Origin of the sequence: Chitinophaga oryzae, from assembly GCF_012516375.2 — a bacterium.
Classification (GTDB): domain Bacteria; phylum Bacteroidota; class Bacteroidia; order Chitinophagales; family Chitinophagaceae; genus Chitinophaga; species Chitinophaga oryzae.
This window is the reverse complement of record NZ_CP051204.2, coordinates 4,324,380-4,555,065: the sequence shown is the minus strand read 5'-3', so window position 1 is coordinate 4,555,065 and position 230,686 is coordinate 4,324,380. Positions and strand designations below refer to the sequence as shown.

133 protein-coding genes, 1 tRNA gene and 2 pseudogenes (2 of these 136 only partly in view) are annotated in these 230,686 nt (G+C 52.4%); 83 read left to right on the top strand and 53 right to left on the bottom strand.

Translation table 11 applies throughout. The annotated features are described in order from the left end of the window. The 7 genes from HF324_RS18610 to HF324_RS18580 form a co-directional block, all read left to right on the top strand. On the top strand, window positions 1–4,050 hold the 3' portion of the coding sequence (locus HF324_RS18610) for a non-ribosomal peptide synthetase (RefSeq protein WP_168860497.1). The gene continues 333 nt to the left of window position 1, outside the view; only the last 4,050 of its 4,383 coding nucleotides appear in the window; the start codon falls outside the window, past its left edge; its stop codon occupies window positions 4,048–4,050. A 131-nt stretch (window positions 4,051–4,181) separates the two neighbouring features. Then, window positions 4,182–6,581 carry an outer membrane beta-barrel family protein gene (locus HF324_RS18605; protein WP_168803915.1) on the top strand — a complete coding sequence of 800 codons (2,400 nt, stop codon included), beginning with the start codon at window positions 4,182–4,184 and terminating at the stop codon, window positions 6,579–6,581. Window positions 6,582–6,698: 117 nt separating this feature from the next. Next, entirely contained in the window at window positions 6,699–9,734 is a 3,036-nt protein-coding gene (locus HF324_RS18600) for a type I polyketide synthase (RefSeq protein WP_168803914.1), read from the top strand. A gap of 2 nt (window positions 9,735–9,736) precedes the next feature. Continuing rightward, the gene (locus HF324_RS18595) at window positions 9,737–16,258 is read left to right on the top strand and encodes a non-ribosomal peptide synthetase (RefSeq protein WP_168860496.1); all 6,522 of its coding nucleotides are present in this window, start codon (window positions 9,737–9,739) and stop codon (window positions 16,256–16,258) included. 9 nt (window positions 16,259–16,267) lie between these two features. After that, window positions 16,268–19,411, top strand: a complete 3,144-nt coding sequence (locus tag HF324_RS18590; RefSeq protein WP_168803912.1) for a non-ribosomal peptide synthetase — start codon at window positions 16,268–16,270, stop codon at window positions 19,409–19,411. 4 nt (window positions 19,412–19,415) lie between these two features. Then, complete coding sequence (locus HF324_RS18585; RefSeq protein WP_168860495.1) at window positions 19,416–23,045, top strand: beta-ketoacyl synthase N-terminal-like domain-containing protein; 3,630 nt, start codon at window positions 19,416–19,418, stop codon at window positions 23,043–23,045. Window positions 23,046–23,064: 19 nt separating this feature from the next. Beyond that, complete coding sequence (locus HF324_RS18580) at window positions 23,065–23,634, top strand: NUDIX hydrolase (protein ID WP_168860494.1); 570 nt, start codon at window positions 23,065–23,067, stop codon at window positions 23,632–23,634. Between the two features lie 85 nt (window positions 23,635–23,719). Here the strand turns inward: HF324_RS18580 and HF324_RS18575 are convergent, their stop codons facing one another. The 8 genes from HF324_RS18575 to HF324_RS18540 all read right to left on the bottom strand — a co-directional run bounded on the left by HF324_RS18575 (window position 23,720) and on the right by HF324_RS18540 (window position 31,241). Continuing rightward, the gene (locus tag HF324_RS18575) at window positions 23,720–24,727 is read right to left on the bottom strand and encodes a terpene synthase family protein (RefSeq protein ID WP_168803909.1); all 1,008 of its coding nucleotides are present in this window, start codon (window positions 24,725–24,727) and stop codon (window positions 23,720–23,722) included. 36 nt (window positions 24,728–24,763) lie between these two features. After that, a complete protein-coding gene (locus HF324_RS18570) occupies window positions 24,764–25,780 on the bottom strand; it encodes a terpene synthase family protein (RefSeq protein ID WP_168860493.1) in 1,017 nt (338 codons plus the stop codon). 99 nt (window positions 25,781–25,879) lie between these two features. Then, complete coding sequence (locus tag HF324_RS18565) at window positions 25,880–26,878, bottom strand: terpene synthase family protein (RefSeq protein WP_168860492.1); 999 nt, start codon at window positions 26,876–26,878, stop codon at window positions 25,880–25,882. A gap of 549 nt (window positions 26,879–27,427) precedes the next feature. Continuing rightward, entirely contained in the window at window positions 27,428–28,291 is an 864-nt protein-coding gene (locus HF324_RS18560; RefSeq protein ID WP_168803905.1) for a CPBP family intramembrane glutamic endopeptidase, read from the bottom strand. Between the two features lie 21 nt (window positions 28,292–28,312). After that, complete coding sequence (locus tag HF324_RS18555; protein WP_168860491.1) at window positions 28,313–28,876, bottom strand: dihydrofolate reductase family protein; 564 nt, start codon at window positions 28,874–28,876, stop codon at window positions 28,313–28,315. A gap of 66 nt (window positions 28,877–28,942) precedes the next feature. Beyond that, window positions 28,943–30,004, bottom strand: a complete 1,062-nt coding sequence (locus HF324_RS18550) for a hypothetical protein (RefSeq protein WP_168803903.1) — start codon at window positions 30,002–30,004, stop codon at window positions 28,943–28,945. A gap of 319 nt (window positions 30,005–30,323) precedes the next feature. Further along, window positions 30,324–30,539, bottom strand: coding sequence for a hypothetical protein (locus HF324_RS33645; protein ID WP_258539158.1), 216 nt, complete (start codon window positions 30,537–30,539; stop codon window positions 30,324–30,326). 51 nt (window positions 30,540–30,590) lie between these two features. Beyond that, a complete protein-coding gene (locus HF324_RS18540; protein ID WP_168803901.1) occupies window positions 30,591–31,241 on the bottom strand; it encodes a hypothetical protein in 651 nt (216 codons plus the stop codon). Between the two features lie 113 nt (window positions 31,242–31,354). Here HF324_RS18540 and HF324_RS18535 point away from each other — a divergent pair, with 113 nt between their 5' ends. Then, on the top strand, window positions 31,355–31,813 hold the full coding sequence (locus HF324_RS18535) for a hypothetical protein (protein ID WP_168803900.1): 459 nt from the start codon (window positions 31,355–31,357) through the stop codon (window positions 31,811–31,813). A gap of 2 nt (window positions 31,814–31,815) precedes the next feature. Here HF324_RS18535 and HF324_RS18530 read toward each other — a convergent pair whose 3' ends face one another. The 3 genes from HF324_RS18530 to HF324_RS18520 form a co-directional block, all read right to left on the bottom strand. Continuing rightward, window positions 31,816–32,088 carry a DUF4242 domain-containing protein gene (locus HF324_RS18530; protein WP_168803899.1) on the bottom strand — a complete coding sequence of 91 codons (273 nt, stop codon included), beginning with the start codon at window positions 32,086–32,088 and terminating at the stop codon, window positions 31,816–31,818. Window positions 32,089–32,222: 134 nt separating this feature from the next. Further along, window positions 32,223–32,825: a DUF6624 domain-containing protein gene (locus tag HF324_RS18525; RefSeq protein ID WP_168860490.1), complete on the bottom strand. Its 603-nt coding sequence runs from the start codon at window positions 32,823–32,825 to the stop codon at window positions 32,223–32,225. 36 nt (window positions 32,826–32,861) lie between these two features. After that, window positions 32,862–33,344 carry a RidA family protein gene (locus HF324_RS18520; RefSeq protein ID WP_168860489.1) on the bottom strand — a complete coding sequence of 161 codons (483 nt, stop codon included), beginning with the start codon at window positions 33,342–33,344 and terminating at the stop codon, window positions 32,862–32,864. 185 nt (window positions 33,345–33,529) lie between these two features. On the opposite strand from HF324_RS18520, the gene HF324_RS18515 reads away from it, so the two are divergent. Both HF324_RS18515 and HF324_RS18510 read left to right on the top strand, forming a co-directional pair. Beyond that, entirely contained in the window at window positions 33,530–34,228 is a 699-nt protein-coding gene (locus HF324_RS18515) for a hypothetical protein (protein ID WP_168860488.1), read from the top strand. Window positions 34,229–34,334: 106 nt separating this feature from the next. After that, window positions 34,335–35,873: a SulP family inorganic anion transporter gene (locus HF324_RS18510; RefSeq protein ID WP_168860487.1), complete on the top strand. Its 1,539-nt coding sequence runs from the start codon at window positions 34,335–34,337 to the stop codon at window positions 35,871–35,873. Between the two features lie 3 nt (window positions 35,874–35,876). Here the strand turns inward: HF324_RS18510 and HF324_RS18505 are convergent, their stop codons facing one another. Together HF324_RS18505 and HF324_RS18500 are read right to left on the bottom strand one after the other, a co-directional pair. Continuing rightward, window positions 35,877–36,890: a terpene synthase family protein gene (locus tag HF324_RS18505; RefSeq protein WP_168860486.1), complete on the bottom strand. Its 1,014-nt coding sequence runs from the start codon at window positions 36,888–36,890 to the stop codon at window positions 35,877–35,879. 84 nt (window positions 36,891–36,974) lie between these two features. Beyond that, the gene (locus HF324_RS18500; RefSeq protein ID WP_168803893.1) at window positions 36,975–37,139 is read right to left on the bottom strand and encodes a hypothetical protein; all 165 of its coding nucleotides are present in this window, start codon (window positions 37,137–37,139) and stop codon (window positions 36,975–36,977) included. Window positions 37,140–37,151: 12 nt separating this feature from the next. Here HF324_RS18500 and HF324_RS18495 point away from each other — a divergent pair, with 12 nt between their 5' ends. Next, on the top strand, window positions 37,152–39,170 hold the full coding sequence (locus HF324_RS18495; RefSeq protein ID WP_258539156.1) for a glycoside hydrolase family 19 protein: 2,019 nt from the start codon (window positions 37,152–37,154) through the stop codon (window positions 39,168–39,170). Window positions 39,171–39,317: 147 nt separating this feature from the next. Here HF324_RS18495 and HF324_RS18490 read toward each other — a convergent pair whose 3' ends face one another. From HF324_RS18490 to HF324_RS18475, 4 genes are all read right to left on the bottom strand, one after another. Beyond that, entirely contained in the window at window positions 39,318–40,394 is a 1,077-nt protein-coding gene (locus HF324_RS18490; protein WP_168860485.1) for a serine hydrolase domain-containing protein, read from the bottom strand. A 199-nt stretch (window positions 40,395–40,593) separates the two neighbouring features. Continuing rightward, entirely contained in the window at window positions 40,594–43,176 is a 2,583-nt protein-coding gene (locus HF324_RS18485) for a glycoside hydrolase family 38 N-terminal domain-containing protein (RefSeq protein ID WP_168860484.1), read from the bottom strand. 295 nt (window positions 43,177–43,471) lie between these two features. Beyond that, window positions 43,472–44,689: an epoxide hydrolase family protein gene (locus HF324_RS18480; RefSeq protein WP_168860483.1), complete on the bottom strand. Its 1,218-nt coding sequence runs from the start codon at window positions 44,687–44,689 to the stop codon at window positions 43,472–43,474. 12 nt (window positions 44,690–44,701) lie between these two features. Further along, entirely contained in the window at window positions 44,702–45,178 is a 477-nt protein-coding gene (locus HF324_RS18475) for a nuclear transport factor 2 family protein (protein WP_168803889.1), read from the bottom strand. 320 nt (window positions 45,179–45,498) lie between these two features. On the opposite strand from HF324_RS18475, the gene HF324_RS18470 reads away from it, so the two are divergent. The 6 genes from HF324_RS18470 to HF324_RS18445 all read left to right on the top strand — a co-directional run bounded on the left by HF324_RS18470 (window position 45,499) and on the right by HF324_RS18445 (window position 51,922). Beyond that, window positions 45,499–45,648: a hypothetical protein gene (locus HF324_RS18470; protein ID WP_168803888.1), complete on the top strand. Its 150-nt coding sequence runs from the start codon at window positions 45,499–45,501 to the stop codon at window positions 45,646–45,648. Window positions 45,649–45,796: 148 nt separating this feature from the next. Then, window positions 45,797–46,630 carry a COG1470 family protein gene (locus tag HF324_RS18465; RefSeq protein WP_168803887.1) on the top strand — a complete coding sequence of 278 codons (834 nt, stop codon included), beginning with the start codon at window positions 45,797–45,799 and terminating at the stop codon, window positions 46,628–46,630. Window positions 46,631–46,636: 6 nt separating this feature from the next. Continuing rightward, window positions 46,637–47,614 (top strand): ABC transporter ATP-binding protein, encoded by a 978-nt coding sequence (locus HF324_RS18460; RefSeq protein ID WP_168803886.1) that lies wholly within the window; start codon window positions 46,637–46,639, stop codon window positions 47,612–47,614. Continuing rightward, on the top strand, window positions 47,599–48,597 hold the full coding sequence (locus tag HF324_RS18455; protein ID WP_168803885.1) for an ABC transporter permease: 999 nt from the start codon (window positions 47,599–47,601) through the stop codon (window positions 48,595–48,597). Before HF324_RS18460 ends, HF324_RS18455 begins: the two co-directional genes overlap by 16 nt. Before the next feature lie 822 nt (window positions 48,598–49,419). After that, on the top strand, window positions 49,420–49,953 hold the full coding sequence (nusG, locus tag HF324_RS18450; protein WP_168803884.1) for a transcription termination/antitermination protein NusG: 534 nt from the start codon (window positions 49,420–49,422) through the stop codon (window positions 49,951–49,953). A gap of 16 nt (window positions 49,954–49,969) precedes the next feature. Next, window positions 49,970–51,922, top strand: a complete 1,953-nt coding sequence (locus tag HF324_RS18445; protein WP_168860482.1) for an alpha/beta fold hydrolase — start codon at window positions 49,970–49,972, stop codon at window positions 51,920–51,922. 8 nt (window positions 51,923–51,930) lie between these two features. On the opposite strand, the gene HF324_RS18440 is transcribed toward HF324_RS18445, so the two are convergent. From HF324_RS18440 to cysC, 3 genes are read right to left on the bottom strand one after another with little or no spacing between them, the layout of a single operon-like run. Next, window positions 51,931–53,553 (bottom strand): cyclic peptide export ABC transporter, encoded by a 1,623-nt coding sequence (locus tag HF324_RS18440; RefSeq protein WP_168803882.1) that lies wholly within the window; start codon window positions 53,551–53,553, stop codon window positions 51,931–51,933. A gap of 18 nt (window positions 53,554–53,571) precedes the next feature. Beyond that, complete coding sequence (locus tag HF324_RS18435) at window positions 53,572–54,948, bottom strand: FAD/NAD(P)-binding protein (protein WP_168860481.1); 1,377 nt, start codon at window positions 54,946–54,948, stop codon at window positions 53,572–53,574. Between the two features lie 57 nt (window positions 54,949–55,005). Next, entirely contained in the window at window positions 55,006–55,530 is a 525-nt protein-coding gene (cysC, locus tag HF324_RS18430; protein WP_168803880.1) for an adenylyl-sulfate kinase, read from the bottom strand. 204 nt (window positions 55,531–55,734) lie between these two features. Between cysC and HF324_RS18425 the strand changes: the two genes are divergently transcribed. Genes HF324_RS18425 through HF324_RS18400 form a run of 6 tightly spaced genes read left to right on the top strand, consistent with a single transcriptional unit; the run spans window position 55,735 to window position 80,292 of the window. Continuing rightward, window positions 55,735–63,360: a non-ribosomal peptide synthetase gene (locus HF324_RS18425; RefSeq protein ID WP_168860480.1), complete on the top strand. Its 7,626-nt coding sequence runs from the start codon at window positions 55,735–55,737 to the stop codon at window positions 63,358–63,360. Between the two features lie 12 nt (window positions 63,361–63,372). Next, entirely contained in the window at window positions 63,373–69,042 is a 5,670-nt protein-coding gene (locus HF324_RS18420) for a non-ribosomal peptide synthetase (RefSeq protein WP_168860479.1), read from the top strand. After that, window positions 69,032–73,504 carry an SDR family NAD(P)-dependent oxidoreductase gene (locus HF324_RS18415; protein ID WP_168860478.1) on the top strand — a complete coding sequence of 1,491 codons (4,473 nt, stop codon included), beginning with the start codon at window positions 69,032–69,034 and terminating at the stop codon, window positions 73,502–73,504. Before HF324_RS18420 ends, HF324_RS18415 begins: the two co-directional genes overlap by 11 nt. 19 nt (window positions 73,505–73,523) lie before the next feature. Then, window positions 73,524–77,981, top strand: coding sequence for a MupA/Atu3671 family FMN-dependent luciferase-like monooxygenase (locus HF324_RS18410; RefSeq protein ID WP_168860477.1), 4,458 nt, complete (start codon window positions 73,524–73,526; stop codon window positions 77,979–77,981). 22 nt (window positions 77,982–78,003) lie between these two features. Beyond that, a complete protein-coding gene (locus HF324_RS18405; protein WP_168860476.1) occupies window positions 78,004–79,653 on the top strand; it encodes a condensation domain-containing protein in 1,650 nt (549 codons plus the stop codon). A 42-nt stretch (window positions 79,654–79,695) separates the two neighbouring features. Next, on the top strand, window positions 79,696–80,292 hold the full coding sequence (locus tag HF324_RS18400) for a hypothetical protein (RefSeq protein WP_168860475.1): 597 nt from the start codon (window positions 79,696–79,698) through the stop codon (window positions 80,290–80,292). Window positions 80,293–80,305: 13 nt separating this feature from the next. Here the strand turns inward: HF324_RS18400 and HF324_RS18395 are convergent, their stop codons facing one another. After that, on the bottom strand, window positions 80,306–81,316 hold the full coding sequence (locus HF324_RS18395; protein ID WP_168860474.1) for a sulfotransferase: 1,011 nt from the start codon (window positions 81,314–81,316) through the stop codon (window positions 80,306–80,308). An 86-nt stretch (window positions 81,317–81,402) separates the two neighbouring features. Here HF324_RS18395 and HF324_RS18390 point away from each other — a divergent pair, with 86 nt between their 5' ends. The 21 genes and pseudogenes from HF324_RS18390 to HF324_RS18300 all read left to right on the top strand — a co-directional run bounded on the left by HF324_RS18390 (window position 81,403) and on the right by HF324_RS18300 (window position 137,587). After that, the gene (locus HF324_RS18390; RefSeq protein ID WP_168860473.1) at window positions 81,403–82,302 is read left to right on the top strand and encodes a DUF6734 family protein; all 900 of its coding nucleotides are present in this window, start codon (window positions 81,403–81,405) and stop codon (window positions 82,300–82,302) included. A 13-nt stretch (window positions 82,303–82,315) separates the two neighbouring features. Next, on the top strand, window positions 82,316–83,872 hold the full coding sequence (locus tag HF324_RS18385) for a lanthionine synthetase LanC family protein (protein WP_168860472.1): 1,557 nt from the start codon (window positions 82,316–82,318) through the stop codon (window positions 83,870–83,872). Between the two features lie 246 nt (window positions 83,873–84,118). Further along, the gene (locus tag HF324_RS18380; RefSeq protein ID WP_220101198.1) at window positions 84,119–85,750 is read left to right on the top strand and encodes an MBL fold metallo-hydrolase; all 1,632 of its coding nucleotides are present in this window, start codon (window positions 84,119–84,121) and stop codon (window positions 85,748–85,750) included. Between the two features lie 48 nt (window positions 85,751–85,798). Next, window positions 85,799–86,017, top strand: coding sequence for a hypothetical protein (locus tag HF324_RS18375; protein ID WP_168803870.1), 219 nt, complete (start codon window positions 85,799–85,801; stop codon window positions 86,015–86,017). A gap of 36 nt (window positions 86,018–86,053) precedes the next feature. Further along, the gene (locus HF324_RS18370; protein ID WP_168860471.1) at window positions 86,054–93,025 is read left to right on the top strand and encodes a non-ribosomal peptide synthetase; all 6,972 of its coding nucleotides are present in this window, start codon (window positions 86,054–86,056) and stop codon (window positions 93,023–93,025) included. Next, the gene (locus HF324_RS18365; RefSeq protein ID WP_168860470.1) at window positions 93,025–97,815 is read left to right on the top strand and encodes a non-ribosomal peptide synthetase; all 4,791 of its coding nucleotides are present in this window, start codon (window positions 93,025–93,027) and stop codon (window positions 97,813–97,815) included. The genes HF324_RS18370 and HF324_RS18365 overlap by 1 nt, the downstream gene beginning before the upstream one ends. Window positions 97,816–97,819: 4 nt before the next feature. After that, window positions 97,820–108,445, top strand: a complete 10,626-nt coding sequence (locus HF324_RS18360; protein WP_168860469.1) for a non-ribosomal peptide synthetase — start codon at window positions 97,820–97,822, stop codon at window positions 108,443–108,445. Continuing rightward, window positions 108,442–116,304, top strand: a complete 7,863-nt coding sequence (locus tag HF324_RS18355; RefSeq protein WP_168860468.1) for a non-ribosomal peptide synthetase — start codon at window positions 108,442–108,444, stop codon at window positions 116,302–116,304. Before HF324_RS18360 ends, HF324_RS18355 begins: the two co-directional genes overlap by 4 nt. Before the next feature lie 8 nt (window positions 116,305–116,312). Further along, window positions 116,313–118,781: pseudogene (locus tag HF324_RS33960) on the top strand (condensation domain-containing protein); the annotation flags it as partial. Between the two features lie 9 nt (window positions 118,782–118,790). After that, a pseudogene (locus tag HF324_RS33955) lies at window positions 118,791–120,167 on the top strand (amino acid adenylation domain-containing protein); the annotation flags it as partial. Further along, window positions 120,153–124,421: a non-ribosomal peptide synthetase gene (locus HF324_RS33950; protein ID WP_445080196.1), complete on the top strand. Its 4,269-nt coding sequence runs from the start codon at window positions 120,153–120,155 to the stop codon at window positions 124,419–124,421. The pseudogene HF324_RS33955 and the gene HF324_RS33950, both read left to right, overlap by 15 nt. 63 nt (window positions 124,422–124,484) lie before the next feature. Next, the gene (locus HF324_RS18345; protein WP_168860466.1) at window positions 124,485–126,866 is read left to right on the top strand and encodes an ABC transporter permease; all 2,382 of its coding nucleotides are present in this window, start codon (window positions 124,485–124,487) and stop codon (window positions 126,864–126,866) included. A 16-nt stretch (window positions 126,867–126,882) separates the two neighbouring features. Then, window positions 126,883–127,608: a thioesterase II family protein gene (locus tag HF324_RS18340; protein ID WP_168860465.1), complete on the top strand. Its 726-nt coding sequence runs from the start codon at window positions 126,883–126,885 to the stop codon at window positions 127,606–127,608. A gap of 119 nt (window positions 127,609–127,727) precedes the next feature. Further along, window positions 127,728–129,128, top strand: a complete 1,401-nt coding sequence (locus tag HF324_RS18335) for an FAD-binding oxidoreductase (protein ID WP_168860464.1) — start codon at window positions 127,728–127,730, stop codon at window positions 129,126–129,128. 42 nt (window positions 129,129–129,170) lie between these two features. Further along, a complete protein-coding gene (locus tag HF324_RS18330) occupies window positions 129,171–131,255 on the top strand; it encodes an aminotransferase class I/II-fold pyridoxal phosphate-dependent enzyme (RefSeq protein WP_168860463.1) in 2,085 nt (694 codons plus the stop codon). Window positions 131,256–131,286: 31 nt separating this feature from the next. After that, window positions 131,287–132,375 (top strand): VOC family protein, encoded by a 1,089-nt coding sequence (locus tag HF324_RS18325; protein WP_168860462.1) that lies wholly within the window; start codon window positions 131,287–131,289, stop codon window positions 132,373–132,375. Window positions 132,376–132,387: 12 nt separating this feature from the next. Beyond that, window positions 132,388–133,359, top strand: coding sequence for a pyridoxal-phosphate dependent enzyme (locus HF324_RS18320; protein ID WP_168803859.1), 972 nt, complete (start codon window positions 132,388–132,390; stop codon window positions 133,357–133,359). Further along, on the top strand, window positions 133,346–134,317 hold the full coding sequence (locus HF324_RS18315; RefSeq protein WP_168860461.1) for a 2,3-diaminopropionate biosynthesis protein SbnB: 972 nt from the start codon (window positions 133,346–133,348) through the stop codon (window positions 134,315–134,317). Before HF324_RS18320 ends, HF324_RS18315 begins: the two co-directional genes overlap by 14 nt. A gap of 57 nt (window positions 134,318–134,374) precedes the next feature. Continuing rightward, complete coding sequence (locus tag HF324_RS18310; RefSeq protein WP_078672807.1) at window positions 134,375–134,581, top strand: hypothetical protein; 207 nt, start codon at window positions 134,375–134,377, stop codon at window positions 134,579–134,581. A gap of 1 nt (window position 134,582) precedes the next feature. After that, a complete protein-coding gene (locus tag HF324_RS18305) occupies window positions 134,583–135,461 on the top strand; it encodes a glycosyltransferase family 9 protein (protein ID WP_168860460.1) in 879 nt (292 codons plus the stop codon). Next, window positions 135,461–137,587 (top strand): carbamoyltransferase C-terminal domain-containing protein, encoded by a 2,127-nt coding sequence (locus HF324_RS18300; RefSeq protein WP_168860459.1) that lies wholly within the window; start codon window positions 135,461–135,463, stop codon window positions 137,585–137,587. The genes HF324_RS18305 and HF324_RS18300 overlap by 1 nt, the downstream gene beginning before the upstream one ends. 98 nt (window positions 137,588–137,685) lie before the next feature. Here the strand turns inward: HF324_RS18300 and HF324_RS18295 are convergent, their stop codons facing one another. The 4 genes from HF324_RS18295 to HF324_RS18280 all read right to left on the bottom strand — a co-directional run bounded on the left by HF324_RS18295 (window position 137,686) and on the right by HF324_RS18280 (window position 142,496). Beyond that, on the bottom strand, window positions 137,686–138,198 hold the full coding sequence (locus tag HF324_RS18295) for a GNAT family N-acetyltransferase (RefSeq protein ID WP_168860458.1): 513 nt from the start codon (window positions 138,196–138,198) through the stop codon (window positions 137,686–137,688). A gap of 111 nt (window positions 138,199–138,309) precedes the next feature. Then, window positions 138,310–139,578 carry a M57 family metalloprotease gene (locus HF324_RS18290; protein WP_168860457.1) on the bottom strand — a complete coding sequence of 423 codons (1,269 nt, stop codon included), beginning with the start codon at window positions 139,576–139,578 and terminating at the stop codon, window positions 138,310–138,312. A 159-nt stretch (window positions 139,579–139,737) separates the two neighbouring features. Continuing rightward, the gene (locus tag HF324_RS18285; protein ID WP_168860456.1) at window positions 139,738–141,378 is read right to left on the bottom strand and encodes a peptide MFS transporter; all 1,641 of its coding nucleotides are present in this window, start codon (window positions 141,376–141,378) and stop codon (window positions 139,738–139,740) included. Window positions 141,379–141,509: 131 nt separating this feature from the next. Beyond that, window positions 141,510–142,496 (bottom strand): GlxA family transcriptional regulator, encoded by a 987-nt coding sequence (locus tag HF324_RS18280; RefSeq protein ID WP_168803853.1) that lies wholly within the window; start codon window positions 142,494–142,496, stop codon window positions 141,510–141,512. 115 nt (window positions 142,497–142,611) lie between these two features. On the opposite strand from HF324_RS18280, the gene HF324_RS18275 reads away from it, so the two are divergent. Both HF324_RS18275 and HF324_RS18270 read left to right on the top strand, forming a co-directional pair. Next, window positions 142,612–143,034, top strand: a complete 423-nt coding sequence (locus HF324_RS18275; RefSeq protein ID WP_168860455.1) for a VOC family protein — start codon at window positions 142,612–142,614, stop codon at window positions 143,032–143,034. Between the two features lie 20 nt (window positions 143,035–143,054). Next, window positions 143,055–143,630: a dihydrofolate reductase family protein gene (locus HF324_RS18270; RefSeq protein ID WP_168860454.1), complete on the top strand. Its 576-nt coding sequence runs from the start codon at window positions 143,055–143,057 to the stop codon at window positions 143,628–143,630. Here the strand turns inward: HF324_RS18270 and HF324_RS18265 are convergent. Beyond that, window positions 143,620–144,147, bottom strand: a complete 528-nt coding sequence (locus HF324_RS18265) for a hypothetical protein (RefSeq protein ID WP_168803850.1) — start codon at window positions 144,145–144,147, stop codon at window positions 143,620–143,622. The genes HF324_RS18270 and HF324_RS18265 overlap by 11 nt on opposite strands. Window positions 144,148–144,194: 47 nt before the next feature. After that, the gene (locus HF324_RS18260; protein ID WP_168803849.1) at window positions 144,195–144,635 is read right to left on the bottom strand and encodes a nuclear transport factor 2 family protein; all 441 of its coding nucleotides are present in this window, start codon (window positions 144,633–144,635) and stop codon (window positions 144,195–144,197) included. Window positions 144,636–144,764: 129 nt separating this feature from the next. Between HF324_RS18260 and HF324_RS18255 the strand changes: the two genes are divergently transcribed. The 5 genes from HF324_RS18255 (at window position 144,765) to HF324_RS18235 (ending at window position 148,109) form a co-directional block, all read left to right on the top strand. Beyond that, window positions 144,765–145,580: a helix-turn-helix transcriptional regulator gene (locus tag HF324_RS18255; RefSeq protein WP_168860453.1), complete on the top strand. Its 816-nt coding sequence runs from the start codon at window positions 144,765–144,767 to the stop codon at window positions 145,578–145,580. A 92-nt stretch (window positions 145,581–145,672) separates the two neighbouring features. Then, window positions 145,673–146,449 (top strand): isocitrate lyase/PEP mutase family protein, encoded by a 777-nt coding sequence (locus HF324_RS18250; protein ID WP_168860452.1) that lies wholly within the window; start codon window positions 145,673–145,675, stop codon window positions 146,447–146,449. A gap of 22 nt (window positions 146,450–146,471) precedes the next feature. Further along, on the top strand, window positions 146,472–146,852 hold the full coding sequence (locus HF324_RS18245) for a YybH family protein (RefSeq protein WP_168803846.1): 381 nt from the start codon (window positions 146,472–146,474) through the stop codon (window positions 146,850–146,852). Window positions 146,853–146,967: 115 nt separating this feature from the next. Further along, window positions 146,968–147,600 (top strand): type B chloramphenicol O-acetyltransferase, encoded by a 633-nt coding sequence (catB, locus tag HF324_RS18240; protein WP_168860451.1) that lies wholly within the window; start codon window positions 146,968–146,970, stop codon window positions 147,598–147,600. Then, entirely contained in the window at window positions 147,597–148,109 is a 513-nt protein-coding gene (locus tag HF324_RS18235; RefSeq protein ID WP_168803844.1) for a DinB family protein, read from the top strand. Before catB ends, HF324_RS18235 begins: the two co-directional genes overlap by 4 nt. Here the strand turns inward: HF324_RS18235 and HF324_RS18230 are convergent. Then, window positions 148,101–148,595 carry a GNAT family N-acetyltransferase gene (locus HF324_RS18230; protein ID WP_168803843.1) on the bottom strand — a complete coding sequence of 165 codons (495 nt, stop codon included), beginning with the start codon at window positions 148,593–148,595 and terminating at the stop codon, window positions 148,101–148,103. The genes HF324_RS18235 and HF324_RS18230 overlap by 9 nt on opposite strands. Window positions 148,596–148,688: 93 nt before the next feature. Here HF324_RS18230 and HF324_RS18225 point away from each other — a divergent pair, with 93 nt between their 5' ends. The 8 genes from HF324_RS18225 (at window position 148,689) to HF324_RS18190 (ending at window position 156,243) form a co-directional block, all read left to right on the top strand. Further along, window positions 148,689–149,363 (top strand): DUF6882 domain-containing protein, encoded by a 675-nt coding sequence (locus HF324_RS18225; protein WP_168803842.1) that lies wholly within the window; start codon window positions 148,689–148,691, stop codon window positions 149,361–149,363. Window positions 149,364–149,665: 302 nt separating this feature from the next. After that, window positions 149,666–151,225, top strand: coding sequence for an NAD(P)/FAD-dependent oxidoreductase (locus tag HF324_RS18220; RefSeq protein WP_168860450.1), 1,560 nt, complete (start codon window positions 149,666–149,668; stop codon window positions 151,223–151,225). Next, window positions 151,222–152,712, top strand: coding sequence for a hypothetical protein (locus HF324_RS18215; protein ID WP_168860449.1), 1,491 nt, complete (start codon window positions 151,222–151,224; stop codon window positions 152,710–152,712). Before HF324_RS18220 ends, HF324_RS18215 begins: the two co-directional genes overlap by 4 nt. Continuing rightward, window positions 152,691–153,092: a tetratricopeptide repeat protein gene (locus HF324_RS18210; protein WP_168860448.1), complete on the top strand. Its 402-nt coding sequence runs from the start codon at window positions 152,691–152,693 to the stop codon at window positions 153,090–153,092. Before HF324_RS18215 ends, HF324_RS18210 begins: the two co-directional genes overlap by 22 nt. Window positions 153,093–153,152: 60 nt before the next feature. After that, window positions 153,153–154,292 (top strand): helix-turn-helix transcriptional regulator, encoded by a 1,140-nt coding sequence (locus tag HF324_RS18205; protein ID WP_168860447.1) that lies wholly within the window; start codon window positions 153,153–153,155, stop codon window positions 154,290–154,292. A 48-nt stretch (window positions 154,293–154,340) separates the two neighbouring features. Further along, window positions 154,341–155,417 carry a hypothetical protein gene (locus HF324_RS18200; protein WP_168860446.1) on the top strand — a complete coding sequence of 359 codons (1,077 nt, stop codon included), beginning with the start codon at window positions 154,341–154,343 and terminating at the stop codon, window positions 155,415–155,417. An 83-nt stretch (window positions 155,418–155,500) separates the two neighbouring features. Then, window positions 155,501–155,857, top strand: a complete 357-nt coding sequence (locus HF324_RS18195) for a hypothetical protein (protein WP_168860445.1) — start codon at window positions 155,501–155,503, stop codon at window positions 155,855–155,857. Between the two features lie 77 nt (window positions 155,858–155,934). Then, on the top strand, window positions 155,935–156,243 hold the full coding sequence (locus tag HF324_RS18190) for a GNAT family N-acetyltransferase (RefSeq protein ID WP_168860444.1): 309 nt from the start codon (window positions 155,935–155,937) through the stop codon (window positions 156,241–156,243). Between the two features lie 68 nt (window positions 156,244–156,311). Here the strand turns inward: HF324_RS18190 and HF324_RS18185 are convergent, their stop codons facing one another. After that, window positions 156,312–157,070: an SDR family NAD(P)-dependent oxidoreductase gene (locus HF324_RS18185; protein ID WP_168860443.1), complete on the bottom strand. Its 759-nt coding sequence runs from the start codon at window positions 157,068–157,070 to the stop codon at window positions 156,312–156,314. A 230-nt stretch (window positions 157,071–157,300) separates the two neighbouring features. Here HF324_RS18185 and HF324_RS18180 point away from each other — a divergent pair, with 230 nt between their 5' ends. From HF324_RS18180 to HF324_RS18160, 5 genes are all read left to right on the top strand, one after another. Next, complete coding sequence (locus HF324_RS18180) at window positions 157,301–157,780, top strand: DUF4920 domain-containing protein (RefSeq protein ID WP_168860442.1); 480 nt, start codon at window positions 157,301–157,303, stop codon at window positions 157,778–157,780. Window positions 157,781–157,794: 14 nt separating this feature from the next. After that, complete coding sequence (locus HF324_RS18175) at window positions 157,795–158,595, top strand: class I SAM-dependent methyltransferase (protein ID WP_168860441.1); 801 nt, start codon at window positions 157,795–157,797, stop codon at window positions 158,593–158,595. 141 nt (window positions 158,596–158,736) lie between these two features. After that, window positions 158,737–159,387 (top strand): response regulator, encoded by a 651-nt coding sequence (locus tag HF324_RS18170; RefSeq protein WP_168803834.1) that lies wholly within the window; start codon window positions 158,737–158,739, stop codon window positions 159,385–159,387. A gap of 68 nt (window positions 159,388–159,455) precedes the next feature. Further along, window positions 159,456–161,657: a GDSL-type esterase/lipase family protein gene (locus HF324_RS18165; protein ID WP_168860440.1), complete on the top strand. Its 2,202-nt coding sequence runs from the start codon at window positions 159,456–159,458 to the stop codon at window positions 161,655–161,657. Between the two features lie 71 nt (window positions 161,658–161,728). After that, window positions 161,729–162,460 (top strand): DUF481 domain-containing protein, encoded by a 732-nt coding sequence (locus HF324_RS18160; RefSeq protein ID WP_168860439.1) that lies wholly within the window; start codon window positions 161,729–161,731, stop codon window positions 162,458–162,460. Between the two features lie 139 nt (window positions 162,461–162,599). On the opposite strand, the gene endOF3 is transcribed toward HF324_RS18160, so the two are convergent. Continuing rightward, window positions 162,600–163,577, bottom strand: a complete 978-nt coding sequence (endOF3, locus tag HF324_RS18155; protein ID WP_168860438.1) for an endo-beta-N-acetylglucosaminidase F3 — start codon at window positions 163,575–163,577, stop codon at window positions 162,600–162,602. Between the two features lie 269 nt (window positions 163,578–163,846). On the opposite strand from endOF3, the gene HF324_RS18150 reads away from it, so the two are divergent. The 9 genes from HF324_RS18150 (at window position 163,847) to HF324_RS18110 (ending at window position 177,730) form a co-directional block, all read left to right on the top strand. Further along, window positions 163,847–164,383: a YceI family protein gene (locus tag HF324_RS18150; RefSeq protein ID WP_168860437.1), complete on the top strand. Its 537-nt coding sequence runs from the start codon at window positions 163,847–163,849 to the stop codon at window positions 164,381–164,383. After that, window positions 164,383–164,778: a hypothetical protein gene (locus tag HF324_RS18145; RefSeq protein ID WP_168860436.1), complete on the top strand. Its 396-nt coding sequence runs from the start codon at window positions 164,383–164,385 to the stop codon at window positions 164,776–164,778. The genes HF324_RS18150 and HF324_RS18145 overlap by 1 nt, the downstream gene beginning before the upstream one ends. 96 nt (window positions 164,779–164,874) lie before the next feature. Continuing rightward, on the top strand, window positions 164,875–165,300 hold the full coding sequence (locus HF324_RS18140) for a hypothetical protein (RefSeq protein WP_168803829.1): 426 nt from the start codon (window positions 164,875–164,877) through the stop codon (window positions 165,298–165,300). A gap of 59 nt (window positions 165,301–165,359) precedes the next feature. Then, a complete protein-coding gene (locus HF324_RS18135) occupies window positions 165,360–170,387 on the top strand; it encodes a DUF4132 domain-containing protein (protein WP_168860435.1) in 5,028 nt (1,675 codons plus the stop codon). A gap of 118 nt (window positions 170,388–170,505) precedes the next feature. Further along, window positions 170,506–170,973 carry a hypothetical protein gene (locus tag HF324_RS18130; protein ID WP_168860434.1) on the top strand — a complete coding sequence of 156 codons (468 nt, stop codon included), beginning with the start codon at window positions 170,506–170,508 and terminating at the stop codon, window positions 170,971–170,973. A gap of 22 nt (window positions 170,974–170,995) precedes the next feature. Further along, a complete protein-coding gene (locus HF324_RS18125; RefSeq protein WP_168803825.1) occupies window positions 170,996–171,601 on the top strand; it encodes a pseudouridine synthase in 606 nt (201 codons plus the stop codon). A gap of 95 nt (window positions 171,602–171,696) precedes the next feature. Next, window positions 171,697–173,973 (top strand): family 20 glycosylhydrolase, encoded by a 2,277-nt coding sequence (locus tag HF324_RS18120; protein ID WP_168860433.1) that lies wholly within the window; start codon window positions 171,697–171,699, stop codon window positions 173,971–173,973. Window positions 173,974–174,144: 171 nt separating this feature from the next. Beyond that, window positions 174,145–175,407 carry a hypothetical protein gene (locus HF324_RS18115; RefSeq protein WP_168803823.1) on the top strand — a complete coding sequence of 421 codons (1,263 nt, stop codon included), beginning with the start codon at window positions 174,145–174,147 and terminating at the stop codon, window positions 175,405–175,407. A gap of 322 nt (window positions 175,408–175,729) precedes the next feature. Continuing rightward, window positions 175,730–177,730 carry a glutaminase family protein gene (locus tag HF324_RS18110; protein ID WP_168860432.1) on the top strand — a complete coding sequence of 667 codons (2,001 nt, stop codon included), beginning with the start codon at window positions 175,730–175,732 and terminating at the stop codon, window positions 177,728–177,730. 69 nt (window positions 177,731–177,799) lie between these two features. On the opposite strand, the gene HF324_RS18105 is transcribed toward HF324_RS18110, so the two are convergent. The 8 genes from HF324_RS18105 to HF324_RS18070 all read right to left on the bottom strand — a co-directional run bounded on the left by HF324_RS18105 (window position 177,800) and on the right by HF324_RS18070 (window position 189,697). After that, window positions 177,800–177,964 (bottom strand): hypothetical protein, encoded by a 165-nt coding sequence (locus HF324_RS18105; RefSeq protein ID WP_168803821.1) that lies wholly within the window; start codon window positions 177,962–177,964, stop codon window positions 177,800–177,802. Between the two features lie 134 nt (window positions 177,965–178,098). Further along, window positions 178,099–180,687, bottom strand: coding sequence for a sodium:solute symporter family protein (locus tag HF324_RS18100; protein WP_168860431.1), 2,589 nt, complete (start codon window positions 180,685–180,687; stop codon window positions 178,099–178,101). Window positions 180,688–180,707: 20 nt separating this feature from the next. Then, entirely contained in the window at window positions 180,708–181,616 is a 909-nt protein-coding gene (locus HF324_RS18095) for an alpha/beta hydrolase (RefSeq protein WP_168860430.1), read from the bottom strand. An 11-nt stretch (window positions 181,617–181,627) separates the two neighbouring features. Then, window positions 181,628–182,554 carry a dihydrodipicolinate synthase family protein gene (locus tag HF324_RS18090; protein ID WP_168860429.1) on the bottom strand — a complete coding sequence of 309 codons (927 nt, stop codon included), beginning with the start codon at window positions 182,552–182,554 and terminating at the stop codon, window positions 181,628–181,630. A 22-nt stretch (window positions 182,555–182,576) separates the two neighbouring features. Further along, the gene (locus HF324_RS18085; protein ID WP_168860428.1) at window positions 182,577–183,734 is read right to left on the bottom strand and encodes a sialidase family protein; all 1,158 of its coding nucleotides are present in this window, start codon (window positions 183,732–183,734) and stop codon (window positions 182,577–182,579) included. A 6-nt stretch (window positions 183,735–183,740) separates the two neighbouring features. Then, window positions 183,741–184,910 (bottom strand): sialidase family protein, encoded by a 1,170-nt coding sequence (locus HF324_RS18080; protein WP_168803816.1) that lies wholly within the window; start codon window positions 184,908–184,910, stop codon window positions 183,741–183,743. 10 nt (window positions 184,911–184,920) lie between these two features. Further along, window positions 184,921–186,381 carry a RagB/SusD family nutrient uptake outer membrane protein gene (locus HF324_RS18075; protein ID WP_168860427.1) on the bottom strand — a complete coding sequence of 487 codons (1,461 nt, stop codon included), beginning with the start codon at window positions 186,379–186,381 and terminating at the stop codon, window positions 184,921–184,923. A gap of 16 nt (window positions 186,382–186,397) precedes the next feature. Beyond that, window positions 186,398–189,697, bottom strand: coding sequence for a SusC/RagA family TonB-linked outer membrane protein (locus HF324_RS18070; RefSeq protein ID WP_168860426.1), 3,300 nt, complete (start codon window positions 189,695–189,697; stop codon window positions 186,398–186,400). 288 nt (window positions 189,698–189,985) lie between these two features. On the opposite strand from HF324_RS18070, the gene HF324_RS18065 reads away from it, so the two are divergent. The 10 genes from HF324_RS18065 to HF324_RS18020 all read left to right on the top strand — a co-directional run bounded on the left by HF324_RS18065 (window position 189,986) and on the right by HF324_RS18020 (window position 198,350). After that, a complete protein-coding gene (locus HF324_RS18065) occupies window positions 189,986–190,699 on the top strand; it encodes a FadR/GntR family transcriptional regulator (RefSeq protein WP_168803813.1) in 714 nt (237 codons plus the stop codon). Window positions 190,700–190,804: 105 nt separating this feature from the next. Then, window positions 190,805–190,877 (top strand) — tRNA-Lys (locus tag HF324_RS18060). 594 nt (window positions 190,878–191,471) lie between these two features. Then, window positions 191,472–193,574 carry a type VI secretion system Vgr family protein gene (locus HF324_RS18055; protein WP_168860425.1) on the top strand — a complete coding sequence of 701 codons (2,103 nt, stop codon included), beginning with the start codon at window positions 191,472–191,474 and terminating at the stop codon, window positions 193,572–193,574. An 11-nt stretch (window positions 193,575–193,585) separates the two neighbouring features. Then, window positions 193,586–194,638: a hypothetical protein gene (locus HF324_RS18050; protein ID WP_168860424.1), complete on the top strand. Its 1,053-nt coding sequence runs from the start codon at window positions 193,586–193,588 to the stop codon at window positions 194,636–194,638. A 6-nt stretch (window positions 194,639–194,644) separates the two neighbouring features. Next, window positions 194,645–195,148: a hypothetical protein gene (locus tag HF324_RS18045; protein WP_168803810.1), complete on the top strand. Its 504-nt coding sequence runs from the start codon at window positions 194,645–194,647 to the stop codon at window positions 195,146–195,148. Continuing rightward, window positions 195,135–195,638 carry a hypothetical protein gene (locus HF324_RS18040; protein WP_168803809.1) on the top strand — a complete coding sequence of 168 codons (504 nt, stop codon included), beginning with the start codon at window positions 195,135–195,137 and terminating at the stop codon, window positions 195,636–195,638. The genes HF324_RS18045 and HF324_RS18040 overlap by 14 nt, the downstream gene beginning before the upstream one ends. Then, the gene (locus HF324_RS18035) at window positions 195,616–196,380 is read left to right on the top strand and encodes an N-acetylmuramoyl-L-alanine amidase (protein ID WP_168803808.1); all 765 of its coding nucleotides are present in this window, start codon (window positions 195,616–195,618) and stop codon (window positions 196,378–196,380) included. Before HF324_RS18040 ends, HF324_RS18035 begins: the two co-directional genes overlap by 23 nt. After that, on the top strand, window positions 196,377–196,970 hold the full coding sequence (locus tag HF324_RS18030; RefSeq protein WP_168860423.1) for a hypothetical protein: 594 nt from the start codon (window positions 196,377–196,379) through the stop codon (window positions 196,968–196,970). Before HF324_RS18035 ends, HF324_RS18030 begins: the two co-directional genes overlap by 4 nt. Before the next feature lie 4 nt (window positions 196,971–196,974). Then, on the top strand, window positions 196,975–197,910 hold the full coding sequence (locus HF324_RS18025) for a TIGR02594 family protein (protein WP_168860422.1): 936 nt from the start codon (window positions 196,975–196,977) through the stop codon (window positions 197,908–197,910). Window positions 197,911–197,924: 14 nt separating this feature from the next. Next, on the top strand, window positions 197,925–198,350 hold the full coding sequence (locus HF324_RS18020; RefSeq protein WP_168860421.1) for a hypothetical protein: 426 nt from the start codon (window positions 197,925–197,927) through the stop codon (window positions 198,348–198,350). A 122-nt stretch (window positions 198,351–198,472) separates the two neighbouring features. Here the strand turns inward: HF324_RS18020 and HF324_RS18015 are convergent, their stop codons facing one another. The 15 genes from HF324_RS18015 to HF324_RS17945 all read right to left on the bottom strand — a co-directional run. Then, window positions 198,473–199,225, bottom strand: a complete 753-nt coding sequence (locus tag HF324_RS18015; protein WP_168803803.1) for an aspartyl/asparaginyl beta-hydroxylase domain-containing protein — start codon at window positions 199,223–199,225, stop codon at window positions 198,473–198,475. A gap of 5 nt (window positions 199,226–199,230) precedes the next feature. Then, window positions 199,231–206,178 carry a type I polyketide synthase gene (locus HF324_RS18010; RefSeq protein WP_168860420.1) on the bottom strand — a complete coding sequence of 2,316 codons (6,948 nt, stop codon included), beginning with the start codon at window positions 206,176–206,178 and terminating at the stop codon, window positions 199,231–199,233. Window positions 206,179–206,252: 74 nt separating this feature from the next. Then, window positions 206,253–206,747, bottom strand: a complete 495-nt coding sequence (locus HF324_RS18005) for a hypothetical protein (RefSeq protein ID WP_168803801.1) — start codon at window positions 206,745–206,747, stop codon at window positions 206,253–206,255. A gap of 83 nt (window positions 206,748–206,830) precedes the next feature. After that, on the bottom strand, window positions 206,831–207,259 hold the full coding sequence (locus HF324_RS18000) for a hypothetical protein (RefSeq protein ID WP_168803800.1): 429 nt from the start codon (window positions 207,257–207,259) through the stop codon (window positions 206,831–206,833). Window positions 207,260–207,302: 43 nt separating this feature from the next. Beyond that, the gene (locus tag HF324_RS17995; RefSeq protein WP_168860419.1) at window positions 207,303–208,757 is read right to left on the bottom strand and encodes a hypothetical protein; all 1,455 of its coding nucleotides are present in this window, start codon (window positions 208,755–208,757) and stop codon (window positions 207,303–207,305) included. A 9-nt stretch (window positions 208,758–208,766) separates the two neighbouring features. Beyond that, window positions 208,767–212,762, bottom strand: coding sequence for a hypothetical protein (locus tag HF324_RS17990; RefSeq protein WP_168860418.1), 3,996 nt, complete (start codon window positions 212,760–212,762; stop codon window positions 208,767–208,769). Between the two features lie 10 nt (window positions 212,763–212,772). Next, window positions 212,773–213,684, bottom strand: coding sequence for a hypothetical protein (locus tag HF324_RS17985; RefSeq protein WP_168860417.1), 912 nt, complete (start codon window positions 213,682–213,684; stop codon window positions 212,773–212,775). Next, the gene (locus HF324_RS17980; RefSeq protein ID WP_168860416.1) at window positions 213,681–215,201 is read right to left on the bottom strand and encodes a hypothetical protein; all 1,521 of its coding nucleotides are present in this window, start codon (window positions 215,199–215,201) and stop codon (window positions 213,681–213,683) included. Before HF324_RS17980 ends, HF324_RS17985 begins: the two co-directional genes overlap by 4 nt. Beyond that, window positions 215,198–224,812 carry a DUF6603 domain-containing protein gene (locus tag HF324_RS17975; protein WP_168860415.1) on the bottom strand — a complete coding sequence of 3,205 codons (9,615 nt, stop codon included), beginning with the start codon at window positions 224,810–224,812 and terminating at the stop codon, window positions 215,198–215,200. Before HF324_RS17975 ends, HF324_RS17980 begins: the two co-directional genes overlap by 4 nt. Window positions 224,813–224,855: 43 nt before the next feature. After that, window positions 224,856–226,448: a lipase family protein gene (locus HF324_RS17970; protein WP_168860414.1), complete on the bottom strand. Its 1,593-nt coding sequence runs from the start codon at window positions 226,446–226,448 to the stop codon at window positions 224,856–224,858. Window positions 226,449–226,604: 156 nt separating this feature from the next. Continuing rightward, window positions 226,605–227,249, bottom strand: a complete 645-nt coding sequence (locus HF324_RS17965) for a hypothetical protein (protein ID WP_168860413.1) — start codon at window positions 227,247–227,249, stop codon at window positions 226,605–226,607. A 13-nt stretch (window positions 227,250–227,262) separates the two neighbouring features. Then, complete coding sequence (locus tag HF324_RS17960; RefSeq protein ID WP_168860412.1) at window positions 227,263–227,904, bottom strand: hypothetical protein; 642 nt, start codon at window positions 227,902–227,904, stop codon at window positions 227,263–227,265. 49 nt (window positions 227,905–227,953) lie between these two features. Then, complete coding sequence (locus HF324_RS17955) at window positions 227,954–228,625, bottom strand: hypothetical protein (protein ID WP_168803791.1); 672 nt, start codon at window positions 228,623–228,625, stop codon at window positions 227,954–227,956. Window positions 228,626–228,763: 138 nt separating this feature from the next. Beyond that, window positions 228,764–229,168 carry a hypothetical protein gene (locus HF324_RS17950; RefSeq protein ID WP_168803790.1) on the bottom strand — a complete coding sequence of 135 codons (405 nt, stop codon included), beginning with the start codon at window positions 229,166–229,168 and terminating at the stop codon, window positions 228,764–228,766. Window positions 229,169–230,034: 866 nt separating this feature from the next. After that, window positions 230,035–230,686: the 3' portion of a sialate O-acetylesterase gene (locus tag HF324_RS17945; protein ID WP_246269646.1), read on the bottom strand. 14 nt of this gene lie beyond the right edge of the window; the window shows 652 of its 666 coding nt (coding positions 15–666); its start codon lies off the right edge, out of view — the gene reads right to left on this strand; it ends in the stop codon at window positions 230,035–230,037.

Below are 230,686 nucleotides of genomic sequence, written 5' to 3'. Positions count from 1 at the left end.
TGGCTGTTCCGCTTTTCACTGCTGAAAGTGGCGGAAGAATCCTATTGCCTCCTGGCTGTTTACCATCACCTGATCACAGACGGGTGGGGTTCTTCCCTGATGTTCAACCAGCTGGTAGCCAACTATAATCATCTGCTGGAAGCCGGTACGCTTCCGGTAAGTGTTTCCCGTGCCTACCAGGCGTTTGCCAGGGAAGATGAAGCCTATCAGGGTCATATGGCTTACCAGGAAGACCTTGCCTACTGGCGCGAACGTTTTTCCACATTGCCGGCCGCGGCGTTCCATCGTTTGCCGGCCGCCGCAACCGCAGCTCATGGACGCCAGGCTTTCGATATTCCCGGAGAAAAGTACCAGGCCTTAAAAGCCCTGTCGCAAAAACTGGAATGTTCTGTTTTCCATGTTATGCTGGCGGTGCTGTATACGTATATCCATCGTCGTTATCAACAGCAGGATATCAGCTTTGGCCTGCCTGTATTGAACCGCAGCAATGCCGCATTCAAAAAAACGATCGGGCTTTTTATGGGTATTTCACCCTTACGGATGTACGTAGCGCCGGAAGACAGCTTCCGGACCCTTGCGGAGAAGGTAAAGGCGCAGCTGCGCAGAGACTACCGCCATCAGCGTTTCCCGCTGGGAAAGCTGGTCAAGGAGCTGGGCCTTTTCCATGAACGGGAACGGCTGTTCAGCCTGACGGTCTCTTACGAAAAACAGGATTTTTCCGCTCACTTCCTGCATACCCGTACGAAAGTACAGCCACACCCGCACGGAGCAGACCGTACAGCGCTGGCCATCGCCATCAGGGAACATGACGATGCCGGCGACGTGACCGTGCACTTTGACTACAATGGGGCTTATTTCAATGAAAGCAGCATGGCCCTGCTGATAACGCATTTCCGCGAAATACTGGATGCTGTATGTCTTGATCCCGATGCTGCGGTAGGCAGCTACAGTTACCTGTCCGCCGGCGAGAAAGCAGCCCTGCGGGAGTTCAATGATACCACCGCGGACTATGACCGCAACACCACTTTCCTGTCTTATTTCCGGGAGCAGGTGCAACATTTTCCGGGAAAGGTGGCGGTGAAAGATGATCATAACAGTTACACCTATACGGAGCTGGACGAGGCTGCAGGTAATATTGCCCGGCACATTGCCGCTGTGGCGGGGGATAATGCGGCGCCGGTAGCCGTCATGCTGCCCCGCTCTGCGCAGCTGGTGGCCGTACTGCTGGGCGTGCTCAGATCAGGGCGGGCCTACATCCCGGTGGACCCGGATTTGCCGGAGGCGCGGACGCAATATATTCTCGAAAACAGTCAGCCTTCCCTGTTGATCGCTGCAACAGCCATGGCAGAGTACAACACCCTCCGGCCAGAAGCGCTGCTGCTGCCTGCCCCGGACGCGGAGCTGCCACAGGTGGCCGCTGCCAACAGCGCTTATATCATATACACCTCCGGGTCTACCGGTAATCCCAAGGGCGTGGAAATAAGCCATGGCGCCCTGCTGAACCTCCTGTTGAGCATTATTTCCCGTCCGGGCATCGCGCCGGGAGATACGTTTTTCTCCGTTACCACGCCTTCTTTCGATATCTCCGTACTGGAATTCTTCGGACCGCTCACGGCGGGAGCCACGGTATATATTGCCGATCGCCGGCTGTTGTACCAGCCGGAGCAGATGATCGCACGATTGTATGCCATTGACCCCGATATCTTACAGGGAACTCCCGGCTTTTACCAGGTATTGTTTGATGCGGGATGGAAAGGCAGCCGGAAACTGAAACTGATGTGTGGCGGCGACCTGCTGGGCCAGGCCCTGGCAGCCAATATGCTTTCGAAATGCGGGGAGGTATGGAACCTGTACGGTCCTACGGAAACAACGATTTACTCTACCTGCAAAAAACTGACTTGCCCTACAGATGCGGATATCATCGGGGCTCCCATTAATAACACCCGCATCTATATCCTTCATCCCGATTTCTCACTGGCCGGCAAAGGTACGCCCGGCGCTATTTACATCGGCGGTGAAGGACTGGCGAAAGGATATTTCAGTCAGCCCGAACTAACGAGCCGCCGCTTCATTTCCGATCCTTTTGTGCCCGGCCAGACAGTATATGAAACCGGCGACCTGGGATACTGGACGGATGAAGGCGAAATAAAGTTCCTGGGCAGAAACGATTTCCAGGTAAAGATCCGCGGTTACCGCATAGAGCTGGGCGAGATAGAGACGCTGCTGCTGAAAAAACCATCTGTGCGCAATGCCGTAGTGATAGCCCGTAAGCAGATAGGGCAGGAGGCATTGCTGGTGGCCTACCTTATCGCAGATAAGCCGGTAGATACAGCAGCGCTGATAGAGGCGCTGAAAGACGAGCTGCCTGAATATATGGTGCCCCGGGTGATCAAACAGGCCGACGCTTTTCCGCTGACGCCGAATAATAAAGTCGACAGAGGCCTTATGTCCGCCTGGGAGGTGGAGCCCATACATGCCGGCAATACCCGGAAAGCTGCTGTTACCACTTTACAGTACGAATTGTGCAGGATGTATAAAGAGACACTGGCACTGAAACATTTGCCTGGCATCAATGAAGACTTCTTTTCCCTCGGCGGCCACTCCATCAATGCGATGCGGCTGGTGAACCAGGTGCATCTGCTGGGTTATCCTGTTTCGATGAGGGACGTGTTCCATCATCCCACGGTGGAGGGAATGGCCCAGTACCTGGAAAAACAGGTGGCGATGCAGCCGGTGAACGTCATCCCGCCGGCGCCGGTGGAGAAAACGTTTCCGCTCACGCCCGGCCAGCAGGGCATCTGGCTGTCTGCTCAGCAGCACCCTGCCGGCGCTGCCCCCTATAATGTTTTTGCAGTGTATGAAGTAACGGGCCGCCTGCATCCGGAGCGCCTGCAGGAGGTGTTTGTCCGCCTGATTGAAAAATACGAGATACTGCGGACCAATTTCAGCGAGAAAGACGGGGTGTCCTGCCAGCTGGTGAGAGATGCTGCCGCTGCCAGGTTCAGCATAGACCTCATAACGGCAACGGCCTCATGGGAAAATGAAGCAGCGGCGTATGTCAACCATCCCTTCGACCTGGAAAATGATTTGCTGCTGCGCGTAGCGCTGATAGAGGCTAATCACCGCCAGTTGCTGGCGTTTGCCGGGCATCATATTATCCTTGATGGATGGTCGACCGCGGTGCTGATCAACAAATTGGGCGAGATGTACCAGGCTCCTGGCGTCCTGCCGGAAGACGGCTTTCAGTTCCGCGACTATGTGCCCTGGCAACAGCAACAGGCGGCCTTACAGCAGCCCGGTTTCTGGGAACGGTACCTGGAAGGCTACGACTGGCAACCCCTGCTGCCGCCCGATTTTTATAACGGCAACGGGCAAATGCCTGCCGTGGAATATACCTTCTCCTGGGATATGGCCACCCTGCAGGAGTTGAAGCAAACAGCCCGTGAGCTGAACAGTACCCTGCACGTACTGATGCTGTCAGCCTTCCTGGCGCTGGTGCATAAGTTAACCGGCAAAGACGATATCTGTATCGGCACACTCAATTCCGGCCGCACCAGCCATGTGCTGCACCACCAGCCAGGTATGTTCGTAAAGACGCTGCCACTGCGCGTACAGGACTTTGCTGTCGATTTGCCAACGCTGCTGGACCGCGTGCATGCCATGACCCTCGACCTCGACGCGCACCAGGATATTCCGGAAGCCGTGGCTGCAGATATACAGCTGGACTGCCTTTTCGTGGTACAGCCACCTTCCTTTGACTATGACGAAATTTCCATAGGAGAAGAGATCACGCTGAAGTACCGGCATGTAGGGTCGCTGCACAGCCGCCTGCCGCTGCTGGTGAACTGCATGGAAACAGCCAGCGGGCTGCAGGGAGTAGTGACCGCGAACGCCGACTGGTACGATAAAGACAATATTACGCTGCTGTTCCTTCGCTACGAAAAACTGTTAGGGGCCATCAATGCCGCGCCACAGGCAGATGTAGCCTCACTGGACATCTCACTTGCCGTTGAAAATGAACAGGTGCCGGACATCGATTTTAGTTTCTGATAATGTGCCGGAATTGTTTATTTTCATTTTCGGAACCCGGAGATGAGAACCCGTTAGAAGTTACTGACAGCATATGAACCTTTTCCCCCTTTGGGAGCTTTGAGAATTAATGTTTAACCAACAGCTTTTAGATGAAAATCTCAGTATTTGCCCTCATTATTTCGTTTGCCCTTGTCTGTTTCAATGTGCCTGTTGCTGCACAGCAGGTAACCACCGTCAAAGGGAAGATCGTTAATCCTGCCAACGAACCGCTCATTGGTAATGTGATCCTGCTGTCCGCCCCGGACTCCGCCTTCGTGAAAGGCGCCGCCTTTACAGACGGAAATTTTGAACTGGCGGGTATCAACCGCAAGGAGTTCTACCTGAAGTTTAACTCCCTGCAATTCCCGGATACCGTTATCAGGGTCCAATACCAGGGAGAAGCCCAGATGAACCTGGGAACGATCCTTGTGGCCAGGTCCAAATATCACCTTAATGAAGTACAGGTGGTGAGCAATACCCCCCTGGTAAGGTATTCCAACAATGGAACGGTAGAAGTGAATGTGGCCAATACAGCGCTCGCTTCCAGTAATTCCGTTACGGAGATACTCACCCGCTCGCCCAATGTACTGGAGTCTGAAGGACGTTTCAGCGTATTTGGCAAAGGGGAGGCCATCATCTACCTGAACGGTAAACAGATCACTGCTGAAAGACTCGCTTCTATTCCTACCTCACAGATAGCAAAGATCGAGATCATCGGCAACCCCTCCGCAAAATATGACGCCGAAGGGAAAGCAGTGATCAATGTCATCACCAAAGTAAAGACAGAGGAAGGGCTGATGGGCACCTTTAACCAATTCCTTACACACAGCCCGTTCGGAGGGTCCAATGCCAGTTCCTCGCTCGATTTGAGCTATATGAGAGGAAGGCTGTCGCTCGTTGGTAACTATTCCATCCTCTGGGGGGACACCAAAGAAAGGCTGCATACCATCCGTAGCCGGTCCGCGGCAGACGACTACATGAACTCCGATTTATGGACCGACTGGAACAGGAAAATGAAAAACTATTCCAACTACGGGCTGGGAGCACAATATAATTTCAGCGAAAAATCAAATATCTCGCTGGCTTACAGCGGTTATCTCGAAAAAATGGGCGGCACCACCAACAGCCGCAACGCCATCGATAACAAAACGGACAAAAGTTATTATACCAGCGGCATCAACAAAGACGACCAACGCTGGAATCACTCCGTGACCTTGAACTATAACCTGAAAACAGACACGCTCGGGAGCACGCTGTTTATAGGAACACAGTATTCGAAATTCAACTCCGATATCAATGATTTTATTGAAGAAAACAGTGTGGTGAATGGGGCAGAGGGGCGCCGGTTCCTTAAAAACCTGGTGGACCATGGTATCTCCATCTCCACCACACAGGCAGATTACGCGAAGGTGTTCGCTTCCGGCGACCGGCTGGAGATAGGCGCGAAGTTCAGCTACGTTGAAAACTCCTCCGGCACCAACTTCTTCATTGGTCCGGATGGCAGCAACTTTAAGCGGGATTCCGGCCTTTCCAATAAGTTCAGGTATGTGGAGAAGATCCCTGCTGCCTATATCAGCTACAGCGGTACCTTCGCCAGGAAGGTGAATTACAGCCTGGGAGCCAGGGGAGAGTGGACGAACTACGACCTGACCACCAGTGCTAACAGCGGTCAATCGCTGTCGGACAGCTATTTCAATATCTTCCCGAATGCTTCCGTCTCTGCTACGCTGACGAACAAACTGAAGCTGCGTGCGGCCTATTCTTCCAGGATCACCCGCCCGCGTTATCAATCGCTTAACCCGCTGGTGATATACCAGGACCCTTTTACAACGATAGAAGGTAATCCCAATCTGATCCCCGAGAAAACACATTCTTTCGAAGTGGGCGCCAACTATAGCGACTACGACCTGAAGATCGGGTACAATTACACCATCGATCCTATCGATGCAGCTGCGCTGAGAGGCAACACGCCCAACAGTTATGTGCTGAAAGCCATTAACCTCTTCAGGGGACATTTGTATTCCGCGACCCTGTCCAAATCGTTCAGCGTGCGTAAATGGTGGAGCTCCGTGAACAGCGTGAGTTTGAATTATCTCAAACAGGTTGACAACAAATACAACTTTGAACTGCTGACGCCCAAACCGCAGATCTACCTGTATACCAGCAATACCTTTACGGTACCGGACCTTTTCAGGATACAGCTGCTGGCATGGTATGCAGGGGATAAATACTCCGGACTGTACTACGATAAGCATCGCGCTACCGTCACCCTTGGTGTTGAAAGGGATTTCCTGCGGAATAAACTCCGCCTGAAATTACTGGCCAATGATATCTTCCACAGCACAGCGTCCAGAGGCAATTACAATGTAGGTAAAACCTATATTTTCTTTGACAGGACCTATAGCACCAATTACTTCCGTTTTGTTCTTACCTATAATTTTGGTAAGCTGACCAAAACGGATTTCAAAAACAGGACTACCGGCCAATCTGAGAATAACAGGGCCAACTGATTTTAATTCATTTTACTGATGATAACTGATCGCCGTCCTTCCCAGGGACGGCAATCAGCGATGTATTGTTTAATTGTCACCCCATCCCCTTATAACTGCATAAAACTTTTATTGTAAATGGAAAAGTCATCCAGGAAAAAGGACATTGCCATCATTGGCATGTCAGGGCGTTTCCCGCAGTCGAGAGACTTGTTGTCTTTCTGGAAAAACCTGGCGGACGGAAAGGAACTGGTTCATTTCTTTTCCGGTGAAGAACTGAAGGCTTTACAGGTAGCGCCTGAGATATACAACAATCCGGCGTTTGTGCCGGCCGCCTCGTTTATAGATCAGCCGGGTAGCTTCGATTATAACTTCTTCGGTTATACGAAAGAAGAGGCTGCGGTGCTGGACCCGCAGGTCCGCATCATGCATGAGCTGGTGTGGTCTGCGCTCGACGATGCCGGTTATGCCGCCGCGGAACAGGAAACGATAGGGCTCTACCTCGCGGCTTCCGATAACCTGAACTGGCGCGCCTACAGGATGCTGCACCCTGTTGCCGGCGTGAGCGCGTTCCTGGCCAGCCGGATGGCCAACAAGGATTTTATCAGCACATTGATTGCCTATAAACTTGGACTGAAAGGCCCTGGCTACCTGGTAGATACGGCCTGTTCAGGCTCACTCAGCGCGGTGCACATCGCCTGCCGTAACCTGTTGCTGAAGGAATGCAGCATAGCAGTAGCGGGCGGCGTGAGCGTGGCCAGCTACGAACCTAAAGGCTACTTGTTCCAGGAGGGACTGATCGCTTCCGCCGATGGTCACTGTCGTGCTTTTGACGAGAAAGCCTCCGGAACGGTATGGGGAGAAGGCGCCGGCGTGGTAGTCCTCAAAAGATTTGATGATGCGCTGCGTGACAACGATCATATTTACGCGGTGATCAAAGCGAGCGCAGTAAATAATGATGGCCGCCGTAAAGTCGGCTATACCGCTCCCAGTATTGAAGGGCAGGCAGAATGTATTCGTATGGCGCATCGTGTTGCCGAAGTGACGCCCGAGACAATCAGTTACATCGAAACACACGGCACCGGCACGCGCCTCGGCGATCCTACGGAAATAGAAGCGCTGAACAAAGCATTCGGCTATAATACCCGGCATCGCTGCGCCATTGGCGCCGTGAAGTCGAATATCGGCCACCTGGATGCCGCCGCAGGCGTGGCAGGCCTTATTAAAGCCACACTGGCGCTGAAGCATCAACAACTGCCTCCTTCACTGCATTACACAAAAGCGAATCCCGAGATCAATTTTGCGGGCGGACCGTTTTATGTGAACAGTGAGCTGTCCCATTGGCAGCATGCCCCTGAAGTGCCTCGCAGGGCGGGCGTGAGCAGCTTCGGTATTGGCGGCACCAACGCGCATATTGTCCTGGAAGAAGCGCCGGTGGCAACAGGAACGGCCGCTGTCAGCGCCCCCTTGCTGCTCTCTGCCAAAACAACGGCTTCATTGAATGCGTATAAACTGCAACTGGCAGATTTCCTGGAAGATAATCCGGACATCCATATAGCGGATGTGGCCTATACGCTGGCTACCGGCCGTCAGCATCACCGTTGCCGTGAAAGCATTGCAGCCGCCGGTTTCCAGGACCTGTTATCAAAACTCAGGAGTTCCACCCCACGCAGTGTGATGGCCACGAATGTAAAAACCGTTTTTATGTTCCCCGGCCAGGGAACGCAATATTTCCGTATGGCGGCGGATCTATACCACCAGCAGCCGTATTTCCGGCAGGTGATGGACAGGGGATTTGCGGTGCTGCGACCCTTGCTGGGCCTGGACCCGGCCGCTATACTGGGGTACATGAGCCAGGCGCCGGCAGATGACAGTGCTGTTCATCAAACGGTATACACGCAACCGCTCCTGTTCCTGGTGGAGTATGCGCTGGCCGATTGGCTGCTGCAGGCGGGCATAAAGCCTGCGGCCATGATAGGGCATAGCCTTGGCGAATATGTGGCCGCTTGTATCAGCGGCGTATTCAGTATGGAAGACGGCTTGCGTATCGTTACGGAGAGAGCCCGTTTGATGTATGCATTGGCGCCCGGCGCGATGCTGGCTGTGCAGGCAAGCCGGGAGCAGGTGCAACCTTTCCTCACCCCCGGATTGTCGGTGGCCGCCATCAACACGCCTGGTACCTGCGTGCTGGCAGGTCCAGGGACAGAAGTGCAGCAGGCGGCTGAAAAGCTGCAGGCAGCGGCTATCTCCACGGTCAGGTTAAATACCTCCCATGCCTTTCACTCTGCCATGATGGACGATATGCTCCCTGCGTTCCGTACCTGGCTGGCTGGTTATCAGTTCTCAACGCCCACTATCCCTTATTACTCCAATCTCACCGGGCAGCTGATCACGGCGGAACAGGCTACGTCGCCGGATTACTGGGTAGCTCATCTCAGGCACACCGTACTGTTTGCGGACGGTCTGGCAGCCTTGCTGCAGCAGCTCCCGAAGGAGACTGTTTTCATAGAAGCAGGACCCGGCAAAACACTTACCGGGCTGCTGAAGCATCAACCGGGCTACCAGGAGTCCTTTATCCCCGTGACCACCGTCCGTACCGCAAAGGAACAGGCTAACGATAACGAATACATGCAGCTGGCCCTGGCCACCTGCTGGAAATATGGCGTAAAGGTGAACTGGCAGACGCTCTATAAAGATGCGGCGGTCAGGAAGACCATGTTACCGCTGTATTGTTTTCAGCAGACGTCGTTGCCTGCAAGAGTGGACCCCTTCAGTCATATGCAGGCCGGCGCCGGCATAGTGCAGCCCGAAGTGCTGCAGGTGACGCCTGAAGCCGGTACTGTAACGGTAACGGATACGCGCAGCAGGCCGGAAGAACTGGGAGACCCGGTGCCGCCGCAGAATGCCATACAATCCCGTTTGTGTGAACTGTGGTGTCAGTTTTTTGGTGTTGATACCATCGGCATCACGGACGATTTCTTTTTACTGGGAGGTGACTCACTCCGCGCGATGTCCCTGTTGGGCAGGATACAAAAGGAGTTCAGCGTGGAAATGAACATACAGGATTTTTATACCGACGCCAATATACAACGCATCAGCCGCGAAATTGAAATTATGACCCGCCTTACGGCCACGAGAAAAGTCACCCAGCAAACCAAAAAAATTAAAATATAGCTATGGATATCCTCGATTTGTTAGCAGAGCTGGAAAGGAACAGTATTTATGTTGCGCTGGACGAAGATGACCTGCAGGTAAGCTTTGAGCAGGATGATATCGAAGACAGGCACATTGAGCTGCTGCGGGCACACAAGCCGCAGATCATTTCCTACCTGAAAAAATATGCCGGCGGAAAGGCATTCGTGGCGATACCATCCGCGCCGGCGCAGCCCAGCTATCCGTTGTCGCCCAGCCAACAGCGCCTGTGGGTGCTCAGCCAGCTGGAGGCAGGCAGCCTCGCTTATAACCTCCCGTTCTCCATGGAGCTGAAAGGAGATTTTAATATTGATATTTTCTCCCGGGCGATGAATATCATCATCGACAGGCACGAGATATTGCGCACGGTTTTCCGGGAAGATGAATCTGGTATGCCCAGGCAGTTTATCCAGTCCCCGGAGCAACTACGGTTCGCCATCACCCGCCTCGATTTCCGCAGCTTCCCCGCTCCGATGGAAGAAGCCCAACGTTATATAGCGGCGGATTCGGCCACGCTCTTTGACCTGCAACAGGGCCCGCTGCTGAGAATGGCATTGTTACAGGTAGCAGAAGAGACATACATTTTTTACTACAACATGCACCATATCATCAGCGACGGCTGGTCCATGGATGTGCTGGGGCGTGATGTGATCAGCTGCTACCGTGCACTGGCGGCAGGCCTTGCACCTGCATTGCAGCCGCTGGCGATCCAATACAAGGATTATGCGGTATGGCAACACGAACAATTGCATACGGCGGCAGGCATGGCAGCAAAAGCCTACTGGAAGGAACTGCTGTCCGGTGAACTGCCTGAACTGTCTTTGCCCGGCAGTAAGCCGCGGCCTGTGGTTAAAACTTTTTCCGGCAGGAGGTGCCGTACTTACCTGTCACCCGGGCTTACCGCACAGCTCCGTGCTTTCACCCGCGCAGAAGGTGGAAGCCTCTTCATGACATTGCTGGCCGCCTGGAAGGTTTTACTTTATCGTTATACCGGCGAGCAGGATATCATCATCGGCACGCCCGCGGCCGGTAGAAACCATGCCGATCTGGAAAACCAGATCGGGTTTTATGTGAATACGTTGCCGCTGCGCAATGAGGTGAACGGGCAGTCCTCCTTCACGGCATTTGCCACGCAGCTAAGAGCGAACACCCTCCGTGCGTATACACACCAGGCTTATCCGTTCGATTATATCCTCGGGGAAACAGACGTACGCCGCAATACCAGCAGGAGCGCACTCTTTGATGTAATGATAGCTTTGCAGAACATCGGTGAGAGGAACGCCGGCACTATCGTATCCGGAGACAGCGATACTATCACAGATATGGGTCATTGTTACGCCAAGTTTGACATGGAGATAAATATCTACGAAGAAGGAGAGGCGCTTAGCGTGGTCGCCGATTATAATACCGATATCTTTCACGGGCACCAGGTAACGCAGCTGCTGCAGCATTTCAAACAACTGACGGCCGCCATGCTGGCAGACCCCGGGCAGGCGATCGATTCCGTTGATTTTCTCACCGCCGCTGAAAAAGAACAGTTGCTGCGGGGCTTTAATGACACTGCTGTCAACTATGCGCCGGGAAAAACGGTCCTGGACCTGTTCCGGGAAGCAGTAGTCGCATCGCCGGACAACAAGGCGATCGTTTATGAGGACCGGGCGCTGAACTACCGGGAAATGGATACGCTGAGCAACCAGCTGGCGCACTACCTGCAGGACCGGCACCAGCTGCAAAGCGGCGCGCTGGCAGGCATCCTGCTGGAGCGCAGTGAATGGCTCCCCGTAACCATCATGGCCATACTGAAATGCGGTGCTGCTTATGTACCGCTGGACGTGCATTACCCGCAGGAGCGTATCGACTATATCCGGGAAAACGGAAACCTCGGGGTGATCATAGACGAAACCCTGCTGGCCGATTTCAGGAAGGAGCAACCGCAATATGGCCGGGAACTGACGCTGCCCGCACTCACAGGCGCCTCGCTGGCGTACTGTATTTATACTTCCGGTTCCACCGGTCATCCGAAAGGGGTGCTGAACCTGCACGAAGGTTTGTACAACCGCCTGCTGTGGATGAAAGAAGACCTGCATATCGGGCCGTCAGATATCTTTCTGCAAAAAACACCTTACACTTTCGACGTGTCCGTGTGGGAACTGTTGCTGCCTTTCATCAGCGGCAGCTGCCTGGTGATGGCGCGTCCGGAAGGGCATAAGGACCCGCAGTACCTGCAACAGCTCATTGCACAGGAAAATGTGAGTGTTATTCACTTTGTGCCTTCCATGCTGGGCGCTTTCCTGGCCGGTTACCAGGCCGGCGCCACCCCGCTGCGGCATGTCGTATGCAGCGGTGAAGAGTTGCCGGCAGCGATGGTAGCGCAGTTCCGAGAACTGTTGCCCGGCGTGCGCATACATAACCTCTACGGCCCTACGGAAGCGTCGATCGATGTTACCGCGATCGATGTTACCGAAGCATCGTTGGACCAGGGCGTGAGCATCGGCCGCCCGGTGGCCAATACGCAGATTTATATCGTGAATCCTGCCATGCAGCTGCAGCCCGCCGGGGTGGCCGGAGAGCTGGTCATAGGCGGCATACAGGTAGCCCGGGGCTATCTGGACCTGCCGGAGCAAACGGCCAGCCGCTTTATGCCGGACCCCTTTAAGGCCGGCCAGCGTATTTACCGCACGGGCGACAGCGCGCGGTGGCTGCCGGACGGCACCATTCAATACCTGGGCCGTATGGACCACCAGGTAAAGATCCGTGGCAACAGGATAGAGCTGGGAGAAGTAGAGCAGGTGTTGTCATCGTATATACATATCCGTCAGGCGGTGGTAACGGCGCAGGAGGTACACGGTACGAAAGCCCTCGTGGCCTATTACGTCCCCTCCGCGGCAACGGACAAATCGGAACTGAAAAACTGGCTGCAACAGAAGCTGCCGGAATATATGGTGCCGGCCTACTTTGTAGAGATGGAAGATATCCCGCTCACCAGCAGCGGCAAAGCCAATCGCAAAGCGCTGCCGCCGGTAAGCGGCGGCGACATGATCCGGGGTGAGTACGTAGCACCGGTAACACCTATGGAGTTACAACTGGTGGGTATATGGCAGGAGGTGCTGGGCGTTTCCGGGATAGGCGTGACCGATAGCTTTTTTGAATTGGGCGGGCATAGCCTGAAAGCCACTCAACTGATCGCTGCTTACTTCCGCACCTTCAGGTTCCGTCCGAAATTACAGGAGCTGTTTGAACATACCACCGTCCGGTCGCACATAGCGCTGATCCATCACAGCGCGGGAGAGGTGTATGAGCGTATTGCACCTGCTGCGGCAACTGAGCGGTATCCTTTGTCCAGCGCCCAGGAGATGGTATGGACGCTTAGCCAGGTGAAGGACGGCCTGATCGCGTATAATATTCCTACGGTGAGCCCTGCCGAGCCTGACTTTGACCCGGCCGCTTTCAAAAGGGCGCTGGCGAGATTGATCGACAGGCATGAAATCCTGCGTACCGTGTTTCGCACGGATGCTGACGGGATGCCCTATCAATATGTATTGGACAGCCATGGATTGAACTATGTGGTAGAAGAAGCGGATATCCGGCAGGCAGCAGACCCGCATCAACATATCTATCATGCGATCTTCGAAAATGACCTCTACCGGTCATTCGATCTGCAAAATGGTCCGCTGTTCCGTGTCACCCTGTTCCATACATCGCAGGGGTACTATATCTATTACCTCGTACATCATATCATCACGGATGGTATATCGGCGGAGGTGGCCGCCCGCGACATACGTGCATTGTACCAGGAAGAGAGCCGTGGGACAAGCGTTCCGCTGCCTCAGCTGGATATACAATACAAGGATTTTGCTGTTTGGGAGAAAGACCAGCTGCAGCAAGGGCATTATGACGCGCACCGGAAATACTGGATGCAGCATTTATCAGGCGAAATACCGCCTGTAGACCTGCCGGCGGCCCGCAAACGGCCGGCCGTTAAAACCCATAATGGCAGGTACCTGAGCACCTATCTGCCCAAAGCACTCACCGCACAGCTGTATGATTTTACGAAAAAGTATAACGGCAGCCTGTTCATGACGCTGCTGGCAGCCTGGAATGCACTGTTGTACCGGTATACCGGTCAATCGGATATTGTACTTGGCGCGCCTTATGCCGGCAGGGTCCATCCCGATCTCGAAAACCAGATCGGCTGCTATATCAATACGCTTTCCCTCAGGAACCGGGTAAACGGGGAAGGTTCATTCCTGTCGTTGTATGACCAGGTAAAACAACATACGCTCGCTGCATTTCAATACCAGATGTATCCTTTCTCGCAGCTGGTAAGAGATCTGAAAGTGCGTAAGGATATCAGCCGGAGCAACGTACTGTTTGACATCATGATCGCCCTGCAGAACTTCGAAGGCAAGGTGGAAGCGCCGGATAAATCAGAGGAGGAGCTGAACAGCATCGTGGACCTGGGCATGCGTTATGCCAAGTTCGATATGGAAATCAGTCTTTATGAGAGAGGAGAGTATATCATGTTCCGTTTGAAATACAACACCGACGTATACGACTATGACCTCATCGCCGGCCTGATGCAACATTTTAAACAATTCACGGCCGCTATGCTGGCCGACCCCGGTCAGGCGATCGATTCCGTTGATTTTCTCACCGCCGCTGAAAAAGAACAGTTGCTGCGGGGCTTTAATGACACTGCTGTCAACTATGCGCCGGGAAAAACGGTCCTGGACCTGTTCCGGGAAGCAGTAGTCGCATCGCCGGACAACAAGGCGATCGTTTATGAGGACCGGGCGCTGAACTACCGGGAAATGGATACGCTGAGCAACCAGCTGGCGCACTACCTGCAGGACCGGCACCAGCTGCAAAGCGGCGCGCTGGCAGGCATCCTGCTGGAGCGCAGTGAATGGCTCCCCGTAACCATCATGGCCATACTGAAATGCGGTGCTGCTTATGTACCGCTGGACGTGCATTACCCACAGGAGCGTATCGACTATATCCGGGAAAACGGAAACCTCGGGGTGATCATAGACGAAACCCTGCTGGCCGATTTCAGGAAGGAGCAACCGCAATATGGCCGGGAACTGACGCTGCCCGCACTCACAGGCGCCTCGCTGGCGTACTGTATTTATACTTCCGGTTCCACCGGTCATCCGAAAGGGGTGCTGAACCTGCACGAAGGTTTGTACAACCGCCTGCTGTGGATGAAAGAAGACCTGCATATCGGGCCGTCAGATATCTTTCTGCAAAAAACACCTTACACTTTCGACGTGTCCGTGTGGGAACTGTTGCTGCCTTTCATCAGCGGCAGCTGCCTGGTGATGGCGCGTCCGGAAGGGCATAAGGACCCGCAGTACCTGCAACAGCTCATTGCACAGGAAAATGTGAGTGTTATTCACTTTGTGCCTTCCATGCTGGGCGCTTTCCTGGCCGGTTACCAGGCCGGCGCCACCCCGCTGCGGCATGTCGTATGCAGCGGTGAAGAGTTGCCGGCAGCGATGGTAGCGCAGTTCCGAGAACTGTTGCCCGGCGTGCGCATACACAACCTTTACGGCCCTACGGAAGCGTCGATCGATGTTACCGCGATCGATGTTACCGAAGCATCGCTGGACCAGGGCGTGAGCATCGGCCGCCCGGTGGCCAACACGCAGATTTATATCGTGAATCCTGCCATGCAGCTGCAGCCCGCCGGGGTGGCCGGAGAGCTGGTCATAGGCGGCATACAGGTAGCCCGGGGCTATCTGGACCTGCCGGAGCAAACGGCCAGCCGCTTTATGCCGGACCCCTTTAAGGCCGGCCAGCGTATTTACCGCACGGGCGACAGCGCGCGGTGGCTGCCGGACGGCACCATTCAATACCTGGGCCGTATGGACCACCAGGTAAAGATCCGAGGCAACAGGATAGAGCTGGGAGAAGTAGAGCAGGTGCTGTCATCGTATATGCATATCCGTCAGGCGGTGGTAACGGCGCAGGAAGTACACGGTACGAAAGCCCTCGTGGCCTATTACGTACCCTCCGCGGCAACGGATAAATCGGAACTGAAAAGCTGGCTGCAACAGAAGCTGCCGGAATACATGGTGCCGGCTTACTTCGTGGAGATGGAAGATATTCCGCTCACCAGCAGCGGCAAAGCCAATCGCAAAGCGCTGCCACCGGTAAGCGGAAACGATGTGATCAGAAGGGAATACGTAGCACCGGTCACCGAAATGGAACAGCAGCTGGTGGCTATCTGGGAATCGGTACTGGATGTGGAAAAAATCGGCGTAACGGATAATTTCTTTGACGCCGGCGGCGATTCCATTCTGGCCATTCGCCTGGTCAGCCGGATCAATACCGTTGCCGGTACCAGTTACACCCTGGCTGAACTGTTTCAGTACGGTACGATACAAAGCCTCGCCGCCCGGATAGAAGAAGACCTTGCAGCGACGCCCGCCAAATCACCGGAGGAAGAGGACGTAATGGCCTCCTTCGATCTGCTCCGCAACGAAATTTTTCAGAACAACTAATTCACTCCCATGACGCAAAATACCGGAAACATAGAAGATGTATATCCAATGAGCGATATACAGAAAGGAATGGTGGCATTATCGCTCCTGCGCCCGGCGGAAGGATTGTATCATGACCAGTTCACCTATCACATACCAGGTGTGGACATAGCCCATTTCGATAAAGCGCTGCGGCTCATGGTCCGCAAGCACGCCACGCTGCGTACAGCCCTTGATGTTATTAACTATAGCCAGGAGGTACAGATCGTTTATAAAGAGGTGCCGGTCAGCACCGGGCTTGTCGATCTTAGCGGGCTTAGCGCCACAGACCAGGAAGCAGCGATCCGCGATTACATCAGGGAGGAGCGCAAACGTCCCTTCGATCTGCTGTCAGCGCCGCTCTGGCGTACGACCATTTTCAACCTCGATGCCACACATGGCGTATTCCTGTTCCAGTTCCACCACGCCATCCTCGACGGATGGAGCGTTGCATCCTTCAATACGGAACTGTTTAACCTCTACCGGCAATTGCTGGAGCAGCCCGCGTTTACACCCGCGCCGCTGAAGTGCAGCAACAGGGAACATGTGCTGCAGGAACACATCGCCAAAAAAGATAAGAAGAATCTGGTATACTGGCAGCAGGAACTGCAGGACTTCAAACGGCTGAACGTATTTGCCAACACTATCATGGAGAGCAGCTACCAGTCTGTTATTCATCCTGCCAAAGCAGAACGGCTGAGGCAAGCCTGCCGGGAAGAGAAAATTACACTGAAGACGCTGCTGTTCGGATCATTTGTATATGCGCTTAACCTGCTCACCTATGATTCCGACATTACCATCGGGCTTGTTTCCAATAACCGTCCGCTGATGGAAGACGGTGATAGGATATTGGGCTGTTATCTCAATACCCTGCCGTTGCGCACGCGGTTGCAGGAATACAAGCATAAGCCGTGGCGGCAATATTTTCAGGGACTGGAGCGTAAGCTACAGGAGGTGAACAGCACAAGGCTTACGCTGCTGGAAATTTCCAGGCAGCTGAACGAAGATACCAGCTTCGGTAATCCTTTCTTTGATGTTATCTTCAATTATGTAGATTTCCACGTGTACAATGATGTAGCGGCTGGCGCGAACAGCACCACCGGTTACGAGAGCAACAGGATCCGGCTGGCCTCCCATGAGAAGACGAATACCACGCTCGACCTTACCGTTGCCGCCAGAAATAATCACCTTGTTTTCAATTACCAGTATAACCGCGCGCTCGTAGCAGACGTTACGCCGGAGCAACTGCACGGCTATGCAGAGAAGATACTGGATATATTCCTGGAAGATGCGGCCGCTCCCCTTGGCAACAGCGCTGTCCTGGGCAATGAAGCCGTCGTGAAACAACTGGAGGTGTGTCGCCAGGCGCAGGCAGATTTTGCAGCAGACACCAATGTGGTGGACCTTTTTTGCCGGCAGGCGACCATACGTCCGGATGCACCGGCCATCATTTACCAGGATAAGACGATCACTTATGGGATGGCGGACCGGCTGTCTAACCAGCTGGCGCATTACCTGATCAGGCAATACGGCCTTACGGCAGGCGACCTGGTGGGCTTATCAATGGAACGCAGCGAATGGCTGCCGGTGATGGTGATGGCCATACTGAAAACCGGCGCTGCCTATGTGCCGCTGGATACGGCGCTTCCGAAGGAACGGCTGGACTTCATTGCTGCCGATGGCAAATTCAAAGTAATGGTCACCGATCAGTGGCTGCAAAACCTTGCACCGCTGGTGGATACGCTGCCAGCCGACCGGCCGGACCGCGTTATCCAGCCTGACCAGGTCATCTACAGTATCTATACCTCCGGTTCTACCGGAACGCCCAAAGGCGTGCTGATAGCTCATCGCAGTGTTACCAACCTGATAGCGTGGTTCACGCAACGTTACAGCATCACCGCTGAGAGCAGGTTTATCCAGCTCACGGCTGCCACCTTTGATCCTTTTGCAGAGGATATCTTTGGCGCCTTCACGAACGGCGCCGTTTTCCATATCGTTTCAAACACATTGCTGTACGATCCTGAAAAGCTGCGGCAATACATCATAGACAACGGCATTACCATTCTCAACTGTGTTCCCCAGGTGATCGGCAACCTGCTGGCCTTCTCTGAGGAGAGGATAGCCACGATTTCAGCCGTTATTTCAGGGGGAGACAAGTTGCCGGTAAGTTTGCGGAACACCTTGCTGGAACTGGGGTATAACCTGTATAACAATTACGGCCCAACGGAGATTACGGTGGATGCCCTCAGCGAACAGGTAGCTGCTGAAGGGCCTGTCACCATCGGGAGGCCGGTGGCCAACTGCAGGGCGTATATACTTGACAGTGAGCAGGACCTGTTGGCGGCTGGCGTCGCCGGAGAGCTGTGTATTGGAGGGGCAGGCGTGGCAATAGGGTACCTCAATAATCCCGAACTGACGGATAAAAAGTTCGTTCAGGACCCATACGCCGGCGGAAGGATGTACCGCACCGGCGACCTCGCCCGGTGGACGTCTTCCGGCGCCGTGGAATATCTTAACAGGATGGACGAACAGGTGAAGGTGAGGGGTTACCGTGTGGAAACAGGAGAGATAGAATTTTTCCTGATGCAGGCCGAAAACATCCGGGAGGTAGCAGTAACGACATTTAATGCGGACGCCGGGGACGTGGAGCTGGCTGCTTACTACATAGCGGATGCGCCCATAGAAGCCGCGACGCTGACAACATTTCTTTCGCAATACCTGCCGGTCTACATGGTCCCCTCGTACTTTGTGCAGATGGACCAGTTCCCGCTGTCGCAAAACGGGAAGATCGACCGGAAGGCATTACCCGTTCCTTCAGGCGCCGGCGAGGCTGCCGGAGAAGCGTTACAGTTGCCTTCCGGGGAGCTGGAGTTACAGCTGGCGGCCGTTTGGCAGAAAGTGCTGGGCAGGGAGCAGGTAGGCGTAAACCAGCCTTTTTTCCGTATCGGTGGCAACTCCCTGAAAGTGGTAGCCTTACAACGGCAGATAAAAAAAGACATGGACCTTCTTGTAGATATCGTAGACCTCTTCAGTCATAATACCATTGAGCAGTTTGCCGCGCTGCTGGTGCAGAAAAAGCTGGTGCAGCCCGCGGTAGCCGCGGAGGATGCAGGTGTTAACACACTAAATTTTTAATCTTATGGAACAAGCAGTAGCCATTATAGGCGTTTCATTCGATCTCCCCGGAATGAAAAACTGGGAGGATCTGTATCAGTCGCTCGCGGGTACTTCCTGCTATATCGGAGACATCTCCGCCCAGCGGAAAAAAGACCTCTTTGCGCGCTTTGGTGAATTCAGGGTGAAAGAAGGCGGATACCTTCCCGTGATCGATCAGTTCGATCCCAAATACTTTCATCTTACCGGGAAAGAATCTGTGCGGATGGCGCCTGAGCAACGGCTGATGCTGATGCATGCGCTCCGCGCCTTCTACGATGCCGGCTATACGGAAAAACACCTGAAAGGATCGGATACGGGGCTGTATTATGTTTCACGGGGCAGCAGTTATCCTATGTTCTTCGATGAGTCATTGGGAGAGTTTGAGGCGCTGCACGGCATCGAAGGCGCCAGGATTGCCCATTACCTGGACCTCCACGGCCCTGTGATCTCTGTCAATACTACCTGCTCTTCTTCGCTGACAGCGCTGCATCAGGCCTGTGGCGCGTTGATACAGGGCGATTGCAGCATGGCGCTGGTGGGTGGCGCCATACTGGGGGTAGTGAGCAGTGAAACGGCGGACAGGTCGGCTATTATATCCCGGGCGGGGCAATGCCGTCCGTTTGACAGTCTTGCCGATGGCACGCTCAACGGCGAAGGGGTGATCTGTTTCGTGCTGAAATTATTGTCTGATGCAGTCAGGGACAACGACCCCGTATATGCTGTAGTGGAGGGTACTGCCATGAATCACGGGGGCGCCCGCATTTCGAGCCTTACCGCTCCCAGCGCCGAAGCTCAGACGGAACTGTTGGTGAAAACCTGGCGACGCGCAGGCGTAAGTCCCGCTGCCATCCGCTTTATAGAAGCGCATGGTACCGGTACTATCCTCGGTGATCCTATTGAATTCAAAGGGATTGCGGAGGCGTTCCGGCAGGAGGGCGTTACAGACGGCGTTTGCAGTATCAGTTCCGTAAAGGGACAGATAGGCCATTTGGATTCGCTGGCGGGCATCGCCGGCCTGCTGCGGCTCACAGCGGCGCTTCGTAGCGGCACGATCCCCGCTCAGGCAGGCTTTGAAGCACTGAATGGACACATCAGCGAAGAAAACACTATTGTTGAAGTGCAGCGTACAGCAGCGCCGTGGCCGGTGGCAGAAGGCCGGAAAGTAGGAGGGGTGAGCTCATTCGGGCTTACCGGCAACAATGTACATGCCGTAGTATCGAGGCCGGAAAAGCCTTCCGTCGTATACCACGATCAACCGGTTTATTTTCTCCAGCTGGCAGAAAGAACGCCGGAAAGACTGCAACAGCTAAAGCAGGAACTGGCTGCTTCGCTGCGTGTAACCGAAAATGTTACCCTGGAGCCCTGGTGTCAGCGGGTGAACAGGTTGTTTACCCAACAGCCGGTGCAGCAGGGGTTGTTATTTAAAGACAAAGCCGCCTTGTTGCGGCAGCTGGAAGCGCCTTATGAGCGCTCTTCCCGTAAAAAGAGATATTTCATCGCCAATATCGATATCCTTTCCTTTGAGGAAGCCCAGGTGAATGCTCTTTTAAAAGGTAACCTGCTGCTGCGCGAGGAATATGATCAGCTGGTCGCCGGCAGGGTGCTGCCGGGGGCGGTGGCCAGGAATATTGCCTTCCAGGCTGCGGTATGCAAATGGCTGATAGCAGCACTGGGCAAAGAGGTTACCCTGATCAGTCCGAAAGAAGGAAATATTGTGCAGCAGGTACTCGCAGGGACCATTGTTCCCGAAGAGGCTTTTCGTATTTCACAGATAGTCCCCGGTGCAGATTTTAACCGCGCCAATTTTTTAAAATACCTGCAACAACTGCCGGCGACAGAAGATATCGTGATCTTCGATTTCAGCAACGATAACTTTGCCGCAGCATTCACGAAAGAGCTGGGCAACCTGGAAGTGGTGAGCGGGAAGCTGTGTTACGAGGACCGTTGCCGCGCCTTCTCAATTATGGTAAATGATGGTAAAGTGGTTCTGGAACCTGTGAATGTCAATACACATGTGACGCTTCCGCTGCCATTCTTTGACTTAAAAAGGTATTGGCCCGAACAGGTGAGGAGCCTCGCGGTTGCCGCAGTAAAAACCGAAGTACCGGCAGAAGTGGAGAAAGCAGGCGCCTGGACACTCCCCGCCATCCGGTCGGAGATTGCCGGTATCTGGCAGCAACTGCTGGAAATAACCACCCCGCTGCAGCCGGAGGATGACTTTTTCCTGCTGGGAGGTGATTCCCTTTCCGGTCTGGACATGATCGATAAACTGAAAAAGGCTTTTGGCATCACCGCAGTGTACCAGGATATGTTCAGCCATCCTTCACTGGAGGGTCTGTCGGCCCTGGTGGCGGCGCGCCTGGCGGGGCAGGCGGGAGAGGCAGGCGCCGTGCAGCCTGCCCCTGAGAAAGTGCGCCTGGATAATGCCGCCCGCAGCCAGGCGTATACCTCGCTGCTGGAAAACATACAACAGATGGGGCCATTGAAACGGCTGCAGCCCGCGGCAGTACTGGTAACCGGCGCCACCGGCTTTGCGGGTGGCTTTATCGCCCGCTATCTTTTGGAAAATACGGATGCGGTGATCTATTGCCTGGTGAGAGGAGAAAATCAATCTGCTGCCGAAACACATTTCTGGAGCCGGTTTTCGGCTATCTCCGGTATGGATGCCCATCCCAGGATCAAGGTGGTCCGGGGGGATGTTACCCGTGAAAACGCCGGTATCAGCACTGCGTTGCCCGGTGTGGACATGGTGTTTCATTGTGCTGGTTCCCCGGCCTATGTCGGACAAACGGAAAAGCTCCGGGAACTCAATGTAAACGGTACTATCAATGTGTTTAACTGGGCGGTAAAACAAGAAGTGCCGTACTTTCAGCATATTTCCACGGTAGGTATTGCCGGTAGTAGTGTGCCGCAGGACGGACAGGTGGCTTTTTACGAAACGGACGTGAACATAGGCCAGGACAACACAGGCTACATTCACGCGATCACACGGCTGGAAGCCGAAGAATACCTCCGCGCCCATACCCCGGACTTTATGCAGGTGAACGTATTCCGGATGCAGAATATCGGCGGTAGCCTGGAAGATGGTATATTCCTGAACAATATCGAGAGCAATCTCATTTACCTGCGTCTGCTTACGCTTATGAAACTGGGATGTTATACAGAACAGCTGGCATCTGTTAACCTGAAGATGGCGCCGGTAGATGTCATGGCGCGGGTAATAGGAGCGCTGGCGTTGCACCATCATACCCTGTTACATACTTTTCATCTCACGCTCGAAAGCGGTATGGGACTGCCGCAGGTGATCGCCGCATTTGAAAGCAATGGCATTATGTTGCAGAAAGTAAATGCGGCCGTATTCGGAGAAAGAGTAGATCAGCTGCTGCAGCAGGACAGGACCACCGCGGGCAATCTCCTGCTGGTACTGGAAAAGCAGAAGGAGCAGGAGAACAGCATCAAGCCGGCTGTACCGCGCAATGTGCCTCAGTTGACAAGCGACGCCACGCATTTATACTTAAAACAGTTGAAGATTGATACAGATTACGACAGGAATCAGTATCTTGAAAAAGTTGTAAAATTCGGCCTGGAAAATGCATTGTTCCCGGCCGGATAGCCCATTAAAATCTTGTCTTATGAAGAAACTCTTTTTTGTTGTGCTGTATCTGTTGCCCGTTATGTCGTTCGCCCAATCAACGCCTGATAAGGCTGTAAAAGCAGATAATTATACGATTCTGCGGCTGTTGATGATCAATCAGCAGGAAGAAATTCTGCTTGTAAAGTACAAAACCGGCTGGCTGACGCCATCGCTGCGTTATAATGAAAACCAAAGCATCAAGGGCGCCCTGGATAGCCTGGCGAGGGAATTCGGTTATGAAATTACCGTTCCGCAGTTACGCGCCATGGTGACCTTTCAGTTCGATTTTAAGCCTGTTGTTTCCATCCGTACGCATTACGCTGCGCACATTTCGGGAGGTAAACTGAAATCGCCGAAAGATGTGCAGGAAGTAAAATGGGTATCGCGGAAAGAGGCGGAAAAGCTGATGGCATTGCCGGAAACGCAGGCGGTGGATGCGATCAGGCTTACCACAATGCAGATATTAAATCATCCGGAGACTATCTGGGGAGGCTCTTTCCTGGTACCGGAAACGGGAACTGCCTGTAAAATGCAGGAGCCGTTCTACCCGGTGGGCAGGAGTAAATAGCCCCGAAATATTATTGATCAACGGTATTGGCGTCCTGATTACTTTGGTAATCAGGACGCCGTTTTTTATGGTAATAACGGAGTTATTACTGTTGGGCAGCTGTATTTGTGTTTTCCGGCCAGGCAAATCCCTTTCCTCCGGGCAGATACCGCTCCGTTTCCTGCACATAAAATGTATTTACGCCCTGGACGCCGAGTCCGAAATAGTAGACGAATTTGTCCACATGTTCCTGGTATTCTCCAAACTCGCGGTATTCCCTGTGTAAAGTAAGCAGCTCTTCAAGGTCCTCATTGTGGATGCGCAGCGTCTCCTTGCAGGCCTCTTCCAGTGTAAGGCCATATTGCCGTTGAAGCACAAAAACCACATTGAAGACTTCTGTTCCTTTGGCCAGCTCTTTGGGCAGGGAGTGAATATCGTTTTGCCAGATAATAATCCTGACCATCAGTGTCATCATGCGTTGTATGACGCAGTGCTCGACGATATGGTCGGGCAGGACCAGGCCGGATTCTATCTCTCCCAGAACCAGGTACGGGTACATCAGCACCGCATATTCACGGATAGCTTTATATACCGCAAACGAGGGAGGAGGCTGATTAGCCACTTTGTAGGAGTGTTCTACTTCAATCCCATACCGGAAGGTCAGGTAGAAATACCGGATAAAGCGCTGCATCCATATTTCGGGCATAAATGCACGGAATTCATCCCTGATGAGCGCCAGGTGTTGATAGACGGCATTTTCTTCCGGTAAGGGAGGAGCGCCATTGAGGATTTCCATACAACGGATACGCAGCTGTTGCTTTTCCTCCAACGATAAGTCTTCCACCTGGTCGTCGAGCACAACATACTGGAGCATGAACCTGTTGCAGGGAATCGTTTGTTCATACGTTAAGTCCGGCCACATGCATGCGGTGCACGCATGTAACCGCATCTTCTTATACTTCGTTATTTGTGCGGGTGTCAGGAACTGATAGTCGTTGTCGATCCATGACTCCATGTCCCTGCCCATTTGTTCCAGGTGAGGATTAATGCGGCTGGGCCAGGGATAGTAATTCAAAGGAAGATAGTCTCTTGGGTTAAATACTTTTGATGTCATTACGTTTTTTTTAAGTGGGAGATCCGTCCGGGTGTACTAGACGTGCTTGATATCTATCCTGTCCATGGTTTCGCCTTTCCCATTGGGAGGTACCGCAAATCCGTCAGGCAGGTATCGTTTCGTTCCGCTTTTATAATACCAGTCGTTCAAACCGCTGATCATTTGTTTGATATAAAAAATAAATTCTTCTGTCTCTTTCTGGTAGGGACTGAAGTCCGGCAGGTGGTTTGAAAGTGTTACAAATTCGTCTACAAACTCATCGTGGATCCTCATTCCTTCTGTGCAGGCTTCATCAAAAGATATTTTATGGTGATGCTGCAGCAACGTGATGATATTGAAAATCTCCGATTCTATCGCGAGTTCTTTACCTATGGTGGCGAAATCGTTTTGCAGCGCAACAATGATGGATTGCAGCATGATGATGCGCTGCATAACGGTATGCTTATAAATATAATCCGGTAAGGCAAAACCAGTGGTGGGACAGATCAGGTCCACAAACGGGATCATGCCTATGGAATTGGCACGGATTAAGTGAAAGAGGGGAATAGGGGGAATGTCTTTACTGATTTTGTAGGGTGATTCTTCCATAATTCCGTCGTTAACAAAGCGATACTTATAATTTTTCGCCATGCGTTCCAGCCAGAAGTCCGGCATCCCAAGGGCGATCCATTCCTTTCTGTTGGTCTGCATCTGGCGTAGTATTCCTTTTTCTTCCGGCCTGGGGGTATCCCCCATCATTACTTCGAAGATCCGGTCTCTGAAGGCTGCAATCTCTTTTACCGGTAAAAGTTCTACGTAATCATCCGTTACCGTCATATATATCGCGAAACGCGTTGCATGAAGAATCCGGGCCTTTTCGGTAGTGGCTGGTATCATAAAGGGACCTACATCGATTAATCGCATCTTTTTATACTTTGCCATTGCGTCTTTTGACAGAAACTGATAATCCTGGTCATACCAGATGGTTTCTTCTGCATTGAGCATCCCGGCGAAAGGGCTTTGGAGGGTTGTCCATGGGTATACCGGTTTGGGTACGTTTAATTCCTTGTTCATATTGGGTATGTAGTTAAAAAGACGAAAACATTTTTACTGTAATGGTCAGCAGTGCCGGGTAGTTTGTACGCCCGGAAAGGTCTTCAGGCTGAAAGGATGTCAGCCTAAAGACTGTTTTACTGTTTGCACATCAGGGAATCCGTGCATGGAATTATACCTGTCGAGCGTGGTGGAGATGGACTTCCACCCGTTTAATGTCATACTGATATAATGGACCCTGTTTGTGACAGCGTCCTGCAGGGTGCCGAAGTCCGGTAAAAAATCCTGCAGGTATTGGAACTCCCGCAGATATTCGTTGTGGATGTGCAGCGCTTCCTGGCATGCGGTTTCCAGGGAGATGTTGCGGTTGTGTTGAATGGCTTTCACCACATTATAGTACACTGCGCCGGTAGCTTCATCTTTCAGTACTGACTGGACCTCATTGAAACATATCATCATGCGGACCGCCAGCGCTTTCAGGCGTTGTATCGTATCATGCTGGTGGACGAATTCAGGAAGTATCACTTCCGTTTCAAGGTCCAGTAGTTCCAGGAAAGGGTAAAGGCAAAGTGAATTTTCACGGATAGCCAGGCATTCTTCCACGGAAGGAAATTCTTGCCGGGCTTTGTAATGAAGCTCCTGTTGAAGGCCGTCAAAATACTTTTGAAGGCCGTTGATGAACCGCTGCATGGATGCTTCAGGGAGAAACTGCAACAGCTCTTCCCTGAGGGTGGACAATAAACCGGCAAGGGGAATGTCCGTATCGTTTCTGGTGGCTGTTCCCTGCAGGATGGCCAGCGACTGATCGCGTACGTGGTACAATTCCTGTGAATTACATTCTTCGCACCTGTCGTCGTTATAAAGCGTCCAGAGCATCAGTCTGCATACAGGCTTCAGTCGCTCGGCACTGGCCGTCGGGAACCATTGAGAGGCGATATGTGCCGTCTTGGTCATTTTGTACTTCTTCCTGGTGAGCGGGTCGTTTGGATAAAGCGCCAAATACTCCCCGTCTATCCAATGTTGCTCGGTTATTTCCTGCAAGACGCCGGCAAATGGATTTTTAAGCATGGGAAAAGGGTAGTGGAACCGGGAAAGTACAGAGGTTATTACCGTGTTCATAGAAATTTCGGGTTACGTTGAGGGAATGATAATTTGTCGAAAACACTTGTCTCGCTGATCGTGCCGTTTCGGATTAGGAAAAGGTGGTTGACGGTACCAGTCTGTTGTTTTACTATCGTCTCTTTCTAAACAAATTGAATAATGTCAGGCACTGATGGGCCCCTGTCAGCGGTCCAACAGGTCAGTCATTTCATGGTAGCCGGTTTGGGGGCACGGGCCGGTTCAGAACAGGGGTTCCTGTGAAGTATCGGTAGGGTGACTTGACCTGGTAGGGAAATGATAGGATGCTTCGTTAATGTTTAATTCGGAGTTTTTTTGTCATCATGCAGCAGCTAAACTGGTGGTGACACATCAGTCTGATATACATTCGGGTTTCTGGCCATTTTGATTACTTTTTAAGGTTATTTTGATTATTTATCCGGAGGGTTCGGATTAATATCAATTTTACAAAAAAAATATAGATTCTCACACTTTTATAGCCTTTTTTATAGAAAAACCACGCTTATCCGATGGACTGTCATCATTTGACAGCGGGCTACTGCGGTGCTTTTACGATTTGTCCAGCATAGGGTAAGTGAACAGTAAAAAATGGAGCAGGTTAAAGCCAAAATGCGTAAAGATGGCAGCCATAATACCTCCTTTATGATACGCCACACCATATCCCAGGCCTGCTATAAAAGCCAGCAGCATTAACGGCCATCCGCCGGTGGTGTGAATGACTGCAAATATCAATGCGGACACTATCAGTGGCAGGTAGTACTTTTGTCGTTTAAATACCGCGCTGCCCACATAACCCTGCAGGTATCCCCTGAAGACGCTTTCTTCCGTCACTGCCACAATTAACAGGTTATGCAGCCCCCATATCCACAGGTAGTTGAGCAGCAGTTTCGGCTCCCATGCTACAAAGTGCAAGGCCCATGCAGTAAGGATACAAATCGCGATAATCGCCGTCAGCGGAGCAACGATCGCTTTACCGATTTTCCCAATGTCGTATTTTTCTATAAAGCCCAGTTTCAGTAAGCAGGTGAAAATGGCAAAACCGGCAAAGGGTTTGTCCAGGTTGAAGTGCATGGTAAAAGGAGCTGCATCCGGCGTAAATCGCACCCGGTCAAAAATAAGGACGTTGTCAAACCCCGGCAGCTGGTGCGTTAAAAGCAAAATACTTAAGAGGAAGAACGCGATGTGTGTAACGGCCCCTTGCCAGCCCGACGAATATTTGACGGCCAGCAACAGCAGCGCCGTTTCCGGCAGGAGCAGCGCAATACCGGTAAGGGTAATGCTTCCGTTGATAAATGCCAGTATATAAGCCATGGCAAGTATGATCCACCCTGCTTTTACGGCACGGAAGAAGCAAAGGAACAGGCTGGCAATAAATAAAAGGTATCCGGGTATTAGTTGTACATCAAATAACATATAGGGCTTGGATTTGTGCTTTTATCTGTTTTCTACCTTATATTTCACCAGTGTTACACCTGACGGATAATCCCGGGAGCTCAATAAAATCAGCCTTTTCCTGTGCTCGATATGCTGGAAAAGCGGTTTCCCTTTGCCCAATATGACCGGGTGGATGGCCAGTCGTATTTCGTCTATCAAATCCAGGTTGAAAAAAGTGGTGGCGATTTTCGCGCCGCCATACAGCCAGATGTTTTTTCCCGGTTGTTGTTTTATTTCCTGTACTTTTTCCCTGATGCCCGTACTGATAATGATAGCGCCGGTGTGGTCGTTCTTCATTGTTTGGGAGAACACATATTTGGTCTTGTAATTCAGCAGGCGGAAAGCTTCTTTTATCTTCGGACTTGCGTTTTCACCGGCCTGCTGTTGGCCAAATTTTTCATAAGCCACCCGCCCGTAAAAGATAATGTCTTTATCGCTTAATATCTCGTTCAATATATCCCCGAAGTCCATCTTTTCATCTTTTACAATCCAGTCCAGTTCCCCATCGGGCCCTTCTATCATGCCGTCGAACGAAACGGCCAGGTTTAGAATGATACTTCGCATTGTATAAAATTTTATGAATTAAAAAATTTATGGACAATGGAGACCGGGAAGCGCGCCTTCCTGCTTTTATCCAACAGGAAGGTCGTAGCTGCGCAACTGGCCGTCACCGGTGGTCAGTAACAGTTTGTTGTGCACTATCATTACGCTGATAATATTGCTGCTGTAATCATATATATAGTCCGGGTTGGTGGTAGGATTGCCATCGGGATCGTACGCTGTAAACTCAATACCCTCCGGCATTACTTCCGCTTTACAGCGTAAATCTTTCCTGTCCAGCAGCAGTAACCTACCGAATTGGGAAACTACGAGGATGTTGTTATCGTCTACAAAGAAGACGCTGTAGTTGATATTGTCCGGTTCAGCAGCCGGGAAGTCTTTACTGCCGTCGAAAATAGCCTGCTGGTCCTGTGCTGCTGTCTTTTCTATTCCGGGAAAGGAATAGATTTCTACCGGTCCATCGTAATGGGGAGCCATGATAAACTCTTTTCCGGATGGTGCGAAGTTACCCATGATCACTTCCTCACATTGGATCAGCTCCGTCAGGGAGATGATGCCATCGTTCAGCTGTAGTTGCATCAGGATGGATTCCTCCTGACCGGCAGCGGCTTCCAGCAGGATGGTGTTATTATCGGGCGTAGCATGGAATACATAGGCGTGCCGCTGGCTTTCCAGCAGCGGGTAGGAGGCTATTACTTCGAAAGTGGCGGCATCCATTACCTGTAACTCGTCTGTTGCATTTTCATCGCCCGGCAGCACATACCAGATTGTTTTATTATCCCTGGCGAAAAAGCAGGCAGCACCCAGGAACCAGCCCCAGGAGCCATGTTCCACCGTATGCAACACTTTTGTGCCTTCCGCATCGAGTATACGCACATCGACCATGCCCGCAATGGCTATCAGGCGGCCATCAGAAGAGGCAGACAACTTGCTGCTGACATAGTTCGCATTCTGTCCCTGCATGATTTTCTCCCATACAATTTCCAGGTTAGCATTGAGCCGGGTAATCAACGGCTGACTGGCGAAGTTCATCAGTATCTCGCCATCCGGCAACGGCACTACGTTGACCGGGTTGGCAGTGAATGTCAGTTTACTCTTTAACGGCAGGTTTATATGCGGAAATTGACTCATATTTTCTGTTTAGACGTCGCAAAGGTAATAAACAAACTAATTTTCTGGCGGCCTGCGCCGCAGTAATTACTTATTTTTAATAGACGTCTGTTATCCTGTCTTTGCCCTTCAACTCAAATTCATCTCCGGTTTTTTTCTGCATTAATTGTTTTGCCAGTGGTGATACCGGCGAAAGAAAAATAACCGTTTCCCCGTTGACGCTCTGTTTCCCGAGACCTGCCCCTATAAAGAAGGCAGCAGTAGCAGACCGTACAAAGGCGCCGGCAGCGGGAAGCTGGTATATAGATTGAACATTGACAGCACGCAGCGCATGGAGCTCTTACTGGTGGGCGAGCAGCTGCCTGGCATGCATGTCCTTTTCCATATGGCTCATGGCCCGCGCCGTTTCATATTTATCGCCGACGGAACTTTTGCTTTCCTGGTTGGCCGCAGCCTGAGCTTCATCCATGGCCCGCTGCGTAACGGCAATACGTTGCAGGAAGATCTGCTCTCCATGTTGTTTCAGTAGTTGTTTGTGGGCGATCCGTTCATCCATATGGTGCTGGTTGATGTACAAAGGGCAAATATAGGGAATGGACGACATGTTCTATTCCCGGCCTTTTGAAGTGGGGATCATTCTTGCTTTTTTAAAATCCTCGAAATCTCTATAGAATTCGATAGCAGGATAAGAAGGGGAATTGTCCGGGTTTGTTGTCCATGTAAGATGAACAACGGCAAACGAGTATTCATTTTTGCCGGTAACATAACATAAAACATCATCTTCAGGCCCAAAGTCGGCGAGCGCGAAATACTGATGTTGCGCAAGCAGATTGTTTCCGCCGAAAGAACGAACTTTTCTGCGGACCTCATCTTCCAACGCAATTTTCGTTTCTATTGATAGAGGATGCCACGGGGCAGTTAGAAAAGTTGAGGGGGGACCGTCATCGAGGGTATCGAAGATCATAAAATAATTAGAACCTACTATTTCGATAGTAATTTCATCCGGAAAGACTGTGGTGTCCATAATACTGAATCCGCCGGCAGGTTGCAGGAAGCAGCCATTTTCCAATTGAATATTTAAGGTTAGCTGTTCTATTTCGTTATTGTACTGCCCTTTAGAGCGTCTGAAAAAAGGTTGGAGCTCAAAATAAGCCGCATTTGGAGTAAGGCGCCCGCCAACTACTCCCATAGATTGGTCGATCGTTTTCATGTCGATAGTGCCCAACGGTTTGGTATTGGAATAAAATGTTGCTTTCATACGGCCTAAAATAGTCAGAAATGCCGGCATTGCAAGTGTTGGTCACGCCCGCGGAATTTCGTGGATGGATTGGCAGTCATGAAAATGGTGTAAATTGCCGGAAACACACCCATATGACACTACCCACCGTACAATACAGAACGCACCGCATCGGCTATTCCGTGGCGGCGGTCTGTGGCTTCCTTGCCGCTTTTCAGGGCGGGTACTGGCTGGTGACCGGAAGTGTCGCTGCTTTCTTCGGCTGGCTGTTTCTGATAATCGGCCTGATAGCGTTTGTTGGTTGTAGCTGGACCGCCATCCGGAATTCGCTCGTACTGGAACTGAACCAGGAGGGGATCATGTATAGAAAAGATATCTACGGCTGGCGCACATTACGCAGCTATGCTATCCGGAAAGAGGTCGGTGAAAGCAGTTTGTTCGTTTACCTGATATTATCCTTTACAGATGGCAGGGCGCCGCTGGAGATCCAGCTGGATTGGCTGGATAACAGCGAGTCTGTGCCGGAGCAAATGGGGATTTTCGCGGCATCTTTCGGGATACCGTTTGATGGGGTGGAAAGGAAAGAAGTATAGTTTTACTCTGCAGTAGTGGGGTCGATCATGGTCGCGACCTCACTGACCGCGTTGGCGGGAAACCCTCCCTGCTTCGCATGTTCCCGGACCATTTCTTCATTGGGCGCTATATACACACAATAGATTTTATCGGCGGTTACATAACTGTGTACCCATTGGATTTGGGGGCCCATATTCCTTAATACGCCGCAGGAAGCCTGTGAAATAGTTTTTAATTCTTCTCCTGTTAATTTACCTGCTCCGGGGATTTCGCGTTCGATAACATACTTAGGCATAAAATAAAGTTTTTAATTTTTACCTGTAAAAGTTTTCTTCGCAATCCGGTTTTTGTAGGATCTGGTATGGGTAAGGCAATGGAGGAGTGGGAAAAGAGATGTACCCAAAGATAAGCTATTTATACGTGTCTTTGCTATTTCATCCAGCCAACCCGTTTTCTCCATTCGTCTGCTTCACGCTGCCGTTTGTCGTAGTCTTCGGGAGGTGTTTGGCCTTCGGATGCGGCCCGTTGTCTTATAAGCGTTGTTTGTTCTTCAAGGGTATTCAGGCGGATGTGTTTTCGTCTTTCGTTTACTTTGTCCAGGTCGTCAAACAGGTTGGGCGAGAGTTTCCCGTTTTTGTCCCAGTCAAATTGCGTTCCATAAAGTTGTGGTTTGCCTTCAAGGACAGCAATCCGATCTGTCAGGTATGCCAGATTCCAGGGTTCTGCCTGATGGCCGGCAACCGCTTTTTCCAGCAGGCCTCTGCATTTTTTCATAAAATCAGGTTGACCAATAGCATGCTGGATGACCAGCCATGCTGCTTCGCTGGCTTCTTTGCCGACCTTTTGGATGGTTGGGTAGCCAATTGTATCGATAATTTCATTTAATATTGCAGCATTGCTGTTGTGCAACTTTTCCATAGCCTCATCATAACCGTTTGAAAGTTTTCCCTGGCTGATGAGTTGATCTCTCAGTTTTAGATCTTTTCTTTTTAGATCGATGATTTTATCGGCAATGTTATCGTCTTTCTTCATCCTGTTGGGTGTTTAAACAGTGGTTGTGCCGGCTACTCATCTGTTGCCGCCGGCAAGTACAGCAATCATGTCTATCTCCAACGTCGCCTCAGCTTCATACAACCGGCTTACCTGCATCCAGGTGGCGGCAGGAAAATCGCCTTTATAGAATTCCTTCCTCACCGTAGCGTTTGTTTTAACGGTTTCTATATCTGTTGTATACAGGGTTTCTTTCACCACATTTTGAGAGGAGGCGCCAAAAGCATTCAGGCATTTTTCCAGCGCTTTATATACGCGCGCGATGCCCTCAGGGCTTAGATCTTTTGTAGGAATACCTGAAACGTAAATGGTATTGCCCACTTTGACCACCTGGGCGTACCCTGCCACTTCATCTTGTTTTTTGGGGTTGTTCCAATGCCATTTTTCTTTGACCGGCCCGGTTTTCTTTGTTGTTTGTTTTCCGGCGCTGTTGCTGGTTTTACAGCCGGTATAAACCAATAAGCAGGTGATCAAACAAAACAGTACAGCTATTTTAGGCATATATAGGTAATTTTGGATATACAGCTTAAATATAGGAAACGGAAACGGTATTGTCAGGAATTAACTGACCTGGTAACTTTCGCGGGCGCTCGCGTCGGTAACAACCTTTTGGTGCGGTCAACAATCGCGTTGGGAATCAGGAAATTCTCGTTTTTTAACGATCTTGAGGACCCAAAAATATACTTATGAAAAAGACGTCATTCATTCTTTGTGTCCTGTTGACTGCCCGTTTATGGACAAATGCCCAAACACTTCAACAAGTAACGGATTCCGGAAATACCACCACCAAAAGCATCGTCATCCGGAATGCGCAGGGACTTAATATCGGGGTAGATGCCGCGGTTGGCTATACGGTGAACAGCCATTTTTTGAAACCTTCCCCCAATGAGTACAGGACCGTCCGGTTTGATTGTTCAACGGTAGATGTTGCCGGCGGCTGGGAGTTTTATAATTCCAGTACCAACAAATCGCTGTTATATGTGCGGCAAAGTGGCAACGTCGGTATTGGCACTCCCAATCCGCAATCCTTATTGGCGGTAAACGGTACCATCACTGCTACCAGGGTGAAAGTAACACAGAACGGCTGGGCCGATTTTGTATTTCAGCCGTCCTACCAGCTACCTTCTTTAGCTGAAGTGGAAACATTCATCCGGCACAACAAACACCTGGCTGGTATTCCATCTGAAACGGACGTGAAGACTAATGGCCTGGATGTGGGCGAGATGCAGGTAAAACTCTTACAAAAGATAGAGGAACTTACCCTGTATATGATAGACCTGAACAAGAAAGTAGAGACACAACAACAGCTTATCTCCGCGCAGCAGCAGCTAATCGAATCACAACGTAATGAGTTAAAGCTGATAAAGGAACAGCATTCCCGGTAACCATCGCCGTGAAGATACCGGTAAAGCCGCATACATCCCGGGGATGGTGCGGCTTTACGCTTTATCCGTCTTTTCGTTACCTTTGCCCGCTGCTAATCATTTTGACATGAAGGCCTACCTTAATTTGTTCGACTTTTCGCAAAAAGTTAATTACAAGACCGAAGTCCTGGCGGGGTTTACCGTTGCCATGACCATGATACCCGAGTCTCTGTCCTTTGCTATTTTAGCGGGATTGTCGCCTCTGACCGGCTTGTATGCGGCATTCCTGATGGGCCTGATTACGGCTGTATTAGGTGGCCGGCCCGGAATGGTGTCCGGTGGAGCAGGCGCTACCGTAGTCGTACTGATCGCGCTGATGCAGTCGCACGGGGTGGAGTATGTATTTGCGGCAGTAGCCCTGGCTGGGCTGTTCCAGATAGCGGTCGGCATATTCAGGCTGGGTAAGTTCATCCGCCTGGTACCTCAACCGGTGATGTACGGTTTTGTAAACGGTCTGGCTATTATCATTTTTATGGCACAGGTACAGCAGTTTAAAGTACCGGGCAGCAACGGCGCCGAATGGCTGAGCGGTTCGGTGCTTTGGACCATGGTGGGACTGGTGGCCTTAACCATATTGATTGTGATCACTTTTCCGCGGATCACGAAAGCGGTGCCGGCTTCGCTGGTAGCGATTATCGTGGTTTTCCTCGTCGTGTTGGGATTGGGCATAGACACGAAAACGGTCAAAGACATTGCCTCTGTGAGCGGTGGTTTTCCTCCGTTCCATGTACCGTCTGTCCCTTTCAGTATTGACACCCTCAAAACGATTTTCCCTTATTCATTGGTGATGGCGGGCGTCGGGCTTATAGAGAGCCTGCTCACGATGAATGTGGTGGATGAGATTACCGGTACCAAGGGAAGAGGTAATAAAGAAGCGGTGGCACAGGGTACGGCCAACGTCGTCAACGGGTTCTTTACCGGTATGGGAGGCTGCGCCATGATCGCCCAATCATTCGTTAACCTGTCAGCCGGCTCCAGGGCACGGCTGTCGGGTATCATCGCGGCATTGACCATTCTGCTGATCATCCTCTTCGGCGCGCCTGTTATCGAGCGTGTGCCCATGGCAGCGCTGGTAGGTGTTATGATGATGGTGGCGATAGGGACGTTTGAGTGGACCAGCCTGCGTGTCATCAACAAAATGCCGCGCCATGATGTGGTGGTGGGGATACTGGTCGCCGGGATCACGGTATGGCTGCACAACCTGGCCCTGGCGGTGCTGATCGGTGTTGTCATCTCTGCGCTGGTATTTGCCTGGGAAAGCGCCAAAAGAATACGCGCCCGGAAATATGTGGACGATAACGGCGTGAAGCACTATGAAATATACGGACCGCTCTTTTTCGGTTCCGTTACTGCGTTTAACGAGAAGTTCGATGTGAACAACGACCCCGCAGCGGTGGTCATTGACTTCAAAGACAGCAGGGTAGCCGATATGAGCGGTATCGACGCACTCCATAAGCTGACGGAACGTTATAAGCGCGCCGGAAAAACATTGCGGCTCCGGCATCTGAGCGAAGACTGCAAACTGCTTCTCAAAAACGCTTCTTCCCTGATAGAGGTCAATGTGGAGGAAGATCCCTGTTACCGTGTGGCTACGGACAAAGCATAACCGTCAGTAAAGGCTGATAAATTCACCGTCTACATAGCCTCCCGGCACATAGCGGGTGGTGTCGTGGGTATGCCAGGCATAGACGCCTGCCACCATGATGCCCAGATCGTACACGTAGTTGTATGCCATTTCCTGCCAGTCGCCGAAAAAAGGAAGCCGCTCATGCAGCAGCAGGAATTCTTTCAGATAGTTATCGTGCACGGCCAGCGCCATTCGGCAGGCTTCCTCCGGCTGTACGTTATGTTCATGCTGCATCACCTTTACCAGGTTCATGACGTCACCTTCCCGGCCCAGTTCTTTCGGCAGGGAAATAATATCATTATGAATGCCGATCATGCGGGAACAGAGCGCATGCAGCCGCAGGATGTGCGGATGTTCCAGTACCTCGTCCGGTAGCCGGCGGTAGTCCTTTTGCATGACGGCATATTTACAGAAAGGCAGCCCTCCGGCTGTCTGTTCCCTGATGAGCGTATAGACCTCAAACGGAGGAGGGACGTTGGGCCTGTTATAAGGCCTTTCATCGCGGTACCCCACCAGCAAATCGTGTATCGAAGCGATGAATTTACGGTAGTGCCGTTCCGGCATGTCGCAGGCAAGGGCTTCCTGCCGCAGCGCCCACCACGGACGGTAAAAGCCATGCCCCTTGGGTTCGCGGGTATCTTCTCCGGTCATCAACGCCGTAATTCGTTGTTGAATTTCTTCCATTTCCAGGAGGGAGCAACGGTCCAGATAGTCGTCGATCATAGCGCCGTTGGCGGTGAAGTTGGCCAAAGGACGTAGTTCAGCCAGCGAGTTCAAAAAAGGAAGTCCGCGCGCGGCAACGTCGGTTAAATGGTGCTGTTTGTGTTTTTCGCGTGCTGCTTCGCTGTGAAACGTATATTCCCGGTCAATCATGGCGTAATACTCTTCCCTTTGTTGCTGATAGTCAGGATGGATAAAGTCGGGAAAAGGGTAGTGAGGCTTCGGCAGTTGCTGCCACACGGCATGCAGATGGGCTACAGTGTTTTCCTTTGACATGGCAAAAATTATTATGGTTATCCTGTGAGGCGTGGTTTTCCTCAATAAAACTACAGTGCGCCAATGCGATGATACGACAGTAGATCAGCGGCCGTAAATGACCATCGGTTGCATTTTGATGCTATAGCAGCGTAATAGCCGCCGTGCTGCAGTAGGCGGTATGTTTTCGATATATTGCCCGTGGTGGCGGGTCTGCTGTATGGTAGCAACGAGGGATTGTAGTTTACCGGCCATTTTCCCACTCTTCAAATTTAGCTGGTTATGAAAATCCACCCTCTGATTACTACTGTAGTCCTATGCCTTTTATGCTGGTCGCACACTGCCGCCAGCCACAAGGCCGCAAATCCCGGGAGCGTACCGTCTGTCGCTGACACATCTGTTGCCACACTGATCAGCAGTGCCGAATGGGACGTACTGTTTCCTCATCGTTTTAATCCTGACGACCGCACCGGCGCCGGAACGCTGCCCACGAGCCCGGCGAAGGATTTCTATTCCTACAGCAACTTCGTGGAGGCGGTACGGCGTATGTCCAACATCAAGGTGCTGCTGGAAAGACGTTGCGGTACCGATTACTACCGGATCACCCGTACCGATAAAACCACGGGGGTGAGCACCGTGATCAGGACCGATCCGGGCTTCAACGACCCTACCTGGAGCGGGCTCGCCATTATCACGCAGGTGCTTGACTATGGCTCCTTCGCCGCTGAAGGCGATATCAATGCCCGTAAAAGGGAACTGGTAGCGTTCCTGGCCAATATCTCCCAGGAAACAACCGGTGGCTGGCCCACGGCGCCGGGCGGCCAATACGCCTGGGGACTGTATTTCCGGGAGGAACAAGGTTACGAAGGGACCAACAATATCGGTTACCGGGATGAGACCAACACCATTTATCCTCCCGCACCCGGAAAATCGTATCATGGCAGAGGTCCCATCCAACTCAGTTACAACTATAACTATGGCCAGGCCAGCGAACTGATCTTCGGCGATAAAAACGTATTGCTGGCCAACCCGGAGAAAGTGATACAGGACGGCGCGATCGCCTTCGAAACCGGTCTTTGGTTCTGGATGGCGCCCCAGTATCCCAAACCATCCTGCCACGATGTGATGATCCCCGGCAAGTGGACGCCTACACCGGCACAACAGGCAGCCGGCATCAGGCCGGGATTTGGCGCTACGGTCAATATCATCAACGGTGGTATCGAATGTGGCAGCGGAACAGAAAATACCAAAGTGCTGAGCCGCATCGCGCACTACCAGCGTTATGCCACCCTCAAGCAGGTAAGCCTCGAACTGAACGGAGGCAATAATTCCGCCAACTGCGGATGCGCCAATATGTCCCGGTTCACCGTCGATAACGGGGAGTGCGCCAGCCTTACATCCATTCGTTTTCTCCAGCCCGCCAATGGTATCCTTTCTACCACTTCCTTAGGTCCCGTTACCCTGGCCGTTACCAAAAATGATCCCCGCCAGGAGATCAGCAAAATCCAGATCGTGGTCAACGGTCAGCTTTTCAATGACTCTGTGATACAATGGACGCCCCCGGCCTACAATAAGTTCACCGCCACCGCACGGGGAATAAGAACCGGGATGGACACCATTTCCACCACCGTCAGCTTTGCCGTATGGAACAGCCGTACTTTTGAAGGCTGCGCCAATCTTCCCCAGTGGCAGGCCACTCAGAACTACACCACCGCCGGAAATATCGTCCTCTATAACAATAACATTTATCGCAACAAGTGGTGGGCCGGCAGCGCCAGCGTCCCCGGCAGCAGCGATACATGGGAACTGCTGGGCGCCTGTTCCAACGGCCCCCGGCCCGATACCGGCTGCGGAGGCATCGCCGAATGGATATCTTCCAAAGCTTATGCTGCCGGTGACCAGGCCGTTTATAAAACGAAAATCTATAAGGCCAACTGGTGGACGCAAAACAATCCGCCTGACCTGAACAGCGGCGCCGGAAAACCCTGGACATACGTTCGGGATTGCGGCAGCGCTGTCGCCGGCATGAAGACGGTCGCCAGCGCCACCGTATATCCTAACCCGGTAGCAGGTAACACCATGAACGTACAGTTCTCCGCCCCGGCAGGAGGGAAGTGCTATCTGTCCGTCCTCCATAGTACCACCTTACAGCGTATGCAACAGGTATATTATGAAGCGGGGCATGACGGCGTTCATACCGTGACGCTGGATGTCAGCAGACTGCCTGCCGGCACCTGGATACTGCAAATCAACGGAGATGGCAGCAGCAGGAACAGTGCCGTTGCTTTTATAAGAAATTAAATCCTGCAAAAGCCCCAACAGCCCTGCATTCCGCCAATCGGTGGATATGCAGGGCTGCCGGCTTTTACAGCGGTATCTGCCTGGATAAAAGATCCCCGGCGCGCTGGAGCCGGATTCTTTTTTTGAAGGCAACAGCAGCTGAAGGCTTTATCTGACTATCCGCGCAGCTATTTTTGCTGCAAATTCATCCAGGCTGGTGGTGCCGGTATTACTCAGGATAATGATGGTGGACCCTTCTTCCAGGACGTGGAACAACATGGCCTGTGCGCCCATGATGGACCCCGGCCTCTTGATAATCGTATAGTGTTTACCGTGAATGTCATAATCTTTATACACCCAGACACCATAACCGTATTCATCTTTTCCGGAGGTAAACATCTGGTCGAGCGTGGTTTGCTTCAGCAGTTTTTTTCCGAAAAGCGCATTGGAGAATTTCAGGATATCGTCCGCAGTGGAATACATCGCGCCGGCAGCGTACCAGTTTTCCGGGTACACCGGGAGGTCATTGACCATCGCTTTGATATCGTCCCGGTAAAAATAGGTGTCAGCCAGGCGGGGAATGATTTCCTGCTGATAGGCAATGCCGGTATTGGCCATTTTCAGCGGCTGAAGGATACTGCTCCGGAGATTTTGCTCAAAAGTCTTTCCCGTAGTACGTTCAATGATTTTTCCCAGGATAATGTAGTCGGCATTATTATAGTCCCATACTTTGCCGGGTTCGTTTACCAGCTTGCCGCTGCAGAAGAGCGCCAGCATTTCATCACTGGTATGCGGCGCCTGGTACTGCGGCATACCGTTTTTCAATGCTGATTCCAGGGTCAGGCCGGCATCCATGTTATGGATGCCCGACGTCATGTTCAGCAGTTGCGTTACCGTTACCTTGTCGGCGCCTTCTCCTTTATAATCGGGCAAATAGCTGCTAATGGACTTGTTTAAATCAATTTTTCCCTGCTCATAGAGCTGGAGTATTAACACAGCGGTAAAGGCTTTGGTAATGGAAGCGACTTTATACCGGGTGTCGGTGGTATTGGGAATATTCAGCCGGAAGTTGGCGGTCCCGAAGCTCTTTCGGTACCAGGCTTTATCGTTTTTTGCCAAAAGAACGGTGCCGTTAAAGTTATTTTTTGTGACAAAAGAATCGATAAACCGTTCTGCCTGTGAAGATTGGCCGAAAGCCGGACTGAAAGCAAGCAGGAAGAGAACCGGAAATAATACCTTTCTCATGATATAAGGAATAGGAGGGTGAAAAAATCGCTGCACGATACCTATCCCGGCCTTCCAAAAATACACAACAGTTCTTTATCGCCAAAATTAACATGGGAGAGTACAGTTTTACCAATCCAGCTTTGGTTAAACTCCCTGAAAAGCGCTTTGGGTGATGGATAAGCCAGGATTCGTTCTTCCCGTGCCGCCAGGCCTGCTATTATTTCTTTGGCTTTTCATAAATGAGCAGGAACGATGCCGGAGAATACCTGTCCAGCCTGAAAACAAACGATCCTTTTTTTACCGCGATGGGTGCGCCTTTCTTATTGCCGCGTAAATCAAGTGGTAAAACTGCCTTAATTTTCTGCTGATCATTAAAATTTACGGTACAGTTCCCGGAAATACCTGCCTGTTCCCATAAGCGTAAAATAGTGCCGTCGCCGTCCGGATTATCGCCAAAGGCGGTCACCAGGACGCCTGGCCGGGAAATGGCTATTCCCTGCTGCGTTTCCGGTAATATTCCCGGTGCGCCTTCCGCGGTGGCTGTTAACAAGGGCACGCGGGTTTCCCATGCATATTTGACAAGGTTCTCTGTAGTTGAGGTGCCCCGGGCCACAGGCCATATACGAACGCTTTCTGTCCAGGTCCCTTCCTGCCACAGGGCGAAGTTGGTGTTCCACATGTTGTTATACAGATTAACAAAAAGGGCGGGCTGGCGGGGTATGTAATCCATCGAATATTTCCAGAGACCGGGCTCGCCGGGACTGACCAACGGCGCATCCGCAGAGGATAGCGCCATGCCTGATTTATCCGGGCTGGTGATGGCCACGCCGGAATTGATGGCCATCAGGTATCTGTTGCAACCGGGTATAATGTCTTTGGAGGGGTCTACAGGACCTCCCGGGCGTCCCATCGTGAAGGTGGGCTGCTGAACGTTGAAGGGGAAACAGAGCCATCCTCCTTCCGGTTGTTTGTCCGGAGTTTTGTTGGTAACTGACCAGGTAACATCCACGTAGGCTGCATCACGCGGGAAGGTAAAGGTCAGCGTGTAATTTTCAGCATGGCCTTCCGGGTCTGTCGCTGAGAGCGTGGCAATATCTGCTGCTGCGGTATGGGCGACATCAATATCCCATGCTTTGGGGGTAAACGCCAGGTAAGGAGCTTTCGTTGCATCGATCATCCCGGGCTTACCCAGATCGTTCAGGCCCCAGCCGTCTTTTATGCGGCTGTAGGCATTAAACCAATTGTCAACTTCATGCGTACTGAATCTTTCGTGCAGAAACTGGCCAATAACATAGGCAGCGGTGGTATCAGCCAGTTGTCGGCCGGTCGGCTTTTCTATCAACGATGATATGCCACCTCTCGTCAAATCAAATGTCACCTGGAAGCTGGGAGTGTTTAACACCGGTTCCCTGTCATGACTAATGCGCGGACTATCCTGCGCTTCGGGTGACCAGGTAACATAGCCGGATGGGGGAACGTCTTTGACAAAATAATAGCTTCCTTTCTGCCATGGATTTTCAATCATGCCGGATCTTTTCCATGGAAGTGGGTTATAAATGACGATGCGTTTACCGGTTTTTTTTACAGAAGAGGCCAGCAGGTGGAGATCTTGGTTAAGCCTGTTATACACGATGTCGCGGGTATTGAGAATATACCGGCGCTTTTCATCGTAGGAATGAAGCCACTTTCTTTTGCTGCCGATGGAGGTGTTGTGTGCATCGCTGTTTTTCAGGAGCGTATAATCGCCGTTGGGGGGAAGCGGTTCGGCTGCGGCAGCAGCCATCCATTTTCTCCAGTCGTCGCCATAACTATAGCGGGGGCCGTATTCTGCGTTCATTCCCCAGGTATGCTCTCCATATAACAGGCTTTGTTCGTAGGCTTTTGCCAGTTCGCCGGAAATGGATGCAGTTGGTATTCCCCAGCTGCTCATCTGCGTGTGTAACGCGTCCAGTGCGGACTCGAGCGGGCGGATGTTCCTTGCAATTCTGGTTTCCTGCGGATTGGATTGTATACCGTGGATCCAGGTGTCGGGACAATCACCTTTAACTGTCGGCAGTACGGGATGTTCGGCGAGAACAGCCTTGGCAAAATCATCCAGCGTACCAAAATGTATCCGGACGCCAGGCATTTCCCTGGCCGCGTAGGCGAGAAGGTTATCAATTTCCTGCGAAGTAGGCGGCCCGTGGTTGTCCCCGGTCATTTGCATGGCCAGATAATTTTTGCATGGCCAGTTTTCAGGGGGCCGGATGTCAGATCCATAGAGCGCGGTATAATTACAGAGCACTTTTGAGCCGTCTGGACCTTCCCACCAGAAGAGTTCCGGAAACCGGGGATATTGACTGGCCGGATTACAACCCAGTTGAAGGAATTTGATTCCGGCATGATGCAGTAAGGTCGGCAAGATCCAGGAATGTGCGGGGACGTCTGTCATCTTTGCGCTGATGGTCATAGGAAGGCCGTAGTTCCGCGTGATCATGGAAGAATAGCCGAGGCCCCGTACCAGATCTTCGTAGTCCAGTGATTCCGTATGGGTGGTAAAAGGCAGGCCATGTACGACCAGCGCGCCGGTTTTAATTGCCTGCCCGATTTGCGCTTTTCGTTCAGAGGGCTGCAGCGGGCCAAGTATTTGCGCCTGCAGCGGCCAGCCTGAAACAGTCCAGGAGAACCGCTTTTCTTTTGGCAGCAAGGCATTTTTTTCTATAATGCTCAAAGCGTTGGTCATCATTTCCTCCCGGTACCGTTTGAAGACGTTTTCCGGTAAGTCTGTAAAACCAAGGTCAAAATGTGTTTTAAATACCACCCAGATATCAGTTACCCGGGGAGGACAGATGTGTTTTTGGGTCGCTGTGCCATAACCGCTGATATCGATAAGGCCATCAGCAGCAGGACAAGTTGAATACGTTTCACCATGTATAAATTTTCATAACGGATGATATATCCCAAGGGCAACCTGTAGTTCATTGTTCAGCTGTCTGCCTGCCAGGTATATCTTTTCTCTATTAAATGTATATACATATGAACATATTTGCAACTTTTTCCCCTTTTCAAATAAAAACAAAGAGGTTACAAGGACCTCTTTGTTTTCGGGGGAGGGCTTATTTTAGTATCCGGAACGTATCGCGGATGCCTTCAATAAAGGCCTCCGGGTTTTCCCAGGGGCCGAAGTGACCGCCTTTTTCAAACGCTTTCGCATATACGGTATTAAACTGGCTGGCAAGGGGCCCGTTTTTAAAAATATCCACGCGGTTGTCTGCCGTTGCCAGGGGAGGATAGGCGTCGCCTGTCAGGAAAGTGAAACCGGTGGGCGCTTCTACTGCCGGCTGCCGGTTATGCGAAGGTTTCCACGGGTACCGGCTGGCGTTGGAGTACGCACGGATAGAGCTGCCGATGGATTGGTTCACCCAGTAAATCATGGCAAAGGTGATGATGTCGTCTTTGGAAAACACCGTTTCAAAATCCTGGTGAGGGTCGCTCCATTTTTTCCAGCGCTGCAGTATCCAGGCCAGCATGCCTGTGGGAGAGTCGTTTAGGCCGTGAGTAATGGTCTGCGGGTCCAGCATATGTACCGCCACGTGGGAGGCGTAGGTGCGCTGAAAGTGAAGGATACCGTCCCGTAACTCCTGCGACGCTCCGGCGGGAACCAGGTGTCCCTCTGTCAGGTCCCAGGGACGTTCGCTTTGGAATATCATGAGCGGCATTTCCTGGCCAAGGTGGACGCCAATTAATTCACCGGCATATTTATGGCCGAGTTGCGCGGTGACCAGCATCCCGTAATCGGAACCGGAAGCGGCGTATTTTTTATAGCCCAGTACCTCTGTCATAAGCCGGTGCCAGATCTCAGCCATTTTCCAGAAGTTCATTTCGCCGTCTTTCAGCGGTGTAGAAAAGCCAAAGCCGGGTAAAGACGGGATGATGACATCGAAGGATTGGTCCGGATCGCCGCCATGGGCGGCCGGATCTGTCAGCGCCGGGATGATTTTACTCCAGTGCCAGTAGGTCCACGGCCATCCGTGGGAGAGAATAATAGGTGTTGGATTGGGGCCTTTTCCTTTTTCATAGATAAAGTGTACCGGCTGGCCGTCGATGGTGACTTTATATTGTTGGAAAGCGTTCAGTTTCGCCTCGGCTTTTTTCCAGTCGTATGTGTGGAGCCAATGGTCCGCAATATCTTTGAGGTAAGCGGTGCTGATACCGTAATAGGAATCGTCGTTGTTCAGGTCTTCTGCCCAGCGTGTGCTGCGAAGGCGGTCCTGAAGATCTGCCAGTACCTCTTCGGGTACCGCTACTTTAAATGGAACTAATGTTGCGCTCATGGTTCTTTGTTTTTAAAAAGTGAAGTCGAGTTTTATCCTTGTCTGAATTAATTTTTTGATGTACCAAACGCCATCCCGCAGTTCGTAATCTCCGTGGTAATGGCCATATCCGTGCAGTGACCGGAATGCGGGAATATGACCGTTTGCTGCCGGCGGCAGCGGTTCCGTATCGGGACGAAGGAGGTAGTCTTCCATCGAAAACACGCCTTTCGCCTGGCCTTCACCCGGAACATCGATCTCATAAGAGAAAAGATGATGAATAGCGGTGGCTGTTCCCACGCTCCGGCGGATGGTTTCGGCAATCTGCTGACGGCCCTCCATCTTGACGAGGGCTTTCCCCTCCACGTTTAACGGCGTAAAGGTGCCGTCCGGCGTAAACAGGGACGCAAGTGCTTCCCAGTCCTTTTCATCTGCATGCCGGACGTAGCGGGCCATCAGTTCCCGGATGCTGTCTTTGATCTGCAAGGTGTCTGTTGATATCGTACGCATGTGTTGCTGTTTTGTTTGACGACACAAAGGTAGATCCTGTACGGTATAATAATGATACCAGTATAACAGAGTATACCAGTATGGGCGTCTCTAAAGATGGGGGAACGGAAAAAAATATTGACCTGATAGCCTTGCTGGTGGCTATTATTTGTCTTTTTTTAAGAGGTTTTAACATTATTCTAACAATTGATCATTTAACTTTCGGTCGTTACAACTGTCAGTAAATTTTAATCCTCCGGGCACGGCTGCAATGTGGCCTGTTTGCAGGAGTAGCCATTTTCTATTTGAATTTGTTTTTAATCGATTCAATTTCAACTAGCATGACGAACATTTTAAAAGCCAAAACAGTATTTTACCAAGCAGATCCAACGTTCACAGGAGAAACTACCGCTACCGGAACCATTATTGCTGATACCATTACCATTCAGTCCCTGCATGCCTCCCGCTCCCGTAAGGACGGCCCGTATTGATTACCTGTTTATTATACTTTTCTGATAGCTGACGGTGTTTAACCACGGTCTGTTATCCTGTTCTGTTCCCCGCCGCCGGCCGGGGAGCGCATCCCGTTTTATTTTTTAACCATTAATTATATTAATCTTAATCGTCAACATTCGTGGTATGTCAACGTTATCGAATTACCTGAGCGTATCCCTTTTTTGCTTTTCTTTTGCTGCATTTACAACGCCGGCGCTGGCCCAGAAAATTCCGGGAAAAGGCAGATCGGCCTTTACCGTCAGACTGATGAATATTGAGGCTACCGCCAAAGAGACTTTTCGCTACAACGCCAGCCTGTATAACGGCAGCGGTCACACGCAGCTGTACGAACTTCGGGCTTCCGCCCCGGAAGGCTGGAGCACCGTGTTCCGCACAGAGGGCAGCCAGATTGCAGGACTGAGAATGGATTCCGGCAGGACCCAGGATATCTCCGTGGAAATCACCGCTGCGCCCTCTGTAAAGCCGGGAAAATATACGGTCCCGGTAGTGGCCGTAACAGCAACGGACACACTCCGTACTGACCTGGAGGCCGTGGTAAAAGGTAACTATGGCCTCGAGCTGACAACGCCGTCAGGCCGGTTGAGTGACGAGATCACGGAAGGCCGGAGCAAACAGATTCAACTGACGGTAAAAAACACGGGCACGTTGCCGCTGGAAGGACTGGAGCTTTCCGCGCAGGCGCCGGTAGGATGGAATGCCACCTTTGAGCCGGCAAAGATAGACCGACTGGACCCCGATAAAGAACAAAATATTACCGCTACGCTGCATGTTCCTGATAAAACAATCGCCGGCGATTATGTGACCAGTTTTACAGTGAGGAATAATAACGCCAACAGCAACGCCGCTTTTCGGATGACTGTAAAAACTTCCCTGCTGGCGGGATGGATAGGTATGCTCGTGATCCTGCTGTCATTAGGGATTGTGTATTACCTGATTCGTAAATACGGAAGGAGATAAAGCGCTATGGAAAATCCCATCATTGAACTGCATGGACTGACAAAAACCTACGGCGCTAAAAAGGCGGTAGACAACCTCTCCCTGAAAATCAGCAAAGGGGAGATATTCGGGTTGCTGGGGCCTAACGGCGCCGGTAAAACCACGACTATACTGATGATGCTGGGACTTGCGGAGCCGTCAGCAGGGGAGGCCATCGTGTGTGGAACAAATGCTACCCGCCATCCCATCGCCGTCAGGCGAAAAGTAGGCTACCTGCCGGACAGCGCCGGGTTTTACGATAATATGACCGCACTGGAAAACCTGGTGTACATCGGGCGGCTGAATGGCATTGCTGAGCGGGAAATCGTTTCCCGTGCTCAAAAAACGATGGAAATGGTAGGGCTGGGAGCGGAGATGCATAAAAAGGCCGCAGCCTACTCACGTGGTATGAAACAACGGCTAGGCCTGGCGGACCTGCTTATCCGCGAGCCTGCCGTGATGATTCTGGATGAGCCCACGTTAGGCATAGATCCTGCAGGTATCCGGGACTTCCTGCATCTCATAAGGCAGCTCAGCCGCGAACAGGCGCTCACCGTGATACTGTCGTCCCACCATCTGCACCAGATGCAGCAGATCTGCGACCGTGTGGGCATCTTCGTGGAAGGAAAACTACTGGCAGAAGGAAATATCGAAACACTGTCGGGCCATCTGTTCGGGAAAGATTCATTGGTAGTGCAGGTTTCGGTACGGGAGGCAGTAGCGGCTCCGGAAGCGCTGGAACGTCAGCTCCGGGATCTGGACGGCGTCAACAGCCTGGTCACCACGGCCAACACATGGGAACTGTCCTGCCATACAGACGTTACGCCTGATATCGTGCGGCTCTTCGTACAAAACGGGTTGAATGTGACCGGCGTACATAAAAAAGAATATGGACTGGATGAGATCTACCATCGTTTTTTTGAGAATAATGTAAAAAAAGAAAGTTTCCAATGGGAAGTCCGTTAGTTTATTTTAATAGCCTTTGGTCGAAAGCGCGTGCCTACAGCCCTTTTGAAGTAATGGTGCGTAAGGAAGTCGGTGATCATATCCGCAGCTGGCGCTTTATAGTGATGTTGCTGCTGGTGCTTTTTACTTTTGCAGGCGCTATGTATGTATCGCTGACCAACCTGGGGAAAGCAGTGCAGAACGTCAACGATCCGGACCACGTTTTTGTATACCTGAAATTACTGACCACGTCCGATAATTCACTACCGGCTTTTCACATCTTTATCAGTTTCCTCGGGCCGTTACTGGGCATAGCGCTGGGCTTCGATGCTGTCAATTCAGAAAAAAACAACGGTACGCTGGTAAGGCTGCTGGCGCAACCGGTTTATCGCGATCATCTTTTGCTGGCGAAGTTTTATGCGGCACTGTTGCTGGTCGGAGTGCTGTTTCTCAGCCTCGTATTGCTGATGGTCGGAGCAGGGCTTATGCTGACAGGCGTTCCCATAGAAGCCGCAGAATTGTTCCGGATACTGGCATTTGCGGTGCTGAGCGTTATATACGTGGGCTTCTGGCTGAGCCTTTCTATCGGGCTCTCAGTCGCTTTCAGACATGCGGCTACCTCTGCGATCACCGCCATCGGGATTTGGTTGTTCTTTACCGTCTTTTACCAGATTGTGGTTAACATGGTGGCGAGGGCTGTATTGCCGGATCCTGCGTCGTTGCAGGCTGAACAGGTAATGGCCTATAACAATATCCTGCTGTCGTTTTTCAGGGTAGCGCCCAGCCAGCTGTATACGGATGCTGCCACCACTTTACTGATGCCTTCTGTCAGAAGTCTTGGGCCGCTGACCATGGAACAGATGGCAGGAGCCATTCCTGCGCCCTTGCCTTTCAGAGAAAGCCTGATGATTGTCTGGCCACAGGTGACAGGCCTGGTGGCTGCTTCTACGGTTTGTTTCGCAGGCACATATTTTCTTTTTATGCGGCGGGAAATCAGGTCCTGATACCCCGCCTGTTATATGATTACCTTCTCCATCTCCCGGTGGAGAAGGTAATCATCGGAAGATGTCTTCCGTGAATGGGTTCTAACTTATCTAGCTTTCGCTTAATGCCAGGTTTCATTTTACGAAAAAACACCAGGCGGAAGCAGGCGTGGACAGAAGACTTTATCACAGCGTGTCTATGATTAACGACAACAATAACGCTGAAAAATCTTATATAATTTCTTTGCTTTTTAACAAATCATTCATTAGATTTACTACAATGAAAAAAAGTTTGTTTCCAATTGATTTTTTAACCTAAAAGACATTCCGGCCAGGTGTTAAGTCAGTTTCATAAGTTTGCTATTTCAACCAGCTGTACCAATAAATGGATTACTTGATACCGGTTTATTAGAAGTTTCTTCTGAGTGTCCTTACAAAACCCGTTTTTGCACATTTAAGTTTTAAATAGTCAGTTTCTGTTGAGCCAATTGCCACGCAGTCGTTTTACAATAGGTACTTTGGTACTTACTGTAGCGATAGCTTTGTTTTGCCCTGAAATCGTATGCATTTCAATTTAATAATTTTCGACATCCACGCACGTAAATAGCCTATGTTAACTTATTATCATTAACACCTTCGGGTTCATAGCAGGTGTTGTTTCTCCTCTCATTTGCCACACCAATAGCAGCCACGCTATAGCGGAACAGCATTGCCTCTTTCGAACACCCTAATCAACACGCATCGTGTTATCTCCTCATCTGTTATCCCCCCAAAAAGGGGGAGGGGGATTGTCATGCCTGTTTCTGCCGTATCACTTTTTTCTCAAAATATTAAATAATCGCTATGAGTACCTTTAACTACGGATGGTACCTGATCTACACCGTGCCTCGCCAGGAACGGAAAGTAGTTAGTCAGCTTTTGGAACACGGCATGGAGAGCTTCTCACCAACTTACAGTACCGTCAGGCAATGGAATGATCGAAAAAAAATCGTTGAGTTGCCACTGTTCCCTTCCTATGTATTTGTGAAGCTGAACAGTATCGAAGAATTTTATTATGGCCAGCATGTGAGTGGCGCTGCCAGCTATGTAAGATTCGGAAAGCAGTTTGCCCGGATGGAACAGGACCAGATCGATCAGATCCGTATGGTGGCAAAACACGGAGAAGACATTAGTGTCTCTGAAGAACGCTTCCGCGACGGCCAGCGGCTGGTGATCACCAAAGGGCCGCTTTGCGGGCTTTCCTGCGAAGTAGTACATGTGGACCAAATGAAAAAGATCCTTGTAAGAGTAGACCTCCTGCAAAGGAATATCATCATGCGCTTCAAACCGGAATACCTCGCTGCCATTCACGATATGGCAAATGCCGATACTTTTTAGCCGCTTAATCTTCGTTATGACCATACACACTTTTTTAAAAAGGATAGTGACAACGCTGCTTATCCTTTCTGGTACTGTGTCAGCTGCACCGGCACAGGAAAAATCCGCTTCTTTCCGTTGGGCATCCTGCCCGGATTGCCCCTTTCCAGATATGGATACGGCTTTTCTCCGCCAGGAAAACATTCAATTCGGATACCTGACGGTGCCAGAAAACAGAAGCAAACCAGACAGTCGTAAAATTCGTATAGCCGTTCAGGTATTCAGGGCGCGAAAGCCTGAAGCCGGTAAGCCGCCGATGATCATCCTGCACGGCGGCCCGGGCGGAAGAGCGGTGGGTGTATTCTCACCGGAGTATGACAGCATCCGGCAGGAAAGCGACATTATACTCATGGACCAGCGCGGCTCAGGATTTTCCGGGCCGGATTTTACGCCGGAGATGAACCAGGAAATACTGGAGATCCTCGCTAAAGATCTGAAGCCCGAAGAGGAAACAAAAGAGCGTCTCGCGCTGGCTGCCAAAGTGAGAGATTCGCTGCTGGCCAGGGGAGTAGACCTGACGGCTTATAACAGCCGTGAAATGGCGGCAGATATACACGATCTCTGCCAGCTGCTGGGGTATACTTCCTGGGACCTTTGGGGTACTTCCTACGGCACCCGGGTGGCGCTCACGATGATGAAGGAATACCCCGAAGGAATCCGGAGCGTTATCCTGGCATCCCCGCTGCCCCCCAATGTGCGTTACTTTGAAAATGTAACCCCGAATTTTAAACGGTCCCTCGACCTGTTATGCGATAAGTGCAAGGCCGACCCGGACTGTAACCGGTCCTATCCCAATCTCCGGGAGGACTTCACCGCTGCGATCAATGGCCTTGAACGGCAACCTGTGATAATACCTATGGACGATCCGCATAAGTATCCCGGCGGCCGCTTTGTGATCAACGCGCAGGATATGCTGCTGGCCATCCAGCAGGCGCTGTACAGCCGCGATAACTATCCGCTGATACCTATCATCATTGAACAGGTAAAAAACAGGAACATACCGGCATTGAAGCGGTTCGTGGAAAATATGTCCAATGGTATCTTCCGCCTTCAGTACGGAGCGTATTATTCGGTTATCTGCCAGGAATGTATGCCGTTTAACCGTCTGCAGGCTTTTGAAGACGCCTCTGCCAAATCCTGGCAGGGCGTTACTTTTTACAAAGACGAGTTCAGCATCTGCAAATTATGGAACGCAGGCCCCTTCCGGGCGGAAGACACCGCAGCTGTCCATAGCGATATCCCGGTGCTCATCCTTTCCGGCGAAATGGACCCTATTGCTGCGGTAGCAGGGGCGGAGCTGGCGCATCGTTCCCTGCCCCGTTCTTTTCTGTATGTGCTGGAAGGAACAGGGCACTTTGTAGTCAACGAAACGACTACACGCCTGATCAACCGCTTTCTGGCCAACCCGGAGCAGGCGCCGGACGGGCAGCATGTCATAACACAGCCGGGAATCCCCTTTGTGACAAATGTACATATCAGCGATGGCGTGGTGGCGTTTGCCCCGAGGCTGCCGCTGCAGCGGCAGAACTGGTTGTATACCGCATGGCTGGTGTTGCTGGTCGTACTGCCGGGTGTTTCTTTATGGCTGGCTGCCCGCGCTTACCGCCGGTATAAACATGCCGGCAAAAGCCGCCTGACTTTTTACTTAATGTTGCTGAATGTGTTGCTTGGACTGGTTTTCCTGGTAGCTATTATAATGGCGATTGTGAGCACCTCCAGGGCCAATTTCAGAATATTGGGCTTCGGGCTGCCGGAACAATATGCCATCGCATTGATGCTGCCCTACGCCATGCTGGCCATATGCCTCGTGTTGGTTTCACTGTGGCTGGCCGGCCGGAAGAAATACCAGACAGATAAATGGTACCTTTCGTACTTGTTGCTCCAGGCGCCATTTATCTGCTTTGTGGTTTATTTTGGACTGTTTTATTAAGGAGATACCTATACCTTTTGTTCCTGTATCTTTCCGTTTTCCATTTTAATGACGCGTTGCGCAATATGCAGATAACGGTCGTCATGTGTAATAAGGATCACTGTTTTCCGCTGTTTACTTAACTCCGGAATAATGTTCTGATAAAAGAAGTGTTTGAAATCCGGGTCCTGGTTGGCTGCCCATTCATCAAAGATGTAGATGGGCTTATTGCGCACAAGGGCGCTGACCAGGGCCACTCTTTTCTTTTGTCCTTCTGAAAGATCGATCGTGTCGAACTGGTTTTGGCTGAAGTTGACCTTTTCCACGAGCCCGACCTTGCGGATGAGCTGCTGCACGTTTGCCGCCGCTGTTTGATCCACGCCGTGAATATGTTCGAAGAGATGGTTGTCTGTGAAAATCACGCCAAACATATTACGGTACATCTGCAGATTATGGTAGTCAATCAGCTGGTTGTCGCGCATAATACTACCGCCCGACTGCGGATACAATCCTGTCAGCACTTTTATCAGGGTTGATTTCCCCGAACCATTACCCCCGTGTATAAAAATAAGATCGCCGGCTTTGATATCAAGATTGATAGGCCCCAGCGAAAACTCATCATTGTGAAGGGTTTTGTAGGTATACGTCAGGTCCCGGATACGGATCTCCGTAAAGCTGTTTTCCGCCTGTTGACTGTCATATGCCGCGGAAGCTTCTTCCTGCAACGTTTTCATGGCCTCTTCCAGTCGCTCAAGCGTGGATTTTATCCGTGAAAACTGTGGGATCAGCGGCAGAAGAGATTGCAGGGGGCCCAGGATATAAATCAGCATGATCACGAACTGAGCATTGTTTTCCGTGATCGTTACCTTCAACAGCGGAAACAGGTAAAGGATACAACCCATGGTGATGAAGAAGATCGACTGGCCGAGCAGGGAAAACCTGGATTGGAAGACATTGTTGCTGATCGTCGCGGAAGAAACTTCCTCCATGCGGGGTTTGATCTGCGTATCGTACAATCCCTTGTCCACCTGGCTGTCTATCTTGATTTCCTTCATACCATTCAGCATCTGCTGTACATATCCCAGGAAAGTATTTTGCAACTCCATCAGGTGTTTGATGCGGCGGATGTTCTGTTTTTGTTTTGCCAGCGCCACCAGGAAAGAAATAGCGATAATGGTGATGGTCAGCAGGAAACCTTTTATGCTGATGACCAGCAGGTAGAGCAGTACGCCGGTGATTACGATCACAGAGGTGATCACACCCGAAGCAAGTGTGGCTATCTGCCCTATGGTGGCGGTATCCGCCGATATCAGCACAAACAGGCGGGTGCTTCCCAGTTTCTCAAAGCTCTGCAGGCTGCTTTTTCTGATCCGGTCGATCAGTTCTTTCCGGCTTTGCAGGATCAGCGATTCGGCAGACCGGATCAGGAGGGCCTGGTAACTGTACTGTAAAAGAAAATAGAGCAGCAGCGATAAAACGTATCCGGCGGCGAGTAAAGGCGATGGCATCTTCTCATCGATACCATATTTAATGGTTTCGTTGATGATGGAAATCAGGGCTGTATTAGCCAGCCCTGTAGCGATACCAAAGATAAAAATCCGGATACCGAATAGTTTACGTGCGTTGGACAAAAAATGGAGCAGATATTTCATAATTGATGGCGATAGGAATTAGTGAACATATTCGTAATTGGGAGTAAGGATCATAGCAGCCAGCTGTGCAGCCGCTGCCCTGATTTCGGGGACGGCCGTAATTTCCCACAAAGCGCCTTTAGCTGGCGGCCCTATGGTAAACAGCCTGTCAGAAGGACAACCGTGACAGTCAATAATGGCGCCGGCGGGCGTACAGTCAATACCCAGCCGCAAGGCGTCCGGCCGGATAATGCCTCTCGAAAGCAGTTGGATGATCAGCGGGGACTTTGACCTGGTATAATCAGACTGCGGTCCCATACAGTTGATGACGATATCGGTAGATACCTCCTGCAACTGGTGCGAGCCCCTTTCGAGATACCGGACCGCTAACGCGCCATCGGCCTGTTGCCGGATAGATTGGACCCTGCCGGCCAGTATATGAAGTTGTTTCCGTTCCTGCAGTTCATGTATAACAGCAGCGCATACCGGCGGCATCCTGTGACGGGCCACCCCCCATATATGCCGTACATGGACCATAAATCTTTTTTTCTCGCTTACCGGAAACCCGGTCCATATTCGCTGCATATAAGGACGGATAGCATCTATTACCGCCTGCCATGCGATACCGCGGGCTTTGGCTACTTTGATTTGCCTGTTCACTTTTGAAAATACTTCCAGCAGGGTGTTACCTGTTGGAAGCTCATCTTTCGGCCATGCATATGCCGGTACTGCAGCATGCGCCATAGGGACATAGCCATGGGTAGACAGTGCAGTGACCGGGCCGCTGTGTTGTTGCGCACGCAGTGACAGGACGGTGTCTACCATGGTAAGTCCTGTACCGATAATGAATACACGCTTGCCGGCCGGCACCTGTTGCAGTTCGGGCCTGTTCCATCCGGAAGCGAAATATCCCGGATGCTCCAGGTAGCTGTTGTCCGACAGCGACAACGGCGCCGCCTCGAAGTTGCCAAGGGCCAGCACCAGTTTATCAAATGGGATATGCCGTCCGCAGGCTAACAGTACCTGTGTATGGCCGTCCACAATATCTACGGCTTCGCCCTGGATGTACTGGTACCGGTGTTGTTGGTCCCGCATGCCCAGTTGTTGCTGCAGGATATCCTGTATATATCGTCTGTAAATATTTCTCGGAACAAACATCTCCTGGTGAAATGGCAGGTTAGTGGCAGCCAGCCACGCTATAAAGTGGTGGCTGTCTTCTGTGAAAGCGCTCATCTTCGCTGCAGGAACATTCAACAGATGCTGGTACTCCCGGGTAGAATAAGCCTGGCCCAGTTTCTCCGGTGGGTTAATATCGATGACGGTAATATCGGTAGCCGGACATTGACGATGACGAAGCAGATGGATGGCCAGCAAAATGCCGCTGAGTCCTCCGCCGATGATAACAGTTTTATGCATAAATAAGAGGTGGAACGGATGGTTAATAAAGTTTTGAATCGCAGGGAGCGCCGTTTGTCAGATGATACCCATCCTGCATAGCTCGCGCAGAATTTTGTCGGTGGATTCATCTACGCTTTCATGGGCGGTATCACAGGTTATTTCCGCATCCAGCGGTGCTTCATAAGGATCGCTGATGCCGGTGAAGTTGGTGATCTCGCCCGACATCGCCCGCTGGTACAGGCCTTTAACGTCTCTGCGGGCACATTCTTCAATAGGACAGCTTACATGTACTTCTATAAAGTTGGCGATCTTATTTCTGACAGTGTTGCGTGCTTCGCGATAAGGAGAGATGGCAGATACGATCACCCCGACACCATGACGTGACAGCATTTCGGCGATAAAACCAATGCGGAGGATATTCTCACATCTGTCCTCCCTTGAAAAGGAAAGTCCTTTGGACAAATGTTGCCGGATGATGTCGCCATCCAGTTTTTCACACCGTATTTCCCTGGCGGTAAGGCTTTGATAGAGTTGTTCAGAGATGGTTGTTTTTCCAGAGCCGCTATAGCCTGTCAACCAGATAGTGAAACCTTTCTTCATATGATGGTTTGGGTTAAAAAAAGGGGAATAGATATCTGAATCAGGAATTCACTAACGAAGGCGGGTAAACGAAATTCTTTTGTGAGAAGGAGGAAATTTCTTTGTCCGTATAGTGTTGTAAATATAATGCTATTGTTGAGAATATATGTCAACATCATTCAAAAAAAATATGATCGTCCATTAATTCATTAATCCTTGCATCACATGCCTCATTTGTATGCGCTTACGCTGCCGCAACAGGACGTGTATTACGACCAGTTGTTGCATAAGGGCAGCGCTATATATAACATCGGAGCAAAGGTCGCGGTCAACGGACCGCTCGATCCTGAGATATTTGCCGCCGCTGCCGCACTGCTGGTAGCGCAGCATGACAGCCTGCGTGCCGTTATTGTCAACAATGAGGGAACGCCCTTCATGCAGATAATGGAAACCGCTGTTCCTGCCGTCGTCTATCGGGATTTTTCTGCTGAAACGGATCCGCTGGCGAGCGCTGAAACGTTTATCCGGCAGCAGTTTGCATTGCCATTTGACCTGGAAAACGGGCAACTGCTGAACAACTATATGTTGTTAAAGACCGGCGATCGGCATTTTTATATTATCGGCAAGTACCATCACCTGATTGCAGACGGTTGGAGCACCGCGTTGCTCTTTTCGCGGCTGGGCCGGCATTATAGTGCTGTACGCACCATGACGCCGCCTGATATGAGCGCTTTCTCCTACCTGGATTTTGCAGAAGACGACCGGACATACCTGGATAGCGTGTCTTACCAGGAGGACTGGCATTACTGGCATTCCAAACTTTCGCTGCTGGAACCGCCGCGCCCTATGCAACCTGTTCGTGAGAGAAGTCGCTTTACGCTGGCAAGCGACAGGGCTGAACTATACCTGGAGAGAGCTTTGTACGACCGGATCAACCAGTTTTGCAAAGCGCAGGGCGTGTCTGTTTTTCATTTCCTCATTGGTGTGGTATACGTTTGTTTTTCTCCGCTCATAGAAGGTAGTACCGTGATGATGGGGCTGCCGTTGCTGAACAGGAAAAATAAAAAGTTTAAAGAGACGGTCGGACTGTTCGCCGGCGTGACGCCGCTTTTTTTCAACGGTTTCACCGACAGGCCGTTCCATGTGCTGCTGAAAGATATCTACAATGAATTACGCGCCTCTTTCCGCCATCAGCGCCTTCCCCTGAGCCGGATGATCACGGATGCGGGATGGCGTACAGGTACCGATCACCGGCCGCATCACCAGGTTTTCTTTTCCTATGAAAAACACGATTATGCTGTTTCCTTCGACGGCCACCCGGCTACGGTACTGCCGCTGACACACCAGCTGGAACGTGCCTGCCTTGCGGTATACGTGCGGGAGTTTGACAACATCCGCGATGTGAAGGTGGATTTCGATTACAATACTACCTATTTCGATACCGCGCTGATACAAACATGCCTGGAGCGGTTTCAGTCCCTTATTCCGGAACTGCTGGATAACCCTGGCAAGCCAATCGGGACAATCTCTTTGCTGGACGATGCTTCGCGCGACCGTATCCTGCATCGCTTCAACGATACGGCGGTGGCTTATCCCTCCGGACGGACGGTGATGGACTATTTTATGGACCAATGTGTACGCACGCCGCAGCAGCCGGCGGTGATATCGGGTGATACTGTTTTAAACTATGGGGAACTGGAACGGCACTCCCGTGCACTGTCTATGCGCCTGCAGAAAGCAGCCGGCGGCGTGGCGGGTATTATGCTGGACCGGTCCTGGAAGATGTTGTCGGGTATCCTGGGCATCCTTCGTGCGGGCGTAGCTTATGTGCCCATTGATCCGGAACATCCGGAGCCACGGATAAAGTATATCCTGGAACAGAGCGGTGTGCGGGAGGTGGTGACGACGGCGCGTTATGCGCCGTGGCTGCTGGAGCAGGGATTTGTACCGCTGCTGGTGGACGACCACAGCACGGATACCGAAATGGCCGCTTTTACAGCACACTATGATGCCGGGGGACTGGCCTATGTCATGTATACATCCGGTTCTACAGGTCAGCCTAAAGGCGTGGAAGTGCCGCACAGCGCGGTGATCAACTTCCTGCTGAGTATGCAGTCCCGTTTGAACATACGGGAGGGCATGCGTTTGCTGGCGGTGACTACCTATGCCTTTGACATATCTGTGCTGGAACTGTTGCTGCCGTTGATCAGCGGCGGCACGGTGATCATCGCATCGCGGGAGCAGGTGCAGGATGCGATAGGGCTATCGGCGCTGCTGACGGAGTCGCAGCCTGACCTGATGCAGTGTACGCCCGGACTGTGGCAGCTGTTGCTGGACGCCGGCTGGCGTGGCAACAGGACCATGACCGCGCTGTGCGGCGGGGAACGGATGCCGGTGGAAGTTGCCCGGCGGCTGCTGCAGGAATGTGCCGCCTGCTGGAATATGTACGGCCCTACGGAAACGACTATCTGGTCGTGCATGCAACAGATAACGGTGCCGGACGATGCGCTGAGCATAGGCCGTCCTATCTGCAATACAGAAATTTATATTTTGAATGATCGCCTGCAACCTTTGCCGGAAGGCGTTGCAGGTGATATTTATATCGGCGGCGCGGGCCTGGCCCGCGGCTACCGTGGGCAGGAAGCGATGACGGCCGCCCGCTTCATCGCCCATCCTTTCCGCAGCAGCGGGCGTATTTACCGCACAGGCGACGTAGGCCGGTGGGACCACAACGGCCGCATATTGTTCGGCGGCCGCAGCGACGACCAGGTGAAGGTCCGGGGCTACCGCGTAGAGCCCGGGGAGATAGAGCATGCCTTACAGCAACATACGGCTGTTAAACAGGCGGCGGTGGTGGCAGGGCAGGGACCAGACGGGAACACGTTCCTGACGGCCTACGTGGTGTTGCAGGATACGGTCAGCGTAGCAGAACTGCAGGCTTATGCAAAGGAAGTGCTGCCTTCGTATATGGTACCGGGTTATATCGCTGTCCTGGAGCAGCTGCCCATGTCGGCCAACGGGAAGGTAGACAGGAAACAGCTGCCGGCGGTCAAGGGTGTGGCCGGTAGCGGCGGTTACGTAGCACCTTCATCGGCGCTGGAGCGCCTGCTGGTGCGTATATGGGAGGAAGTACTTGTGCAGGAACGTATAGGCGTGCAGGATAATTTTTTTGAACTGGGCGGCCATAGTCTGCGTGCCATGCAGATACTGTCCCGTATTCACCGCGAGCTGGGTGTTTCCCCCGGATTGCAGGACCTGTTTGATCATCCGGTGATATCGGAGCTGGCAGGCATCGTGGCAGCGTTGTCACCGTCGGTGGCCACGGGAACGGTCCCGCTGGCAGCACCTCGACCATACTATGAACTGTCGCATGCGCAAAGGCGCTTATGGATCCTGAGCCAGTTCCCCGAAGGGGCTGTAGCTTACAATATCTGCGGCGCCTACAGGATGAGCGGCCCGCTGGACAGGGACGCCTTCCGGCAGTCGTTGCAGGCGGTGGTGGCGCGGCATGAGAGCCTCCGCACCGTTTTTAAGACGGTAGACGGTATGCCGGTGCAACAAATACTGGATATTGCCGCCTGCGGTTTCCACCTGGAAGAAACAGACCTGCGTGCGGCGGCGGAGACGGTGAGCAGTGTGGTGGCGTCGGAACAAACAACGGCATTTGACTTGTCACAAGGGCCTTTGATACGGGCAAGACTGCTGCGTACGGGTGCGTCAGAATATGTATTTGTACTGACCCTGCATCACATTATCACCGATGGCTGGTCAATGGAAGTGATCGTGGGAGAGGTGCTGCGTTTATACGAAGCTTATAGCAACGGGGAGGAAGCAGTGCTGCCGCCGTTACGTTTACAATACAAGGACTATGCCTGCTGGCAGCAGGAACAGCTGCAGCAGGAGAGCATGGCCGCGCATCGCGCGTACTGGCTCTCACAGTTGGATGGCCATATTTCCCCGCTTGATCTGCCAATGGCCAAAAAACGGCCGGAGCGGCAAACGTTCCGTGGCAGCCTGATGACCGTCGGCCTGGATAGCGTATTGACAGATAAAATCAGGGCGACAAGCAGCGGGCAGCAGGGCACTGTTTTTATGACTTTGCTGACAGCATTCAAGGTATTGCTTCATCATTATACCACCGCAACAGATATTGTAACAGGTACGCCGGTGTCGGGCAGAGGGCATATCAGTTTGTATGACCAGGTGGGATGTTACATGAATATGATACCTGTAAGAGCCCGTTTTACAGGGGACGATTCTTTTAACGCGATTTTGGAACAGGTGCGGACCGTTGCCCTGGATGGATACACACATCAATCCTACCCGTTTGACAAACTTGTGGAAGAACTGCAGCTGCCGAGAGACAGGAGCCGGTCTCCTTTGTTTGACATTGTAGTAGGAATGGATACAGATGCTTTCGGGCAACCATTACAGCCGGTGATGCGTGCGCTGGACATACAACCGGTTGGTGACTATCATGGCATCAGTAAATATGACCTTACCTGCATGTTCCGCGATGCCGGCAGTTATATCACCATGCAGGTGGAATACAACACGTCCCTGTTTGACGCAGATAGTGTTACCCGGTTGGTGGAACAATACCGCCTGTTGCTGGAGCGGCTGGTGGATAATCCTGAACAACCGATAGCGACAATCTCTTTGCTGGACGATGCTTCGCGCGACCGTATCCTGCATCGCTTCAACGATACGGCGGTGGCTTATCCCTCCGGGCGGACGGTGATGGACTATTTTATGGAACAATGTGTACGCACGCCGCAGCAGCCGGCGGTGATATCCGGAGATACTGTTTTAAACTACCAGGAACTGGAACGGCACTCGCGTGCACTGTCTATGCGCCTGCAGCAGACGACCGGCGGCGTGGCGGGCATTATGCTGGACCGGTCCTGGAAGATGTTGTCGGGTATCCTGGGCATCCTTCGTGCGGGCGTAGCTTATGTGCCCATTGATCCGGAGCATCCGGAGCCACGGATAAAGTATATCCTGGAACAGAGCGGTGTGCGGGAGGTGGTGACGACGGCGCGTTATGCGCCGTGGCTGCTGGAGCAGGGATTTGTACCGCTGCTGGTGGACGACCACAGCACGGATACCGAAACGGCCGCTTTTACAGCACACTATGATGCCGGGGGACTGGCCTATGTCATGTATACATCCGGTTCTACAGGTCAGCCTAAAGGCGTGGAAGTGCCGCACAGCGCGGTGATCAACTTCCTGCTGAGTATGCAGTCCCGTTTGAACATACGGGAGGGCATGCGTTTGCTGGCGGTGACTACCTATGCCTTTGACATATCTGTGCTGGAACTGTTGCTGCCGTTGATCAGCGGCGGTACGGTGATCATCGCATCGCGGGAGCAGGTGCAGGATGCGATAGGGCTGTCGGCGCTGCTGACGGAGTCGCAGCCTGACCTGATGCAGTGTACGCCCGGACTGTGGCAGCTGTTGCTGGACGCCGGCTGGCGTGGCAACAGGACCATGACCGCGCTGTGCGGCGGGGAACGGATGCCGGTGGAAGTTGCCCGGCGGCTGCTGCAGGAATGTGCCGCCTGCTGGAATATGTACGGCCCTACGGAAACGACTATCTGGTCGTGCATGCAACAGATAACGGTGCCGGACGATGCGCTGAGCATAGGCCGTCCTATCTGCAATACAGAAATTTATATTTTGAATGATCGCCTGCAACCTTTGCCGGAAGGCGTTGCAGGTGATATTTATATCGGCGGCGCGGGCCTGGCCCGCGGCTACCGTGGGCAGGAAGCGATGACGGCCGCCCGCTTCATCGCCCATCCTTTCCGCAGCAGCGGGCGTATTTACCGCACAGGCGACGTAGGCCGGTGGGACCACAACGGCCGCATATTGTTCGGCGGCCGCAGCGACGACCAGGTGAAGGTCCGGGGCTACCGCGTAGAGCCCGGGGAGATAGAGCATGCACTACAGCAACATACGGCTGTCAAACAGGCGGCGGTGGTGGCAGGGCAGGGATCAGACGGGAACACGTTTCTGACGGCCTACGTGGTGTTGCAGGATACGGTCAGCGTAGCGGAACTGCAGGCTTATGCAAAGGAAGTGCTGCCTTCGTATATGGTACCGGGTTATATCGCTGTCCTGGAGCAGCTGCCCATGTCAGCCAACGGGAAGGTAGACAGGAAACAGCTGCCGGCGGTCCAGGGTGTGGCCGGGAGCAGCGGTTACGTAGCACCTGCATCGGCGCTGGAGCGCCTGCTGGTGCGTATATGGGAGGAAGTACTTGTGCAGGAACGTATAGGCGTACAGGATAATTTTTTTGAACTGGGCGGCCATAGTCTGCGTGCCATGCAGATACTGTCCCGCATTCACCGCGAGCTGGGAGTTTCCCCCGGATTGCAGGACCTGTTTGATCATCCGGTGATATCGGAGCTGGCAGGCATCGTGGAGGCGTTGTCACCGTCGGTGGCCACGGGGACGGTCCCGCTGGCAGCACCTCGACCATACTATGAACTGTCGCATGCGCAAAGGCGCTTATGGATCCTGAGCCAGTTCCCCGAAGGGGCTGTAGCTTACAATATCTGCGGCGCCTACAGGATGAGCGGCCCGCTGGACAGGGACGCCTTCCGGCAGTCGTTGCAGGCGGTGGTGGCGCGGCATGAGAGCCTCCGCACCGTTTTTAAGACGGTAGACGGTATGCCGGTGCAACAAATACTGGATATTGCCGCCTGCGGTTTCCACCTGGAAGAAACAGACCTGCGTGCGGCGGCGGAGACGGTGAGCAGTGTGGTGGCGTCGGAACAAACAACGGCATTTGACTTGTCACAAGGGCCTTTGATACGGGCAAGACTGCTGCGTACGGGTGCGTCAGAATATGTATTTGTACTGACCCTGCATCACATTATCACCGATGGCTGGTCAATGGAAGTGATCGTGGGAGAGGTGCTGCGTTTATACGAAGCTTATAGCAACGGGGAGGAAGCAGTGCTGCCGCCGTTACGTTTACAATACAAGGACTATGCCTGCTGGCAGCAGGAACAGCTGCAGCAGGAGAGCATGGCCGCGCATCGCACGTACTGGCTCTCACAGTTGGGTGGAGGGATTCCCCGTCTTAACCTGCCAACGGATTTTGCAAGACCTGCCGTATTCATGCCCGGGGCGGGCATCGTTTCGGATAGCATCCCTCCTGATGTTTATGCCCGGATGCAGGCGCTGGCGGGAAGTTGGGGGGTAAGCTTATACAACCTGCTGATGGCTGCTGCAAAAGTGCTCCTGTTCCGGTATACAGGAGATCAGGATATTGTGGTGGGGTATCCCGTTTCGCTGAGAAGTCATGCCGAACTGGAAATGCAGGTAGGCTTTTACCTGAATACGCTGGCCTTGCGTACCCGCCTTGAGCACCATTACACTTACCGAGACGTGGTGATGGCTGTCCGTCAGTCTATGCTGGAAGCCAGTAAGCACCAGGAGTATCCTTTCGATAAAGTCGTTTCGGAGCTGCGCTATACAAGAGATGCCGGCAGGGCGCCACTGTTTGATGTGGTGGTTGTATTGCAGAACCTGCAGGTGCACCGGCAGGAAGCTACCCGCATGGGGGAAATGGAGGTAACGGTGCTCCCTTTTGATAACACTACGTCATCGGTGGACCTCCGCATGGAGTTTATTGAGCGGGAAGACCGGTTCACCGTTAATTTTGAATATAATCTCGCTTTGTTTCGCCGGCATACCATCCGGTTACTGATGGACCGTTTCCTTTCTATACTCACGCAACTGGCTGGCTCTCCCGATATACCTGTCGCCTCCGTTGGGACAGGAGAAGATGCCACCACTACTGTGGAGGATTTGAAAAACCATTTTTCAATAAATTTTTAATCGTTTTTTGAGATGACCGAACAAGTATCGGAGCAACAGTCTCCGCTGACTATTGAACCTCCGTTTGTTTTCCGGGAACGGGCTGCCACCGGGGCATACCATAGTTTTGCCGGCTACACTGGCTGGATACCGGCTACGGTAGCCACCACGCTGCTGCAGATTACGAGAGAAGATGCCTCTGCCTTGTATGTATGTTTGTTTGGTACACTGAGCATTGTATTGAAGAAACTCCTGCAGGCGGACCGTATCACCCTGGGAATACCGTTAATGGCCGTGCAGACAGGCAGGGAAGAACGTATCATGGTAAGTGTGAATGTCCCTGACACCAGTTCGCTGCGGCAGCTCCTGAATAGCGTGAACCATGCTTTAAAGACGGCTTATACGTCGCCGGCAGCACACCGGCCGTTATCAAACGTCCTGCTGGCGTATCCGGAAATCCACGCCGGTGTTCAGACAGCTGATGATGATCTCCGTATCGATATCTGCAGAGAGGCAGACAAAATAAGCCTGCATTTTCATTATGATCAGCAAGCTTTTACCGGCTACTTCATCGCACAGCTATTCCGGCAGTGGGTGCAGGTGCTGTCGTATGCCGGGCAGTTGGACTGCATGGTGAAAAACATGACGCTGCTGGATGTTGCACAACGGGAGATGATCGTGCACGGATTTAACCGTACTGCCAGGGAACGGCATGAGAATCAGACAGTGATCTCCCTGTTTGAAAAATACGTTAGCGCCACACCCGATGCGATAGCCCTTGCATATGGTGATACAATGCTCACCTATGAAGAGCTGAACAGGGAAGTCAATAAACTGGCGGGGTACCTGAAAACCCATTATCATCCGGGCGCTGAAGAAATTGTTGCGCTGATGGTGCCACCTTCCGATAAATGGGTGGTCGCCATGCTGGCCATTCTGAAAGCCGGCGCCGTTTACCTGCCGCTGGACACGGCGCTGCCGGCCAAAAGGAAAGCGTGGATTTTAGCCGATGCCGGTGTTAAGTTACTGTTGACAGACATAGACCAACTGGCAGAACAGCCCGATTACCAGGGAGAAATCTTTTTGCTGGACAACGGCCAGCATCATCTTCCTGAGACCCGGGAAGAGCCGGTAACGGCCATCCTGCCTGGTTCGCTGGCCTATGTGATATACACCAGCGGTACTACCGGTACGCCGAAAGGCGTGATGCTGGAACACGGCGGCTTGCTGAATATGATACAATGCCAGATTCGGCAGTTCGATATACGGGCATCCGACAAAGTGTTGCAGTTTGCATCCCTGTCCTTCGATGCTGCGGTGTCCGAAATGTTTATGGCCCTGTGCGCCGGCGCCCGGCTGGTGATGGCGGACAGGCCGGCGCTGAAAGATGCGCAGCTTTTTTCCGCATTGCTGCAGCAACAGCAGATTACCGTAGTGACATTGCCGCCTTCCTACCTGGGCGCGCTGCCGTGGGATACCTTCCTTTCTCTCCGGGTGATCATCAGTGCGGGAGAGAAACTCCATACTGCCGCTGCCCGGTACCTGAGCCGCCACCTGTCTTTTTATAACGCTTACGGGCCTACGGAGTGTACGGTGTGTACCACCATCCATCTTATTCAGCCCGACATGGATGACGAAGAAATGGAAAGCATCGGCACGCCGATAGATAATGTACAGGTGTATATACTGGGCGTTCACCAGGAGGTGTTGCCGGTGGGCGTACCAGGCGATATATATATCGGCGGTTCCGGCCTGGCCCGCGGATACCTGCATCAGCCGGCGCTGACGGCAGAGCGGTTCATTACAACGCCCTGGCCCGATGTGCCGGGAGAGCGGTTGTATTATACCGGTGATACCGGCAAATGGCTGGCTAACGGTAAAATCGTTTATACCGGCAGGCGCGATGATCAGATAAAGGTCCGTGGTTACAGGATAGAGCCGGCAGAAGTGGCTGCCGTGGTGATGGCGAGCGGCCTGGTACAGCAATGTGAGGTGATGGCGGTAGCACAGGCAGGCGGACAGCTGCAGCTGACTGCTTTTGTGGTGCCGGGGGCAGTATTCGACCAGGAGAAACTGACCAGCTATGTAGCCGAAAGGCTGCCGGGTTATATGGTGCCTGCAGTATGGCGTTCACTCGCTGCATTGCCCGTCACCCACAACGGGAAGGCAGACAGGAAAAAACTGCAGGAGATGGCGCCCTTGCCGGAGGAAGAGACCTGTGTTGTTGCTGCATCGAATGCCATAGAAGGAAAACTGGCGGATATCTGGAAAGAGGTGCTGGAGCTGGAACATGTCAGTGTAACCAGTGATTTTTTTCAGTCCGGTGGCGACTCCCTGCAGGCGATCAGGCTGCTGGCGATCATCAGGGAACATTTTACCGCGGACATTACTATCAATGACCTCTTTCAATACACCAGTATCCGGCAACTGGCTGATTATATCAGGATATCAGGGGGAGATGGTAATGCCATGCAGGCCACGCCGGCTTCTTATCTGCCGCCATTGCTGCCGGCAGCGGAGAGCCGGACAGGCGCGCTGCCTTTGTCTTTCGGACAGGAGCGGCTATGGCTCATTCATCAGTTGACAGGCAGCGCACATTATCACCTGCCGGTGATGCTTCGTCTTAAAGGCACTACGGATACTGTATGCCTCGAGAAGGCTATCCGTGCGATTGCCGACAGGCATGAAATATTGCGTACGGTCTATCTCGAAAATGACGGGGAGGTCCGCCAGGTGATTATGCCGCCCGGTAAGTGGCAGTTTGATTTCTGCGGAGAACTACCGGCAGGGCAGGACTTGTCCGGTTACATCCACGCTTTTTCCAGCCGGGCTTTTACGCTCACAACGGACCACATGCTGCGGGCAGCAATGATTATAACGGGGACGGATGAACGATTACTGATAATCGTATTACATCATATTGCGGCCGACGGTTGGTCGGTACTGATACTGGTGCGTGAGTTTATGGAGAACTACCGCCTGCTGAAAGACGGTGGCGCTATCACATTGCCGCCGTTGCCGGTCCAATATGCAGATTATGCCATCTGGCAACGGAAGCAGGAAGGACAGGCGTACCTGGTACGGCAGCTTGCCTACTGGGAAAAGAAACTGGACGGGATAACGCCGGTGCTGCTACCTGTGGACTATCCCCGTGCCCCGGTGGCACAGCACGCCGGCAAAGCCCTCTATTTTCATTTTGATATAGGCTTGAAACGCCAGCTGGAACAATTATCCCATGAAGAGGGTGTTACCTTGTTCATGACATTGCTGGCAGTGTTCAACGTGTTGCTGTACCGTTACAGCGGGCAGGAAGACCTCTGTACGGGAACGGCGGTAGCGGGCAGGCAGCAGCGGGCTGCGGAACAGCTGGTGGGCTTTTTTATCAATATGCTGGTTATCCGTATTCGACTGTCAGGCGCCGGTTCTTTCCGTGAAGTGCTGGCACAGGTAAAACAAAACACACTGGAAGCGTTCGATCACCAGGATATCCCGTTTGAACTGGTGGCCGACCGGTTGACGAAAGTGAGAGATGACAGCCGGCATCCGCTGTTCCAGGCAGCTTTCATCCTGCAGAACCAGCCGGAGGCCCCGGCTATTGTACTGGACGGCCTGGAGGTTAAGCCGGAAGAACCGGCCAGCGCCACTTCCCGGTTCGATCTCGGCTTTGAGGCCACAGCGACCGATACCGTCTTTAAACTCCGGGTGGAATACAATACCGCGCTCTTTGAAGAAGATACCGTGCATCGGCTGGCAGCGCACTACGGGCAGCTGCTGAAAGCGGTAGTGGCCTCGCCGGAACAGCAGGTAGGGCATTTGAATATGCTGCGTGACGCAGACTGTCACCAGTTGCTGAATGGATTTAACGATACGGCGCATGTCTTCCCGGCTGACCGGATATTGCCGGTATTGTTTGAGGAGCAGGCAGCCGCCAGGCCGGAAGCTGTCGCCCTGATATATAACAGTATCGAATACACGTTTCGTGCACTGGACGTGGCGGCCAACAGGCTGGCAACCTGCCTTCGTACCCGCTATGGCGTTAACCGGGGAAGCCTCGTAGGCGTTCAGCTGCCCCGCAACGAGTGGCAGATCATAGCGTTGCTGGCCGTGCTGAAGGCCGGAGCTGCTTATGTGCCGCTGGATCCGGCATCCCCGGCATCGAGAGTACAGGAAATTGCGGACGACTGTCATTGGCCGTTGTTGATCAGCGAAGAATGGCTGGCTGCTTACCAGCCGGAGGCTTCGCAATACAGCGATGCGCCATTGTCATGCCAGGGCACGCCGGAAGATCTGATGTATGTGATCTTCACATCCGGTTCCACCGGAAAGCCCAAAGGAGTGATGATGCCCTACTATGGTGTTATGAACAGGTTGTGGTGGATGTGGGAGCACTATGGGTTCAGCAGGGAGGACGTTATCCTGCAAAAGACCAATTTCACCTTTGACGTGTCCGTATGGGAGATATTTATGCCGCTGTGCATGGGCGCCCGCATGGTGCTGTGCAGCCAGGAAGAGGTGTTGTCGCCTGACCGTCTACAGGCGCTGATCGTGGCGCATCGCGTCAGTTGCCTGCATTTTGTTCCGGGCATGCTGGACGTATTCATCGATGCGCTGCCGGCAACGGGTATGCCTGCGGGTATGGATGGCCTGCGGCTGGTATTCGCCAGCGGAGAGGCGCTGCGGCCGGAGACGGTGCAACGCTGGTACCGGCATACAGCAGTAACGCTGCATAACCTGTACGGCCCTACGGAGGCGGCAGTGGATGTTACGTATTATGAGACCGGCGCCGCCGATACCCGCATACCCATAGGTCGCCCTATCTGGAACACAGCCATCCGTGTACTCAATACGGAAGGCGGGCTGGTCCCTCCCGGCGGCACCGGTGAAATATGCATTGCCGGCGCAGGCCTGGCCAGAGGGTATTTGAACAACCCCGAACTGACAGCCCTGCGGTTCGTGCCGGACCCGTTCGTTCCGGGAAATAAAATTTACCGGACAGGGGATTATGGCCGCTGGCTGCCTGACGGTCAGCTGGAATACCTGGGCAGAAAAGATGGACAGGTTAAAATACGGGGTTTTCGTATCGAAACCGGGGAGATAGAGGCGGCCATCAACAGCCTGCCCTATGTGACTACCTGCGCAGTGGTCGCTCTTCCGGACACTGGCGGGCAAATGGAACTGGTGGCATACCTGGTGAGTCACCAGGAGCCGGACATCACCTCGCTGCGTAGAGACCTTGCCGTTATACTGCCCGCTTATATGTTGCCCGCCCGCTATGTACGGCTATCGGAGATGCCATTGACCACCAGCGGGAAGACAGATAAAAAGCGCTTGCCTGCCCTGGCAGGGCAACAGCTGGCCGGAGGCGGCGACTATGTGCCGCCCTCCGGAGATACTGAACAGCAGCTGGTGAAAATATGGCAAACGCTACTGGGCGATGTGCCCATCAGCACAACGCAGCCTTTCTTTGAGCTGGGTGGCAATTCCATTAAACTCATGAAGATGGTGGCCATGATCAGGAAGCAGTTCCATAAAGACCTGCCGGTAGTGAAAGCCTTTGGGCTGCCTGCCATCCGCGACCTGGCCCAATACCTGGAGCAGACCGGCGAAGAGCAGCAACCATCAACAGCAGATGCGCCCGACGCTTCAGTAGACATCATGAAAAACAGCCTTCTTTTGATAAACAAGTTTACCGATGAAGCATAACCAGCCTTATACGGGTTTAGAGATCGCCATCATTGGGATGGCCTGCCGGTTTCCCGGAGCTTCCTGCTGGCAGGAATTCTGGCACAACCTGACTAATGGCGTGGAGTCCGTCCGTTTTTATACAGATGAAGACCTGGCAGCTGCAGGCGTTGCACCGGAGGACATAGCGCGACCTGACTTTGTAAAAGCAGATGCAGTACTGGAACACAAAACGCGGTTCGACGCTGCATTTTTCGGCTACCGGCCGGAGGAGGCCAGTATACTGAATCCCATGCACCGCATTTTCCATGAATGTGTATGGGAGGCTTTGGAAGATGCTGGATACGATCCGGCTACCGTTAAGTCGGGGATAGGCCTGTATGCCGGGGGAGGAAATGATCTCAACTGGCAGGTGTATTCCATGCTGCAGCAAAATAACCGGGAAGTCGACAGTTTTACTTTGTCACAGTTGAATAACAAGGATTATCTGTCTGCTTTATTGTCTTATAAGCTCAACCTTCGTGGGCCGGCCTTTACGGTTAATACAGCCTGCTCCACATCGCTGGTGGCAATTAACCTGGCATGCAAAAGTTTGCTGATGGGGGAAACAGGCATGGCGCTGGCAGGCGGCGTATCCCTGAATACGCGGCAACAGAAAGGCTACTTTTACCAGGAGGGTATGATCGATTCCCGGGACGGGCATTGCCGCGCTTTCGACGCGCTGGCCAGTGGCGCCGTTGGCGGCGAAGGAGCAGGCGTGGTGGTGTTGAAACGCTTACAGGATGCTGTCAGGGACAGGGACCATATTTATGCAGTGATAAAGGGTAGCGCCATCAACAACGACGGTAACAGAAAGGTCGGCTTCACCGCACCCAGTATTGAAGGGCAGGCCGACTGTATACGGCGGGCCCTGGCGATGGCGGATACGGCGCCTTCCGGTATCAGTTACGTGGAAGCGCATGGCACCGGTACGCGCCTGGGTGATCCGATTGAAGTAGAAGCCCTCAATACAGCGTTTAACCGGGACCGTAGCCATGCCTGTGCGCTGGGGTCTGTAAAAACGAACATCGGCCACCTGGACACGGCCGCAGGGGTGGCGGGACTTATAAAAACGGCGCTAAGCCTGAAGTTTAAAATACTCCCGCCCAGTTTACATTTTCAATCACCCAATCCGGAGATCGATTTTGAAGGCGGCCCGTTTTATGTGAACGCCAGGCTGCAGCCCTGGCCGGCGGCCGGTGATACGCCGCGGAGAGCCGGTGTTAGTTCGTTTGGTATCGGTGGCACCAATGCGCACGCGGTGCTGGAAGAAGCTCCGGCTGCCACAACGGCGGCAGAGGGCAGGCCATGGAAACTGTTCACCGTTTCCGCCCGTACGCCCGGTTCCGTTTGCCGATACCTGGAAAAGATAAAAGCCTTTCTGCAGCAGGAAACACTTCCGGCGCTGGCAGATATGTCTTTTACGCTGCAGACAGGCCGCCGGCATTTTCCATACCGGTATGCCTTTGCGTACCAGCACCAGGAAGACCTGCTGCACCAACTGGATAATATACCAGCGGAAGCCGCCATCCGGCAGACTGCGGCCAATAAACCACTGACAGTGTTCATGTTTCCCGGCCAGGGATCGCAGTATAACGGTATGGCACAAACGCTGTATGAACAGGAGCCTTTTATCAAAGATATACTGGACAGGGGCTTCGGCATCGTCCGGCAGCTTACCGGCAAATCGCTTCAGGAGGTATGGTTCGCGGCGTCAGGGGCGGAAATCAACAGAACACTATACGCCCAGCCTGCCATCTTCCTGCTGGAATATGCCATGGCAAAACAACTCATGGCATGGGGCGTCCAGCCGGATTATATGATCGGGCACAGCATCGGGGAACTGGTAGCTGCCTGCGTCAGCGGTGTATTCTCGTTTGAAGACGCACTGAAGATAGTCGTAAAAAGGGCCGCCCTTATGGACAGACTGCCGGCCGGCAGCATGATCAGCGTATCGCTCAGCCGCCAGGAAGCGGACGCATTGCTGAATGAACACGTTTGCCTGGCTGCTGTGAACGCACCGGAACAACTGGTGCTGTCAGGCCCGCCTGATGCGATGCAGCAGGTTACGGCACAACTGGAGCGCTCCGGCACACCACATGTCCGGTTACATACCTCCCATGCATTCCACTCTGCTATGCTGGACCCTGTCCTGGCGGAATTTCGCGCCGCCCTGGACGGGATCCCCCCCGGTGAAATAAAAATCCCCTTTGTATCCAACGTCACCGGAGAATGGATAACTGCCGCAGAGGCAACTTCGCCGGAGTACTGGTCCCGCCACATGCGGGAGACTGTACAACTGGCTGCCGGGATACAAACCATCATGGCAACGTCAACGGATATATGTTTTATAGAAGCCGGAGCCGGTCATATTTTATCCGGCCTGCTAAAACAACAGCTGTCCGGTGATACGCACATCGTGACGGTGCCGCTGATACGTGCTGCCAGGGAGCATGTGCCGGACGGGCAGATGCTGGCCAGCGCCATCACGCAACTGTGGATGAATGGCATCAGCATTGACTGGGAGTGCTATTACAGGGACGAAACAAGAAGAAGGGTCCCGTTGCCCGTGTATGCTTTTGAACAAACCACCTACCCGGTAGAAGTAGACCCCTTCAAACTGGGAAACAGGTATCTGTCTGCCCCAAAAAAGACCGGGTGGCACCACTGGATATATTATCCTGTATGGAAAAGCAGCATCCTGCTGCCCGTTACCGGAAAAATAAAATCCTTCCTGTTCCTCTCCGGCGGAACAGCCTGGGAGACATCACTGGTCCGTCAGCTTTGCGCCGCAGGGCATGAGGTAATACAGGTGGTGGCGGATACAGCCTTCCGGCAGGTGGACGGGAAAATGTATTTCATGGACCCCGTTGATAAAGGACAGTTCGGGCTATTGTCTGCTGCGCTGCTGCAGCAGGGCGTTCACTTCACCGACATCCTGTATGGCTTGACCGCCGGGGCAACGGACGAGGCGCTGGTACTGGAAGCACAAAACAGGACGATACATCAGTGTTACTTTGCGTTAGCCCACCTGGTACAGGCGTTGCAGGCCGGCGGGCAACTGAACAATACCCATGTTTTCCTGCTCACGGACCATCTGTTCAACATCCATCATACAGAGAACAGCCGTTATTCCCAGGCGCTGGCGGTGGGCCTGCTGAATGCGCTGCCCCAGGAATTACCGGTGTCATCCAGTCATATCGACATCGACAGCCATGCAACGCTCGCCGGACTGGTGCTTGAACTCGGACAGGCATCACATCAGGAAAGAACAGTCGCCTGGCGCGGGCATAGCAGATGGGTGAGCATTTATCAGCAGAATGAAACGCCCTCGCCGCAGCGGCAGCCTGTAAAGAAAAACGGTGTCTATCTCGTTACCGGCGGTCTCGGTAAGGTGGGGTTCCTCCTGGCGCAGCATCTGGTCGGCACCTGCCAGGCCAAAGTAGTATTGACAGGACGGCGGGATGTGGAACATGCCGGTGAAAACGACGAATGGAACATTCGGTTGAAACAGCTGCAGGCAATGGGCACAGCGGTTTACTACCGTTGTGATGCGGCCGATTACGATGCATTTGAAACAATGGTCAGTCATATCAAAGCTACCCTTGGCCCCGTGCTGGGCGTGATACATGCGGCAGGCAATATCGACAGGCGATATTTTGAACTGACGGAGGACGTCTCTGTTGAAAATACGCTGGCTGTTTTACGGCCTAAAGTGGATGGCATCCGCAACCTCGCCCGGGTATTTGAAAAGGAATCCCCTGATTTTGTCTGGATCACTTCCAGCCTGGCCAGCGTGCTGGGCGGCATTGGCTTTGGCGCTTATGCGGCAGCGAACCTGTTTATGGACCACTATGTCAGTTCCCGCTTACAGCAGCATCCTTCCTGGAAATGTATTGGTCTTTCTGAAATGACGCTTGACGCAGCTGAGGAAGCAGCGGAAGCACGCCGGGAACGAAAGGCGCTGCTCCCCGCTGAACTCATCGCATTGTTTGAGTGGAGCGCCGGCACTCCCGGCATTCCGGTGATATGGCAAACGGCGCAGGACCTCGGGGAACGTTTGCACAACACTTACCACGCCCCGCGCGAAGCCGCAGCGATACTACCAGGCGAAGCAGCAGTGGCTGCCATACAACAAAGACCGGCGCTGAGCACTGTCTTTGTGCCGGCCGCTACTTCCACGGAACAAATACTCTCTCAGATCATGGAACAGTATTTCGGATTTACCGGTATTGGCGTGGATGATGATTTTTTTGAACTGGGAGGCGACTCGTTAAAGGCCATGATCTTACTGAAAAGAATCCGACTGGCGCTGGACGTACAAATCACGGTGCATGATTTCTTTGAAGCACGGACCATCCGGCAGCTGGCTACCGGTATAGACAACAGGTTATGGCTGCTGGCCGGTGAAAATCCGGAAAACGCATTTATTTCTATTATATGACGGTTAAACACTGTAACGGATGCACGAACTACTTAAAAAGCTGAGAGAACAACATATTCAGATCGTTTTAAAAGATGATAACCTGCGGATCAGCAGCGGGGCGCCGATACCAACAGCGATCGCTGATGCCATCAGGGAGCATAAGACAGCGCTGGTGCAATACCTGAAGAACGGTTTGCAGGAAGCGCCTGCCGCAGCTACGATCCCGGTGGCGCCGGAATCCCGGGGGTATGCGCTTTCCTCCGTGCAGCGGCGTATGTGGGTGCTCAGTCAGTACCAGGAAGGCAATCTGGCTTACAATATGCCGGCCGCCTATCTGCTGGAGGGCGAACCCGATGTAGCAAGGCTGGAACACGCGTTCGACCTGCTGATTGCACGGCATGAAATACTACGGACCACTTTCCGCGTCGATGACCAGGGCGATATACGGCAATATATTGAACCATCCCCTCAGAAGTTTCGTATAGCCACGGAAGACCTTCGCGGTGCGGAAGACCAGCGGACGCAGGTAGACGAGCGGATACGGCAGGCGCACATCATCCCTTTCGACCTTTCGTTGGGGCCCTTGTTACGTGCAGGTCTGTATCGTTTGTCTGAAAAGAGCTGGCTGTTCGTATATGTGATGCATCATATTACCGGTGACGGCTGGTCCATGGGAGTATTGATCCGTGAGCTGATGCAGCTTTACAACACTGCTGAAACAAACGACGGCCTGTCCCTGCTTCCGCTGAGGATACATTACAAAGATTATGCAGCGTGGCAACAGGCCCAGCTGGCAGATGCCGGCATGGAGCCCTGCCGGAAGTACTGGCTGGAACAGTTTGCCGGAGAAATACCGGTATTGCAGTTGCCGGCTGACAACGCACGGCCGGCCATTAAAACCTATCATGGCGCTGCGATACAGCAACGACTCGATCCGGAAGTATTTGCCAGGTTCAGGGCTATGGTGCAGGAACAGGGAGCTACGTTGTTTATGGGCCTGCAGGCGGCTGTCAATATATTGTTGTACTGGTACTCAGGCCAGGAAAATATTATCACCGGCACTCCCATTGCCGGCAGGGACCATCCTGAACTGGAAGACCAGATCGGCGTGTATATCAATACCCTGGCGCTGCGGGTACGTTGCCAGGCGGAAGATACCTATCTGCAGCTGCTCGGTAAGGTCAGACAGGTGACACTGGACGCCTATCGTTATCAGTCATATCCGTTTGATGAGTTGGTGGATGAATTGCAGCTCCGGCGTGATATGAGCCGCAATCCGCTGTTCGATGTGATGGTGAGCCTTCAGAACAACGATATCAACCTGGCCGGCGACCGGCGGATGGGATCACTTGCTGTCAGCCGGTATCCTGACGGACAAAACATCTTCTGCAAATTCGACCTGACGTTCGACTTCATCGAGACAGCCGGTACGCTGCAAATGACGATCGAGTACAATACAGACCTTTATCGCTCTTCCACTATAGACCTGATGATGGGGCACCTGCGGCAACTGATCACCGGTATTGCGGCTTCACCTTCCACGGTTATACGGGAATTGGACCTGCTCACGGAGAAGGAGCGGCAGCAGCTGTTGTCGGATTTCAATAACACGGAAGGGGATTATGAGCGTGATACGACCATTGTGGCGCTGTTCCGCCGGCAGGCATCGCTGCGGCCGGAAGAGACGGCCGTTGTTTTTGAAGCGGGCGCGGTGACTTACCGGGAGCTGGATGAACAGTCCGACCGGGTGGCGCGGCTGCTGACGGAACAGCTGCACCTACAACCGGGAGCGTTGGTCGCGCTGATGACGGAACGTTCCGTTCACCTGATGGCGGGGATGTTAGGCATCCTCAAAGCCGGGGCGGCCTATGTGCCATTGGACCCGGCTTATCCTGCGGAGCGTATCAGCTACGTGCTGGACGACTGCGGCGCCCGCGTGCTGGTGGCCGGTGAGGGAACAGCGCTGCCGGCAGGCTATGACGGCGCCATACTGCAATTGGAGACAGCAGTGAAGGAGGATAACGGTTCCGGTTACACGCCGTACGCCGTGTTGCCGGAAGACCTGTGTTACGTGATCTATACCTCCGGTTCTACCGGCCGTCCGAAAGGGGTGATGGTAAACCACCGCAATGTGGTCAACTTCTTTTCGGCCATGGACCGGGAAGTGCCTTTGCAGGCGGATGACTGCCTGCTGGCGATGACCAGCACTTCCTTCGATATCTCCGTGCTGGAGCTGTTGTGGACCCTCTGCCGCGGGGTACAGGTGGTGATACATCCGTCGGACCGTATCCCGGGCAACCTTGACCGTTATACGGAGGAAGCACCGGCCACAGTGGACTTCAGCCTGTTTTTCTTCTCCAGCTACGATCATGGCAGTGCCAATAAATACGATCTTCTGCAGTCTTCCGTGCGCTATGCGGACGAGCATGGGTTCCGGGCGGTATGGACGCCGGAGCGTCATTTTCATGAGTTTGGCGGCTTGTATCCCAATCCGTCTGTTATCGGGGCGGCGTTGGCGGTGAGCACCCGCCGGCTGGAGATCCGCAGCGGCAGCGTGGTAGCGCCGCTGCATGATACGGTGCGCATCGCGGAGGAATGGGCGGTGGTAGACAACCTGTCCGGCGGCCGGGTAGGGCTGTCGTTTGCCCCCGGCTGGAACGCGAACGATTTTGTTTTGTCATCCACTCCTTATGCGTCGCGCCACCAGCGGATGTACGAGCAGATAGCTGAAGTGCGCCGCCTCTGGGAAGGAGGCAGCATCACCCGTACCAATGGCTTCGGGCAGGAAGTATCGCTGCAGGTATATCCCCGCCCGGTGCAGGCAACGCTGCCTGTGTGGGTAACGGCTGCGGGCAGCGAAGAGTCGTTCAGAAGCGCGGGCGCTATCGGCGCTCATGTGCTCACACACCTGCTGGGGCAGGACCTGGAGGAGCTGGCCGGCAAAATCAGGATATACCGTGAAAGCCGCCGTCAGCATGGCCATGAGGGCCCGGGCACCGTTACGGTGATGTTGCATGCTTACCTGGGAACGGACGAGGAAGCGGTGCTGGCAGCAGCAGAGGCGCCCTTTATCAGCTACCTGAAAAGCTCCATAGGCCTCAGCCGCATCATGCTGGAAGAATCCGGGCTGAAAGAAGAAGATATCAACGAAGAACTGAAAGAGAAGATCCTGCGCAACAGCTACCGGCGTTACGCGGGAGGCAGCGCGCTTATCGGCACGCGTGCCGGCTGTCGCCAGCTGGTCAGCCGTCTGCGCCACATCGGCGTTAACGAGGTGGCCTGCCTGGTAGACTTTGGCATTGCGGAAGATAAAGTGCTGCAAGGGTTGGAGGAGCTGGACCTGCTGCGGCAGGAGTTTAAGGCCACCGGCCTTGCGGCGCACCGGCCGATCACGATGATGCAGTCCACGCCGTCGCTGCTGCGCCTGCTCGAAGAAGAGGGCAGTTCAGCGAAAGTACTGGGCTCGCTGCGTGCGCTGCTGCTGGGCGGGGAGCCTTTGCCGGCGCCTTTGCTGGCGCAGTTGCGCAGCCATTACAATATGTCTGTATATAACATGTACGGCCCTACGGAAACGACGATCTGGTCGTGTGTGTGCCCGCCTGCGGCGCTGGACGGGCAGGTGAGCATCGGCCGGCCGGTGCTGAATACGCGGGTGTACGTGCTCAACAGTCATATGCAGCTGTTGCCCGTTGGCGTAGCCGGAGAGCTGTACATCGGCGGCGAAGGGGTGACCCCCGGTTATCTGCACCGGGAGGCGCTGACGGCCGAACGGTTCGTGGAAGACCCGTTTGTGGCGGGCGGACGTTTGTACCGTACAGGCGACCTGGCGCGCTGGCTGCCGGACGGCCGCCTGGAATGCCTGGGCCGCCTGGACGACCAGGTGAAAGTACGTGGCCACCGCATCGAGCCCGGGGAAATTGAAGCCGCCCTGCAACAGTACCCCGGCGTGGAAAGGGCGCTGGTGATGGTCAGGAAAGATCCTGCGGGCGATCATGTATTGGTGGCTTACCTGGTAACGGCAGCACCGATATCACCACCTTCTCTGCAGGCACATTTGTCGCGCACCTTACCTGCTTACATGCTGCCGGGCCATTATGTGAAACTGACCTCCTTCCCCCTCACGCCTAACGGTAAAACAGACAGGAAACAATTGCCGGAGCCATGGGCGCAGGGCCTGAAGCCGGCTACCGTTTATGTGGCTCCCCGGAATGAGCTGGAACAGGCGTTTGCCGACATATGGCAAACCGTACTGGGAAAGGAAAGGATCGGTATCCATGACGATTTCTTTGAACAGGGCGGACAAAGCCTCAAAGCGATAAGGCTGGTCACACAAATAAATAAACGCTGGTCGCTGGGCATGGGAATTATTGACGTGTTCAGCTATCCTACGGTAGCGGCAATGGCTGACTGGGCCGGTACGACGCTCTGGTTAAAAGATGCAGATAAAGAACCGGTGATGCAGGACCAGGAAGAAAATGAGAAAATAATCTTTTAAACATCCCTATAAAAAAAAGACAATGGCAACCACAGCGATAAAGAATATACTGGACACCCTGAGAGCGCGGAACGTACGCATCTCGCTGAACGGAGAACGGCTCCAGGTAGAAGCAGCCCGGGGCGTTATCGACGAACAGCTCAGGCAGTTGATTAAAGACAATAAAGAGGCCCTGGTAGCCTATATCCGGCAGGTTATGCGGCAGGAAGATATCACTATTCAGCCTGCCCCGATGGCAACTTCCTATCCGCTATCTTCTTCACAGCGGAGGCTGTGGATATTGTCACAACTGGAAGCAGATGATACAGCCTATCATATTGCTGTAGGATATCGTTTTGAAGGAACGCTGGAAGTGCAGGCACTCGAAAAAGCCTTTCAGCGGCTGATCGAAAGACATGAAATACTGAGGACCGTGTTCCGGGTGCAGGAAGACGGAGAGCCGGTGCAGGTAGTGCTTCCTGCGGAGCATAGCGGCTTCTCCCTGTTGCAGGATGATCTGCGCGACAGGCATGACAAAGATGAGGAAATCCGGAAACGGCTAAACGAAGCGCTGATGGTCCCGTTTACGCTGACAACACCTCCATTGCTTCGCGCGGGGCTGTACAGGACAGCCGACGACCAATGGACATTGCTGGCGGTCATACACCATATTGTCAGCGATGCATGGTCTATGAATATACTGATGCAGGAGCTGATGCAGTTTTATTTTGCTGAAAGCAACGGCGGACCGGCAACTACACCATTGAAGATACAATACAAAGACTACGCGTCGTGGCAACAGCAGCAATTGCTGCATGGCGGTTTTGACGAGCACAGAGCATACTGGCTTTCACAATTTGAACAAGGGGCTCCTGTACTGCGCTTGCGGGGCGACCGCCCGCGGCCGGAGACAAAAAACTATCATGGCGGAACGGTCCGGAAAGAAATCAGTCACCGGTTGATACAGCCGCTGAAGACGCTGACACAGGAAAATGGCACCACGCTTTTTGCTGGCCTGCTCGCCACAGTACAGGTGCTTCTTTCCCGGTATACCGGTCAGCGGGAAATGGTGCTGGGTACGCTGGTGGCTGGAAGAACGCATGCAGACCTCGAAGATCAGATAGGCTTTTATGTAAACACAATAGCTTTGCGTTTGCCGCTGGATGCGGAGAAAGGCTTCCGGCAGCTGTTGGCCGCGATGAAGCAGACCTTGTCGGGTGCATACAAATACCAGGATTACCCCTTTGATGAATTGGTAAAAACACTTGGAGCATCCCGCGATGCCAGCCGTCATCCTCTGTTTGACGTATTGGTGGTTTTACAGGACGCAACACCGCTGACGGAGAAGAAAACGGGAGTGACGGACCAACTGAATGTAACCTTATACGACCTGCCGTTAACCCGGAATACCAGTAAGTTTGACCTGTCGTTTGATTTTGTGGAAACAGCGGCAGGGCTCATGCTCACCATAGAATACAACAGCGATATTTACCTGCCGGCCAGTATTTACAGGATGGGCGATCACCTGGAAAAGTTATTGGAAGTCCTGTTACAGTCGCCTGATCATGCCGTAGGGAAAGCAGATTACCTGACGGAAAATGAAAAACAGGCGCTGATAGCTCAGGCCGGACATGCGGCCGCCGATTATTTTATGGCAAAGCAACAAATACAGCTGGCGGAAACAGCCAGATAAAAAACTATATTTGTTATTATTCACCGGCTAAAAAAATATCAGATGAAATTCCCGTTATATTTGTTGTGTTTAACCTTTTTGTCGTTATTCACCGCATGCGCGCAACAACAACCGGCAGCGCCCTATAAGTTCGACATTCCGTCCGGATGGACCACAGAGACATTTCCGATTCCCATCGACTTTGCGCCAACGATCCCTTATAAAGGAAAAGAGGAGTTGCGGTTTACTCCGGGATGGGGCGCCCCCGGCGAACAACACTGGTCCTATGCATTTGTATGGTGGCTGGAAGGGATGCCGGAGATCAGCGAGGCCACATTGCAGCGTGACCTGGAGGCGTATTATGGCGGTTTGGTGGGACGTAATATTACCAAGCGGAATATTCCTGCCGATAAAGTGGTGCCAACAAAAGTAGCTATCCGGAAAGTGACAACTGCGTCCGGATATGCAGCCACCTATTCAGGAACTGTCGATATGCTGGACTACATGGCCCTGGAGCCCATCACGCTGAACTGTGTGGTCCATTTGTTCAGATGTAGGAAAGATAATCATACCGGTATCTATTTTGAAGTGTCGCCAAAGAAATCCAACGATCCGTTATGGCAACAGTTTGAAAAATTACTGAGCGTGCAGTGTAAATAACGCGCTCGCGGATTTAAACATAAATCCGGCTATAATCGGGTTCCGGTGATTCATCATAAACGTCTATACCGAATTCACGAACGATTTGCAGGATGTTGCGGACCTGCGCCGTGGTTAGCGACTGCTTCCAGGCAGCCAGCTGGCCTCCCTGCTCGATAAGTGATTTGGAACTGTTGATCGTGGTGAAACTGGGCTTCCGGATAGCGGAATATATTTCAGCAGGCATGTCAACCCCCAGTCTGCTGAATATATTCTCCAGTTCAGTTTCAGGTTCGTTATATAATTTCTCGTAGGATACCGTTATCCACCGGCGGTTGTTTTCCGGGTGTTTTAACGGAACAACATTGTGTAAGGCCCATTCTGCAGCAAGCCGCTCCTCCGGCTTTGATATTTTATCAATAACATCTTTGTATTGTTCGAACAGCTCCTGGTGCCGGTCTTTAGGATCAGGGAAGTAGGCTCTCAGGTCCTGTTGTATATAATCCCAGTGCCGGTATTTTAGTTGAGAACTGATAACCGCGCAGGGGTGACGCAGGAGGTAGATGGGGTTGATATCGAATTGCCTGGTAAGCCAGGGCAACAGCATGTTGCTGTTGACATCCTTGTAGATGAAATACCGGCTGTTACGGATATCGCGCAGGCTTTTGTTGCTGTAATAAAGTCTGAGTGACGAGAACGAGTCAATCTCCTGGTGATAGAGCTTTCTGAAGTACTCTGTGGCTTCCGGCCACGCTGTTTCTTCCGGTATGTATTGATTGAATACAAACTGCACGGGTTCAATCTCGCGGTAAGCAGGGATGAGAAACATGGGTTCGAAGACCAGCACGCTCTGTGGCAGCCTTGTAAGCAGGGAGGCCATCCAGGTAGAACCGCCCCTGGGTTCTGAAAAGATACTGATGTTGGTGACAGTGTTGGTGTGTCCGCCTTTTTTGTTCCTGGCCATGTAGGGTTTTACAAACCGGTAGTGCTCGTAGATTTTGTGCAGGAGGTACCGTTTCTTTTTAAGTGATTGCTGGAGGGTCATGTTGGAAAAGGTTGAAGAGTTAAAAACAGTTATTTCGAATAAGATTTAATTAAGGTAATAAAAATGAAAAAAGAATACAACAACTTATGAAAATTGTACAAAGTTTCTGGACCAAACCTTTTCTCAGGTCTCCTGATTTACTCAAGGACACAAGGCTCAATGGCGGCTGGCCTTCGAGGAAATACAACTATTTCAGCTGGGCGCTGTCCTGTTTGCAGCTACGTAGTTTTTATGACGAAGTAGAACTGGTAACAGATGATCTTGGTAAGCTGATGCTGATAGACAAGATCGGACTTCCCTACACGAACGTGCGTGTTGTCATGGACAAGCTGGATAATTATAACCCCGGGCTATGGGCATTGGGGAAGGTGTATACCTATAGTATACAGGACCGGCCGTTCCTGCACGTAGATAATGATGTGTTTATCTGGCAACCTTTCGAGGACAGGGTAATGTCAGCCCCGCTGGCGGCGCAGAACCTGGAAGGTGCTGCATCTTCCTACGCCGCTACATTTAATGATATCTGTGATAAATTCCCGTATATACGTCCGGGTATCAGGGAGCTGTACGGTAAGAAAATCATAGAATGCAGTAACGCAGGCATTCTGGGTGGATCAGACATTGCTTTTTTCCAGGAGTACACAGCCGAAGTGTTCCACTTCCTGAAGCAGAACGAAGAACACCTGGACCATCATATGATACATATGAACAGTACTTACATCAATGTGGTATATGAACAGGTGTTTTTTTACTGGATGGCGCAGGCGCAACAGCGGGAGGTGACCTACCTCTTCCCCGATGTGATAGACTTTCCCAACTATATCGGTTATTTCCATGAGGCATTGCCGAATAAGAATTTTGTACACTGCCTGGGCGTTTTCAAGCAGATCAGGCATGTGTGTAATATGCTGTCGCGGGAATTGAAGCACCGTTATCCCGAATATTATTATCGCATCCAGGAACTGGTTGCATCTTCTGAAATCTAAAAAAGTTAAACGCATGGAAATACTGAATACAGCGGCGGGAGTGTCGCCGGCAGCATACCGGATCTGTCAGTCTATCGACCGGATGGAAGCTCCACTGACGGGTGCTGATATTAAAAAAGTGGTGCCTGCAAGGTGTGCTTTTATGCTGGAGCTGTTCCGTCGCACCGGTGAGCAGGCGGTATGGAACGATCTGATAACATTGGCCGCACAATTAAAAACTTACCAGGAATCCCCTGGCTATAATTATACGCTTTATGGCGGGCGGATGGGCATCGCCTGGTTTTATCTCGGGCTTTACAGGACCAGCGGGGAAAACCAATGGTTGCAGGAGGCGAGGCAGATAGCGATGGACTACCTGCAGGGAGAATCCTTCCGGTATAGCATCATCGCTACCAGCGGTGTTGCCACGGGGCTGGCTGGTATCCTGCTGGTGCTGCTGCATGTGTACAAGGAAACGCAGGACCCGGAAATACTGGAAGGGCTGGAAAAGATTGTGTTGCAGCTTGCCTTCCGTGCAAAGCAGGGGAGGAAGGGAATTCACTGGGGCAATGCCACTAATTGCGAGGGTGCCAACACAGGCTTTAAAAACGGTGCTGCCGGTATCGCGCTGGTACTGTCGGAAGTCAGCCGTTATTTTTCGTCCGGCATACTGGAGGCGCTGGCTGCCAAAGCGCTGGAATATGAAGCGGATTATCAGGCAGATCCCGTAAGCGCCGGCTATCCCGGCAGTGAGGCGCAGTATGGGGAAGGGTTCTTTCTGCTGAAGTACATGCAGCTAATGGAAACAGAAAACGGCGATGGTGGCCTGCCGGAGGGGTTGCCGCTACGGTCCGTTTTCCGGCAGGATGGATACGACATACTGGATGCATACCTGCAATCGGCTTACCGCCGGACATGTTCGTTGTTGAAATCGCTGCGGCCGAATGTCCTCCAGGCGTATTACAGCGAATACGGTATGCCGGATATCGCGGCATTTGAAAAATACATAGAAGCCTGGCTGGCAGCGGCGGAGGAGCATACCGATGTAACGGCCGTCAGGGTGGAATTTGAAAGAGAACAGTTTATCCTTTCCGTCAGGCGCTCACTGGGATTCAGATGCCGTCCGGTGGCGGATGACGAGGCGGGCGTAGAACAACTGGAGGCGCAGATGCCGTTGAGCACCGAGCGGTTTTTGTCACTGCGGCTTGTTCATGCCCCCAGTGTGAGGACACGCAGCTGGGAGGAGACAATGGACCTGTCGCGCGTGCTCACCGTACCAGCGTTTGCATCATTCTTCCAGCATTACGGTGCGCGTTTTTGTATTTGTTATCTTTCCCTCGACGATACCTTGCAGGATATCAACCCGGGCATTATCAGGCTGGTATTCGAACAGTTTGACCAGCCCCTCACCATCAGGGAAGCGGCACAACGCATTGTAACGTTTATACAGCAGCAGCCTGCTCCTGCATTGGCGTTGCTCAAAGATCATTACTATGTGACCGACGATGAACAGCTCTTCGGGAAAATAGTAAATCTGGTGATTGATGGCGCACGGCTCCATATGGCGGAAGGTATTCTGGTCACAACCTGATTCGTAATTATATCGTAGTAAATTATTTTGGAAAGCTTCTTTTTTCTAATTTTATTGCATAAATTGAACAACAATTCCAAAGCAACTTTGTAAACCTGACACCCTTTTTTAATCATTGATTTTCAACTTGCAGTAACGCTAAGACGTTTTTACTGTAGCGTTAGCTCTGTCTTTCCCGGTTACCCTATTTTCCTTGCACATCCGGGTTTCCCAACATAAAAATTTACTCATTCAATTGCATATGCCATGATGGAAGATTTGTATTATCTCAAGCCAAATCTGGTGATCGAACCATTATTTAAAAGATGGTATGCGTGGTCATACCTCATTCCACCGGCGACTGCCGCGCAAAATGTTACCGGCCGCCATATGAAGATCATCAATTCGTATATACAGGCGCCACAGATACACATGGAAGCCGTACGTAACCCTAAAATGAAAGGCGGGCCGTTTATGGACTTCGGACGAAACAGGGTGGAAGAAGTACGCGCGCTGCGGGAAGAAACATTGTCATCCCAGCAGGACCTGGTAGCGCTGTCCGACGCCTTAAAAGAGCTCGACCAGCTGCTGAAGGAACATGCCAAAGGATATTCCCTGGAACCGCTGTACGCTAAAGTGCCGGATATTCTCAAAGGATATGTGGAACTTAACTATGACCTGAACAACCAGCCCTCATTCCGCATCGTGGAGTCCCTGCTCTATAAAAGCAAATACTACCAGGAACAGTTCCAGAGTATCGCGCTATGGGTCACAGAGAACGATGAAAGACCTTTTGTGCTCAGCACTCCCCGGCTGGATGAGCCGAACGTGCTTCACCTGCCGGTAGCTTTCAATGACCGCGTGATCGACGAAATAGCCCGTATGAAACATACGCCTAACACGATCAGTTACCTGAAAGAACTGCTGAATGTTTCCAGAGAGGACGAAGCGCTGCTGGAAACCTTCTTCACAAAAGATGCGCCTCCTCCGTACCAGCGTTATGAAGGCGACAAGATCAGGATGCGCTATTTCGGGCATGCCTGCATTCTCATAGAAACAAAAGAGGTGAGCATACTGGTAGACCCGCTTATCAGCTATTACGGATACAATACGGAGCTCGCCCGTTTTTCCGATATGCATTTGCCGCCTGTAATTGATTATGTCCTGATCACCCATAACCATCAGGACCATATATTGTTTGAAACGTTGCTGCCGTTGCGTCACCGGATCAGGAATATAGTAGTCCCCCGCGGCGGCTATGGACAATTGCAGGACCCTAACCTGAAAATGGTGTTGCAACAAACCGGTTTTAAAAATGTGCTGGAGCTGGAGGAGATGGGTACCCTGGAAATGGGCGATTGTACCATCACCGGTATTCCCTTCTTCGGAGAACACTCTGACCTCAGCATTAGTACGAAGATCTGTCACTACCTGCAGATAAACGATTTTAAAATTATGTTTGCGGCAGATTCATGTGTGGTGGAACCCCGCCTGTATGAACACGTGCAGAAGGAAATAGGCAAACTCGATGTATTGTTCCTGGGCATGGAATGTGACGGTGCGCCGTTAAGCTGGCTGTACGGACCGTTGCTTACCAGGGACCTTCCCAGGGATATGGATGCTTCCAGAAGGCTCGCCGGATCTAATTTTGAAAGAGGAAGCGCTATTGTCGATATCTTTCAGCCGGCAGAGTTATATGTATACGCCATGGGGCAGGAACCCTGGCTGGAGTTTATCAGCAGCATCAAATACACCGATGAATCCAACCCTATCGTGGCCTCCAATAAGCTGATCAGCGAATGCAAAGAAAAAGGCCTCGCCGCTGAACGCCTGTTCGGTGAAAAAGAAATACTGTATAACAAACACAAGTCTCCCGCAACCGCACACCCCGTATTATAGAAGCACTATCAGCCACGGCTCCCTTTTCCCCTTAATTCCAACAGATTTATGGCAAAACAAAAAATGGAATCCCTGATGGACAGGGTCAGGGCACACTTTGCATATATGAAGGAATTTTTTTCCGAATACAATGCACAGCTGGGGGAAGATATGCCCCGGCAGTTACCCTCGTTTACTGACGAGGAAATGATGATTTACTGTGGGCATCCGGAGGCGCAGGCCTCCGGGCCGGCGGCTTCCCCTGAAGAACCGCCCGCAACCAAATAAGCCACAGGTTAACCTCTTTTGTTGAAAATAAAAAGTATGAAGGTGAGTATCGAAAACACCGCCCACAACCTACGCATTTATATACTGGATGAACATGACCTGCTGGTGCCTGTAGGTGTCGCAGGGAAGATATGTGTCGGCTACGACCATTTGTCCGCGATAGAAAAATATTTTCCCGGCGGCCCGGCACATAGTCCCGCGCCGGACCCTTTCCGGAAAGACGGATGGCTCTGCAGGACCGGCGATACCGGACGATGGCTGGAAGCCGGCCGCCTCGAGTTGCTGACAGATATTCATATAACCGATGCCGTTAGTGATCAGCCGGTTCCGGCAGCAACAGCCTTTGAAACACCACGCAGTACATTTGAGCAGCAGTTGCTCGATATCTGGCGGAGCGTATTGGGAAAACAGGAGATCAGCATCCACGATGATTTTTTCCGCTCCGGAGGGCACAGCCTTAAAGCAGTGCAGCTCTTTGCGCGCGTACGCCAGCTGATGGGGCTGTCTCTCCAAATGAAAGATGTTTTTACACATACGACCATTGCCGCCCAGGCGGCGTTCCTGGAGAAAGCCGCCACCAGCCGCGAAAGTGGCATCGTTCGTGCGCCGCATCAGAGCAGCTATCCGCTCAGCCATGCCCAGCGCCGCTTCTGGATGCTTAGCCAGTTTGAGGAACGCTCCCGGGCTTACCATATCGCTAACGTATGTACGCTGAAAGGACAGCTCGATAAAAAGGCGCTGCAACGTGCACTCTCATTTGTACTGAACAGGCATGAAAGCCTGCGGACCGTATTCCGGCTGAATGAAGCAGGAGATGTCCGGCAGCATGTGCTGCCGGTCTGGGAGGTGGCATGTGCACCGCGTTACGAAGATATCACCGGCAGCCCCGATGCCGGCGCTGCGCTGCGTGCTATCGGCGATCGCGAACAGCTGGCCGTTTTTGACCTCAGCACTGCTCCCTTGTTCAGGTTGACGGTGGTAAAGACCGGTGATGATGAACATGTGCTTTTTTACACCATGCATCATATCATTAGCGATGGATGGTCGATGCTGGTATTGCTGAGGGACGTAATGGCCGCTTATAACGCCCTGCGGATATCCGCTTTGCCGGAGCTGCCGCGCCTGGACATACAATATAAAGATTATGCCCACTGGCAGGAGCAATACCTGCAAGGCGATACACTGACTGCCCTGGAGCATTACTGGATGAATCAGCTGAGTGGTGAACTTCCGGTGACGGAACTGCCGCTCGACTATCCAAGGCCGCTGGTACAGTCCTTTAGCGGCCATAGTATGATCCGCGAGATGCCGGCCTCACCGGTGGCGGCTTTACGGACATTATGCCACACGGAAAGTACCACGCTCTTCACCGGCCTGCTGTCTGCGTTGTCTGCATTGCTTTTCCGCTATACAGGCCAGGAAGACATGATCATCGGGACACCGGTGGGAGGGCGGGAACAACTGGCGCTGGAAGACCAGATCGGCGTATATCTGAATACGTTACCCCTCCGCATGCAACCGCTGGGCGGCGCTTCCTTCGGCGCGTTGCTGACGAAAACCAAAGAGGTGCTGCTGGGTGCTTACGAACATCAGGCCTATCCGTTCAATATGCTGACGGACAAACTGGCGCCACCGGTAAACATCGGGAGGTCGCCATTGTTCGACGTGATGGTGGTGATGCAAAACCAGGAAAATATTACGCTTGATAATACGCCGGACCACCTGGAAGGGATAACAACCGGGGGCACGCAGGAATTTGCTTTGCAAACCAGCCAGGTGGACCTCACCTTTACCTTTACGGAAAGGGATGGCAAGCTTTTTCTGCAGATAACATATAATACCGCGCTTTTCAAAGAGGCCACCATCAACCGTTTGTTTACGCATTTTTTCAATCTTCTCCGGGAGGTGACCGCCTGCCCCGGACAACATATTTGTTTCCTTAAATATCTATCTGACGAAGAAGAACAGCAACAGCTCTACACATTTAATCATACCGCAGTTGCCTATCCGTCAACACTTACTATCGCAGACCTTTTTGAAGCGCAGGCGGATAGTACGCCGGATGCCGTCGCCCTGGTGTATGAAGACCAGCGAATGACTTACCGGGAGTTGGACGATGCGGCCAACAGGCTGGCACATCACCTCATGGACAGCTATCACGTGAAACCGGATATGCTGGTCGGCGTAATGATGGATAAGTCAGCGCTGATGATGATCGGCATACTGGGCATTCTGAAAGCAGGAGCCGCCTATGTGCCGGTAGACCGCGGTTATCCCGCCGCCCGCGCCGGAGCGCTGTTGCAGGACGCCACTGTGCAGCTGTTGATAACTGACTCTGCTGCCGTATTCGACCTGATTGAATATTACCAGGGAGATATAATGGCACTGGACCTGCAGCTGGACAGTTTACCTGCCAGGGAAGGGCGCCCGGCCCGCCAGGCCGGCCCGGCTCATCTGGCTTATGTGATGTATACCTCCGGTTCGACCGGTCGTCCGAAAGGGGTGATGGTGACGCATCAGAGCGTGGTACGATTGGTGAAGAATACAGGGATCGTAGCTTTCTCCGGCCAGGATGTGCTGCTGTCTACCGGCGCAGTGTCATTCGATGCCGTAACGTTTGAATATTGGGGAATGTTGCTGAATGGCGGCCGTTTGGTGCTGGCCGGCAGGGAAACGCTGCTTGACTATACGCTGTTGGGGAACCTGGTAAGAAAGGAGGCAGTGACGATGATGTGGTTTACTGCATCCTGGTTCAATCAACTGGTGGACGCCGATGCAAGCCTGTTTGCAACCCTTGCAGTGGTCCTGGTAGGAGGCGATCGCTTGTCTCCGCATCATATCGGGAAGTTGCGGGCATTATATCCGTCACTGGTGGTGATTAACGGTTACGGGCCTACGGAAAATACAACTTTCTCTGCTACATGGCAGGTGACGGACGACGACGTGGAAGATATTCCCATCGGGCTTCCTGTCAGCAACAGTACCTGTTACATCCTGGATGCCAACCGGCAGTTGCTCCCGCTGGGCCTTGCCGGCGAGTTGTATGTCGGCGGCGACGGGCTGGCGCGTGGATACCTCCAGGCCCCTGAACTAACGGAAACACAATTCATCCCACATCCTTTTGTTCCGGGAGAACGCCTCTACCGCACCGGCGACATGTGCCGTTACCGGCCGGACGGCGTAATTACTTTCCTCGGCCGCAAGGACCAGCAGGTGAAGATACGCGGCCACCGCGTGGAACCGGCGGAAGTGGCGGCGGCCATCAGCCGGGTGGCGGGTGTTACCCAGGCGGTGGTAACAGTCATCGACCTGCCGGGAAATGATAAAGGCCTGGCTGCGTATTTTACTGCGCTGCCGGGAACGGACGTGGATATGGTCAGCGCTGCGTTGACCACACTCTTGCCCGAATATATGCAGCCGCAGGCGATTATGCTGCTGGACCAGTTTCCGCTGAACGCCAACGGCAAAGTGGCCGCGGGTGAATTGCCTCCGCCGGATATGACGGCGCTGCGGGGAGCAACAGCCGCCTACCTGGCCCCCCGTAATGAAACAGAGGAACGCCTGTCCCATATATGGGAGGAAGTCCTTGAGCGGAAAAACATCGGCGTCAACGATCACTTTTTTGACCTGGGAGGCCATAGCCTGAAAGCGATACAACTGATCAGCCGGATCAGAAAAGAGTGGTCTGCCGATGTGCAGATCAAAGATATTTTCAGTCATCCCCGCCTGGCGGAAATGGCTGCGCTGATTGCAGTCGCAGGACAGCAGGCCGTAGAAGAGATTCCCGCGCTGCCGCCTTCGGAATACTATGTTTTGAGCAATGCCCAGCTCCGTTTTTGGGTACTCAGCCGCTTCACCGACAGCTCCCTGGCTTATAACATGGCGTTGGGGCTCCGGTTAAACGGACCGCTGGAAGAAGCGCTGCTGAAAGCGGCACTGCATACCGTGGTAAGCAGGCATGAAAGCCTGCGGACGGTATTCCGGCAAACATCATCGGGAGAAGTAATGCAGTACGTACAACCGCCGGAAGGGATCACACTGAACTGGAACTATCGCGATATCAGCGGAGAACCGCAGCCGGAGCAGGCACTGAAAACTATTTATGCGGAAGAGCAGCTGAAACCTTTTGATCTCGGACAAGGACCGCTGCTGAGGACCATACTGGTAAAAATAGCTCCCAATGACCACGCATTTTTTTATACCATGCACCACATCATCAGCGATGGCTGGTCCATGCAGGTGCTCGCAAAAGAAGTGGTGAGCATTTATAATGCCCTGTTACATGGCAGGCTTCCCGATCTGCCGCCATTGAGGATACAATACCGGGACTACGCCGCCTGGCAACAGTCACGGCTGGACCAGTTACAGCAACAGGAGGATTACTGGATGCGCCAGCTGGAAGGCGATCTGCCGGTGCTGGACCTCTTTCCCGGTAAAACCCGCCCACCGATACAAACCCATCACGGTGATAGCTTGTCAGTCACCTTGCTGCAGGGCAATATGGAAGAACTGTACCGGTATTGCAACCGGGAGGCAGTTACTCCTTTTATGCTGCTGCTGGCGTCTATCAAAGGCCTGTTCCACCGCTATACCGGACAGGAAGACATTATCGTTGGCATTCCTGTAGCAGGCCGTGAGCAGCAGGAGTTGGAAAACCAGATAGGAATCTATTTGAATACACTGCCGCTGCGTACCCGGTTCAATGCGGCGCAGAGTTTCCGGGACCTGTTATTGAAAGAAAAAGAAGTGTTGCTGGAAGCGTATGGCAACCAGGAATGTCCGTTTGACCGGTTGCTGGAATTACGCAAGGTGAACAGGGACGTTAGCCGCTCAGCTTTGTTTGATGTATTGGTGGTACTGCAGAATCAGAGCAACACCAATATATATAGCGGAGATGACGGAATGGAAGGACTAACGGCCAGCTATATCGATGGGTTGAAAGCAGAAACCAGTCAGTTTGATCTTACTTTTTCCTTCGCAGAAACCAGCGGGGGTATTCAGCTGTCGCTCTCTTACAATACAGACGTTTTTGAACGGGAAGAAATCGTGCGCTTGTCCGGCCACTATGCGCAGTTCCTCGCAGCTGTAGTGAAAGATGCCGGAGTTCCGTTGAGCAGGGTGGATTACATCAGTGAAGGGGAGAAGCGGCTACTGCTGCAAACATTCAACGACAATAGTGCTGCGGTACATGAAACTATAACGGTGCCGGATATACTGGCAATGCATATGCAAAGGCAGCCGGATGCTCCCGCTGTCACGGATGAAAGCGGGACCGTCACGTACCGTATGCTGGAAAAAATGGCCGGCAATATGGCTTACCGGCTGCAAACCGCCTATGGCGTAAAAAAGGGCGACCTCGTTGTGATACTGGCGGACCGTTCCTCCTTATTTGTAGCTGCCATTCTCGCTATCTGGAAATGCGGCGCTGCTTATGTGCCCATCGATCCTGATTATCCTGCTTCCAGGGTACAGGCAATTATAAATGCTTCCAGCCCTGCTGCGGTAGTCTGCGATGAAAAATACCAGGCCCTGGCCGGCGGGTCTGCGGCGCTGATAAATCTTTTGACGGCAGACGGCGAAGAAAATATACCAACGCCGGTACAACTTATACCGGCCGATCTGGCCTATGTGATATTTACCTCCGGTTCCACCGGCGAACCCAAGGGAGTGATGATTGAGCATCAGGGAATGCTCAATCACCTGTATGCGAAAACGGAAAGCCTGGAGATGTCGGCTACCAGCGTGGTAGCCCAGAATGCTTCCCAGAGTTTTGATATATCTGTATGGCAGTTTTTTGCGGCGCTGATAACGGGAGGCAGGACCGTCATATACAGCGATCAGGAGATATTTGAGCCGCTGGCCTGGTGGGAAAAAATACGCCGTGAAGGAGTTACCATTCTGGAAGTGGTACCGTCCTACCTTTCGCTCTTACTGGATTTGCTGGCGCAGCAGGAAGAAAGGCCAACGCTGTCATTAAGATACCTTGTTGTTACCGGTGAAACGCTCAAAGCGGCATTGGTAAGGAAGTGGTTTGAGTTTTATCCGCATGTGCCGATGGTCAACGCCTACGGGCCTACGGAGGCGTCGGATGATATCACCCACCATTTTATGACGGAGGCGCCGCTGACGGATAATATTCCGATAGGAAAGCCGGTAAGGAACATGAACATCTATGTGCTCGACGCCCACCGGCAGTTATGCCCCGTGGGAGTAGCCGGCGAGATTTATGTGGCAGGCATTGGCGTTGGCAGGGGATACCTGAACGATCCGGAGAAAACCGCAGGCGCCTTTATGGATAGTCCTTTCGGCGGAGCTACTTCGGAGAGAATGTACAAAACGGGGGACGTCGGCCGGTTCCTGCCGGATGGGAGCATTGAATTTTATGGAAGAAAAGACTACCAGGTAAAAATACGGGGAAACAGGATCGAGCCGGGAGAAATTGAAAGCGTACTGCTACGGCAGGAATCTGTTAAAGCAGCGGAGGTGCTGCCTATGGAAGGCGCTGATGGCAGGACTATGCTGGTTGCTTATGTCGTAGCGGCCGGCGATGATGTGGCCACCCGGCTGCGGGATCGCCTGGCGGGGCTGTTGCCCGACTACATGGTGCCCGCCCACATTATAGCCATCGGGCAGATGCCGCTTACGCCCAATGGAAAAACCGACCGGCGGGCATTGGAAAAAATGCTGCCGCTGGAGGTACATGCCCACAAAACCGGAGAGCCTCCCGCAGATGACATGGAAGCCACCCTGGTGAATATCTGGGAAGAAGTACTGGGCGTGGACGAAATAGGCGTCAACGACAGCTTCTTCGAACTGGGAGGACACAGCCTCGGCGTAATCCGCATATTAAATGCTGTTCAGCAACAGTTCGATGTGAAAGTAGATATGCGGGAACTGTTTAAAAGGCCCACTGTGCGGCAGCTGGCCCAGGAAATCAAGCTGCTGCATGCTTTAAGGGAACCCGCCGTTACAACTAATAACCATCATAGCAAGGAAATCATTATATAATGGAAACAGCGAAATTTATCCTTTACCTGAAGCGTATAGGGGTCAGTGTTAGTCTGTCGGATGGCCAGCTGCGTTTAAGAGCAGATCAGGACGTCCCGGAGCATGTGCTGGCCGAAGTACGTGAAAGAAAGCCCGCATTAATCGCATTATTGTCAGAAAAGCTGGACCAGGCAGGAAGAGCTGATATTATTATACCTGCGCCGGAACAGGAAAGTTACCCGCTGAGCCATGCGCAGCAGCGGTTCTGGATACTCAGCCAGTCGGAAGCCGGTTCCAGGGCATACAATATTCCCGGCGTACTGTTGTTTGAAGGGGAACTGGATATCGCTGTGTTTTCCCGGGCGCTGGATTTTGTCATCGGCCGGCATGAAAGCCTGCGCACTGTTTTCAGGCAAAACGAATCGGGAGACATCCGGCAGTATATTCTGCCGGGCGGTGCATTTCCGTTGCCGCTGCAGACTTTTGACCTGTCTGACGAGACTAACCACGAGGCGGCATTGGCCGCTATGTTTGACGAGGAACAGGAAACTGTTTTTGACCTGGAAAGCGGTCCGTTGTTACGTACGCGCATCGTCAGGCTGGGTGTGGCCCGGCATGCGTTTTTTTATACTATGCATCATATTATCAGCGATGGATGGTCGCTGGCGGTATTGACCCGGGAAATCATCCAGGCCTACAACTGTTATAAGCAGGGCCATGGCCCCGTGCTGCCTTCTTTGCCGCTGCAGTACAAAGACTATGCACAATGGCAGCATTCGGAGCAGCAGCAGTCTTATTTTCTGCAACAGGAACAATATTGGCTGCAGCAGTTTTTCGGACCGTTGCCGGTTCTGGAACTGCCTTTCGCAAAGAGACGGCCTGCCGTCAGAACATTCCGGGGCGCCTCGCTGGTCCGCCCGTTGTCAACCCCGATGCTCAGCCAGCTGAAAGACCTTTGTGTGAAGGAAGAATGCACACTGTTTATGGGGCTGCTGGCAGGATTGAATGCGCTATTCTTTAAATACACGGGCCAGGAAGATATTATCCTGGGTACACCGGTGGCAGGAAGAGAACATCCGGGACTCGAAGACCAGATCGGATTATATATCAACAGCCTTGCGCTGCGTACCCGTTTTGAGGCTTCAGACAGTTTCCTTTCGTTGTTGAGAAAGGAGAAGACGGTGCTGATAAACGCATACCGGCATCAGGCATATCCCTATGATAAGCTGGTAGCGCGGCTTACGCCTCCGAAAGATACCGGCCGGCAACCTTTGTTCGACATCCTGGTGGGGATGCAAAATCAAGCGTCCGCCAATATCTATGACAGAAAGGCCATATTCGACGGCCTGCAGGTGTCTGTGCCCGAAGGAATGCGTACGGCCGGCAGCCATTTCGATGTTAGTTTCACTTTTGTGGAAGCCGCAGGCGGACTGGAACTGGTAGTCATTTACAACACGGACATTTTTAATGGCCGGGATATATCGGACCTGTTTGACCGTTATGAAGAATTAATGTTGCACGCAGTTGGCGACCCAGGTCAACGACTAAGCAGCTTGTCCTGGATAGGGGCGGCGGCACAGCAGCAGCTGGAAGCTTTCAGCGGTATACATCAGCTGCCGTCGTTGCCGGCTGCCGTGATGGCGCCTGATCTTTTTGAGGCGCAGGCCCGCGCCACCCCCGAGGCTGTCGCACTGGTGCATGGCAGCCGGAAAGTCAGCTACCGCGAACTGAATGAAGCGGCCAACCGGATAGCGCATTACCTGCGGGAAAAACAACAGGTAAAACCCGGACAGCTGGTTGGCCTGATGGCGGAGCGTTCCCCTGAACTGGTATCCGGGCTGCTGGGTATCTGGAAGGCGGGAGCTGGTTATGTGCCGCTGGACGCGGGCTACCCGGAAGAACGTATTGTACATATGCTAACGGATGCGGGTATACGACTGGTGCTGACGGGAAAAGATATTCAGTTGCCAGGCGCTACCGGTGCAGTGGCGGTGCCGTTGCAGGCGGCGCAAACGGAAGCCGGTGATGTCACTGATCCGGTCCGTACCACCCGCTTGCCGGACATTGCTTATATGATCTATACCTCGGGCAGTACCGGAGCACCTAAAGGAGTGCAGGTAACGCATGGCAATGCGGCGCATTTTTTTGCCGCAGTGCAGCAGTTTGGAAGCGGCCCCGGTACGGTGTTTCCGTTCGTGGCCTCCCCGAGCTTCGATATCTCCCTGTTCCAGTTGCTGACGCCCTTGCTGAGCGGAGGCGCCAGCCTGATCGCCGACAGACAGGTGATAGATGATCTGCCTGCTTTCACGGCATTGCTGCAACAGGCAACGATGATCGATACGGTGCCCGGTGTGTACAACCTGGTAGCCGATCATATACTGGACAACGGGTTGACGGGAACGTTTGACCATGTAGAAAAAATATTTATCGGCGGCGATACCATCCCCGATACTTTGCTGCAGAAGTTGTCGTCCATCTTCCGGAAAGCGGAGATCGTGGTTACCTACGGTCCTACAGAAGGAACGATCTTCTGCACGGCGGTAAGCTACAATATCGGCGCCGGCGTGCTGCCTGCCGGCGGAGCGTGCATCGGGCGGCCATTGCCCGGCAGCACCATCTATATACTGGACAAAGATCATCAGTTGTTACCGGCGGGCGTTATGGGAGAAATCTGTATCGGTGGCGCCGGCGTGTCCGCAGGTTATTTTGGGCAACCGGAGCTGACGTCGGAGAAGTTCCTGCCCGATCCGCTTATATCGGGAGGCCGCATTTACTGCAGCGGAGATCTTGGCCGGTGGAATGAAAGCGGAGAGGTGGTGTTTATGGGCCGCCGCGACACACAGGTGAAGATACGCGGCTTCCGCATTGAGACGGGCGAAATAGAACGTGCCCTGCTCAGCCATGAAGACATCCGCGAAGCGGTAGTGATGGCCCGTGAAGACGGTACGGGAAGCAGGTACCTGGCCGCATACCTGGTCACAGACAAGCCATGCCCGCCGTCCGCAGTGCGGAGCTACCTGTCGGGCTTATTGCCGGACTATATGCTGCCCGGCTATTACATCAGCCTGCCGCAGCTGCCGTTAACCGGCAATGGCAAGATAGACCGCCAGGCGTTGCCGGAACCTGGTGAGCAGGACGCCGGTCGCAGCACCGCCTATGCCGCAGCCAGCAATGATATGGAAGCGCTGATGGTACAGGTATGGGAAGCGGTGCTGGGACGTACAGGCGTTAGCGTTAATGATAATTTCTTCGAGATAGGGGGCGACTCTATCAAGTCCATCCAGATTGTGTCAAGGCTCCGGAAATATGGTTATGCACTATCGGTAACGGATGTACTGCAATACCCTACACCTGCTGAACAGGCGTTGCAGGCGGCTGAATTGTTGTATGACGGCACTACACAACAGCTGTCAGGCAATGTGCCGCTTAGCCCGGCCCAGCGGGCATTTCTGGAAAATGAAAAATTGGTGAAAGGCCATTTCAACCAATCGGTATTGTTGTTTAGCCGCGAAACGATTTCGGAAGATGCTATCCGCGCGGTATTCCACTTTATCTGCCGGCACCACGATGCGTTGCGCCTGCGCTTTGAGCAGCAGGATGGCATATGGACACAAACATACAGCGACACAGAAGAAGCTTTTAGTATAACCGTCTACGACTGGAAAAACCGCGAGGTGGCGAACGCAGTGACGCTCATGGAGGCTGCCGCAGACAGCCTGCAGGCGGGCATGTTGTTGCACGAAGGCCCGTTGGTCAGGCTGGGTTTGTTCAGGCTGGCGGACGGAGACAGGCTTTTGATCGTCATACATCACCTGGTAACAGATGGCGTATCACTACAGATATTGCTGGAAGATATCGCCGCGCTGTACCGTCAGTATTTGCAGGGAGAAGTGCTTGAGCTGCCCGCCAAAACGGATTCGTTTAAACACTGGATGGAACAACTGAACAGCTATGCCCTGTCGCCTGTGTTGTTGCAGGAACAGGCATATTGGGAGAAGGCAGCAGCCGTGATCACTGACCCGTTGCCGCTGGACTATCCGGCAGGACAAAACCTGGTGAAAGACACACAGACGCTTGTATGCAGGCTTACGAAAGAACTAAGCCAGCAGCTGCTTACGGAAGTCAACAGGCTATTGCATTCCGAAATGGACGATGTGTTGCTGACAGCGCTCGGACTGGCCCTGCGGGATGTCTTCGGCATGCGCAAGGTGCTGGTAAGCATGGAGGGACATGGCCGGCAGCCGGTTGCAGGACAGGCGGACATCAGCCGGACGGTGGGCTGGTTTACCAGCATCTACCCGGTAGTACTGGATATTGCCTGGCCGGACGATCCCGGACAACAGCTGCGGGGGGTGAAAGAATCCCTGCGCGCAATACCGGATAAAGGTATCGGATATGGTATACTCAAATACCTGGGTGAACAGGAATCTACCCCCGACTACTTCAACAGGATACCTGAAATACGGTTTAATTACCTCGGACAATTCAACGATACGGTGCTGGCAGAAAAGGAGCACGCCTACTTTTCCTTCTCTGCGGAACCTAAAGGAAATGAAGTCAGCGAAACCTCGGAGAGAGAGGTGGTACTGGAGCTGACAGGTATCGTATTTAACGGCGTGCTGAGCCTGGACCTTGCCTATAGCGCCGGGCAGTTCGATTCGCCCACGATGGAAAAACTGTTGAACGCACTGGAAGAAAGACTAGTGAGTCTTATCCGTTACGGCACTTCCGTAACCGAGGTGCAGATAACGCCCCAGGACCTCGGCGACGCCGAATTATCAATGGAAGCATTTAATAATCTGTTTAAATGAGCATATGCTGGTAAAGGAAAATATCAAATACATCTCCAGGCTCAGTCCCTTACAGGAAGGAATATTTTATCACCATCTGTTGGACCCCTCTTCCCGCGCATATTTTACCCAAACGTCCTTTCATATAAAGGGCAAGCTGGATGTGGCCTTGCTGGGCCGGAGCTTTCAGGAAATTATCGATCGGTATGATGTGCTCAGAGCATTGTTTGTTCAGCCGGACATGACAGCCCCCCGGCAGATTGTCTTAAAACAACAGGAGGCAAAGGTATGTTATGAAGACCTTCGGACTACCACCGGGCCGGATAACCAGGACGCCGTCATCCGTTCACTGCTCGAAAAAGACAAGGAGCAGTTGTTTGACCTTGGCAAAGGTAACCTGTTAAGGGTAAGCCTGGCCCGGCTGGCAGAAGAGGAATACTACCTTATCTGGAGCCATCATCACATCCTGATGGATGGGTGGTGTTTGTCGGTGATCATCGAAGAGTTTCTGGCCATCTATCATGGCTTGCTGGCAGGAAAGCCGGCACGTTTACCGGAGGTAGCGCCCTATCAGCGATATATCAAATACCTGGAGCGTATAGACCGGCAGGCTGCTTTGCAATACTGGAGCGGCTATCTGTCGGGATATAGCGTGCAGACGCCGGTGCCGGGAGCTATGCAGGATAAACAAGGCAGCTACCAGCTGGCGGAGTTGTCCTGTAACCTCGATAAAGCAGTCAGTGACGGACTGATGGCGTTGGGCAGAAAATACAAAGTCACTTTGAATACGGTGATACAGTCCCTGTGGGGCGTGTTACTGGCAAAATACAATAATACGCATGATGTGGTGTTTGGAGCGGTTGTATCCGGCCGGCCGCCTGAAATAGCGGGCATAGAACAAATGATCGGGCTGTTTATCAACACCATCCCGGTAAGGATACAAACAGACCGGGACACTACTTTCGCTGAACTGTTAAAGGCCGTTCAGCAGCGGGCGATAGAAAGTATGCCGCATCACTATGTGCAGCTGGCGGATGTGCAGCAGCAAAGTGAGCTGGGCGTGAGACTGATGGACCATATCATGATCTTCGAAAACTACCCGGTAGCGGAGAAGATACAACAGCAGTCCGCTGCTGCCGGCATGGCGTTATCTGTTATCAGCACCGGTGGAACGGAGCAGTCCAGCTACGACTTTAATGTGACGGTCTATCCCGGAGATACAATTACGATTAAATTCAGCTATAATGCCAACGCCTATACGAATAAGATGGCGGAGGAGTTACGGGCGCATATGGAGCAGCTGGCATCCGCGTTGGTGCAGGATGCAGCGCTGCCTTTGAGGAATATCTCCTGGATAGGGGCGGCGGCACAGCAGCAACTGGAAGCTTTCAGCGGTATACATCAGCTGCCGTCGTTGCCGGCTGCCGTGATAACGCCTGATCTTTTTGAGGCGCAGGCCCGGGCCACGCCCGAGGCTGTCGCACTGGTGCATGGCAGCCGGAAGGTCAGCTACCGCGAACTGAATGAAGCGGCCAACCGGATAGCGCATTACCTGCGGGAAAAACAACAGGTAAAACCCGGACAGCTGGTTGGCCTGATGGCGGAGCGTTCCCCTGAACTGGTATCCGGGCTGCTGGGTATCTGGAAGGCGGGAGCTGGTTATGTGCCGCTGGATGCCGGCTACCCGGAAGAACGAATTGTACATATGCTAACGGATGCGGGTATACGACTGGTGTTGACGGGAAAAGATGTTCAGTTGCCAGGCGCTACCGGTGCAGTGGCGGTGCCGTTGCCGGCGGCGCAAACGGAAGCCGGTGATGTCACTGATCCGGTCCGTACCACCCGCTTGCCGGACATTGCTTATATGATCTATACCTCGGGCAGTACCGGAGCACCTAAAGGAGTGCAGGTAACGCATGGCAATGCGGCGCATTTCTTTGCCGCAGTGCAGCAGTTTGGAAGCGGCCCCGGTACGGTGTTTCCGTTCGTGGCCTCCCCGAGCTTCGATATCTCCCTGTTCCAGTTGCTGACGCCCTTGCTGAGCGGAGGCGCCAGCCTGATCGCCGACAGACAGGTGATAGATGATCTGCCTGCTTTCACGGCATTGCTGCAACAGGCAACGATGATCGATACGGTGCCCGGTGTGTACAACCTGGTAGCCGATCATATACTGGACAACGGGTTGACGGGAACGTTTGACCATATAGAAAAAATATTTATCGGTGGCGATACCATCCCCGATACTTTGCTGCAGAAGCTGTCGTCCATCTTCAGGAAAGCGGAAATCGTGGTTACCTATGGTCCCACGGAAGGCACTATCTTCTGCACGGCGGTAAGCTACAATATCGGCGCCGGCGTGCTGCCTGCCAGCGGAGCGTGCATAGGACGGCCATTGCCCGGCAGCACCATCTATATACTGGACAAAGATCACCAACTGTTACCGGCGGGCGTTATGGGGGAAATCTGTATCGGTGGCGCCGGCGTGTCCGCAGGTTATTTTGGGCAACCGGAGCTCACATCGGAGAAGTTTGTGCCCGATCCGTTTGTGCCGGGAGGCCGCATCTACTGCAGCGGAGATCTTGGCCGGTGGAATGAAAGCGGAGAGGTGGTGTTTATGGGCCGCCGCGACACACAGGTGAAGATACGCGGCTTCCGCATTGAGACGGGCGAAATAGAACGTGCCCTGCTCAGCCATGAAGACATCCGCGAAGCGGTAGTGATGGCCCGTGAAGATGGTACAGGAAGCAGATACCTGGCCGCGTACCTGGTCACAGACAAGCCATGCCCGCCGTCCGCAGTGCGGAGCTACCTGTCGGGCTTATTGCCGGACTATATGCTGCCCGGCTATTACATCAGCCTGCCGCAGCTGCCGTTAACCGGCAATGGCAAGATAGACCGCCAGGCGCTGCCTGTACCGGGCGCCGGTGATGCCAGCCGCAGCGCAGCCTATGCGCCGGCAGGTACGGAAACGGAAGAGCGTTTGGTGAAGATATGGGAAGAGGTATTGGGCCAGACAAGGATTGGTATCTATGATAACTTCTTTGAAGCGGGCGGTCACAGCCTGAAAGCCATTCAGCTGGTGAGCAGGATAAAACAGGTGTTTGAAGCAAAGATCCTGCTGGCAGATATTTTTACCTATCCGGATGTTGCCTCGCAGGCGGCATACCTGGAACAGGCTTCCGGTCAGGCGTTTGCCGCTATACCGCGGGTGGCCGACCAGGAAAGTTATCCGCTTAGTCACGCGCAGCGCAGGCTCTGGATACTAAGTCAGTTCAGCGACGGTTCTGCCGCCTATAACGTTACCGGCTTCCTTTTGTTTGACGGTGTATTGGTGCCATCATTGCTGGAGAAAGTGCTGCGATATGTCGCCGGCAGGCACGAAAGCCTGCGGACAGTGTTCAGGGAGGATGCTTCGGGGGAGGTGCGCCAGTATGTGCTGCCGGTAGACAAACTGACATGGGCGCCGCTCTTTGTTGACATCAGTGACCAGCCGGATACTGCCGCAGTGCTGCGGGAAATATTCTCCGCAGAGCAGCATACCAGGTTCGACCTGGGCCAGGGGCCACTGATAAGGACGAAAGTGGTGAAAGTATCGGAACAGCAATTTGCGTTGTTTTATACCATGCATCATATTATCAGTGATGGCTGGTCGATGGAAGTGCTGTCCAGGGACGTAATTACAGCGTATAATCATTTTCGTGAGGGCAGCGAACCCGTGCTGGCGCCGCTGCCACTGCAGTACCGGGACTATGCCGCATGGCAGTCGTCCGGAAAAGATACAGCCGCTTTCCGCGCGCACGAACGCTATTGGCTGGAACAGTTGTCTGGTGAGCTACCTGTGCTGGACCTGCCGGCAGATAAACGTCGCCCGGCGATCAAAACACACCCCGGCAGCAGTGTCACGGTGAGCCTGCCGCCTTCGGTGATGGGCGCTTTGACAGCCCTTTGCCATAAAGAAGGCGCTACGCTTTTTATGGGGCTGCTCGCCGCGCTGAAAGCGCTTTTTTACCGCTATACCGGCCAGGAAGATATCATCGTTGGCAGCCCTGTGGCTGGCAGGGAACATCAGGACCTGGAAGACCAGATAGGCCTGTATGTCAACAGCCTGGCTTTACGTACCCGCTTTAGCGGAAAAGACACTTTTGCCAGCCTGCTGGCAAAAGAAAAACAGGTGTTGCTGGATGCCTATGCACACCAGTCCTATCCCTTCGATATGCTGATAGAAAAACTGCCGCTGCCCAGGGACAGGAGCCGCCTGCCACTGTTCGATATCATGGTGGGGATGCAGAACCAGGTGTCTACGAATGTATACGACAAGACAGTGGGTTTGGATGGGCTTTCCCGAAGAGAGGCGGATGAAATGAAACAGGAAAGAAGTCAGTTCGACCTGCTTTTCAGTTTCGTGGAAGCACCGGGCGGATGGGACCTCTCACTTACCTATAATACCGACATTTACAGCGAGCGCAATGTCAACGCACTTTGTGCGCATTATCTGCAGCTGTTGCACGAGGTGACGCTTCGTCCGCAGGAGGCGATCGACAGTATAACGTACCTGTCAGCAGCTGAACAGCAGCTGCTGTTAAATACTTTCAACGATACGGCTTTTTCTTTCGGCGAAAAACAGACGTTGCATCAACGGTTTGAGCAACAGGCGGCGCAGACGCCGGACAGGCCGGCGCTCATACAGGGCGGCCGGCAGCTGACCTACCGCGAACTGAATGAACGCTCCAATCAGCTGGCTCACTATCTGCGTAATACCTATGCTATCCTTCCCGGCGACCTTGTTGCTATTATTGCAGACCGTTCAGAGCTGGTCATCATCGGGATACTCGCGGTACTGAAAGCAGGAGCTGCCTATGTGCCGGTAGATCCGTCTTATCCACAGGAGCGCATCCGCTTCATGCTGGAAGACGCCGCTCCTAAACTGGTGCTTACGTTCTCCGATCGCCTGTTTGAAATGATCGATTATTATACCGGCGCCTTGTTTGCATTGGATGTACAACTGGAAAGCCTGAACGAAAGCGTTGATAACCCTGAAGGACTGGCAGATCCGTCTTCTCTGGCCTATGTGATCTACACTTCCGGTAGTACCGGGCAGCCTAAAGGCGTGATGGTAGCGCATAGCGGCGTGGTAAATATGTCATTGGACCAGGTGCGCCAGTTTGAGATACGGCCGGATGATAAGGTGCTGCAATTTGCTTCACTGTCTTTCGATGCATCTGTATCGGAATGTTTTATGGCGTTTTTCTCCGGCGCTTCACTGGTGATGATCAGCGAAACGGTATTGCGCGAACGCGAACTGTTCATACAATACCTGCAGCAACATCAGATCACCGTGATCACTCTGCCTCCCGCTTACCTGCAACTCTTTAATGAAGAGGAGCTGTCCGGGCTGCGGGTACTGATCACAGCAGGGCAGGAAGCGGATAAGGCTACAGCGCTCCGCTTCAGTAAAAAACTAAACTACTATAACGCTTACGGGCCTACGGAAAATTCTGTCTGCGCCACCATCTATAAAGTAGACCCGGCGATGCCTCTGCCGGCGGGAGTTCCGATAGGCAAGCCGATCGCCAATAACCGGATCTTCATCCTGGACGACCGCGGGCAGCTGCTTCCGGCCGGCATACCGGGCGAAATATGTATCGGTGGCGAGGGCCTGGCGCTTGGCTATCTTCATAACAGCGGGCTGACAGCCAGCAGGTTCATCGAAAATCCTTACCGGAAAAATGAACGGTTGTATCGCACCGGTGATATTGGCCGGTGGGATGCGGAGGGCAATCTGCTCTTTTTGGGAAGGAACGACCAACAGGTAAAAATAAGAGGCTATCGTATTGAGCTGGAAGAGATAGAACAAACACTGCTGCAATACCCGGGTATCACCCACGCAGTGGTGCAAATGAGGAAAGAGCCAACCGGAGAGGGCAGCTACCTGGCCGCGTTTATCGTTGCCCCGGCAATGGCCGATCGGGAGGCGCTGACCAGCTTCATGGCGGCGCGGCTGCCGGAATATATGGTGCCGGCCGTGTTTATGCAGTTGGCGGCGCTACCGCTGACCCATAACGGAAAGGTAGACCGTAAAGCGCTGCCCGACCCGCTGGCGGCAGATAAACCCGGGGAGCAGTTCGTGGCGCCGGCAGGTACGCTGGAAATACAATTGGCCTCCCTGTGGCAGGAGGTATTGGGAAGAGAACAGGTAGGAAGAAACGATCACTTTTTCCTGCTGGGCGGACATAGCCTGAAAGCGATGCAGCTGTTGAGCCGTATCCGTAGCTTGTTTCAGCTGGAAGTGGAGCTGAACGATCTGTTCACTTACCCCGTGCTGCATGAACAGGCCGCTTTCCTCGGGGTGGCAGCGCCGCGCAGCATCATTGAGATACCCAAAGCGCCTTTGCAGGAGAGCTACCCGCTCAGCCATGCACAACAACGTTTTTGGATACTGAGCCAGTTTGAAGAGGCATCGGCGGCTTATAATGTTCCCGGCGTCTGTGTCCTGGAAGGCCCGCTGAGCAAAACGCTGCTCGAAGAGGCCATTGAGGTGTTATGGCGCCGCCACGAGAGCCTGCGGACCGTTTTCCGGGAAGACGCCGCCGGCAATATCCGCCAATACATCCTGGACGCCGGTGAGCAGCCTGCAGATATGGTTTATGAAGATATCAGCTATGAAAAAGACATCATGGAAAGGCTGCAGCAGATGTTTGTCGAAGCGCAACAGGCTCCCTTTGATCTCCGGCAAGGCCCTTTGCTCCGCATCAAAGTGGTGAAACTGCATGATGCTGCACATGCGTTGCTTTATACCATGCATCACATCATCAGCGACGGGTGGTCACTGCAGGTGTTGATAAAGGAGATGACTACCGTCTATAACGCGCTGAAAGAGGGCACCAGCCCGGTGTTACCTGCATTGCCTATCCAATACAAAGATTTTGCAGTATGGCAGGCCTCCGGTAACAACGACAGCCACCTGGAGAAACATCGCGCTTACTGGCTGGAGCAGCTGTCCGGCCCCATACCTGTGCTGGACCTGCCTGCGGAGAAACGCCGCCCGTCGGTGAAAACCCATCACGGTGCTACGATCGGCAGCATGCTGCCCGCGACGACGGTACATGCGTTACTGCAACTGTGCCGTGAAGAAGAAGCCTCCCTCTTTATGGGCCTGCTGGCCGGATTAAAAGCATTGTTTCATCACTATACCGGTCAGGAAGATATTATCATCGGCAGCCCGATTGCAGGAAGAGATCTCAAAGAGCTGGAAAACCAGATCGGATTATATCTTAATACGCTGCCACTTCGTACCCGTTTCGCGGCAACAGACACTTTCCGGGCACTGCTGAAACAGGAAAGGGAAGTGCTGCTGGCTGCCTATCAGCACCAGGTATATCCCTTTGACCTGCTGGTAAACCAGTTACAGCTGGAACGCAATACCAGCCGTTCACCCCTGTTCGACGTACTGGTGATTATGCAGAACCAGTCGTCCGTTGCTGGCAATGGTAACACAGGTGGCATGTCAGGATTACAATGGCGGCAGCCGGAAGGCATGCAAAGAGTGACGAGCCAGTTTGATCTCGAATTTTCTTTTATGGAGACGGGCGATTCGGTGGAGGTGTTGCTGAACTACAATACAGACATTTACAGCGCCTCCTTTGCCCGCAACCTGCTGACGCATCTGGAACTGTTGCTGGTATTTGCCGCCGGACATCCGGAGCACGCACTGGGCATGCTGGACTATTTAACATCAGCAGAAAAAATGCAGCAACTGTCTGCCTTTAACAATACGACCAATGATTTTCCGAAGACAGAAAGCATTGTCAGCCTGTTCCGCCGGCAGGCATCGCTGCGGCCGGAAGAGACGGCCGTTGTTTTTGAAGCCGGCGCGTTGACTTACCGGGAACTGGATGAACAGTCCGACCGGGTGGCGCGGCTGCTGACGGAACAGCTGCACGTACAACCGGGAGCGTTGGTAGCGCTGATGACGGAACGTTCCGTTCACCTGATGGCGGGGATGTTAGGCATCCTCAAAGCCGGGGCGGCCTATGTGCCATTGGACCCGGCTTATCCTGCGGAGCGTATCAGCTACGTACTGGAAGACTGCGGCGCCCGCGTGCTGGTGGCCGGTGAGGGAACAGCGCTGCCGGCAGGCTATGACGGCGCCATACTGCAATTGGAGACAGCTGTGAAGGAGGATAACGGTGCCGGTTACACGCCGTACACCGTGTTGCCGGAAGACTTGTGTTACGTGATCTATACCTCCGGTTCTACGGGCCGTCCGAAAGGGGTGATGGTAAACCACCGCAATGTGGTCAACTTCTTTTCGGCCATGGACCGGGAAGTGCCTTTGCAGGCGGATGACTGCCTGCTGGCGATGACCAGCACTTCCTTCGATATCTCCGTGCTGGAGCTGTTGTGGACCCTCTGCCGCGGGGTACAGGTGGTGATACATCCGTCGGACCGTATCCCGGGCAACCTTGACCGTTATACGGAGGAAGCACCGGCCACAGTGGACTTCAGCCTGTTTTTCTTCTCCAGCTACGATCATGGCAGTGCCAATAAATACGATCTTCTGCAGTCTTCCGTGCGCTATGCGGACGAGCATGGGTTCCGGGCGGTATGGACGCCGGAGCGTCATTTTCATGAGTTTGGCGGCTTGTATCCCAATCCGTCTGTTATCGGGGCGGCGTTGGCGGTAAGCACCCGCCGGCTGGAGATCCGCAGCGGCAGCGTGGTAGCGCCGCTGCACGATACGGTGCGCATCGCGGAGGAATGGGCGGTGGTGGACAACCTGTCCGGCGGCCGGGTAGGGCTGTCGTTTGCCCCCGGCTGGAACGCGAACGATTTTGTTTTGTCGTCTACCCCTTATGCATCGCGCCACCAGCGGATGTACGAGCAGATAGCCGAAGTGCGCCGCCTCTGGGAAGGAGGCAGCATCACCCGTACCAATGGCTTCGGGCAGGAAGTATCGCTGCAGGTATATCCCCGCCCGGTGCAGGCAACGCTGCCTGTGTGGGTAACGGCTGCGGGCAGCGAAGAGTCGTTCAGAAGCGCGGGCGCTATCGGCGCTCATGTGCTCACACACCTGCTGGGGCAGGACCTGGAGGAGCTGGCCGGCAAAATCAGGATATACCGTGAAAGCCGCCGTCAGCATGGCCATGAGGGCCCGGGCACCGTTACGGTGATGTTACATGCTTACCTGGGAACGGACGAGGAAGCGGTGCTGGCAGCAGCAGAGGCGCCCTTTATCAGCTACCTGAAAAGCTCCATAGGCCTCAGCCGCATCATGCTGGAAGAATCCGGGCTGAAAGAAGAAGATATCAACGAAGAACTGAAAGAGAAGATCCTGCGCAACAGCTACCGGCGTTACGCGGGAGGCAGCGCGCTTATCGGCACGCGTGCCGGCTGTCGCCAGCTGGTCAGCCGTCTGCGCCACATCGGCGTTAACGAGGTGGCCTGCCTGGTAGACTTTGGCATTGCGGAAGATAAAGTGCTGCAAGGGTTGGAGGAGCTGGACCTGCTGCGGCAGGAGTTTAAGGCCACCGGCCTTGCGGCGCACCGGCCGATCACAATGATGCAGTCCACGCCGTCGCTGCTGCGCCTGCTCGAAGAAGAGGGCAGTTCAGCGAAAGTACTGGGCTCGCTGCGTGCGCTGCTGCTGGGCGGGGAGCCTTTGCCGGCGCCTTTGCTGGCGCAGTTGCGCAGCCATTACAATATGTCTGTATATAACATGTACGGCCCTACGGAAACGACGATCTGGTCGTGTGTGTGCCCGCCTGCGGCGCTGGACGGGCAGGTGAGCATCGGCCGTCCGGTGCTGAATACGCGGGTGTACGTGCTCAACAGTCATATGCAGCTGTTGCCCGTTGGCGTAGCCGGAGAGCTGTACATTGGCGGCGAAGGGGTGACCCCCGGTTATCTGCACCGGGAGGCGCTGACGGCAGAACGGTTCGTGGAAGACCCGTTTGTGGCGGGCGGACGTTTGTACCGGACAGGCGACCTGGCGCGCTGGCTGCCGGACGGCCGCCTGGAATGCCTGGGCCGCCTGGACGACCAGGTGAAAGTACGCGGCCACCGCATCGAGCCCGGGGAAATTGAAGCTGTGCTGACGGGTATTCCGGGTATCCGCGAAGCGGTGGTGCTGGTGGAAAATTCACCAAAGGGAGATGCGGGCCTTGTGGCCTGCCTGGTAGCGGATAACGCGCCGGATACCGGACAGCTCCGGGCGTTGTTAGGAAAGCAGCTGCCCCCGTACATGATGCCATGGCGGTTCGTTACGTTGCCTGAACTACCACTGACGCCCAATGGTAAAACAGACAGGAAGCGGGTAAAAGAACGGCTGCTGACGCAAACACCGGTGGAAAATGAATATGCAGGCCCCACTACGCCCACGGAAGAAAAACTGCAGGCTATCTGGGAGACAGTACTGGAAGTCAGCCCTGTCAGCGTGACGGACAACTTTTTCACCCTCGGCGGACAAAGCCTGAGCGGCATGAAGCTGCTGAATATGATCAGGAGCCGCTTCGCCATAAAAATCGGCATCGCCGATATTTTCAACGCCCAGACTATCAAGGAACTGGCCCTGCTGATTGACGATATAGAAAAAGTCAATGCCTTACAGACGGCCGATGTACAGCACATTGAAAAAGAAGAAATAATCTTATGAGAATAGCGGATTTTATTATCGCATTAAAAGAACAGCAGATAACGCTGGAAGTAACAGAGGGCAATCTCAAAGTCGCGGCTCCAAAAGGAAGTAATGTGCTGACGGAAGAACTGAAACAGCAGATCCGGGAACAAAAGGAGGCGATTATCGCATTTTTCAAAATGGCGGAAGGCTCCTCCCAGGCGTTGAACATCCCTGTGGTAGCTCCCGGCGGGCATTATCCCATGAGCCGTGCCCAGAAACGTTTCTGGGCGCTGAATCAATCAGGAGAAGGAGGATTGGTGTACAACATGTGCCGCTCCCTGGTGTTGGAAGGTCCTCTCGAGGCGCCGGTGCTGGAGCAGGCGTTACGCTACGTGATCAGTCGTCATGAAAGCCTTCGCACCTGCTTCAGAGAGCAGGAAGACGGCGAAGTGCGGCAGCATATCCTGGCGCCGGAAGAAATACCGGCGGTAATGGAATACATAGATATCAGCGCCAGGTCTGCTCCGCAGGAGATACTGAGAACCATGGCGGAGAAAGAGCAGAATACACCGTTTGATTTACGGAAGTCGCCGCCACTACGGGTAAAACTGGTGAAGGTACACGACGGGCTTCATGCGTTCTTCTACTCCATGTTCCATATCATCAGCGACGGATGGTCTATGGAAGTACTGGCCAAAGAGGTGATCATCGCCTATAACCTTTTCAGGCAAGGGCAGCAGCCCCGTCTGCCGGAACTGGCTTTCCAGTACAAAGACTATACGGCGTGGCTGGAAACACAGCTGCAAAACGATCTGAAAAAAGCGGAAACCTACTGGCTGACGCAGTTGTCCGGAGACCTGCCGGTGTTGGACCTGCCGGCAGATAACATACGGCCTGCTGTTAAAACCAGCAACGGCGCCAGCGTGTTCATACGCTTTTCACCGTCGCTCACAGCTGGATTAAACAAATTGTGCCGGGAAGAAGGCGCCACCCTGTTTACAGGCCTTCTGGCAGGCATCAACGCGCTTTTTCACCGGTATACCGGTCAGGAAGATATTATTATGGGCCTGCCGGTAGCCGGCAGGGATTTTACGGAACTGGAAAACCAGATAGGGCTGTACCTGAATACGCTGGCGCTTAGGACCCGCTTCAGTGGCTCGGATACGTTCAGGGAACTGGTACGCCGGCAGCGGCAGGTGCTCACCGCCGCCTACGATCATCAGCTGTATCCGCTGGATATGCTGCTGGACAAGCTACCGCTGGACAGAGATATGAGCCGGTCGCCGCTCTTCGATGTACTGGTCGTGTCACAGATCAATGAACAGGCGGGCGCCGGTGAGGGTATTACATCGCTCGATGGCTTACAGGTAAAAACGATGGAGAAAGCGGAAGGCGATATCAGCGAATATGACCTGCTGTTTAATTTCACGATGGCGGGAGACAATGTTTCGCTGTCATTAACCTACAACACGGATATTTTCAGCCGGCGCAATATAGATGTATTGTGCCGCCACCTGGAACAATTGTTGGCAGCGGCGATAGCGCAACCGGCTGCGGAAGTGGCCCTGCTGGATTACCTGCTGCCGGATGAAAAGGAAGCGCTGCTGGTATCGCTGAACAAAACACAGGTCAGGTATCCGGAAACGGAAACGATCGTATCTCTTTTTGAAAAGCAGGCAGTCCAAACGCCGGCGCGCATTGCGGTGGACGACGGGGAGCTGCCGCTGACCTACGAAGAGCTGAATGAAAGGGCCAACCGGCTTGCGCACTTCCTGCAGAAAGAAAAAGGTATCGGCAGGGAGGTGGCGGTAGGATTGCTGATGAACAAAACGGCCCATACGATCATCGCTATCCTGGGCATCCTGAAAGCAGGAGGGGCCTACGTTCCCATAGACCCGTCATTTCCTGAAGAAAGACAACAGTATATCCTTGACGACGCGAAAATAAGCCTGGTGCTGTCTGACGGACATACCTGCGCAACGCCGGCGGAATGCATCGATATTACTGCTATCGGTTTCGACGCTTACCCGGATATCAATCCGCCGGCGGTGGCAACAGCATCCGGCCTGGCTTATGTTATCTATACCTCCGGCACTACCGGGCAGCCCAAAGGGGTAATGATCACCCATCGGAACGTGGTGCGGCTGTTCTTTCATGAAGAAAGCCTGTTTGCCTTTACGGAGAACGACGTATGGACCATGTTGCATTCCTACAATTTTGACTTTTCGGTCTGGGAGATGTACGGCGCCTTGTTCTATGGCGGCCGGCTGATCGTAGTGCCGACGGAAGTTGCGCGGGATAGCTACCGCTGCTGGCAGCTGATAAGGGAAAAAGGCGTTACCATTTTAAATCAGACGCCTTCGGCTTTCTATCAGCTGATGCATGTGGCCATGGAAGATGAATATGAGATCAAAGCGCTGCGTTGCGTGATCTTTGGCGGTGAAGCGCTGCTGCCGGCAAGATTGGCCGCCTGGAAGCATGCGTATCCCGGTGTGAAGCTGATCAACATGTACGGTATCACAGAAACGACAGTGCACACCACCTATAAGGAAATAACAATTGCCGAAACAAGTATGCCGGCCAGCAATATCGGCGTTCCTATCCCCACTGTGGGCGTTTATATCCTGGATGCGCGGCAGCAGCTGATGCCGGTAGGTGTACCGGGAGAGCTTTGTGTTTGTGGCGCCGGGCTGGCCAGGGGATATATGAACAACCCCGTGCTGACGCAGGAAAAATTCATACCCGACCCGTTCAGCCCCGGCGGGTTGTTGTATCGATCCGGTGATATAGGCCGCTGGCTGCCGGACGGCAACATCGAATATATCGGACGGAAAGATCACCAGGTGAAGGTCCGCGGTTATCGTATCGAAACCGGGGAAGTGGAGACGGCCCTTTTACGGCATGAGAAAGTAAAGTCGGCGCTGGTGATAGCCCAACCGGAACCGGGAGGCAACAGTCACGCGCTGGTGGCTTATATCACGGCGGAAGAGACGCTGGACGGAAGAATACTGAAACAATACCTGTCAGGTATCTTGCCGGAATATATGGTGCCAGCCTGGTTTGTACAGCTGGAGGCATTTCCGCTGACAGCCAACGGTAAAACCGACAGAAAAGCACTGCCGGACCCGGTAAAAGCAGGATTGTCCGGTAACGACAATTATATTGCGCCGCAGACAACGGCAGAAAAACAACTGGCCAAAATATGGGAGGAAGTGCTGGGAAGAGAAGGTATCGGCGTGCTGGATAATTTCTTTGAGCTGGGTGGGCATTCGCTGGCAGCCATGCAGGTGATATCAAGGGTGCATCGCGGCATGAAAGTACAGATAGGACTAAAACACTTTTTTGAACACCCGGTGCTGCAGTCCCTGGCAGCGTGGATCGCCGGTTCCTCCCGCAGTGAACAGGAAGACATCGTGCCGGCGCCTCCAGCAGCCGCTTACGATCTCTCCTTTGCGCAAAGAAGCATCTGGATGCTGTCCCAGTTCGAAGAGAGAAAGGTCGCTTATAATATCTCCAGTGTCCTGCAGTTTGATGGCGATCTCGATATCCGGGCTTTTGAGTCGTGCCTGGACCTGCTGGTCGTGCGGCACGAAAGCCTGCGGACTACTTTCCTGGAAACAGGTGGTACGCCCATGCAGAAAATCCATCCGGCAATACCGGGATGGCTTGGCGCTATATATGCTGATCTGAGAACGGAACCGGAACAGGAAAAGGCAGTCGATCTCATCAAAAAGCAGGAAGTCGGTAAATCATTTGACCTCGTTAGAGGCCCGCTCGTCAGCGTCAGGCTGCTGCACCTGGAAGATCAGCGGTTTATGTTGATGTTCACCATTCACCACCTGGTATGCGACGGGTGGTCGCTGAACCTGCTGATGGAAGAAACTGCGGTGCTGTATAACGCCTGCAGGCTGAAACAACAAAGTCCGTTGCCTCCCTTGCGGCTGCAATATAAAGACTATGCCTGCTGGGAAAAAAAGCAGCTGGAAAGCAGCCGCCTGTCAGAAGCCAGGGCTTTCTGGCTGCGGCATTTTGAAGGAGGTATCAAACCCGTCAGCCTGCATGGCGGCAAGTCTGTTTCCGCTTCCCGTAACTTTAAAGGAGCCAGTCATACGTTCAGGCTGGAGGCACATTTAAAGCAGGGACTGGAGTCGCTGGCAAGAAAATACAACGTGACGCTCTATCCGCTGATGCTCTGTGTTTTTAATGTTTTTCTCTCCAGGATCAGCAAGGAGGAAGACATTACGGTACTATGCGCCAGCGCCGGCCGTGAGCATACAGACCTGGAAAATATACTGGGCGTGTTCGTGAAAACATTCGGTATCCGCAATTTCCCGGAAGGCGATAAACCGTTCGCTGACTTCCTGTCTGAAGTGATGAAGCGGTATCTCGATGTTGTACACTATAACTACTATCCTTTTGAACACCTGCTCAACGACCTGGAAAAAGTGCAGCAAAGCAGGAATATCGGCAACGTATATTTCCAGATAGACAATTTCTCTTCTTTCGAAACCCGCCAGCCCAAACAGGGAATGGAAGGCGTGAACATCTCACCGGTGTTCAACGGGGCAGATACCTCCAAGGCCGATCTGATGCTGTATATCACGCAGAACCCCGAAGACTGGTATGTCACTTTCGAATTTAAAACAGACCTGTTCACCGCCGGAAAAATAAACCTCTGGGCCGCCTGGCTTCGCAGGCTGATCGCTGGAATCATTGCCGCTCCGCAACAACCCATAGGCGCCTACCAGCTAAGTGACGGACATGATCCCGAACTGTTTGCGCTGATGGAAGCGTCGACTGACGATATATCCCTGTTGTACCCACTGTCTGCAAGGCAGGAGGATTTTTACCTGAACTGCAAAATACTGCCCAGGGAAACGGCGCACAGGGTGATCTTTTATGCCGTGGAGGAGTATCTCGACGTCCGCTTGTGGAAGGAAGCTATCGGGGTCGTCAATGAAATATATCCTATCCTGACCACCCGCCTGGCGGAACAGGAAGGGGAAGTATATCAGGGGCTCCGGAAGCATCTCACGCTCAATACGGAGGAGATAGACCTTTCCGCGCTGCAGCTGCGGGAGGAAGACCTTAAAGACAGGCTCGGAGCGTATGTTACGCTGGACCACGGACTGGATAAGGAGCTGGTGAAATATTTCCTGATAAAAATCAATGATCGTTGTTATGTCAATCTTATCAGTATTCACCACCTGATCTCAGACGTGACCTCTTCGGTACTGTTCTTCAGGATGTTTGAGAAAGTGTATGGTAAACGCAGGGAGGAGATACCAGCAGAACTTTTTAACCAGTACCAGTACCACGATTATGTTGCCAATAATCCCCGGCAGTTTGATACCACTGCCATCACGGAATACTGGAAACTCAAGCTGCGCGATGTAGAGCCGGTGCCGGTCAACGTGTATGATGAAGTGCCGGAAGAGAGCATGGAAGAAACGCTGGTGCTGCCGGCGGAGCATATGGCCGGGATCAGCCGCTTCTGTGTGGAACACCATATTTCCGAAGCCCTGTATTTCAGGGCGCTGTATTCCCTGATGGTACGCCTCTATGCGGTGCCGCAGGGCCAGTTTATTATCAATGATATTACACATGGGCGGGACGCGCTCACCAAAGAAACGTTCGGTTGCTTCACCGCTATATTGCCGCTGGTATATGATGCCAGTGCTTTCGCCGGCAGCGTGGCAGAATACCTGATGTACCTGCGGCACCAGAAGAAGGAGATTGCTGGCCGCCAGTTTATCACTGTGTTTCAGCTCAACAGGCTGATCAGCACCTCCGGACTGAAGTTTTATTACAACTATCAGACCCTTTATACCATTAAAGAAGGGAGTGACAAGCTGGTAAAAGTGCTGGCTTACTTTGCGAAGGACGAAGTGCAGTTCTCGATCCGGAACACCGCTGCGGGTCAAACGCTCATCCTTAACTATAATAAAGCTTACTTCCGGGCGAACGGATTCCTCGACAGGTTAATGATGGTGTCTGAACAGTTCCTGTCGGGCGTGGGAACATTGAGCGATATCAACATGTTGCTGCCGGCGGAACAGGCTTTACTGAATCCTGTGAGGCCTGTGGCCGCGGCTGCGGCATGGATGCCGGTATCCCGGTTGATCGCCCGGCAGGCGCAGCTAACGCCGGATGCGATCGCGCTCAGCTGTGACGGCCGTAACCGGAGCTATGGAGAAATGGAGAGACAGGCTACCGCACTGGCGGCCTGGCTGCTGCAACAGCCGGTAGCGCCGGGAGACCTGCTGGCGGTGATGACAGACCGCTCCGCAGAAATGGTGATTGCACTGTTGGCAGTACTCAAATCCGGCGCGGCTTACGTTCCGATTGATCCCGCGTATCCGGCAGAACGCATCGCCCACATCTGCAGCGACGCGGCGGTGAAGGTGATCCTGACGACCAGCATGCTGTTGGCCGACATACCGCCGGCGTTTAACGGCGGCGTCTTTGCGCTGGACATACAGCTGGAAGGCCTTCCCGACGCCGATGCAAGCCTGCTGCCGGATGTGGCGCCCGATGATACGGCCTATGTGATCTATACTTCCGGCAGCACCGGCAAACCGAAAGGATGCCTGGTAAGCCACCATAACCTGCATAATTATATTTCATGGGCCAATGATTATTACTGGCAGGACGCCGGCGCAGGCAACTGGGGCCTGTGTACTTCTATCGCTTTTGACCTGACCGTGACGGCCATCTATACCGCGCTGACAAGAGGCCGGACATTGTACCTGGCCACCGGAGACCAGATGCCGGCGCTGATACAGGCGTGTTTTACCACGCCGGATATCGATACGCTAAAACTGACGCCCTCGCATATTGCATTGGCGGGAACGCTTGCCATTGATACTACTGCCGTCAGTACGGTGATCTGCGGTGGGGAGCAACTGATGCCCGAGCATGTGGACATATTGCTGCGCATGAATCCCGGAATGAAGATATATAACGAGTACGGCCCTACGGAAACAACGGTCGGCTGTACCGTCAAAAAAATCACCGCGGCAGACAGGGATATTTCAGTCGGTAAACCGGTCGCCCACACGGAGATATTGATCATGAACGAAGATAAGCGGCTGGTGCCACCGGGAATGCCCGGTGAGATCTACATCGCGGGAGCAGGGGTGGCAAAGGGATACCTCAATAACAGCGCATTGACGGCCGAAAAGTTCATGCCCCATCCGTGGATGCAGGGACAGCGGATGTACCGCACGGGAGACACCGGCAGATGGCTGCCGGACGGCAACCTGCTGTATACCGGAAGAAAAGACAGGCAGGTGAAAATACGGGGCTATCGGATCGAACTGGATGAAATTGAAACGGTGCTGCTTGAACATCCCGGTGTAACCGCCGCCACGGTGCTGGCGATGCCTGAGAAGGACGGCGGCGCATATCTCGCTGCCTTTTACGTGGCGGAAGAAAGCCTTCCTGCTGATGTGCTGAGAGGCTTTCTGACAGGGCGACTGCCCGACTATATGCTTCCCTCAGCCTATGCGCAACTGGAGCAGATGCCGTTGACCGTACACGGAAAGGTGGACCATAAGCAGCTCCCTGTCTTCCTGGAAGCAAGCCTGGCAGGACGGCGCGAATATGTGGCGCCCACAGGCGATACGGAAGAAAAGCTGGCGGTGATATGGGAAGAAGTACTGGGCCAGGAGCGTGTCAGCGCAACAGACAGTTTCTTCGAGATCGGCGGCCATTCGCTGAAAGCTATGCAGGTCGTATCCCGCATACATAAAGAGTTTGACGTGGAGATGGAGTTGGGGCAGCTGTTTGAAATGCCGGTACTGAGCACGCTGGCTGCCTATATTCATCAGGAAACCTGGTTACGGAATGCCCCCGATGAAAGTGCCGGTGCATTTAAAGAAATTAAAATTTAACTCCCGCTATGAAAGAATTCCTGGTAAAACTGAAAAAGGAGAACATACACCTGAGCCTGGACAATGGTGATATCTCCGTAAAGTACCTGTCGGAACATATTGACACTGCGCTGATTCAGGAGATACGGGCGAAGAAAAAAGACCTGGTGGACTATCTCTCCGCGCAGCACAAAAACGGCTTCTCCGGCATCATGCCGGTAGCGCTGCAACCCGACTATCCGGCCTCTGCTGCCCAGAAGCGTTTGTGGATCGTAAGCCAGGCAGATGACGCCAGCGTTGCATACAACGTGCCGCTGATCTGCAATTTTAATGGAACGCTGGACGTTGCGTCACTCGAAGCCGCTTTCAGGCAACTGATCAGCCGGCACGAAATATTACGGACTGCCTTCCACGAAAACGGGAACGGGGAGTTACGCCAGCGCATATACGCCGATGGGGCTCAACGTTTTCGTCTGGGCAGATGGGACTTGCGGGACAGGGTACAGCCGGAAACAGCTGCCCGGCAAAAGGTGGAAGAGATTACCCGGCGGCTTTTTACCCTTACCGAAGGGCCGCTGCTCACCGCCGATCTGCTGCAGATAGACACTCGCCGTTATGTGCTGGTGTGCGTAATGCACCACATTATCAGCGATGGCTGGTCCACCGGTGTGATGATGGGAGAGCTGATGGCATCCTATCATGCGTTTACCAACGGGGAAGACCCGGCGCCCGCTCCGCTGCGGATACAATACAAGGACTTCGCCGTCTGGCAGGAGTCTGAGCTCAGCGGCGAAAAACTGGCTGCCCACCGCCGGTACTGGCTGCAGCAATTTGATGGTCCCTTGCCGCTGCTGGATTTGGCATCGGACAGGCAGCGGCCGGTGGTGAAAACCTATAACGGCGCGGTGGTCAGCCGGGAGATAAATGCGCCGCTGTTCCAGGTCTTTAAAAAATTGTTACAGCAGGAGGGGGCTACCTTGTTCATGGGACTCACCGCCTTACTGAAAGCCCTCCTATACCGTTACACAGGCCAGGAGGATATCATTATCGGCAGCCCGGTGGCTGGCCGTGATCACATCGATCTGGAAGAACAGATCGGTTTTTATGTCAACATGCTGGCATTACGTACCCGCCTGTCCGGAGAAGATACTTACCGTATCCTGCTCAGAAAAGTAAAACAAATCACGCTGGGAGCCTATGAACACCAGGTATATCCTTTTGACGCGCTGGTCAGCGAGGTGTATACTAAAATGGAACCCGGAAGACATCCGCTTTTTGACGTGGTACTGGCATTACAGAATATGAACGATGCCAGCCGGCAGGAACGGCCGGCGGCTTCGGGTGACCTGTCAATAAGCCCTTACAGTAGCTCCGCGCGTGTGGTAAGCCTTTTTGACCTGCGCATCGACTGCCGCGAAGCGGATGACCGGCTGCTTTTTCTGATAGAGTACAACACGGATATTTACGACGGCGACCGCATTGAGCGGATGGCCGATAATCTCACGGGCATGATGCAGGCGGTGGTGAACGCACCTGATGCTCTGCTGTGCCGCCTGTCTTACCTCGATGCTGCTGAACTGAAAATGCTGACAGGCAATGTGAACGCAGCCACCTACCCGACGGAAGAAACGATGGTGAGTCTTTTTGAAGCACAGGCAGACCGCACTCCCCACGCCGTGGCAGTAGCGCTCGGTGAACAGTCGCTGACCTACCGGCAACTGGACGAATATGCCAACAGGATTGCTCACTTTCTGATACGGACCACAGCCCTGCAACGGGAGGAAGGCGTGGCGGTCATCCTCAACAGAACGCCGGATTGCATTGCGGCCTTATTGGGCATACTGAAAGCCGGCGGCATGTATATTCCGATGGAAGCGGACCTGCCGGAAGATCGCCTGAAATTTATGTTGCGCGACGCCGGCGTGCGGGTACTGATAACGGAAAAATCATTTCTCGAAACAGCCAATCGTTTACAGTGGGCCTGTAGCCGCCTGGAAGCTTATTGCTGCCTCGACAGCAACGATTTATACCAGGAGAAAGAACAGCAGGAAAATGTGATGATGGCCCGCGAGCTGTGGGACCACGTAGGGGACAGCGCTGTTGACCAGATCACCGGCGGCGGATGGGGTAATAGTTTTACCGGTGGTCCTATTTCCGCTCTGGAGATGGAGGAATATTCCATGAACGCATACCTTAAACTTAAACCGCTGCTGCATAAAGACATGCGGGTGCTGGAAATAGGATGTTCCTCCGGGTTGACACTGTGCAAGGTGGCGCCTGAAGTAGGCTTTTATTACGGAACAGACCTGTCACCCGTGATTATCGGCAATGCACAGCAGATGGTGGTTGAAAGGGAGATGACCAACGTACAGCTGCAGGCAGTGGTAGCGCATGATATCGGGAATATCAGCGAACGCGGCTTCGACCTGGTGATCATCAATAGTGTTATTCAACACTTCCATGGCCACAACTACCTGAGAAATGTGCTTAGCCAGGCGGCCTCCCTGATGAAGGATACCGGCTGGATATTCATTGGCGACGTGATGGATGCGGACCGGAAAGAGAACCTGGTGGCCGATCTGCTGGCGTTCAAGGCGGCAAATAAAAACACCGGTAGTCAAACGAAAACAGATTTTTCGGCTGACCTGTTCATTGCAAGAGGTTTCCTGGAAGACCTGGTTACAGAAGCGAATCCGCTGAAAGCCGTAGCGATCACCGATAAAATCTGCACCGTCGAAAATGAACTCACCAGGTACCGCTATGATGCGTTGCTGACAGTAGATAAAACTTCGCCGTCTGCGCCAGGCATTAAAAGAAATAAATGGCAGTACAGCAATACCGTACTGGCGGAACAGCCATCTACAAGGCCGGCATTGCCGCTGTCACCCGGCAACCTGGCCTACCTGATTTATACGTCAGGTACTACCGGCCAGCCGAAAGGCGTACAGGTGCAACATGATAACGTGGTACGGCTGTTCATGACCGACCCGGCGCTGTTTGATTTTAACGAAACTGATGTCTGGACGATGTTCCATTCCTATAGTTTCGATTTCTCTGTATGGGAAATGTATGGTGCGCTGTTCTTTGGCGGCAAACTGATATTGGTGCCGAAAGCAGTGGCGCAGGATGCTGCCGCTTATCTGCAGCTGCTGTCGGAGCAGCAGGTGACAGTGCTCAATCAAACGCCATCGGCTTTCTACAACCTGTCAGCCGAGATATTGCATACTGCCGGCCTTTCACTGCCATTGCGGTATGTCATTTTTGGCGGTGAGGCGTTGAACCCGGGAAAACTGGAGAACTTTCACGCCGCCTGGCCGGCGGTAAGGCTGATCAATATGTACGGCATCACTGAAACAACCGTACACGTTACATACAAGGAAATTACATCCGCCGCCATCAGGCTGGGCATCAGCAATATCGGGAAACCCATCCCCACGCTGAGCTGCTACGTGCTGGATGCCAACGGCGAGTTACTGCCGGTGGGCGTCCCGGGCGAATTGTACGTAGGCGGTGCAGGCGTGGCCAGGGGATACCTCAACAGGGAAGCGCTGACAGCGCAACGTTTTTTGCCGGATACGTTTGCCGGCAACGGACGTTTATACCGGTCAGGCGACAAGGTGAAGCTGTTGCCCGACGGTGAAATAGAATACCTGGGCAGGATGGACCATCAGGTGAAGATCCGTGGTTACCGCATTGAAACAGGAGAGATAGAAGCCTGTCTGCTGAAACAGGAGCAGATAGACAAAGTGAAGGTGGTTGCCCGTCAGGACCGCGATGGCGGCAAGTATCTCGTAGCCTATTTCACCGGCGACGCGGAAACAAATGTCAAGGAGCTGAGAAGCGCACTGGAAAAGTTGTTGCCGCTCTATATGGTGCCTTCCTTCTTTGTGCAGATAGCCGAATTTCCGCTGACACGCAACGGGAAAACAGATGTCAGCCGGTTGCCGGACCCCCTGTCGCCAGTCATACAGGAAACGGCAGGATATATCGCGCCTGCCAATGAGACGGAGCGGCTGCTGGCGGCAATGTGGGAAGATATTTTAGGCAGGGAGCGCATCAGCATGGAAGATAATTTCTTCGAGCTCGGAGGACACAGCCTGAAGGCCATGCAGTTAAAAAGCCGCATCCGCAAGGAGATGGGCCGGCAAATTGCATTGAAGGAACTGTTTAGTCACAACACCGTGCGAAGCCTGGCACGGCTGCTGGAAAATAATTTTCATTCAGACGAAGACGTTAGTATTCCCCGCATGCCGGAGCAGGAGAGCTACCCTGCAAGTTACTCCCAGCGCCGTTTCTGGGCGCTGTGCCAGTTGGCCGAAAGTGCTACGGCATACAACATGTCGGATGCGCTTTTCCTGGAAGGGCATCTGGACCTCGCGGCGCTGCAGCAGGCCCTTCACTGGGAAATACAACGGCATGAAAGCCTCCGCACGGTGTTCGGCCAGGATGATGCCGGCGATGTAAGGCAATATATTCTGCCGGCAGAGGAAGCGACCTGTCCGATAGCTTACATGGATATCAGTCATCATCCCGACCCGGACGCAGTGCTCCGCCGCCTTTATGAAACAGACCAGGCCACTCTTTTTGACCTGACGGCAGAATTGCTGATCAGGATAAGAGTGGTGAAGGTGAAAGAGCATCTCCATGCGATCTTCTGCCTGATGCATCACATTATCTGCGATGGCTGGTCCATGGAAATACTGGCAGGAGAACTGGGAGAAGCCTATAATTGTTTCGCGGCCGGACAAGCGCCTGCGTGGCCGCCGCTGGAAATCCAATACAGGGATTATGCCGCCTGGAAAAACAAACAACAGCCGGCTGAAAATGAAGCATACTGGCTGCAGCAGTTCACCGGCGAAATACCGGTGCTGTCGTTGCCGTCGGACTATCCCAGGCCGGCGTTAAAAACGTATAAGGGCAACAGTATCGAGCGGAAACTACCGTCAGAAGTGGTCAATGTGCTCAGGAGTTTTTGCAACAGGGAGGACGCCACGCTCTTTATGGGACTGCTCGCCGGTTTGAACGCGCTGTTTTACCGGTATACCGGACAGGAAGACCTGGTAGTGGGAACGCCTATCGCCGGAAGGGAACATCATCAGCTGGAAAACCAGGTGGGGCTATACCTGAACACACTTGCGCTCCGGACACAGTTTAGCGGAGACGATTCTTTTCAGGCCTTGCTGGCCAGGGTGAAAAACGTATTGCTGGGCGGTTACAGCCACGGTACCTTCCCGTTTGACCAGCTGGTTGAAAAACTGCAGCTGGGAAAAGACCCTGGCCGTTCCCCGCTTTTTGATGTGTGCATGGTGTTGCAAAACCAGCGGAGCACTAATCTCAGTGCGGCTTACCGTGGAATGAAAGGGTTGGCGATGGTCCCCTTCGCCGCTGCCGGTGGACAGACTACCAGCCAGTTTGATCTGTTGTTTAATTTCAATGAAAAAAACGATGAGCTGCACCTGCTGCTGAATTACAGTACAGACCTGTTCTCCGAAGAAACCATCTGCCGGTTCTATGATCATTTTGTTCAGTTGCTGAAGGCGGTGACCGCTGCGCCGCAGCAACCGCTCTGTAAGGTCAACTACCTCAGACCTTCGGAAATACAGCAATTGATCGAAGGCTTTAATGCAACAGAACAGGACTTTCCCGCTACTACTATAACAGCTTTGATTGAAGCGCAGGTGGCCGCCCGCCCGCAGGACCCTGCGGTGGTGTACGGCGACAGCACGCTGACCTATGCAGCCCTGCATCAACGGGTGGTGGCGCTGGCTGTCCGCCTGCAGGAAGATCACCATCTGAAACGCGGAGACATTGCCGCGTTGATCATGGACCGCTCGGAATATATGATCATCACCTTACTGGCATTGCTTCGGATGGGAGTGGCCTATGTGCCGATAGATCCGGATTATCCCGAACAGCGGCGCCGGTATATGCTGAGTCATTCCAATGCAGCGGTGGTGCTGACAGATGAAGCATATCGTGAAGCGCTCTCCGGGTATCCGTTGGTGGTAGTATCCGCGGTAGCCGGCGATAGGGAGGAAACAGCGCTCCCGGCGGCGGTAGCACAGCCGGAAGATATGGCTTACGTGATATTTACGTCCGGCTCTACCGGTCAGCCCAAGGGGTGTATGATCTCCCACAGCAACCTCGCCAATTACATACAGTGGGCCAACGGATTTTATTTTGATGGGGCAGATACCGGCAACTGGGCGCTTATTACGCCGCTGGCGTTTGATTTAACGGTTACCGCTATCTATACGGCGCTGACGAGAGGAAAGACACTGTACATCGGTGACCGGGGAAAAGATATCAGGCAGTTGCTGGAGGACTGTTTCCGCCATCCGGGGATCGATACCCTGAAATTAACGCCATCGCATGTATCTCTTTTACAGGGGCTCGACCTCAGAGACACGGCGATCAGAACGGTCATTTGTGGCGGTGAACAGCTGACGGCCGCCCAGGTGGCGATATTGAAAACTATTCATCCCGACATCAGCGTGTATAACGAATACGGGCCTACGGAGACAACGGTAGGTTGTGTAGCCTGCCTGGCCGGTACCGGCAGAAGCATTCTGCCTATCGGCAAACCGGCGGCCAATACCGTCATCTATATCCTGGATGCTGCAGGCATGCCCTGTCCACCGGGGGTATACGGAGAAATGTATATCGGTGGCGCCGGCGTAGGCATGGGATATCTGCACGACCCGGACCAAACGAAGGCGAAATTCGTTCCTGATATTTTCAGGCCGGGGGAACGGGTGTATCGTTCGGGGGACATCGCCAAATGGTTGCCCGATGGCGATCTGGTGTTCGCCGGAAGAAAAGACAACCAGGTCAAGATAAACGGCTACCGGATTGAAACGGAAGATATTGAACAGGTGATACTCCGGCAACCGGGCATTACCGCCGCAGCCGTGATCCCGGGGAAAACAGTTGCCGGAACAGAACAATTCCTGTCGGCCTACTACGTGGCGCCAGAAAGCCTGCAGCCGGATATGCTGATGGCTGCCCTGCAATGCCAGCTGCCGGTGTATATGCTTCCCCGTTATATCACCAGGCTGGACGCGCTGCCTGTTACGCTGCATGGTAAACTGGACACCGCCTCCCTTCCGGACCCCCGCATGACGGGCCTGGCAGGACACCGGTACGTTGCGCCGGCAGATGAAACGGAAGCGCAACTGGTCACAATATGGGAAACGGTACTTGAAAGGAAAGGAATTGGCATACATGATAACTTCTTTGAACTGGGAGGAAACAGTTTAAACGTGCTCCGTTTAAGCGCGGCCATTAAAAGGACCATAGGCGTGGACGTTAGCCTGCGGGACATCCTGACATATCCAACCATCGCGCAGTTACGCCGGACCAGGTTTACAGGACAGGATTCCCCGGGAGGCCCGTCGGGCATGCATCTGGCCAACGGGCCCAAAAACCGGGCGAGGAAAAACATGTTCTTCGTGCCGCCGGCTTCCGGAATCTCGTACTGGTATACGGACCTGCTGCAGGCCCTGCAGCAGGATGTGAACGGCTTTTTCCTGAATCTCCGGGGAGTTTTTGATAACGGCCTGCCATATACGTCGATAGATGAACTCATCGGGGAGTGGCTCGGACTTATACTCACGGAAGCCGGGCCCGGCGAGCCGGTTTTCCTGGCCGGATATTCCAGCGGCGGCCCTATAGCCACGATACTGGCGTCATTACTGGAGGCCAGGGGATACAGGCCGGTGCTGTTTTTGCTGGATGCCGTTCCCAAGGATGTGTACCATGAGACGCTCACCGACAGGGAACAATTTGTCTCCACTATCTTCCCGGATGTGGACCGTTTCAGCCGCCTGGCAGAAACCGTGGCGATAACCGCTGATCAGGCTGCTGTGGGCAGGTTCCTGGACATGGCGTTTAATTTCCATTGCCTGTGGCCCGGCTTCAAACAGCCGGACATCACCTGTTCAGCCAGCGCTTTTGTATTTGTAAGTCCTCCTCAGCAAAATGATCTGTCCGGATTTCATCAATGGAGAAATTATATCAAAGGAGAACTGCAATATATTATGCTGGAAGATGGCGAACATATGCAGCTCCTGCAATACAAAGGAAATATTGATTGCATGGCAGCCTGTATCAGAAAAGCGCTCGAATTTTTTGGGTGATTTTTTACGGAAAAACACTATTTTGTAATACTATTATTTGTTAATTTCTATAAAGCCCTTGATATGTTCAGGTATAACCTTCAAGTGATCCTCCGAACTTTCAAACGTTTCAGATCCACGTTTATCATTAATCTGATCGGACTTTCCACGGGGTTGGCCGGTGCGTTGCTGATTTATTTATGGGTACTCGACGAACTTCACTTCGATAAATTCCATCAGCTGGACAGCCGTCTTTACCAGGTGATGATCAATGAAAAAAATGGCGATAAGGTTGTCACTACAGAAGGTACCGGCGGTACCGTGGGCGACCGTTTGCTCAAACAGGTGCCGGAAGTGGAAAAGTCCATTACCACGGCGCCGGCCGACTGGTTTCAGAAATTTAATATCACGTTCAACGATAATACAGTCAGTGCAAAAGGCAATTTCGTAGGCAGCGATTATTTTAACGTATTTTCCTATAAGCTGATACAGGGCGATAAAAACGAGGTGCTGAACAATCCCGGTAATGTGGTGGTGTCCAGGCATCTGGCCGAGAAGCTTTTCCAGAGCGCTGAAAACGCTATTGGCAAAGTGTTGCAGTGGAAATGGCAGGCGTTTTCCAAACCCTGTACTATTACCGGCGTTTACGAAGACATGCCGCATAACTCCACCTACCGTTTCGATTTTATGTTGCCGTTTTCCGCGTGGAAGCAGATCATGCCGGCAACAGAAGAACAGGTAACGACTACAGGGCCGTTCACCACGTTCGTGGTGTTGAAGGAAGGTGCAGATCCGGAACGGTTTAACAGCAAAATGGCCGGCTTCCTGGAAAGCAACTATAAAGACGTTAACTCAAAAATGTTTATCCGGAAATATTCGGATGCCTACCTGCATGGAAAATATGATAACGGTATACAGGTAGGAGGCCGGATAGAGTATGTAAGGCTGTTTTCACTGATAGCGATATTCATCCTGTTGATCGCCTGCATTAACTTTATGAACCTCTCCACCGCCAGGGCATCTACCAGAATGAAGGAAATAGGGGTGAGAAAGGCATTGGGCGCCAGCAGATACAGGCTGATCTCCCAGTTTATGGGCGAGTCCATACTCATCGCTTTTATCTCCATGTTGCTGGCAATATTGATGGTGCTGCTGATACTGCCGCAATTCAACATCATGAGCGGCAAACACCTGACATTGCAACTGGATTTACAGCTGTTGCTGATGATCATCGGTATCACCCTTTTCACCGGTATCGTCTCCGGCAGCTATCCCGCGCTTTATCTCTCAGGATTTGATCCGGTGGCCACGCTCAAGGGCAAGCTGATCAGTACTTCCCTGGGAGAACTTTGGGCCAGAAGAGGACTGGTGATTTTTCAGTTCACCATCTCCGTGGTGTTCATCGTGGCGGTGATCATCTTCTACAACCAGATCCGGTTCATACAATCAAAAAACCTTGGCTATAACAAAGACAACGTTATCTATTTTGAAATGGAAGGGAGGGCCATGGAGGGCAAAGACGCTTTCCTGGCTGAACTGAAAGGTGTTAACGGAATTGAAAATGCTTCCAGCATCCAGCAAAAAATTCTCATGCCCAGCTTTATGCCCAGCTCTAATGTGCAGTGGGACGGCAAAAACGACGATAACCGCATCCGGTTTTTTGAACTGCCTGTAAACTACGGTCTGATTGAAACGCTGGGTATACAGATGGCGGAAGGACGCGCCTTCTCCAGAGACTATGGTACCGATACCTCGGGCGTGGTGCTGAACCAGGCGGCGGTGAAAATTATGGGGCTGCAGGACCCGGTGGGAAAGACCATCTACATCCAGAAAAAAGCGACACGTGTCCTGGGTGTTGCTAAAAACTTCCACTTCAATTCATTGCACGAAGAAATAAAACCGTTCATATTCAGGCTGTCGCCGGATGAAACCATGCTCGTGATGGCCCGGCTGAAACGGGGCGACGAAACCGCTACCATTCAGCGCGTAACGGATTTTTACCGCCAGTACAACCCCGGTTATTCCTTTGAATTTAAATTCCTGGACAACGACTTTCAGCAACAGTATGCCGCTGAAAGGCTGGTGTCCGACCTGTCGAAGTATTTCGCCATCCTGGCGATCGTTATTTCCTGCCTGGGCCTGTTTGGTCTTGCTGCCTTCACCGCTGAAAGAAGGATTAAAGAGATAGCGATCCGGAAAGTGATGGGGGCCACAGAGGGAAATATCATTTACCTGCTGAGTGCCGATTTTATGCGTATCCTCCTGATATCTATCCTGATAGCTATTCCTGCCAGTTATTTCTTTACCCGAAGCTGGCTGAATGATTTCGCTTACAGGATCACCCTGAGCCCGTGGTATTTTGTGGGAGCAGCCTGTGTGGCCATCGTCACTGCATGGCTTACCATTGGCCTGCAAACCATCAAAGCCGCCAGGGTCAACCCGCTGGAGTGTATGAGAGACGCCTGACCGATAAACTGTGTGCATGTTTAAAGAACCTGTTAACTTATTCCTGTTGCATCACGCCGGGGGCAGCAAGTATGCCTACCAGCCCTTTACCGGATTGTTTCCTCCGGGTATGAAAGTAAACCTGTTGGAACTGCCCGGAAGAGGCGCCAGGATGAACGAACCGCTGGTAGAAGACATTCATCTCCTGGTGGAAGATGTTTACCGTAAGATATCACCGGCCCTGGATGCCCCGCACGTCTTTATGGGACATAGCATGGGCAGCGTATTGGCTTACCTGCTGACACGAAAAAGTATCATGGACAACAGAAGGCTGCCCGTACACCTTTTCCTTTCCGGCCGTACCGGTCCCTGCTATTTTGAGGACAGTGCGTTGCGCCGCTCATCACTGCCGAGAAAAGAATTTGCGGCGGTATTACGCGACCTGGGCGGCGTTCCGGCCGAGGTCCTGGATGACGACCAGGCCATGGATTTTTTTGAACCCGTTATTCGCAGCGATTTTAAAGTGCTGGAAACATACAGTTACACGCCGGCGCCCCCATTGGACATACCCGTAACCGTGCTGCTGGGAAAAGAAGATCACAGCGCACACAAAGAAGGTGTCCCCTGGCAGGACATTACCACCTTGCCGGTTGATGTCCGTTATTTTGACGGCGGTCACTTTTTCCTGATGGACAAAGCGGCTGAAATAGCCCGTCTTGTAGCCACACAGACGTGGAATAGTTTTCAGCAACAAATAGCATAAATACCTTTTCCATTATAGCCGGAATAACCCTTTCCACCGGCTTTCCTTTATCGTGGTAACGCTGACTGGCAGTTACCGTAGCGATAGCTGTATCCTTTTATCATTTCTTTTCTGCTTTTATGAACGCTCCTGTCAGCGCGCTCCGCAGCTATCTGGAAGATATCTGCGGCAGCGCTTATGTGTCGTCCGATCCGGAGGTATTGTACCCTTATGGATCGGACCAGACGCTGCATCTCCATTTTCCTTTCGACCTCCTCGTTAAACCGGGTAGCCCCGAAGAGATCAGCAAAATACTACAGTACTGCAACCGTCACAACATCGCCGTGGTCCCCCGGGGAGGAGGCAGCGGGGTGGCCGGCGCCGCCCTGCCCGTACAGGGAGGCGTGGTACTCTCTCTCGAGCGGCTAAACCGTATTCTTGGCATTTATAACGTTGACGGCTATGTGATCGCGGAAGCGGGTGTCGTTACCGCTGATCTGTGTAAGGCGGTAGAACAACAGGGCCTCTACCTGCCGGTAGCTCCCAGCAGTATGAACTTTTCCTTTGTGGGAGGGAATGTCGCCACGAACGCCGGCAGCATCAGGTCCTGCAGGTATGGCACTACTGCACAGCAGGTCATGAACCTGGAAGTAGTGCTCCCTGACGGCCGTATCATATGGACAGGCGCCAATGTCAGGAAGAATGCCACCGGTGTCAATCCCACGCAGTTGTTTGTGGGAAGTGAAGGCACACTGGGCGTGATCACCAAAGTAGTGTACCGGCTGATACCCCGGCCCCGGACGGAAGTAATGCTGCTGGCTGGATTTTGCTGCCTGGAAGATGCGCTTGGAATGGTGATGGCCCTGAAAGTTGCTGAGTTGTCGCCTACGGCGACAGAACTGATTTGTGAGAACGCGCTGCAGCTCACCGCCGCCTACCTGAAAGAACGCCAGCCACTGGTGCAGGATGGTATCAATACACACCTGCTGATCGAATTCCAGGAGCCGGACCAGGTCATCATGGACCACCGGCTGGATACCGTGTCCGCCATTTTGCAGCAGCATCGTTGCGTGGATGTGCTGGTAGCCACTACTGCCGCGGAGAAAGAGCGGGTGAGCAAACTGCGTTATGCCATCGGCGAAGCGATGAACAGCTTCGGTACCACCTATCGCGATGTGGACGCCTGCGTACCGTTGAGCGGCCTGCAGCAATACATAGAAACGGTAACGGCTATATGCAACCGCCACCAGGTACCGCTGATCTGTTTTGGCCATGCACTGGACGGCAACCCTCATGCCATGTTGTTAGTGGGCAACAAAGCAACACAGGCGGAACTGGCAGCCCTGGACGCCGCTGCTGACGAAATCTATGCATATGTTACCACCCATGGCGGCGTCGTGTCCGGCGAACATGGTATCGGATGGCTGCAGCAACAATACCTGCCGCTGCAATTTGATGAAAACCGCTTGTCGCTGACGCGGCAAATCAAATCCATGCTGGATCCCGGGAATATTATGAACCCCGGCAAGGCTGCCCTCTAAAATTATTTATTGTTTGAGTATTCCTTTAAAAATCGAAAGCTTATGTCTTCACCGTTCGTTACACAGGATGACAGCCTGTATCAGGAAGCCGACCATCATACCTGGTCGCAATTGTTTCAGAAACAAAACCAGTTGGGAAATGAACACCTCGCCAGCGCATACCTCGAAGGGTATGAAAAGCTGCGCCTCGACGACCGGCGGATCGTGCGGATAGAAGATATCAGCCGCCGTCTGGAAGCTATATCAGGATGGACACTGGTGCCCGTGTCGGGGTTGATACCTACCAGGGACTTCTTCTATATGCTGATCAATAAAAAATACCCCGTCACCGTTTATATCCGTCAGCCTCATGAACTGGACTTCAGTGAGCAACCCGATATATTTCATGACGTTTACGGCCACCTTCCGTTGCTCACCAATGAAAAATTCACACGCTTCCTGACTTCCTACAGCATCATCGCGCTGAAGTATGTGAACAATGACAGGGCCGTGGATTTCCTTGGACGCCTCTACTGGTTCACTTATGAGATGGGCCTTATCATGGAAAACGGCGAAAGCAAAGCGTATGGCGGCGCTATCATCACCTCCTCGGAAGAGCGGGCCAATATCGCCAGCGGCGCTGCACCTGTTTATCCCTTTTCGCTCGACCAGGTAATGAATACGCCCTACAACCCCTATAAACTGCAACAGCAGTATTTTGTGATCAACTCCTTTGATGAACTGTTTAATGTCATAGAAGGACTGGAGGAGAAACTGATAGACCATTTGCTGTTGCCGGAACAGGATAATGTTGTTCGCAATTTTTCCCTGAACGATCATATCGGAAGGGAGTTTAATGATGTGATCGGCTTTCTCAACGATACCCAGTTCAAATACCCCGACGCTGTTTCCTTTGTGGCGGGTCAGCCCGACGAGCGTTTTTTTGATATAGAAGACCACATTGCCAGCTTTGATACGTATGTCCGTTACCGTATGGAAAAAACAGGCAGCTCGAGGAATGAGGTGGTCAACAGGATCGGGCAGTATGGCAAAACAAAAGGCTTTATCAACGACCTGGTAGCGGAATACCTGAAAGTGGAGGAGGATATTAAGGTGACGGGAGAAGATATCCTGATGACAGTAGGTGCGCAGGAAGCATTTGGTATTGTAGTGGGAACGCTGTGCCAGCAGGAAAAAGATGTGGTCCTTGTGGAAGATCCCGGTTACATCGGCGTCAGCGCTTTCGCGAAAGTGTTTAACTATAACATAGCCGGCGTGGGGACCGATGAAGAAGGTATTGACCTCAAATTGTTAAGAGACAAGATACTGACCATTAACGGCTCCGGAAAGCGGGTGAAACTGTTGTATGTTATTCCCGACTATCAGAACCCTTCCGGTTCCTGTATGCCCATCGGCAACAGGTTGAAGCTGCTCGAAATGGCGCAGCAGTACAACTTCCTGATCCTGGAAGACAGTGTCTATAACAGTTTCACGTACGCGCAGAAGAAAAACCCGACGCTTAAATCACTCGACCGCTACGGCAGGGTGTTGTACGTAGGGTCATTCTCCAAGTCGCTCTTCCCGGGGTTGCGGATGGGCATGATCGTAGGCGGGCAACGGGTGGAGAACCACCGGGGAGACCGGGTGTCCCTGATCGATGAGATGACGAAAGTAAAAGCGCAGATGACAAACAATACTTCCGGCATTACCCAGGCCATGCTGGGCGGGGTATTGCTGGCCAAGAACTTCCGGCTTAGCGAATGGAACAGGGCAAAATTTGAGAGCTATAAAATGAAGCGGGATCATATGCTGGCGTCGCTGGACAAATACTTCAACCCGCAGGAACACGACTGGGCGGCGGGCATTCGCTGGACCAGGCCGGAAGGCGGGTTCTTCATCAAGATGTCCCTGCCGTTCGAAGTGGACGATCAGTCTGTGGTAGACAGCGCCAGCCGGTTCAACGTCATCTTCAGCCCCATGCGTTATTTCTACCTGAAAGGCGGCGGAGAAAACGAAATACGGCTCACTTTCTCCAACCTCTCCCGTGATATGATAGAAAAAGGCGTAAAACAGTTAGCACAGTTTGTTCGCTGGAATGTGACAGGTATCAAAGGGCCGCTGCCTTTGATCGCTGATACCACCATCTGATACTTTTTTAAAAACACCTGAAAATATTGTTATGAAAAACAGATCCTTCCGGATAGACTATATCGAAATATATACACCGATGGCCAAAGCGCTGGCCTACTGGCATGTGCAGGCCCTCGGCTTTAAACCGGTAGCCAAAATGAATGCCGAAACCGGCGCTGCTACCGTGGCCTCTTATGTGTTGAAGAGTAACGACGTACAGCTGGTGCTCACATCGGCTTACCCCACGGCGCAGGGACCTGCCGCCAGGGAGGTAGAGTCCTATATCACCCAGCAGTACTGCGGCGTGAAGCGCATTGCCCTGCATACCGACGATGTGAAATCCGCTTTCCAGGAGAGCGTCGCCAATGGGGGCATTCCGCTGAAGCTGCCTGCTGTGGCGGAAGATGCGCACGGATGGGTAGAAGAGGCCGCCGTGAAACTATACGACAACAGCGAAATTACTTTTGTGAACCGCACGGCTTACAAGGGCGCTTTCAAGCCCGGCTATCATCCGGACAGCGCCGCCTGGCAGACCGAAGGCGAGTGGCTGCAGGCGGTAGACCATGTGGCAGCAGAAGTGCGTAGCAACGAAGCCGCTTATTGGACCAACTACCTCACCGCCGTTATCGGCTCCAGCATGGTACAGAATATCGGGCGCAGCGCGGAGAACAGGACGGGCATGATACTGAACATCAATCAGACAGACGACCAGCAGCTTACTTTCGTAATTGCGGAACCGGAAAACTGTTTGTTGCCGTCCAAAGTACAGGATAATATCAACAAATTCGGTCCCGGTATTCACCATCTGGCGTTCAGTACGGAAGACCTGCAGCAAACCGTGCTGGCACTGTCGGCCAAAGGGGTGGACTTTGTCCGTTTCCCTGCGGCGTACTACGAGTTGCTGCGTAATGACGAGGATTTCCGCATGATAGACATCGATGCCCTGGAAGAAAAAGGGATCATCATTGACAAGGAAGGAGATGCTTTCCTGCTGCAAAAATTCATCAAGCCTATCAGCGACCGTCCCTTTTTTATTTATGAGCTGGTACAGCGGGTCAATGGATACAGCGGCTTTGCGCTGCGTAATATCAACGTGCTGAAGAAAGCGGAAGAAATCGAAATACTGCAACCCCGATAAAAAGCAGCTAACATGAACCTAGCAGACAATTTAAGCGGGCTGGAAAACCTGATCGGGAATTCCCCGCTGTATAAGTGTACCGGTCCGGGAGCGGTATATGCCAAACTGGAGTATCACAACCTGATGGGCAGCATTAAAGACCGTCCCGCCCTGTATATCCTGAAGAATGCCATTGCCCGCGGGCTCGTAGGCCCCGAATCTACGGTGATAGAATCCACGTCCGGTAATTTCGGGATCGCACTCGCCGGCATCTGCAACAGGCTGGGCCTGAAGTTCATCCCTGTGGTTGATCCCAATATTACCGAAGAGAAAGCCGCCGTATTGCGGATGTTATCGTGGAAAGTGGTGAAAGTGGAGGAGCGGGATGAAACCGGAGGCTTTTTGCTCAACAGGATACGGGAAGTACAGCGCCTCGTCAGGACGGTGCCCGGGGCCTTTAACCCTAACCAGTATGAAAATGACGATAACTATCTCTGTTATTATCATACGCTTGGCAGGGAGATCAACAACAACTTTGGCCGGCTGGACTATGTGTTTGTCAGCGTAAGCTCTGGAGGTACCATTACAGGGCTGTCCATGCGGCTGAAGGAGAAGTTTCCCCGTGTGAAAATAATCGCCGTAGATGTGGAAGGGTCGCTGATATTCAGCGACAAGCCCGCTGTCCGCCGTTTGTCCGGCCTGGGCTCCAGTATGCGGACCGCTATGATCGATAAGGCATTGATTGATGAGGCTATGGTCCTGTCGCAATGGGACATCGTACAGGGATGCCATTCGCTGCTGAAAGAGCAGAATATCCTCGGCGGCGCCTCTGCCGGCGCCGTTTTCAGGGCGATGCAGCTGTTTAACGAGAAATACCATATCAACAACGACGGCAACATTAACCTGATGATCATACCGGATAACGGCAGCGCCTATATGAACAGCATCTACAATGAGGCGTGGGTAAAAGCCAACATTCAAAACATACACCATGAAGTACATTAATGAAAAAGACGTACGGGCAATGGGTACCAGCTGGCCGGAAGTATTTCAGGCAATCCGCGACGCTACGGCGGCCATTCGGCGGAATGACTACAGCCAGCCGCTGAAGCCCTACCTGAGATATAAAGATCCCCGTAACCGGATTATCGCCATGCCGGCCTATCTCGGCGGTCCGTTTGATACCGCTGGCATCAAATGGATTGCGAGTTTCCCCGGTAATATTGCGAAAGACATTCCTCGTGCGCATTCGGTGATCATCCTCAATGAAGCGGATACCGGCGTTCCCTATGCTATCATCAATACTGCGCTGGTCAGCGCCATTCGTACCGCCGGCGTAACGGGCGCTGTGACAGACAGCTACCTGGCGGCCCGGAAAGCACCCGGCAAACTGACGGCCGGCATCATCGGCATGGGGCCGATAGGACAAATGCATCTGGACATGCTGAACGGCGCTTTTGCCGAAAGCATAGAAAAGGTGCTGGTGTACGACCTGAATGAAAAAGTGTTGTCACAGGTGGCTGCCACCACCGGGATACCTGTTGAGCGTTGCGGGTCCTGGGAAGAAGTATTTGACCAGGCTGATATTTTTATGACCTGTACCGTGTCCGGCAAGCGGTATATTGACCGTCCGCCACGCGCCGGCGCCCTTTACCTGAATGTTTCGCTGAGAGATTTTGAACCGGCCTTTATGCAGGCGGCAGACCTGATCGTGGTGGATAACTGGGAGGAGGTATGCCGCGAGAACACCGATATCGAATGGATGCACCTGCATCACGGGTTACAGGAAAAGGATGTGGCCACCATAGGAGCGGTGCTGCTGGACGGTATCCTGGCCGATGGTCCGGGCAGGTCCGTAATGTTTAACCCCATGGGCATGTCTGTGTATGATATGGCGGTGGCCCGGTATTATTATGATTTGTCCGCCAGCCTCGCGGTAGGCGCGGTCCTGGAAAACGCCTGACAACTTTTTGGCAGCCCCGAAGAAACCTGTACTGTATCGATTTAAAATACCGTCCCCATGAAGCATATGACAAGTATCCATGAAAAAGTACATACTGCCATACAGACTTTTGAAGAACAACTGTCCGTGATCGACATCACCCTGGAAGAAGAAATGCAGAAGCACTATAAGGAGCGAAAAACGCTGCTGCTGGAATTCCTGTACAAAGAGAAGATAAGATACCAGTTTGCCTTATCGGAATTTAAAAAACTGCTGGATGCTTAAGATGAACACAAAAAAGAGAAAACACTTCCGGATTATCTCCTGGGGCGGCGTTGGAGACGCATTATTGCTGACGCCCGCATTCAGTGCGATCAAAGCCCGTTTCCCCGACGCCAGGCTCAGCGTTTTTTATCCACGGGAACCCCACCGGCAGATCTTCCGGCACAACCCGCACATCGATAGCTTAAAAAAATTCACTTTCGGGCATGCTCCCTTTAGCAGGATACGGTACCGGCTCCGGCCGGATGCCTTTATGATGCCTGCCTACGGCGCGCTTTATCCCACCAAGTTTTATCAGAAACACGCGATGAAGATCATCGGCGAGATGATAGGGCTTGACCTGGAATCGCCACGGGTGGAACTATACCTGCGGGAAGAGGAGCTGGCGGCAGGTGACCGTCGTTTGGCCGGGCATAAAAGCCCGATACTGATGCAAACGGTAACCGGCTGTTCCGCCAATAAAAACTGGCCGCACGAAAAATGGGAAGCCCTGGTAGCATCCATGCCGGACCATACTTTTATTCAGCTGGGCGCAAAGGGAGAAAAACCGGTGGCCGGCGCTGTGGATATGACAGGGCTGTCCTTCCGCGAGTCCTTTGCCATGATGCGATCTGCCAGCGCGTTTGTAGGAGTGGAGTCCTGCTTCGCGCACGCCTCCAACACTTTTCAATTGCCCGGCGTGGCGCTCTTCGGCCCGTCCGCCCCCGTCATCTGGGGACATAACAACCTTACCAACCTTTACAGGAACGCTTCCTGTGGTCCCTGCCTGGACATTCTGTTGTTTGAAGCCTGTCCATACGGCAACGGCTGTATGAATTTCGAGGTGGCAACTGTCAGGGAGGCACTGATGAAACAATTATTCACCGGAAAAAATACGTATTGATGAAAAATCGTCCTATTTATGTTTTAGGCACCGGCTATTCCCATGATGGGTCTGCCTGTTTATTAAAGGACGGCAAGATAGCCGTCGCTATTGAAAAAGAAAGGATCACACGGATCAAGCATGACGGTAATAACGACACGGCAGCCATTCAATATTGCCTGGACGCTGAAGGTATTACCATCCACGATGTGGCGCTGGTTGTACAAAACGGCGCCGCTGCCGGTCCGGTGACCGACTACCATGAAGGGCCCCGGCTTTTTACCAAAGATGTGGCGGTACCGATTTACAACATCTCCCATCACCTGGCACATGCTTATAGTACCATCGGTACTTGTCCGTTTACAACAGATTTTAATATAGTGGTCATTGATGGCAGCGGTGCTTCGTTTGACCAGTGCATGGACCTCAGCGGTTTCGTGCCCGACCGCGAAAAGATACAGCAGTTGCCGCATCTTTACTACGAAAAAGACAGTTACTACAGCTATCGTAACGGTAAACTGCAAACCGTTTATAAAGATTTTTCAGAGTTCGGTTTCTTTTTCCGGAACCGGGAAAAATATGCGGGCAACATGCATTCTATCGGTGGGGTGTATGAAATGCTCAGTAAATATTGTTTTTCCAATGTTGAAGATACCGGTAAACTAATGGGATTAGGCCCCTATGGCGAGAAAGGCCGTTTTACCGATCCGCTGTTCGACCTGAAGGATGGCCGTGTATTTGTGAACTACGATACGCTCGATACGCTGAACCAGCCTTCCCGTTCCTTCAGCAATCTGAAGAACAGGTTTCAGTATTATGCCGACGTCGCCTGCTGGGTACAGGACCAGGTGGAAGAAGCGATACTGTATACTTTCAGGTCCAGACTGGAGCAGGACCCGGCCGAACGTCTCACCTATGCCGGTGGCGTAGCGCTGAATGCGGTGGCGAACGCCCGGTTGTTACGTGAGCTGGACCTTAAAGAACTCTATATGCAACCGGCGGCGGCAGACAATGGCATCGCCATCGGCTGCGCTTACTACGGCTGGCTGGAGATCCTCGGGAAAGAAAACGTACGGCACAACGGTACCGCTTTCCTGGGGCGTCCTTACAGCAAAGACGAAGTGGAAAGTGCCGTTGCCGATATACGGGTGCACGATCCCCTGGAAACAAAGATGCTGGTAGACGCCTACCTCCGGAATATCCGTTATTATAACAAAGCAGCAGACCTGTCAGGCGTGATTTTGCAGCTGACCCTCACGGACAGCGGTATCTATCAGCTGGCTTTCCATGATGGGGAAGTAGAACTGCATCATGGCGTTAAAAAAGTGCCTTCAGTGACGATCACCACAGAAGGACGGTATTTCCTGCAGGGCATGCGTAATATGGACCATTTTACCGCGCTGGCACAGGAAGGAAAAATCACTTTGTCCAATGGCAATGACCTGTTCCGCATCATGCAGGCTGTCGACTTTTCCGCCCGTACTGAAGGGCTGGTGGAGATGGAACAACAGCTGTCCGGCGGCAGCCAGCCATTTGTTGTACGCAGGGCCGAAAACCTGGCGTCAGCAGTAGCCTCATTGCTGGCAGAAGGTAAGGTCATCGGGCTCTATCATGGCGGGGCGGAATTTGGCCCCCGGGCATTAGGGCATCGGAGCATTATCGCCGATCCCCGCATTCCCGGCGTACGTGATTATATCAACTCACGGATTAAATTAAGGGAAGACTTCCGGCCTTTTGCGCCGGCAGTGCTGGAAGAAGACCTGCTGGTTTATTTCAAATATCAGCAGGACACGCCCTATATGATCCTGGTCAATGAGGTCCGGGATGAATGGGCTGCACAACTGAGCAGTGTGATACACCGCAACAGAAGCGCCCGGGTACAGACCGTTAACAAGGTATGGAACAAATCCTTTTACGATATCCTTACCGCCTTTAAGGAACAAACCGGTATATCTGTATTGCTGAACACGTCTTTTAACCGGAAAGGCATGCCTATCGTTGAAACGCCGGTGGAAGCGCTCAATTTCTTCCTCGGATCGGAACTCGATTGCCTGGTGCTGGAAGATCTGATCATCCTGAAGAAAGGAACAGGCGGGCAGGCGACGCCAGCAACGGCTGTGCCGCAGGCGGAACAGGCGGCGGTATAACATGATTCCCTCCCGGGATACAAAAAAGCCTTCGAGTTTTACTCGAAGGCTTTTTTAGTTTTTGTTATTTCAGCCAATGGTGGTTACAGCAGCAGTTGTTAGCCGGCATTCAGTACTTTTTCGTATGCCAGCCGTGCTGCATCGCGAAAGAAAACTTCGCCGCAATACACGTAGCCTTGTTTTTCAAAAATGCGCAGCATGCCTTTGTTATCAAAATTGGTGTCGGCCCGTACGCTGGTGATCCCGTTCTCCAGGGCATAGCTGTCAATATGTGTCAGCATTTGCTGCGCCAGTCCCTGACCTAAAAATTCATCGGAGATCGCCACGCGATGGTAAACGACGAAATCGCCATCGGTCAGCCATTTTCCTTTGATATCCAGGTAAGCCGGTTCATCATTGATGAGCAAGGCGACATATCCTGCTATTTTATCACCTGCCACCAGCACATATCCATGGTCATTTTCGATATCATGGGCCACGATAGCGGGGTTGGGGTATCCATCCTGCCATTGGTCGCTTCCTTCGGCTTTTCTGCGGGCAATGGCCTTTTCCAATATATGCCAGATCTGATCTGCGTCTGCTGCTGTTGCTTTTCTGAATTCCAACGTCATAGTCCCGGATGTTTAGACATCAAAAATACAAAAAGGTTTTTTTTACAGGGTACAAAAGAAAAAACCTGCGCAGGTCGCAGGTTTTCCTTTTATATCAGTTTTTTAGCCGGTTTAAATCGGTTGAATATACCAACGCTGGTTGTTGCCTCCGTGAGACGTATACTGCACTACATTGGCGCCGTTGTCAGAGGATGCGGCCCACACGTCCAGCACTTTTCCGCTGTTCCTGTTCTGAATGCTATAGGTGCCGTCTGCATTTTGGTTCAGCTGCCATTGCTGGTTGTAGCCTTCGTGCCAGCTGTATTGTATGGCCTGTGTGCCATCTGCATGTGAGTAGCCGTTTACGTCCAGCACTTTACCGCTGTTGACGCTGGTGATACGATAATAACCGTTGTTGAGATAAGTAAATGTCCACTGCTGGTTGGCGCCGTTGTGCCAGTCCCATTGCACTGCGCCGGCATAATCAGCGGTAGATGCGCTGTAGATGTCCAGTACTTTACCGCTGGACAGGTTGGTGACTTTATAGGTGCCGTCAGGAATAGGATTGGCGCCCGGGCCTCTGCCGTACATGAACCGGAGGGCGGTCACGTCGTTCGGGTTGAAAGGCCGGTTGACGCCGGAGCCGATGCAGGCCAGCATCCAGCTGTTGGGATCTTCGGCAGCAGGCGTACCCGGAATCGGGATAGCGCCAACACCGGCATCGCCTTCATTCGGGTTGGAGGACCAGCCGCAGCTGAAGGAGCGGTTGAAATAATCGGTGTGCCGGAAACCGATGGTATGGCCGATTTCATGGGCAATCACGGTAGCGAGGTAGTCCTGGTTGGGATTGGAGCCCAGGGCATTGGCGTCTGCATTCAGCCGGATAGGGCTGGGAGGGTTGCCGTTGGCATCGGGGAAGCCTGCCGACCGTCCGAGGATGCCCGCTCCCAGGCTGGTGTAGATGATATCGATATCACCGCCGCTGGCTATCCGTTGAAAGGTAAGCATCAGGCCGAGGGAATTGTAACGGGCGATAGCGATGTCTGTTGCAGTAGTGTAAACGGGCGGCAGGTTGGTCACTGATACGGTGATCACGCGCGGCAGCCTTGCAATGGCATAGTTGGTCATATACTGCTCCGAATTGGCGACACGCAGGGTGGGCGAGTATTCCCGCGTCCTGTCCAGGTCAGTGTCAGAGAGGAAGATATCGCCTTCCACCACATAACCGCCATCTTCACGGACAACGCCGTGGGTGCTGAACCCCAGCTTCTTTATTTTCCCCAGCGCTTCCGGGGAGACTTCATGGGTAAGGTCTTTTTGCTGCGTTTCTTTTTTGCAGGACAGACCGGTGAGCAGCATAAAAGCGAGCATAAGGCTGCATAAGAGGTAACGAGATTTCATATATAGAAAGTTTGGTGAAACGAGGGATAACAGTGATGGCGGCAAAATTATGACGGGCTCCGGCAGCAGCTTTGCAGTCGGACAGGCTTTCATAACGGGATAAAAAAGGAGCAAAACGAATGATCGCTTTGCTCCAGCAAAAGTTATTGGAAAAGGCTTTTATCTTACATATTCTCTGAAGATCCGGTTGAGCCAGCGCAGCATCAGGAAGATCACGGCAGCGGCGCCGCCGAGCAGCAGGAAGTTGACCAGGAAATAATTCGCTTTGTTGTCATAGGTATCCCACAAGGTGGCCAGGATACCCGAAAGCTTGTTTCCGATGGAAGTGGCCAGGAACCAGCCGCCCATCATCAGGGAGGTGATACGGGCCGGGCTCAGTTTGGATACGAGCGACAAGCCCATAGGGCTCAGGAACAGCTCACCCACCGTGATGATACCGTAACAGCCGATCAGCCACCATGGCGACGCTTTGATGGCGCCGTTGCTGCACACATAAACAGCCCCCACCATCATCAGGGTGGAAATGGCGGATATGAGCAGCCCCCAGGCTATTTTAGACGGGGTGGAAGGCTCTTTGTCCCTTTTTCGCAGCATGGCGAAGAACAGCACGATCAGCGGTGTCAGCGTGATCACAAAGAACGGGTTGATTGACTGGAACAATTCAGTGTTATAAAGACTGAGGCTTTGTCCTTCGGCCGGCATTTTTTCCGGGGCCACATTTTTGAAGTAAGGTACTTTGTCCCATACTTTCAGGGGTTTGCCGTCCGCATCCCGCATCACCCTGAACTCTTCATCGTAGGCGGTCACGGAATCCGCTTTGTTCACCACGGTTTCCGCCAGGTAAAGCCCCTGGGCGGGCTGCTGGATAGCTGCAGGGATCTCCCGGTCGGTATAATATTGCGCCCAGGTGGTCAGCGCGGTACCGTTCTGTTTGAATACCGCCCAGAACACGATGGACACCGCGAAGATGGCCAGCAGCGCCGACAGCGGCTTCCTGTCCCTGGCATCTGCTTTCACCAGCAGCGACACGAAAAACAGTAATATCGGGATGCAGGCAAAGATGAAAGCGTCGGTGGAGTTGGACCCGAAAACATTGCCCGGGATAAACCAGGCGCCCAGCCCTACGACAATCGCCGGCAGGAATACAACGGAGAAAATTTTGCTCAGCGGCATATCGCCCTCCTGTACCGGTTTACGGACGTCGGCATGGCGGTAGTGTTTCATACCGATGACAAAGATCAGCACGCCCAGGAACATGCCGATACCGGCAGCAATGAAGGCTGCGCCCCATCCGATGGTGTTCCGCAGAAAGGCTGCGAAAAAGTTGCAGATAAAGGCGCCGATATTGATCCCCATGTAGAAAATGTTGTACCCGGTGTCCTTACGGCTGCGGTACTTTTCATCACTGTATACATTTCCCAGCAAGGTGGAGATATTGGGCTTAAAGAATCCGTTGCCGATACAGATCAGGCCAAGGGACAGGTAAAAGACGGTCAGGTTGTGTACGGCAAGTCCTATGTAACCAATGCCCATAAGCACGCCGCCGATGATGATTGACTTGCTGTAACCCAGTTTACGATCGGCTATCAGTCCGCCGAGGAACGGTGTCAGGTATACGAAAGCGATAAAAGTACCGAAGATATCCGCAGCAGTGGCACGGTCCATGCCCCAGCCGCCTTTGGCGGTGTCGGTCAGGTACAACTGGAAAATGCCGAGGATCAGATAAAAACCAAAACGCTCCCACATTTCGGAGAGGAACAGAAAAGGCAATGCTGCCGGATGATTACTTGTCTTTTTCATGTAGATTAGATGGTGTACGTGATATAGGTTTCTGCCTGGTGGCGGAGGATACAACCCTCCGCTACCGCCAAATCGCGAAAATAAGGTAAAGATGGGAATAAAAGCGCAGCAGTACAGGAAAGGTGGGAAGGTCAGCTCAGGGGGATGGTTGTTTCGCTGTATTTATTACGGTATTCTATGGGCGTGAGGCCGGTCAGCCGTTTAAATACTTCGCGGAAACTCTGGGTATCGGTATAGCCGACCTCGTACATCACTTCGCTTACATTCTTGCGGGTGGTTTCCAGCCTGCGTTTGGCGGCTTCCACTTTTACCCGTTGTACGTATTCATTGACGGTATTGTTGGTGGATTTCTGAAACCGGCGTTCAAAGTTGCGCCGCCCGATAGCGAATTTATTCGCCAGGAAATCGATGGTGATTTTCTCGGGGTAGTTTTGTTCGATGAACTCCTGCGCCATCCTGATCTCAGCGTCGTCATGCGCTTTCTGTCCTTCGAAAATAATAAAGGGAGACTGGCTTTTGCGGTCTATATCGATGAGGAATCCTTTGGCGATGTCGATGGCCATTTCCCGCCCTGCATATTTCTCGATCAGGTATACCAGCAGGTTAAGATAGGCGAAGGCTCCGCCGCTGGTGTAGATGCCATCTTCATCGGTGATCAGCTGTGAGGGCACCATTTTGGCGTCGGGGTACATTTCGGAGAACTGGCCTGCCAGTTGCCAGTGAGTGGTACAGGGCCTGTTGTTCAGCAATCCCGTCGCCGCCAGGAAAAAAGCGCCGATACAGAGACAGGCGATTTCGGCGCCCTGTTGCCGCTGTTGCAATATCCACGGAATAAACTCCTGGTTCATTTCGGCCGCCCGTTGCTGGTCGCCCTGTAAAGAGGGTATGATGATCAGATCTGTCTGATGTACTTCGCTGATCAGCGCATCGGGATTGATGGTAAACCTTCCGTTCCGCTGGCTTGTATTAGGAGAGAGGCCTACCAGCTGGATATTGAACAGGGGCTCTTCTCCCCGGGCCGCCCGGATGGCATTGACTTCTGAAAGTATTTGCAGGCTTCCTTCAATGTTTACCAGGCTGCTTTGGCCTCTGGGTATCAGAATAGAAATGTGTTTCATACGGTTAGCTGTTATCATGACGGGTTGTCGTATTCGCCATTCTCAAATGTCATTAAACCCTGCCGTTCGTTTTCCGGCGGCGGGTTAGTTTTGTGTTGTCATCAAAAATAGGAAAATGATACAAATTAGCGCTTACCTCACTTTCGCCGGCAATTGCCGGGAGGCGATGAGCTTCTACCGGGAATGCCTGGGCGGCCGTCTTTCCTTCCGGACCATCGGGGATACCACCGATGCGGAAGTACTGCCGGCGCGCCTGAGGAATGCAGTGTTGCAGGCCACGCTGGTAAGCGGCGACCTGGTGCTGACAGGCTCGGATATGGTAGGCGAGGAGGGGCTGATCTGCGGCAATACCGTTTCCCTGCTACTGCAATGCAACAGCGAAACAGAGACGAGGGACTGCTACCGGAAACTGGCCGCCGGCGGGGCCACATCGTTCCCGCTCCGCCCGACAGTCGCGGGAGGCCTGTTTGGAGGGGTGACGGACAAATACGGCCACCATTGGCTGCTAAGCTGTGATAACATTTATCAAAAAATTTAATAAACACAAAACACAAAAAAATGAGAAAAGTAGTGTTGCTGATGCACGTATCGCTGGACAACTATGTATGCGATGAAAAAGGCGGTCTGGACTGGATGGTCTACGACAAGGAAATGGAAGACTATGCAGCTGGACTGATGCAGACAGTGGGCATGCCATTGTATGGCCGCACCACCTACGGGATGATGGCCGGTTACTGGCCCACCGTGCTGGAAAGGCCGGAAAGCGCCAGCGAACATAGCCTGAAACATGCCAGGTGGGTACAGGACATTCCCAAAGTGGTATTTTCCACGACCATGGAAAAAGCGGAATGGAACAACACCCGGTTGATCAAAGGCAACATTGCGGAAGAAGTGGCAAAGCTGAAAGCCGAACCCGGGAAAGACCTGATGATATTCGGCAGCCCCGGACTGGTAAAGACGTTCCTTGACCTGGACCTGATTGACGAATACCGGTTGACCATTCAGCCTATGGCCATCGGCGCCGGTACGCTGCTCTTCAATGACCTGAAAAAACCTGTAAGGCTGAAGCTGCTCAGCGCAAAAACAATGAAGTCCGGCGTGATTGCTGCGCACTACGAGACGGTCAGAAAGTAACCGCGCGTTTTTTCCTGCGAAGCTCCCTGCGGGACATGGCTTCCTTCGCCCAGCTCCGTCGGAGGGGAAGCAGCCCTATCCAAAACGGGATATAATAGAACATGGTGATGCCGAGGTACAGAAAGGCCGGATCAAAAAAGATGGCTAGCAAGGCGACAAGGGCTATCCATACGATGCCTGTCACCAGGTTGAATCCAACGGCCCATCTTATTTCAAACAAGACCAGCACGACAGGCGACATGTACACTGCAGCGATGATCGCAGCCGCGATCACGGTGCCGGCCCAGAAGCCTGCAGCATCCACGTCATCAGGGAGGCCGCTGGTTTCCGGTATCTGTAACAGCACGAGGATGGTCATGAAAAGGGAAAGACCAAAGGTGACCCAGGTATATACTTTCAGCCAGGCTGGCATAAGGTCACGCCGCCGTAGCCGTTCGGGATGGTCAAAACTTTCGTCGAAGATGCTGGGTTGCTCCATGGAGTGCGGTATCAGGGAAGGGCAAGTTAACGAATCCACGTCAAATTTAATTATAAGTCCGCGTTAACGCGGACTTATACTGCCTGTTATTTTACTGCAGCACGCTGCTGCGCCTGCGCCGGCAGTTGCAGGTCGCCCTCCTGGCGCTGCAGGTTAAACCTGAAAAAAGTAAGCTGCCATTTGTCCCCGTTAAGGGCCAGCCTGGTTTCATAGTTCCCTTCCACGATCCAGGCAGCGGTACCGATCGTATGGGTGGCATGACCGGTGAAATGTACCGTCACACTATCACCTTCCTGGGTGAAGATAAAGTCGGAAATGCGGTGCTCGGTTTTGTCGAATCCCGGTAAAAATTGTTTCCACATGTCTGTAATGGCGGAAGGGGTGAGGGTGAGCGGCTGTCCGCCGGCCATGGAAGTGTAATCATACACCACTTCAGGCGCAAATGACTGTTCTACCGTGTGCCAGTCCCGGGCATCGGCGCCTTTGAATACCGCCTGTATGACCGGGAGAATGTTAGCTGTTTCCATAGTGTGTCTTTAAAGTCGAAGAGTGAAAATAAAATATTTTTGTTCCGTTTTATACAATTCCTGCCGGCGAAGGGAGATTATTTTTGCCCCGGGCCGGATTTGTTGTAACTTCCGGTACCTGCAAAGGCTATGGAATACAAGGAAATAAAGCCGGGCGACAGGCTGAAACAGTATGTAAAGTGTTATTACACTTATGCATCAGATGCTGCAACGGCATTTGAGGATACTGTTTTCCCCAGCGGGAACATGGAAATCATCTTCAATTTGGGTGCCGGTTCATGGCAAACAGACAGTGGCGCCGGGTTTAAGACCACGCCGCCGGTAGAGTTATGGGGCCAGATCACCAAACCGTTGCCCGTGCGTTCTGTTGGCCGCAACACCATGCTGGGCGTCCGTTTCTTTCCCCATGCGGCCGCTTATTTTTTCCCTGAAAAAGTAGACCTGTTCAATGACCAGGTCAGTGATTTCCGCGATGTGTCGGGCAAAGCGGTGACCGCGTTGCATGCACGGCTGCAGGAAACGCCGTCCTGGACGGAACGGCTGTCGCTGCTGGAAGACTTCCTCTGGCGTCAGCTGGCATGGTCTGAAAAAAGGCATACGAAAGTCACGATGGTAGACCATGTCATGCATGAAATCCGCCAGCCGGGATTTTTTGACAACATCGAGAACGTAGCGGCCCGTTATGGCATTACTTCCCGTTATCTGCAGAAACTATTTGTTCAGTATACCGGCCTCACTCCCAAATTATACAGTAAAATCCACCGCTTCCAGAACAGTCTGCAACTGGTGATCCGCAACGAGGCGCCGCTGACCGCCATCGCCTATGATTGCGGCTACTTCGATCAGTCCCACTTTATCCGGGAATTCAAATCCTTCACCGGTATTACGCCTTCCGGCTATATGCCTGAACAGTCGCCTGTAACCCTGGCATCTTCCAATAGTTAAAACAGTTCCGATCTGTACAATTTCACGCTTTCCTGCTGCAGTAGTTTTGTGTTATCAACAAACAACATTTACTCATTTTTAACTAAATGGTCATGTCATCTGTATTTAACACATTTAAAGAACTGCATCAGGGCAACCAATTGTTTGTGCTGCCCAACGTATGGAACCCGGAGAGCGCCCGCCGTTTCCAGGAGAAAGGTTTTCCGGCTGCAGGTACTTCCAGCGCGGCGGTGGCTGCCAGCCTGGGGTATGAAGACGGAGAAGGAATGCCTTTTGATGATTACCTGTTCCTCGTACGCCGCATGACAGCGGTACTGCGTATACCCTTGTCCGTTGATATTGAAATGGGTTATGGCGATTCGCCGGATGCCATCTATGCCAATATCTCCCGTTTGCTCGAAGCTGGCGTGGCAGGCATCAATATTGAAGATTCCATCATTGGTGGTGAAGGCCGTGTATTACAGCCGGCAGCATCTTTCGCCGCCACGCTGGAGGCTGTCCGTAACAGGCTGACAGCCGCCGGCGCCCATCTCTTCCTGAATGTACGCAGTGATACCTACTTACTCAACGTGGCGGACAAGGAAGCGGAAACCCTGCAACGGTTGCGGTTATACGAAGCATCGGGCGCAGACGGTATCTTCCTGCCCTGTATCGCTGAAGAAGCGGCCATCGCCTCTGCCGTAAGCAGCACCAGCCTGCCGCTCAATGTGATGTGCGTGCCCGGCCTTCCTGCACTGCGTACGCTGGAAAAGCTCGGCGTAAAACGTGTCAGCATGGGGCCTTTCATGTACAACCAGGTTTATGACCGCGTCGGTCAGCTGTCAGATGCTATCACGACCGCAGGCAGTTTCGAACCTCTTTTTATCTAAACCCGCAAAAAAAAAACGACATATGAACTTACCTAAAAAGGCAGAAGAAGTACACGCCGCACTGGCAGCGGCTTTCAACACCGGTAACATAGATACGGTGTTTAACATCTACGATTATAACGGTATCATCGTGCCGGAGCCGGGCAAGGTGGTATCCGGCAGAGAACAGTTTGAAGAAGCTGTCAGGTCTATCCTGTCGGTAAAGGGAACGATGGCCATCAAAACCGTGTATTGCCTGCAGACGGGAGATGTGGCCGTAGGCCGCTCTGAATGGAGCATCACCGATGGCGAAGAGGTGAAGATCAGCGCCAAAGGAATAGAAGTGATGAAGCGGCAGGCAGACGGCCACTGGAAGATCGTTATAGACCATGCTTTCGGCGCGCTGGACTCGCTGAAGGCATAATCACATCGCAACAGCCGGCCCGGTCGTCGCTACCGGGCCGTAAAATATCGGTACCCTTGCATGCCGGCCCGTAAACTAATCGTACCTTGCTGTTCCCGATGTAAAAATGAACAGTATGGAAAATTATTTCGAAAGCCCATTCCGCGGCAAGTTATTATCAGAACAGGTTACAAATCCTAATATCATCGTAGGCGCCTATAGTTATTACTCCGGGTATTATCACGGTCATTCATTTGATGATTGCGCCAAATACCTGATGCCCGACAGGACAGACGTGGATAAGCTGATCATCGGAAGTTATTGTTCCATCGGCAGCGGCGCTGCGTTTATCATGGCGGGCAATCAGGGGCACCGGCACGACTGGGTATCCAGTTTCCCGTTTTTTTATATGCCGGAAGTAGCGGCCTTTGAAGGCAGTATCGATGGTTTCCGGCCGGCCGGCGATACGGTCATCGGCAACGATGTGTGGATCGGCACGGAAGCGGTGGTGATGCCGGGCGTTAAAATTGGTCACGGCGCTATCATCGGCAGCAGGGCGCTGATCACCAAAGACGTGGCGCCTTACAGCGTTATGGGCGGTAACCCGGGCAAAGAGATACGGAAACGTTTCCCGGAAGAAGACATCGCGCGGTTGCTGGAAATGGAATGGTGGAACTGGCCCGACGATATGCTGAAAGCGGCGATGCCATTGCTTTGCAGCAGCGATATCAAAACATTGTATAATTTTTATAAATCGCAGTCACGATGAAAAGGACAGCATGGTTTGACCGGTCGTTTCCGGCCATTACAGACAACGGCGTTATGCCCGACATCATTGAACGCCTCGCGGGTACGCCTGCAAGACTGGAAGAACTGACCCGCGGCGCTGCAGAAGCGGCGCTGGTACACAAGTCCGGCGACCAGTGGTCGGCGCAGGAAGAGGCAGGACATCTTTCGGATATGGAACCGTTATGGTCCGGCCGCTTCGACGATTTTGCCAACGGGCAGCAGGAGCTGCGCGTGGCAGATCTCACCAACCAACGTACGCATCAGGCCAACCATAACGCCACCGCGCTCCCTGAACTGCTGCGGCAATTCCGGGAGCAACGGGCGTTGCTGGTGAAAAAGTTACAGGCGCTGAACGATACGCAGATGAACAACACCGCGTTGCATCCCCGTTTAAAAACGCCGATGCGCGTCATCGACCTGGCTTATTTCGTGGCAGAACATGATGATCATCACCTCGCGGGGATCCGGGAAAAGCTGCTTTCAGCTTAACAGTTGCTCCACGGTGGCGTCGGTGAAGGTGAGTTTCAGCTCCGCTTCATCGTCATAATAGACGCCGGTAGCCGTAAAGCCCAGGCGCTGGTAGAATTCCAGCGGGCTGGCTTCTCCCTCGCCACAGCTGGTATATAGCTCGTAAATCTTACGGGCGGCGAGGTTGCGCAACACAAGGCCGATGGCCTTTCTGCCATATCCTTTTCCCTGTTCGGGGCCGGCGATCATAAAACGCCAGAGGAACATGCCGGGGAAATCGAGGCCGTCGCTCCAGTCGGCGGCGGTATGCAGCATGATGAAGCCCACAGGTTCTTCACCGGCATAGATGGCCCTGAACCAGGCGTCTTCGGAATAGTGCGCTACGGCAATGGATTCGCCATTGTCGGCTACCTTGTTGCGTTGCGCGGGACTGAGGGTTTTGCTTAAATCGCAGATGTCTTCTACGTTGTTTACAGTAATACGGCGAAGGGTTACTTCAGGTTGCATGGTTTTCTTATTGTTAAAATGCTACGCCGCGAAGATAGGAAGTAAGTCCTTCAAATAACGTAACTTGACCGCCAATAGTAAAAATGAAGTAATATGTCTGATTCAACAGCCCTGTCCGCGAAGGACCTAATCGCACAATACGGCGGTATTGCACTGGATAAACAGAACGACCTGTCCGCCATCATCGGCGACAACAACTGGAACGCCGATCTCAATGAAGGCACCATCAGTTTCGGCGATCACCTGACATTCCCCATCCAGATACTGGGCACTTTCTCCCATTCGTCTGAAACCTTCCTCTGGGGTTGGGCCAATACCCAGTCCAATATCCCGGAAAACCTGCTGCAGCAAGCCTTACAACTGAAAGCCTACGGTGAAGCGCACCAGGTGCCCTTATTCACCACCAGCCAGTTCGAGGGTGCTGTGAACGATGTACATTATATCGGGTTGATTGCATCCGGTATGTTTGGCGCCAGCGCCTATTACGTGGCCGACTATGGCAGCGGCGCCTTACTGGTGACCATCCAGAGCGACGTGATCGACAAAACGCGCACCGACAGCCCGCAACGGGTGCTGACCGTTTTCCCGCAGCTGATCTCCCTTTTTGAAATGGACCATCAACTGGCACTGACCAGCTACCTGAACGCCAAAGCTTTCCGGGTGACATCGAAAGACAGGGAATTATCGGCCACCTATAACGGCAGCACGATCGTCGCCACGTTCGACGAACTACACCGGCTCGCCAGCCTCAATGGCACCCTCTCATAAAAAACTGGTCCGGGAAATTTCCCGGATTTTTTTTGCCTCCCCATAAGGGTATCGTTCCATCATCGTGTATTAGTGGCAGTTAGTTAACATTATTAGCCCCGCGCAGGCTGTATCACGAATATTTTATAATGATGGAACGTGCTTTTTATTATGCTATACTATGCTGGAAAGCTGCTGTCAGGCTCCTTTTCTTACCATGGTACCTGTTAGTGGTGACCATTAAATTTTTAGGGAGATGCCTGCCGTTTGTCAACAGAAATAGTGCTGAGAGAAAGTGACGGTTCCGCTTAGCTATTTCCGCCATGACAGACAAAAAAACAGCGATTATCATCGGCGCAGGTCCGGCAGGACTGACAGCGGCCTATGAACTGCTTACCCGTACAGACATTAAACCTGTCATTCTCGAAATGTCCGGCGATATTGGCGGTATTTCAAAGACAGTCCGCTACAAAGGCAACCGCATCGACATCGGCGGCCATCGTTTCTTTTCCAAGTCAGACCGGGTAATGGACTGGTGGCTGCAGGTGATGCCTATCGGCGCTCCGGCTGAACAGGTACGCATTGCCTATCAGCAAAAAGAACGAACACTGAAGATGGCAGCCAAACAGCAGGCCCCGCAGCATCCCGACCTGGTCATGCTCATCCGGGACCGGTTGTCCAGGATCTATTACCAGCGCAAGCTGTTCCTGTACCCGCTCACCCTGTCTGTGAGCACCATCTCAAAGCTGGGCCTGTTCCGGCTATGCAGGATCATGATTTCGTACGGGTATACCCGTGTTTTCTACCGGAAAGCCGAAAAAACGCTGGAAGATTTTTTTATCAAACGCTTCGGGAAAGTGCTGTATAAAACATTCTTCAAAGACTATACGGAGAAGGTGTGGGGAAAGCCCTGCCATGAAATAGATGCCGCATGGGGACATCAGCGGATCAAAAAACTCTCGGTGTCCAAAACCATCCGGCATGCCCTGCAGAAGCTGACGGCCTCCAAAGCACCGGCGGATATCCATCAGAAACAAACCGAAACAAGCCTGATAGAGCGTTTTTTGTATCCCAAGTTCGGCCCCGGGCAGCTCTGGGAGGAAGTGGCGGAGCGGATCAAGGCCATGGGCGGGGAAATACACCTGCACCAGGAAGTGAAAGGCATCCGCATGAAAGAAGGCCGGGTAGCCGGCGTAGATACCGCCACGCAGCATTTTCAGGGCGACTACTATTTTTCTACCATGCCCGTAAAAGACCTGGTAGCGGCTATGGACGGGCCGGTACCGCAACGGGTGCGCGATATTGCCGCCGGCCTGGAATACCGCGATTTTGTAACGGTAGGCCTGCTGCTGGACAAGCTGGTCATAGAACAGGAACACGGCCTCATAAAAGACAACTGGATCTATATACAGGAAAGCGACGTAAAAGTAGGCCGGTTACAGATCTTCAACAACTGGAGCCCCTTTATGGTCAACGATCCCAATCGCGTATGGATAGGACTGGAGTATTTCTGCAACGAAGGGGACGACCTTTGGAGTATGGATGACCAGCGCTTTATTAACTTTGGCATCGATGAACTGGAGAAAATCGGCATTATCCGGCGGGAGCATGTGCGCGACAGCACCCTCGTACGCATGAAGAAAACCTATCCGGCTTACTTTGGGACTTATCAGCAGTTCGATGAATTAAGGGCCTATACAGATACCATCAGTAACCTGTATCTCGTTGGCCGCAACGGTATGCACAAATACAACAATGCAGACCATTCTATGCTGACAGCAATGACGGCTGTAGATAATATCATCCAGGGGATCGCCGGCAGGGACAATATCTGGGACATCAATACAGAACAGGAATATCACGAAGAAAAACAGGCGGTATGAAAAAATGGCAACAATACGATTATCTGATCTGCGCGCTCGTGTTTGTGCTGGTCTCCCTGGTTTGGTCGCAGTCCTCTAACTACACCTGGGACGACGATGCCATCAGCCGTTTCCTGAACGTACAGGACGCACGCTATCATCCGAAACAGTTTTTTTCTTCCTGGAACAGGCCGTTGTTTGTAGCACTGTTTTACCTCCCGGCACAGCTGTTTGGCAGAATGGGCGCGGTTGTGACCATGGTATTGATGACAGCGGGATCGGGTATCCTGCTGTACAAGGCACTCAAATATAAGGGTGTGCCGAATGCGATCGTCGTCATGGTTTTTCTGTTGTTCCAGACATTTTTGTTTGGTATTTCGAGAGATGCCATGACGGAGCCGTTGGCCTCTTTTTTAATCTGCCTGGGGATCTTTTTTTTCTGTCGTAAACAGTTTGGCTGGTTTGCGCTGGTGGGAGGATTGCTGCCGCTGGCCCGCCCGGAAGGCGTACTGTTTATGCCTTTCTGGTTGTTTCCGTTGGTGCAGCAACGGATGTACCGGTATATCCCATTGCTGGGAGCGGGGCTGGTGGCGTGGTGGCTGGGCCTGTACGCTTTTACCGGTCAGCCGCTGGCGCTGGTGCAGGAGGTATTGGCCAGCGGGGAGAAGAAAAACCGTTATGACCGCGTCAGTCTCACGCACCACATCGGTAAGTACGTGTATGTGCTGGGGCCGGTGGCTTTCTTCTTTTTTGTATGGGGATACCTGGAGCACTTAAAGAAGATGTTCTCCGACTACTTTATCCTCCTGCAGTTTACCGTTGGCTTTCTGGTGTATGTTTGTTTTGCCGTGTTCATGGACCTGGGGCAGTCCGGCGGAGCGTTGCGCAACCTGATCACCCTGGCGCCGTTTGCCGCGGTGATCTGCGTATACGGCTTCAATCACTGGTGGGCAATGTTCGATGTGCCTGTTGCCAAAGGCAAAAAAGCGCCCCGGCCTCCCGGCCGCCAGGAACTGTGGATATATGTGGCCTTCGTGGTGCTCATAGCATGGCTGTGTTTTACCAACGAGTTGCATTTCAGGCAAACATACAACCCTGACAAAAAAGACTACACGGTTTTTAATGCACTGGTAGTTTGCTGCCTGCTGGCGGTGCTGCCGGTGTTTTTCAAAAAAAGCCGTCCGCCTTACGGCGCGGCTGCGTCGCTGATGATCTGGCAGGTGATGTTTACGCTTTACTATGAAAACCCTGCGAGCCATGGTAATGAAGAAAGGTGGGGCATGAACGCTATGACTGCCTTCCTGGGCGAAGGGCCGCTGCGTAATCACAAAGTGTATTGCAATCACCCCTGGTATTTCTGGGCGGCCCGCCGCCACCCTAATGACACAATGCTCACCGGGGAGGTATCCGCCCGTAGTAAGACGATGATGCAGCCGGGGAGCTCATTGTGTGGGAGTCGCACTATACCGGGGAGAACTATACGAATATGCCGGTCACCACCTTTCTGAATGACAGTACTTTTTCGCCGGTGTATATCACGCAGAACACTAAACGGGAAGCGCTGGCGGTACTTTTTGTGAAGCTCTGGCCGCAGATGGCAGACAATGACCGTTTCTTTCAGACGCTGGTACAGGTATACCCTAAAAATGAGCGGCTGCTGTATTTTAAGGGAGTGTACGAACGTGACCGCAAGAGAAACCTGCAGCAATCCATTATCGATTTTACGGCGGCAATGGCGTTGAAGCCCTCAGAACCGGACCTGTACCTGGGCCGTGGCGTAAGCTGGCTGATGATGAACGATCAGGCCAAAGCCTGCCCGGACCTGCAACAGGCGGCTATACTGGGAGCACAGCAGGCAGGGCAGTTGTTGAAAACGTACTGTAAATGAACTTCTCCGTTTATGGAAAAACAGCCGGTATTTATCTTATTAGGATAATACCGGTTCCATATGGTTTTTTATACTTTCACCTGTGGCAGTATTTTTTTGCTGTCTTTTTTACTGATGGTCCACCCAGGACGGACGAACAGCGCCGGTAACCGATGGCTGGCCGTTTTCCTTTTTTGTGCAGGTGCTGCGCTACTGGCATTTATTGCGGAACATACGGCATTGCAGAAACAACATCGATGGCTGGTGCCGGTGCTGGAACTCAACCGGCTGGTGATGGCGCCGGCATTGCTATTGTCGGTAACTTCCTTTCTGTTTCCGCAGAGAAAACTTTCGTGGCGTGACAGTCTCCATATGATACCGGCTTTGTTGTTTGCCGGTATGATGCTGCCTTATTTGCTGTCGCTGGCGGGCATACGGTGGCCGTTGCCGCCACTGGTGCCGCCGGGAACGGCGTTATCGCGTTACCTGGGGCTGCTGGTGGGCATGTCTGTAAAATTACAGCTGCTGGTTTATTGGGGGCTGTCCTACCGGTTGCTGGCACATTACAGGGGGACTACCGGCGTGCGCTGGCTGAAGTATCTGCTATGGGGAACGGCAGGTATGATACTCATCTGGTTCAATCAGCTTTTTGACGGTGTCCGGTACCTGTTGCCTTATACGGCACAGGGCTACCTGTTAAGCATATACGTCATCGGCTATAGTGCTTTCCGTCAGCAGGAAGTGGCCGGCAACAGTATCGTTGCTCCGGCGTTGCCTCCTGCTGTGGTAAAGCCCCGTTTGCCGGCAGAACAAATACCGCCACTGATGAAACAGCTGGACAGGCTGATGGAAGAGGAGGCTTTGTATACGGACGGCGAACTGGGGCTTCCGAAGCTGGCGGACCACCTGGGGCTCTCCACGCACGAGCTTTCTTTCCTGCTCAACCAGGGATACGGGAAAAGTTTCTTTCAATATATCAACGGTTACCGGGTGGCCTGCGTAAAAAAGCTATTGCTGGCGCCCGGTCATGCGCACCTGAATATACTGGCGATTGCCTTTGAAGCCGGTTTTAATTCAAAGACCACTTTCAACAGTGTTTTCCGGGACGCAACCGGCATGTCGCCCAGCGCTTTCCGCCAGGCAGCTGGTGTATTACCTGCCTCGCAAACCGGGGCAGAAGCTCCGGGACTTGTGGTGCGGATGGATCCGTCCGGGCGCTGAAGCCCTTTACAGTACTTAGTATTACGGTTCATCAAATTAAACTATGAAATGGACCGTATTGCATTTTCCCGGAAGCTGATTGTTTGTCTGATCACGGGTTTAGTGGTGGGGGCGTCTTTCAGGAGACTGACTTCCAGATTTATTGGGCACGGAGTGACGCTACCGTTGGTATCGTTGCTGGCGTACGCATTGCTGATTATTTTCCTTTTGACAGCTGTGGTGTGGAACTACCGGGAACGCCGGTATCCAGCGTCGTCCTTGCGGTGGCTGCAGGTGATACAGGGCATCCTGTTGTATACGTTGGCTATTGACCTGTGCACCTTCGGCTGGAACAAAGTTTACCATCTGCAGATGGTGGTGCCATTGGGGCAACTGGACATCCCTTTCAGTGCGTTGAGCGGGGAAGAGCTTACCTGGGCTTATTTCGGATGGTCGTATCCGTATATGGTGGCGCTTGCGATCATGCAAATGGCCTGTGCGCTGTTGCTGCTGTGGCGGCGTACCCGGTTGCTGGGGCTTATCATGATCGTACCCGTATTGCTGAACATTATCCTGATCGATACGTTTTACCGGATGCCTCCTGGCGTATTATTGCATGCATTGATATTAACGGGAGGAGTAGCATATCTGCTGACGACATTGTACCAGCCGCTGGCGGAATTTTTTCTCCGGCGTGACTGGCTGCCGGTGGGAGTAGGCTGGAAGGCCCCGGTGAAGTGGCTGCTTCGTGCAGGCGTGGCAGTGGTACCGTTTGTATTAAACGCTACGTACGACTATCCGGACCGTCATCCGGAGCTGACGGGCAAGTATATCGTAAAGCAGTTGAAGGTCAATCATATTCCATGCGCGCAGCCGGCAACGGGAGACAGCCTGCTGACAAAGGTGTTTATGGACCTGGAGAATGATTTTGTGCTGGAGTTCAACGATTGGCGGAGACGATATATCGGCACGTACGAGTATCATCCGCAGGAAGGGAAGCTGTCAGCCCGGTGGCGATATCCTGCCGGCGTCCACGAGCCGTTTTCCGGGATATTGAAACCCGGCGGGCAGAGAGGTACCTGGCGCTTTCAGGGCATACTGGGTAGGGATACAGTGGAAATGCAGCTGGTAAAGGTGAAACGGTAACATAACTGGACTACCGCCCCGTTTTATACTGGACTACTATAAACATTGGTGAGACTGTTATTTTTGTGGTCTTATCAAGACACATGGAACAAGACGAAAAACATATTATCGGAAACCTGTTTGAACACTGGGCGTACGTAGGGGAGCGGGCAGGCCTGCTCACTACGGCGCCTTCCTATAAAGCGGTGATGCCCGCAGGGTCTGACTGGCCGCGGCGTGTATTTGACGTACAGCAACCGGAAGCGCTGGCCCACATTGCCACGCAGATCCGCGAGGGACTTTTGCCGGATGCGGTCACTTTTACGGCGTCGGTGGCGGAAGCATTGGCGGCGCCGCTGGCGGCGGCAGGTTTTCAGCCTAAAATGAGTCTGCAGGGAATGATCATCTACCTGCGGGAAAATCCCCCGGGGAAAGTCCGGAACATATCCGGTTCGCATTAGCCGGCAGTGAAGCGGATGCATACACCTTCGCCACCATTGCGGAAGGTTCTTTTAATTATCGTGTAGACGGCGCCGTGGTGGCCCGTTTACTCGGACAGGAAAACAAGATCAAGGTTTTTATCGGTACGGTAGACGGCAGAGCGGCCTGCTGCGGGCTGATATTTTACGATGAAGCGGGGAATGCCGGGCTGCATTTTATCGGTACGCTGCCGGATTTCAGGGGAAAGGGGCTGGCGGCGGCCATGACCACGCGGCTGCTGCAGGAATGTGTGGCGGATGGTAAGCGGTATTGCGTACTGCATGCTTCCAAAGCGGGTCTGCCGATATATACCCGGCTGGGTTTCGAACCGGTGAAAGAGGTGATCACCTACGCACACACTCTATAAAACCAATAATAAAAAAAAGGCCTCCCCCGTCTGAGGGAGGCCGTTATTATAGTGGGTCAGTACGTTTACTATTTTGCGGAGGAGCCGCCATCAATCACATATTGGGCGCCGGATATAAACTGGCTGTCATCCGACCCGAGGAACAGGACAAGTTTGGCTATTTCCAGCGGTTGGGCATAGCGTCCCAGGGGAATGCCTGCAGCTAACTGTTTCTGTACCGCTTCTCCTTTACCCGGTTCGTAACCTTCTTCAATAGAACGCATCATGCGGTTGTCTACCGGCGACGGATGTATGCTGTTGACCCGTATCTTACGGGGAGCTGCTTCCAGCGCGGCTGTTTTCATGATACCCAGTGTAGCATGTTTACTTGTCGTATAGGCAATGAAGTTAGCCGACCCGTGCAGGCCCGCTACAGAAGAAGTGATGATCATGCTGGCGCCGTCGTTCATCTGCGGCAGCACGTATTTGCAGCCCAGGAACACGCCTTTTACGTTCACGGCCATCACTTTGTCGAATACGTCTTCCGGGAATTCGGTAATGGGTTTTACCGCACCTTCGATACCGGCGTTGTTGAAGAAAATGTCAATCTTTCCGAACTTTTTACCTGCTTCCTGCGCATATCGTTCCACATCAGCGGCCACCGTTACATCAGCAGCCACATAAGCTGCCTGCGGGCCTAATTCAGCGGCGGTCTTCTTCAGGGAGGATTCGTCGAGGTCTACGAGGATTACTTTAGCACCTTCTTCGATGAATAATTTTGCGGTCGTCCGGCCGATGCTTCCTGCTCCGCCCGTGATCAGGGCGACTTTGTTCTCCAGTCTTTTCATGACAATATGTTTTTAACGTAATACAATCTCAACAAAGCACAACAACAGGAGTAGCAGTATGTAGGAGGTAAACAAGCCCGCGGGGTGTTTTCGATGGAGCAAATATACAACTTAATGAAAGCAGCGCCGGACCATCTGCCGTAGTTTTAACGTTTTTGTAAGATATGTAAATAATAGTCCATTGTAATAGTAGATAGTTCTTTCTTATCTTAGTACAAAACGTATTTGACATGATGTACAAAGTAATGTTGTGCGCCCTGTTCATGACAGCCGGTTTGGCTGCCGTAGCGCAACCCCCAAAAGGTAAAGCCACCCTCAATGCCACTTACGGAGCCGGCGCCACAGCTGCCGGTGCGGTCGATGCAGCGAAACTCCCGGTCCTCCTGAAGAATGACAGTGTTGAAGTGCCGGTGAAAATTAAAGCGCAGGTGCTGGACGTATGTCCTAAAAAAGGATGCTGGATGAAACTGAAAGTCAACGACAGCACGACGGCGTTTGTGAAGATGAAAAACTACGCCTTCTTTGTTCCTCTGGATATTAAAGGAAAAACCATCGTGCTGGATGGCGTTGCCTACCAGCATACCACATCGGTAGATGAGCTGCAGCATTATGCCAAAGATGCGGGGAAGCCGCAGGAAGCCATCGATGCCATCACACAGCCCAAAAGGGAAATAAGGTACACTGCCAGTGGCATACGGGTAGTGGAATAAAAACAAACAGCGATATGCAGGATAAAGCCTCCGAAAGGGCCACCATGCCGAAAGGGACGTCCATCATCCTGGACGACAGAACATTACAAAACAGTTATGCGACACTGGTGCCGTTGCTGAAACCCGGTATGCATGTACTGGACGTGGGATGCGGCACGGGCGCCATCACCGCCGGCATCGCCGGGTTCGTGGGCGAAACCGGCAGCGCCACAGGGATCGACAGCAGCGAACATCTTATCGCCAAAGGGCGGGAGGATCAACAGGACGTGCCTCACCTGCAACTGATCACCGCAGATCTTTATACCTGGCAACCAGACAGGAAATACGACCTGATCGTGTCTGCAAGGGTACTACAATGGCTGAACGACCCGCTGGCAGCGTTGCGGCGTTTCCGTGAATTGCTGGCGCCCGGAGGCCGCGTGTCTATACTGGACTACAACCATACCCGCCTGGAGTGGGACCCTGCGCCGCCGGCCAGTATGCTGCGCTTCTACGACGCATTCCTCCGCTGGCGCGCAGATGCCGGTATGGACAACGAAATAGCAGACCATCTGCCCGCACTCTTCGAAAAAGCAGGATATCGGGACATACGGTCCTTCAATGCTGACGAGAAATACAGCAGGGCAGAAGCAGGTTTTTCCAATAAAGCCGCTATCTGGTCAAAAGTAGCGGAGCTGAGAGGGCCACAGGTGGTACAACACGGATTTATCTCAGAAGCCGAAAGACTGCTGGCCATCGACGAATACGACGCCTGGACCCTGCAGACGGCGCAGTCTATGACCATGAAACTGAATGACGTACAGGCCAGTCTCTGAACCGGCTCATTAACTGACTTAACGGCTGCCGGCAGGACCGGCGGCCGTTATTATTTTTATCTACTGGTTTACCGGTATTTTGTGGCGGCCCCTTCTTCATGTAAGGATATTGTAGCATTTTTACAGTAAACTGTAGTGCACATGCCGCTGATGAATGACAATATTGTCCTCGCGATTGTTGATGACCATCCTATCGTCATTGAAGGATTGAGAACGCTCCTGAAGGAAGAACCGCAAATCACCATAGCGGGCAGCTTCACGCGGGGGAGAGACTTTATGGACTTTTTACAGCATAATAAAGTCGACCTCGTGTTGCTGGACATCATGCTCCCGGATACCAGCGGGATGGACCTCTGCAGGGACATCAAAAAGATGTCGCCTGATACGGTTGTGCTGGCATTGAGTAATCATACCGAACGCAGTATCATCCTGCAGATATTGCAGAATGGCGCCAGCGGTTACCTTGTTAAAAATGTATCTTCCACCGAGCTGCTGAACTGCCTGAAGGAAGCGCTGAAAGGGGAAATTGCCTTCAGTAAGGAAGTAAAGGAAATCATTACCCGCCCGGCGCAGCACGAATTTAAACAGGTGCCTACGCTGACCAGGCGGGAAAAGCAGATACTGCAGCTGGTATCACAGGGTAAAACTACGCCTATGATGGCCCAGGAGCTGAATGTAAGCCCGCTGACGATCGAAACCCACCGCCGTAACCTGTTACAAAAGTTCGATGTAAAAAATGTGGCGGAACTCATGATGGCCGCTGTACAGCATAAGATGATCACCGGTCTTTGATCTTTTGCGTTGCCGGCAGTATGCATAACTGAAATTTTTTTCTACTTTGTATGCGCTGAATTAAACGTATGAAGAACTTTTCCTCCCTCTCGGGATATACCCGGTATATCGCCGTGTTCCTGCTTTGTTGTTTTCCTGCCGCTGCCTGGGCGCAACGTTGTGTGTCGCTGGAAGGGGCGCCGCTGCCGAAAGGCAACCCTGTTGAAAAAGACGACCTGGTCCACCTTGTCAGACAGCCTTTATTGCAATTGTTTCCAGCCGGCCGCCAGCCGGCGAAAGGCACCGTATTGCTGTTCCCCGGCGGGGGCTACGGCGTGCTGGCCGTTAAGTCGGAAGGCAGCATGACCGCCGCCTTCCTCAATAAGCTGGGCTACGATGTCGCCATGCTGGAATACAGGATCGACGCCGGACCCAACACCCGCGACCTGGCGCTGGCGGATGCCCTGGCTGCCTGGCAGCTGCTGCGCAACAAAGCCCGCCAGCTGGGCCTCCATACCCAAACCCTGAGCATCATGGGATATTCCGCCGGCGGACACCTCGCCGCCAGAACGTTACAGCAGCTGCCACTGGCGGCGCAGCCGGACAACCTGATGCTGATTTACCCGGCTTACCTCCATGAAACCCGCCCCGGCTCCGTATATCCGGCAGTGTTACCACCGCCGGTATTGCGCTCCCGGCTTTTCACCCTCATCGCCGCCGATGACGTGCCGGAATGGGTGAGCAGCTGTACCCAGTATGGCAAAGTCTGGAAAGGCTACGACGGTAAAGGCCACTACATCCTGCTGCCCGATGGCGGCCATGGCTTCGGCATGCAAAAACAGCTGCCCGGTGCAGCCGCAAAATGGCCGTCACTATTGCAGGCTTTCCTCGAAAAGCCCGATACGGCGGCTGGCGTTAACACCGCCGCAGTGCCCACGGAAGGGAGCAACCGCAAACGCCATGAACAGAAGTTACAGGAAGCCGCCGCACTGCAGTACGATCTGATCATGATCGGCAACTCTATCACACATAATTTTGAAAAGCCCGCCTACCAGGCGGTGTGGAACCAGTTCTTCGCGCCCCGCAAAGCGCTGAACCTGGGCTTTAGCGGCTACCGCACCGAGAATATCCTCTGGAATATCGAACATGGTGAACTGAAAGGGCAGTCCCCTAAAGTGATCACACTGGAAATAGGCACCAACAACATTGACGAAAAAAACTACCCGGTGCGCCATACCGCCGGCCAGCTGGCGGGTGGTATCAGGGCGATAGTGCAAAGGCTGCGTGAAAAACTGCCCGACACAAAGATCATCCTGCTTCGCTGTTTCCCCGGCAGCTATGACGGCCCCAATCCCACGTCGCACCGTATGATACTGGACAGAGCATCGGAACTGGTGTCCGGACTGGCGGACAACCGGCATGTGTTTTACTGCGACGTGAATCATGTGTTCCTGAACCTGGATGGTACGATCCGCCAGGAACAGATGCCGGACTGGCTGCATCCCAGTCCCGCCGGCGCGCTGGCCTGGGCCAAAGCCATGGAACCGCTGTTGTCCCGGCTGATGGAAGACCATAGCCGCGACACCGCGCTGCCGGCCAATACCGCCATCATCCCGGTATCCAAACTGGAGAATGACAGTTATGACTGGTGGGCCAGGCATGCGGAAGTGCTGCGGATAAAGGACTCCATCAATCCGGAAATTGTCATGATCGGTAATTCCATCACCCATTTCTTCGGTGGCTATCCGCTGGTAAGATCGGCCAACGGGCAGCCCCGCAAGCCCAACGGCCCCGAAGCCTGGGCAGCGTTGTTTGGCAGCCGCCGGGTGCTGAACCTCGGGTTCGGCTGGGACCGCACGCAGAACGTACTGTGGCGGTTGGACAACGGCGAACTGGATGGCCTGCATCCGCGGACGGTAGTGCTGCTGATCGGCACTAACAATACCAGTCAGACGAATAACGCCCGCGCCAACACGCCGGCGGAAATTGTGGAAGGCATTGCCGCCATTTGTGGCCGCATCCGCTCTAAAGTCCCGCAGGCGAAGATTGTGCTGATGGCAGTTCTCCCGCGGGAGCAACAGCCGGACCATCCCCGCAGGGCGGTCATCAACGAAACCAACCGGCTGCTGACAGCCTTTGCGGCTAAAGAAAATATCCGCCTGCTGGACATCGGCCCGAAACTGCTCACACCGGAAGGTGTCCTGCTGAAGGAGATCGCCGGCGATTTTGTTCATCCTACGGAGAAAGGCTACCGCATCTGGGCAGAAGCACTGAAACAGGAGGTGTTATAGTGGCAGACACGACAACTTCGGGCACGTTAATTGTTGCGGCATAACACCGTTAATATATTAAGAAATTGATTATGAAGAGAATAGTTGCCCTGATTGTTGTCCTGCTGTATGGTTATACCGGCTTTGCCCAGTTTAGTGATTCCACGCACTACCTGATCAAATATGCATCTACCGGGTCTATCAACCGCACCAACGATGGCAACTCTTATCTGCTGAATAACAACCTGGGGTTTAAGGTGAGCAAGAAAAAGGTCTCGCTCAACGCCGGGGCCAGTTATGTATATGGTAAAAACAACGCTTCGCTGACGAACAACGACGTGTCGGCAGCAGTGGATTTCAACCTGTATACGGATACAGCGCAGATCTATTACTGGGGACTGGCCAACTATGACAGAAGTTATTCCCTGAAGATCAATAACCGTTTTCAGGGAGGCGCAGGGATTGGCTACGACCTGATACGCCGGCCCAACGCATTACTCAATATTACAGACGGGTTGCTGTTTGAAAATAGCGACCTGTTTTTACATGACACCATTCAGGACCTGTATAGTACCGTGCGTAACTCCTTCCGGGTGCAGTACAAATGGACCATCCACAATATAGTGGTGCTGGAAGGCAGCAATTACTTTCAGAATTCGCTGATGCATGGAGATGACTTCACGATCCGCTGCATCAACAGCATGTCGGTGAAGCTGCGCAGCTGGTTGAGCCTCACGGCTTCCATGACTTATAATAAGCTGAATCGTACCGACAGGGAGAACCTGCTCTTTAACTACGGCGTTACGCTGGAGAAGTATTTCTGATACGGTAACAGGGATGGCAGTACGAAGGGACTTTGCATGGACCGGCGGGCAATAAAAAGCCGGAGCGCCTCTTGGATGGTAGCGGCTCCGGCATTGGCGCCTGTTGCTGTAAACAGGCATCAGGAGAATAACGAAAGGTTTAATTTGCTTTAAGTGCGCGTTTAACCGCTTCAGCATAGGCAAAATTGGAATTGTAAGTATAGATGAACATACCGCCTTTCCTGCCTTGTACCGGTACCCATTTGGCGCTTATCACATCTGCCGCCAGATTCGATCCGTTCTCGGCCCAGGAGCCGAATATGACTCTGCCCGGGGCAATCTTGTTGGAATCTACGAGGTATTTCATGGCGCGGCGTTGCATGCTGGTGTCCTTGTTATAAGCCTGCAATCCTACATAGTCGAATTTGCTGCCATAATTTTTCATAATGGGGTCCCAGGCGAAAACATCGATGCCGGACGCTATCTGTAGTTGTTTGCCTGTGCCTATGCCGAAGTACCTGGTGAGGGCGCCTACTACATTCAGAAATTGTGTATTGGCGGCCATGCTGCCGTAATACCAGTTATTGTAACCGGTAATCTCGTAGCCGGGGAAGGGAGGGATGGGGTTGGGCCTGGCACCGGAATGCTCCACATCCAGGCTGATACCGTCCAGCTTCATACGGTCTATCAATACGGCCTTCAAAGTGTCTGCGAAGGCTGTGGCAGATGCAAAACCGCCGGGGTTGTTCGTTTGCCAGTTGGCATCGTCATCGATGTTTTGTATGACTTTAATGCCCCTGGACTGTAGTTGTTTGATTTGTGCATAAAGGTCCTGGTAGGAAGTGAAGCTGGACATCATATCTGTACCGGCTTTCAGTTTGGTGGTGTCTTGCAGCGACCAGTACTTAAGGCCGAAGAGTACCACCATGTCCACGCTGTCGGGAATGTCTTTCAACCTGAAACCGGGGTTTCTGCCATCCGTGATAAAATAGGCGATGCATACTTGCGATCCGTCGTTGATGCCTATACCGGATTTCTCCGGCGCAGGAAGTTCAGTGTAGGGTTTCTGGCAGGCAGCCATACCAAACAGTATGAATGCAGCTGCGCACAAAGGTGCCAATAGCGTGTTTTTTTTCATAGACTCGATTTTTAGTGCTCTGTAGATAGTTGATTGAAAAAATGGAAGAATTTTTAACCATGGAGCGTAGGCCGGGATTCCTCCCGTAAATAAAGACAGCAGAAATGAGAAACAGGTGCAGTCCGGAATTCATTTTTTCAAAATGTTCTGAGGACTACCTTTATGCTACCTGTTCCACCCCCGCCAAACTCTTATAAATCACGTAACTTTAAGCCGGCTTTACACCAAAGCCGGCTTAAATTTTGTCTGCAAAAAGCAAACTGTTACGCATGAAAAAGATCCTTTATCCGGCAGCTGCCGTGCTGGTATTATTGATGGCCGCCTTTACCTTTATTACGGCCCAAAACTGGAAGATCAGCAGCGGATATTCCATCAAGTTCACCGGCAAGTATGCCGATGGTGCATTTGAATCTATGAAAGGTACCGTGGTATTCGATGAGCAGGACCCTGCCTCAGCGAAATTCGACGTACTGGTGGACGTATCTTCCATCAACACCGGTAACGGCCTTAAAAATCGCCATGCGAAGGGAGAGAAGTGGTTTGACGCAGAGAAATACCCGTACATTCATTTTGTATCTTCTGAAGTGGTGAAAACAGCTACCGGTTACGATGCCAAAGGCACGCTTGATATGCATGGTATTAAGAAACCTTTCACGATTCCTTTTACTTTTACCCGTAATGGTGATAAAGGGGTGTTTCATGGAACGTTTAAGGTCAACAGGGGAGACTTCGGCATTACCACGCCCCGTGGCGATGAATCTGACTATACCCATCTTACCGTAACCGTTCCCGTTACTGCCAGGTAATGCGTCCCGCGCTTTTCTGGTGTGGCATCACCACCGGTCTTATAGCAGCGGCCTTGTCCGTGGGATACGCCGTTCTTTACCAGTCGGCGCTGAGCGTGGATTTTTCACGGGTAGCGCCGGTACCGGCCATTATCAGCGCCAATATGGGCGTCGCTATGCTTGTCATGTTAGCCTGGTGGCTGGCAGAACGCCGGCGGGGCGCCGCGCCCCGCAGTTTTAACGTCGGGCTGGTGGTGCTCTCCTTACTCAGCGCCGCTATTCCTTTCATGGTAAATTTACCGCTCAGTATTCCCGCTCCGGAACTCTTCCCCGGCCTCACAGCGCCCATGCATCTGCTGCCGGCCCTTGTCTGGCTGGCGTTGCAGCCCTGGCGGGCGACTAAAAAGCCGTGCTGATGGCCGTGGATAACTTTTTGACATGCCGGAGGAATTATTGAAGGGGTATTGTTATCTTCGCCACAGAACTTTGTTTGTGTACCGAAAGACTATAGAATGGACCTGATTATCAATGCCAGGCAAGCTGGCAGAAAACATGCGCTGATAGAGAAACAAAAGATTGTCATAGATGATTTGCCCGTTAACCCGTCACTCCGCAATTTGCTGGCAGCCGTTGTCAAACAACAGGTGAACGCCTATAACGACAAACCTTCAGAGAAAAATCTTTTGCCTTTTCTCTCCAAAGAGCAGGTGGCTGACCAGGCCGGCACCGGAAAGGTAGGTTTTGGCAGTATCTACAACGAGAATAAAGCAGATATGGCCAAAGCGCAGGAGACAGCTATGCAGGCTTATGAAGATGGCCTGTTCGCTGTATTTGCCGATGAGGAAGAGTTACAGGGGCTCGATCGTACCTTTGTACTGCGTCCCGACACCGTTATTACCTTCATCCGGCTAACCTTTCTGGCCGGCAGCATCTGGTAAAAACATTTATGCCGCATTCATTTTTTTAACCCGATTACCATACCTTAATTCGTTTGACCATGGACGTTAAAGAATTCCTGAATACCAGGACTAAGCCCCATTATATCGAAAATCTGGCCGATGAGCTGATGACCATTTACACTGGAGAAGCCACCCATCCATTGCTGACAAAAGCGTCAGCTGAAATTGTGCTGATCATGCTGAACAAGCTGCTGACGCGCGACAGGGATACCAGCTACTACCAGACCTTCGCCATTACCTATAAAGACGAAAAATATAACCGGATTGCCGAATTGCTGACAGCCGGCTACTGGGATACGAAAGAAGGTGCTAACCTGCTGGAATACCTCTTTGGTAAGGAAACAGGCGCCTATGTTAAATATGCCTGGGAGCAGATGCCTCGCCAGATATACCAGACGGGGTATACCCGCCGCTCTTTCCGCGCCCCCAACGACCCGGAAGTGTATTTTGTGCTCCAGCTGGAATTCTTCCGGCAGGTCATCCCCGTGACCTACCAGTTTGAATACTACCCTAAAACGAAGTATACCTGCTTTGACCTGAGCCTGGAGGAACAGGTGCGTTACGAGGGAAATTTCTTCGGTGAAGTCCTGTACCGGGTGTGGTCAGCAGCGATCGACCTGGGCAACGCCTCGTTTTTTAAAGTATGCGAAGACATCATCTACAATAAAGATCCCCAGGGTAAAGTCAGCAGGGCACTGATCGAAGCGCTGCTCAACAGCAACAAGCCGGAAGCATGGAAGCTGGTAGAACAGCTGCTGCTGGCAGCGCAACGCCAGGAAGGTCTGCGCCAGACCATTATGGAGGCGCTGGACGAGACCTCCGTGGGCGCACTCAAATACATACTGAAAGTAGTACTGGACAATAAGCTGACCCGCTTTTCGTCCGTAGTCCGGGCATTGGACGTATGGGCCGGCCTCTTCTGGGAAGCGGAGAAAGAAAGCACCGTCCGCACTTTCCTCGGGAAAGGCCTGGAATACCTCGAAGCACCCAACACCATCCCGGCGGCCATGAAAAGTAAAAACAACACCGACGTGTACATGGCCCTGTGGGCCCTCGGCGTGCTGGACGTAATGGCCACCCGTCCGTTGGTGTTTGAACTGCTGAAAGACAAGAGTGCGGAAAAACGCTGCCTGGCGCTGAAGTTCGCGGTAGAAACAAACTACTACAACGTGGACATGCCTGCCGCCTATGAAGCGCTGAACGACCCCGACCTGGCCGTAAAAGCCAGGGCGCTGGTGATCGTCAACAATAAAATACATTTCAATACCGGCCACTACGATATGCATTATCCTGAACTGTTTGACAGGCTGCATGCGATCGTACAGAAAGTCGACCTTAAAGAGAAAACATTTGAAGGAAACATCTTCTCCTGGATGACCATCAAATATGAACGCAATAATGTGTTCAGCGCCATGATCAACCTGATCAACGGCCGCGACGACCGCCTGGAAATCGTGCTGGGATACTTCGACGAGATGAACGTGACGCTGCGCGAGCAGCTGTCCCGCTCCCTGCTGAAAGGTTATTCCCCCTATAATTACCACCAGGAGGAAAAAGAAGGCCCGCTGACGCCTTTTCAGCGGAATTTTGCGCTGCGCCTGCTGAAAGACAGAGGTGAATACGTGGTATCTATAGCATTTAACGCGCTTCAGGGCCAGCAATTCACCCTGGAAGAAATGGAAACGTTCACGGATATACTGAAACGTAAAGGCGCTTCCATCAGAAGCAGGGCCATTGATATGGTACTCAGTCAGCCGGATGATATTGTGACGGCGGTGACGGAAAAGTTGCTGCAGGGAGATACAGAACAACGGCTCGGCGGCCTGGATATCGCGCTGCGCCTCCAGAAAAATAACCGCCTCGCCACACAGCGGGCCGGCTGGATCACGGCGTTCAGGGGAAGGAAAAGCATCTCCCAGAAAGAAGAAATATTATTATCGCAACTTTCGGAAGAAAACAACGTATTATCATACTCCGCTGAGAACGGCTACGGACTGTACGATCCTTCCGCCATCTCACCCGTAGTTTTGCCCGCTGTCGATCCCGACGATTATTATGGTAAATGCCTGGCAGAAGGGCCTTACGGCTTTTCTATGCCGATGGAGAAGTTGCACGAACAGTTCATCAAACTCAATGATCTGTTTCAGCAACACGCTCAATACGAGTATGAGGTCGAAAACTACGACAATACCAAATCCATGGTATTGTTAGCCAATAGTTTCCAGAACCGGAAGGTGTACACCTATAAATTCACTTCCGGTGAAGAGCAGTATTCGTATTTTCCATTGCCGGAAGTATGGGAAAACTGGTATCAGGAAAGTGGCCTTACTCCACGGGATATTTTCATACTGACTTCGCTGATGACGGATATATATGATGCGGGCGAAGAGATAAAAGGCGGAAGCATTATGAAGCTGTACCAACCGGTGTATGAAGACGTGATGCCGGAGACGCTGAGAGGCGGGCGCCGTTTTAAATACAGTGACCCTGTACTGAAGGTGACCGGCGCCCTGCAACTGATCCATCCGTTCGAACAACGGGCCGAATTCCTGCTGGGCGGGTGCAAGCGTGTGTTTAATGCGCTGACGCCGGAAATGCTGCAGTTCAAGGAGAAAGGCTACTACGGCATGAAGGGCTGGCAGGGCAACACCCAGCTGGAACGTTTCCTTTCCTTTCTGTATGAAATACCTAAGCAGGGAAAACTCCTGGAAGACTGCTGGAACCTTTACCACTGGCGGCAATTCTCCGGTCTGCCTGAACTGGCGGTGAATTACCTGCCTCCATTGCAGGTGTTCATCAACGCTTTCGAAGCCGGGTTGATCTCCGAAAGTGAGATGTACCGGGGACTGATCAGCGCAGAGAATATGCGCATATTGTCCCGTAGCCATAAAGGCAAAAACAAAGACAATTATTTTGAAGGTCATCCTTTCCTTGAAAAGATGTTCATCAAAGTGCGGGAACACTTCCTGGACATTGAACTGAAGCGGGGAGACTCCGGTACGCCGGTCACGCATATGGTGCAGGTGCTGGGAGCTGTCTATGGTGTTAAACGCTTTGGTGAAATATGGGCCGGCCTTGGAAAAACGACGCTCAACCGTGGTTATATCTATAGCTATAATAAGGAAGCCATGAGCAAACAGAAAATTTTCAGTCTCCTGCTCAAACGTTGTTTCCCCCTGCCGGAAGATACACAGGCATTGTTTGATGAAACCGTAAAGAAGGTCAAACTTACAGAAGCGCAACTGATAGAAGCCGCCGTATATGCGCCACAGTGGCAAAAGTTCGTGAGCCAGCATCTCGGCTGGAAAGGCCTGGACTCCGCCATCTGGTGGATGCATGCCCATACCAAGTCCGCCGGCAATGAAGAGAACGCCGAAGCAGAAAGTGAAATCGCCCGGTACTCTGCCGTGGACCTGCAGGACTTCAAAGACGGCGCGGTGGACAAAGACTGGTTCGTGAAAGCTTATAAAGAACTGGGCAAACAACGCTGGGCCATCGTGTACGAAGCTGCGAAATATATCAGCGATGGGAATGCGCACCGACGCGCACGTTTATACGCTGACGTAATGACCGGAGATTTGAAGATAAAAGAAGTGACGCAGAAAGTAAAAGAAAAACGCGACCAGGACTACCTGCGCCTCTACGGCCTTATTCCGCTAAGCAAAACCAATCCGGAAAAAGACGTGCTGGCGCGTTATGAATACCTCCAGCAATTTAAAAAAGAAAGCCGTCAGTTTGGTGCGCAGAAACAGTCCAGCGAAGCGCTGGCGTTGCGCATCGCCATGGAGAACCTGGCCCGCAACGCCGGCTACGCCGATCCGCAGCGCCTCTCCTGGGCTATGGAAACACGGCAGGTACAGAACATCCTGTCTAAAGAAACGCAGGTACAGTACGACGATGTAACGATCGGGCTGGTGATCGATGAAGAAGGACAGGCTGATGTGGTAGCTTTCAAAGGAGACAAACAACTGAAGGCCGTTCCGCCGAAATATAAAAAAGACAAGAAGATAGAAGAGCTCAACGAGCACAGGAAAACATTACGGGAACAGTTCCGCCGCTCCCGCAAAGGGCTGGAAGATGCCATGGTACGCGGAGACGTATTTTCCCTGGAAGAATTAACGACCCTGTTCGATCACCCGGTGATCTCCAGGCATCTGGAGAAACTGGTGTTCATAACAGACAAGGCATCCGGTTTCTATCACAGCGGCAGCCTCGTGGATGCCAAAGGCCATCAAACGAAACTGACCGATAAAGACAGTATCCGCATCGCCCATAGCAGCGACCTGTATCAGGCGGGCGTGTGGAGCGACTACCAGCGTTACTGCTTCGAGAAATCCGTGCAGCAGCCTTTTAAACAGATATTCCGCGAGCTGTATGTGCCGCTGGAAGATGAGCTGAAAGAAGTGTCCGTGTCCCGCCGCTATGCCGGTCACCAGGTGCAGCCCACCCAAACGGCCGCCCTGCTGAAAACAAGAGGTTGGAAAGTGGACTACGAGGAAGGGCTGCAGAAAGTCTTCCACAAGGAAGGTTTCGTGGCGAAAATATATGCCATGGCCGATTGGTTCTCACCCGCGGAAGTGGAAAGCCCTACGCTGGAAACCATCAAATTCCATGATCTCAAAACCTACCAGCCGGTAGCGTTTAAAGATATCTCTCCGCTGATTTTCAGTGAGGTGATGCGGGACCTGGACCTGGTAGTAAGTGTGGCCCATGTGGGCGGGGTAGACCCCGAAGCCAGCCATTCGTCCATAGAAATGCGGAAAGTGCTGCTGGAAGAAACCCTGCGGCTCTTTAAACTCAACAATGTAAAGGTAGACGGCAGCCACGCGACGATCAAAGGTCAACTGGGCGAATACAGCGTACACCTCGGAAGTGCAGTAGTACATCAACTGCCCGGCCGGTACATTTCTATCCTGCCGGTACACTCGCAGCACAGAGGCCGCATCTTCCTCCCGTTTGTGGATGAAGACCCCCGGTCTGCTGAACTGATCTCCAAAGTGCTCCTGCTGGCCCGGGACCACGAGATACAAGACCCGACAGTGTTATCACAGCTTTCTCAAAATTAAGATATGACAGAAGGTCGCCCCGGGCTTTGCCCGGGGTTTTTTATGATCGTTTTTTTATCACCAATATTCTGTATGTTTGGTTTTTACCAGTAAGGACATAAGTCTAATATCGACTGCTATGCAGGGACTACAGGATGTTTCCAATGAACTGATGACCCATTATACCTGGATGCTGAATTACCTGGCCGGTTTAAAAAACGATCGCCCTGCCTCCCTGAGCCCTGTGCTGTTACTGGTCAACAATGATTGTCAACGGATGATGGAAGCCCCCAACGCCGCCACGGCAGACGATTGGTTTGATCAGTGTCTCCGTGAAAACGATCCCCGGTATGCGGTGTACGTAAAAGATGTACTGTTTGCCGGCGATACATCACCGGTTACCGATGATGCGCTGCTGTCCGTGCTTTATGATAAAAATTTCCTGCAGCGGGTGATACTCGCGCAGCCTTATACCCATCCGCCTTTCCAACGGTCAGGCCCCCCTGTGATGCTGGGACTTTTATCCAACGAACCACTGTATACGCAGCCGCCCGCCTTGTCCCGCCCCGAACGCCCTCCGGGAAAGCCTTTATGGAAATTCCGCTGAATTGTGCCTAATTTGCAGCCACATGGCGCACCGTTACTTTATTATCTATAAACCGTATAACATGGTTTCCCAGTTTATCAGTCCTGATAAAGGAAAAGTCAAACTGCTGGGCGACCTGGATTTCCCGTTCCCTGAAGGTACACATGCCATCGGCCGGCTGGACAACCATTCGGAAGGGTTGTTATTGCTCACTACCAACCAGAAAGTAACCCGGCTGTTGTTTGAAGGGGAGCGGCCGCACCAACGAACCTACCTGGTGCGCGCCAAAGGGCATATGCTGCCCGAAACGCTGCAACGGTTGCAGCAGGGTGTTTCTATCCGTATCTCCCGCGATATGCATTATGTGGCTGTGCCGCACAGCGTGGCTATCGTACCGAAGCCCGAAGGCATGCCGGCACGGCCATCGGAGCCACCGGAGAAAGCTCCCCATACCTGGCTGCTGATCACCCTGACCGAAGGTAAATACCACCAGGTGCGCAAAATGGTGGGTGCGCTGAAACACCGTTGCCAGCGCCTGATACGGGTGTCTATCGAAGACATGGAGCTGGGGGACATGCAACCGGGAGAGGTAAGGGAACTGGAAGAAACTGTCTTTTTCGACCGGCTGAAAATAGTGCCGGACCTATAAAATAAAACCCGAAAAAGGGAATATCCCATTAGGAAGCGTTTTCTTTTCTTGTTAGGTTTGCTTGTTGGAAATCAATGCTATAACAAGAATTTTTTATGAGAAGAGTTTTCGTTCTGACGCTGTCTCTGGCGTTGGGCATGGGGCTTCATACCGCCCGTGCCCAGGAAAAACGTTATCCGATTATTCCTTATCCGCAGCAGTTGGTCCCCATGGAGGGCGCCTTCACCATTACGGGCGGCACCCGGCTGGTATTGCCTGCCAATGCCCGTGCTTTTGCCAGTGAAGTGGCACAGCTGCAGGCGCTGGTGAAACAGGGGACCGGTACCACGTTAAAAACCGCCACCGCCGCTTCCGGTAACGCTATCGTGCTGAAACAGGACATGACCCTGTCCGGGGATGAAGACTATACCCTGGCGGTAACGCCACAGCAGTTACAGATCGGCGCTAAATCACCCACCGGTTTTTTCCGCGCTATCGCGACCCTGCGGCAGCTGATGCCGTCCACGATAGAGGGCCGCACTACCGGTAACCTCCGGTCGGTGACCATTCCGGCGATGCAGCTGAAAGACAACCCGGTATACAGCTGGCGCGGCATGCACCTCGACGTGTCCCGCCATTTCTTTTCTGTCGGCTACCTGAAAAAATTCATCGACCTGCTGGCGCTGTATAAAATGAATAAACTGCACCTGCACCTGACGGATGACCAGGGCTGGCGCATCGAAATCAGAAAATATCCGCTGCTGACCACCGTCGGCGCCTGGAGAGAGCTGAACAACCAGGATTCTGTTTGTATGCAGAAAGCCAAAGAGAACCCGGATATGGAGATCGACCAGGAGCATATCATTCATAAAGATGGTAAAACGCTCTATGGCGGCTTCTATACACAGGCACAGATGAAAGACATCATTGCCTACGCGGCCGCCCGCCACGTGGAAATCATCCCGGAGATAGATATGCCCGGGCATATGATGGCGGCCATCCGTGCCTATCCTTTCCTTACCTGTGACGGTAAATCCGGCTGGGGCAAGGATTTCTCCACGCCGATCTGTCCTTGTAATGAAAGCACCTTCCGTTTCGCGGAAGACGTATACACGGAGATCGCTGCGCTTTTCCCCTCCAAATACATGCACCTCGGCGCCGATGAGGTGGAAAAGACCAGCTGGGCGGCTTCTCCGGCCTGCGCGGAAGTGATGAAGGCCAACAACCTGAAAAACGTGGAAGAGCTGCAAAGCTACTTCGTGAAAAGAATGGAGAAGTTCTTCCATGCCAAAGGTAAAGTGCTGATCGGCTGGGACGAGATCCTGGAAGGTGGCATCAGTCCCACCGCTATCCTCATGTACTGGCGCGCCTGGGTGCCCGACGCACCTGTGAAAGCCGCCCGTCATGGCAACAAGGTGATCATGACGCCGGGCAACCCGCTGTACTTCGACGCACAGCCTGACCGGAATTCCCTGGGCAACGTATACCATTTCGACCCGGTGCCTAAAGGACTGACAGCGGAAGAAGCCCAATCTATTATGGGCGCCCAGGCCAATATCTGGACAGAATATATCCCGTCGGAAAAACGGGCCGATTATATGTTCATGCCCCGGATGACAGCTCTCGCAGAAGTGCTGTGGACACATAAGCAGGATTATAACAGCTACCTGCAACGGCTCAACGAACAGTATGCCCGTCTGGACCAGCTGGGCGTTCATTACCGTTTGCCCGACCTGGAAGGCTTTACAGAAGATAATGTGTTTGTAGACAAAGGTCTGCTGGAAGTAAAAGCGCCCTTAACCGGCATGACTATACGTTATACGACCGATGGCACCATTCCGGGCCTGAAGTCGGCGGTACTACCGGCAGCGCTGCCGGTAACGGCTCCGCAGACGTTTAAGCTGGCGGCTTTCAGCCCGATGGGCAACCGCGGGGATATCTATACCCTTCGGTACCGCCAGGAGGCCTATGCAAAAGCGCTGGCCGAAAAGCCCGCTGACACCGGCTTCCGGCTGGCCTATTTCAGGGGCGCCTTCAAAACCACGGCTAAAATAAAAGCCACGCCGGACAGCACCCTGCGCACGGACAATGTGATCATCCCGGAAGGGCTGGGGCATGGCGAAGCCTTTGGCGCCCGTCTGCAGGGATATTTCTACGCGCCTGAAACAGGCATCTACAGTTTCTATCTTACCTGCGATGATGGCGGTATGCTCTATATCGGCAACAAAACAGTCGTTGACAATGACGGCTGGCATGCACCGCTGCAGAAGAGTGGCCAGATTGCTTTGGAAAAAGGCTGGCATCCGCTCAAAGTAGATTTTGTGGAAGGCGGCGGTGGTTACACGCTCAAACTGGAGTATAGCGTGAAGGGCCAACCGCTTCAGAAATTATAAAGAAATGACCATGACAGCGTTCCCCGGGCTCCGGCCCGGGAACGGCTGATGGAGCCGGCAGGCGGAGATCTGTACTTGTTTGTTTATATTGCAGGATGTATCTGTAAGAAAATGAATTGTATGAGTATTAGCTGTAGGCTTCGATCAGCAGTCATCATGGTCATCATTGTTATGTTAACCTGTTCTGCATACGCCCAAACAACCGATAATGACCTTGCCCGCACCTTGTCGGTGCTTTCTGTTTCCCAAAAGAAATTACTGTATCAATATGGCACGTTGCAGTCGTACGCCGGGCAACCGGTTGCCGACAGCTTCTGGCGGCAGCATGCGCAGGAACTGAAGGAGGTCACCCCCGAACAGGCAACGATACTGGCAAACGAACTACTCGCTAATACGGAGCTGGTATATAAAGTCACGAAACCATCGCGCTTGCAGGCTTTGCGCGGGGTATTCACCGCGTCCCGGATGTTGATTGGGCTGTCCGGCCTTATTGCGGCGTATTCGCTGATCCATTTGTTGAGCCGCTACTGGAGCCGGATTTTCGGTTGGTTGTATTCCAAACTATACAGGCTGTTCTACCGGCTTTTTTCCCCGCGGATGCTTACCTGGGAGCTGCTGGCGCTCAGCGTGGCCGGTATCTGGCGGGGCGTGCTGATCGGCGACCAGACGCTGCGGACCGTGGTGGTGCAGGTGTCCGTTTTCACCTTGTGGGCGCAGCTAACGGCGGTGGCTACACGGCAGGACCTGATCAAACGTTACCTGGAGCAGGTGGCAGACCACCTGGAAAGACGCGGTACGATAAGGGAAGCCATCGTGGAGGTAGGGCTGCCCGCGCTGGGGGCTACGCTGGCGCTGGTATGGCTGATGTTCCGTGCCCCGGAGGACTGGTACGCTTATGAAGTCATTATACCGGGTATGATCGCCTTGTTTACGTTGCCACCGGTAATTTATCTGCATAAGGTATTGAAGAAGGTGGTATTGCCTTTCCCAACGGAATCGCTCCGGGCTGATAAGCTGCTGGGGGTGTATACTGCCGCCACGCTGCTGTTGTGGGCCGTACTGGCATTGTTGCCATCGGTGCCGCCACAGGTACTGGTGGCTGTGTCGGTATTGCTGGCCTGTCTGCTGCTGCCTATGTCTGTGGAAGAGGTGACCCGTTGCGGCACGCCGAACTACATCTGGTTACAGGTGCTCACTGTGGGCTGGTTGTGCGCCTGTCTACTGGCGGGTGGCCAGCGGACCATCCCGATGCTTAACTGGACCGGCCTTGGCGGGCTGTTGCTGTATGTGATCATCAAATACTGGGAAGTGCCGGTGCTGCTGGGCTATTCCTGGAAAAACCGCAAGGCGCTGGGCAGCCTGGGCATGGCCGCCATCATATGGGCTATCGCCAGCCTGATACGTTGGCAGCCACAATGGTTTATCTGGTTTTAGTTGAAAATTTATTTTAATTGTTTTATTTTTGCGCTCCGAATAATCTGACTCAAGATACGCGCAGATCTGAATAACGTACTAAAAAGGCTTCTCAGGGCCTCCAAGGCGTTTGCAGGGTCTGCGTTTTTTTGCCCGCATCTGCAGCATGTATAGTGCCGTTTAATGTCAACCCAATATCTTCATCTTCGCGCTAATCTTCATAAAGCGGGGTAATCAGTCATCATCATGGCCATCATAGTTACCGTTCGTCATATTTCTATTCCTTTCCTGAAAAACGTTATTATTTTTCATAACTGTAAAAAATACGCTTAATATTCCCGTTATGAAGAAAATCCTGGTCTTATTATGTTTGGGGCTCACCGGATACCATGTCCGGGCTCAGCAGAAAGCACCCGCTTATCCGCTGATAACCCACGACCCTTATTTCAGTGTCTGGTCTGCTACAGACACGCTGAACCAGTCTGCCACGGTCCACTGGACTGGGGCGCAGCAGGCATTGTCCGGCCTGGTGAAAGTCGACGGGGTGACTTACCGGGTACTGGGCGCCCCGGCAGGGCAGGGCGCCGGTATTTTGCCGGCACTGCAGACGGATGTGGCCGTTCACGCTACACAGACGATTTACCAGTTCCGGTGTGGCCCTGTAGCGCTTACGCTGACATTCACATCGCCGTTATTGGTGCGTGATCTGATGCTGATGTCCAGGCCGGTGTCTTACGTTTCCTACTGCGCGCATGCTACCGATAACCGGAAACATGCCGTGGAGGTATATTTTGGCGCCTCCACCGACCTGGCGGTCAACGGACCGTCGCAGCCGGTAACTACGCAGCAGTATGCCAATGGCGAGCTGGCGCTGCTGAAAGCCGGAACGGTACAGCAACCCGTTTTACAGAAGAAAGGCGACGACCTGCGTATTGACTGGGGCTACCTGTACGTGGGCGTGCCGCAGTCGGCGCACGCTGCCCGGTTTGTGGGTTCACCGGCAGCTGCGGAGCAGCGTTTTGCCGGCAAAAAAGTATCACCCGATAAAGGCGAGCGGCAACAGATGCTGAGCACCAGCGTATCGCTGGGTATGGTAGGCACAGCACCGAAAGAACAGGTGTTCCTGCTGGGCTATGACGATGTTTATGCCATCCAGTACTTCCATACCAATCTGAAGGCCTGGTGGAAGGACAGTCCGGCAGCGACGATTGAAAATGCGCTCAATACCGCGTGGAAAGAATACGCAGCTGTACTGCAGCAGTGCGAAGCCTTTGACAGGGAACTGCATCATGACGCTGTAGCGGCCGGCGGTGAACAATACGCCGCCCTGTGTGAACTGGCTTACCGCCAGAGCGTGGCCGCCCACAAGCTGGTGAGAGGCCCTAAAGGTGAACTGCTGTTCCTCTCCAAAGAAAATTTCAGCAATGGCTGCATCAATACCGTTGACGTCACTTATCCGTCGGCTCCTCTTTTCCTCCTGTATAACCCTGACCTGCTGAAAGGCATGATGACCGGCATCTTTGAATATTCCGAAAGCGGCCGTTACACCAAACCGTTTGCTGCACATGACCTGGGCACCTATCCGCTGGCCAATGGCCAGGTATATGGTGAAGACATGCCCGTGGAAGAATCCGGCAATATGCTGATCCTCGCCGGCGCCATAGCGGTAGCGGAAGGTAACGCAGATTACGCCAGGGCACATTGGAAAACGCTGACCACCTGGGCCGACTATCTGCTGAAGGCGGGGTTTGATCCGGCTAACCAGTTATGCACCGACGACTTTGCCGGCCATCTCGCACGCAATGCCAACCTTTCGCTGAAAGCGATTATGGGCATCAAATCCTATGCGATGCTCGCAGGGATGCTGGGGGAAACGGTAACGGCTACACGTTATGATGATCAGGCCCGCGATATGGCTAAACGATGGCTGGAACTGGCAGCGGACGGTGACCACTATACGCTGGCGTTCGGAAAACCGGGCACCTGGAGTCAGAAGTATAATATGGTGTGGGATAAAGTGCTTGATTATCATTTGTTTCCGGAGGCTGTTTATAAAAAAGAAATAGGCTATTACCTCGGAAAACAGCAACTGTTCGGGTTACCGCTCGACAGCCGGAAGACGTACACGAAATCCGACTGGATCATGTGGACAGCAGTGCTGGGGGATGATATCACACCTTTTGTGCAGCCATTGTATAAATATATAACAGAAACGCCTACACGTGTTCCGCTGAGCGACTGGCACGAAACACTGGATGGTAAAAAAGTAGGGTTCCAGGCAAGAAGCGTAGTGGGAGGATATTATATGAAGATGCTGGAGCGGAAATTACACAGTGGCAAATAAAGATTTCGTCTGACAAAATAAAGAAGCGGCCCGGAATTTTCCGGGCCGCTTCTTTTTATGAACACTGGCCTATTTTCCTTTACGGTGTTCACCATGTTTTTTTGATGTGTCAATGGGATGTTCCCGGTTCTGCATGTTCTGTTCGGATGTCGGGTGGTTCATCCTTTCATCCTGTTCATTGTGAGGACGGCCCCGGTTCATTTTAGCCGTTTTGTTTTGACGATTGCGTTTCATAAAAAACGGATTTTAAATAATAACCGGGAAAAACATGCCGAAATAAAATTAACTGAAAATGAATGTCTTATAAAGGTTGATGCCATTTAAACTGATGCGATTCATTCACAGTGCGCTGTCTACACTTCCCGGTTTTACGCAGGTTGAGATGCGCTCCGGCTGCCGCCCAGGGAAGCGAGATACCCTGTTGCCACACAGACCACTACCGCCACGGCAGGGTACAGGAAAAAGTTGATGGCCGTATACCGCTGCACAAAATAAAGGCTTATGGCGCTGATGGTAAAACCAATCATGATACCCCGTGCATTCACCTTCGGGAAAAAAATTCCTGCCAGGAACATCCCCGCCAGGCAACCGCCAAACAGCCCGATGATTTTCAGGTACTGGTCCCAGATGGAGGTATTATGCAGCGACACGAGATAAAGTGCAATACCGCACCCGAGTGCGCCGAGCATCACCGTTGTCCGGCGGGCGAATACAAACCGCCGGCGGTCATCGGCCGAAGGCCTGAACAAAGGGTAAAAATCGGTGGTGATCACCGTGGCTATAGCGTTCATGCTGGAGCTGATGGTAGACATCGTGGCGGCAAAGAGGCCTGCTATTACCAGCCCGGCAAGTCCCGCGGGCAGCTGTTGGGAGATATACCACGGAAACACGTCGTCGGTATTTCCATGCGGATTCAGGTTGGCCGGATGATGGCGGAAGTATGCCCACAATGCCGTCCCCACGAGGAAAAAGATAAGCGACGCCGGTATTACCAGCAGGGCGTTGGTGTAGATAGATTGCCGGGCTTCCTTTTCTGTAGAAGTGGTCAGGTAACGCTGTACCACTACCTGGTCAGAAGAATAGGTGACGAGCTGCGTCAGGAACCCGCCCACAAAAATCACCCACAGCACAGGCTGCGTAATGTCCCACTGAAGGATGGCCAACCTGAACTTGCCATGCGCGGCCGCTTCGGTGAACACCTGGCCGAAGCCGCCGTCCAGCGACTTCGAGATAAACACGAGGCTGAGCAACGCACCGCCCAGCAACACGCCCACCTGCATCACCTCCGTCCAGATAACGGCTTCGATACCGCCGGAAGCACTGTACGCCGTAGTGATGGCGCTGGTGGCCACAATACAGACGATGATGTTTACGCCGGTAACGGCGCTCAATACCAGCGCAGGCAGGTATATCACAATGCCCAGCCGGCTGACCTGGAACACGAGGAAAGTAAAGCTGCCCAGCAACTTCACACCCGGACTGAAGCGGATGGACAGGTATTCGTATACGCTGGTCAGTTTCAGCTTACGGAAATACGGCAGATAAAAATAGACGATCAGCGGCGCCACCACTACAATCATCATATTGTTGAGAAAATAAACCCAGTCGGTGGCGAAGGCTTTGGCCGGAATGGCGATAAAGGTAAGCGCGCTGAGTTTGGACCCGAAGATGCTCAGGCCGGCGGCCCACCAGGGTATCTTACCACCACCGAGGAAAAAATCGCTGGTGGTGTTTTGCATGTTGCGCGATACTATCACGCTGATACCGACTACCAGCAGGAAATACAATCCCACCACGAGCCAGTCGGTCAGCCGGAAGCCGCTCGGTGGCTGTGCAGGCGTAGCCGTTAGTACCCGTGGTGTCCTGGCAGCGGGCCTCACTTCTCCGCTGGGGATGATCAGCTGGCCCTGCCATACCACCGTTGGCGTGGTGACAGGCGCCCACGTACTGCCGTTCGGGTTAGTTACGCTGTCGCCGGCTTTCTGCACCGGCATCCGGCCGGTGACCGCCCAGCTGTCGGTGATGGTATTGTAACCCAGGATGTCATCGGAGAAGCCCGGGTGTTGCTCTTTCAGCGCGCCGGCCTGCTCAAAGTACCTGCCGTCGTCGCCGCCGAAAAGCAGCAGCTGTGACTGTCCGGCGGTGAAAGCCGGCGTGGGAGCTGCCGCCGCAGGGTGCGGGAGTGACGCTATGTTACGCCAACCTTTGCCTGGTTCGTAGCAGAAAGCGTCCGTCAGGAAGGTGCGGCGGATAGTAGCATCGCCGGGCAACGTAGACGTATGTACGCCGCTGAACAGGTAAAAATGATGCTGCTGTATGCCCGCTACAGCCAGCATACGTGCGGGTCCGGGCCACGGAGGCAGCTTTTGCCACTGCCGGCTGGCAGCAGGCCGGGAAAGGTCTATCGACCAGAAATATTTGGTGGCCGTGGTGTCGGCCGGCGCAGCAGTACCGCCGGCGATATAGAGAATGTCGCCATCGAGCGCTCCGCAGGCATTGGCATTGGCTACGGGCAGGTCGGGCAATGGCTCCGTTTGTACCTGGCCGTTGGTATAGCGCAGGAGGAAAGCTTTGGTCGTATGGCCGTCCTTGTTACTGCCGCCTACACATACCAGCGCGTCGCGCCAGGAGGCGGAAACACCGTATCCCAGCGGCATCGGTAACTTACCGGCAGGTTTCCACTGACCGTTTGTTTTCTCCAGCGCCCATATCTGATCGTGCCATTGTTTTACGCCTCCGTTCCAGGGGGCGCCCCCGTCGGGGAAGTTGGCGCCGCCGGCTACCAGCAGCGCGTTGTTGGACACGCCGGCGAAGGCGCCGGCAAAACCAAACGCGTCCGGCAGGGCGGGGAGCTGTCCCCACGAGAAATAGCCTGCAGGCGGTTCCTGGCCGCGACTGACAGTAGTTTGGAAAGACATACCCAATATCAGTAATAAAGGAAGAATCAGTTTTTTCATCACGTGTGTTTTACGCCGGATCATTGTATCCAGCCGTTGGCCTGCATCCAGTGCAGGCATCGCTCAAACCAGTCGTCCTGCGTGGTTTTGTTGTACAGGCCGAAGCCATGCCCGCCGTTCTGGTAAAGGTGCATCTCCGCTTTTACACCGGCGTTGACCAGCGCATTATAGAACAGCAGGCTGTTTTGTACCGGCACCACCTTGTCGTCCTGTGCGTGCAGCAGGAAGGTGGGCGGCGTTTGTGCGGTCACCTGCAATTCGTTGCTGTACAGTTTGATGTGCGCGCTGTCCGGGTTTTCACCGATCAGCGCTTTCCGTGAACCGGCATGCATATACGAAGTAAAGCTGATCACGGGGTAGACGAGTATCAAAAAATCCGGCCGGAGGTTAAGCTGCGCGGGATTGTCGATGACCGGCTGTGCGAAGTGAGTACCTACGGTAGAGGCCAGGTGGCCGCCGGCGGAAAAGCCGATGATTCCGGTTTTACCGGGCTGCAGCCCCCATTCCGCCGCACGTTGCCGTACGATCTGCAAAGCGCGTTGCGCGTCCTGCAGCGGGCCTTTGGATTTATCGGGCATGATACGGTCGTCCGGCAGCCGGTACTTGACGATAAAAGCGGAGATGCCTGCTGCCTGGAACCGCCGTGCGATGGCATACCCTTCGCGGCCTATCACCACGCTGCCATAACCGCCGCCGGGGCAGATCACGACGGCAGCGCCGGTGGCCTTTCCGGCAGGCGCCGGGAAAGGGATCAGCTCCGGCTGTGTCACCATCCGGGCCCGGTTGCTGTCGATGTCTTCCTTGTAAGCGGCAGGCGCTGTTTTGGAATTAGGTATGCCTTCGGGATATAATGGAATCGGTTTATCCTGTTGGGCTTGTACGGCATATGCACCGGCTGTCAGCATGCTGATGAAGAGAAGTTTTTTCATGAACGTGGATTTTATGATTTAGCGACCCGGGTGCACCAGTCGAAGAAACCGATGGCACGCAGGTCTTTTTCCATGGAAATATACTCGTTCTCTTCAAAAGGTTGTAATGGTAATCTTACATTGCCGCAGTCGAGGCCTATCATGCGCATCATGGCTTTCTGCGCCCGCAGCCCGCCGTATTTGACGATGATGCGCACCATCTCCACGGAGCGCAACTGGCACTGCTGTGCCTTTTGCAGCTGCCCGTCGTTAAAGGCCTGTATCAGTTCCAGGTATAACGGGGCGGCGAAATTATAGGTGCTGCCGATGAAACCATGGGAGCCGGTGGCGAGGGCGCTCAGCAGCATTTCGTCGGTGCCGTAGAGGAGTTCATAACGTCCCTCACTGGCATGCATACACGCCTGGAAGTCGTGCATAAACGGCGCGGTGTATTTGATGCCGGCGAGGGTAGGCAGTTTGCCGGCGGCCTGTTCAAGAAAAGCGACCATATCCAGCGAGATGCCGGTCAGCGCCGGGATATTGTAGTAGAACAGCGGCAGTTTGGGTGCGCCTGCTGCTATGGTGGCCAGGCTGTCGAGCAGTCCGGGTATGCTTTGTATCTTGAAGTAGGTGGGCAGTGTGGCGGAGATAAAATCGGCGCCATGCTCCTGTGCATGGGCGGCCAGTTGTTGGGCTTCCTGCAGGCTGTTGTGTCCTACGTGTACAAAGACCTTCAGTTTTTTGTCAGCCGCGCGGATAAAGGCGGCGGCGGTTTCCATTCTTTCGGCTGTTGTCATGGAGGGGCCTTCGCCGGTGCTGCCGCATACAAACATGCCTTTGATGCCGTTGCTGACCAGTGTTTGCACTATTTCGTGTATCCGTTCTGTATGGATACTTCCGTCGGCGTGCATGGGAGTAAATGGTGCGGCCACCAGTCCCTGAATACGTGTTGCTGTCATGTCGTTCATGTGTTCGTTGTGCTTATTGTTGATGGATATGGCTTACCACTTTTTTACTGATTTTTTGAAAGACGATATGGCTGTAGGCGCTTTTTTCGCCGGCCTCGTACAGGCAGGCGATGTCGCCGTTGGGCAGTACCGCCAGGGCGGAATAGGCGGCCGGTCCGGCGTGCAACACGCGTAACAGCTGCCAGCTGCGGCCATCGTCGGCGCTGGCTTTGAGCGTCATATTCGCTCGTTTGCCGCTGTCCGGGTTGAGAAATAGCAGGACGCCGCTGCGTTTCCGCGAAGGCCAGCGATAGCGGATGAGGCTGGCCTGGCAGACAGGATCGGCGAGGGTGGGCACATCTGCGGGAGTGCTCCAGCTGCTGCCGCCGTCGTTGCTAACGGACTGGGTACGGAGGCCACGGCCGAAATAGGAGCGGAGGCTCATCAGCAGGCCGCCTTTGCCGTCGGCCAGTTCGGTCAACTGGCACTCGTTGACTTTAGGGCGGATGTTGCCGCCCCGTTGCCATGATTGCCCGTGGTCGTCGCTGTAGATGACGTGGGAGCCGTATTCGTAGGGCCCTTTGGCCATGCGGCCGCTGCTGTCGTCATAGCTGTGATCGCAGGGGACCACCAGCCGGCCTTTATGGGGACCGTGTTGCAGCTGTATCCCTATACCCGGACCGGTGGCATACCATCCCCATTGGGGATCTTTGGCGGTGGCGGTAATGTCCGCCGGCCTGGACCAGGTAGCGCCGTTGTCTTCACTTTTGGAGACCCATACGGTACGTGTATGCGTCGCTGTTTTATGGATGATATCATGTTCTTTGTCCTGTCCTTCGTTGCGGGTGAGCAGCAGCCAGATGGTACCGGTAGCGGCGTCAGTCACGGGGCAGGGGTTCCCGCAGGTATGCGGACCGTCGTCCCATACCACCTGTGTGGCCGACCATGTTTTACCGCCGTCTGCCGAGCGTTTCAACAGGATATCGATATCGCCGGCGTCGGAGGCGCTGGCCTTTCTGCCTTCACAGAAAGCCAGCAGCTGCCCATCGGGAGCCGTGAGCAGTACGGGGATGCGGTAGCTGCTGTAGCCGCCGTCGCCAGCGCTGAACAGGGCCATGCTGTCGCGCTGTGCCAGCAGCAACTGAGGGAAAAATACCATCCATAACAGGCAGGCATATACGGAAATCTTCATGTCTCTCTATTTAAAATCGGTGACAGGCACCACTTTGTAAGCAATCCCTTCGTAAGGTTTTTTATAGCCGGCTTCGTAGAAGATGGCGATATGGGTGTCAGACAGCATCACGATGTCGGAGTAAGCTGAAGGGCCGCTGTATATTTTACAGGACTTGCTCCAGTTATTGCCGTCATCGGTACTGAGGCGGATGGTCATGTTCTCCCGGGCGGTGCTGGCAGGATTGGAGAAGAACAGCCATTGTTTACAGGAAAGCAGGCTGCCCTGGCAGATAGGTTCCACCAGTGTATAGTCTGCCCTGACCGGCAGCCAGGAGGCGCCACCGTCGGTGCTGTTGGCTACAAGCCGTGCGCCGCCTGCGCTGTTGCGGATATTGAGCATGAGTTGTCCGTCAGACAGTTCGGCGACGGTGCTTTCGGCGCCGCGGTCTTTATTGGCGATACCGCCCAGCTTCCAGCTCTGGCCGTGATCGTCGGAGTAGATGACATGGGCGGAGTCACGGGCAGGGCTATCCGCAGTTTTGACCGACATATAATCGGCGGGGATGACCAGCCTGCCGGCGTGGGCGCCGCGTTTGAGCTGTATCCCGTGACAGGGGCCGGTGCCATACCAGCCCCATCCCGGCTTCTTGACATCTTTGGTGATTTCTTTGGGGGGCGCCCAGGTGAGGCCTTCATCGTCGCTGCTGGTGACGAACACACGGCGGGTGTCTTTGCTGGTGCCGGCATTGATGGCGCCGATATTGTCTTCGCCGAGGTTCCAGGTCATCAGCAGGTGGAGACGGCCGGTCTGTTCATCCAGCACCGGTACAGGATTGCCGCAGGTGTTGGCGCCTTCGTTCCACACCATGACCGGGTCGCTCCAGGTTTTACCGCCATCGGAAGAGCGTTTGACCAGCAGGTCGATATCGCCTTCGTCTTTGCAGTTGTTTTTACGCGCTTCTGCAAAAGCCAGCAGTACGCCTGTTTTCGACTTAACGATGGCGGGTATACGATAACAGCTGTAGCCGCCGGTTTTTTCCCGGAAGATGAACGGGATGGTGTCGGTGTTGCCGCCTCCGTTATTGCCGGGCGGCGGCGCCGGTGTGAGGTTCTCGCTGCCGCCGCCCTTACAGGAGGCGAGCAGGAAAAGGCCGGTGGTAAAAAGTAATAGTGCTTTACAGGTTGTCCGTTTCATGGTGCATTGTTTATTGGTAGCCGGCAGTTTGTTTCAGGTTTGGATTCAGATCGATCTGTGCTTTCGGAATAGGAAAATACAACGGTACATTTTTTCCATTGAGATTAGGCACTTCCGTATATACGTTGATGGTGCCTGCGTAGTGAAACCGCAGCAGGTCGGGCCATCGCTTCTGTTCCAGCCACAGTTCCCGGAAACGTTCGTTCAGGATCTCTTTTTCCACGCTGGTTTTGTCCATGGGACCCGTGTAGTTGCCGATGCCCGCCCGGGTACGGGTACGATTGAGGGCAGTAACGGCTTCGGATACACTGCCCAGCGCTGCCAGCGCTTCCGCCCTGAGCAGGAATATTTCCGCAAAACGATAGATAACGATGTCCGCATCGTAGAACCAGTCCGTGTCTTTGGTGCCCCGGAATTTGTTATCAAATACGCCGATCAGCTTATTGTTGGGGCCGATGGCTTTGATAAAGGAGGCGTTCTTCCGTTTGTCCGCCGCGTCGGTGAACATGGACTCGAATCTGGGGCTGGGCATATACTGGCTGCGGGCGCCGTTCTTAGCCGCTGCAATATCTCCTTTGTTGATGGCGTCCTGTACAAAAATGTCGCGTGGTTTCAGCTGGCTGCCGTACATATCGCTTCTTTCGTCTTTCTTAAAATAAACAGAAAAAATGATTTCTGCATTTGCCCGGTTGTTGGTGGCGAATACGGAGCCAAAATTATCCAGCAGGGTGAGGCCGGCGGTACTTTCCACCTGCTGCAGCGCTGTGAGGGCTTCCCGGAGGTCGGCTTCACTGCCTTTGAGGACTTTTGTTTTCCAGAGCAGCGCGTCGGCTTTCAGCGTAAAGGCGGCCGGTTTGGAGGCCCTGCTTTTGCTGACAAAAGCGCCTTCGGGAAAAAGGGCGATAGCCGCATCGATGTCTTTTAAGATTTGGGACATGATGTCTTCGGCCGCAGCCCGGGCAGGTTGTTGCTGGTTGCTGCTGGCCACTGGTTCCAGCATGAGCGGCACGTCGCCCCAGGAGCGTACCAGCCAGAAGTAGGTGTAGGCGCGGATGAAATAGGTCTCCGCCATAGCGCGGTCCCGGTCGGTGCTGTTGGGGAAATCGATGCCCGGTGCATTTTTCAGCAGCAGGTTGCAGTGATAGATGATGTTGTAATAGTTGAGCCAGTTGGGCGCATTGGCGCTGTTGAGGTTCTGTTGCCAGGCGGTGGACATACCACCTTCCAGTCCGGCGATGAAAGCATCGCTGCGGTCTTCCATGTAATAGGTGGTATTGAAATAGTTTTTATCGTTGACGGTGCCGCGCAGCAGGGCATAGATGCCTGTCAGGTAGCCGGTCACGTCGCCGGGAGATTTCCAGTAGCTGGCGTTGGTGATGTCTGATACGGTTTTTACTTCCAGCACTTTGTTGCAGGCAAACGAAGGCAGTAAAGCGATCAGGCAGCTGTATATGAGAAAACGTTTATTCATGATCGTTGTATTGCAGTTAGAAATTGACTTTTACACCGAGATTATATTGACGGGGGCGTGGGTACAGGCCCGGGTCTACGCCGGTGAACACTTCGGGCGACAGGCCGTCGTATTTGGTGAAGTAGCAGATGTTGTAGATACCGCCGAACACATCGACGCTGCTGATGCCGGCTTTTTGCAGGAGAGCGGCGCGGATGCTGTAGCTGAGGGATATTTCGCGGAGTGCGAGATAATCGCCTTTTTTGTAATAGAGGGAGTTGTTGCTGGCGGTGCCGTCGTTGCCCAGTCCGTTGGAGGCGCGGTTATGGTTTTTGAAGTTGTAATCATAGTCGCTTTGCACGGTGTACTTCGGGATGCTGGCCTGGTCGCCCTGTTGTTTCCAGATATCGTCGCCGATAACGTCGGTAAGTGCCTGGTTATTGTTGCGGGAGCTGCCGTTGGCCTTGCCTCTGAAACCGTTGTCTATCACGTGTCCGAGGGCATAGTCTGCCACGATGCGGAGGCTGATGCCTTTGTAGGTGAGTGTGTTTACGATAGCGCCCTGTTTATCCGGACGGATGTAACCCATGAATGACATATCGCGGTAGTCGATGGTGTCGTTTTTGTCGAAGTCGTGCCAGATGGCGTCGCCACCGGTCTTTTTACGGCCGTTGGCTTCCACGTCGTAAGGCGCGCCGGCGGCGTCTTTATCGGTGGCGTATACGCCATCGGGCTGATAGGCCCAGCGGCCGCCGAAACGTTCGCCTTCTGCGAGGCCGCCTACTTTTACGTACTGACCGGAGTTAGGGTCGAAGATATAGTTGCCGCCGATCCTGTTCTTCGCTTCGCCGTTGCCGGGCAGGGATACCACGGTGCTGCGGTTGAAGGCGAAGGTGATCCCGGTGTTCCAGGTGAAATTTTTTGATTTGACGGGCGTCGCGTTTAATTCCACTTCGATGCCGCGGTTGCGGATGGTGCCGTAGTTGCTGCGGATTTTGCTGAAGCCGGTGGTAGCGTCCAGTGGTTTGTCGAACAGCCGGTTGTCGGTGATTTTGTTATAGAAGTCCAGCAGGATGGTGATGCGGTCTTTCAGCAAACCGATATCCAGGCCAGCGTCCACGGAAGTGGTGGTTTCCCATACCAGGTCGTTGTTGGGCAGAACGGTGTTGAGAATGCCGGTGTTGCCCATATAGCTGAGCAGGTTGCTGCTGAGCGACGTGCTGTACTGGCCTTGTGAGTCGAAGATAGAGAGGCTGTTGTTGCCTGCCTGGCCCCAGCTGCCTCTTATTTTAAAGAGGGAAACGACTGACTGCAGGGGGTCCCAGAAATTTTCCCGGTGCAGGTTCCATCCGGCGGATACGCCCGGGAAGGCGGCCCAGCGGTGGTTGTCGGAGAAGCGGGAGGAGCCGTCGCTGCGAAGGCTGGCGGAGAACAGGTATTTGTTATCGAAGTCGTAGTTCAGCCTGCCGAAGTAGCTCATGAGTATTTCCGTTGACTCGGTGGTGGAGGTGCGTTGTGTTTCCACCTTGGTGGCGTTGAGCGTAGGGATGTTATCGTTAGGGGCGCCGTAGCCGCTGCCGCTCATGTTATAGTCGTAATCGTTGATATAGCTGGTACCGGCCATGACGTTGAAGTGATGGCGGTTGCCGATGGTTTTATCGTAGTTGAGTACCGCGTCCGCCTGCGTATGCCTGTTGAGGTTATGCGCGGCGGAGGCGTTCCTGTTAGGATTGGTTTCGTTGAAAGCTTCGAATTTATTTTCTTTTCCTTCTGTGGTGAAGTAGGCGAAGGAAGGGGAGAAGCGCAGTCCCGGCAGGATGTCCCAGTCGGCTCCCAGCTGGAAGGTGGTGCGGTATACCTTGATGTCGGTATAACGTTCCTTGTAATAGATTTCGTGCAGGCGGCTGCGGAAAGATGCGATGCCTTCGCCGGGCGCCGGTTTACCGTCTTCATAATAGAGGCGGTAGGTAGGCGGCATGGTAACAGAGCGGCTCAACACGTTGTTGTCGTTGCTGGGTGAATTGGAATAACGTACCTGGTAGCTCATGTTGGTGTTGAGCGTCCATTTGTCGCTCAGTTTGTACGTACCGTTAAACAGGCCGTTATAATTTTTATAGAAGGTGCCGGCGATGATACCGTCCTGGTTGGTGTGACCGAGGCCGAGGTAGTAGGTGCCTTTATCGCTGCCGCCGCTGACGCTGACATCGTATTGTTTTTTGTTGCCGTTGTTGAAGGTGATGTCCTGGTAATCGGTGCCTTTGAAGAGGAGTTGTTTTCCTGTGGCCGGGTCGGGCATGGTTTCCCAGCCTTCTTCCTGCAGGAGGTGGTCCACATAGGGCTGGCCGTAGTTTTGTATATAGGTGTCGAGGAATTCCAGGGTGTTTTTGGAGTTGCGCGGATTGCCTGTGGACATGCCATAGCGGCCGCCGGTGAGGTAGAAATCCGGGTTGGTTTTGTTATAGTCCATGGTGTTTTTGCGGCTTACATAGATGTAATCGCGGGCACTGAGGAACTTGTATTTCTGTGCCTGTTGTTCAAGGCCATAATTGAAGCCGAAGCTGACGCGTGGTTTGCCGGCCTTACCGGATTTTGTTTTGATGATGATGATACCGTTGGCCGCGCGTGCGCCGTAGATGGCGGTGGAAGCCGCATCTTTGAGTACCTGTACGGATTCGATATCGTCGGTATTGATGTCGGAGATGCTGCGCATGCCCTGGGACACCATGCCGTCAATGATGAGCAGGGGAGCGTCTTTTTCCGGGGAGGTGGTGGTACCGCCGCGGAGGAATATCTGCGGATCTGCGCCCGGCTGGCCACTGTTGACCTGCAGGGTGAGGCCTGGTACTTTGCCTTGCATTTGCAGCAGCGGGTTTTGTCCGGGCGCGTGTTCAAACTCTTTGGAGTTGACGCGGGAGATGGCGGTGGTGAGTGTGGCGCGGGATTGTTTACCGTAGCCGATGGCCACGACTTCGTTGAGCGACGTGGATTTCTCGCTCAGGGATATCGATAGCTGGGAGCGGCTGTTGACCGGCATTTCGCGGGTGTCCATGCCGATGATGCTGAATACGAGGGTGGCGTTTGCAGGCACCTGGAGGCGGTAGCTGCCTGTTGCGTCGGTGATAACGCCGTTCTGTGTGCCTTTCTGGAGGACAGTCACCCCGGGCATGGGCCGGTTGGCAGCGTCGGTGACCCTGCCGGTGACGGATATGTTTTTACTGACAGGGGATTCCTGTGGTGGCTGTTGCCTTGCCGATACCGGTGAGCAATAAAACCAGGTAAGGGCTACCAGTAACCAGCTCCCCGGCCAGTGTATGCGTGGTAGATGTTGTTTTTTCATAACCGTGAATATTTATAGATGTTTGGTTGGGTGGTTTCGTTTTAAGTATTACATAAGCTGCAGCAGGTGGTACGAAAAGTGCTTTTTTCGGCCGCCTTTATAATATGTAGTACTTAAAAGAAAAAACTGACGATATGTTGGCTTGAATTCTCTCTAAAAGTATATAAATTAATTTATTTGTAGTACATATTAATTCGAATTTCTACCTTTATTGATAGAAAATTCTCTGGGAATCAGCAAAAAGATTATTTTTAGGATCAATTAAAAACAATAAATACTACTTAATCGATGCAAAAGGAACTCACCCTGGCGGAGCAGATAGAAAGGAAAATACTCAAGTATATCTCTGAGAAGGGTTACCAGCTGGGAGACGCGCTGCCAAAAGAAAATGAACTGGCAGAAATACTGGGCGTAAGCCGCGTGGTGCTGCGCGAAGCACTGAGCCGCCTGCGTATCCTGGGCTTCATCGAAACGAAACGCAAGCGCGGCACGGTACTCACCTCACCGAATATATTCTACGGCTTTAAAACCATTCTCTCCTCCGGCACGCTGGACAAAGACTCCCTGAAAGATTTGTATGAAGTGCGCCTGATGCTGGAGATAGGCATGGCCGACTTCCTGTTCCTGCATAAAGAAGAGCGGCACCTCAACGATCTGCAGCGCATCATAGAAGAAGAGAACATGACCGTGGACTCAGAACAACTAACGAAGCTGGATATACGTTTTCATAGTACGTTGTATAAAATGTCGGGCAACAAATCGCTCTACGCTTTTCAGAACCTGCTGAATACGCTCTTTGCTACTTATGCGCCCCGGCGGAAAGACTGGAAAGTGAAGCAGATCATCTCGCACGAGTCTTTGCTGGAGATCCTGAAATGCGGCACTGCAGATGCTTTCCGCACGGCCATGCGATTGCATCTGAATACGCGTTTTGAGAATATGGGAACACTGTTTCCGGAGAGAGTAGCGAAAGCGATCGATGAGGAAGAAGAGGAGGCGTAAGGCTACAGGATAAATATTTTTAGTAAGTAGTTGTAAAATATCTGCTTACATATTTGGTTGGAATAAATAATTTTCTATCTTTGCACTCCCTTCGAAAAAGGGAATGATTCCGTAGCTCAGTTGGTAGAGCAATACACTTTTAATGTATGGGCCCTGGGTTCGAGTCCCAGCGGGATCACTGGCAACTTACAAACCTCGCGCTGGTCGCGGGGTTTTGTTTTTTAGTGGAGCATTTAGTTGAGTTCCTTTTGTATACCCCGATTTCTATGGCCATTTTTTCAGGTATAATTGGTTGGTGATCTTTTGCTAAAACGAATACCGCTTAGGTTTTAATAATTGCTATGGTTATTATTGTTGTCATTACCAGCATGGAGAAAGCATATTCAATAGATCGCGGTTTCCTTATTAACTTTTTGTAACAATAAAATTATACATTATTATATTGGTTGATGTGTGGTGTGAACGGATGTTGACCGCCAGGATGTTTTGCATTCCTATCTATAATTTGTTTTTTGGGTATAAAAAAGTTTATATTAGCAATATGGAAATCGGATAAAACCGGTACCGGATACTGTGATCTGTAAGCGATACCTGTATAGCCGTTTCTTTATGATGAACCGATATTGTTGTTGAGTTATTGTTGACCCGATGCGTTAACCGGATGTTTGTTTATCATAGTGTATAAACCATATTTTTTCCTGATCCAAAATCAACTTATTGAACCGGTATTATTACGTCCGCCATTTGTTTATCCTAAAAAATATCAGGTTGTATGTCTCTTCACACCACTACCACCATTTCCATTGATGGGCATGAGTTCCGTCAGTTTCACCGTCTCACACTTGAACAGACGATTGATGGTCATCATACGTTTGAATTGCTGATCGGCTATGACTGGCTGGTCAGCCTGGGAAAAGGGTTATTTACTGCCAGCCGTAAATTCCTGGGAAAAGAGATCAGCATCCTGGTTTCGCCGGTAGAAAAAGGTGATGAACCACTTACTTTCAACGGCCTGGTCACCGCCGTCAATACCGGTAAGGAAAATGACGATACCCATGGATTCTGCGTGATCAGTGGCTGCAGTCCCACTATCGTCCTGGACGGTGAACCACATATCCAGGCTTTTGAGCGACAGTCCCTCTCTGAAATGGTACAAACCTGTTTTAGAAACGGCAACCCCTATATCGGCCGGCCAACGGTATCCCCGGCATTTACCGGCGTGTTGCCGTATACGGTACAGTATAAGGAAAGTCACTATGCCTTTCTGCAAAGGATGGCCGGCAGGTATGGTGAATGGTTCTTTTACGATGGCCAGAAGATTGTCTTTGGCACCTATACGCCCCGTAAAATCAAACTAACCCATCAGACCAATCTTGTCAGCTTTGATCTGCAACTGAAGGTGCTGCCCAACAACCGGCAATTTCACGGCTATGAATACAGCCAGGACAGCTCTTTGCAATCAGCCGTCAAGGCTGTTGGCAGGATGAACGGCTATACAGAAGAGGTGGCCGGTATCAGCAAAAAACTGTATAGTAAACCTTCGCTATATAAAAATGACCAGGGTTATGACGATGCCAAAGTACAACTGGAACAACTTTCCGACGTGCATCAGCAAAGCCGGCAGGCGCAGCAGGTACAGCTGCGGGCGGCCAGCAAACATCCCGGTATACGTGTAGGGGATACCGTTTCTATCCTGGAAAGTCAGTATGGCATCGAAGATCATGGCTCGTTTACGGTAACTTCCATTCGTCACCAATGTACGGGTAACGGCCAATATTCCAATCAGTTGACCGGCATACCGGAAGATATTGCCCGGCCACAGCGCCAGCCCGGTATACCGCCCGTCTGCGAAACGCAGAGTGCCGTCGTGGTTGACAACAACGACCCTGCAGGACTGGGGCGCATAAGGGTCCGCTTCCGCTGGCAGCAACAGGGCGCAACACCCTGGATCCGGCAGATAGCACCGCATGGCGGCGGGCAGAAAGGGGTCTACTTTATCCCTGAAACAGGTGAGGAGGTGTGGGTAGATTTTGAAGGTGGAAACCCGGAACTGCCTTTTGCACTCGGCGCAGTGTATAACGGTAACGCCAAAAGCGACTTCGCTGACGCAGAGAATAACATCAAAGCCATCAAGACCCGCAGCGGACACGTTATACGCCTGGACGATACCAATGGAAAGGAAAGTATTACCATCACCGATAAGAACAACAACATCATCGTGCTGGACACCAGTACTTCTTCCATCACCATTACCGCCCCGGAAACGATGACCCTCAACGCGAAGAATATGAAGATCAATGTGGAGAATAATCTTGAAACCCGCGTTGGCAATAACAGTACCCTGCATGTAGAGAATAATATCAGTACCATTGCTAAAAATAAGATCGACTACCAGGCAGGGCATGACTTTGCATTGGGGACCGCCCGGAATTTTTATGTAAATTCCAATGCGGTGGTGGATATCTTTGGTAAGAAACAGATCATCCAGTATGGTGAGAAGATCGATATGGGCGCAGCGCAAAACATGCACCTGCACGGTCAGCAAACGCTGGTCAGCGCAAAGGATAAAATAGAATATAAGGCGCCGGAAATGAATAAAGTTCCCAATAAAGGCGGGTTCACCTACACCAAAGAGCCTGCTATTGTGGACGTGTTCTGGATGGATGGTGATATGGCCAGGGAGATCGGCAGCATCAAACCGGGCGAAAAGGCCAGTATCTACGTACAAACCAGGAATGTGGATGCCGGCGAAACCGTAAAAATTACATTGCTGGAGTCCTTTACCGATGGCAGCGAAAACGAAAAACAACTGGAAGGTACGGTAGATGAACAGGGCCTGGCACAGATGAAGGAAGTTTATGAAATGAAACATTAACCGCCGGTATCATGAAAGTAACCAGTAAAGTTGCCATCAAACAAGTGACCGCCGGTAAAGCGGAGGAGCACTACAAAGACAAGATATTAAGTAATCCTCAGTTGGAGGAACATATTATTGTTATTGGCACACAGCAGTTTAATCACTCGCTGTTGGGCGCCATCAAGCGCGGTTTTGACGCCGGACCCAATGGCAAGTTCATGTTTATCCACCAGGCTATCCGGCGTATCCGCCTGAACCCTGAGTTAAACTGGACGGTGGTGATCTACAAAGAGGGGTATACCGCTAATCAGATTGGCGCTATGTCAGTGGCATTGGCCAATATCGTAAACGGAATACGGGTGGTCCAGGCTGCCAGAAGAGAACATGTCATTAATTATATTAATACTCAAGATGGGAATAACGAAGCAGATACCAGTGATGTGCGAAAAATAGTGAAAGTGAAACGGTTGCTATTTTATTGCCATGGCTTGGTGAACAGGCTAGCTATTGGGATTACCAATCTGAACACAACGGACGATATGCTGGATATTACCCATAACGCTGTGCAACAGTTGAACAGGGATGCCTTTTTTCCTGATGCAAGAATTTATTGTTTCTCTTGCCGGACCGGCTTAGGTAACCCCCAAATTGATACTAGCGTTTATAAAACAGATTTTTGGGGGAAGGAAACCACTGAAAGACATAATTTGTATTCAGCCCAAAGTCTGGCACAAAAATTCTCCGATATAACGAAGGTAATAACTTACGCCTATTTATGTCGCTCTGATTATGAAGATACACTTTTCACACCTGACGAACTGGACTTTAAAGAATACTACAGAGCCGGTCAGTTTGGTGTAAAAAGATCAAGAAAAAATGACGGATATAATTATCTTTTAAAGAAAGAGGGTGCGACTGAACAGGATCATAAACGATATAAGATGCTGGAGGATGTCTCTAATGCAAGGACTATAGTGGATGGGGCTGTTTTTGATCCTGCCGGAGCAAGATATAATGTTAAAGGAGGGGAGTCTCCCAAAGGGCTACCACGGGAAATGCAAACATTTAGCCCACTTCAATAAATAAAAATGAAAACAATAATTTACTTTTTAGCAGTGGCAACAGTCGCAATATTTATTGGCTGTTTTTCTGCAAAGAACAAAAAGATGAATACAACTACTTACGTCCAGTCCATTGACGGACCCATAGATGCAAGCCAATATATAAATAAATTTGGCTATAAACAGATTGGCGAATGGAAATTATTGAATCCATCACCGCTGCCTTTGTCAGATAGCGACATTTTGACTATTAAAACGCATATTCCTGAATGGCTGCAAATGAATAATAAGTCATTGGATTCGGCTCTTTTGAATGATTTAAAAACAATTTCAAATGTAGAGTTAAAGAAAAGAATGAAGTATATTTTCACTGTATTCATGTCTATAGAAAGTGACGTTTACTTACTATCGCTGAATAACGGTAAGGATAAAATCAATGTATACATACTAAAGAATCCAGAGAAAGGTATTGTTTATCCTTTTAAAGACGAGGAGTGGAATAGAAATTTAAGCTATAATGACAAAAAATAACATGACCGGTTCACTGTTTGAAAGACATCTCTTTTTATGGGTGTGCCTGGGTTTTTTCCTGATTTCATTGGCTTTGGGGAGTTATTGGAGGGAATGGGCGATGGTGTTAATTGTGCAATGTGTGCTTTCATTTGTAATAGTGTGTTATATCACGTCAGGTATCATACGACGAATTATTCAGGTGTCTTTTGGGCGTGCGAATGTAATAGCGGTAGTAGTTACAGTAGTGAGCATGGTGATGGCTATTGCCTCATGGATATTTACTGAGGATAAAGCCATCGCGATACAATCAGACGGAACATATCGATACTGGCCTATTGTCAAGGGGCATATTGTATTCAGCCCTTATGGAGATCCGGAGTTGAGCACAGGGGCAAGATGGCTGTTAATGATATCCTATTTTATTATCTATAGTATCCTGTTTTTAGTCATACTGAAATTGTGGAATAAATATAAAACCCGCCCTTATGTCAAAGGTTTTAAAAGCTGAAATTACGAAAGTGGAAACTGCCGGCATACAGCAGGAATTCTACGGAAAGATGCTGGATGCAAGTCCGCTGAAGGTAATGCTGGACCCTGGCCATGGTGACCAATACATCAGCAAAAAAACAGGAAAGCTGATTGCAGTCGTAGATCCGGGGGCGGTAGCCAATGACGGTAAAACCTATGAAAAAGATATCACCCTGCTGGTATGCAATTCCATCAAAAAATACCTGGATGCCTTCGGAGTGGCCAATGCCATGACGAGGACCGGAGACCTGAAAAACGCCGGTAAGAAACTGGAATGGCGTATTCAGAAAGCGTTGGACGTAGCGGCGGATTTTTTCCTGTGTATTCATGTGGATGCCGCCGGCGTACCGAATAAGGCAGCCGGCACCTCGGTGTTTTATTGTAAAGGTGACGAAAAACAACAGGCATTTGCCCAGGCCATTATGGATGAGATCACGCTATTCGAAAAAAGAGGCGTAAAGGATGATACACAAACCCAGCATCCCCGTTTATACGTGCTGAGAGAATTCAACAAAGAAAAGAAAGAAGGAGCGGCTTTGGTGGAATTGGCCTTTCTGGATAATGATAAAGAGCTTAAAATAATACAGGAGCAACACGATCAGATCGGAAAAGAAATAGCCACAGGCGTATATAAACATATCTTCAAAAAAGCTCCTGCGGAAACACCAAAGGAACAGAAGAGCAGCTTCTTTATTGATTTTTTTCAAATGCCGAAATTATGAAGAAAGTATGGATAGGATTGTTGCTGTTATTGGGGAGTGTATTGATGTGCAGTGCGCGTACCACTGATTTTACACTGCTGAAGGATTTACAGGAGAAGTATGCCACGCAGCTGTTATCCAATTGCGCGCTCAACAGCACTTTCCTGAGGCCTTTTTCAGCACCGCTGCGGAACAAATATTATAAAGATGAGACTGATTTTTATCTGAAAGAGCAACGGACGGACGATCTGAACCAGTTGCTTTATTCCCTGGAAGAATATCTGAAAAAACTGCCGCCAGCGAAGAAAGAGCAGGTATTGCAACAAATAGATAGCTGGTGCTTTTTCTGGATCACGGTCCAGCATTCCTCTGCCCGGGCGGAAATATCGTCAGAGTTTTTGCTGGAAGATATCCTCTATGAGATAGTACCGTTTAAAAAACTGATCGGCAAATACCTTAAGATACCGGCTCAGACGCCTTCCAGCCTGTCATCCACGCAAATGGACCTGGCGATGAACGATATTTACAGCTACTATGCAATGCAGCCGGTAAAGAGCCAGCAGAAGATACTCAACAATTATTTTATGCTACTGGGCAAATATAAAAACTGACAAGATGGGCGACCAAAGATACTATGTAGTGGATGGGGCCACACTGCAATGCGATAAAGGCAGCGCTCCCACGAAGCTAAAGGTAACCTCTCAACAGACCGAAAAGCTGAAAGACAAGCTGCAGGCTACAGTACAGGACTGTAAGCCCAACGAAAATATTATGCCATTCGGTACCTGCAGTATCACCAAAGGCAGCTGTTCACCTGCTACCATGCCCTGGAAAGATCCTTCAAAGTTTGTCGATAACAACGGTATAGATGAATTGCTGGATAAATCTACCTGTCAATGTACAGTAGGAGGCAAGATCTCTGTCATGGACCCGGGGCAAAAATTTATTTTTGAAACGGTGTCAAAAGATGATCCGTCCAATGAAATCGTGGAGCACAAGGAATGCCATTGTGTGGAGGATGCCGCCTGGATGAAACTGGTGTTGAGCGAAAACGCTAAAAATATTGTGGAGTCGGCTGGTAAGAGATCCCCGGAAATCATGAAGTATTATACCAATACGCCGTATGAAAATGACCTAAAGATCACTGACAGCAATAATTCCTGGTGCGCATCTTTTGTCAACTGGGTCATGGAAAATTCCGGAATGGAAGGCCTTAAATCAAAGGATGCCTATGATAAAACCCGGGCCTTAAAATGGAAGGAATGGCAGGGTGGCAAGGTGATCGCTAACCCGGTATATGGTGCATTGGCCATCAAACAGCGCAGGGGCGGCGGCCATATCGGTTTTGTGGCCGGTACCCGGGAGGTAAAAGGGAAGGGTAAAAAGCTGGTTGTTATTGGGGGTAACCAGGGAAATGCACTGAAGGCCGCATTGTATGCACAAAACGATTTTCTGGCGTTTGTGGTGCCCAAAGACTATGAGGTATGCCTGGCTTGCTATGAGCTCCCGGAATATTCCGATAAAGCGGATAATTCTTCTACTGAATCATAATGCTATCTGTTGTCATGATGAGAAAAGTTTTTGCACTCCTGTTGATAGGCTGTCTATGGCTGGCATCCATCGCACAAGCACAGGTGAAACGTTACAGCTGGCAGCAGCAGGACACTGCCTGGCAATTGGTGGTTACCAATAAACAATCCCTGCAGGAGAAGAATAAAACCATTACTTTTTCGCTGGTGAAGACCGTTGGGACCCGGGTGTTGCAGAAAGTGACGGGTGTTGGCAAACTCAATGCTGAAGGTGATACCGAGAGCTTTACCGATGAAGACAATATCGCCATTGACGCCCTTGAATATATCTACGAAACTGCCGGCAGTTATATTTCTGTAAAATTACCCTACGACAAAGTAGGACTGGCCTTTGTGGAGCTGCACGACAAACGAAAGGATACCGCCGTTCGTTTGCTGATGAAGCAGGCTGTTCACAAGTAGCGGATTGATCGCCAGTTGTTTGCCCTTTGGACAGAGCGGGATCACAGGCAACTTACGGAACCTGCGCTTAACAGTAAGACAGGAAGGCAGTCTCCATCCATAGACAAAGACTGCCTGTCCGATCAGAATAGTCTGAATCTTTGAATGGGTAATACCACCCAGATAGAATATCGCAGCAGGTTGTAAAGGTTCTTTTTCAGATAGCCCGACTGCCGTCCCAGGAAGGCAAAGCGCTGATACAACATTTGTAATACGGAAGACGCGAGTACATGCGCACAGATCATGTTCTGCTGCCCGGCAAATTCCGGCCGTATTACATCAATGATAAGAATCAGCCTTCTCGTATCGGAATGATTCCAGGCAGTATGCGTATGCGCATCACAGAAGGGAAGGGCTTTCCCATTTTCCCAGGGACGTATCTCCCTGGACACCTGGAAACCACAATCCGGCAGCCCGGCAGGGACAGATAATCCCAGATGACAGCGGATAATTGCATCGGTATCCCCCTGATGCGGATTGATATTCGATCCCGCCTCCAATACACTCAGCGAACACGACGTCAGGTTAGGGATCTGTTTCATCAGCTTTACTGTTTCCGGGCATTTCCGGCAATTACCGTGCATCGTAAATTTCCAGAAATACAATCCCATCGTCTTCCACTTCTTAGGAGGAAAAGACATGGATTTGTTAATGAAATAGGGGCGTAGCCGGGCGGGCTTTTCCTGCATCAGTCCTGTCACTTCATCCCGGATGGTTTCCCAGTTGTCTTCCAGTATCCGTACCCATGGCAGCTCCTCCCGCTCGTAAAAAGGGGGCTGATTGCCGGTGTACCGGCCTCCAAATACATTATACCAGGGTTTTACTTTATTGCTCATAGTATTTACTTGATGGCTGAAGAAATGATTTGAATGAGGTCCTGACTTCTTTGTTGTACCAGGTCGTGGCCCCCTTTCAGGAAGCGGATGGAAAAATTGTTGGTGGCCAGTTCCATCCAGCGGCGTACGGCTTGCGGAGGCGCCAGCTGGTCCTCCTGGCCGCTGACCACTGTTAGGGGAACGCTGATGGCGGTACCCTGTGGCTGATAGCATTCGAGTGCCTGTAAATCTGCCCGCAACAATTCACTGCTATGCTGCAATGCCTGTCTTCTTTCTGCCGCAATACCGGGATCTCCATAGCTTCTTATTACTTCCTCAATGAAGGCTTCTTCGCCTAATTGATGCAAGGTGCCGCTGCCGGCCTCCAATGGTGCACCACATCCGGATAATATCAATCCTGCAGGCAATTTCCTGCCGGCCTTTTTTAAGGCGGCATAAAATTCATAGGCCATCAATGCGCCCATGCTATGGCCGAAAAGGAAGAACTCTTCCTGCGGATCTGTATAGTCCTGCAGCAAATCTGCAATGAGTGCAGGTAATTCCCTGAATGCGGGTTCATGGCTGCGCTCTTCCCGCCCCCGTGGCTGCACGGCAATTACTTCCACCTGGGACCCAAATGCTTCGGCCCATCGTCCATAGACGGATGCGCCTGAACCGGCATACGGAAAACAGTATAAACGCTGTTTGACCGGGTGCTGCTTTTTCTGCAATACTACAAAGGCATGCACTGCAGGTATTGCCGGCGCTGGCGCCGTTTCTGGTTCCGGTACGGTGATATTTTGCTCTTTATATACCAGTGAGAAAATAAAATCGCTCACCGCCTCAATGGTGGGATAGTTATATGCCATGGTGGCGGGCAGCTTGCAGTGGAAGTACTGCTCCAGCCGCGCTACAAAGGAAATGGCCATGAGAGAATCCATCCCGAGGAAATTGAAGCGCTGGCGGGCATCAATGGTATCCATCGATTCTATCAGCATCACCATTCTCAGTTCTGTTCTGACAACCTCTTCTATCTGTGCTCTGGCAGCTGCGGGGGCACTGCTAAGGATATGATCCAGGTTGCCGGCCGCAGGTGAGCTGGCGGTATTGCTTTTTACCACCTGGCTGAATAACGAAGGCTGTAAAGAGAAGTCTGTAAACAGCCGGAATTTGTCCCAGTCAATGTCTGCGATGAGTAACAGCGGTTCTTTTTTCGCGATGGCTGTCTCCATGCTGGTCAATGCCCTCGACGGGGCCAGGAGCCGGAAGCCCAGCTGTTGCAATACATGAGTTTCCTGTTCGCCGGCACTCATGCCTGCTTCCGCCCATGGGCCCCAGTCGATACAAGTAGCAGGAAGCCCCATTCCTGCCCGGTATACGCTGAGCATATCCATATAATAGTTAGCTGCTGTATAATGACTCAGGTCGACAGAGCCCCACAGTGCAGACACTGAAGAGAAGAGCAAAAAGCAATCCAGGTCCCGGTTTTTGGTTAGCTCATGCAGCTGCCAGGAGGCATCTGTCTTGATTTGCAGGGTATCGGCCAGTTTGCGGCTGTCCAGCTCCATTACTTTGGAAAACCAATTGACACCCGCTGCATGTAACACGCCACGTATCGGTATTCCCTGCTCATCCAGCTGCGCAAATACCCCGGAGAGGCTGGTGCTATCTCTTACGTCTATACGATATATTTCTACGAGTACTCCTTCCCGTTGTAAACCCAGCAACTGTTGTACGATTGCATATTCCGGGTGCGTGTCCGCAATACTGCTCCACCTATCCACTGGCGGCATTTCCCTGCGGCCCAGCAACACCAGGTGTTTCACGCCTTTGCCTGCCAGCCAGGAAGCGCAGGCCAGGCCCAGGCCACCGAAGCCGCCGGTAATGATATAAGCGCCATCGCTGCGAAGGGTAGCAGCGGCTGCGGGCATCTCCCGAACGGGCTCCAATTGTGTGATATACTGTTGCCCTTGTCGCAATACAATGCAGTGCTCCTTGCCTGGTTGCAGTATTTTATACAATAATGCCGGCACATCTTCCGCGCCGGTGATATCTATCATACCGCCTCTCCATTCCGGATGTTCCAGGAATAAGGTTTTGCCAAACCCCCAAAGAGGGGAAGCGGATAATTGCAGTTCTTTACTGACCGCAGGTACGGGCTGCGCATGGCGTGTGAGCAGCCATAGCGGCATTACCAAAGCGCTCTCTTTGACAGCCTGAAGGAAGGGGATGAGGGTGCTGATGCTATCGGATATACGGTGATCAGGCGTGCCCCCCTGGTAGTTTGACACGCTGCCATCTCCATAAATAATTTTCCACTCCCGCTCATTTTCCTTTCGCTGCAGATTTACCACCTTATCCAGTGCCCGGCGATAATCTGCTTTCGTGGATTGAACCGTAAACTGGTAATCGGGGCGGTATTTTCCAGTGGATACGTCACCGCCGGTACAGAACCAGTATACACTTTTCTGCATCGCTTTTAATCGCTGTAATAGTTGCTCTGTCACCACGCCTGCCGGCGCTGCAATGATCCAGTTGATTTTTTGGCGCAAGGTATCTTCCGGAATAGCTGTGGCTATTGTTTCAGCAGGATTCCAGCGAATGTGATAAAAACAATCGCGCAATGTTTTTTCGTCGCTGCGGATATGCTGGGCATGATCTGCAAATGCCGTCAGTTGTTCAGGACTCAGTCCCGGCAACCAGTAGCGTTTATGCTGGAAGGCCTGACCAGGAATCATGGAAGGGAAGGCATTGCCTTTTAACACCTGCTCCCAGTGGATATTTGCACCGGCACAGTACATGCGGCCCAATGCTTCCAGCAGAAAATAGGCTTCTGTTCTGTCGCCCTTGCGGAAATTGAGCGTACGCAGAAGCTGTGTGTTACTGCAATCAATTGTTTCACTGACGGCCAGCAGCGTATTGCCACCAGGCCCTATTTCCACGAATTCGCGTATTTTTTCCGATGTCAGCAGGGTAACTGCCTGCTGGAAGTTCACGGGTTGCCTGGTTTGCTTTATCCAGTAATCGGCATCTGGCGCCATGGTCATTTCAGCGCCATGTAAAGAGGAAATCCATCTTCTGGATGGCGCACGGAAAGTGAACTGTTGCAGGAACTCCCGGTAGGGCCCCAGGATAGGGTCCATGTAGTGGCTATGGAAAGCCTGCGAAACTTTCAATGAGTAAATGCCCACTTTCTGGCTGCTGAAGAAAGTAGTGGCGGTGTTAATTGCCTCCGGACTGCCGGACACTACTGTTTTAGCAGGACTATTCAACGCTGCAATACAGAGTTCCGGGATATCCGCGATGGCTGCCGCTACAGTTTCTTTATCGGCAAAAACCGTCAGCATACTGCCTTCACGGGGGAGTGCTGTCAGCAATGCGGCTCTTTTTTTCAGCATGGCAATACCGGTTTCCGGATCGAAACATCCCGCCAGGCAGGCTGCCGCGTATTCGCCAATGCTATGGCCCAGCAATAGTTGCGGAACACAGCCACTTTCCTCCAGCAATATGCCCAGGGAATACTGTACCGCAAAAAGCACGGGCTGGTAATCATGTCCTAAAAGGAAGGTGCCTTCTTCTTTTCCGTTGATCATACCTACCAGTGAATATCCTGTTTCAGGATCATCTGCGACGGCAGCACAGCGATCAAAGGCACGGCGGAATGCAGGAAAATGGAAATACAGCTCCCTGCCCATACTCTTGTATTGATCGCCCTGCCCGGAGAAAACGAAGCAGCGCTGTCCGTCGGCGAGGGGGTCGGTGGGCTGAATAACCCCTTCCCTGAAGGCTTTCAGCTTTTGTAGCAGTACTGTTTTACTATCTGTGAGAAATGCCTGCCTGTATCGTAAATCCGTTCGCGTTATTGCCTGTGTATAGCATAAATCGTGAATACTGATAGCGGGATCTTTTGAAAGAAAATCAATCCAGTTGTCCGCTTGTTGCAGCAAGCCTTCCGGCGCATGTGCAGAGAACAGGAATGGCGTTTGTGTAAACAGCGTATAGCCGGAAGGCAGGGGAACAACTGCCGGCTTTGCCTCTTCCAATATGGCATGTGCCAGCGCGCCGCCAAAGCCAAAGGAGCTGACAGCAGCTCTCCGCGGGCCGTTCGCTGCCCACGGGCGCAGGGTGACAGGGATTTTCAGCCGGCTGCCTTCCAGGTGTATACGTGGATTTAATTCCTGCAGATGCGGCTGTGGAGGAATCTGACCATGTTGCAGCATTAACACCGCCTTTATCAAACCCGCAATACCGGCGCCGGCTTCCAGGTGCCCGATATTCGCTTTTACCGCGCCTACATGGCAGTCGCCCGCTGTTCCCTGGCCATATATTTTTACCAGTTGTTCCAGTTCGATGGGATCTCCCAGGGAGGTACCTGTCCCGTGAGCTTCCACAAAAGAAATTGTTTCCGGGGAGATGCCGGCTTCTGTGAGCGTCCGTGAGATCAGGCGGTATTGGGCAGGGCCGTCAGGAGAAGTGATGCCATTACTTTTACCATCCTGTCCGGCAGCGCTGGCAAGTACGGTGGCCAGTATCGGATCTCCATCGCGCAACGCGGCGGACCTGCGTTTGAGCATTACCATGCCGCAACCCTCTGCACGTACATATCCGTCTGCGCTGGCATCAAATGTTTTACATCTGCCTGCCGGCGACATCATGCCGAACTGTGATAAGGTTATGGTAGGGCCGGGCGATAACAACGCATTTACGCCACCTGCCATCGCCTGGGTGCATTCCCCGTTACGAATGGCTTTTACCGCCAGGTGAAAGGCCGTAAGAGAAGAGGAGCAGGCAGTATCTATCGCCATGCTGGGGCCTTTCAAATCGTAAGTATAGGAAATTCTGTTGGCAGTAAGACTATTCGCATTTCCCAACCCGGAGTAGGCATTGAAGCTTTCCATTCCCGGGATGAGTTTTATTTTCATATACAGGTAATCGTTAGTAGATACGCCCAGGAAAACGCCGGTATCCGTACCTGCCAGCTGCTCTTTTTTCCAGCCGGCATTCTCCAGCAGGCGCCAGGAGGTTTCCAGCAACATACGTTGCTGCGGATCTATTTCCGGCGCTTCATGCGGTGAGATGCCGAATAACGCAGGATCAAACTGATCGATACCGGCCACAAACCCGCCCCAGCGGGTATTTACCTTGCCCGGCATGGCCGGTCTTTCATCATAGAACACATCGTTGTCCCAGCGGGAAGAAGGTACTGTTGAAATAGCGTCACCGCCTTGCTGTAACAGTTTCCAGAAGGCCTCCGGAGAGTCAGCGCCCGGAAAACGACAGGCCATGGCCACAATTACCACAGCATCATCTTCCGGCATAATGGAAGTGCTGTCTGCATTCATGACCGGCAACTTTCCTTGTAAATAGCGTTCCAGGCAGGATTTCCGGGATACCTTATAACTGGTGGTCCTGGGAATGCAACCGGAAGGAACAAGGATGATTTGATCCGGTGTGATGCCATAACCTTCCGCCAGGCTTCCCTTAATACTGTTACAAATACGTTCCCGGGTGGCACTGTCCGTATGCCGGTGTATTTCCTGGAATACGAATAATTGTTCGCTGGCAGCGATGTGGGAAATGCAGACCGTTCTGTCGTTTGTCCGGATATCCGGCTGATGATAACGGATGGTATTTTCCAGATCATCGGCAGAATAGTTTACCCCCCGTACAATGATGATATCTTTGGACCTGCCGGTAATGTAAAGACGGCCCTCTTCCAGGTAACCGGTATCGCCGGTTTTGATGGGGGCCCCCTCCGGAATGGGCTGTATGCCTTTATCTTCCAGGTATCCGCTGGCATTGCCTGCGCCCAGAATATATATGTCTCCTTCTTCTCCATCCCGGAGCCGGTTGCCGGTTTCAGGTTGTTGAATGAAAATTTGAACTTCAGGATCTGTATAGTAGGGGAGTAGCTGACGGTGGCTTTTTCCCGTTTCGCGTTTGTGTGCCAGCGTTAGTAGTTCGTCCAGTCCTTTTCCGCCGCCTGCTGCGAGGAGGGTAGCCTCTGCCAATCCGTATACCGGTTTGAAGGTATGCAGGTTAAATCCGGCAGAAGCGAATTTGACAGCGAATCGCTGCAATACTTCAGGGGAGATCGTTTCAGCGCCTACATAGGCGTATTTCCAGGAAGAAAGTTGCAATCCTTTTGCACTGTGGATTTTATTACAGCAGTGGTCAAATGCGAAAGGTGGCGCCGCAGCTGCATTGGCCTGGTACTGACCGATGATTTTCAGCCAGAGGGCGGGAGTGGACATAAAGGATTGTGGGCTGATGAAAACGCCGAAACCATGCTCAAAGAGGACGGTGAGCAGATGTCCGATCAGTCCCATATCGTGATGGAAGGGCAGCCAGCCGGCTACTCTTACAGATTCGCTGCGTTGAAAGACCCGGTACATGAAGGCGAGGTTACTCATGGCTTGCTGATGTTTTATCAGCACCCCTTTCGGCGTACCGGTAGATCCGGAGGTATACTGTATATAGGCAATATCTGTTTCATTGATTTCGGGCAGCGCCACGGCGGTAATACCCGGATGCCGGAGCCGCTCTACAGGTATCAGTCGCACCTGCGAAAGATTGGCCGCCTGCAAGGCTTCCCGGAATAAGGATACCTGCTCTTCCGGCAGGACAATAGTAAGTATATGCTGTTGCTGCAGTATGCGGACAATGCGTTCCAGTCCGTTTTTATCCTTGTTATTACGCACCGGAGGCATGGGGGCGGGGATAATACCTGCCATCATGCAACCAAAGAAGGCGGTGGTGAAATCTGATTGTTCCGTTGTGCACAATAATACCATTTCTCCGGAAGACAAATGTGCGTGCAGGTTTTCAGCGATCGTAGTACATTGCTGTTTCAGGGTACGGTAGGTGAAAACCTCTGACTCATGACCGTTGTGATCCAGGAAAACGAGCACCTTTTCATTCGCTTTGCCGATAGGGAACCTGGAGATAAGATCGACGAGAGTGGTATGCTCCATGAAAGAAAATTTGAGTATAGTGTCTGAAAAAAGCTGCCGGCATCTAACCATGGAAATGCCGACAGCAATAGATTTTACCAGGGCTGTTGTCCAAACTTGGTACAGATGGTGCCGGTTTTGTGATCAACGCACCAGTAGATTCTTTTGCCACCTTCAAAACCGAAGAAGACGTCATACGTGCCTCCACTGGCATTGCAGACAATGGTATCCTTCAGTACATTGTTGGTAAAACCCATAGCTGGCCCCAGTTCGCCGGCATTGTTGACCTTCCTGCCATTGATAATAAGATTTTTAGTTTCATCCAGCATGGACCAGTTGTCATTCCATGTGCCAATGTCTCCCACAATTATCAATGTATTGCTGCTCCCTTTATTGGCAATGAGGTAATCGCAAATCTGTTTCAGGGTGAGTTGCGGAGATGCAGGAAACATCACAGCGTGACCGCCTACTCTTTTGTCATCTGTGAAAACGGCGGTGAGCGACAAGCAGCTGTTGATATCAGGGTATTTCAAGGTGTCTTTTCCTGTAACCTGCTTTGCTTCGCCTTCTTTAATGGATATTTCTGCCATAGGAAATAATTTTGTAGAGTTTACTAACGGTGTGGATTAAACGGAAAACCGGGCTGGCGGAATCGCCGGCCCGGATGAGTTGTTTATTTGCAAGGTCCATTTACGTCTGTCACTTTTTTTGTAGACAGACTGTCTTCCAACGCCCTGCGCACCATGCGTTGAACGTACTGCTGTCTTTCTGCAGTAGAGGCTGTGGCCAGATTGCCTTGTACCAGTGTGGCAGAAATGGTGGAGTTCCCATTTATGCCATTGATCTGCACCTGCCAGTTGCGGCCGCCGTTAGCAATGGCGCCCTGTACATCCAGGCGTACAGTACCTTCCTCAATTCTCCATGGTGGCAGTCTCCATATATCTGCGAATGTCAGCCGCCCGATGGCGTTCTGCGCATCTGTGATATTCTTTTTGGATACTGTGGAGGGGTAGTTGGGAATATTATTTCCCACTACAATGGTGATGGTACAATTAGGGTCTACCAGGATTTCCGGTTCGAGGGATTGAGTTTTCTCTGTCATAACATGTGTTTTTAAAGGTGAACAATAAATCGGTATCGATTTTTTAATTACCTGTATAGGGCACATTCAGGACACTGTCGATTTTACTGCCATCCGAGGCCAGTCCGGTAAGTCTGTATTGTGCTGCTTCCAGCTTCAATGTTTGTGATCCGTTTTTAATCTGGTCGCCGGTAATACTGATATTGCCCGGATTGAGGGTAAGACTGGTGAGGTTCGCAGTTATCCAGCTGAGTTTGTACTGGTCGCCGCTGACTTTAGTGTAATCGAAATACTGTATCTGCGGATGCGTATCATTGCTTCCGAGATAGTATACATCGAACTTTCCGCCAGGCTGCCATATCGTAAAAGTATATGGCTGTTGTGCAGGTATATTTATTTCCACAGCCAGCCAGTCTGCCGGATCTGTTTGCCATACGACCTGCGTAAGGGCAGGGTCCTTGAATTTGAAGTAACCTATACCTACCGGTTTAAGTTTGAAACTGATGGTCTGGCTCGGGTTCCTGTCCTTAAATCCGAAGGCGGTCAACTTATAATCGGATGTTGCCGGCATGTTACTGTAGTTGCCTGGAAAGGCCTGTACCAGCTCCATTCCCGGCGTCACCTGCCGTGGGGTGATCGGATTGTTCAGTGGCTTGCCCGGAGGCTTTAGTTGCCAGCGGGAAGCATAAGTCAGATACCAGTAGAGCGTGACAGGTTGGTCTACCGCGAGTGGCTCCGATCCTACTTCATTATGCTGGCTCAGATCATCCGTTTTATAGGCAACAAAGGAATTGATTTTTGCATCGCCATGATACAGCACTACGTATGTTTGCACACTTGGGTCCGAGTTGCCGTTGCCGTTGTATGCTATCAATGTGTAGGTGGTGCTGTCCAGGTCGGCGGCAATATCCACAATGCATGACCCTTTATACGGGGGCCTGTCGCCCTGTACAGCGAAGGTCCGCTGCTTGTCGCCGGTGGCGAATCCTGTTACAACTACCCTGGTGGCGCCGGTAGAGTACCAGGTAAGGGTGGTTGTCTGGCCCAGTCCTACGACCTGCTGCTGCAAATAAGCCATGATACTCAGGGCAGCCGGCTGTGTTTTAACAATATCCCTGGTGCCGGTGGCGGGGTCGGCGGACCCGAGGTATTCTGTGAAGGTAACAGGGGCCGTGCCGGGGGTATCATTGATAGGCACCTGAAGAAAGATGATATGAATCTGCCCGCCTTTTGGAATCGGTACATTCATGGTAGCGGTGATGACATAATCATCATCGCTGGCACTTTTTGCACAGCTGAAATACTTTGTATCGGAGTTGGCGGTAAAGCCAACATTGGTTACCAGTTTCGTGGCACCCGATCCCTGGGGGAAGTTTATATGGATTTCGTCGCTGTTGGGGCCTCCTTCGAATTCAATGGTGTCATTCGTATTGTTGGTCACATATAGATTCAGGTCCACTACCGAATTAGTGAATATTTCGGATGGCTGGAACGAATAGTCAAAGGTCAGATTTGCCATAATCCTGGTTTAGTTATTTTCTGGTAGTTGATTATTTGCGCCCGACAAGGTGATCCAACCTTCTGTCAGCCGCAGGTTATCCTGGTCCGATGTCGCTATCGGCGTATATTGTTCGATAGGTTCTTCGGGTCTCCAGGTGGTCACATCTTTGCGGGCTACCCATCCCCATCTGCCGTGTACTTCGGCAGGCGTAGGCATCTTGATCCTGTCGGGATCGAGCAGCAGCGGCCCTGTCCGGAAGGTCGACTTCAGGTTCGACAACGCAATGGATACCGGGCCTGCAGGCAAACTCACGCTGAACGTAGGCTGACTGCCAGGTATAACAGGAATGCCGCCTGAGGTATCTACCAGCATCGTGAGCTTGACTGCATTTTGTTTAGGTGTCAGCGTTACGGTATGTCCTTGCTGTACATAGTTGGACAGGAAGCCGGCGCCGGTGAATTTTTGTGCAGCAAATCCCGCTAAATTGATCTTTCCCCTTGCATTGCGGGAGAACATCTTACGGAGCTCGTTTGTCTGGCCATTGGCGCCATATACCGCATAGAAGGTATCGTAGTTGTCCGCTTCAAAATATCCAATGGCGCCGTTGCCTGTCAGGTAGGAATCGCCGATCCTGACACTGAAAGGGGTATTCATATACGGAGGATCTACTGGTTTATACTGCTGGTTGTCGTCATAATAGATCCCGGTGTCAATCCAACTTTGATTATAGGCAGGCGTTCCTGCCAGTTCCATATGCACTTCACCGCGTACCACTGCCAGTGGCCGGCCTAATAATACGGACTGGTTGGCAGACTGGCTTTGAAAGCTGGTCATGGGCCACAAGGTAACGTCTATGACGCTCATCAGGTCGTCATAGGCGGCAGAACCGCTGAATCCTGTTTTCAGGAGGCTGGTAACAAATGCCTGCAGGTGTTCATTTTCCAGTGCAGGTGGCGCTCCCAGCGTGGTATTGCTGCCAGGCACGGCATCCCATCTGACAGTATATTGGAAATCGGCTTCTTCATTTCCATCCTCAATCTGCCTTTGTACTTTGATAATTGCGCCCTGGTTGAGGCCATTGGCATCAAATACCATGAGGGAATTATCGATATGATTAGGCATTACCCAGCCACAGATAGGACTGGTAAGGTCGGAAGAGTTGGTAGGAATAGCGTCGTTGTTCTGCTGTAAGAGGTTTAAGTACACTTTTGCCGGTTGGGATACTCTTGGGGACAGTTGTCCGTAATCTTTGGTGTCCGGATTTTTATAGTTGGGGCTGCTGGTGATTAAGTTTTCAGACCATAACACGTTCGGGAGCGGGTCCAGTGGTGCGGCAAACCTGTCCTTGGTGGTTAGTACCTGCCCGAAAGCATCTACTACCCAGAGGTCCACCAGTTGGAAGTGCCCGGAGCGAATGGGGAAGAAAGGCTGTGAATCCACGTAGTTCACCAGCTTCGGTCTGTAATTAAGTTCGCTGTCCCCCAGCAGTTTTTTCACATTGGCATCTGTGGGCGCAGTATTGATGGAGATCAGCGAAGTGATGAGTTGCCTGGTGAAACCGCTCATGGATTGGGTCATTAGGTCCAGGTGCCCTACCAGGCCGGCTACTCTTTGCAAATCATCCAGCACATATGGCGGAATGCCGTCAAATATCGGGTCCTGCTGGAAGGAAGCCATTTTGGATTTGATTACCTGGGACGATTTCAGGTTCATCACCGCCCGGCCCAATAGCACAATGTTATTGGCGGGCGACGTAAGGTTATCGCCTGTCCAGTCGAAATCAACCTCTCCCAGTTTCCATTCGTTCAGCGAGTTGGTGGCATCCATGGAAGATGGAATGTATTGTATCTTCCAATCCATGTAGATCGGCGTCCATGGTTGCCGGGTAATGAATGCAACCGCAAACGGTGACGGAATTACGCCTTCTATACCGGAAACAGCTTTAAGTGCCTGGGGATGGAAACCCAGGGATGCAGCGTCGTTCCAGACAGCCGTTTGTTGTGCCTGAATTTGTTGGGTAAGTTGTTGCATCTGACTGTTGCCGGGGGAGACGCCCGCTTTGCTGAACCATATGGAGGCTATCAAGGCAGCGCAGGAAGTGTCCAGTATCATGGTTTCTACCCATAGGTCCATGGCCTCTTTCGGGAAAATGTTCCAGGTGGGTATGGTCACCTTGTTCAGCAGATCTTCTGCCGCTATCAGCCGGGTAGTGGGGGTATTATTTACGGTGAAGGTTACACTGATACCTGTAACGGTTTGTCCGGTGAAGCGTACAAAGAGTTCTGTAGCATCTGTGTATTGGTCCGGCGAGGTCAGCTTGGTATCGATATAGGCGCCGCCTACCATGATCACCGGATCTACCGGAGCTGCGGAAGGCAGCAGGTCTACTGCTTTCAGGACAAAATCGGCGCCCAGTTTTGCTGCAAAGGCAGCGGAATCTATGTCGATTTCTGCCTGCTTCTGGTCCCGTGCTGTTGTTTGTGTTTGCAAAGCCTGGGTGATGGCTGCCATACTGTTGTTGACCTGTGTTTTGGTGGCTGCCGGCGTGGATTTTACAAACAGGCTTTGTTTTACATGCAGCTGGAACATTTCCTGCCGCAGCGTGGAGAGGTTCTGGTTCAGCGTATTCAGCTCCTGTTGTTTGCTGTTCAGCAGGGTCAGCGTGGCTGTATCTGCCGCGCTAAGGGGAATAGTTTGTTGTCCGCCGGTACCCAATATATTTTGATTGGTACTTTCCGGACGTACTACTATCCATTGTTGCCCGCTGTAATGTTGTTCAAAGCGATCTGCGTGGATAGCCATTTCAACGGCGGTAGGATCGTCGTTGAGTTGTGCGAGCATATCTTTTTGGAAGGCTTCCAGCGCTCTTTCCACGATGGGTATATTTGCAGGGTTCTGTTGCTGACTTTCTACTACCTGTGTGGCCATATAAGCGGAAATGGCTTCCATGGCGTTATTACCCACAGAAATGCTCACGCCGCCTTCCGGAGTGGGAACGCCCGTGCCATAGGCTATCTTGTCTCCCTGCCATGCCACAGTGGCCATCGACTGGCAAATACACTGCCTGGGCAGCGGAGGCTGATCTTCTTTCACACCATATTGCTGACGCCAGGCATTCCAGGCAATCATTGCATTTTTAATCTGTGGCGGGAGCTGCAGTTTATTTGGATCAAACGGACCATCGAGGCCATGAGATTTTTGCCATGCCAGCCAGTCTTCTACCGCTTCCTGCACTTCCGCAGATCCGCCAACTGTCCAGCCAAACCGGCCCTGCAACATTTCCATCCATTCTTCATTGCTGCCGGTAGAAATGCCGTACAGCAAGTCGTCTGCAGGTTCATCATACCAGCCCAGCAGGGAATAGGTATACTGTGCGGCAGTACTGTCTGCCGGATCATGGAGTGTAAATACATTCTTCACATTATCGTAGGCAACAGACCAGGATACGTCACCGGGACCTACTGCCCTGATGATGGCTTCTCCTGCACGGGCTTCGCCTTTCCAGCTGGCCAGCGGCATAGCCTGGCCTATTCCTTTAATGGGGAACGCAGGATCATCCGGATATGGATACTGACTGGCACCCGCAGTGGAGCCATTGTCGGTGGCCTCCCGGATATCAAACAAGGCGTCGCTGCAAACGATAGTGGCCTGTAGTTGCGGAGGCGCGGGATTGGGATTGTTTTTATCCTGTACCGGATAGGTAAACCGGGTAATCAGCCAGCGGTTGGGGACGAAAGGAAAGTTCACATTCATATCCGCAACGTCTTCAGCGGATTGTTGCCCCTGCCGCATACTATAGGGGAGCGTCCACATGAGGTGTACGCCCACGTCCGGACATGTACCCTGTCCGAAGGGGGTAGGGTCTGGAATTTGCTTCCTCCACAGGTTGTAATAATTATTTTTGTTGGTGGCCCAGATGGTAGTGGCGTTTACATCGGGCTTGCCTATACGGAGTACGTCCAGCGGCACCGGCACCATTACTACCGGGCCCGGCCAAACGGGGATATATTGGGAGTTTGCCATGATTCAGGGTTTAAGATTGAGAAATGGAGCCTTCACATGCCGGCGAATTCATATCATATGGCTGCTTGCCTGCTCCGCGCACCATTTGTATGGCCATAGCGCCTGGCGATAATTTGCCATCGGGAAGAGCACCTGCAGGCATAGCCCTGGTGATGTTGCTTTTCAGGCCGGCGATATCAATCACCCCTTTTACGCCACTTCTGAATCCGCCGGATGCAGCCACAGGGTCGGGACCATTAAAAATCTGCTCGCCGGCAGGATATGGATTATTGTCAGGATATCCCAGGCCTCTCAGGTATACTTTGAAGGTATCGGCGCCCGGGTCCATGATAACGCCAAAATGCAGCCCTTCGGAAGGCTCTATGAAATTTACGGTATCCGGAAGGTCTTCCCAGATACAAAGCATGGTGTTGTCAGACAGGCGGTCCATACGCAGTATTTTCAGCAGCACTTTGTCTTTATACGCTTCTATTTCCAGCCCCGGCCATCCCGACACTACAACGGAGCGAAATATCACGCCTGTCATGCCGCCACCGGCGGCCGTTACAGCCGGAGGTGTTTCATTTCGCAGATTGGCGCGCAGCTGCATTTGCCGTACGTCTATCTGGGCATAGATGTCTTCGTAGAAAGTTTCGTTAAACACCTGCTCCCTGGATGAAAGCACGCCTACGCTGAGGGCGCCGTCTACCAGCCGGTCCAGCCAGTTCCTGTCTATGTAAAAGAACCGCATGGATTCCAGTGGCAGCATGCGATTATCTGCTACCATGTATTCTACCGGTACGCCGTACAGCAGGGTGAGTTGGGCCAGCCAGTTAGTCAGGTTGTCCGGCAAATCGGGAAAAGGATAGTTTCCTTCCCTGGCAGCCAACAATTTCCTTGTTACGTCTGTGATGACGGCATCTCTGTTTCCCCATGATTTCATAGCGGTTCTCCTTTTATTTTTTTAACAAGCATTAATAATGGATCTGCGTCGTTTTCCACAATGGCGATTTTCTCTTCTTCACTCAGTACGCCGGGTAGTCCTTCCTGTAACACCCTTTCTGTGCGGCTCAGAATCTGTGGCCATTTTACCTTACTGAAGCCGCCTGCCAGCAGCATACCCACTGCTGCCCGCGCATGCGCTGCCGGCATCATGCCATGCGCCTCTCCGGCAATGGCCATCATTTTTTCCCCATCCAGTTGTTTCGTGGAGTTGACGATGCTGTTGAGATAATTATTTCTCCAGTTGAACATGGCGGACGAAAAATTGGAATCGGACAATGCCAGCAAACGGCCTGTCTGCCATGCACTGCTATAGGCATGATTAAACAATCCGTTTTCCGGATCATAATGAATGGCATGGTCGCTGTAATGATAGGGGCCATAGGAGAAATCGCGTTTGGTCGGAGAGGGTACGAATGGTCCTCTGTACCAGGAGGTGCTTTCTTCTCCCTGCCGCATGTTATTCTGTATGGGCACATAACCCATCTGGATGGCTTTCTGCGCGTCTTCGGATATCTGCCCGGTTTCGTCTGAAAGGGGCATCTGGAGCAGTTTTACCCCACCTCTGCCTGGTAAACAAAGATTGGCCATCAACTGGATGAAACTGCCTTGTGCATCCAGGGCCTTAAACTGCCAGGTCCCCAATAATACCAGCCGTATTTTCGTATAGTCCCCGCTGATAGTGCTGCCATGAAGATGTGCCTGGTGTCCTTCATAAGACACAAGGTACATGGTATTCTGCCCGGGGGCCACCGGCAGCCTGTTGCTGAATACAAGTGAAAAGCAGCCATCGTCATCCATGCCCAGCAGAATTTTCCCATCCGTATTTACTTCCCGGGCATGGGCCAGAAAGGGTAGCTCATCGATGCTGGGGCAGATGGACTGGAAATAGGCGATGTCTAGGTCTACTACAGATACCTGCGTATCTTCTGCGCCGAATAAATCGCCCAGCGCGGGTGGAAGTATTTTCGGATCTTTAGGATGAACCAGTTCAGACACGGTTACGGTTTGCGGCGCGCCTGCTTTTGCAGTGCCGCCGCTGCCAGCCAGTTCATCGGGGTATATGGTTAATAATCCAATCCATGGAATGGGGTTTCCATCGCCGTCTTTGGCGGAGAGATTACTGTTTGTTTTTACCGCAGGGTCGATGTCTCTGGCCCAGGGCAGTGCAAAGTTGGTAAATACCATATTGGGCATCACGGTATCATAGAGGCCTTCCTGGTTAGCCGGAGGATATACCATGTGGATGTCGGCAGGGCTGATATTATACCTGGGACCGTCCACGACCAGCTGTTGTGTGGCCACATAGGGCGGTGGCGTTTCTCCCGGCAGGTCTTTAACCTGCTGCTCGGCTTTGAGGGTATATTCGCCGGCTTCCAGCGGATTAAGGATCGCATCGTAGAAGCGTATCATACCCGGGCCGATAGTGCCGGGATTGGTATCAAAACGGGATGTCATAGTGCCTGGTTTTTGGAATGAATACTAACAACAGCGGATTTTACAACTGAGTTGGTAAGATCCAGTCCTGCATTGCGCAGATGCGTAAAGTTGCTGATGGTCCGCTTGTCTGCCGGTAATGCCGGCAAGCCATACATACCGAGTATCTTCACTTTATTATCTTTTGGTATGGCCAGAATGGCATTGTAACTGTCCGATGGTGTACAAGGGTAAACCAGCAGCGTGCCTTTCTCTGTTTCGTATACCTGTGCCGGTGGCAGATTGGCGCCCTGCAAAGGGATAGTGCCGGCAGCAATAGCCACATCGAGTCTTTCTGCACCTGTCTGCTCTTCCAGCAATACGCCGATGTAGCTGATGTCTGCAGGGAATACAGATTGTATCCAGCCGCTACGGGTATTTTGGTTGATGTCTGTTGCCTGGTTGCGTGACAGCAGATCAGCCGCATCTATCAGCCCGGTATGGGCACGGGTACCGCGAACGCGTATACGCTGACTGTTCTGTACCCTTACCATGGCAGCATCGCCGAGCGCCCATACGGTGTTGGTCTTAAATAGCTGTGAATTGATTTCCCAGCCGATGAATCCTTCTCCGGTGGCTTCATAACCCTGAACGGCCACCTGTGCGGTACCTTCGGCCAAGCTTATGTTTTGTTCGCCCACTACTGCGTGTATGCCGGTGAGCCGGCCATGACGGTCGAAGCTAACAACGCGCAGCGGCAGATCTCCTTTCAGATGTAGCGTAGTGGCAGCCCGATGATCCACTGTCCAGAGAACGGACGTTCCATCGTATAACATTTTGGTGGTGCCCAGGGCTTCAGCGGCTGCTCTGCCAATCGCCGGCCGTTTCGTTTTACTGGTAATGTCGTTGACCGCCTGATACTGGCTCCTGACGGTAGTCTGAGGATTACCTGATTTGGAGGCCTGGTTACGGTTCACTTTATACCTCTTCACCAAACCTACCAGCTGCGGCGCTTTCAGCTTTTTGACGCTACTTGCTGCAGCCAGCGGTCTTGCAGGCGGCTGTATTTTCTTTGCAGCTTCCAGTTCACCATTGTTTTGGAAGACAGCCAGTCGTGCAATCACAGGAAGCGCCTGCAGGATCATGTCTGCGGAAGAGGCCATCACACTGAGGTCCGGATTGAGCGGCGCCAGTATGTTGCTGGCAGCGATGCCTTCCAGGATCTTATTACGCTGAATGATAACAGGGTCACTCATGATGGAATGCATGATCACGTGATAGGCGTTATTTTGATCGCTTGCCGGATATCTTGCTGCCGGCGGGAATTTGATAACCGCCTTATAAGGCAGCATGCGGTACGCGCCAATATCGTATTTGAGATTTTCTATGTTGAATGCAGGTACATTACCGAGGTAATTGTATTCATCACCATCCAGTATGATACCGAAAGAAGCGCCAGGGATGAGCATATCATCGCTCTGTGGCGGCTTGTTGCGGTCCAGCGGATCCTGGGACCACATCGCGGATGGCGCGCCGTTGGTGTCCACGATCATTTTGATTTTGCGGGCCGACAGATCTACCGGATTACCTTTGCTGTCTGTCAGCGTAATCACCAGCGCAGCATTCAGGTTATCGACATAGCCCATTGGCCGTACCCCAACAGGAACGCCTTTCTGACTGAAGTTGCTGCTGGTGACAGCCACATTGGATGCAGGAATCGACGATTTGGCGCTAAGGGTGAATGGATAGGGTTGAATGGTCCAGAGGCTGTTATCATCGCTCAGCAGCCCATAGTCCGGGTTGAGTTTCACGACCTGTTGCACAGGCACTTCATCTGCTGCCTTCACTTTCCGTTTGGCATTGCCCATCGTGCTTCCCGGTAATGCAGGGGGAGGCAGGAAGGCGTCGGCAAACGCTTTCCAGGTGATATTCTTGTCGGTGGTGGCAGTTTCTCCTGAGCCCACAGGGATGGTGAAGGAAATAACGTACCAGTCCACTTTCACATAACCATGTGTTGGCGGGCCTTCCAGGTGGAGAGTAGCACCAAGTTCTGCGCGGATGGTGATGGATACACCGAGGATAGTTGTTCCGAAAGATGCGCCCACTGTGATGCTGATGCCTACATTGAAGTAGAACGGATTCCATTCGATGAGGAAATCTGCAGATGCGTTCAGCCATGCTTTCAACGGGCCCAGTTCATAGGCTACGTTGAGATATCCGCCCGCCATAACAGCCGTGGGGCATAATGCAAAGTAGGCGCCTCCGGCAATACTGATGCTGCCTACGGAGATATCCATCTTCCACTGCATCCCGAGTCGTGGAACAGTAGGGTACCATGCCGGCTTATTGAAATCAGGATGGTAGCCACCCAATGAGATGACGAAATCACCGGCAGGTATAGTGTAGGTGGACGTTTTGATATTTTTAAACCATAGGAAGAAGGCAAACCCTCCGGTCACTTTCACATCTTTCGATAATACGAATGAGTTGGGTGTCAGTTGCGCTTCTGCGGAGAGTATTCCATCTCCCGGAAGGAAGGATATTTTGATAGCCAGCTCGAAGTAAGCCAGCGCCAGATTTCTTGGGATCTTTGGCGGCAGGGAGGTAAAGCTGAGCCCCAGCAAATTGACTTCCCATTCCTTGCCAAAGCTGAGGAACAGCAGGGCGGAGGTGGTCAGCAGTTCGAAGGAAGTAAACTTCACACCTGCTGCCAGCCAGTATTGTCCTATTTCCGGATGCACTACCGAACTCAGTTGTTCCAGCGCCTTGCCCGGATCTTCACCTTCTGCAAAAGTACCATCCACGAGGCCTTTCAACAGCGGGAAGTCCTGTACCTGGGTAATATCAGGGATCACCAGCGAACGGTTAAAACTAAAGCCCGCCGCGATACCTGTAATAAACAGGAATGGAGGACCGCCCAATGGCGAATTCAGCACAGCGAATATGAACAGGGAAGGCATGGTGGGTGCACCCGGGGCGGGAGATACCGGCACTTCCGCGTATGAGCCCAGCGCCATCAGCGAGAAGGTGCCTGCTTTAATCACCGCTACACCATTGTACATAATAACCTTCGCATTATTGACAATGGTTTCTGTTTTCAGGAACCCGCCATTGATGGCAACAGCCCCTCCGTTGAAACTGATGTCCAATCCCTGGAGGTCTGCCTTATATAAACTGAAGTTCGTAGGGTCAGTAACGGGAACGCCTACCGTTAAACCTACCACGGATGCTTTAAGGCCTGCCAGGGCCACATTTCCGGAGAACAGGAAGTCAAGGAGTTTATTTGTGTCTTCCCAACCCAGGCCCAGGCTGTCAATATACAATGGGCCAAAAGATCGTTCTATCGGTACGATTACCTGCGAACCGTTACCGGTATTGGATTTCAGATTTACCCACAGTTTGTCGGTATAAGCGGTGCTGACGGAAAATTCGGGATTTACAGGCGGGTTACCAGCTGTACTGCCTGAACCGAGGATGTTATTGGCAATGGGATTGGTGCCTGCGGAACCTGCCAGTTTATCCGGCGCGAGCGATAATCCGATGTTCGCCAAAGTGACGCCTGCGCCGAATTGCAGGCCAGGTTTTGCATTGCCTTTGAAATCCAGTTCAAATACCGTTCTCGGCTGCACTGCGCCAATTTTAAACCGCGGCTGGTCCACAATAGGCTTGCCATTGGTGCCAACGACATCAAAACCGAGATTATACAACAATAAATTGAACAGGGAGAAGTCAACATTCAGTTCATTATTGCCCGACTTAGTAATAGGCAGGTAGAAGCCTATGCCCGGTTCTCCGGTGATTTTATTGGTACTGGATTTATCGATCCATTCGGTATCGTCTGCACCTATTTGCACTACGAGATTAGGCAGGGCAGTGAGTTTAAGGTTAGGCGCCGCCACTCTTACGCCATAGTAATCCTGCTTGCCTGCACGTGGGCCTACGGTGATTTTGCCACTGTTCTTATCGCCGAATTGCAACAGGGTTAATTCTGTCTGCATCAGCGTGTAGAACAGGTTGCCAAAGAAACCGGATGGTGTTAGCTTGATAAGATTGTCGATACTGTTCAGTTCATATTTTCCATTGTTCTTCAGGATGAGGGACGTCGCTGTCAACAGTGCAGCAGGTGTAGGCGCACCGGCAACAGAAGTCACGATAGGTGCTTCCAGCCAGTCTTTCACTTTTTGAATGTTGAGCACCAGGAGGGAAACATATCGTGGCAGCACTACTTTTACCACCTGCAATAACCAATCGGTTACGCTCTGTTGCATGGCGCCCGGATCAGCGGCAGGATTGCTGAAGAAATCCGGTAACAGTTCTACTGCCAGATCTGAATGTTTGGAGAAATCCGTGCTATCGCTGGTTGGGTCGAATACGAGATTGAATCCTTTGTTTAAATCATAGGCAAACGTTAAACCTGGTCCGCTGTTATCATCTACAGGGATCAGCATGTCCAGGGCAAAAGAGAAATCAAGGGTTCCATCCAGTTTTACACCAACGCCGGTTTCCGCAATTTGTATTTTCAATACCTGTGTGTCGGGGAGGGTGAAGGCAGCCCACAGCCCTAAGAACCCATTGTCATTCAGTCCTGCGAGAATGGTGATCGGTATCTTACTGTCCGGTGTAAATGCTAATCTGCCGCCCTGTGCAGACACACCCGGCATTACGTCTTTGAGCAAAGTAATTAAACCCTGCACCGTTACAGGAGCGCCCGCCGGCGTGAATTTTTCCTGTAACCACGCCAGCGCGACCTGTTCAATCTGTTGGAGCAGGTCCTGCTGTGAAGTAGTCGCAAATGCAGATGGTGTCAATACTTTGATGATGTTGTCTACCAGTGCTGTGGTATTGACAGCATCGCCAAATGCAATGAGTTTGTCTACGAATGCTTTAGCGCCGCTGTCGGATAATTTCTGTAATACAATCGGAACAAGATTCTTCAAAACTGCCGCCGCTGCGAGCCGGGCTGCCTGTTCGGCCAGTGTGCCCCATCCAAGGAAAGGCAGTAATTGCAGCGCGAGTCCATCCGGGGTGCCTGGTTTGCCCTGCGCGATGTTGAGGAAAAAGTCCTTGTTATATCCGGTGTTGACAAAAAATGGAACGGTTATTTTTGAGCCGGTGGAAACGGTAAGTTCACCAGCGAAAGAGGGCTGGTAATTACTATCCACGCTCATCTGGAAAGACAGCAGGTTCAACGTGCCCCACTCGTTGCTGATAACAAGGTCTTTGGTATCAAAACCGAAAGTGGCTACTTCATTTTCTCCACTCATGGAAATTTCAAAGCCATAAGGCATGCCGCTGATAGTCATCCCTTTGGTGTCAGGCGTAACTTTGATGCCATTGGAGGCTTGCACTGCCGGCAGATGACTGAGCATCTGCACCAGTTTTGAGATACTGAATCTGCCGTTAATACCTAATACATCGTCGGAGAGGATCCATCCCAGCGGATTTTCGAGGATGCCCATGAGGGCTGGCATCTGCCACTGCTGATCGGCAACAGATGTAGCAGCGGCATGCCGTCTGTTCACCGATTTTTGTACTGCCAGGCTTTCCGTTGGCATTTGTTCTCCCAATCCCAGTCCGATAAAAATCTGCTGGACGAGCGGATATTTTTTCAGCAGCTGTTCTTCAAAAATAGCGTTGAGGACAATATTGAGGGTAAAAGCCGGGGCCAGGTCAGCAACGTTGTTGAGGAAGTCGCTGGTGTTAAACGGTATAAGTTGGAGAGCCTGAGCGGCTGGTTTGCTGCCGTCTCCCCATACTGCGGATGCCGTAAATGCAGGTTTCAGTACGCCGGCTTCCAGCTTCAGCGTAAATCCACATCTGAGCGTTATACCTACGTTTGCGCAGTAAATATCCATTGTTCCTTCCAGCTTTTCGTTGCTGAGGTCCAGCTGTATGCCGCCACTGGTAAGGAGGAAGGAGCCCAGTTGGAATGCGTCGGCCGGTAGAATACCAAAGGATATAACGCCGTTTGAATCGGTGCTGAAGGTCCAGCTGCCGGTTTTGTAGGGGCCCAGGTTCCTGGACAGATGCGCCGCCAGTTGTTTCAGGTTGGCGACGTTTGCAATATCAAACAGTTGCTGATAAAGTTGTTGGAATGTTTTGTAGGGATTGCTGATCAAGTCCAGTAACACATACGGATATACGGTATATCCTTCGTCAGCAGGTCCGCAGATGCCCATGCCCTGTAACAGCTGCAGCACTGGCTCAGGGAAGTTCGGGAACTGTATGCCGAAGATCTCTGACAGGAAGTTGAAGAGCAGGCTGCGCTGTTCCTTTATGGCCAGCAGGCTATTGAATTGCGTTTGTATGTAAGTGTCGAAATTGGCGAGTAGTCCGTTCCAGCCTGCGGCGTTGATACCGAGCAAACCGTCTGTGATATTGTATAGCTGTATATTGCGGATATCTGTTTCTCCGTCGGGCGTCATCGTTAGCCCCAGCATGGACAAGAGGCTGTAGGCCTGCTGGAAGAGCGGTTTGGCTTTTACCTGTTCAAATGCCGCTTGCAGACCGGCATTCAGCAATACCATAAAGCCATTTTGGAACGCAGCGGTAAAGCCCGGGTCCAGGAAGTCCTGCAAGGTCAGTTGTGCTTTTGGCTGCTGGCCGGGCAGGGTGACGTTGATCAGCGTTACAACGGGTTCGAAATGAAATGACTTGTTGGTGGTATCGTAAGAGAGATTGCAGCCAACGATCACTTTTTCTACGCTTCCCAGTGATGCCGGTAAATTAACCAGCATGCCATCCGGGTTGTAAAGCATTCCTGTCAGGCTGAATGAAGGCACCTGCCCATCGAAGAGAAGGGTACCGGTGGAAAGATTATATTTCAGTGCGTTTGCGCGGGCGAGTAAATTGAAGCCAAATTTCGTAGTGTCGTTGCCATTAGTGATCTGATATTGCCAGGAATTGGACCTGCCTGCGCCCAGGCCTAATATCTGTCCGGCTCCTTCATACCAGGCGATTCCTTCAAAACCTGCCGGCAGCGGGAACGTCCATGGATCGTCGAATGTGCCGGCGCCACCAGTGGCGGGAGCTGCTTCAATCTGCGTGTTGACCACATAGGAGAGCAGGGAGAGCAGGCTTTTGGCATTAGCTGCAGTGCCGAAGGTGGCCGACAGGTAGTTACGCAGGTCCGGCCAGGGATTACTCAGGCTGTTGAGCTTGAGTTGTTGGAAACCGGTCCAGCTCAGACCTGCCGGGAATACCGGCGATTTGGTAATATCCGGTATCAGGCCCAGTGCACCAATGGCGAAGAGGGCGGCCCTGTTTTCCACGCGCATCAGTAAAGCACCGAGCGCCCCTACCAGGAAAGGGCTGAAAGCCGGTACAGCATTTAATACCAGGTCTTTCAGGTTGGTTTGCTGATCGAAATTCAGGTTCTGTCCGAGGATAATATCCTGTCCGTTGATGATGAGTTTCGGCGAATCCACAAACATGGACCATCCCCATCCGCGCTGGCGGTCCCATTCGGCCGAGAGCTGTGATTTACTAACGCTAACGACTACACCGCCAAGGTCCGGGGTCATGAATCCGTTTGGCAGCTGTAACCGGGCACTGACTGCGGGCAGCCAGGATGCGTCTATACCAGCGCCGTTGGCAGGGAAATGCAGCGCAAGTGCTTCCATGTTCAGCGATGGCGCAATGTCTACACCAGCCACCGTAATCGTAGGCTGGAGCGTCAGACCCATCACCAAATCGATGCTGTTGTCTGTATTTGCCTGTTTGAAGGCCGTCAGGTAGGCTGGGAGACTACTGCTGCTCAGCGCAATACCGGCCATCCAGGGATCGTCTTTGGTACCGCTTCCTGTAACGGTTACATTCAGTCCTGATACAGTTTGTTGCAGTAAAAGCGCCATTTCCTGGATGATATACGCAAATGCCGCCTTGCCGTCTACCGGGTTGGCATATTGCAATACTGCCAGATAGTAATCTGCCCAGGCCTTCACCGGGTTAAGGATGGAGTGGGCCATCTGCGTGCCGGAGAATGGTGCCGGAAGTGTAGTTGGCCAGTTACTTTTCGCACTGGCAGGTGTGATTAATCCGATCAGTGCCCCTATGTTATCGGCAAAATTGCTGGTGCCGATACCGATGAGGGTGCCCAGCGCTGCACTGAGCGCAGCCGCGCCGGCTTCCGCCAGTTCGCCGGGAGATAAGAGGTTTACTTTATCAAAAGAAGTAGCAGTGGTAACCACCTGGTTCAGGGAAAAATCAGGAACGATTTTTCCGTCGGAGCCCAGGACCAGTCCTGCTGTGAGGGAACCTACGCTGTTGCCGTCATAGGATACCAGCGGCTGACCGGTCGTTTTATTTTGCAGCGCGAACTGAAACTGGAAATTTATTTCGGGAGAGGCGGTAACTGCCTGCGCGCTGAGCCCGAATTGTCCCAGTTCCAGGTTGGCCTGGGCGGTGAATACAGCAGGGGAGCTGCCTAAAGGCACATTGCTGCCGGCGAAGGAAAAACCGGGGTAAAAGTAGCGGATGCCCCCTTCATCTACCGTGGTGGCCACGGAGAAATCCAGTTGCCCTATACTGCTGACATTCAGGATGGCCAACCGGAACGGATTCATGCGTGTACCGGTTCCGGTTATTTGCAGATTGGAGTTGCCGAGGAAGCCGGAGAGCGCGGAGATCCATCCTTTCAGCGCATCAGGGTCTGTACACAGCGCATTGAACCAGTTAAAGAACAGCGTCTTAACGCCTTCCGGATATTTCGCGGGATTGGAAGCTACCTCAAACAGGTTATACCACTCCATTACAGGAAGGGTGACATCGGGCAGATTGGGCACCTGCGAGGTGAGTCCCAGTAAAGGCGTGATATAATTGAGGTATTGCTGTTGATTCGGGAAGACGTAGCTAAGTGCTCCCATAAACAGGTTTGTGGCTATTTCCAGCATTTCCTGTCCGCTGATGGCCAGCAGGTCTGCGAGGGATTTATTGGCAGGAGGAGCGCTACCGATCTTTAACGATAATACTTCCAGAGATACGCTAAAAGGATCACTGGCGGCAACGTCTATCATGGCGCTGAATTTCACGCCGTCGAAAGAGATGCCGTTGATATCCACCAGCGGGAGTTTGGGATCGCCGCCCTGGGTGGCTACACCCAGGCTGATGGGGTAACCCTGATCGGTAAACGTAATTTTAAAGCTGCCGTTACCAATGGCTACGAAAGGCATTAAGCCCCATACTTCTACTGTAAGGAGCGGGGAGCCGGGAGGCACTTTCCAGGTATGCAGGACACCCAGGCCCAGTACCGTTTCTTTTAAGCCATTGTTTTCTTTCTGATAGCTTACGAGGTAAAACCCCGTAGGGTCGTTACCGTTTTTAATGGGGTACCAGGTGCCGAGAAGCGCCGCATCCTGTATGGGAATGCCCAGGGCATTGCCTCCGATTTTGCCCAGTATGGAAGTTAGCAGCTTCTCGAATTGTTCCGGATTGGCAGTAATACCCTGCTGGGTATTATTGATAGGGTTGGCGAACCAATTGGGGTTTAGCTGATAGACTTCCTGTTGGGGATCGGGCTGGGTGAGTAAACCTATCAGTATCCCCATGCTGGCGAGTACCGGATCCAGGCCGGTAAAAGTCAAACCATTATCTCCGATGCCGGCCATCGCCTGTGTATGTCTGGCTGGTATAGCGGCGCTTATTTCATTAATCATCTTCAATGATTTGAGGGTCAGGAAAACCGGAAATCACCTGGCATTATACGCGTGCTGTGTCCAGTAGTTTCATGTAGTTGAGCAGATTGTGATAATCCGGATCTTCATATTTCAATTGTCCCTGTAGCAGCACGGGCGTATTCACTTCGTAATACCCGATGCTCATAAATCCGATGGCGAGAATATCATCCGGTCGTCTTATCTGGTAGCTGTTGCTGCCAAGCGCATTATTGAATACAGTGGAGAAATCAGCGTTGGCCGACATTAAGGCACCAAAAGTGTACACTGCTTTCACCTTTTGAATTTTGGAGATGGCATAATTGGAGGCGGCAATATTGGCGATAGCACCACCAAGACTGTGGCCTGTGAAGTAGAGATCTCTTGTGCTGTAAGGTTGCAATGCAGTTTGGAGCGCATTGGCAAGGCCTGCATAAATGTTATATGCACCTATATTCACCTGCGCGGAGCCCATCGGGCTCCATGGTGGCATGGTAAAGCCGGTGAGGGCAGTGCAGGTATTAAACTCTGTCCAGTTGATTTCTCCACGGAATACGACCACAATGGAGTTATTGGTGTCTCCTTTAAAGAGATAAGCCCAGGTGCTGCCGTTACTATCAATTTTTGTTACATACTGATAATTGGCAGGGGCATTACCACCGCTGCTGTCGGGGTGCTGAGCCCAGTGATAGGAGAGCATGGCAAGCTTGGATAGGGAGAAAGCCATGTCTCTGGAGAATCCTGCGGGAGGATTAATATTTACCGGTTCAGGATCATTCGGAATCGGGCTGCCATTCAGCGTTTGGGTATAATATATAGTGGCTCTTTCCCACCATGGGTCATCTGCATTTGGATCAAGACTGGCATTCACCGGGTTGTAGGTGCCCAGTAAGGAGAAACCGGAAGGAGAGTTGGGCCACTGATCTACATCATTGCCGGCGTTGCCTGCCCTGGTAACTGTTACAGGCGCAGTGATGGTATTGGTATAATAAGCAGCCATGCCGCTGTTCGCGAAGCTGGCATTGGTGAAAGTATAACAGGGAGTAGGCGTTGAGGGCGCATTGGGTTTGATGCCCGTATTGGGATCGGCAGGGCCCTGGTTGCCGATACGCAGGTCCAATGCAGCTATCTGTGCGAGTGGCGCACCTAATCCATATCCGCAGATATACAGCGGACGGGAAGGATCTTCTCTTTTGGTAACCGCATTCCATATCGGTCTGCGCAGGAATTGATAGGCGATGGAGTACATTGAGAGTACCTGTGCTGTTGCCGGAATGGATTTTCCGGCAATGTCGGCGGGTAAGGTCTCCATGTTAAAAGCACCATCGTATTGGTAGAGTAAAAATTTCAGCCAGGAGATGCCGACAGCCAGGATATCTACCTGGACATTATTGTATTCGCCATCCTGAACGGTTATTTTGACCATGTATCCCTGAGAGGGGATAGGAACGACTTTATCGGTAGCGGGATCATTTCTGAATGGTTGTATGATGACATCCCATCCGGGAGGCAGGCTGGGACCATCGTCGAATAAATCATAAATGTTTGCCTGTGCCGCAATCATTTCCAGGCTGGCGAGAGGAACATCGATACTGGTAGCCAGCGCAGTTGCTTCAGGAGCGGAATTAGTCTGTGCCATTGTAGGAAGCGTTTTACGTCTGGAGAACAAATCTCCTGTTGTTCCTCAGACAGGTAATGGAAGAATTGATCAGAAAACCGGTCCCGGATTTGTCATGAGTCATTAGCGGGACCGGACCATTGTTGATTTGCTGTTGGACGAAAATATTTGCAGGTGTTATTCTTTGCGTACGATGATACTTGAAGGTGCGCCCGGGTTTCCGGGGCCGCCTGGATTTCCGGGGCCAAGATTCCCACTGCTGCTGCCGCCTGGCTGGCCGGCAGTACCGGGTCGGCCGGGGGCGCCATTAAATTCCTTGGCGATGATTTTGCCGTTGGCCCCAAGGTCTTTGTAGTATACCATGAGCGTATCGCCATTACCCCCGTCGCCACCGCGTCCGCCATTGCCGCCCTTGCCACCGATGCCCTGCGGGCCGTATGAAGCAGGCGTGCATGTATTTTTGCTGTCAAGGGCTCCCGGAGGTCCGCCCGGACCGCCGTCTCCCCCTACGCCTCCGGCGCCACCAGTTTGGCCATCGCCACCACCAGCTGCTACCGTGCATTCACCTGTAACGATGCCGAGATGAATATCATCCAGCGGCATAGGGTTGCCTTTGGCACCTCCGGTACCAGTACCGCCTGTGTTGCCGGTAGTACCCATTGAGCCATTGGCAGGGGGAGTTTGACAGTAGTAGGTACAGTTGGTACTGTTGTAACCATATTGGCCGGCAGCTCCCTGGTTACCTATGTTGCCGGCAATCCCTTTAGCTCCCGTCTGAGCAGGACTTGTATAAGGTGCGCCGATAATTAAAATTGAAGGCATACTATTTTACATTTTATGGTACTTGACGAATATTCACTTGCGATGTGCTGCCTTTGGCGCCGGAAGGGCCATTGTTGCCATTGGCGCCGGAAGGATTTCCTGATCCACCATTGCCTAAGCCACCAGGAGTTCCCGGGTCTCCGAGGAAAATATCCGGTGTGATAGAACCGCCGGAGATCCTGTTGTAATTGACGGTTACGGTGGTGCCATCGCCACCATCGCCGGCTTTACCACCGTTGCCGCCGGTTCCTCCCCGGCCTTGCGGACCCTGGCTGGCAGGTGTACATTTCCCTTTAGGGTCCAAAGCGCCGGCAGGACCGCCAGGGCCGCCATTGCCGCCACTGCCTCCTTTACCGCCATCCTGGCCTCTTCCGCCACCCACGCGAATGATCATGTTATCGGTTACTATACCAAGATTCAGGGTAGTGGGAGGAGCAGGACGTCCTTTAGCGCCGGCAGATCCGTTGATACCAGTTGTTCCCTGACCGCCCTGCCCGCCATTGGAAGGATATGAACAGCAGTAATAAGTACAATCACTGTCTTTGTAGCAGGTTTCGCCGGCAGTGCCAGGGCTGCCTTGTGTGCCGGTGCTGCCATTCCCGCCATTGGGGGCAGGACTGGTATAAGGCTCTCCGGTAATGATGATAGTAGGCATGATTAAATATTTTTTTGTTTGGATGAGATTGAATAGATATGTGTTTTTGTCAGGATTCCTGACGTATGATGATGCTGGAGGCGGTGCCGGGATTTCCGGGAGCGCCGGGGTTGCCGGGGCCCAGGTTACTGTTACTGCTACTGCCGCCATTACCGCCAGGGCCGGGAGTTCCGGGTGTGCCGTAAAAAGTAACAGGTTCAATTTCACCATCGTTGAAGGATGTATAAAACGCCATGATGGTAGCACCGTCTCCGCCATTGCCTGCATTGCCGCCATTGCCGCCTTTTCCGCCGGGGCCCTGCGCTCCTGGTACCCCGGCTGTACAAGGATATACAGGTGGAATATGAAAGGGAGGAGGGAAATTGAATGGCGGATTATTACCTGGTTGGCCACCCTGGCCGCCAGTACCGCCAGTACCACCCTGGCCGCCATCCTGGCCGGTGCCGCCACCTGCTTTAATAGTGACAGTACCGGTGACCACGCCTAAGTGAACAGTACTGGGAGGAGCAGGGCGACCTTTAGCGCCGGCTGTACCGGTGGAACCGGTAGAACCGCTGTTTCCTACCTGCCCGTTGCCAGGCTTCCTGGAACAAACGATATTGCTGTTTTCCACGGCAACGGCGCCATCCACGCCCCTTGCACCAGTGGAGCCGGTGGAACCCATGCTACCAGAAGAGGCAGCACTCGTATAAGGTTCTCCTGTAATTAAGAAGGTTGTCATACGAATAGTTTTTGTAACCGATTATTTTCCTGTAACAGGACGTACAATAATTTGTGAAGCAGCACCACGATTTTCCGCGCGATCTGGTTCCCATAGGAGAATTTCCGGATACGGTGAATAATGCCGGTACTGAACGTACTATTGCTGGGTGAAGTATTGTGTATGCAGTGAACAATTGGTAGTAATCATAATTTCTGCATTCTGGCCTTCCGTAATTTCTTCGAAATTCATTACAACAGGATCTTCTCCTTTAATGGTGTACGTTTCGCCAGCAGGGATATCCAGGTCTTCGCCGGTGAATACGGCTATCCTGCCAGGGAACATGAGAGAGTTAATCAGTGGCTCGTATTCCTGCACTTTACGGGAATCTCCCATCACATAAGCATAAGCAGCCTGTCGCATTTTATTGTGGAGGTCTTCATCCATCCTGCCCAATAATTCTGCTTTGGAACCCACACTGGCCATCAGCTGGCGATGATGATCCGCCAAAGGAGAAGGATAGTTGATGTGGCCGTCGTCCTGGTCATCAGGTACACCTACCATTTTTTTAAATTCGGCGATAGATCCGACACTTACATGAACCGGAGGGACGTCAGATTCAAGTGGATCGGAAGAAAATACCAGGTTCTTTTTTTGCTGTTGGATACTTTTAATTTGTTTGCTGAGTGTGAGGTGCGCATCTGGCGCCAATCCCAGACGTTGATTAACGGATGCATGATTGTTTTTCTGTGCTTGTGTGAGCGTGTTCATAAGAGTATTTCATTTTATGGAATAAAGAAATATTACGGCTAGTAGCTGCCCTGCCCGAAGTTGCTCCAGGCTAAGTTATCAGAGGATGTGTCATTCGAAAAACAGGGGTACTGTTATTCATAAAATGGAACGACCGGATTGGAGATACCACTGCATCAGGAAAAATTCCGGCTGTATAAAAAAGAAGTGCTACTGAAATGAATAGTGAAGGGAAAAATAATACCGGACGGCCTTTTGAGGGTATTCCACAGCGTTTGTATTATAGTTATTTGAGGTTTAGAGTGGTGAAAAATGGTAAAACAATAACTTTTGTGTGATCGAAAATAAATAAAAAAATCATTTCGTCAACAGGGTCGCCGGCGCGAATTTTTTACGTGTATTAATTTTATATGTGTTTAAAAATTAATTTTATTGTCAATACAGAAGGTTGCGTAGTCGCATCTATTTTAATTAAAGTGTGGCGAGGATAAAATAATTTGAAAAACGGGAAAAACACCCGGTTGCTGTTACCAGGCTTAGCAGGAAAACGAAATTGCTGGTAGAATATCTTTTATCGAAGCCTGCGATGGGAGTGAAAATCAAAGCGGAAAAGCCGCTTACATCACAGGATTTATGCGGCTTATCTGCTTTGAGCCTACGCTTCTGATTGATATTTGATTTTACTTTCGATTTATTTGTTGTAACGCTTTCATTCCTGCTGCAAATCTTTTTCCCAACGCCCTGGCGCTTTCTGCATTGAAGTGGGTGTTGTCTCCCTTATGTTGAAGACCTTTGGCGCTGACTATATTTGTAAAGGAAATGCTGTCAGGGACCGCCTTTAGCATGGCGTTAAAGTTCACGAAAGCCGGGCGGAAATATCCCAGTTCACCTATTGTTACCGGTAGTTGCGGCATATGGAATGTTGTTCTTATACTTTGTATCAGCTGCCTCAGTAAAAAAATATAGCCGGGACTGTCCTGGAAGTCAGACGAATTAGCCTCGCCCTGATGCCAGAGTATACCTTTCAGCACCCCATATTTCATCGCTTCTTTCGCACGGGCCATGGCATCATCATATGGATGGGTGTGGGTGACGCTGTCATATCCTCCGGGTACCCAGCGCTGGATGGAAGTGCCGCCCACTGCTGCGGGAATAAGGCCGATTTTTATTTTCGGGTTAGCTGCCAGCATATGCTGTGCAAAACTGATTCCGGGTCCCACGCCCGCTTCCTTTTTATCGTAATGAACAGGATCGGTAGCAGGAACAAACTTTCCCGTACTATCAAGCATAAGGATCCGTGTGTCTGCTGGTTTCCGGGTAGTATCTGTTTTT

Bases quoted from the DNA above. Each gene is read 5' to 3' on its own strand.
- HF324_RS18065 (WP_168803813.1), top strand. From the start codon at position 189,986: ATGCAAAAGGAACTCACCCTGGCGGAGCAGATAGAAAGGAAAATACTC.
- HF324_RS18090 (WP_168860429.1), bottom strand. From the start codon at position 182,554: ATGACAGCAACACGTATTCAGGGACTGGTGGCCGCACCATTTACTCCC.
- HF324_RS18435 (WP_168860481.1), bottom strand. From the start codon at position 54,948: ATGCATAAAACTGTTATCATCGGCGGAGGACTCAGCGGCATTTTGCTG.
- HF324_RS33950 (WP_445080196.1), top strand. From the start codon at position 120,153: ATGGTGCCTTCCTTCTTTGTGCAGATAGCCGAATTTCCGCTGACACGC.
- HF324_RS18180 (WP_168860442.1), top strand. From the start codon at position 157,301: ATGATGTACAAAGTAATGTTGTGCGCCCTGTTCATGACAGCCGGTTTG.
- cysC (WP_168803880.1), bottom strand. From the start codon at position 55,530: ATGAAGAAAGGTTTCACTATCTGGTTGACAGGCTATAGCGGCTCTGGA.
- HF324_RS18605 (WP_168803915.1), top strand. From the start codon at position 4,182: ATGAAAATCTCAGTATTTGCCCTCATTATTTCGTTTGCCCTTGTCTGT.
- HF324_RS18370 (WP_168860471.1), top strand. From the start codon at position 86,054: ATGAAGGTGAGTATCGAAAACACCGCCCACAACCTACGCATTTATATA.
- HF324_RS18270 (WP_168860454.1), top strand. From the start codon at position 143,055: ATGAGAAAAGTAGTGTTGCTGATGCACGTATCGCTGGACAACTATGTA.
- HF324_RS18145 (WP_168860436.1), top strand. From the start codon at position 164,383: ATGCGTCCCGCGCTTTTCTGGTGTGGCATCACCACCGGTCTTATAGCA.
- HF324_RS17990 (WP_168860418.1), bottom strand. From the start codon at position 212,762: ATGGCAAACTCCCAATATATCCCCGTTTGGCCGGGCCCGGTAGTAATG.
- HF324_RS17985 (WP_168860417.1), bottom strand. From the start codon at position 213,684: ATGAAATCATGGGGAAACAGAGATGCCGTCATCACAGACGTAACAAGG.
- HF324_RS18570 (WP_168860493.1), bottom strand. From the start codon at position 25,780: ATGAACAAGGAATTAAACGTACCCAAACCGGTATACCCATGGACAACC.
- HF324_RS18125 (WP_168803825.1), top strand. From the start codon at position 170,996: ATGGCGCACCGTTACTTTATTATCTATAAACCGTATAACATGGTTTCC.
- HF324_RS18040 (WP_168803809.1), top strand. From the start codon at position 195,135: ATGACAAAAAATAACATGACCGGTTCACTGTTTGAAAGACATCTCTTT.
- HF324_RS18165 (WP_168860440.1), top strand. From the start codon at position 159,456: ATGAAGAACTTTTCCTCCCTCTCGGGATATACCCGGTATATCGCCGTG.
- HF324_RS18460 (WP_168803886.1), top strand. From the start codon at position 46,637: ATGGAAAATCCCATCATTGAACTGCATGGACTGACAAAAACCTACGGC.
- HF324_RS18195 (WP_168860445.1), top strand. From the start codon at position 155,501: ATGGAACAAGACGAAAAACATATTATCGGAAACCTGTTTGAACACTGG.
- HF324_RS18295 (WP_168860458.1), bottom strand. From the start codon at position 138,198: ATGACGTTGGAATTCAGAAAAGCAACAGCAGCAGACGCAGATCAGATC.
- HF324_RS18540 (WP_168803901.1), bottom strand. From the start codon at position 31,241: ATGAAAGCAACATTTTATTCCAATACCAAACCGTTGGGCACTATCGAC.
- HF324_RS18600 (WP_168803914.1), top strand. From the start codon at position 6,699: ATGGAAAAGTCATCCAGGAAAAAGGACATTGCCATCATTGGCATGTCA.
- HF324_RS18005 (WP_168803801.1), bottom strand. From the start codon at position 206,747: ATGGCAGAAATATCCATTAAAGAAGGCGAAGCAAAGCAGGTTACAGGA.
- HF324_RS18055 (WP_168860425.1), top strand. From the start codon at position 191,472: ATGTCTCTTCACACCACTACCACCATTTCCATTGATGGGCATGAGTTC.
- HF324_RS18020 (WP_168860421.1), top strand. From the start codon at position 197,925: ATGATGAGAAAAGTTTTTGCACTCCTGTTGATAGGCTGTCTATGGCTG.
- HF324_RS18590 (WP_168803912.1), top strand. From the start codon at position 16,268: ATGACGCAAAATACCGGAAACATAGAAGATGTATATCCAATGAGCGAT.
- HF324_RS18335 (WP_168860464.1), top strand. From the start codon at position 127,728: ATGAACGCTCCTGTCAGCGCGCTCCGCAGCTATCTGGAAGATATCTGC.
- HF324_RS18355 (WP_168860468.1), top strand. From the start codon at position 108,442: ATGAGAATAGCGGATTTTATTATCGCATTAAAAGAACAGCAGATAACG.
- HF324_RS17995 (WP_168860419.1), bottom strand. From the start codon at position 208,757: ATGGCAAATCTGACCTTTGACTATTCGTTCCAGCCATCCGAAATATTC.
- HF324_RS18440 (WP_168803882.1), bottom strand. From the start codon at position 53,553: ATGAAATATCTGCTCCATTTTTTGTCCAACGCACGTAAACTATTCGGT.
- HF324_RS18205 (WP_168860447.1), top strand. From the start codon at position 153,153: ATGGTTTTTTATACTTTCACCTGTGGCAGTATTTTTTTGCTGTCTTTT.
- HF324_RS18225 (WP_168803842.1), top strand. From the start codon at position 148,689: ATGTCTGATTCAACAGCCCTGTCCGCGAAGGACCTAATCGCACAATAC.
- HF324_RS18110 (WP_168860432.1), top strand. From the start codon at position 175,730: ATGAAGAAAATCCTGGTCTTATTATGTTTGGGGCTCACCGGATACCAT.
- HF324_RS18305 (WP_168860460.1), top strand. From the start codon at position 134,583: ATGAACACAAAAAAGAGAAAACACTTCCGGATTATCTCCTGGGGCGGC.
- HF324_RS18580 (WP_168860494.1), top strand. From the start codon at position 23,065: ATGAAGAAACTCTTTTTTGTTGTGCTGTATCTGTTGCCCGTTATGTCG.
- HF324_RS33645 (WP_258539158.1), bottom strand. From the start codon at position 30,539: ATGGATGAACGGATCGCCCACAAACAACTACTGAAACAACATGGAGAG.
- HF324_RS18130 (WP_168860434.1), top strand. From the start codon at position 170,506: ATGCAGGGACTACAGGATGTTTCCAATGAACTGATGACCCATTATACC.
- HF324_RS18085 (WP_168860428.1), bottom strand. From the start codon at position 183,734: ATGAAGATTTCCGTATATGCCTGCCTGTTATGGATGGTATTTTTCCCT.
- HF324_RS18280 (WP_168803853.1), bottom strand. From the start codon at position 142,496: ATGAAACACATTTCTATTCTGATACCCAGAGGCCAAAGCAGCCTGGTA.
- HF324_RS18235 (WP_168803844.1), top strand. From the start codon at position 147,597: ATGAAAAGGACAGCATGGTTTGACCGGTCGTTTCCGGCCATTACAGAC.
- HF324_RS18105 (WP_168803821.1), bottom strand. From the start codon at position 177,964: ATGAAACGCAATCGTCAAAACAAAACGGCTAAAATGAACCGGGGCCGT.
- HF324_RS18525 (WP_168860490.1), bottom strand. From the start codon at position 32,825: ATGAAGAAAGACGATAACATTGCCGATAAAATCATCGATCTAAAAAGA.
- HF324_RS18035 (WP_168803808.1), top strand. From the start codon at position 195,616: ATGTCAAAGGTTTTAAAAGCTGAAATTACGAAAGTGGAAACTGCCGGC.
- HF324_RS18045 (WP_168803810.1), top strand. From the start codon at position 194,645: ATGAAAACAATAATTTACTTTTTAGCAGTGGCAACAGTCGCAATATTT.
- HF324_RS18150 (WP_168860437.1), top strand. From the start codon at position 163,847: ATGAAAAAGATCCTTTATCCGGCAGCTGCCGTGCTGGTATTATTGATG.
- HF324_RS17955 (WP_168803791.1), bottom strand. From the start codon at position 228,625: ATGACAACCTTCTTAATTACAGGAGAACCTTATACGAGTGCTGCCTCT.
- HF324_RS18245 (WP_168803846.1), top strand. From the start codon at position 146,472: ATGAACTTACCTAAAAAGGCAGAAGAAGTACACGCCGCACTGGCAGCG.
- HF324_RS18215 (WP_168860449.1), top strand. From the start codon at position 151,222: ATGAAAAAATGGCAACAATACGATTATCTGATCTGCGCGCTCGTGTTT.
- HF324_RS18515 (WP_168860488.1), top strand. From the start codon at position 33,530: ATGAAAAAGACGTCATTCATTCTTTGTGTCCTGTTGACTGCCCGTTTA.
- HF324_RS18505 (WP_168860486.1), bottom strand. From the start codon at position 36,890: ATGTCAAAGGAAAACACTGTAGCCCATCTGCATGCCGTGTGGCAGCAA.
- catB (WP_168860451.1), top strand. From the start codon at position 146,968: ATGGAAAATTATTTCGAAAGCCCATTCCGCGGCAAGTTATTATCAGAA.
- HF324_RS18310 (WP_078672807.1), top strand. From the start codon at position 134,375: ATGAAGCATATGACAAGTATCCATGAAAAAGTACATACTGCCATACAG.
- HF324_RS18380 (WP_220101198.1), top strand. From the start codon at position 84,119: ATGATGGAAGATTTGTATTATCTCAAGCCAAATCTGGTGATCGAACCA.
- HF324_RS18075 (WP_168860427.1), bottom strand. From the start codon at position 186,381: ATGAATAAACGTTTTCTCATATACAGCTGCCTGATCGCTTTACTGCCT.
- HF324_RS17975 (WP_168860415.1), bottom strand. From the start codon at position 224,812: ATGATTAATGAAATAAGCGCCGCTATACCAGCCAGACATACACAGGCG.
- HF324_RS18470 (WP_168803888.1), top strand. From the start codon at position 45,499: ATGACGAACATTTTAAAAGCCAAAACAGTATTTTACCAAGCAGATCCA.
- HF324_RS18395 (WP_168860474.1), bottom strand. From the start codon at position 81,316: ATGACCCTCCAGCAATCACTTAAAAAGAAACGGTACCTCCTGCACAAA.
- HF324_RS18390 (WP_168860473.1), top strand. From the start codon at position 81,403: ATGAAAATTGTACAAAGTTTCTGGACCAAACCTTTTCTCAGGTCTCCT.
- HF324_RS18220 (WP_168860450.1), top strand. From the start codon at position 149,666: ATGACAGACAAAAAAACAGCGATTATCATCGGCGCAGGTCCGGCAGGA.
- HF324_RS18095 (WP_168860430.1), bottom strand. From the start codon at position 181,616: ATGAAAAAACTTCTCTTCATCAGCATGCTGACAGCCGGTGCATATGCC.
- HF324_RS18560 (WP_168803905.1), bottom strand. From the start codon at position 28,291: ATGTTATTTGATGTACAACTAATACCCGGATACCTTTTATTTATTGCC.
- HF324_RS18595 (WP_168860496.1), top strand. From the start codon at position 9,737: ATGGATATCCTCGATTTGTTAGCAGAGCTGGAAAGGAACAGTATTTAT.
- HF324_RS18185 (WP_168860443.1), bottom strand. From the start codon at position 157,070: ATGAAAAGACTGGAGAACAAAGTCGCCCTGATCACGGGCGGAGCAGGA.
- HF324_RS18475 (WP_168803889.1), bottom strand. From the start codon at position 45,178: ATGCGTACGATATCAACAGACACCTTGCAGATCAAAGACAGCATCCGG.
- HF324_RS18490 (WP_168860485.1), bottom strand. From the start codon at position 40,394: ATGAGAAAGGTATTATTTCCGGTTCTCTTCCTGCTTGCTTTCAGTCCG.
- HF324_RS18290 (WP_168860457.1), bottom strand. From the start codon at position 139,578: ATGAAATCTCGTTACCTCTTATGCAGCCTTATGCTCGCTTTTATGCTG.
- HF324_RS18385 (WP_168860472.1), top strand. From the start codon at position 82,316: ATGGAAATACTGAATACAGCGGCGGGAGTGTCGCCGGCAGCATACCGG.
- HF324_RS18565 (WP_168860492.1), bottom strand. From the start codon at position 26,878: ATGAACACGGTAATAACCTCTGTACTTTCCCGGTTCCACTACCCTTTT.
- HF324_RS18175 (WP_168860441.1), top strand. From the start codon at position 157,795: ATGCAGGATAAAGCCTCCGAAAGGGCCACCATGCCGAAAGGGACGTCC.
- HF324_RS18230 (WP_168803843.1), bottom strand. From the start codon at position 148,595: ATGCAACCTGAAGTAACCCTTCGCCGTATTACTGTAAACAACGTAGAA.
- HF324_RS18100 (WP_168860431.1), bottom strand. From the start codon at position 180,687: ATGAAAAAACTGATTCTTCCTTTATTACTGATATTGGGTATGTCTTTC.
- HF324_RS18585 (WP_168860495.1), top strand. From the start codon at position 19,416: ATGGAACAAGCAGTAGCCATTATAGGCGTTTCATTCGATCTCCCCGGA.
- HF324_RS18025 (WP_168860422.1), top strand. From the start codon at position 196,975: ATGGGCGACCAAAGATACTATGTAGTGGATGGGGCCACACTGCAATGC.
- HF324_RS18455 (WP_168803885.1), top strand. From the start codon at position 47,599: ATGGGAAGTCCGTTAGTTTATTTTAATAGCCTTTGGTCGAAAGCGCGT.
- HF324_RS18530 (WP_168803899.1), bottom strand. From the start codon at position 32,088: ATGCCTAAGTATGTTATCGAACGCGAAATCCCCGGAGCAGGTAAATTA.
- HF324_RS18340 (WP_168860465.1), top strand. From the start codon at position 126,883: ATGTTTAAAGAACCTGTTAACTTATTCCTGTTGCATCACGCCGGGGGC.
- HF324_RS18555 (WP_168860491.1), bottom strand. From the start codon at position 28,876: ATGCGAAGTATCATTCTAAACCTGGCCGTTTCGTTCGACGGCATGATA.
- HF324_RS18330 (WP_168860463.1), top strand. From the start codon at position 129,171: ATGTCTTCACCGTTCGTTACACAGGATGACAGCCTGTATCAGGAAGCC.
- HF324_RS18510 (WP_168860487.1), top strand. From the start codon at position 34,335: ATGAAGGCCTACCTTAATTTGTTCGACTTTTCGCAAAAAGTTAATTAC.
- HF324_RS18375 (WP_168803870.1), top strand. From the start codon at position 85,799: ATGGCAAAACAAAAAATGGAATCCCTGATGGACAGGGTCAGGGCACAC.
- HF324_RS18300 (WP_168860459.1), top strand. From the start codon at position 135,461: ATGAAAAATCGTCCTATTTATGTTTTAGGCACCGGCTATTCCCATGAT.
- HF324_RS18275 (WP_168860455.1), top strand. From the start codon at position 142,612: ATGATACAAATTAGCGCTTACCTCACTTTCGCCGGCAATTGCCGGGAG.
- HF324_RS18420 (WP_168860479.1), top strand. From the start codon at position 63,373: ATGACCGAACAAGTATCGGAGCAACAGTCTCCGCTGACTATTGAACCT.
- HF324_RS18250 (WP_168860452.1), top strand. From the start codon at position 145,673: ATGTCATCTGTATTTAACACATTTAAAGAACTGCATCAGGGCAACCAA.
- endOF3 (WP_168860438.1), bottom strand. From the start codon at position 163,577: ATGAAAAAAAACACGCTATTGGCACCTTTGTGCGCAGCTGCATTCATA.
- HF324_RS18410 (WP_168860477.1), top strand. From the start codon at position 73,524: ATGCACGAACTACTTAAAAAGCTGAGAGAACAACATATTCAGATCGTT.
- HF324_RS17970 (WP_168860414.1), bottom strand. From the start codon at position 226,448: ATGGCACAGACTAATTCCGCTCCTGAAGCAACTGCGCTGGCTACCAGT.
- HF324_RS18260 (WP_168803849.1), bottom strand. From the start codon at position 144,635: ATGGAAACAGCTAACATTCTCCCGGTCATACAGGCGGTATTCAAAGGC.
- HF324_RS18480 (WP_168860483.1), bottom strand. From the start codon at position 44,689: ATGAGCGCAACATTAGTTCCATTTAAAGTAGCGGTACCCGAAGAGGTA.
- HF324_RS18200 (WP_168860446.1), top strand. From the start codon at position 154,341: ATGGACCGTATTGCATTTTCCCGGAAGCTGATTGTTTGTCTGATCACG.
- HF324_RS18535 (WP_168803900.1), top strand. From the start codon at position 31,355: ATGACACTACCCACCGTACAATACAGAACGCACCGCATCGGCTATTCC.
- HF324_RS18120 (WP_168860433.1), top strand. From the start codon at position 171,697: ATGAGAAGAGTTTTCGTTCTGACGCTGTCTCTGGCGTTGGGCATGGGG.
- HF324_RS18550 (WP_168803903.1), bottom strand. From the start codon at position 30,004: ATGAGTCAATTTCCGCATATAAACCTGCCGTTAAAGAGTAAACTGACA.
- HF324_RS18070 (WP_168860426.1), bottom strand. From the start codon at position 189,697: ATGAAAAAACAACATCTACCACGCATACACTGGCCGGGGAGCTGGTTA.
- HF324_RS18320 (WP_168803859.1), top strand. From the start codon at position 132,388: ATGAACCTAGCAGACAATTTAAGCGGGCTGGAAAACCTGATCGGGAAT.
- HF324_RS18520 (WP_168860489.1), bottom strand. From the start codon at position 33,344: ATGCCTAAAATAGCTGTACTGTTTTGTTTGATCACCTGCTTATTGGTT.
- HF324_RS18010 (WP_168860420.1), bottom strand. From the start codon at position 206,178: ATGGAGCATACCACTCTCGTCGATCTTATCTCCAGGTTCCCTATCGGC.
- HF324_RS18575 (WP_168803909.1), bottom strand. From the start codon at position 24,727: ATGACATCAAAAGTATTTAACCCAAGAGACTATCTTCCTTTGAATTAC.
- HF324_RS18495 (WP_258539156.1), top strand. From the start codon at position 37,152: ATGAAAATCCACCCTCTGATTACTACTGTAGTCCTATGCCTTTTATGC.
- HF324_RS17965 (WP_168860413.1), bottom strand. From the start codon at position 227,249: ATGCCTTCAATTTTAATTATCGGCGCACCTTATACAAGTCCTGCTCAG.
- HF324_RS18465 (WP_168803887.1), top strand. From the start codon at position 45,797: ATGTCAACGTTATCGAATTACCTGAGCGTATCCCTTTTTTGCTTTTCT.
- HF324_RS18445 (WP_168860482.1), top strand. From the start codon at position 49,970: ATGACCATACACACTTTTTTAAAAAGGATAGTGACAACGCTGCTTATC.
- HF324_RS18000 (WP_168803800.1), bottom strand. From the start codon at position 207,259: ATGACAGAGAAAACTCAATCCCTCGAACCGGAAATCCTGGTAGACCCT.
- HF324_RS18360 (WP_168860469.1), top strand. From the start codon at position 97,820: ATGCTGGTAAAGGAAAATATCAAATACATCTCCAGGCTCAGTCCCTTA.
- HF324_RS18255 (WP_168860453.1), top strand. From the start codon at position 144,765: ATGGAATACAAGGAAATAAAGCCGGGCGACAGGCTGAAACAGTATGTA.
- HF324_RS18365 (WP_168860470.1), top strand. From the start codon at position 93,025: ATGGAAACAGCGAAATTTATCCTTTACCTGAAGCGTATAGGGGTCAGT.
- HF324_RS18345 (WP_168860466.1), top strand. From the start codon at position 124,485: ATGTTCAGGTATAACCTTCAAGTGATCCTCCGAACTTTCAAACGTTTC.
- nusG (WP_168803884.1), top strand. From the start codon at position 49,420: ATGAGTACCTTTAACTACGGATGGTACCTGATCTACACCGTGCCTCGC.
- HF324_RS18050 (WP_168860424.1), top strand. From the start codon at position 193,586: ATGAAAGTAACCAGTAAAGTTGCCATCAAACAAGTGACCGCCGGTAAA.
- HF324_RS18425 (WP_168860480.1), top strand. From the start codon at position 55,735: ATGCCTCATTTGTATGCGCTTACGCTGCCGCAACAGGACGTGTATTAC.
- HF324_RS18140 (WP_168803829.1), top strand. From the start codon at position 164,875: ATGGACCTGATTATCAATGCCAGGCAAGCTGGCAGAAAACATGCGCTG.
- HF324_RS18115 (WP_168803823.1), top strand. From the start codon at position 174,145: ATGTTAACCTGTTCTGCATACGCCCAAACAACCGATAATGACCTTGCC.
- HF324_RS17980 (WP_168860416.1), bottom strand. From the start codon at position 215,201: ATGACATCCCGTTTTGATACCAATCCCGGCACTATCGGCCCGGGTATG.
- HF324_RS18135 (WP_168860435.1), top strand. From the start codon at position 165,360: ATGGACGTTAAAGAATTCCTGAATACCAGGACTAAGCCCCATTATATC.
- HF324_RS18210 (WP_168860448.1), top strand. From the start codon at position 152,691: ATGCCGGTCACCACCTTTCTGAATGACAGTACTTTTTCGCCGGTGTAT.
- HF324_RS17950 (WP_168803790.1), bottom strand. From the start codon at position 229,168: ATGGTAGGTGTACCTGATGACCAGGACGACGGCCACATCAACTATCCT.
- HF324_RS18315 (WP_168860461.1), top strand. From the start codon at position 133,346: ATGAAGTACATTAATGAAAAAGACGTACGGGCAATGGGTACCAGCTGG.
- HF324_RS18160 (WP_168860439.1), top strand. From the start codon at position 161,729: ATGAAGAGAATAGTTGCCCTGATTGTTGTCCTGCTGTATGGTTATACC.
- HF324_RS18325 (WP_168860462.1), top strand. From the start codon at position 131,287: ATGAAAAACAGATCCTTCCGGATAGACTATATCGAAATATATACACCG.
- HF324_RS18415 (WP_168860478.1), top strand. From the start codon at position 69,032: ATGAAGCATAACCAGCCTTATACGGGTTTAGAGATCGCCATCATTGGG.
- HF324_RS18080 (WP_168803816.1), bottom strand. From the start codon at position 184,910: ATGAAACGGACAACCTGTAAAGCACTATTACTTTTTACCACCGGCCTT.
- HF324_RS18400 (WP_168860475.1), top strand. From the start codon at position 79,696: ATGAAATTCCCGTTATATTTGTTGTGTTTAACCTTTTTGTCGTTATTC.
- HF324_RS18405 (WP_168860476.1), top strand. From the start codon at position 78,004: ATGGCAACCACAGCGATAAAGAATATACTGGACACCCTGAGAGCGCGG.
- HF324_RS18170 (WP_168803834.1), top strand. From the start codon at position 158,737: ATGCCGCTGATGAATGACAATATTGTCCTCGCGATTGTTGATGACCAT.
- HF324_RS18030 (WP_168860423.1), top strand. From the start codon at position 196,377: ATGAAGAAAGTATGGATAGGATTGTTGCTGTTATTGGGGAGTGTATTG.
- HF324_RS18015 (WP_168803803.1), bottom strand. From the start codon at position 199,225: ATGAGCAATAAAGTAAAACCCTGGTATAATGTATTTGGAGGCCGGTAC.
- HF324_RS17960 (WP_168860412.1), bottom strand. From the start codon at position 227,904: ATGCCTACTATCATCATTACCGGAGAGCCTTATACCAGTCCTGCCCCC.
- HF324_RS18285 (WP_168860456.1), bottom strand. From the start codon at position 141,378: ATGAAAAAGACAAGTAATCATCCGGCAGCATTGCCTTTTCTGTTCCTC.